Below are 230,686 nucleotides of genomic sequence, written 5' to 3'. Positions count from 1 at the left end.
AAACTGCCGTTGGTGGCGCGCAGGAACTCCGCCTCGTCGATACCCAGCGACTGGTTGAAGTTGCGGATGCCCGGCAACGTAGCCTCACCGACGCCGATGATGCCGACGTCCTCGGCCTCGACGAGCTCGACGGTGGCCCTGCCCTTCAGGCCGGTGGCCAGCACGGCGGCGGTCATCCAGCCCGCGCTGCCGCCGCCCACGACGACGATGCGATCAAACTTCTGCGACACGAGAGATCTCCTTCAACCCAGGCTGCTCATCGACCCAGCACCTGCTGAAGCAGACGATGGTGTGAGGGCATGCGCTCCACGGATACAGCGATGGCAGCGCGCCGGTCGCGCAGCGCCGACGCGGCCAGTTCGGGCTCGACCTCGGCGAAAACGGGGTCCAGCCGCTCGGGCCAATGATCCATGCCGGCATGGATGGCCAGCCAGCTGGTGGCGTCGAACCCCTCCTCGTCGTACTCGTGCAGCACGCCGTAGCGCCGCCACAGCTCCATCCGGAAGACCAACGTCTCGGGCAGCTCCATCGTCGCCACGTGGCGCCACAGCTCGCTGTCGCGACGGCGGGTCAGGCAGTAGTGCAGGATGATGAAGTCGCGGATTCGGGAAAAGCGCCGCACGGCGCCTTCGTTGAACAGCGCGCGGTCGTTCTCGTCCAGCGGCCGTCCGGTGGTGAGCAGCACCATCAGGCGCGCGATGGCGTCCTGGACCAGGTAGATGCTGGTGGACTCCAGCGGCTCCAGGAAGCCGGAGGAGAGCCCGACCGCGACGACGTTGTCGACCCAGAAGCGCTGGCGATGGCCCGTGGTGAAGCGCAGCAGGCGGGGCTCGGCGACGGGCTTGCCGTCCAGCCTGGCGAGCAATTGGTCGCGCGCGCGGTCCACGTCGATGAAGCGGCTGGAAAAGACATGGCCATGGCCCGTGCGGTTCTGCAGGGGGATGCGCCAGGCCCAGCCGCTCTCCAGCGCAGTGGCGCGGGTGTAGGGCGTGAGTTCATCGCCGGCTCGTTCGGTCGGGCAGGCCCAGGCGCCATCGACGGGCAGCCAGTGGCTCAGATCGACGAAGGGCTCGCCCAGCGTGCCACCCAGCAACAGTGACCGGAAGCCGGAGCAGTCGACGAAGAAGTCCCCCTCGACGCGCCGCCCGTCGTCCAGTTGCAGCGCGGCCACACGGCCGTCCGCATGTCGCGACACGTCGACGATGCGTCCCTGCGTATGCCGCGCACCGCGCTGCACGGCCAGCCTGCGCAGGAACGCCGCGTACTGCACGGCATCGAAGTGGTAGGCGTACTTGAACTCCGCCTGCTCCGAGGGCAGCACGAAGCGGTCCTTCATGGCCATCACCGTCGGCACGCACTGCAGGCCCAAGGGTTCGGTCAGCCCCAGGCGACGGTGCTGGGCCCACAGCGTCTGGGAGCCGTAGAGGTTGCCGAAGTGCCCGAAGGTGTGGAAGTAGTCCCGCCCGACCTCCAGCCAGTCGCAGAAATGGATACCGAGCTTGTAGGTGCCCGTGGTGGCGCGCAGGAATTCGGCCTCGTCGATGCCGATCAGCTGGTTGTAGTTGCGGATGGACGGGAACGTCGCCTCGCCGACACCGATGATGCCGATCTCCTCCGACTCGACCACCTCGACGCTGGCGCGGCCCTTCAGCCCGGCGACCAGGGCCGCGGCCGTCATCCAGCCGGCGCTGCCCCCACCGACGACCACGATGCGCTCGTACTTCTGCGACATGACTCTGCTTTCGATTCTGAACGGATGACCAACGTCTAGCGGACGCTGCCGATGAAGACACCACGCCCGCGGGTGCCGACGTAGACGGTGCCATGTTCCAGCGGATCAGCGGCGAGGGAAAGGATGCCAGCGAAGTGCTGTTGCCCATCGTCGATGCGGACGAAGCTCGCGCCGGCGTCGTCGGAGCGGAACAGTCCCTGCGCCTCCTCACCGTTCGGCGCGACCACGCGGCCGGCCAGGTAAACGCCCGGATACGTCGCTCCGGCCGCGGCCTTGCCCAGGGCCAGCCACTCGGCGCCAGCCACGCGCTTGATCGTGCGCGGGCGCTCGTCGATGCCGGCGACATGCACCAGCGCATCGGGCAGGCCGATCCAGAGATCGCGCAAGGTGCCCGGCGCGCTGACGATGAAGCCGCGCTGCCACGACGGATTCAGCTGGGGCAGGCCCTGAAGACTGGGGGCGAAGGTCTGGCCCGCGTCGACGCTGACCAGCACCTGGCCACGCGTGAAGTCGAGCACGTAGAACACGCCCTCGGCATTTTTCTCCGCCACCGGCACCAGCTCCGCATCGCGGGTCTCGGGCCAGCCCTTGCACAGGCGCCAGCTGCGGCCACGGTCGAGGGAAACAATGGCCGGCTGCCGCGGCGGCGCCCATACCAGGCTGCCGCCCTTGGCCGATACCGCGACATGGCCGCCACGCGCGTCCTTGACGAGGCCCTGCGCCCCGAACGGCGTCCAGCTGGCACCACCGTCCACGGAGGTCGCGCCGCCGCTGCCGCCATCCATCGTGCGGGCGGCGATGTGGGGGGCCGCCCATGCCGTGTCGATGCTCGGGCTGGCGTCGCGGCAGGGGCGGAACAGACCGGCGTCGGGCGCCTTGCCGGCCTCCTCCCACGCGCCGCCGCCCAGGCCGCGACCCATGCCGGCAAACAACATCACGCCGCCGGAGGGGCTGTGCAGCGACAGCGCCTGCGCCTGCTCGATGCCCGCCACGTCGAAGCGCCACTGCACGTGCTCGCCGGGACGCTTCGCCGCACCAAGGTTGGCGGTGGACCACAGGCCGTACTCGGTGCCGTAGGTCAGGCGCTCGGGGTCCGTCGGATCGAAGCGCGCGTCCGCGATCTGGTGGCCCAGTCCCGCCGCTCCGGCCAGACGCGCGGCCAGCCACGGATGGCTGCGGGTGTCATGTGTCGAGCGGGCCGAGAGCGCGGTCCATTGGGCACCGCCATCCTCGGACAGGTAGAGCTCGTCGCCACCGCCGTCCCAGCCCTCCAGCAGCATCGAGCAGAGGATGCGGCCTCTGGGGTCGATGTCGACAGCGCCATAGGCAAAGGGGCGGCCTTGCGGCCGACTCGGCGTGATGTCGGTCCAGGCGCCGGCGGGGCTGCGCTTCCAGAGGCTGCCGCCACGCAATCCGCCCGGGTTGGGCGGCCAGTCGCCGGCAACGGCGAAGCTGACGACGAGCGCACCGTCGGGCGCGAATGCGGCGCGCTGCGGAATCTCCGCTGGCGCCCCGTCCTCGCGCTTGAAACTCGCGCCGCCGTCACGGGTGACATAAAGGCCCGGCTTGTCGACGGCGCCTGCGTAGATGACCTTGCCCTCGCCCGCCGGATCGAACAGCACCAGCGAGACCTGCCGAGCCGGCAGGCCGAGGGCGCTGAAGCTCACGCCACCGTCGCTGCTCCTGAGTAGGCCGTCGCGTGTGGTGCCCAGCACCAGCACCCGCCCGTCCTGCGGGTCGACCTGCAGGCGCTCACCACTGCCGCGCCCCCCCTCGCTGCCGCCAAGGCGGAAAGGCTGCTCGTGCACCGTCCAATGGGCACCGCCATCGGTTGAGGCCAGCACCGCCGCCTTGCGGCTCCATTCGCCCGTGGTGTCGCCACAGGCCATGAAGACGCGCTGCGGGTCGCGCGGGTCCAGCGCGAGGGACAGCACGCTCGTCAGATCGGCGTCGGCGCCCCCGAGGTGGTCCAGCAGCGGCATCCACGGCTGGTCGTGGCCGTCGCGCCGGTAGGCCCCGCCGCGATCACAGCGCAGGTAGGCCAGGCCCGGGCGTCGCGGGTGTAGCGAGATGCCGGTGACGAAGCCACCGCCGCCGAAGGGCAGGTTGCGCCAGGCCTGGGGCCGAGGTTCGGTGGATGCGGCGAGTGCCCGGCCCCCCGCAGCCGCAAGCGCCAGTGCCGCGCCGGAAGAGGACAGCAGCGCGCGACGATGGATGGTCATGGAGTCTCCCGGTTGAAACGAAAGCGGCCGGGCGCAGGGAATGCGACCGGCCGGCCTGCGGAGCCAGGGCTCGCGCCCTGGTCCTGCATCAGAACTCGTAGGTTCCCGACAGGTTGTAGCTGCGGCCGGGGAAGTTCCAGGACGCGCCCATGTAGCCGGGGGCCTGCAGGTTGGTACGGCGCACGACCACGTTGTTCAGGTTCGTCACGCTCAGCGAGAGGTTGAACTTGTCCGTGAAGTTGTACGACAGGCCACCGTCCCACTGGCCGAAGGCCTCCTGGTACTGAGGCAGCCCCCACCACGTGTCCTGGCAGACGCCGCCATGGCAGGCCGTCTGGCGCGCCGGATCGGCACTGGTGCCGTTGTTGCCGGTCGGACCGTCGTTGCCCACATTCTTCAGCACACGGCTCGTCCAGTTGTAGGCCAGACGGGCCGAGAAGCCGTAGCGGTCATAGCGCAGCGCCAAGTTGGCGGCGTTCTTCACCAGCCCCGGTACCGGCAGCGAACCCAGGGGCTTGCCGTTGGTGTCGCAACCGTAGGCCTTGATCGCGTCGTCCGTCAGCGTGTTGTAGGCGGGGCAGTATTGCGACTGGGAGTCGCGGTAGAACTTCTGCGTGCTGCCGATGTAGGCGTAGTTGGCCGACACGCCGAAGCCCTTGACCCAGTCCGGCAACACGTCCTTCAGGGCGTCGAAGTGGTCGAGATAGGTCTCGGCATTCAGCTCGATGCCCTTGAGCTTGGCGCTGGCGGCGTTGCGAGGGCCGGTGATGAGGAAGGTCTGCGGGTTGCCTGCCAGGCTGTTGTACGTGCGCGTGTAGGTGGACTTGTAGACCAGGTCCTTGACGTCCTTGTAGAAGAAGGTCGCCGTCAGCGTCTGGCCGCTGCGCGGGTACCACTCCAGGGCAAGGTCGAGGTTGTTCGACTGCAGCGGCTTGAGCTTGGCGTTGCCGGTGTTGTCGCCCGTGTACGTGACCAGATGATTGACGGTGTCGATGTTCTGCTTCAACGTCACCGCTTCCTGCACCTTGTCGAAGCCCGGGCGGTAGATGCTCTTGGCCAAGCCGATGCGACCGAGGAGCTTGTTGTCGCCGGTCAGGTTGAACTTCAGGTTCATCGACGGCAGCGCGTCGAACTGGCTCGCGGTCACATCCAGCGGATCATCGACATTGCCGAACTGCGGGACATCCGCAGGCGTGGTGCTGTCGTACTTGTGGGTGAAGGACGTGAAGCCATGCGAGGCGCGGCCGGTATAGACCAGTCGCACACCGACGTTGCCATCCATCGGCACCTTCCAGTCGTCGAAGCCGAATCGCAAGTTGCCGTAGGCAGAATACGTGCGCTCGGTGACGTTGCTGATCTTGAACGGGTTGATCCCGTAATACAGGTTGGTGTCGAACGTGTAATCCGTCGCGTTGGGATCGCACGTCGGAACCGTTGCCAGGTTGGTGGGGTTGTTCTTGTTCCAGTCGCTGGCCCATTTCTGCGAGTCCAGGCATTGCTGGAAGCGCACATCGTGAAGCAGCTTCGCGTACGTGGCGGGGTCCTTGATGGCGGCGTAGGTGGGGAAGACCACGCTCGGAGGCTGGTTGCCGCCGAAGGGCTTGTAGTTGTAGACCTCCGTCGCAGCGGCGCCGCCGTAGCGCGGATCGCTCAGGTAGCCGAAGTTGGCGCGCGACTGCCAGGAGTTGTTGGGGTCGGCCGTCATGATGTTGGGCAACTGGCCCGCCACGCCCGTCTGGCGCACCTGCCAGGGATTGGCGATGGACTGCCAGCCCACGCTCGCGCTTGAATCCTGCGTCTGGCCGCCGTAGACCGCCTGTTCGCGCACCGAGTTCCGCAGCGTCGTGCGGACGCCGAAGGTGAAGTCGCGCAGCACCGGATGGTCGAAGGAGTGCTTCACGTCCGCCTTCCAGGCGAACAGGTCGGCGTCACCCTTGAGCCGCTGGGGCATCACCGACAGCCAGTAGTAGTTGCCGGGATCGGCCAGGAAGTCGCGCGTCTTCTGGTCGAAGCCCAACTGCACCGGCGCGTTGCCGTTGGTCGTGATGTCCATGCTCGGGATGAAGGTGGCCGTCTGCACCTCCTCGCCCGTGGTGCGGAAGTTCGACTTCACGTACTGCAGGTCATTCTGGACGGCCCAACGGTCGTTGACGGTCCACTTGAAGTTCCACGCCAGTTCGCTGGTGTTGGTGCGGTGTTCCGTGAAAGCACGGCTGGTGCCCATGCTCAAGCCGCCATCGGCGAACTGGTTCGCGCCCTTGCCGCCATAACCCCAGTTGGTGGTGCCGTCGGGATACGTGGGCAGATACAGGGGATAGCTGAAGTGCCCCGACACCACCACGCCACGGCTGTCGACCACGGCGTTGGAGATGTTGACGCCATAGGGCGAGGCGTTGTAGTTCGGGTCTCCGAAGCTGGGATAGATGTTGGAGCCGATGTTCTGCTGCGTGCTCTTGGACACGAAGGCCGTCAGCGCCGACTCCATGCCGTTCTTCTTCCACTGCAGCGCGCCGTAGAAGCCCTTGCGGTCCGTGGTGCCGACGTTCTGGCCCCAGTCCGCAGCGCCCGGCGCCCACACGGTCTGGCCGACGTAGCCGGGGATGTCGGTGCGGGGGAAGTAAGGCTGCAGTTCCAGCTTCTGCTGCTCATAGGTCGAGTGGTTCAGCGCCACGTCAACCAGCGCGCCCACGCGGCCGTAGTCGGTTTCCCACCGGTTCGAATACAGCGCGGAGACCTTCGGCGCCGTCTTCTTCGTCATCTGCTCGTAGTCGCTGCCCAGGCTGACGACGGCCTTGGTGCCGCTGAAGTCGAAAGGCAGGTGGGTACGCAGGTCCACCTGGCCCGAGACGCCGCCTTCGATCTTCTCCGCCGACGGGTTCTTGTAGACGTCCACGGCCGACATCAGCTCGGACGGCACCGCGCTCCAGCTCAGGTCGCGGCCCGGCCAGCCCGCGGAGAACACCTCGCGGCCGTTGAGCGTGGACGACCCCCAGGACAGACCCCGCACGTTGATGCGATCGTCACTGCCGTCGGAGAAGTGCGTGGGGTCGTTGTTGGTGGAGCGCACGCGCTCGACGGTCACGCCGACGATGCGCTGCAGCACTTCGGTGATGGACTTGTCGGGCAGCTTGCCCGCTTCGTCGGCAACGATCGAGTCGACGATCTCCTCGGAGTTCTGCTTGCGTTTGATCGCGGTTTGCAGCGCGGCGCGCGTGCCCTTCACGACCACCGTGTCCAGGGTCGTGGGCGTGCTGTCGGGCGCCGTCTGCGCCAGCACTGCACCGCCGGCGCTCAAAAGAGCGAGGTGAATGACACCGCGATAGATCGCAGTGGTCTGAAATTGTTTCTTCATCAGGTGTCTCCGAATTCCTTGAATGTCTTGGCAACGCACCGGGTCTGCGCCGACCGAAGGCGCGCTGGCATTGCCGGCGTTGCAGCCGGGATCACACGCCGGCCTTTGGAGAGGCAGCACCTACGGAGCAAGCCCTTCTCGGCAAGTCCCGGCACGCCACCTTTCCGCGCCAGAGGTGGTTACTGGATGGTGATCGCCCCGGAAACCGAGATGGACGATGAATAGAACGCCGGGCCGGGCTGGGTGTCGTTAGGCTCGAAAAGCTTCAAGCGCACGCGCACAATGTTCGAGGAGCCCAGCAAGGTCGTGGCCGACGTGCGCGCGGCCTTGAAGGCGTCGAGCGCCGTATTGAAGGCAGCGATGTTCGTGGGGCTGCCGGTCTTATCCCAGGGGTTGGGCAGCTTGCGGATATCGTTGTCCACCGAAGCCGCGGTCACGCCGGCGAGGTTGCAGCTGTTCGTGACGGCAAAGTTGCTCAGCGGGACGTTGTAGGCCACCGAACCTGCCGCTCGCGGCCAGACCAGGGTGGAGAGTTCGACATTGCAACCCGCACTGCTCTTGCCCAAGTCGAGGTAGACGACGATGGCCTTGCCCGCGGCGTACAAGCCCGGCGTAATCCCCATCGTGAAGCCCAGGGCCGTTTCGGTCGTGACCTGGACGCCGCCGGTCGTGTCGCCACCCGAAGCAAACGCGGTAACGCCGGGCGCGAAAATGTCGATCTCGTTCAAGCCCGTGTGCCAGCCTGTCGGGAAGTTGGCCTTCGGCACCTCGAGCGCCGAAGTCAGAGTCTTGCCGTCGGAGGACACCGTGTGATAGCACCAGTCGCCATTGCTCTCTTCATGTGTGCTGCCGTCGGCGTTCTTCACAGTATGAGTAGCGGGACAGGACAGCCAACCCGTGTTCAGCGTGCTGTCCCATGGGTTGACAGCGACGCCGCCACCTTGCGCCGTGCTCAGGTTGCTCGCAGAGCCCACGCCCGTGCCGGTCGCGACGTCGAAACCATCCGCCAGCACCAACGGGTCGACCGCCACGAACTTTTGCACCGACAGCGGCGCATAGTTGTCATTGCCAGCCTGTGTGGCCGTCACCGCGCAAGTCCCCTTGCCCAGCAGCTTGAGCTGGTCGCCGGTGATGGAGCAGTTGGCCGGCGTATCGGCGGTGAAGGTCACCGGAAGCCCTGCATCCGATGTCGCACTGAGCGTGACAGAACTGGTCTTGGCACTCAGCACGTAGTCAGGCGGCGCAAAAGCAATCACCTGGGGATGCTTCAGCACATTGAACAGTTGGCTCATGTCGTCAGCCGCCGCCCAGCTCTTGCCATCCGGCGTCGTGCCGCCCGCCTGGCTCGCGGTGTAGGAGCATTCGCCAGCAGCCACCAGCGTGAGCTGATCGCCGGACACCGTGCAGATCGTCGGGGTGTTGGACTTGTACGTGACCGGCAACCCTGACGTGGTGGTCGCCTTGAGCGTCACCGGCCCGGCCATCAACGTCGCCCCACCCGGATACGACAGCGTGATGCTTTGCATCAGGCCGCCCGATGTACCCCCCCCACCACCGCCGCAAGCAGCCAAGATCGCGCATGTCGCCAACAGCGACAATTTCTGGCCACGCCGAAACGTCTTCCGCATCACTTTCCGTCTCCTCGTTTTGAATGTCTCGCCGGCCCTTCTCGGCGCCGGAGCCCGCCCAGGCTGTCTGGTGACACCCGAACATTGGTCTGACCAAAAATATATGACTGGCCTGACCGGAGCGCACTAGGGCAAACTCCTGGTCTGACCAAATAACCACACTTGGAGACCGGCTTGACCAAAGCTTTGAGGAAGATCGTCATCGTCGGCGGCGGCAGCGCCGGCTGGATCACCGCCGCACCGCTGGCGCGCATGCTGTGCAGGCCCGGCCAGCCTGACCATTGCGAGGTGACGCTGGTCGAGTCGGCCGAGATCGGCACCGTCGGCGTGGGCGAGGCGACGCTGCCGACCATCAGCTTCTACAACCAATTGCTCGGCATCGACGAAGCCGACTTCCTGCGCAAGACGAAGGCGAGCTTCAAGCTGGGCATCGAGTTCCGCGACTGGGGTCGCGTGGGCCACCAGTTCTTCCACGGCTTCGGCGGTTTCGGCCCGGCCATGCACAACCGGCCGCTGTGGGCCTTCTGGCTGCGGCTGCGGCAGCAGGACCCCAACCTGCCCTCCTACGAGGAGTGGTCGACCGCCACGATGATGGCCCGCAACCATCGCTTCATGCCGCCGCAGCCCGGCGAGCCGTCGCCGGCCAACGCTTTTAGCTATGCCTACCACTTCGACGCCTCGTTGTACGGCGCCTACCTGCGGGACTACGCCCTGCACCATGGCGCCCAGCGCGTCGAGGGAACCATCGTGCGCGTCGAGACCTCCGAGCAGGACGGTTTCGTCAGCGCACTGCACCTGAGCGACGGGCGTCGCATCGAGGGCGATCTCTTCATCGATTGCTCGGGCTTCCGCGCGCTGCTGATTGACGGCGCGATGAAGTCACCCTACGAGGACTGGAGCCGCTGGCTGCCCTGCGACCGCGCGCTCGCCGTGCCCTGCGCGCGCGCCGACTCCATGACGCCCTACACGACCTCGACGGCACGCAGCGCCGGCTGGCAGTGGCGCATCCCGCTGCAGCACCGCACGGGCAACGGCCTGGTCTACTGCAGCGGCCATCTCGGCGACGACGAGGCCACGGACCTGCTGCTGCGCAACCTCGACGGGGAGCCGCTGGACCACCCGCGCCCGCAGCGGTTCGTCACCGGGCGGCGCAAGCAGGCTTGGGTGAAGAATGTCGTCGCCATCGGCCTATCGTCGGGATTCCTCGAGCCGCTGGAGTCCACGAGCATCCAGTTGATCATGGACGGCGTCAGCCGGCTGACGGCGATGCTTCCCGACCGCGATTTCGCCCCCAAACTGGCCGACGAGTTCAACCGGCAGATGGCCTACCGCTACGAGTCGGTGCGCGATTTCATCATCCTGCACTACAAGCTCGGCGAGCGCCGCGACAGCGAGTTCTGGCGCCAGTGCGCGGCGATGAGCATCCCCGACGGCCTGGCGCACCAGATCGAGCTGTTCGAGCAGACCGGACGGGTGACCATCCTGGAGCCCGAGGGCTTTGGCGAGCCGTCATGGGCCTCCCTTTACCTGGGCCTTGGCGTCATGCCCCGCCGGTACGACCCCTACATCGACCTGGTGGACATCGAACAGGTCCGGCGGCACCTGTGGGGTGTGCGCGACGCCATCCAGCGGGCGGTGGGCCGCATGCCCACGCACACCGAATTCATAGCCCAGGTCGTGGGCGCGCAGCCCGCCTGACGCTCACGGCAGCTGGGCAGCCCGGCTCAGGTGTCGACCAAGCCTCTGGCCGCGATCTCGGCGGGCACGCCCACCCAGCGCCCGTGCGAGGCCAGCAGGTGCGTGCTGAGTGTCGCGGCGGCAGCCTGCGGATTACGGGCCTCAAGGGCACGGTAGATGGCCTCGTGCTCCCCGAGCGCGATCTGCCAGACCTGCGAGGAAGATTCGACGTCGCTGCTCATGCGGGCGGCAATGGGACTGTGACGTCCGTCGAACAGCGTACCCACCATCTCCACCAGCACGGGATTGCCCGCCATCTCGGCAATGCCCAGATGGAAACGCCGATCGGCCTCCACTGGCCGGCGACCATGAGCGTGCTCCCTGCGCATGGCGGCCAGCGCATCCTCGATAGGCTTCAACCCCTCACGGGTCACACGGGCTGCCGCCAGCATGATGACGGCCCCTTCGAGGACAACCCTGGCCTGCATGAGATCGGCCGGGCTGTCGCCATAAGACGGCGTTGCACTCCCGCCGTCCACCGGCAGCGCGCGAACGTAGACACCCGAGCCACCACGGATTTCGACACGACCATCGATCTCAAGCGCGATCAGCGCCTCGCGCAGCGAAGGGCGCGAGACGCCGAGCTGCGCCGCCAGTTCGCGCTCGGCGGGTAATCGCGAGCCCGGGACGGCAGCCTCCGCTTCGATGAGGGCGCGAATCCTGTCGGCAACCAGTTGATACTGACGTCGGCCGTCACCGCCGCGATGGAGATGGGACATGGGGGCGAACTCAGTCGTGAATTGGGCAGCACTCAACGGCCACTGTCGGGCCCCGGGAAGTTCTCAGTGCACGCGCCGACGCCACGCCCCGGCATAGCGCAGCGACGCTTCATGAGCCCTTGAGGGACCGCTTGGTGGCCGTCTCTGAGGGATCTCCGGCCCAACGTCCGAGGGAAGCCAGCATGTGGCTGCACATCGCCGCTGAGGCCGCCTGCGGGTTGCGCGCCTCCAGCGCACGGTAGATGGCCTCATGCTCACTCACCGCGGCCTGCCAGGTACGGGTCGACTCGACCTGACCACTCATGCGAGCGGCGATGGGACCGTGGCGCCCGTCGAAAAGCGTGCCCACCATTTCAGAGAGCACCGAATTGCCCGCCATCTCCGCAATGCTGAGGTGGAATCGGCGATCGGCATCCACGGGCTTGCGGCCAAGGGCATGGTCCTCGCGCATTGCCGTCAAGGCCTCCTCCACACGCTGCAGGCCGGCCTTGGTGACACGCGCCGCCGCCAGCGTGATGACCGCCCCCTCCAGAACCATGCGCGCATGCATCAGCTCGGCGGGACTGTCCCCCAGGGGCGACGTCGCCCCATCAGCAGAACCTGCGGGCAGCGCACAGACGTAAACACCGGACCCACCACGGATCTCGACTCGGCCGTCGATCTCCAAAGCGATCAAGGCTTCCCGCAGTGAGGGACGCGACACCCCGAGTTGCAACGCCAACTCCCGCTCGGCGGGCAGGCGCGAACCGACACCGATGCCCTCCGCATCGATCAGGGCGCGAATCCTGTCGGCGACCAGCTGATATTGCCGGCGTGAGTCGCCGACTCTTGGGTGGCTGGACATGACCGATGAACTCCCTTGCAAATTGGACTGACCAAATGGTAACGCAATCAATTTGGACCTTCCACATGTTACCGCGCCAACAGTGCCAAGTGGGTATTGGGGTATGCTCTGGTCAGACCAAAATTAGGTCGTGGCAAACTGGCATGACCAAACTGGCTTGACCAGCGCTAGACGACCACCTACAGCGATGACAGCGCTGCCAGACGCAGAACAAGCGCCAGGAGCCTGACCAGTCCCGAACCGTCACCGCTGAATCCACCCCGCCAAAGGCCATAGAGCCCAGAGAAAGGAGACGCAGTGAACCAGCATCGGAGAACCGCCATTTCCCTCGCCGCCGCCCAGGCGGCTCTGCTCAGCACCGGTTTGGCCTGGGGCCAGCCTGCGCCTGAACCAGCCGCGGCCCCGGAAACGAAGCCGCAGAAGATCGAGACAGTCGTCATCAGCGGCCAGCGTGCGGCACTGCAGTCGGCCCAGAAAATCAAGCAGAACGCCGACGAGGTCGTCGACTCCATCGTCGCGGACGACATCGGCAAGCTGCCGGACAAGTCCGTCACCGAGGTGCTGCAACGCATTGCAGGCGTCACCATCGACCGCACACTGAACCGCGCCGATCCCCAGCAGGGCGTCGGCGACGGCATCATGCATTTCGCTGCCGAGGGCACCGGCGTGAGCGTGCGCGGCTTGAGCTACGTGCGTTCGGAGCTGAACGGACGCGACTCCTTCTCCGCCAACGGCGGACGCTCGCTGAGCTTCGAGGACGTGCCGCCGGAGCTGATGTCCGGCGTGGACGTCTACAAGAACCCGTCCGCAGAGCAGATCGAAGGCGCCATCGGTGGCCTGGTGAACCTGCGCACGGCCCTGCCCTTCGACTTCAAGGGGCTCAAGGGCGCACTATCGGTCGAAGCCTCCCAGCAGCAGTTGCGCGGCGGCAAGGCCGAGCCCTCATATTCCGGCCTGGTGTCCAACCGCTGGAAGACCGACCTCGGCGAAATCGGCGCCCTGCTCGACATCGCACACTCGAAGATCGCCACGCGCAGCAACGGCCTGTTCGTCGCGCCCTACTACCCCCGCACCGATGCCCTCATCGGCGACACCAGCGGCACGCTGCGCTGGATCAGCCAGGGCGGCTCCTGGGACTCCAGCGACTTCGACCGCACCCGCAATGGCCTGTACGGTGCGCTGCAGTGGCGCAAGAACGACGTCTCCTCATCGCTCACGTACTTCCGCTCGAAGTACCGCATGGACACGTGGGAGAACGGAATGTCGGAGGGCGGCACCAACACCCAGATCACGGTCGACCCCGGCGCCACCTTCAACGCCAACGGCGCGTTGCTCACCGGGACGCTGCGCGCCCCGGGGGATGGCTCGCCCGACGGGAGCATCCACGGCCTGGGCTTCGCCACCCTCTCGCGCCACGCCGGCCGCTCGGCGGATACCCGCGACATCGCCTGGAACGTCACCGCGAAGGTGTCGTCCAGCCTGACCTTGCGCTCCGACCTCCAGCACATCAACGCCGTCAGCGACGGCACCGACTACCTGATCGGCACCGGCGGCTGGATGCCCAAGCAGCAGGTCGACTTCACGTCGTCGACGCCCAGCTTCAACTTCGACGCCGCCGACCGTGCTTTCCTCGCCGACGCGAACAACTACTACTGGGGCTCCGCCCAGGAACACCGGGACCATGCGACGGCCCAGGAAACCGCGTGGCGCGTCGATGGCAAGTTGAACTTCGACGACGCGGTGTTCAACGACCTGCGCTTCGGCTTTCGCCTGACCCATCGCGGCGCGGTCACCGAGTCGACGCACGATTCTGAATGGGCACAGATCACGCAGCCCTGGGCGGTGGGGCCCTCAGGTTCGTGGCAGCCGTACAAACAGCTCGCCTGGATGAGCGATCCGCGCTTCAAGGGCGACACCCATATCCAGTCATTCAACAACTTCTTCGGCGGCAACGGACCGATGCCGGCGCCGATCGTGGTGCCGGACATGGGCCTGCTCAACGACGCCGGCTTCAAGAAGATCCACGCCTATGCCGACCAGGTCTGCTGGTCCAGCACCTGCAGCCCGACCTGGACGCCGGCCAAGTATGGCGACCAGCAAGGCCGCAACGAGCAGAACGAACGCACGCAGGCGGTCTACGGCCAGCTACGCTTCGGTTTCGACGACTGGAAATATCCGGTGGACGGCAACGTGGGTGTGCGGGCGGTTTACACGCAAGCCGACGCGGTCGGCAACACCATCCTCTCGGTGCCGAACTACACGCAGTTTCCTGGCCTGCCCGTGTTCGTGCCAAAGGCGGACCTGCAAAGCTTCCACAACGCCTACTCCAGCGTCTTGCCCAGCCTGAACCTTCGCATGAAGGCGAGCGACAAGCTGCAATACCGCCTGGCGCTGTCCAAGGGCATTTCCCGGCCGGATCTGTACCAGATGCAGGCCTACACGACGATCTCCCAGAACGTGCAGTCGCACCAGGACGCCAACGGCCAGACGGTGGTCGACTCGGTCTCCTACACCGGCACGGCCAACGGCAATCCCTTGCTCAAGCCGACCAAGTCGAGCAACCTCGACCTGACGGCCGAGTACTACTTCGGCCCGACCAGCTCGTTCACGGTGGCGGCGTTCGACAAGCAGCTCCAGGACGTCGTCATCGGCCAGACGGGCTACTACCGGGCTTCGGACACGGCCGGAAATCCGCACGACTTCGCGGTCACGGAGCCCGTCAACGGTGCCAAGGGCCGCGCCCGCGGCGTCGAGGTCGGCTACCAGCAGTACTTCGACAAGCTACCGGGCTGGCTGTCGGGCTTCGGGGTATCGGGCAACTTCACCTACATCGACAGCCAGATGACGATGTACGACAAGATCGACCTCCAGTGGTGCACGCCGCGGGGCACGGTCGACACGGAGCTGGCACGGCACCTCTATGGCTGCGACACGAACGGCCACGTCATCGGCAACCTGCCGCTGACCGGCCTGTCACGCAAGTCGTTCAACCTCGCGCTGCTGTACGACTACGGTCCGATCTCGGCGCGACTGGCCTACAGCTGGCGCTCGAAGTACCTGCAGGGCGCCAATGCCTACGGCACAAACGACGACTTCGGCAACGGCTGGGACTACAACCCGAACAGCCCGAACTACAAGAAGCCGTTCTCGTCGAACTTCTCGCTGCCGACCTGGGGCGGGGCCTACGGCCAGCTCGACATGGGCGTGCACTACAAGGTCAACGACGACGTTGGCCTCTCCTTCGAAGCGCAGAACCTCAATGACGCCCTCTACAAGCAGTACATGCAGCAGGGCATCGGATTGATGCAGCGATCGGCCTTCTACACGGGCCGGCGCTTCACGGTGCAGATGCGCTATTCCTTCTGAGCCCTTCCTGAGCCTTAACTCCCGGCCGCACGATCAGCGGCCGGGCGTCACGCACACATGCCCAAGTCCCCTTTCCGTTCCTATTGCCTTCGCATGGCAGCGTCGGCCCTGCTGCTGCCTCTGGCCTTCACGGCCGCGGCAGCCGGCGAGCTTCCGCAGCTGGTGCACAAGGAAGGCCGTCACACCCTCATGGTCGACGGCGCGCCTTTCACGATGCTCGGCGCGCAGGTCCACAACTCCAGCAACTACCCCGCGGCGTTGGACAAGGTCTGGCCCGCCGTTGCCGACGTCCACGCCAACACCGTCGAGGTGCCGGTGGCCTGGGAACAGGTCGAGCCCGTCGAGGGGCGCTTCGACTTCTCCTTCGTCGACACCCTCGTCAAGCAGGCACGCGAGCACCAGGTCCACGTCGTGCTGCTGTGGTTCGGCACCTGGAAGAACACCAGCCCGCAGTACACGCCGGCCTGGGTCAAGTTCGACAACCGCCGCTTCCCGCGCATGGTCGACGAGTCCGGCAAGGACAGCTATTGCCTCTCGCCATTCGGCCAGGAGACCCTCCAGGCCGACAAGCGCGCGTTCACCGCGTTGATGACGCACCTGAAGAAGATCGACGGCCAACAGCACACCGTGCTGATGGTGCAGGTAGAGAACGAAGTCGGCACCTTCGGCCTGGCGCGTGACTTCGGCAAGGCGGCCCAGGCCGCCTTCGAGCAGCCCGTGCCCGCCGCCGTGCTCGCCCGCAAGAAGCCCGTGGCCCAGGCCTCGGGCAACTGGCGCGAGGTCTATGGCGACTACGCCGACGAGTACTTCCACGCCTGGGCCATCGCCCGCTACATCGAGGAGATCGCCAAGGCCGGCCGTGCCGTGTACGACCTGCCGATGTACGTCAACAACGCGCTGCGCGACCCGCTGGAGCAGCCGCCCAAGCCGTGGAAGAAGGACTTCGCATCGGGCGGCCCCACCTACGACGTCATCGACATCTACAAGGCCGCCGCGCCCCACATCGACATCGTCGGCCCCGACATCTACAACCCAGAGTCGCTCAAGCTCGACGCCAATCTGGCCAGGTTCAAGCGCCCCGACAACGCCTTGTTCGTGCCCGAGATCGGCAATGCCGAGCTCTATGCGCGCTACCTCTATCAGATCCTGGGCTCGGGCTCGATCGGCGTCTCGCCTTTCGGCATCGACTACTTCGACTACGCCAACTACCCGCTGGGCGCGAAGACCAACGACCGGGCCACCGTCGAGCCGTTCGCGAAGGTCTTCGCCGCCTTCCGGCCCATGCAGCGCCAGTGGGCGCGCTGGGCGTTCGAGGGCCGCACCTGGGGCGTCGCCGAGCCTGACGACCATGCCGACCAGTTCGTGGCGATGAAGGGCTGGAAGGCGCACGTCACCTTCGGCCAGTGGCAGTTCGGCGAGCGCGAGTGGCCGGGCAACCAGAAGGAGAAGCCTGCCCACGCCGCCACGCCCTCGGGCGGCGTGGCCATCGCGCAGCTCGGCGACGACGAGTTCCTCCTCGTCGGCCAACTGGCGCGCGTGCGCATCGACGACGCCGACGCCAGCGGCAAGGCGCTCATCGACCGCGTCGAGGAGGGCCGCTTCGGCGCCGACGGCCAGTGGGTCATGGAACGCCGCTGGAACGGCGACCAGGTCGACTGGGGCCTGAACTTCACCGCCACTCCGCGTGTCATCAAGGTCACGCTGGGGCGCTATCGCTGACCCATCACAAGTTCTCCATGCAGTCCCGTTTTCAAACCCTTCTATTCGCCACCTTGTTCGCCAGCACCGGCCTGGTCTGCGCCCAGGACCTCACCATCCTTCCCGCGCCGGCTGACGCCTGGCGCATCACCGTCGGCCATTGGGACGCGCAGGTCGAGCTGACCGGTGACGGTGTCGCTGCACCGCCGCCCAAGGCGGAGTACGCCCGCAACGCCTATGCCGGCGCCAGCGCCCGCAGCAACAACGGCAGGCGCGACGCACTGCTGTTCGACTGGCGCGACCTGTGGCAGTCGACGCTGCGCGTGGAGAGCCGCTCGCCGCTGGACCTCAGGCCCTATGCAGGCGGCACGCTGGAGTTCGACCTGGACGTGTCCGAGCTGAGCCACGGGGGCCTGAGCGTCAAGGTCGGCTGCGGCTCCGGCTGTGAGCGCGGCGTCAATCTCATCGAGCCCGCACGCAGCTGGACCGGCAAGGGCTGGCAGCACGTCGCGTTGTCGATGAGCTGCTTCGCCCGCCAGGGTGCCGACTTCTCCGCCGTCACCCTGCCCTTCGCGCTCGAAGGTACGGGTAGTGGCCGCGTCAGCGTCGCCAACGTGCGCATCGGCCGCGACGCGAAGCCCGGCCTGGCCTGCCCCGACTACCGCACCGAGTCGGTCACGCCGGCCATGCTGAACGAGTCCTGGTCCATTGACTGGTGGCTGCCGCGTCACAAGGAAAAGCTCGAGGAGAAGCGCAAGCTGCTCGAGGCCGGCACACCGCCGCAGATCGTCTTCATCGGCGACTCCATCACCCAGGGCTGGGAAAAGGAAGGCCGCGAGGTCTGGCAGCACCACTTCGCGCCGCTGCACGGGCTGGCGCTGGGCTTTGGCGGCGACCGCACCGAGAACGCGCTGTGGCGGCTGCAGCATGGCGAGATCGACGGCATCGCGCCCCAGGCCGTCGTGCTGATGATCGGCACCAACAACACCGGCCATCGCGCCGAAGCGCCGGAAACGACGGCGGCCGGCATCAAGCGCCTGCTCGACGAGATCCGCCAGCGCCTGCCCAAGGCCCAGGTGCTGCTGCTGGCCATCTTCCCGCGCGGCGAGAAACCCGACGACGGTCAACGCCAGCTCAACCAGGCCATCAACAAACTCATCGCCGGCTATGCCGACAGCCGCAGCGTGCACTTCCTGGACATCGGCGCCGCCCTGCTGCAGCCCGACGGCACGCTCAGCAAGGACATCATGCCCGACCTGCTGCACCCCAACGAGCGCGGCTACGAGATCTGGCAACGCGCCATGGCGCCGACCCTGCAGAAGCTGATGGGCCAGACGCCATGACCGACGCACGCACGTCACGACGCGGCTTCCTCGCCGGCAGCGCCATGGCGCCGCTGCTGGCCGCCCTGCCCCAATGGGTGCAGGCCGGTGCCGCGCGCATCGACGCCGGCACGCCGGAGCTGTGGTACGACCAGCCCGCGGGCCCCTGGATCGAGGCACTCCCGGTGGGCAATGGCCGCCTGGGTGCCATGGTGTTCGGCCGCCCGGCGCAGGAGCGGCTGCAGCTCAACATCGACACGCTCTACGGCGGCGGGCCCTACGTCCAGGACAACCCGAAATTCCGCGAGGCCCTCCCTCAGGTGCGAAGCCTGATCGGCCAGCAGCGCTGGCAGGAAGCCAACGAGCTGGTCGCCGCGGCGCTGATGGGCAAGCCGAACAAGCAGATGCCCTTCAGCGGCGCCGGCGACCTCCTGCTCGACTTCCCCGGCCTGAAGAGCGCGGCGCGCTATCGCCGCAGCCTGGATCTCGACAGCGCCATCGCGCGCGCCAGCTTCTTCGACGGCAGCGCGCGCCACCAACGCGAGGTCTTCAGCAGCGTGCCCGATCAGGTCGCCGTGATCCGGCTGGAGATCGTCGGCGAGGGCGTCATCGACCTCGACCTCGGCTACCGCCATCCCGACTACCAGCCCTACGGCAGCTTTGGCGACACCAAGTACGACGCCCACGGCGTGGTCTATGTCGGCGCCCCTTGGGACCACCGCGAATCGCCGCTGACTGACAAGCGGCCCGCATCGCTGGCCGTACGCGCCGACGGCAGCGACGCGCTGCTGATCGAGGGCCGCAACGTACAGGCCTTCGGCATTGAAGGCCTGCTGCGCTACGCGCTGCGCGTGCAGGCGGTGGGCGATGGCCGGATCGAAGCCATCGGCGACCAGCTGCGTGTGCGCGGCGCGCGCCAGCTGACGCTGCTGGTGGCCGGCGAGACCAGCTACGTCAGCTACCAGGACGTGAGCGGCGCCCCCGTGGCCACCGTGCGCCAGCGCACCGCCGCTGCAGCGCGCAAGCCCTTTGCCAAGCTGCGCCAGGACCACGTCGACGCCCACCGCGCGCCGTTCCGCCGCCTGCACATCGACCTCGGCGGCGACGAGGCGAATGCCCGGCCGACCCATGTCCGCATCCAGGACGTGCCGCGGCAGGCCGATGCGGCGCTGACGGCGATGTACGTGCAGTACGCGCGCTACCTGCTGCTGTCGTCCTCGCGGCCGGGCAGCCAGCCCGCCAACCTGCAAGGGCTGTGGAACGAGGTGCTGCACCCGCCGTGGGAGGGCAAGTACACCATCAACATCAACACCGAGATGAACTACTGGCCGGCCGGGCCGACCAATCTCGGCGAATGCGTCGAGCCGCTGCTGAAGATGGTCGAGGAGCTGGCCATCACCGGCGCCCGCACCGCCCGCGACAGCTACGGCGCGCGCGGCTGGCTGGCCCACCACAACACCGACCTGTGGCGGGCCACCGCGCCCATCGACGGCCCGCTGTGGGGCATGTGGCCCACCGGCGGCGCCTGGCTCTGCACGACGCTGTGGCAGCAGTACCAGTACCAGCCCGACGCGGCCGTGCTGCGCCGCCTGGTGCCGCTGTTCACGGGCGCCACGCAGTTCTTCCTGGACACGCTCACCGAAGACCCCCAGGGCCGAGGCCTCGTCACCTCGCCCTCGCTGTCGCCCGAGAACGAGCACCACCGCGGCGTGGCCCTGTGCGCCGGCCCGGCCATGGACCGCCAGATCCTGCGCGACCTCTTCGACGCGACGCTGGCTGCCCAGAAGCTGCTCGGCCAGGCCGACGCCGACTTCACCGCCGCGGTGCAGAAGGCGCGCGCCCGCCTGCCCGCAGACCGCATCGGTGCCCAGGGCCAGCTGCAGGAATGGCTGGAAGACTGGGACGCCGGCGCGCCCGAGCAGCAGCACCGGCACGTGTCCCACCTCTACGCGGTGTATCCCAGCGAACAGATCAACGTGCGCGACACGCCAGAGCTGGCCCAGGCCGCCCGGGTCACGCTGAACACCCGAGGCGACGAGAGCACAGGCTGGGCCACGGCCTGGCGGCTGGCGCTCTGGACCCGGCTGGGCGATGGCGAACGCGCCTACAAGATCCTGCAGGGGCTGCTCGGGCCGGCGCGCACCTACCCGAACATGTTCGACGCGCATCCCCCCTTCCAGATCGACGGCAACTTCGGCGGCGCCGCCGCGATCCTGGACATGATCGTGCAGTCCTGGGGTGGCGAGGTACATCTGCTCGCGGCACTTCCCAAGGCCTGGCCGCAGGGACGGCTGCACGGTGTGCGAGCGCATGGCGGCGTCGAGCTGGACGTTGACTGGCAGGACGGACGGCTGGCCCGCGCGCAACTGCGTGGCCGCGCCGGCCAGCGCGTCGCCCTGCGCCATCGCGGCCGGCGCATCGAGGTAATGCTTGATGCGCGAGGCCAGGCCCGTGTCGATCCAGCGGCCTTCGCGAGCCCGGCATGAGAACGATGGAGCTGCCCGAGCGCCTTCAGGCCAACGCGTGCGGCGTGCCGCTCGACGGCCGCCGGCCCGACCGGGGCGACGGCAGCTTCGTCAACCCCGTCCTGCCCGGAGACCATCCCGACCCCTGCGTGCTCAAGGATGGCGACGACTACTACCTGAGCTGCGCGTCGCAGCAGTTCCTGCCCGGCGTCGTCATCTGGCATTCGCGGGACCTCGTCAACTGGTCACCGGTCGGTGCCGCGTTGCGCCGGCCCGTCGGCAGCGTCTGTAGCGTGGACCTGGCACGGCATGCGGGACGCTACTTTCTCTACATGGCCGTTTTGCAAGGCCATCGCACGGCCCTCCTCGTGCTGCATGCGCAGGACATCCGCGGCCCCTGGAGCGAACCCGTCGACCTCGGCCTGCGGGACTGCCTCGACCCCTGCCATATCGTGGCCGAGGACGGCAGCCGGCATCTCTTCGTCAACGGCGTACGCCGCGTGGGCCTCACCGACGACGGCCTGGCGACGCAAGGCCGCCTGGAGCTTGCACACACGGTCGCGCTGCCACATGACGCGCAGCCCGCCTACACCGCGGCCGGCCCGCGGCTGTTCCGTCGCGACGGCTTCTTCTACATGCTCTGCGCAGCGGGCGGCGCCGGAGACCCGCCCGGCGCCCACACGCTGGCGGTCGCCCGCTCCCGGTCGGTCCGCGGCCCCTGGGAGAACTGCGCCTTCAACCCGCTGCAAGGGGCGGACACCGCCACCTGGACGACCGGTGGCAACGCCTGCCTCGTGCCCGGCCCCGACGGCGACTGGTGGCTGCTCTGCCACGGCCAGGAAACGGGCTGCCGCACGCTGGGCCGCCAAGGGCTGCTGCAACCCGTCGACTGGGGCCGCGACGGCTGGTTCCGCCATCGCGCCAGCGCGCTCGGCCGGCCATTGCACAAGCCCGGCCGGGCCGCTTCCAGCCCCTGCCTGCCGTCGCGCTGCGACGACTTCAGCCGTGATCGCCTGGGGACGCAGTGGCAGTTCTTCGATGCCGGGCCGAACGACCTGCAGCGCGTGCGCCACGCGGCGCACGGCCTGCTGCTCGCCGGCAAGGGCAGCGGGCTGTCCGACTGCTCGCCGCTGACCTGCGTGGCCATGGACCCGAGCTACGAGGCCGAGCTGGAGTTCGAGCTGCACGGCAGCGTGCAGGGCGGCCTGGCGCTTTTCCACGATGCGCGCAGCTTCGCCGGCATCGGCATCGCCGAAGGTCGCATGCATACCTACAGCTACGGGCAGCAGCACCGCTGGATGCAGCAGGCCGTTCACGGCCGCCGCCATCGCCTGCGACTGACCCACGAACACCGCCGTGTCAGCTTCCAGCATGCGGCCGACGACGGTCCATGGAACCACACCCCCTGGCTCCACGACGTCTCCGCCCTGCACCTGTGTCGATCCGACAGCATGCAGGCGCTGAGGCTCGCCTTGTTCAGCGCCGGCAGCGGCGAGGTCTCGCTGAAGCGCTTCACCTATCGCAGCCTGGGCGTCTGCCCACCCAAGTCCCTCGTCGTCGAGGTCGCGCCCGAACCCTGAGCCGGCCTCTCCACAACGCTCGTGACCGGAGGAGACAACCGGCCGGGCACCTTCACCAGAAAGGTAGAACCATGAGACTGAAGTTGGGAACCTTGACGCTGGCCCTCGCCGCCGGCGGGGCCTTGCCGGCCCTTGCGCAGACCTGCACGCCGACAGCCATCACGCCGTACATCAACGTCAACGGCACCTGGACGCAGACATCGTCCGCCACTCTCAAGACCGGCACCTCGGCCATCTTCGGCCCGCAGCCGGTATCCGGCGGCTCCTGGAGCTGGAGCGGCTGCGGCACCGCCGGCGCCGCGCGCGAGCAGACCATCTCGCCGAGCGTGGCCTGCACGGCCACGGCCACCTACACCAACAGCTGCGGCGCCAGGAGCACGCAGAACTTCACGGTCGGCGTGGGCACCTGGGCCAGCGTGAAGTTCGGTGGCGGCGGCTACGTCAGTGGCCTCGTCTTCCATCCGATGACCGCGAACCTGCTGTATGCGCGCACCGACATCGGCGGCGCCTACCGCTGGAACCAGGGCACGTCCTCCTGGACGCCCATCACCGACGGCCTGGGCTTCGGTGCCGCCGAGAGCTCGTACCACGGCATCGAAAGCATTGCCGTCGATCCGAACAACGACCAGCTCGTGTACATGGCTGCCGGCATGTACAACTCCGACAAGGCCGACGCCCGCCTGTACATCTCGAGCAACCGCGGCGACAGCTGGACCTACGTCAACCTGCCCTTCTCGACGGGCGGCAACAACGGCGGCCGCGCCATCGGCGAGCGCCTGATGGTCGACCCCAACAAGCCCTCGACCCTGTTCTACGGCTCGCGCACCGCCGGCCTGTGGAAGAGCACCGACTCGGGCCGCACCTGGGCTCAGGTGACCTCGCTCTCCAGCACCAAGATGACGGCCGCCCAGATCAGCGCAGTCGGCAGTGCGATGGGCGTCGAGCTGGTCGTCTACGACACCGGCACCAAGGGCACCGGCGCGGCCACGCAGACGATCTACACGGCCATCGCCCCTGACTACGCCAGCGTGTCCGGCCTGACCGCCACCCTGTACAAGTCCACCAACGGCGGCGCCTCGTGGAGCGCCATCACGCCCCCCGTGTCGGGCTATCACATTCCGCACATGGTGCGCGCCGCCGACGGCGTGTTCTACGTCGTCTTCACCAAGGATGCCGGGCCGGGCGCAGGCGGTCCGGGCCGGCTCTACAAGTTCGACGGCACCAACTGGACCCTGCTCAAGAGCGAAGACCCGAACGGGGGCACGAACTTCGGCCTCGGCGGCGTGTCGGTATCCGGCACCGGCGCGACCACCCGGATCGCACTGGGCGTGACCAACTCCTGGGGCAACTACAGCGGCCAGCAGATCGTGCAGCTGTCCGACGACGGCGGCCGCACCTGGCGTGAAATCGAGGCGCAGACGCCCGGCGTAACCGCGTCGGGCTGGGTGGACGACGTCGAGATCGACCCGGCCAACCGCGACCACATCCTGCACGTGCACGGCGGCGGCGTCATCGAAACCCGCAACGCATCCTCGGCCACCCCGACCTGGAGCGCCAGCGTCACCGGCATCGAGGAGACCGCGACCCAGTCCATCGCGACGCCGCCGGCGGGTGCGTCCTACCTCTTCGTCAACAGCGCGGGCGACGTCGGCACCTGGGTCGACACGAATCTGACGACCGCGCCGACCCTGGGCCCCGGCCTGGGCTGGAGCAACGGCATCTTTGCCGACATGGCGTGGTCCGACCCGACGTACATCGCCGGCAGCGGCGTCGTCAACTCGACCGGCGTCGGCACCGGCTACTGGTCGGGCGACGCCGGCAAGACGTGGGCGACGTTCGCGAGCCTGCCCGCCGGCGCCACGAGCAACACCAGCGGCGAGTCGAGCATCGCCGTCACGGCGCGCAACAACTTCGTCTGGGCGCCGGCCAACTCGGTGCCCTCGTACACGATGAACAACGGCGCCAGCTGGACTGCGACCAACCTGCCGGCGCTGGCCGCCGTGGGCTGGAATCGCGGCTACCGCCTGGCAGCCGATCGCCGCAACTCGAACAAGGTCTATGCCTACGACTCCGGCGGCGCCTGGTGGGCCTCGGCGGGCAAGGTGTACGTCTCGAACGACGGTGGCCACAGCTTCGCGCTCAGCCAGGGCTCGGTGTCGGCCAACCTCGCGCCCAACGGCTGGTGGGTCACGTCCATGGCCGTCAACCCCAACGTCGAAGGCGACATCTGGCTGGCCGACGGCAACGCCCTGTACCACTCGGTGAATTCGGGCGCGAACTGGACCAAGCTCAGCGCCTTCGCGTCCGTGTACAGCAGCAACTCTTGGCCCGACCTGCAGGGCGCCAGCATGGTGGCGCTGGGCAAGGCGAAGACCGGTTCGCCGTACTCGGCCGCGATCTACGTGGTGGGAACGATCAACGGCGTGTGGGGCGTCTACCGCTCGGACGACGGCGGCGCCACCTGGGCCCGCCACAACGACGACGCCCACCAGTTCGGCGGCATCGGCCAGATGGCAGCGGACCAGAACGTCTACGGACGGATCTACGTCAGCGGCACCGGCCGGGGCCTGCTGTACAGCAACTGACCGCGAGCGAGCCCCCACGGGGGCTCGTGTCCGGTCATCTGGACTGGATTCGAGCCCCTCACCCGAACGACAGAAGAAAGACAGAACCATGCGATTCCCGTATTCGACCCTCTTGCTGGCCATGGGCGCCAGCGTCGGCTTGTCGGCCCAAGCGCAAAGTTGCGGCAGCGGCGGCGGCACCACGGTCTGCCTCGCGGCCGGTGGCGTCGCCAATGGCGTGCAGTTGAACTGGACCGCCAGCGGAATCGTCAATGGTCTGGAGATCTATCGCAACACCAGCGCCGACCCCAATGGCCGCGTCCGCGTTGCCAGCGTGGCCAAGTCGACGACCAGCTATGCCGACGCCACGGCCGCCAACGGCACCCAGTACTGGTACTGGGTCAGGTTCACGACCAACGCCGGCAGCTACAACTCGGGCTCCGCGGCCGCCACCGGCGGCAACGCCTGTGCACCCACCGCGCTGACGCCCTACATCAGCGTCAACGGCACCGCGACGCAGACAGCCTCCGCGAACATCAAGCCGGGCGCCTCGGCCGTCCTCAGCCCTCGCCCGCTGTCCGGGGGCCTGTGGAGCTGGAGCGGCTGCGGCACCGCCGGTGCCTCGCGCGAGCAGACCATCACGCCCACCGCCGCCTGCACCGCCACGGCCACCTACACCAACAGCTGTGGCGCCAAGAGCCAGCAGGCCTTCTCGATCAAAGTCGGCAACTGGGCCAGCGTCAAGTTCGGCGGCGGCGGCTACGTCACCGGCCTCATCTTCCACCCGACCACCAAGGACCTGCTCTACGCCCGCACCGACGTGGGAGGTGCCTACCGCTGGGATCAGGCCACGACGTCCTGGGTGGCCATCACCGACGGATTCTCGGCCGCCGAGGGCTTCCACCATGGCGTCGAAAGCCTGGCCCTCGACCCGACCAACGACCAACTCGTCTACATGGTCACGGGTGTCTCCGCCTCCACGGACGCGACCGCACGGCTCTACATCTCGAGCAACCGCGGCGACAGCTGGACACATGTCGACCTGCCCTTCTCCGCGGGTGCGAACAACCTCGGCCGGGCCATCGGCGAGCGCCTGATGGTGGACCCGAACAAGCCGTCGACGCTGTTCTTCGGCTCGCGCACGGCCGGCCTCTGGAGGAGCACCGACTCGGGCCGCACCTGGGCCCAGGTGAGTTCGCTCTCGAGCACCAAGATGACCACCGACCAGTTCAACAGCCTGGGCGGTCAGGCGATCGGTGTCGAACTCGTCGTCTACGACACCGGCACCAAGGGCAGCGGCACGGCCACGCAGTCGATCTATGCCGCCGTCGCGCCCGACTACGCCAACCTGGCGGGTCTGGGTGGAAACCTCTACAAGTCGACCAACGGCGGCGCCTCCTGGAGCGCGGTGACGACGCCGGTGTCCGGCTACCACATTCCCCACATGGTGCGAGCCGCCGACGGCGTGTTCTACGTGCTGTTCACCAAGGGAAGGGGCCCCGGTGACTCCGGCCCTGGTCGCCTGTACAAGTTCGACGGCAGCACCTGGACCCTGCTCAGCAGCATCGACTACGCCGGCTACGGCGGCCTGTCGGTCTCGGGCACGGGCTCGAGCACGCGCATCGCCCTCGGCGTGAGCGGCACCTGGGGCAACTACCCCGGCCAGCAGATCGTCCAGTTATCCGACGACGGCGGCCGGACATGGCGGGAGATCGAAGGCGGGATGCCGGGCCAGACGGCCTCGGGCTGGGTCGACGACGTCGAGATCGATCCCTTCAACCGCGACCACGTCCTGCATGTGCACGGCGGCGGCATCGTCGAAACCCGCACCGCCTCGTCGTCGCGGCCCACCTGGAACTCGTCGGTCAACGGCCTGGAGGAGACCTGCACTCTGGGCCTCAGGACCCCGCCGGCCGGCGCCCCCTATGTCTTCATCAACAGTTCGGGCGACGTCGGCACCTGGGTCCACACCGACCTCACCCAGACCCCGACCCGCAACCCGTACAAGCAGTGGAGCAGCGGCAACTCCGCCGACACGGCGTGGTCGGACCCGACTTACATCGCCGCGGGCGGCGTCGTCAACAACTCCTCGGGCGCCCAGGTCGGTGCCGGCTACTGGTCGGGCGACGGCGGCCAGACCTGGGCCAGCTTCGCCAAGCTGCCGCCCGGTGCCGCGGATCACACCGACGCCGCCTCCAACCTCGCCGTCACGGCGCGCAACAAGGTGGTCTGGGCGCCGGCCGACTCGGTGCCCTCCTACACCTCCGACAGCGGCGCGAGCTGGACGGCCACCAACTTGGGCGCCCTCTCGTCCGTCGGCATCCCGCGCAGCTATCGCATGGTGGCGGACCGCAAGAACCCGAACAAGGTCTATGCCTACGACTCGGGTGGCGCGTGGTGGACCTACACCCAGGCCAAGGTCTACGTGTCGACCGATGGCGGCCACAGCTTCGCGGTGAGCCCCGGTTCCGTATCGGCCAACATGCGCTTCGCGCCCTTCGGCTCGTCGTCGATGGCGGTGAATCCGAACGCCGAGGGTGACCTCTGGGTGGCCGATGGCCTGGCCCTCTACCACTCACTGGACTCTGGTGCGACCTGGAACAAGCTGAACACCTTCGCGCCGATCTGGAACGGGCGCCAGGACTGGTTCGGCCCCGAAGTGGCCGGCGCGAGCATCGTCGCCCTCGGCAAGCCGAAGGCCGGCGCCGGCTACTCGGCCGCGGTCTATGTGGTCGGCGTCATCAACAACCTCTGGGGCGTCTGGCGCTCCGACGACGGCGGCGCCACCTGGCAGCGCCACAACGACGACGCCCACCAGTACGCGGGCGCCGGCGTGATGGCGGCCGACAACGCCAGCTACGGGCGCGTCTACGTCGGCGGTAGCTGCCGTGGCGTGAACTACAGCAACTGACCCATAACGCCCATGACCGGGGGAGACAACCGGCCGGGCCCTTCAATCCCACTTGATAGGTAGAACGATGAAACTCCTGATATCCACCCTGGTGCTGGCCCTCGGGGCCGGCACAGGCACGGTCGCCCAGGCCCAGAACTGCGGCAGCGGCGGCGGCACGACCGTCTGCCTGGTTGCCAACGGCACCGCCGACCAGGTGCAGCTGAGCTGGACCGTCAGCGGCGCCGCCAACGGCCTCGAGGTCTATCGCAGCACCACTGCCGACCCGGCCGGCCGCAGCCGCATCGCCAGCCTGACCAAGACGGCCACCAGCTATGCCGACACGTCGGCGAGCACCGGCACGCCCTACTGGTACTGGGTCAAGTTCAGCACCGCGGCGGGAAGCTACAACTCCGGAGCGTCCTCGGCCACGCGGGGCGGCAACTGCACACCCACGGCCATAACGCCCTATATCAACGTGAGTGGCAACTGGACGCAGACCGCCTCGGCCTCTGTGCCGACTGGCGAATCGGCCATCCTCGGCCCGCAGCCCACGGCGGGCGGCATGTGGACCTGGAACGGCTGCGGCACCGCAGGCGGCGCGCGCGAGCAGACCATCAGGCCCACGGCCGCCTGCACGGCCACGGCCACCTACACCAACGCCTGCGGCGCCAAGACACTGCAGACGTTCACGATCGGCCTGGCCGGCGCGATGCGCAACATCACCAGCATGCAGATGTCCAAGGAGATGTCTCCCGGCTGGAACATCGGCAACACACTGGATGCAACGCCGACCGAGACGTCCTGGGGCAACCCGCTGATCACCCAGACGCTGCTGAACGGCATCAAGGCTGCAGGCTTCAAGAGCGTCCGCGTGCCGGTGACATGGGGCCCCCACGCTGATGCCAGCTACAACATCGATCCGGCATGGATGGCGCGCGTCACGCAGGTCGTCAAGTACGCCCGCGCCGCCGGCCTCTACGTCATCATCAACGTGCACCATGACGGCTACGACCTGGACAACACCGTCTACTCCGCACAGGCCGCCAACAATGCCCACCTGGCCAAGCTGTGGACGCAGATCGCCGCCAACTTCAGGGACTTCGACGACTACCTGCTGTTCGCCGGCATGAACGAGGTTGGCAAGTCGAACGCGCCGTGGGGCGTGCCCAAGGCGCAGGAGTGGCTGGACGTGGTGAACGGCTACAACCAGGTGTTCGTGAACACCGTGCGCGCCAGCGGCGGCAACAACGCTAGGCGCCACCTCGTCGTGCAAGGCTACGAGACCAACATCGACATCTCCACCGCATCGGCGGTGCTGCCGACCGACACCATCGCCAACCGCCTGTTCTTCGAGATCCACTACTACGACCCGTACGACTTCACGCTCAACAGCAGCAGCACGATGTGGCAGTGGGGCGCCACCGCCACCAACCCGACCGAGACCTGGGCCGACGAGCCCTACGTCGACGCGGAGTTCCAGAAGATGAAGACTCGCTTCGTCGACCAGGGTGTGCCGGTCATCATGGGTGAGTACGGCGCCTACAACAAGCCGAACTACCCAGGCATGCCGCCATACCGCAAGGCCTGGGCCCAGTACGTCACGCGTTCGGCCTGGCTGCATGGCCTGGTGCCGATGTGGTGGGACACGGGCGAGATGATCGACCGCAACACCGGCGCGGTGAAGACGCCTGACGAGATCAACATCATCGTCAACGCCACCAAGTGATGGATCGTTCGAGGGGACCCTCTGCGGCTTCCGCCGAAGGCCCCCTCGACAGCGTCCAGTGAACAGCGGGGCCGATACCCGCACGCTTCCCAAGCGCGGAACGCCAACGCCTACCGCGCCTACTTCATGAGTCGGCTTCATGGAGATAGCCCCCGCTGGAAGGCCGAGCAAAGAGACCCCGAGGCTCCGATCGATTTTTACGCCAGGGCTGACACCGAGCACCTCGTCGCGCTGGCACAGCCCGACATTCAAGCGCAAGCGCCGCGGCCTCGAGATCAGATGGACCCGAGGCCAGGCCTGATGAAGACGAAGACATAGCAAGACATCCCCAAGCACATGAACAAGACCACCCGCATCGCCGCCGCCCTGCTCGCCCTGGCAGCCTCCGGCGCCCACGCCGCCGACCTCGTCCTGGCCTCTCCCGACGGCAGCATCACCCTGCGCATCGCCGACGATGCCAGCAGCTTCAGCATCGTCCGCAAGGGCGAGACCGTCATCGCCCCGTCGCCCCTGGGCCTCGAGCTGGACGGCCAGCCCGCCTTCGGCCTGTTGAAGCTGGAGTCGCGCCAGGACACGAAGGAAGACCGCGTCATTCCCCTCGTCGCCACCAAGGCGGCCACGGCACGCGATCACTATGTCGGCGCAACGCTGGCCTTCCGCGAAGCCGCTGGCAGCCGCCGCCGCGTCTTGCTCGACGCCCGCGCCTACGACGACGGCGTGGCCTTCCGCTACCGACTGGAAGGCGCGGAGCCCGTGAAGCTGCGTGACGAGTCCACCGCCTTCGTGCCGGCCGGCGACCCGTCCTGCCTGGTCGCGCCGGTCGACGGCGCACACGAGGTGCAGTTCGCGAGCCAGCGCATTTCCGAGCTCAAGGCCGGTGCAGCCTATGACGTGCCGGTGGTCTGCGCCACGCCCTCCGGCCGGACGCACTACGCCATCACGCAGGCCCACCTCCAGGGCTACACCGGCGCCTCGCTGCGCCGCGACGGCGAAGCGCTGCGCGTGCAGCTGTCCGCCGTGCCCGGGCGACAAGGGCCTGCCTTCGTCTCCACCGGCGGCCTGACGACCGCCTGGCGCACCGTCATGATGGCCGACCAGGCCGGCAAGCTCATCGAGTCGCAACTGGTGGGCAACCTCAACCCGGCACCAACGGGTGACTTCAGCTGGGTCAAGCCCGGCAAGGCGGCGTGGGACTGGTGGTCCGGCCCGCTGGTGGGCATGAAGCCCGACATGGCGGCCTACAAGCGCTTCATCGACTTCGCCGCCGAGTCCGGCTTCCCCTACTACCTCATCGATGCCAACTGGGCCTCGGGCCCGAGCGGCTGCTGTGACGCCAACCCCAAGACCGACATCACCCGCCCGGCCGACGGCATCGACATGCCGGAGCTCGTGCGCTACGCCCAGGCCAAGGGCGTGAGCCTGCTGCTGTGGGTCCATTGGGTGCATCTGGACGCGCGCATGGACGAGGTGCTGGACACCTATGTCCGCTGGGGCATCAAGGGCATCAAGGTCGACTTCATGAACCGCGACGACCAGCAGGTGGTGGACTTCTACCACCGCGCCGCCGCTGCCACCGCCCAGCGCCACCTGCTGCTGGACCTGCATGGCGCCTATGTGCCGGCCGGCCTGCAGCGCACCTATCCGAACTTCATCACCCAGGAGGGCGTGCTCGGCGCCGAATGGAGCAAGATGGACCGGCGCGTGACCCCGCGGCACAACCTGATGCTGCCCTACACCCGCATGCTGACCGGGCCCATGGACTACACGCCCGGCGGCTTCCGCAACGCGACACCGGCCACTTTCGAGGTGCGCGCCGAAATGCCGCTGGTGCAGAACACGCGCGGCCAGACGCTGGCGATGTACGTCGTCTACGACAGCCCGCTGCAGATGGTGTCCGACGACCCCTCGGCCTACCGCGGCGAAGCCGGCTTCGACTTCATCAAGCGGGTGCCTACGGCCTGGGACGAGACCCGCTTCATCTCCGGCGAGCCAGGTCAGGACATCGTGCTGGCGCGCCGCCAGGGCAAGACCTGGTACCTCGGCGCGATGACGTCCGACCAGGCTCGCACCGAAAAGGTCTCGCTCGGCTTCCTGCCCCCAGGCCGCTGGAAGGCCACCATCTGGCAGGACGGCGAAGGCGCGCGGGAAGTGCACCGCACCGAACGCAACGTGACCGCCAAGGACGTGCTGGGCCTGTCGCTGGCGGCATCCGGCGGCGCCGCGGTGGTGCTGGAGCCCCAAGCCGCCAAATAAAGCAACCCGCGCCCTCGACCAACCGACTCTCGATATTCCCCATGAAGTACAGCAAGCAACTCGTCACGCTTTCCCTTGTCGCCGCCACGCTCGTGGCGGGTTGCGGTGGCGGTGGTGGCGGCAGCGGTAGCCCGACGCCCCCGCCTCCGCCCTCCGGCGGCGGCACGACACCTCCTCCGCCCCCGCCCTCCGGCGGCGGTACGACGCCTCCTCCACCTCCGCCGCCCACCACCGCGGCTTCGAGCTGGACGAGCGTGAAGTTCGGCGGCGGCGGCTACGTCACCGGCCTGATCTACCACCCGACCACGGCCAACCTGCTGTACGCGCGCACCGACATCGGCGGCGCCTATCGCTGGGACGCGACGTCCTCGTCCTGGACGCCCATCACCGACGGCGTGGGTTTCGGTGGCGGCGAGAGCCGCTTCCACGGCATCGAGAGCATTGCCCTCGACCCGAACGACGACCAGCTCGTCTACATGTCCACCGGCATGTACACGTTCGAAGGCAACGGCCGCCTCTACATCTCCAGCAACCGTGGCGACACCTGGATACACGTCCCCCTGCCCTTCGCGCTGGGCGGAAACAACCCCGGCCGCGCCACCGGCGAGCGCCTGGCTGTCGATCCGAACAAGCCGTCGATCCTGTTCTCGGGCTCGCGCCAGGCCGGCCTCTGGAAGAGCGTGGACTCCGGGCGCACCTGGGCCCAGGTGACCTCGCTGTCCTCCGTCACGTCGACGTCGAGCATGCACGGCATCGGCGTGGTCCTCTTCGATACCGGCACCAAGGGCGCGGGCACGGCCACCCAGACCCTGTACGTCGCCATCGAGCCGGACTACGTCACGGCGGCGAATCTGAGTTCCAGCCTCTACAAGTCCACCGACGGCGGCGCCTCGTGGACGGCCGTGGCCACCCCGGTCACCGGCATGTACATCCCTCACATGGTGCGCGCCGCCGACGGCATGTTCTATGTCGCGTTCACCACCGGCGCCAGTCCTGGCGCAGGAGGGCCCGGCCGCCTGTACAAATTCGACGGCACGACCTGGACCCTGCTCCACAGCGTGGACCCGACGCAGTGGACGAGCTACGGCATCGGCAGCGTGTCGGTCTCCGGCAGCGGCGCCACCACCCGCATTGCGCTGGGCGTGAGCAACTCCTGGGGCGGCGGCGAGGTCGTGCAGCTGTCCGATGACGCCGGCAAGACCTGGCGCGAGATCGAAGCCGGCATGCCCGGCAACACGGCGTCCGGCTGGGTCGACGACATCGAAATCGATCCTTCGGACAGCAACCACATCCTGCACGTGCATGGCGGCGGCATCGTCGAGACCAGGACCGCCTCGGCGGCCGCACCCACCTGGAACAGCGACGTCAAGGGGCTGGAGGAAACCGCCACGCTCGCCCTGGTCACGCCACCGGCAGGCGCGACGTACAAGTTCATCAACAGCGCGGGCGACGTGGGTGCTTGGGTGCAGACGGACCTGGCGGTGACGCCGACCTACGGCCCGGGGCTGGGGTGGAGCAACGGCCTTGCAGCCGACATGGCGTGGGCCGAGTCGGCCTACATCGTCGGCTCCGGCCTCTCCAACGCCGACGGCAAGGCGTACGGCTACTGGTCGGGCGACAGCGGCAAGACCTGGACCAGATTCAGCAACCTGCCCGCGGGTGCTGCGGCCAACACGGGCGGCGAAGCCAGCATCGCCGTGACGTCGCGGAACAACATCGTCTGGGGGCCGGCCAACTCGGTGCCGTCCTACTCCACCAACAACGGCGCCGGCTGGACAGCCACCAACCTGCCCGCGCTGGCCACCATCGGCCAGGGCGGCGTGGGCCGCGGCTACCGCCTGGTCGCCGACCGCCAGAACACCAACAAGGTCTATGCCTACGACTCGGGCGGCGCCACCTGGAGCAACCTGAAGCCCAAGGTCTACGTGTCCACGGACGGCGGCCACACCTTCGCACTGAGCCAGGGGGCGCAGTCCGCCGGGCTGTCGGCAGACGGTTGGTGGACCACGTTCATGGCCGTCAACCCCAATGCGGAAGGCGACGTCTGGCTGGCCGACGGCAGCGCCGTCTTCCACTCGACCGACTCGGGCGCGACCTGGACCAAGGTCGGCAACTTCGCATCGACCCACGACGCGCAAGGCAATGTGATGGCCCAGGGCGCCAGCGTGATCGCGCTGGGCAAGGCGAAGACCGGCGCGACCTACTCCGCCGCCGTGTACGTGGTGGGCGTGATCAACAGCGTGTGGGGCGTCTACGTCTCCGACGACGGCGGCGCGACCTGGACGCGCTTCAACGACGATGCCCATCAGTTCGGCGGCATCGGCGTGATGGCGGCCGACCAGAACACCTACGGCCGGATCTACGTCAGCGGCACCGGCCGCGGCCTGCTGTACAGCAATTGAACCCGAAAGCTCCCGACACCCGCAGCCCACCCACGGCACCACCCATGACCATGTCCTCGCTTCCCATGCCCCGCCCCCTCCGGCACCCGCTCGCGGCGGCCCTGCTTTCGCTCGGCCTGATCTCGACCTCCCAGGCCTCGCCGCCCGCCAACCGCGAGGTGGCACTCGATCACGCGGCGGCGACCAAGCCCATGGACCGCTTCTTCGACCTGTCCGTCGGTGCCGACTTCCCCGGCACCACCGGCCGGCCGGAGAACATGGCGCAGCTCCAGATCGCCGTCGGCGAGCTGGGCTTTCGCTACGTGCGCTTCCACGACATCTTCCACGACAAGCTCGGCACGGTGCGCAAGGTCGATGGCCGCATCAGCTACGACTTCAGCGGCATCGACAAGCTCTACGACGACCTGCTCGCCCGCGGCATCAAGCCCCTCGTCGAGCTGGGCTTCACGCCCTCGGCGATGAAGACGTCGGAGCAGACGATCTTCTACTGGAAGGGCAACACCTCGCATCCGCAACCCGGGCCCTGGGCCGAATTGATCGAGGCCTTCGGGCGCCACCTCATCGAGCGCTACGGCGCCCACGAGGTGCGCCAGTGGCCGTTCGAGGTCTGGAACGAACCCAACCTGGCCGGCTTCTTCGAAGGCGGCCAGTCGAAGGACTATTTCGAGCTCTACGCGATCACTGCCCGCGCCCTCAAGCGCGTCGACCCGGCGCTGCTGGTTGGTGGCCCGTCCACCGCCGGTGCGGCCTGGGTGCCCGAGTTCCTCGCCTACTGCAAGGCCAACGCCGTGCCGGTGGACTTCGTCACCACCCACACCTACGGCGTGACCGAGGGCTTCCTCGACGAGTTCGGCAAGCGCACCGACAAGATCCTGGCCGTCGATCCCAACTCCATCATCGGCGACGTGCGCCGCAACCGAAAGGAGATCGAGGACTCGCCCTACCCCCACCTGCCGCTCTACGTCACCGAGTGGAGCACGAGCTACAGCCCGCGCGACAAGGTGCATGACAGCTACATCAGCGCGCCCTGGATGCTGACCAAGCTGCGCGCCACGCGCGGCTACGCCCAGGCCATGAGCTACTGGACCTACAGCGACCTGTTCGAGGAGCCGGGCCCGCCCGATGCGCCCTTCCACGGCGGCTTCGGGCTGATGACCCGCGAGGGCGTGCGCAAGTCGAGCTGGTTCGCCTACAAGTACCTCAACGCACTGCGCGGCAACGAAATCCCGAGCACCGACGACAAGGTGCTGGCCGCCACCCAGGGCGACAAGACCGCCGTGCTGGCCTGGGACTGGCAGCACCCCGACCAGAAGGAAATGGGCAACGGCGTGTTCTTCGGCAAGCCGGTGCCCAACGGCCCGGCATCGACGGTCAAGCTGGCGCTGCGCAACCTCAAGCCCGGCGCCTACCGGCTGGAGCTGCGCCGCACCGGCTACAAGGCCAACGACGCCTACACGGCCTACCTCGAGATGGGCGCGCCCAAGCAGCTCGACGCCGGCCAGCTCGCCAAGCTGCAGTCGCTGACCCAGGACCGGCCCGAGACCACGCGTACCGTCACCGTCGCCAAGGACGGCCTGTTCAACTTCACCGTGCCGATGCGCAGCAACGACATCACGCTGCTGACGCTGGAACCGGCCAAGCAATGACCCGACAGCAATGAAACGTCGCGATGTTTTCGGCCTGATGGCCTGCGCCCCGGCCGCGGGAATGCTCCCTTCGCCGGCGACTGCCGCCACCGCGCCCCACTCCGCCCTCGACGCCGCCGGGCAGATGAAGGCCCTGCCCCTGGCTGCTGCTCCCGAAGGCTTCGCCTGGCTGCGCGTGGCCGAAGGGCTGCAGTTCCGCGTCGGCGGGCTGACCAAGAGCCTGCTGTTCTACGGCCCGGGCCTGTTGCGCGTGACCGCCCACCTCGGCGAGGCCTACAGCACCCAGCCCAGCCTGGTGGTGGTGGCCAGGCCCAGGCAGGTCGCCGTCGACGTGCGTGACGATGCCGATGCGCTGACGGTCACCGGCCCCGGCCTGCGCGTCACGGTCGACAAGCGCAGCGGCGCGCTAGCCTTCTTCGCCGCCGACGGTCGCCTGCTCACGCGCGAGCGCGTTCAGTCACCCACCGAGCTGCAACGCGTCGACATCAGCGGCAGCCCGACCTACCAGCTCGCGCAGACCTTCACGCTCACGCCCGACGAATCGCTGTACGGCCTGGGCCAGTACAACGAGCCCTACATGGATTACCGGGGCCGCGACGTACTGATGGTGCAGACCAACATCGGCATCGTCGTGCCGTTCATGGTCTCCACGCGCCGCTGGGGCCTGCTGTGGGACATCTATTCCAAGATGACGTTCAGCGACGGGCCCGACGGTGCAACCTTCCGCGCCGAGAGCGCACCCGCCGGGGCCGACTACTACATCGTCGCCGGTGACGACATGGACGGCGTGATGACCGGCTACCGCCAGCTCACCGGTGCCGCGCCGATGTTCCCCAGGGCCGCCTTCGGCTTGTTCATGAGCAAGGAGCGCTACCGCACACAGCAGCAGTTGCTGGACGTCGTGCGGCGCTTCCGCGCCGAGCACTACCCGCTCGACTACATCGTGCAGGACTGGCAGTACTGGGGCGGCGAGAAGGAAGGCCCCAACGGGCGCGAGTGGGACGGCCAATGGAGCGGCATGGTGTGGGACACCGAGCGCTTTCCCAACCCCGTCGCGATGACGCGCGAGCTGCATGGCAAGCTGCACGTGAAGCTGATGGCATCGATCTGGCCCAGCATCGGCAACGACACGGCGCTGGCCAAGGAGCTGGACGCCAAGGGCCTGCGCTTCGAGCCGCTGCACTGGATCTCCAAGCGCGCACGCATCTACGACGCCTTCAGCGCCGAAGGGCGCCGCATCTATTTCAAGCACACGAAGAAGGGCCTGCTCGACGTGGGCGTGGACGCGCTGTGGATGGACGGCACCGAGGTCGAGGTGGGTGGCGCCGCGCATGACCCCGGCGAAGTCGAGGCCGACATCAAGCGCCTGGGCCGCAACGCGATGGGCGACTTTGCGCGCTACCTCAACGTCTACAGCCTCGTGACCACCCGCGGCGTCTACGAAGGCCAGCGCGCCGCCGGGCCAGGTGCCAAGCGCGTGCTGACGCTCACGCGATCGGCCTGGGCCGGGCAGCAGCGCTACGCCGCCCTGCCCTGGTCGGGCGACACGACGGCGTCCTGGAACGTGCTGCGCCAGCAGATCGCCGGAGGCCTCAACGTCGGCATGGCCGGCCTGCCCTACTGGTCGCAGGACACGGGGGGCTTCTTCGTCAACTACGCCGGCGGCGAGCGCAACCCGGCCTGGCGCGAGCTCTATGCGCGCTGGAACCAGTTCGGCATCTTCAACCCGGTCTACCGCATCCACGGCACCAGCGTCGAGCGCGAGCCCTACCTGTTCAAGGCCCTGGACCCGACGGTCCACGGCTCGCTGCTGAGCGCCACGCAGCTTCGCTACCGGCTGCTGCCCTACATCTACAGCCTGGCCTGGCGCAGCACGCAGGAGGGCTACATCATGATGCGCGGCCTGGCGATGGACTTCCCCGACCAGCCCGCGCTGCGCAAGGTGGACGACACCTACATGTTCGGCCCCGCCTTCCTGGTGCAGCCGATCACGCGGGCGATGTTCAACGCCGAGCTGCCGCCGCCCGCCACCGTGCCGCCCACGCAGTTGCGCACGCCGGACGGCCAGGCCGGCCTGGTGCTGGAGTACTTCGAGGGCATGAACTTCGAGAAGCCGGCCAGCCGCACCGTCGACACGGTGATCGACCACCGCTGGCCCGACCCGCCGCTTGGCAGCATCCCCCCTGGCCTCTCCAGCCTTTACCGCTTCTCGGCGCGCTGGACCGGCACGCTCACCGCGCCCGAGAGCGGCGAGTACGAGATCGGCGCCGAAGGCGATGACGGTTTCCGCGTCTGGCTGGACGACCAGCTCATCGTGGATGACTGGGCCGTCGGCGGTGCACGCTTCGGTGGCCGCCGCGTGACGCTGCGCGAAGGCCAGGTGCTGAAGCTGCGCATCGACTTCTTCCAGGACGGCGGCGGACGCGTGCTGCGCCTGGCTTGGCGCACGCCCAGCCAGCTGCGTGCGCTGGTGGAAGCCCAGCCCAAGCTCGACCAGCGCCAAGCGACGCTGCTGCCTGCGGGCAGCGACTGGTTCGACTTCTGGACCGGCCAGCGCCACGCGGGTGGCGACAGCGCCGTGCGCGACTACGCGCTGGACCAGTTCCCGCTGTTCGTGCGCGCCGGGTCGGTGGTGCCGATGGGGCCGGTGGTGGAACACACCGGCCAGAGCCCGGACGCACCGTGGGAGATCCGCGTCTACCCCGGCGCCGACGGCCGCTTCACCCTCTACGAGGACGACGGCGAGACCTACCGCTATGAACGCGGCGAGCGCGCCACCACCGCGCTGCGCTGGGACGACGCGCGCCGCACGCTGCACATCGACGCCCGACAGGGCCGCTACCCCGGCCTGGTGACGCGGCGCGAGCTGCGAGTGCGCCTGATGGCGGCGTCGGGCCAGACCGAACAAGCCAGGACCGTGCACTACGAAGGCCACCCCCTCATCCTGAATTTCTCCTGATCGACCACGAACCCATGAAGAAGACCTCTCTCTCCCTGTTGCTGTCCCTGCTGGCCGCCACGGCCCACGCCGAAGTGCGCCTGTCCGAAGTATTCGGTGACCACATGGTGCTGCAGCGCGACCGCCCCCTGCGCGTGTGGGGCCAGGCCACGCCCGGCAAGACACTGACCGTCGAGTTCGCGGGACGCCAGGCCACCACCCACGTCGGCGCGGATGGCCGCTGGCGTGTGCAGATGGCGCCGCTGCCCGCCGGCGGTCCGCACCGCCTGCTCGTCAGGGGCGACGGCACCGCCGTGCTCAACGACGTGCTGATGGGCGACGTCTGGCTGCTCGGCGGCCAGTCCAACATGGAGCTGCCGCTGGCAGTGACCGACACCGGCCCGCAGGAGGTGGCCACGCCGCAGAACGCCCAGCTGCGGCATCTGCGCGTGCCGCTGCGCGCCAGCGTCAAGGTCGAGGCCGAGATCGCGCCGGCGCCCTGGGTCGTCGCCGAGCCCGGCCGCGTCGGAGAGTTCAGCGCCGTCGGCTACCACTTCGCCAAGCAGATGCAGGCCGTGCAGGGCGTGCCCATCGGCCTCATCGACACCGCCTGGGGCGGCTCCATGCTGGAGACCTGGATGAGCCGCGACGCTGCGCTGCGCGACCCCGACCTCGCCCCCGCGGTGCGCGCCTTGCCGGCTGACAACGCTGCCTTCGGCCAGGCCCTGGCGCAACGACTGCTGCCGCGCGTCGTGGCCTGGCAGAAGGGCCTGCCGCCGGAGAACGTGGACACGTCGAGCTGGTCAACGGCCGCCGACATCGACGCCGACTGGCCCACGCTCAACGCCCCGGGCGTCTGGGAGGGACAGGGCCTGCCCGACGTGGACGGCGTGGTCTGGATGCGCAAGCGCGTCGAGCTCAGCGCGGCGCAGGCTGCGGGCAGCGCAGCGCTGCACCTGGCGAAGGTGGACGATTGCGACGAGGTCTGGGTCAACGGCCAGAAGATCGGCGGCCAGTGCGGCTGGGAACTGCCGCGCCACTACAGCCTGCCGGCCGGCCTTCTCCATGCCGGCAGCAACTGGATCGCCGTGCGCGTGACTGACACCGGCGGCGGCGGCGGCATCTACGGCGAGGCCGCCGACCTGCGCCTGGACACGGCCGCCGGCCCGCTGTCGCTCGTCGGTGCCTGGAAGGCCCGCGTCGAGAAGGTGCAGGTGACCAGCGGCCCCGTCGCCAACAACGCCCCGACCCTGGGCCACAACGGCCTGATTGCCCCGCTGCAAGGCCTGTCGGTGCGCGGCGTGCTCTGGTACCAGGGCGAGGAGAACGCGGGACGCGCTGCGGCGTATGCCGACGGCTTCAAGCGCCTGATCCAGGACTGGCGCGCCCAGTTCGCCGACCCCAACCTGCCCTTCTTCTTCGTGCAGCTGGCGTCCTGGCTCCCGATGGCGGACAACAGGCCGGACGGCAACGGCTGGGCCGAGTTGCGTGCCAGCCAGGCCGCGGCGCTGGCCCTGCCCCACACAGGCATGGCCACGGCCATCGATGTGGGCGACACGGCGGACATCCATCCGCGCAACAAGCGCACCGTGGGCCAGCGCCTGGCCGGCCTCGCGATGCATGAGCTGGGCCTGCGCGACGCGCCGGCCACGGGCCCGCGCCTGACCGGCCACAAGGTCCTGGGCAGCGAGTTCGAGCTTCGCTTCGACACCACCGTGGGCGGCCTGCGCACGGCCCGCAGCGGCGAGCCCGTGCGGGGCTTCTACCTGGCCGGCGCCGACCGCCGCTGGGTGCCGGCCGAGGCCCGCCTCGACGGCGACCGCATCGTGCTGAGCAGCCCCGGCGTGGCCACCCCCGTGGCCGCGCGCTATGCCTGGGTCAACAACGCCAGCGAGGCCAATGTCGTCGGCGGCGACGGCCTGCCCCTGCCGCCCCTGCGCACCGATGACTGGCCGCTCGAATCCGCCGGCCGCCGCTACGGCCATTGAACCCTCACCTCATCCCACACTGCAAAGACCTCCATGCATCGCCTGATCCAACGCATCGCCCACATGCTGGCCCTGCTGATCGTGCTGACCGCCCTGCCGGCCCACGCCCACGACACCCTCAAGCTCGACGCCCCCAAGCCCAACCTCGCGCCCACGCCCCCCATGGGCTGGAACAGCTGGAACAAGTACGCCTGCAACGTCAGCGAAAAGCTGCTGCGCCAACAGGCCGACGCGATGGCCGCCTCCGGCATGAAGGACGCCGGCTACCAGTACATCGTCATCGACGACTGCTGGCAGAAGAGCCGCGACGCCGACGGCAACGTCCAGGCCGACCCCGAGCGCTTCCCCAGCGGCATCAAGGCACTGGCCGACTACGTGCACAGCAAGGGCCTGAAGTTCGGCCTCTACTCCGACGCGGGGTCCCTCACCTGCGGCGGCCGCCCGGGCAGCGCCGGCCATGAGTTCCAGGACGCGCGCCAGTACGCCAAATGGGGTGTGGACTACCTCAAGTACGACTGGTGCAACACCGGCACCCGCAATGCCGAGGCTGCCTACACCATCATGGCCAAGGCGCTGCGCGAGTCGGGCCGCGACATCGTGCTGTCCATCTGCGAGTGGGGCAACAACCAGCCCGAACGCTGGGCCGCGCCCATCGGCCATCTGTGGCGCACCACCGGCGACATCTACGACGCCTGGGAAGGCCAGAAGGACTGGTCGTCCGGCATGACCAACATCCTGGACCTGCAGGTCGAACGCTCGGCCGCCGCCGGCCCCAATGCCTGGAACGACCCCGACATGCTGGAAGTGGGCAATGGCGGCATGACGACGACCGAGTACGAGTCGCACTTCTCGTTGTGGGCCATGCTGGCTGCGCCGCTGATCGCGGGCAACGACCTGTCCAAGATGGATGCCGACACGCTGCGCATCCTGACCAACAAGGACGTCATCGCCGTCGACCAGGACCCGCTGGGCAAGCAGGGCACCCGCAAGCAGAAGGAAGGCGATCTGGAGATTTGGGTGCGCCCGCTGCAGGGTGGCGAGTTCGCGGCCGTGCTGTTCAACCGTGGCAAGACGCCGGCCGACATGAAGCTCAAGTGGGACCGCCTGGGCCTGCCCGAAGACCACAAGGCCGACGTCAAGGACCTGTGGAGCAAGAAGGTCACCAAGGGCGTCAGCGGCAGCTATGCCGGCAAGGTCGCGCCGCATGGCGTGATCATGGTGCGCGTCACGCCGCTGCGTTGAGCCAGTGGCGCAGCGATGAATCCCGGCCGCCGCCTTGCCCGCCATGGGCGCAGCGGCCCGAGATAAAGTGACCGCGCCCTTCCGCTTCGCCCACCTGTCTTGTCCGATTCGACGCCGAAGCCAGCCGAGGCTCCTCCGAAGATCCCGCGTCGCAGCAGCCTGCCGACCCTGGCCGACGTCGCGCGCGAGGCGGGCGTGTCCAAGATGGCGGCGTCGTCCGCGCTCAACGGCGGCCAGAATTCGGCCCGCGTGTCGGCCGAGACGCGTGAGCGCGTCATGGCCGCCGCCGAGCGGCTGCGCTACCGGCCGAACGCCAACGCTCGCGCGCTCACGTACCGGCGCACGAACGCGATCGGCTTCGTCACCACGCTGATGGGCAGGGAGCCGAATGCCTACTTCCTCGAAGTGTTTGGCGGCGTCATCGAAGGCGCGATGGCGACCGGCCAGACAACGGCCGTCTTCACGCTCGGCAGTTGGGATGAGGCCCCGACGCGGATTCCGGCCCTGTGCGACGGCCGCGTCGACGGCCTCGTCGTGCTGGCCCCGCGACTGGAAGACGATGGCGAGTCCTGGCTGCCGGAGCACACGCCCATGGTGTCGGTGCATGCCAGTGGCAACTGGCGCGCGGGGGGCGTGAACGTCGAGTCCGACGAGGAAGCCGGAGCCTACGACATGGTGCGCCAGATGTTCGCCCTGGGACACCGGCGCATCCTCCATGTCGGCGGGCCGGAGGGCTTTCCCGGTGCTGACCGCCGCATCGATGGCTACATGCGCGCCCACGCCGACGCCGGCGTTACGCCGCCCCGCGATCATGTGTTGCGCACGTCGTTCACTGCCGAAGGAGGTGCCCAGGCGATGCAGGCCTGGCTGCAGCGCCACCGGGGCCGGCCGTTGCCCGACGCGGTATTCGGCGGCAGCGACGCCATTGCCATCGGCTGCATGGAAGCGCTGGCCGTGCGTGGGCTGAACGTGCCTCGCGACATCTCCGTCGTGGGCTTTGACCATACGTTGCTGGCGCGCACGCTGCACATGGCGGCGGTTCGCCAGCCCTTGCACGAGATGGGCCGGCGAGCCGTCGACGTGTTGGTGCAGCTCATCGAGGCCTCTCGCCGGGATGAAGCCTACGTCGGGCCGTCCAACATCGTGTTGCTCCCCGAGACCGTCCCCGGCCGGACGCTCGCCGAACCACGACGCACCCCGCTGCTGATCGACTGAGGCCGAGGCCCGCGGGCCGCCGTCGCGCTAGGGTGTTCCCTGAGCTCGTGTGCAGCCGGTCAAACTATTATCCGGCATGTGGTCTGACCAAATTTATATTACCCGCATGATGTACCAGTAAATCATCCACCTGACTTGCAGATTTTCAACGATCTCCGCCGCGACAAGGTCGTTTCGGCCTGACCGGAACACTCCGCGCTTCTTCGATTCCAGTCGCATGTCCTCTAGCTTCGTTCGCCGCCGCACCGCTATCGCTCTGGCCGGGTGCGTCCTCGCCTCGGCCACCGCATGGATCGAATATTTGCAAAGCACACCTCCTTGACCATGAACCTCAACAAGACACTCCTCGCCTGCACGCTGGCCTTGGCTGCGCTCAACCCCGCCCTGGCCCAAAGCGCCGAGGGCCACCCTGACTGGCCGGGCCCCGGCCAGCTCTTCGCCGGCACCTGCTACCAGCCCGTGGACCGCAGCCTGGAACAGGTCAAGCGCGACGTCGCGTTGATGAAGCAGTCCGGCTTCAAGGTCGTGCGCATGGGCGACCTGTCCTGGGACTACTTCGAGCCCGCAGAGGGCAAGTTCGACTTCAAGCACTTCGACGCGGTGATGAACGAGATGCAGGCGGCCGGCATCAAGGTCATCCTCGACATCCCCGGCCTGCCCGCGCCGATGTGGCTGCACCACAAGTACCCGGGCGTGGACATCGTCAACCAGGCCGGCACCCGCCTGGCGCCGGCCGAGCGCTACATGGACAACATCGGCGACCCGGACTACCGGCGCCTGGCCATCCGCATGGCCGACACGCTGACCAAGCGCTACGCCAAGCACCCCGCGCTGCTGGCCGTGGGCTATGACAACGAGATCGGCAACGGCTTCATCTCCTACTCCGAGGCCGACCGCAAGCGCTTCGTCGAATGGCTGAAGAAGCGCTACGACAGCATCGAAGCGCTGAACAAGGCCTGGGCCACGCAGCGCTGGTCACGTCGCATCGGCACCTGGGACGAAGTGCGCCTGCCCTATGCCGACGGCCCCGGCCCGGCCGAGCGCTACCTGGACCTGCGGCGCTTCTGGTCCGACATCACCATCGGGACGCTGGACGACCTCGAAGCCGTGCGCCGCAAGAACACGCCCGACAAGCCGACGCTGTCCAACTACTGGGACTGGTCGGGCCGCAAGGGCTTCGACTTCCTGGGCAGCTACCGCCAGCACACCACCTACGGCGCCATGGGCTTTTATGCCGGCGACCCGGTCGGCGGCGGCTGGGAGGCAACGCTCATCAAGGGCGGCATGACGACGCCGACCTGGTTCAACGAGTTCGCCGCCGGCGGCGGTGGCTCCTACGGAGCCAAGGGCTGGTCGCGCATGTGGGCCCACTTCGTGCTGCTGCTGGGCGGCCAGGCCGCGATTGCCTGGACTTTCAACAGCCACCTCGGCGGCGAGGAACAGGCGCTGATGGGCCTGATCGACCACGACGACCGCCCGTCGTGGAAGCTCGGCGAGTGGGCCCGCATCGCCGGCGACTACGCCAAGCTGGAGAAGCTCGGCTTCCCACGCAAGGTCGAGCCGAAGGTGGCCATCGCCTACTCGTTCGAGAACACCGCCGCCTACAGCGCCCCCGGCCCGAGCAACACCTCGCGCCAGTACCTGAAGACGCCCTACCTCAAGCAGGCCCACGGCGCCTTCGAGCCGCTGCTCAAGGACAACATCGACGTCGCCATCATCAAGCTCTCCTACGAGGACCTGAGCCGCTACCGACTGATCATCCTGCCGGGCATGTACCTGCTGGACAAGGCCTCAACCGAGGCCGTGCGCAAGTTCGTCGCCGATGGCGGCACGGTCGTCATGACGGCCCAGTCGGCCAAGGTCAACGACAACAACCAGTGGCACAACACGCCGCTGCCAGGAGGCCTGACCGATGTCTTCGGTCTGCGCACCAACGAGTTCTACGACTGGACCGGCACGCTGAAGCTGGGCGACGAGGAGATCAAGAGCACGATCGCGCATGTCGAGGTGCTGGAGCCATCGACCGCTGAGGTCATGGCGCGCTTCACCAACCTCGACGGCAACCCGCCGGCGATCACGGTCAACCACTTTGGCAAGGGCCGGGCCATCTACGTCGCCACGCCGGCGCAGCCGCAGATCATGCGACCGCTGCTGCGCCAGCTCTACGCAGGCCTCGGCATCGAGCCGGGCCCGAAGACGCCCGACGGCGTGTTCGCCCGCGTTGTCGAGGGCCGCGTGCTGTACGTGAACACCACCTGGTCTCCCGTGGAGGTGCCCATCACCGGCGCGATGCAAGGCGTGCTCGGCGGCCAGCGCTGGGACGGCACGCTGCGTCTGGATGCTCTGGGCGTCGAGCTGCTGGAACCCCAGCGTTGAGGCCCTGCCCAGCGGGGACGAAGGTATGGGCGAACCGGGTGAAGTGACGGCGCGGCCGCCGGCTGTCGCGTCGCGGCTGGACATCGTGGACGCGCTGCGCGGCTCCGCGCTGCTCGGCATCCTGCTGCTGCACGCGGTGGAGCACTGGGACTTCATGCGCATGCCGCCGGACCGCCCGTCCTGGCTGGAGAAGCTGGACGGACAGACCGTCAGCTGGGCATTTTGGCTGCTGAGCGGCAAGGCGTACGCCATCTTTGCGCTGATGTTCGGCGTGAGCTTCTTCATCACGCTGGACAGCTGGCGCCGCAAGGGCGACGACGCCGCCGCGACCCGATTCATCTGGCGGATGGCGCTCCTGGCCTTGCTGGGCTATGTGCACGGCCTGATCTACAACGGCGACATCCTCGGCCCCATCGCCCTGCTCGGCGTGCCGCTGGTCCTGCTGGATCGGCTCCGCTCCCGCGGGCTGGCCGTCGTCGCCGTGCTGTTGCTGCTGCAGTTGCCGCAGTGGGCCGAGGTACTGCGCGTGCTGGCCCATCCCTCGTGGGAGCCCGGCATCCCGCGCCACTGGGCGATGTTCGGGCAGGCCGAGGAGGTGTTCGCCACCGGCAGCCTGGCCGACGTGCTGCGCCTGAACGCCTGGCAGGGTCAGATCGCCCGGTGGTGGTGGCTGTGGGAAAGCTGGCGCTGGCCACAGATGTTGGGCCTGTTCGCCTGCGGCCTGCTCCTGGGACGCAGCGGTGCGCTGCACGCCCCTGCCAGGCTGCGGCGGCTGGCCTGGTGGGCATTGATTGCCGGGCTGGCCGGTGTCGGGCTGGTCTGGCTGGCGCAGGTTGGCATCGGCACATTGGGGTTGCAGGGCCGGCGCGGGCAGGTCGTCAATGACCTCGCGGGGATGTACGGCAACCTGGCGCAGGCGGCGGTGTGGGCGGCCGGCTTCGCGCTGCTCTACCCGCGAGCGCGCCGCGTGCTGGGCGTGCTGGTGCCCTACGGGCGCATGAGCCTCACCTGCTACGTCACCCAGGCCCTGATCGGCGTGCCTTTCTTCTACGCCTTCGGGCTTGGCATGTACCGCCACGTCGGCCCGTTCGCGGCGCTGTTCTTCGCCCTCGCGGTGGTCGCCGTGCAATGCGCGCTGGCCCATGCCTGGCTGAAGCGCTTTGCCTACGGCCCGTTGGAATGGGGGTGGCGCGCCGCCACGCTGCGAACGCTGCAAATACCGATGCGACGCGTCGTACCCCGACCGGCATGAGCGGCTGCCCCCCTGGCTACCCATCTCACAACTGCCGTCAAAAGACACGCTTCTACAAACAACCCACGAGCACCGCCGCAACGGAGCCTGACCTGACCTGACCGATCCATGACGCAACGCAACTCCCTCTCCTTCCTGTGGTCCGCCGCCCTGGCACTGTCGGCCCTGATGGCGGGCTGCGCCGGCAACGGCCCTGCAGCGCCGGACAGCACGCCCACGGCGCGCGCCGCCGCCGGCCCGATGCGCGACATCACGGGCGCCGAGCTGGCCCGACGGATGTCGCCCGGCTGGAACCTGGGCAACTCGCTCGAAGCCACCGGCAGCGAAACCGCGTGGGGCAACGCGCCGACGACGCAGGCGCTGATGGACGCGGTCAAGGCCGCGGGCTTCAGGAGCGTGCGCATCCCCGTCGCCTGGGCGCAGTACGCCGACGCGCAGGACGACATCAGTCCGGCATGGATGGCGCGCGTCGAGGAGGTCGTGGGCTACGCCCGCAAGGCCGGCCTCATCGCCGTCATCAACATCCACTGGGACGGCGGGTGGCAGCAGCCCACCGCCGCCAGGCGCGACTTCGCCGACGCGAGGCTGAAGAAGTACTGGACCCAGATCGCCACCCGCTTCAAGGACTACGACGAGAACCTGCTGTTCGCCGGCACCAACGAGGTGATGGTCGACAACGACTGGGGCCGGCCCAAGCCGGAATACGTGCAGGTGCAGAACGGCTTCAACCAGCTGTTCGTCGACACCGTGCGCGCCACGGGCGGCAACAACGCCAGGCGGCATCTGCTGGTGCAGGCCTTCAACACCAACATCCAGTGGGCGCTGGACCATTTCGTGGTGCCGCGCGACACCGTGGCCGACCGGCTGATGCTGGAGGTGCACTACTACGACCCGTTCAACTTCACGCTCAACACCGACAACAGGATCTGGCAATGGGGCGCCAGGGCGACCGACCCGGCAGCCACGGAAACCTGGGCCAACGAGTCCCACGTCGACGCCGAGTTCCTGAAGATGAAGCAACGCTTCATCGACCACGGCATGCCGGTGGTGCTCGGCGAGTACGCGGCCAACCTGCGCACCGAGTTCGACCCCGCCGGCACCTACCGCAACGACTGGAACGTGGCGATCACGAAGACCGCGCGCAAGCACGGCCTGGTGCCGATGTACTGGGACAACGGCTACCCGGCCAACCACCAGTCGGGCCTGTTCGACCGCGCCACCGGCGCCCAGGCCCACCCGGATGCAATCAAGGCGATCGTCGAGGCGGCGCGGTGAACGTGCCCGGCCTCTCTCCATCAGCGACCGGCGAAGCGGATGACACCCCAAAGGGCCGTTCCGCTGGCCACCCACCTGCCCACTCAAGGCGCCCATCGCAGCACCACGCCAACAACTTCAAGCCATGAGCCACCGATCCCTCTTCCGCTGGACCCTCGCCCTGATGATCGCCGTCGTCGCCGGCGCGGCAGCTGCCGATGACATGCGCCAGCGCACCCGCATCGACGACGGCTGGCGCTTCGCGCTGGGCCATGCCACCGATCCCGCCAGGGACTTCGACCACGGCACGCGCGCCTTCTTCTTCGGCAAGGCCGGCTATGGCGACGGCCCGGCCGCGGCCGATTTCGAGGACCGCCCCTGGCGCCGCGTCGACCTGCCGCATGACTGGGCGGTGGAGCTGCCGTTCAGCGAAAGAGGCAGCTCCAACCATGGCTCCAAGGCAGTTGGCCGCGGCTTCCCCGAGAACAGCGTCGGCTGGTACCGGCGCGAGTTGAGCATCCCCGCATCGGGCAAGGGCCGGCGCTTCACGCTGGAGTTCGACGGCGTGTTCCGCGACAGCGTCGTCTGGGTCAACGGCCACTACCTGCACCACGAGGCCAGCGGCTATTCGGGCTTCCAGGTCGACATCACCGACTACCTGAACTTCGGCGGCCGCAACGTCGTCGCGGTGCGCGTGGACGCAACGACCCAGGAAGGCTGGTGGTACGAAGGTGCCGGCATCTACCGCCATGTCTGGCTGACGCAGACCGCACCGCTGCACGTGGTGCCGCTGGGCAGCTTCGTGCGCGCCAGCGTCAATGGCGACAGCGCCGACGTGACCGTGGACACGACCGTGCACAACGACGCCAACACCGGCGACAACTTCACGCTGGAGCATGAACTGCGCGATCCCGCGGGCCGCGTCGTTGCCCGCGCCGACGTGCCGGCCCGCACGGTGGGCGCCGACGCCGCCGTCGACGTGAGCGCGCAACTGCGCGTCACCGCGCCGCAGCTGTGGTCGCTGGAAACCCCGCAGCGCTACACGCTGACCACGCGCGTCAAGCGCGGCGACGAGGTCGTCGACAGCGTCGACACGCCCTTCGGCATCCGCACCATCCACTTCGACGCCAACCAGGGCTTCTTCCTCAACGGCCGCCACGTCAAGCTGCAGGGCGTCAACAACCATCAGGACCACGCCGGCATCGGCGTTGCGCTGCCCGACGGCATGCACGAGGCGCGACTGAGGATGCTCAAGGCCATGGGCGTCAACGCCATCCGTTCCTCCCACAACCCGGCCACGCCCGAGCTGCTGGAGGCCTGCGACCGGCTCGGCATCCTCGTGCTCGACGAGCACCGCATGATGGGCACGGCGCCACAGATCCGCGACGAACTGGAGCGCATGGTGCGAAGCGGTCGCAACCACCCGTCCATCGTCCTGTGGTCGGTCGGCAACGAGGAATGGGCCATCGAGAACAGCGAGATCGGCACGCGGCTCACGCAGCAGATGCAGGCCATCGTGCGCCGCCTGGACCCGACCCGGCCCGTCACCCAGGCTGCCTCCAGCTCGGGCTACGCGGAAGGCACCTCTGTCGGCTCCGAGGTCATCGGCCTGAACTACAAGGGCCAGCACAAGGTCGACGAACTGCACAAGCACTTCCCCGACCGGCCCATGGTCATCACCGAGGAAGGCGCGACCCACGCGACGCGTGGCGTCTACGTCACCGATTCGGACCGCGTTCACGTCGCCGCCTACGACAGCAACACCGGCCCGTCCTACACCTCCTCCATCGAGGAAGGCTGGCGCTTCAACGCCGAGCGCCCTTTCCTGGCCGGCATGTTTGTCTGGACCGGCTTCGACTATCGCGGAGAAACCACGCCCTTCGGCTGGCCGGCCATCTCGTCGCAGTTCGGCATGCTGGACACCACCGGCGCCATGAAGGACAGCGGCTACTACCTCAAGGCCGCCTGGACCACTGAACCCATGGTGCACCTGCTGCCGCACTGGAACTGGCCCGGCCGCGAAGGCCAGCCCGTCGACGTGCGTGTCTATGCCAACACCGACGAAGTCGAGCTGCTGCTCAACGGCCGCTCGCTGGGACGCAAGGCGCTGCAACGCTACGGCCACCTGCAGTGGAGCGTGCCCTACGCACCGGGCAGCCTGACCGCGCGCGGCTACAAGGCCGGCAAGCTCGTCACCCAGGAAACGGTCTCCACCACCGGCGACGGCAAGGCCGTGCGGCTGAGCGTGGACCGCGCCAAGCTGCGCGCCGGTGGCGACGACGTGGCCGTCGTGACGGTCAACGTCGTCGACCGCGAAGGCCGCGTCGTGCCGACGGCCAGCAACCGCATCGCCTTCGAGACCACCGGCCCGGTGCGCCTCATCGGCATGGGCAACGGCGACCCTGGCTCGCATGAGGCCGACAAGCCCGCCGAGCTGCACCGTTATGCCGCCGCCACGGGCTGGCGCCATCATGCCCTCGCCCGCCCCGAGGACGCCGCCCCCCTGCTGGCCGACGCCGGCAGCGCCGGCTGGCGAGACCCGTTCGCGTGGGTGCCGATGGACCGGCAGCCCGCCGACGGCGCCTGGAACCTGGTGACGGCCACGCTCGACCGCCAGGTGCCGGCCGGCCAGCGCCTGGTGCTGCTGCTCGGCGAGGCGGCGCCGGGCGTGCGCTACTTCCTGGACGGCCGCCCCATCACGCCTCGCGCGGAGGCCGGCATGGCGGCCGTGGACCTCGAGCCGTCAGACGTACCCGGCCAGCTGGCCGTGGCGTTCCCGACACCGGCCGGCGGCACGCGGGCGCTGTTCGACGCTGCGCAGTCCGGTCGCCGCTGGGCCACGCTGCGCAGCACCACACCGGCCGCGCCCTGGCAGCGCAGCGTGTTCAACGGGCAGGCGCAGGTGATCCTGCAGTCCACCGGCGAGACCGGCCGCGCGACGTTGCACGCCCGCGGCGATGGACTGGCGGCGGCCGAAGCGGTGATCGACGTGACACCGAACTGATGTCGACCATCGCCCGAGCCAACCCATGATCTCCACCCTCTTGAAAACCGGATCAGCACCTCTCATGAAGCCTCCCCGCCTGCTCCCCCTGGTCGCGCTTGCCTGCAGCCTGCTGGCCGGCATCGCATCGGCCGCCGAGCCCCAGGCCAGCGACGAGCAACGCTCCGCGACCAAGACCGCCAACGCCGACCCGACGCTGGCCCCCGACCTGCTGCTGCCCGCCAAGGACATGGCCTGGTGGCGCGACGCCAAGTTCGGCGTCTTCGTGCACTGGGGCCTGTATGCCATCCCGGCCAAGGGCGAGTGGCACATGTTCAACGACAAGGTGCCGGCCGCCGAATACGCCAAGCTGGCCCAGCAATTCAACCCGCAGCACTACGACCCCGATGCCTGGGCCCAGCTCGCCGCCGACGGCGGCGCCCGCTACATGGTGCTGACGACCCGCCATCACGACGGCTTCTCGCTCTTTGCGAGCAAGGCGAGCTGGGGCCAGTTCGACGCGCCGCACTCGGCCGCCAAGCGCGACCTCGTCGCCCCCTGGGTGGAAGCGGTGCGCCGCCACGGCCTGCGCGTGGGCCTCTACTACTCGCCACTGGACTGGCGCTTCCCGGCCTACTTCCACCCCAGGGAGATGCCCGAGAACGCCCGCGAGTTCAAGCAGCAGACCTACGGCCAGATCCAGGAGCTGATGAGCCAGTACGGCCGCATCGACGTGCTCTGGTACGACGGCGGCTGGCTGGCCCACCAGGGCAGCGACGCCGACGCCGCCTGGTTCTGGGAGCCCGACCGCCTCAACCGCATCGTGCGCAAGCTGCAGCCGCAGGTCGTCATCAACCCGCGCTCGGGCTGGCAGGGCGACTTCGACACCGAGGAAGGCGATGCGCCCATCCGCGGCCCCATCCGGGCGCGGCCCTGGGAGAAGACCTTCTCCATCAACGGCGCCTGGGGCTATGTGCCCGAGAACAACGTGAAGAGCACCGACGAGGTGGTGAAGGCGCTGGTCAACGCCGTCGTGCGCAACGGCAACCTGCTGGTCAACCTCGGCCCCGATGCCGACGGCGTCGTGCCCCCCAGGCAGAGCGAGACGCTGCGCGGCGTAGGCCGCTGGCTGCAGCGCTACGGACAGGCTGTCTACGACACGCGGCCGGGGCCGCTGCAGCCGGTGGACGGCGTCTACGGCATGACGCAGCACGGCGACAAGCGCTTCCTCTTCGTGCTGAGCTGGCCCGAGGCCGGCCTGGCGCTGCCCGCGCTGCCCGGGCGGGTGACGGGCGTGCGCAACCTCTCTGGCGCCGATGTGGCCTGGCGCGATGGGCCGCAAGGGCTGACCCTCTCGGTGCCCGCCGAGCAGCGCGGCGAGCCGGTCACGGTGCTGGAGATCAGCACCGCCGCACCGCAGTAGAGGGCGCGTCCCGGCAGGCGGGCGCCGCGCGGGCCGCACTCGTCGCGGGCGGCGCTGGCTCGTCGCCTGGGACGCTGGCTTGTCGCATCGCGCGAGCCTCGGCGGGCTCGGCCGGACAGACTGCAGTCATCCCCACCACGAAAGGATGAATCCATGGACTACCGAGCCCTTCTCGCCGTACCGCTGGCCGCCCTGGCCCTGAGCGCCAGCGGCGCTGAAAAACTGCGCCAGCCGGAAGGCTGGATGTCCCAGGCCTCCTACGCCTGGCCGCAAGGCCTGACGCACGAGGCCGGCGTGGCCCCCGAGACCGAAGGCAGCGGGCAACGTGCGCTGACGGTCAGGGCGCTCGGCAAGCGCCAGCCCCACGAGATCGGCAGCATCAGCCAGTACGTCTTCGGCTATGCGGGCCGGCGCATCCGCCTGACGGCCCAGGTGAAGACCGCCGGCGTGGACGGCTGGGCAGGCCTGGTCGTCAGCCAGGGCTACACGCCCCTGCCCTACCTGCCGTTCGCGACCACGCCTGCCCCGACGCCGCCGCTGGGCACTGCCGGCTGCCCGGACTGGTGCGAGGTGAGCGTGGTGGCCGACATCCCGGCCGGAGCCGACAACGAGGCCCCCGGCGTTGCCAACGTGGGGCTGGCGCTCATCGGCAACGGCCAGGCGTGGGCCCGCAGCCTGCGTGTGGAGGCAGTAGGCCGCGACGTGCCGCTGACCACCGAGGTCTTCGCCGCCAAGGCCACCGAGGCGGCGCGAGCCATGGTCCAGCAGGGACAGCAGATGCGGGCGGCGCAGAAGACGACGCCGAAGAACCTCGCGCTGCGCTGAACTCCCTGCCCCCCTACACATACACGCACAAGCCCCAAGGACCCATGACATGAACTTCCGCTCCCTTCTGATCGTCCCGCTTGCCGCGCTCGTGCTGAGCGCCGGTGCCACCGGCCTGCCGATGCCCGATGGCTGGATGACCGCCCGCTACGCCACGCTGCTCAACGTCCCGACCGGCGGGTACAGCGGTGACGGCTATGAGATCGGCATCGACACCTCCATCTCCGGCGGTCTGCCCAGCCTGACCATCCGCTCCATCGCGCCGCTGAAGAAGGACCTGCCGGCCGTCGGCCACGCCTACCAGACCGTCACCGGCTACGCCGGCCAGCGCGTGCGCTTCAGCGGCCAGGTGCGCGCCGAAGCCGCCAGCGCGTGGGCCGGCCTGTACCTGGGCCTGGGAGAGAACGACGTGCTCATGCCGGTGACGATGGGCCAGGCCGGTGTCGAAAAGAAGCTGCCCGCGGGCGCGGCGGTGCCTGCCGCCGACGGCGTCTGGCGCGAGGTGAGCGTGGTGATGGACGTGCCGGCCGACGCGCCCTTTCTGACGCTGGGCGCCGCCCAGGTAGGTGAAGGCCAGGTCTGGGTGCGCGACCTGAAGTTCGAGGTGGTGGGCCCGGAAGTGCCGCCCACCACGGCCACCGTCGGCATCGACTGGGCGCAGGCACGCCGCTTCCACGCCCAGGCCCGCGAGAACATTGCCAGGATCTCGCCCCAGCCGCTGCGCAACGCCGCGCTGGACTGAGACGGAGCGCGCCGTGACCGCCAAGATGCCCGCGCCGCAGCATGCAGCCGTGCGCCCGCCACTGCGGCGTGCATTGGTGCCCGCCTTGCTGTTCTGGGCCGCCTGGGCGGTGTTGAGCTGGCAATGGCCGCATGCCCGCTGGGTGCAGGTGTCGGCTCACCTGTGGCTGGCCTACAGCACGGGCTGGCTGGCACTGCCTTCGCGCTGGTGGGGCCTGGCCGTGCCGCTGGCGTGCGCCGCCGGCGCGCTGCTCGGGGCAGGGTTCTCGCCCGACGTGACACTGGCCTCCTGGCTGCCGCCGCAGGGACCGGCCGCGGTGCTGCGCGCGGCATTGCCCGCCTTCGCCTTCGCCCTGCTCATGCACCTGCCGCTGCGCTGGTGGCGCTGGCGCGACGAACAGGCCGTGGCCCTGCGCCTGGCCCAGGCCGAACATACCGCGGCCATGGCCGAGCTGTCGCGCCAGGTCAGCCTGACCGAGCTCAAGGCGCTGCAGGCCCAGGTGGAACCGCACTTCCTGTTCAACGCGCTGGCCAGCCTGCAACAGCTCATCCGCAGCCAGCCGGCCACGGCCGAGCGCTTCCTCGGCGAACTGCACGACTACCTGCGCCTGGCCCTGCCGTCGCTGCGCGAGCCGCTGAGCACGGCAAGCCGCGAGTTCGAACTGGCCCGCGCCTACCTCACCGTGATGGCCACCCGCCTGGGCTCGCGCCTGCACTTCAACCTGCACGCGCCGCCCGACTGCGTCGATCACCCGCTACCGCCGCTGATGCTGCTGACCCTGGTCGAGAACGCGGTGCGCCATGGCATCGAACCCAAGCCGCAAGGCGGATGCATCGAACTGGAGGCGCGGCGCGACGGCGAGCGTTTCGTGCTCGAAGTGCGGGACGACGGCGTCGGGCTGCAGGCCGAGTCCACGCCGCCCCGGCCCGGCCAGGGCCTGGGCCTGGCCAATGTGCGCGACCGCCTGGCCGGCCTCTACGGCCAGGCGGCGCGGCTGGGCGTTCAGCAGCGCGCCGGTGGCGGCGTGTGCGCGCGCATCGAGCTGCCCTGGAGCCCCGCGCAGACCTCATGAAAAACCCCACCGCCCTGCTGATCGAGGACGAAGCCCTGCCGCGCGAGCGCCTGCGCGAGGGCCTGGCCGAGCTATGGCCGCAACTGCAGGTGCTGGCCGAAGCGGAAGACGGCGAGCGCGGCCTGGCCCTGGTGCTGGAACTGCGGCCCGACATCGTCTTTGTCGACATCCGCCTGCCCGGCCTGGACGGGCTTCAGCTGGCGCGGCGCATCAAGGGCCTGTGCCACGTCGTCTTCGTCACGGCCTACGACGCGCACGCCATCACCGCCTTCGACCAGGGCGCCGTGGACTACCTGCTCAAGCCGCTGGCGACCGAGCGCCTGCGCGAGACGGTGCAACGCCTGCAGCAGCGCCTGCAATTGCCCCCGGCCGAGCTCACGCGCTGGTTGCAGCAGTGGGCGCCGCCCGAGGTACAACCGGCAACGGCCATACCCGCGGCGCCGCTGCGCTGGCTGCAGGCCTCGCAGGGAGACCGGCTGCACCTGGTCATGGTGGCCGACGTGAGCCACTTCCGCAGCGACAACAAGTACACCTGCGCCATCACCGCGGAGGGCGAGTTCCTGCTGCGGCTGTCGCTGCGCGAGCTGCTCACGCAGCTGGACCCTGAGCAGTTCTGGCAGATCCATCGGGCGGTGGTCGTCAACCTGGCGCAGATCGCCCGCGTCGAGCGCCATCTGGGCGGCATGGACGTGCTGCTGAAGGACGGCCGCACCCGACTGCAGGTCAGCCAGAGCTTCCAGTCACGCTTCAAGCCGATGTAGTGACACAGATGGCTGGGTAAAAGCAATGACTTGATCCTCGAGAAGCTGTATCGACTTTCCTCACCTATCAGCGGGACAGGACACTGGCTAGGCCGCCAGTCCGAGCCGGAACACCTGAACGGCCTGCACCAAGCTGTGAGCCTGGCCCTGCAGGCTGGAGGCCGCCGCCGCGATCTCTTCCACCATCGCAGCGTTCCGCTGCGTGGAGCCTTCGATCTGCGGCACCGCCGCCGACACCTGCGGCACATCCTTGGCCTGCTCCGTGCAGGCCAGGCTGATGTCGCCCACCAGCGAGCTGACGCGGCCGATGGCGGCCACCACCTCGTTCATCGTCGTGCCGGCGTTGTTGACGAGGGAGGTGCCCGCCTAGACCTGCTCCACACTGGCCGCGATGAGCTGCTTGATCTCGCGCGCTGAGTCGGCGCTGCGGGACGCCAGCAGGCGCATCTCGCACGCCACGACGGCAAAGCCGCGGCGCTGCTCACCGGCACGCGCCGCCTCGACTGCGGCGTTCAGCGCCAGGATGTTGGTCTGGAAGGCGATGACGTCAATGACGCCGATGATGTTGGAGATGCGCCGCGAACTGCCGTGGATGGCGGTCATGGTCTTCACCACGTCGGCCACCACCGCCCCGCCAGGCCGGGGTCGGCATCGAACTTCCCCAACAGCCCCTTCTCGTTAGAGACCTTGCGCGGCGTGTCGGTTGGCTTGAGCTGCTTGATGGCTGTATCGGTGAGGGCCATGGGTTGCTCCATCGGACCCTGGAGGAAAGTACCCCCAGCACGGCAGGGCCGTACCCCCAAAATTACCCCCAGGAACTGCGGGCTGTCAACGAACGTCGACGGACACCAGGAAACAAAAAAGCCCGTCTCCACTGGGGAAAACGGGCTTTCAGGGTTCCTGGCGAGACGTCTTGGGACGCTCTAGAACGTGTACTTGGCGGAGTCGGAGGGATTCGAACCCTCGATGCAGGTTTTGCCCACATACTCCCTTAGCAGGGGAGCACCTTCGGCCACTCGGTCACGACTCCAGCACAGCCGCGCATTCTATACCAGCGCGGAGCACCTCAGGTAAAGAATCAGGCGGCAGCCGCTTCCTGGTCCAGATCGAAGGCCTTGTGCAGCGCGCGCACGGCCAGTTCCATGTACTTCTCGTCGATGACGACGCTGGTCTTGATCTCGCTGGTGGAGATCATCTGGATGTTGATGCCCTCTTCCGACAGCGAGCGGAACATCTTGCTGGCCACGCCGACGTGCGAGCGCATGCCGATGCCGACGATGGAGACCTTGCAGATCTTCGGGTCGCCAACCACCTTGGCTGCGTTGGTGGCCGGGCCGACGGTGTTCTGCAGCAGGTCCATCGTGCGCGCATAGTCGTTGCGGTGCACTGTGAACGAGAAGTCCGTCTTGCCGTCGTGGGAGACGTTCTGGATGATGACGTCGATGTCGATGTTGGCCTCGGCCACGGGGCCCAGGATCTGGAAGGCGATGCCGGGCTTGTCGGGCACGCCCAGCAGCGTCACCTTGGCCTCGTCGCGGTTGAAGGCAATGCCCGAAACGACGGCTTGTTCCATGTTTACGTCCTCTTCAAAACTGATCAGGGTGCCGGACTTGGCTTCTTCGTTGATGTCGATGTCCCAGGGCGTGAAGCTGGACAGCACGCGCAGCGGCACCTTGTACTTGCCGGCGAATTCCACCGAGCGGATCTGCAGGATCTTGGAACCGAGCGACGCCATCTCCAGCATCTCTTCGAAGCTGATGGTGTGCAGGCGACGCGCCTCGGGGACGATGCGCGGGTCGGTCGTGTAGACGCCGTCCACATCGGTGTAGATCAGGCACTCGTCGGCCTTCATGGCGGCGGCGATAGCCACGGCCGAGGTGTCGGAACCGCCGCGACCCAGCGTCGTGATGTTGTCGTTGGCGTCGATGCCCTGGAAGCCTGCGATGACGACGACCTTGCCCGCGGCCAGGTCGGCGCGCACGCGCTTGTCGTCAATGCTCTCGATGCGGGCCTTGGTGTAGGACGAGTCCGTCGACACCGGCACCTGCCAGCCGGTATAGCTGACGGCCTGCACGCCTTCGGCCTGCAGCGCGATGGCCAGGAGGCCGACCGAGACCTGCTCGCCGGTGGACGCGATCATGTCGAGTTCGCGGTTGACTTCGGCCGTCACGCTGGAAGGCGACAGTTCCTTGGCCAGTCCGAGCAGGCGGTTGGTTTCGCCGCTCATGGCCGAGGGCACGACCACCATCTGGTGGCCGGCACGCACCCATTTGGCGACGCGCTTGGCGACGTTGCGGATGCGATCGGTGGACCCCATCGAGGTGCCGCCGTACTTGTGGACGATCAGAGCCATGTGTTTGAGCGAAGGCTGAAGGTGAGATTGCCGGGACGGCGCACTCGCAAACCCCCGATTTTATGCGGCCGATTTGGTTCCGCCTTCGCGCTGAGGCAAGTCGGAGTCGTCCAGCCAGTGGACAGCCAGCCGCATCTCATCTTGATCGGCGAAGGCACGTGCATCCATGCCCAGGCCGGCGACGGCAACGAGGTGCCCCTCCACATCGAACAACAGCGGCCCGCCACGGCGCCATGGCGGCAGGCCGACCTGCTGGCAGGCCTTCTTCAGGCTGCGCGGTGTGGAAGCAGGCGCGTGCTGGAACTGCTCTGCACCGGCTCGCGATTGCTGCGTCAGGCGGGCAAGGCGCGCAGGAGCGATGCCAGTCGATGCCGGCTCGACAAGCCAGGCGCCGCCCCAGCCCGGCTGGGGATGCAGCCCCGGACGGCTGAGATCGACGGTTGAAGGCAGCGGCGCCACCGCGGACTCGGCGGCCCAGTACAAACCATCGCGGTAGGCGTGCAGTTGGCCGCCAGGCGCGGGCCAGGACAGCGTCGTGCCAGCTCGCCATTCCGTCAACAGGCGTTCGATGAGACTGGCGGGTGCAGCCGTGCATGGCGCCAGCCAGGCACGCAGCGCGTTGCTGGCACGGGCCGATGACAGTTGAACCAAGGCCGCGAGATCGAGGCGTCGCGGCGTGGACAACCTAGCCAGGTCCTCTTGCGCAACTTCCGCGGCCAGCGCCTGCGCCTGTTGAGCCCAACGCGCGGCCTGCGCCAATCCGGCCTCAGCGGACGGAAAGGCCGGCCAGAGCGACTGCCGCAATCGGTTGCGGGCGTAACGCACATCGGCATTGCTCGGGTCTTCGATCCAGTGCAGGCCTTCACGTTCGGCATAGGCACGGATCGCGCCGCGCGGTTGGTCCAGCCAGGGTCGCGCCCAGCACAGGCCATCGCGCCACTGCGAGCGCGGCATGCCGGCCAGTCCTGCCGTTCCGGCGCCGCGCATGGCCTGCAAAAGGAAGGTCTCGGCCTGGTCTTGCCGGTGATGGGCCAACAAAAGCAGGTCGGCGCCGGCTGCGACGGCCATGTCGTGCAGCGCCCGATGCCGCCCCTCACGGGCCCATGCTTCGACGCTGTCTCCACGCCCCGGAGACCCGCTCAGCCGAGTGCAGGCGAAATCGGCGCCTAACTCGCGCGCCACACCCTCGCAGTGCGCCGCCCAGTCATCCGCCTGCGGCTGCAATCCGTGGTGCACGTGGAGCGCAAGCACGCGCGCACCCGAGCGGGTGGCGACGTGCAGCAGCGCGGTGGAGTCGATGCCGCCGCTGAAGGCGACCGCGACGAGGTCTGACTCAGCGATTCTTGGTGTCGCTGAAGCGGCCATAGGCCTGGACGCGCTCGTAGCGACGGTCCAGCAGCTCGCGGGTCTTCAGGTCGCTGACCTGGCGCAGCGCATCGCTGAGTGCACGCTTCAGGTTGGACGCCATCTGTTTGCCGTCGCGGTGGGCGCCGCCGACGGGCTCGCTGACGATCTTGTCGATCAGACCCATGGCCTTCAGGCGGTGGGCCGTGATGCCCAAAGCCTCGGCCGCGTCGGACGCGCGCTCGCTGCTCTTCCACAGGATGGACGCACAGCCTTCCGGCGAGATGACGGAGTAGGCCGAGAACTGCAGCATCAGCACCTGGTCGGCCACACCGATGGCCAAAGCACCGCCGGAGCCGCCTTCGCCGATGACGGTGGCGATGATGGGTACTTCCAGCTGCGCCATCTCGAGGATGTTGCGACCGATGGCTTCGGACTGGCCGCGCTCCTCGGCACCGATGCCGGGGTAGGCGCCCATGGTGTCGATGAAGGTGAACACCGGCAGGCCGAACTTCTCGGCGAGCTTCATCAGGCGCAGCGCCTTGCGATAGCCCTCAGGGCGCGGCATGCCGAAGTTGCGCAGCGTGCGTTCCTTGGCATCGGCACCGCGCTGGTGGCCGATGACCATGCAGGCCTGGCCGTTGAAGCGCGCAAGGCCACCGACGATGGCCGCGTCGTCCGCGAAATGGCGGTCGCCGTGCAGCTCCTGGAACTCGGTGAAGACTTCCGAGCAGTAGTCCAGCGTCTGCGGGCGCTGCGGGTGGCGGGCCACCTGATAGACCTGCCAAGGCGCCACGCTCGCGTAGACCTCCTTGGTCAGCTGTTGGCTCTTCTTGGAGAGGCGGTCGATCTCTTCCGAGATGTCAACGGCCGACTCGCTCTGCACGTAGCGCAGCTCTTCGATCTTGGTCTCGAGTTCGGCAATGGGCTGCTCGAATTCCAGAAAGTGTTTCTTGCTCATCAGTAGTCCACAGGTAGCGGATCGAGGCTGCGCCAAATGTACCAAACCGCCACCGAGCGGTAGGGCGCCCAGGCGTCACCGACCTCGCGCGCCTCGGCGCGGGAGACGGGCTCGCCGGAAAAGTAGTTGAGACTGATGCCCTTCAACAGGCCGACGTCGTCCAGCGGCATGACGTTGGGGCGCATCAGATGAAAGATCAGGAACATCTCGGCCGTCCAGCGGCCGATGCCACGGATAGCAACCAGTTCCTCGATGATGGCTTCGTCGTCCATCTGCGCCCACTGGCGCACGTGGACGCTGCCGGCATCGAAGTGCTCGGCCAGGTCGCGCAGGTATTCGACCTTGCGCGCCGACAGGCCGGCTGCGCGCTGAGCCTCGACATCGAGGGCGAGCACGGCCGACGGCTGGAACTTGGGCATCAGGTCGACCCAGCGGTTCCAGACCGACTGCGCGGCCTTGACCGAGATCTGCTGCCCGACCACCGAACGGGCCAGCGTTGCGAACGGGTCGCCACGGCTTTGCAGCCGCGCTTCGCCGAACTGCGGGATGAGCTTGCGCAGCACCCGGTCGCGCTTGACCAGATGCTTGCAGGCGTCGTCCCAGTAGTCGGGCGTGACCTCGACGGGCATCTTGGAGGCCATCAGCTCTTGACCCAGGTCGTTCCGCCCGCGCCATCCTTCAGCGTGATGCCCTTGGCCGACAGCTCGGCGCGGATCGCGTCGGCGCCAGCAAAGTCCTTGGCTGCCTTGGCCGCGGCACGCGCGGCGATGCGTTCCTCGATCCAGGCCGCATCACCGCCGCCCGAGCCGCCCTGCAGGTAGGCACGCGGCTCCTGCTGCAGCACGCCCAGCACGCCGGCCAGCGCCTTCAGCAGGCCGGCACGTTGCGGGGAGCGGTCACGGTTGACCTCGTTGACGAGGTCGAACAGCACGGCGATGGCGCCGGGCGTGCCGAAGTCCTCGTCCATCGCGGCTTTGAAGGCTGCAGCACTGGGCTCGGTCCAGTCGATGGTGACGTCAGCAGGCGGCACGGCGTCCAGCGCCGTGTAGAGCCGCGTCAGCGCGGTGCGCGCGTCTTCGAGATGCGAGTCGCTGAAGTTGAACGGCCGGCGGTAGTGCGTGCGCAGCATGAAGAAGCGCAGCGTCTCGCCGTCGAACTTCTGCAGCACGTCGCGGATGGTGAAGAAGTTGCCCAGGCTCTTGGACATCTTCTCGCCATCGACGTTCAGGAAGCCGTTGTGCAGCCAGTAGGTCGCGAACGGATAGCCGGCACCCTCGCTCTGCGCGATCTCGTTCTCGTGGTGCGGGAACTGCAGGTCGGCGCCGCCGCCGTGGATGTCGAAGGCTTCGCCCAGCAGCGCGCAGCTCATGGCCGAGCACTCGATATGCCAGCCCGGGCGGCCTTCGCCGAAGGGCGCGGCCCACTTGGCATCGGCGGGCTCCTCGGCCTTGGCGGCCTTCCACAGCACGAAGTCCAGCGGATCGAGCTTGCCGTCGTCGACCGCCACGCGTTCGCCGGCCCGCAGGTCGTCCAGGCTCTTGCCGCTGAGCTTGCCGTAACCGGGGAACTTGCGGACGGCGTAGTTCACGTCGCCGCCCTCGGCACGGTAGGCCAGGCCGCGCTCTTCCAAGCGCTCGATCAGCGACAGCATCTGCGGCACGTACTCGGTCGCGCGCGGCTCATGGTCGGGGCGCAGCAGGCCCACGGCGGCGAAGTCCTCGTGCATCGCAGCCGTCATCTCTTCGGTCAGCTGGCGGATCGTGATGCCGCGCTCGACGGCGCGCTTGATGATCTTGTCGTCGATGTCCGTCACGTTGCGCACATAGGTGACGGCATAGCCGCTGGCGCGCAGCCAGCGGTAGATGACGTCGAACGCCATGTTCATGCGCAGATGCCCCATGTGGCACAGGTCGTAGACCGTGATGCCGCACACGTACATGCGCACCTGGCCGGGCACGAGCGGCTTGAAGTCTTCGAGGGTGCGGCTGAGGGAGCTGTGGACGCGCAGGGACATGAGGGACGGGACAGGAGGCAAAGCCCTCCACCAACAAGAAGCCCCGCACAGGGGCCGGCCAGGCGGGGCTCATAGAATGAATTCAGTATACCGGCCGACCTTTGTTGCCGTCCTTCCTGCCGCCCCCCGCGTCAACCCTCATGCGTCTGCCCCTCACCACCCTCGCACTGCTGGCCGCGCTGGCCTCGGCGCCAGCCCGCGCCGACGACCTGGCCAACGCCCAGCGACTCTGGCTTGCCGGCCAGAAGACCCAGGCCATCGAGCAGGTCGAACAAGCCCTCGCCCGCACGCCGGACGACCTGCAACTGCGTTTCGCCCAAGGCGTCATGCGCATGGAGCTGGGCGACCGCGCCAAGGCGCTGGAGATCTTCACGCGGCTGACGCAGGACTTCCCCGACCTGGCCGATCCCTACAACAACCTTGCGGTGCTTCACGCAGCTGCGGGGGAGCTGGACGAAGCCCAGGCCGCACTGGAGCAGGCGCTGCGCCTGCAGCCGGAGCACGCCCAGGCGCAGGAGAATCTGGGCGACGTGCTGATGCGGCTTGCACTGCGCGCCTACCAGCGGGCGCAGAAGCTGTCGCTCGCCCCCAGCGACGCGCTGGCCGGCAAGATCAACAGCACGCTGGCGCTGACCGCCTCCCTCAACAAGCCACGCTGACCCCATGACCAAGACCGCCCTGTTCCTCGCCGCACTGCTCGCGGCCGCCGGCGCCTCGGCACAGACCGTGAAGCTGCAGACCACGGAAGGCGACATCCGCATCGAGCTCAACGCCGAGAAGGCGCCCAAGACGGTTGCGAACTTCCTGCAGTACGTGAAGGCCGGCCACTACAACGGCGTCATCTTCCACCGCGTCATCGGCAGCTTCATGATCCAGACCGGCGGCTACGACGCCAAGCTGAACCAGCGCCCGACCAAGGCACCGATCCCGCTGGAGTCCGACAACGGGTTGTCCAACGTGCGCGGCACCATCGCGATGGCCCGCACCGGCGATCCGAACTCGGCCACGTCGCAGTTCTTCATCAACGTCGTCGACAACGGCTTCAGCCTGGATGCCATGCCCGGCCGCATCGGCACTGGCTACGCCGTCTTCGGCCAGGTCGTCGAGGGCATGGATGTCGTCGACAAGATCCGCGCCGTCGATACCCGTGCGGTGGGCGTCTTTGAGAATCTCCCCATCAAACCCATCTTCATCACCAAGGCCGTCATCGAGCCGGTAAAAAAATGAGCCAAGTCAAACTCACCACCAACCACGGCGACATCCTCATCGAGCTGGACGCCGAGAAGGCGCCGCTGTCCGTCGCCAACTTCCTCAGCTACGTCCGCAGCGGCCACTACAACGGTACGGTGTTCCACCGCGTCATCAAGGGCTTCATGATCCAGGGCGGCGGCTTCGAGCCCGGCATGAAGCAAAAGCCCACCGAGGCGCCGATCCAGAACGAGGCCAACAACGGCCTGAAGAACGCCCACTACACGCTGGCGATGGCGCGCACCAACGCGCCGCACTCGGCCACGGCGCAGTTCTTCATCAACACGACGAACAACGGCTTCCTGGACTTCAAGTCCGAGAGCCCGTCGGGCTGGGGATATGCCGTGTTCGGCAAGGTCGTCGAGGGCCAGGACGTCGTCGACAAGATCGAAAAGTCCAAGACCGCCGGCCGCGGAGGCCATGGCGACGTGCCTGTCGAGGACGTCGTCATCGAGAAGGCCGTCGAGGTTTGATCCACACGCTGACGGCCCCGGTGCAGTGGCGGCAGGTCGACCTGCTGTCTGACCTTCACCTAGGGCCCGATACGCCGGGCACCTTCGCCCGGCTTCAAACGCACCTGGCCGAGACACCGGCCGATGCGGTGCTGCTGCTAGGCGACATCTTCGAAGTCTGGGTCGGTGACGATGCTCGCCACCAGCCCTTCGAAGCCGCCTGCGTCGCCATGCTGAAACAGGCCAGCCAGCGGCTGAGCCTGTTCTTCATGCACGGCAATCGCGACTTCCTGGTCGGCACCGACATGCTGGCCGACTGCGGCATGACCGCCCTGCCCGACCCGACGCTGCTCTGCGCCTTCGGGGAACGCTGGCTGCTTGTGCACGGCGATGCGCAGTGCCTGTCCGACACGGCCTACCAACTCTTCCGCAACCAGGTTCGCGCTCCCCAGTGGCAGGCCGAGCTGCTGGCCCAGCCGCTGGCAGCCCGCCAGGCCCTTGCATGCCAGATGCGCGAAGGCAGCCGTGCGGCGCAAGCCGCCCAGCTGCAGGCCAGCGATCTCGACGCCGATGTCTGTCGCGCCCTGATGGACGAAGCCGGTGCGAAGACGATGATCCATGGTCACACACACCGGCCCGGCGAGCATGACCTTGGCGATGGCATGAAGCGCATCGTGCTGTCCGACTGGGATCTGGACGCGACACCGCCACGCGGCGACGTGATCCGCCTGTCGGACGCCGGCCTGCAACGCCTGCCACTGTGATCCTCAAGGCCATCAGAAACTGGCGCGAGCAACGCGCCCTCGAGCGCCACGCCATCCCCGATGCGCTGTGGCAGTTGACGCTGCTGCGCTACCCCTTCCTGGCCCAGCGCAACGCGGATGACCTCACGGAGCTGCGCCGCCTGTGCAGCCTGTTCCTGTCGACCAAGGAGTTCCATGGCGTCGACGGCTTCGAGGTCACCAACGAGGTGGCCGTCGCCGTCGCCGCGCAAGCCTGCCTGCCGGTGTTGCGGCTGGGGCTGAGCTGGTATGACGGCTTCGTCGGCATCGTCATGCACGCGAGCGAAGTGGTCGCCAAGCGGCGCTTCGAGGACGAGGACGGCGTCGTCCACGAGTACGACGAGGAACTGGCCGGCGAGGCCATGGAAGGCGGGCCGCTGATGCTGGCCTGGAAAGCCGTCGCCGTCAGCGACGACCCGGCCGAGTTCGGCGCGGACGCGGTCTACAACGTCGTCATCCACGAGTTCGCCCACGTCATCGACATGCGCGACGGCCTGGCCGACGGCGTGCCGCCGCTGGACGCGGCCGAGCGCGAGCGCTGGATCGCCGTCATCGACGCCGAGTGGGAGAAGTTCTGCGAACGCGTCGACGCCGGCGAGGACACGCTGATCGACCCTTACGGCGCCGAGGCCGTCGAGGAGTTCTTCGCCGTGGCCGTCGAGGCATTCTTCGTCGCCCCGACCGCGATGCGCGCCGAGGAGCCAGCGATGTACGAACTGCTGGCCGGTTTCTTCAGACAAAGCCCGGCGGGCTGACAAAAAAAGGGACGCCGCGGCGTCCCTTTCCATTTCAGACAAAAAGGTCAGGCTGTTGCCGGCTCGGCCTTGGGCTTGCCATCCTTGCTGGGCTTGGGCGGCGTGGGCTGGATATCCAGCACCGTCTCGCCCTTGTCGTCCACGTCGACGCTGAGGCGGCCACCATCGGTCAGGCGGCCGAACAACAGTTCGTCGGCCAGCGCGCGGCGGATGGTGTCTTGGATCAGGCGCTGCATCGGCCGCGCACCCATCAGCGGGTCGAAGCCCTTCTTGGCGAGTTGCTTGCGCAACGCGTCGGAGAAGCTGACCTCGACCTTCTTCTCCTGCAACTGGCTTTCGAGCTGCAGCAGGAATTTGTCGACCACACGCAGGATGATTTCCTCGTCCAGCGGGCGGAAGGACACGATGGCGTCCAGGCGGTTGCGGAACTCCGGCGTGAACAGGCGCTTGATGTCGGCCATCTCGTCGCCCTGCTGGCGCGACGTGGTGAAGCCGATGGTGGCCTTGTTCAGCGCCTCGGCGCCCGCGTTCGTCGTCATGATGATGATGACGTTGCGGAAGTCGGCCTTGCGCCCGTTGTTGTCGGTCAGCGTGCCGTGGTCCATGACCTGCAGCAGCACGTTGAAGACGTCCGGGTGCGCTTTTTCGATCTCGTCCAGCAGCAGCACCGCGTGCGGCTTCTTCGTGACGGCCTCGGTCAGCAGGCCGCCCTGGTCGAAGCCCACGTAGCCCGGAGGCGCGCCGATCAGGCGGCTGACGGCGTGGCGCTCCATGTACTCGGACATGTCGAAGCGGATCAGCTCGATGCCCAGGATGTAGGCGAGCTGTTTCGCCACCTCGGTCTTGCCGACGCCCGTCGGGCCGCTGAACAGGAAGCTGCCCACCGGCTTGTCCGGCCGACCCAGGCCGGAGCGCGCCATCTTGATGGCAGCGGCCAGCGCATCCACGGCCGGGTCCTGTCCGAACACGACGCTCTTCAGGTCGCGATCCAGCGTCTTGAGCTTGCTGCGGTCATCGCTGTTGACGGACGCGGGCGGGATGCGCGCGATCTTGGCGACGATGTCTTCCACCTCGGCGCGCGTGATGGTCTTCTTCTGCTTGCTCTTGGGCAGGATGCGCTGCGCGGCGCCGGCCTCGTCGATGACGTCGATGGCCTTGTCCGGCAGGTGGCGGTCGTTGATGTACTTGGCCGACAGCTCAGCCGCAGCCTGCAGCGCGCCCAGCGCGTACTTGACCGAGTGGTGCTCCTCGAAGCGGCTCTTCAGCCCCTTCAGGATCTCGATGGTCTGCTCCACCGACGGCTCGGCCACGTCGACCTTCTGGAAGCGACGGGACAGCGCCGCGTCCTTCTCGAAGATGCCGCGGTACTCGTTGAACGTCGTCGCGCCGATGCACTTCATGGCACCCGACGACAACGCCGGCTTCAACAGGTTGCTCGCGTCCAGCGTGCCGCCCGACGCGGCGCCGGCGCCGATCAGCGTGTGGATCTCGTCGATGAAGAGAATGGCATGCGGCTGGTCCTTCAGCGCCTTGAGCACCGCCTTGAGGCGCTGCTCAAAGTCGCCGCGGTACTTGGTGCCCGCCAGCAGTGCGCCCATGTCCAAAGAGTAGACGACGCTGTCCGCCAGCACTTCGGGCACTTCGCCTTCGGTGATGCGCCAGGCCAGGCCTTCGGCGATGGCGGTCTTGCCGACACCGGCCTCACCCACCAGCAGCGGGTTGTTCTTGCGGCGGCGGCACAGCACCTGCACGACGCGCTCGACCTCGGACTCGCGGCCGATCAGTGGATCGATCTTGCCGTCCTTGGCCTGCTGGTTCAGGTTCTGCGTGAACTGCTCCAGCGGCGACGCCTTGGCACTGCCGCCCTCACCTTCCTCGCGCTCGCCTTCCTGGCCTTGTTGCTGGCCTTCCGGCGCCTTGGGCGGTTCGGGGTCGGTCTTCTTGATGCCGTGGGCGATGAAGTTGACGACGTCCAGGCGCGTGACGCCCTGCTGGTGCAGGTAGTAGACGGCGTGCGAATCCTTCTCGCCGAAGATCGCGACGAGCACGTTGGCACCGGTCACTTCCTTCTTGCCGCTGCCCGTGCTCTGCACGTGCATGATGGCGCGCTGGATGACGCGCTGGAATCCGAGCGTGGGCTGCGTGTCCACCTCGTCGCTGCCACCCACCATCGGCGTGTTTTCCTTGATGAACTGCGTCAGGCTCTTGCGCAGGTCATCAAGGTTGGCGGCACAAGCGCGCAGCACCTCGGCGGCGCTGGGGTTGTCCAGCAGCGCGAGCAGCAAGTGCTCGACGGTGATGAATTCATGCCGCTGCTGGCGCGCTTCGACGAACGCCATGTGCAAACTGACTTCAAGCTCTTGCGCAATCATGCGGCCTCCATAATGCACTGCAGGGGGTGGCCGGCACGCCGGGAGGCGGCCAGTACCAGCTCCACCTTGGTCGCGGCGACGTCCTTGGTGAAGACACCGCAAACCCCGCGACCCTCGTGGTGGATTTTGAGCATGATCTGCGTCGCCGTATCGAGGTCATGCCGGAAAAATTCCTGCAGAACCATGACAACGAACTCCATCGGCGTGAAATCGTCGTTCAGCAGCAGCACCTGGTAGAGCCGCGGCGGCTCGGTCTTCTGCGTCTGGCGCTCGACGACGACCGCCCCATCGCCTTCATCCTTGCCCGGCCTCAACGGAGGCGTGGGCGGGGGCGGAGCCGACTGGTTTCGCGGTGAAAAAACGGGGAGCACAGGCATGCATTGATTCTATCGACGGGGGTATTCCCCCCGCGACTGCCGGCAGTTGGCGACGCCCCGGCGAATTGCAAGCATCCAAGGGTGAACCCGGCCGGGAAGGTCCCGAATTGACGCGATTGTTCACGTCACCAAAATCTCGTCCGCCTCCCCGGGAGGTGCCACAAAGAACGGAGACAAGATGATGGCGCTGGGCAAAGTCAAGTGGTTCAACGATGCCAAGGGCTTTGGTTTCATCGAGCCGGAAGCCGGCGGCGATGACGTCTTCGCCCATTTCTCGGCGATCCAGATGGAAGGCTTCCGGACGCTCAAGCAGGGCAGTCAGGTGCAGTTCGATCTGGTGCAGGGACCCAAGGGCCAGCTGGCCCAGAACATCACACCGATGGAAGCCGCTGCGCGCGCCGCCGAGCAGCAGCCTTCTCTGGCGTCCTGAGCCGAGCCTGCTGCAAAGCAAAAGCCCCGTGGCCCAGCGCCACGGGGCTTTTGCCTTTGTGCGGCGCCGGGCACGCCTGTTCTGCTCGCATGACCGAATCATGACCTGGCCGAAGCCGGGATCGACCGGCCAAGAAGTGGCGCCGGACGCCGAGCCGCACCCGGCTTGCTAGAGTTCACACCTTGCGCGCACCCGCGTGACCCGCGCGCCGCACGGATTCTTCATTTACCGGACCATCTCCATGACCGCCGAAAAGACGCCCCAGATCGTTTACACCCTGACCGACGAAGCCCCCCGCCTGGCTACCGCCTCGCTGCTGCCGGTCGTCCAGGCCTTCGCGGCGCAGGCGGGCGTCGACGTCGTCACCAGCGACATCTCTGTGGCGAGCCGCATCCTGGGTCAGTTCCCCGAGCTGCTGAGCGAAGAACAGCGCCAGCCCGACAACCTGGCCGCCCTGGGCAAGCTGACGCTCAAGCCCGAAGCCAACATCATCAAGCTGCCCAACATCAGCGCCTCCGTGGCTCAATTGAAGGCCGCCATCAAGGAACTGCAGGACAAGGGCTACAAGATCCCCGACTTCCCCGAGAAGCCCGAGACCGACGAGCAGAAGGACATCCGCGCCCGCTACAACAAGTGCATCGGCTCGGCCGTGAACCCGGTGCTGCGTGAAGGCAACTCCGACCGCCGCGCGCCCAAGGCCGTCAAGGAATACGCCCGCAAGAACCCGCACCGCATGGACCCGTGGAGCCAGGCCTCGCGCTCGCATGTCTCGCACATGCATGACGGCGACTTCTATCACGGTGAAAAGTCGCTGACGCTGGACCGCGCGCGCGACGTGAAGATGGAGCTGATCACCAAGAGCGGCAAGACCATCGTGCTCAAGCCCAAGGTCTCGCTGCTGGACCGCGAGGTCATCGACTCGATGTTCATGAGCAAGAAGGCGCTGCTGGCCTTCTACGAGCAGGAGATCGAAGACGCGCGCAAGACCGGCGTGATGTTCTCGCTGCACGTGAAGGCCACGATGATGAAGGTGTCCCACCCCATCGTGTTCGGCCACTGCGTCAAGATCTTCTACAAGGAAGCCTTCGAGAAGCATGGCAAGCTGTTCGACGAGCTGGGCGTCAACGTCAACAACGGCATGGTGGACCTGTACACCAAGATCGCCACGCTGCCGCAGAGCAAGCAGGACGAGATCAAGCGCGACCTGCACGCCTGCCAGGAGCACCGCCCCGAGCTGGCCATGGTGGACTCCGCCAAGGGCATCACGAACTTCCACTCGCCCAACGACGTCATCGTCGACGCCTCCATGCCGGCCATGATCCGCGCCGGCGGCAAGATGTACGGTGCCGATGGCCGCCTGAAGGAAGTCAAGGCCGTCATGCCGGAGTCGACCTTTGCCCGCATCTATCAGGAGATGATCAACTTCTGCAAGTGGCACGGCGCCTTCGACCCCAAGACCATGGGCACGGTGCCCAACGTCGGCCTGATGGCCCAGCAGGCCGAGGAATACGGCTCGCACGACAAGACCTTCGAGATCACCGAGGACGGCGTCGCCAACATCACCGACCTGGAAACGGGCGAGGTGCTGCTGAGCCAGAACGTCGAGCAGGGTGACATCTGGCGCATGTGCCAGTGCAAGGACGCCGCCATCCGCGACTGGGTCAAGCTGGCCGTCAACCGCGCCCGCAATTCCGGCATGCCGGTGGTCTTCTGGCTGGACAGCTACCGCCCGCACGAGGCGCAGCTGATCCGCAAGGTCAAGATGTACCTGCACGAGCACGACACGACCGGCCTGGACATCCAGATCATGAGCCAGGTCCGCGCGATGCGTTACACGCTGGAGCGCGTCATCCGCGGCCAGGACACCATCAGTGCCACCGGCAACATCCTGCGCGACTACCTGACCGACCTGTTCCCCATCATGGAGCTGGGCACGTCGGCCAAGATGCTGTCCATCGTCCCGCTGATGGCCGGCGGTGGCATGTACGAGACGGGTGCCGGCGGCTCGGCCCCGAAGCATGTGCAGCAACTGGTGGAAGAGAACCACCTGCGCTGGGATTCGCTGGGCGAGTTCCTGGCCCTTGCCGTGAGCCTGGAAGAGCTGGGCATCAAGAACGGCAACGCCAAGGCCAAGGTGCTGGCCAAGGCGCTGGACGCTGCCACCGGCAAGCTGCTGGACAACGGCAAGGGCCCCAGCCCCAAGACCGGCGAGATCGACAATCGCGGCAGCCACTTCTACCTGACGCTCTACTGGGCGCAGGAACTGGCCACGCAGACGGAGGACGCCGAACTGGCCGCCAAGTTCAAGCCGCTGGCCGACAAGCTGGCCGCCAACGAGGCCAAGATCGCCGAAGAGCTGAAGGCCGTGCAGGGCAAGCCGACCGACATCGGCGGCTACTTCCTGCCGGACGTGGCCAAGCTGGACAAGGTCATGCGCCCCAGCGCGACGTTCAACGCCGCACTGGCCGCGCTGGCCTGATGCACGCCTGCACCTGAAAGGGGCGCCTCCGGCGCCCCTTTTTCACGCCTGGCACCGTTTTTGTCATCCTGCAGCAAGCCAGGTTTCAAGCTTGTTACGTAAAGTCAGACCCAGGCGTTTGCCTCCTGCAATCCCCTAACCCGGCCTCTCGTGAAGCACCGCGAGTCGCCACAACCCCGGCCCTACGCCGGGGTTTCCTTTTGGGGCGCGCAAAAAGCCCCGACATCCTGCGACGGCGGGGCTGGCGGAACGGCGCCGCCGGGCGATGCCCGGGCCGCGTCACTCCATCTGGGCAATCATCACGTCGCCGAATCCCGAGCACGACACCTGCGTCGCGCCGTCCATCAGCCGCGCGAAGTCGTAGGTGACCTTCTTGCTGAGGATGGCCTTCTCCATCGCGCTGATGATGAGGTCGGCTGCTTCGGTCCAGCCCATGTGGCGCAGCATCATCTCGGCGGACAGGATCGAGGAGCCCGGGTTCACGTAGTCCTTGCCGGCGTACTTGGGCGCCGTGCCGTGGGTGGCCTCGAACATCGCGACGGTGTCGCTCATGTTGGCGCCCGGCGCGATGCCGATGCCGCCCACCTGAGCCGCCAGCGCGTCGGAGATGTAGTCGCCGTTCAGGTTCAGCGTCGCGATGACGCTGTACTCGGCCGGGCGCAGGATGATCTGCTGCAGGAAGGCGTCGGCGATGACGTCCTTGATCGTGATGGTCTTGCCGGTCTTCGGGTTGGTCAGGCGGCACCACGGGCCGCCATCGATGGGCTGGGCGCCGAACTCCTGCTGCGCCACCGCATAACCCCAGTCACGGAAGGCACCTTCCGTGAACTTCATGATGTTGCCCTTGTGCACCAGCGTGACCGACGGCTTGTCATGGTCGATGGCGTACTGGATGGCCTTGCGCACGAGGCGCGCCGTGCCTTCCTGCGATACGGGCTTGATGCCCAGCGCGGAGGTCTCGGGGAAGCGCAGCTTCTTGGCGCCGAGTTCGTCGCGCAGGAAGGCGATCAGCTTCTTGGCCTTGTCGCTGCCGGCCTCGTACTCGATGCCGGCGTAGATGTCCTCCGAGTTCTCGCGGAAGATGACCATGTCGACCTTGTGCGGCTCCTTCACGGGGCTGGGCACGCCGTTGAAGTACTGCACGGGGCGCAGGCAGACGTAGAGGTCCAGCTCCTGGCGCAGCGTCACGTTCAGCGAGCGGATACCGCCGCCGACCGGTGTCGTCAGCGGGCCCTTGATGGAGACGATGCAGTCCTTGACGGCCTGCACCGTCTCGGCAGGCAGCCACACGTCCGGACCGTAGACACGCGTGCTCTTCTCGCCGGCGTAGACCTCCATCCAGTGGATCTGGCTCGCGCCACCATAGGCCTTGGCGACCGCGGCGTCCACGACCTTCAGCATGACCGGCGTGACGTCCAGGCCGACGCCGTCCCCCTCGATGTACGGAATGATGGGGTTGTGCGGCACGTTCAGCGAGAAGTCGCCGTTGACGGTGATCTTCTGGCCGCCTTCGGGCACCTGGATGCGTGGGGACATGGCGTGGGCTTTCGCAGCGATGCGAGAAAAAAGATGCGGCGAGTTTATGGCCCGCCAGTGGCAGTCGGCGGCGCTCAGCAGGCCTGCAGCAGGCGCTCCCACACGCCATGCGCGAGGCCCCAGGCCGCACCCGCCGCCAGCGCGAAGCCGGCCAGGCGCAGCGCCAGCACCTCGCCGCCCGCGCCGCGCTTGAGCAGCCGCGCCCGCCACAGCGGCGCGATGACGAGGCCCGGCGTGCTGGCCAGCGCGAAACCCGCCATTGCCGCCGCGCCACTCATGACCGAGCCCGACAGCCCCGCCAGCAGCAGCGCCGCGTGCAGCAACCCGCAGGGCATCGCCACCCAGGCAACGCCGGTGGCGAAGGCATGGCGCGGCTTGGGCCGCCAGTTCACGGCGCCCAGCCAGGCCGGCACGCGGCCACGGGCCAGCAGCGTCAGGCCCAGCAGCAGCATCGCGGCCTGCACCAGCGCCCAGGCCGGCTGCAGCAGCACGACGCTCTGCGACGCCCGCGCCAGCGCTTCGGCCGATGCCGCCGCCACGGCGCCACCGGCCGTGTAGCCCAGCACCCTGCCGACCAGCAGCCTCGCTGGCCGCGGGCCACCGGCCAGCGCACAAGGCGCGCTGCACATCGCCGCGCAGTGCGGCGTGCCCGCCAGGCCCATCAGCGTGGCCGACGCGATCAGCGCGGCGTCCAGAGACATCAGATGATCTTCGAGAACCGCTCGCGGCTCGCGTCGGCCTGCAGGTAGCGGTCGAACACCAGCGCGACGGCGCGCACGAAATACCAGCCCAGCGGCGTGACCTGGATGGCGTCCGGTTCCAGCGCGACGAGGCCCTGCCCCACCAGCTGTTCCAGCCGCGCCAGTTCGGGCGCGAAGTAGGTCGGCACGTCGACGAGATAGGAGGCCGCAATGGACTCGTACTCGACGCGACCCTGGCACATCAGCGCCATGATGACGGCGCGGCGCAGCAGGTCGTCGCGCGTCAGTGCGAGGCCGCGCTGCACGGGCAACTGGCGCAGCTTCAGCGCGTCCTCGTACTCCGGCAGCGTCTTGGCGTTCTGCGCGTAGGTGGCGCCCACCCGGCTGATGGCGGACACGCCCAGGCCCACGAGGTCGCAGTCCGGCTGCGTCGAGTAGCCCTGGAAGCCGCGGTGCAGCAGGCCCTGCCGCTTGGCGACGGCCAGCGGGTCGTCGGGCAGCGCGAAGTGGTCCATGCCGATGTAGGTGTAGCCCTCGCCCAGCAGCGCGCTGATGGCGCCCGACAGCATGGCCAGCTTGTCGCCGGCCGGCGGCAGCAGCTCGGCCGCGATGCGGCGCTGCGGCTTGAAGCGCTGCGGCAGGTGGGCGTAGGCGTACATCGCGATGCGGTCGGGCCGCAGCTCGGCCACCTGCGCGATCGTGCGGGCGAAGCTCTCGGGCGTCTGCAGCGGCAGGCCGTAGATGAGGTCCACGTTGGTCGACGAGAAGCCCAGTTCGCGGGCAGTCTGCATCAGCGCGGCGACCTGCTCGATGGGCTGCACGCGGTGCACGGCCTTCTGCACGGCGGCATCGAAGTCCTGCACGCCGAAGGACAAGCGGTTGAAGCCCAGCAGGCGCAGGTGCGCGAGCCGATTCAGGTCCACCGTGCGCGGGTCCACCTCGATGGACAGCTCGGCGCCGGGCAGCAGCTTGAAGCGCCGGCGCAGCCCGTCCATCAGCACGCTCAACTCGTCGTCGGACAGGAAGGTGGGCGAGCCGCCGCCCAGGTGCAGTTGCGACACCGGCGCCGCGCCGCCCAGAGCCTCGGCGACGAGATCCATCTCCACTTCCAGCGCGGCCAGGTAGGGCGCGGCGCGTTCGTGGTGCTTGGTGATGATCTTGTTGCAGGCACAGTAGTAGCAGAGCTGCTCGCAGAACGGGATGTGCACGTAGACCGACAACGGCTGCGCCGTGCCACGCTGGCGCAGCGCCTGCAGATGCTGGTCGGCCTGATGGGCTTCGACGAAGCGATCGGCCGTCGGATAGGAGGTGTAGCGCGGCCCGGCCACGTCGTGACGGCGCAGGAGGTCGGCGATCTCGAGTTCGGGGGGGCGGGCGGTTACAGCAGTCATGGCTGCACTTTGCCCAGGGCGACGCGGGCCGGCCTTGATCGGCGTCAAGCCCGCAGCGCACGACCCGACCAAGAATGTGAACCAGTTGATCCAACCCAATAACGCCATGCTGACGACCCTGACGCCCGTCACACGCATGTCGCCCCGCCCAGACATGCCGACGCACTCTCCCGCCGCCATCGAGCCGCTCAAGGTCGCCTGCGCCAGTTGCAACTTGCGCGAGCTGTGCCTGCCAGTGGGACTGAACTCCACCGAACTGGGCCAGCTCGACGCCCTCGTCGCCAAGCGCCGCACCGTCTCGCGCGGCGAGCACCTGTTCCGCAACGGCGAGCGCTTCGAGGCGCTGTACGCCGTGCGCACCGGCTTCTTCAAGACCTGCGTGAACAGCGAAGACGGCCGCGACCAGGTCACCGGCTTCCAGATGGCCGGCGAGCTGCTGGGGCTGGACGGCATCAGCAGCGACCACCACCACTGCGACGCCGTCGCTCTGGAGGACTCGTCGGTCTGCGTGATCCCCTACTCGCAATTGGAAGACCTGTCGCGCGAGTTCACCGTGCTGCAGCACTCCTTCCACAAGATCATGAGCCGCGAGATCGTGCGCGACCATGGCGTCATGCTGCTGCTGGGCAATATGCGGGCCGAAGAACGGCTCGCCGCCTTCCTGCTGAACCTGACGCAACGACTGCAGGCACGCGGCTTCTCGGCCTCCAGCCTCGTGCTGCGCATGACGCGCGAGGAGATCGGCAGCTACCTCGGCCTCAAGCTCGAGACCGTCAGCCGCACGTTCTCCAAGTTCCAGGAAGACGGGCTGATGGAGGTCAAGCAGCGCCAGCTGCGCATCCTCGACCAGGCCGGCCTGCAGGCGCTCGTCAACAACAGCCGCTGCTGACGGGACTCTCCGGCGCCCATGCTGCAGCGCACAAAAGCGCGAGTAGGATGGGCTCCATGCGTCCCCACATCCTCATCATCGGCTGCGGCTTTGGCGGCCTGGAGGCGGCCCGCGCGTTGAGCGGTGCCGATGTCGACGTCACGGTCGTCGACAAGACCAACCACCACCTGTTCCAGCCGTTGCTGTACCAGGTGGCGACGGCGGGCCTGTCGGCTCCGTCCATCGCGGCGCCGATCCGGCATCTGTTCCGCCGCCAGCGCAACGTGACGACGCTGCTGGGCGAGGTCGTCGCCATCGACGCGCAGGGCAAGACCGCCACGCTGAGGGACGGCGCGCTGCTGCGCTGGGACCACCTCATCGTCGCCGCCGGCGCCACGCACAGCTACTTCGGCCGCGACGACTGGGCCCCGTTCGCGCCGGGGCTGAAGACGCTGGCCGACGCGTTCGAGATCCGCCGCCGCGTACTGATGGCTTTCGAGGCTGCCGAGCGCGAAGACGATCCGGCCCGGCGCGCCGCGCTGCTGCAGTTCGTCGTCGTCGGCGCCGGGCCCACCGGCGTGGAGCTGGCGGGCACCTTCGCCGAGATCGCGCGCCACACGCTGCCGGGCGAGTTCCGCCGCATCGACCCGCGCCAGGCGCGTGTGCTGCTCGTCGAGGGCGGCCCGCGCGTGCTGGCCGCCATGCCCGAGAGCCTGAGCGAACGCGCCCGCGAGCAGCTGACGGCGCTGGGCGTCGAGGTGAAGCTGGGGGCGCGCGTGACCGGCATCGACGCCGAGGGGCTGGACGTCGCGACCAGCGCCGGTTCGGAGCGATTGCTGAGCCGCTGCATCGTCTGGGCGGCCGGTGTGGCGGCATCGCCGCTGGGCCGCGCACTGGCCGAGGCCACCGGTTGCACGCTGGACCGCGCGGGCCGCGTCGTCGTCGAGCCCGACCTCAGCCTGAAGGGCAACCCGGCCATCCAGGTCATCGGCGACCTGGCCGCCGCGCAAAGCCACGCGCCGGGCAAGCAGCCGCGGCCGGTGCCAGGCGTGTCACCCGGTGCGAAGCAGATGGGCCGCTGCGCCGCAGCCAACATCCTGCGACGCGTGCGCGGCGAAGCCACGCAGGCCTTCCGCTACGCAGACTACGGCAACCTCGCCACCATCGGCCGCAACAGCGCCGTCGTGGACCTGGGCTCGCCGGCCGGACCGCTGCGTTTCTCAGGCTATTTCGCGTGGCTGTTCTGGCTGTTCGCCCACGTCTACTTCCTGATCGGCTACCGCAACCGCTTCGTCGTGCTGCTGGACTGGGCCTGGGCCTACTGGACCTATGACCGCGGTGCGCGGGTCGTCGCGAACGCGGGCTCCGCCCAGCTCAGCGAGGCCAGCCCGGCGAGCGACGCGCAGGCTTGACGTCCTCGGGCGGCAGCGTCACCAACAGCAGCGCGAGGCTGGCGCCCAACGCGATGACACCCCAGAAGATGAGGAAGCTGACGGTGTAGACCGCCTGCGTGGACAAGTCCACCTGCGCGCCACCGAACCAGCGCAGGTCCGCCGGGTCGACGACGGCGAACACCAGCGCTTCCAGCACCCCTGCCGACAGGAAGGACGACCAGGCCACCGCCATCGCGAACCGTGCGACGCGCGAGGGGCCGGGAGCGCCTGTCACCGCGAGGCTCCCGGTACACCGGTCGCCGCATGGTTGCGGGCCGTCAGCGCCGGCATGTCGCCGGCCTTGGCACGCAGGTCGGCCGGCTCGGCATCCTCGGCCGCCTTGGGCGACGCGGCGTGCAGATCCAGCGGTGGATCGGGATGAATGATGGCCAGCGCCAGTGTGAAGAAGCTGGCCACAACGACGGTGGCGGGCCCCCCGATGACGAGCCAGACCATGGGTTCCCGCCAGGCGGGTACGGGTGTCGTTGCAACGGTCATGTGTGTCTCCTGAAGGTCAGCGCGGCAGCACGAAGGTGGACTTCTCGACGACAGCCTCGCCGGAGCCATCGCCTTCGCGGCTGATGCGCCAATGCATGGGATGGGCGCCTGGCTTGAGCTGCTGTGCCGCCTCGGGTGGCATCCGCAGGCTCACCGCCACCCAGCGGGCTTCGGCCGGTCCGATCTCGACGACGGTGGCCTGGCTCAGCTTCAGGCCCGGCAAGCCATCGGCGTCGATACGGTAGCGCTGCGGCGCCTCGGTGGCGTTCATGATCTGAAGACGGTAGACATTCTCGATCCAGCCGTCCTCCACGAGCCGCGCGAGCGACGCCCGGTCACGCACCACGTCCACGCGGAAGCTGTGCCGCGAGGCGATATTCCAGAGCAGCGCCGAGCAGATGACCAGCAGCACTGTGCTGTAGACCAGCACCCGAGGCCGCAGCACGCGGCGCCAGCGCTGCGCGCGGGTCAGGCGCTGCTCGAGACCGTTCTCGGTGTCGTAGCGGATGAGCCCTTGCGGCGTGCCCATCTTGTCCATGACGCCGTTGCAGACGTCGATGCAGGCCGCACAGCCGATGCACTCGTACTGCAGGCCGTCACGGATGTCGATGCCCGTGGGGCAGACCTGCACGCACAGGCCGCAGTCGATGCAGTCGCCCACCTCAGCGCTACGCGCCTCGCCCTTCTTGCGCAGCGCGTTCTTGCCGCGCGGCTCGCCCCGGGCCGGGTCGTAGCTGACGATGAGGGTGTCACGGTCGAACATCGCGCTCTGGAAGCGCGCGTAGGGGCACATGTACTTGCAGACCTGTTCGCGCATGTAGCCGGCATTGCCGTAGGTGGCAAAGCCGTAGAACAGCACCCAGAAGCTCTCCCAAGGCCCCAGCCCCAACGCAAGCACTTCGCCGCCAAGCACGTGGATGGGCGTGAAGTAGCCAACGAAGGTGAAGCCCGTCCACAGACCCAAGGCGATCCAGGCCACCTGCTTGGCCGTCTTGCGCCACAGCTTGTTGAAGTTCCACGGCGACTTCTCCAGCTTCAGCCGCGCGTTGCGATCGCCCTCGAACCAGTGCTCGATGCGCATGAACATCTCGGTGTAGACGGTCTGCGGACACGCATAACCGCACCACAACCGGCCCGCCACCGCAGTGAACAGGAACAGGCCGAAGGCCGAGATCATCAGCAGGGCCGTGAGGTACACGAAGTCCTGCGGGTAAAGCACCAGGCCGAAGACGTAGAAGCGCCGCGCGCCCAGGTCGAACAGCACGGCCTGCCGCTCGCCCCAGTTCAGCCAGGGCAGGCCGTAGAACACGATCTGCGTCAGCGCGACGAAGGCCCAGCGCCAGCGGGCATAGAAGCCGTCCACCGCCCGGGGGTGGATCTTGTCTTCCGAGCGGTAGAGGCGGATGACCTGGACGGCGTCGCCGCCTGCCGGGCCGGGTGCAGCGGGAGAAGGCATGGGTCAGGGATTCGCGGCGGTCACGCTTTGAGACTGCGACAGGCTCCAGACGTACGCAGCGAGCACACGGATCTGCTCGGGCGTCAGCCGCTCGCCGTGTGCCGGCATGACGTTGTGCTTGCCGTTGTTCACCATCGCCATGATGGCCGCCTCGCCCCAGCCGTGCAACCAGATCTTGTCGGTCAGGTTGGGCGCGCCCAGGGCCTGCGTGCCCTTGCCGGCCGGGCCGTGGCAGGCCGCACAGACGGCGAACTTGGGCTTGCCGAGCTGGGCGTACAGCTCGTTGTGCGGGCTGCCGGACAGCGACAGCACGTAATGGGCGACGTTGCGCACGTCGTCCGAGCTGCCGACCGCAGGCGCCATGACCGGCATGTTGCCCTCGCGGCCCTTGGTGATGGTCTCCACGATGGTGTCGTAGCTGCCACCCCAGAGCCAATCGTTGTCGGTCAGGTTGGGGAAGCCCTTGGAGCCCTTGGCGTCGGCACCGTGGCACTGCGCGCAGTTGTTGGCAAACAGACGCTCGCCAATGGCGTGGGCCTTCGGGTCCTTGGCCAGTTGCTCGGGCGTCATGCCGGTGAACGCGGCGTAGACGGGCGCCATGGCGGCGCGCGTCTGCGCCACTTCAGCGGCATGCTCGCCGAGGCTGGTCCAGCCCAGCGTGCCCTTGGCGCTGCCCAGGCCCGGGTACAGAGCCAGGTAGGCGCCGGCGAACACGATGGTCAGCACGAACAGGCCCATCCACCACAGCGGCAGCGGGTTGTTCAGTTCACGCAGGTCCTCGTCCCACACGTGGCCGGTGGTGTTGTCGGCGGCGGACGGCTGGCGGCGGCTGGCGATGATCAGCAGCACGCCACACGCCACCAAGCCGAGGATCGTGGCCGCAGCGACGAAGATCGACCAGCCGGAGCTGAAGAAGTCACTCATTGCTCGCCTCCCTCGAACGGCAGCGAAGCAGCGGCCTCGAAGCGGCCTCGCCAGGCCCAGACGACGATGCCCACGAAAACGGCCAGCGACACGACGGTCACGGCGATGCGGAGTTCGTTGATGCCCATGATGCGGGCTCCTTCACTTGTTCGCGGTGCCAAGCACCTGCAGATAGGCGACCAGCGCGTCGAGTTCGGTCTTGCCGGCGACGTCCTTGGAGGACGACTTCACCTCGTCATCCGTGTAGGGCACGCCGAGCAGCTTCATGGCCGCCAGGCGGGCCGGCATGCCGGCGGCGTCCACCGGAGCCCCCGCCAGCCACGAATAGGCAGGCATGTTGGACTCGGGCACCAGGTCGCGCGGGTTGTTCAGGTGGATGCGGTGCCAGTCGTCGCTGTACTTGCCGCCCACGCGCTGCAGGTCGGGGCCGGTGCGCTTGCTGCCCCACTGGAACGGGTGGTCGTAGACGAACTCGCCCGCTGTGGAGTACTTGCCATAACGCAGCGTCTCGGCGGCAAGCGGACGGATCATCTGCGAGTGGCAGTTGTAGCAGCCCTCGCGCAGGTAGATGTCACGACCGGCCAGCTGCAGCGCGGTGTAGGGCTTGAGGCCGGGGGCGGCCTGGGTGGTGGAGCGCTGGAAGAACAGCGGCACGATCTCGACGACGCCGCCGACCAGCACGGTCAGCAGGACCAGCACGATCATCAGCAGGTTGCTGGTCTCGATGCGCTGGTGGCCGCTCACGACTTGGGTGTCGGTACTCATGATTTCTCCTCAGGCGTGGGCCAGCTTGGGGGCGGGAATGCGCACGGGCGTGACGCTGCCGGCCTGCACGGTCTTGATGACGTTCCAGCTCATGATGCCCATGCCGGCGAGGTAGAGCAGGCCGCCGCCCAGGCGGATCACATAGAAGGGCCAGGTCGCCTTGACGCCTTCGACGAAGGTGTAGACCAGCGTGCCGTCGGGGTTGACTGCGCGCCACATCAGGCCCTGCATCACACCGGCGATCCACATCGCGGCGATGTAGAGCACGATGCCCAGCGTCGCGACCCAGAAGTGCAGCTCGATGGCACGCTTGGAGTACATCTGCGTGCGGCCGAACATGCGCGGAATCAGGTGGTACAGCGATCCCATCGAGATCAGACCCACCCAGCCCAGGGCGCCGCTATGAACGTGGCCGATCGTCCAGTCGGTGTAGTGCGACAGCGAGTTCACCGTCTTGATCGACATCATCGGGCCCTCGAAGGTGGACATGCCGTAGAACGACAGGGCCACGATGAGGAACTTCAGGATGGGGTCGTCACGCAGCTTGTGCCAGGCGCCCGACAGCGTCATGACGCCGTTGATCATGCCGCCCCAGCTCGGCGCCAGCAGCACCAGACTGAAGATCATGCCGATGCTCTGCGCCCAGTCGGGCAGCGCGGTGTAGTGCAGGTGGTGCGGGCCCGCCCACATGTAGGTGAAGATCAGCGCCCAGAAGTGGACGATGGAAAGCCGGTAGCTGTAGACCGGGCGCTCGGCCTGCTTGGGGATGTAGTAGTACATCATCCCGAGGAAGCCGGCGGTCAGGAAGAAGCCCACGGCGTTATGGCCGTACCACCACTGCACCATCGCGTCCTGCACGCCGGCATAGGCGGAATAGCTCTTCCAGAAGCTGACGGGGACCTCCGCGCTGTTGACGATGTGCAGCAACGCCACGGCGATGATGAACGCGCCGAAGAACCAGTTGGCCACGTAGATGTGCCGGATCTTGCGCGTGCCCACCGTGCCGAAGAACACGATGGCGTAGGCCACCCAGACCACGGCGATCAGGATGTCGATGGGCCATTCCAGCTCGGCGTATTCCTTGCCGGTCGTGTAGCCCAGCGGGAGCGTGATCGCGGCCAGCACGATGACCAGTTGCCAGCCCCAGAACGTGAACCAGCCCAGCTTGGGCAGGAACAGGCGCGTCTGCCCGGTGCGCTGCACGACGTGATAGCTCGTCGCGAACAGCGCGCAGCCGCCAAAGGCGAAGATGACCGCGTTGGTGTGCAGCGGCCGCAAGCGGCCGTAGCTCAGCCAGGGAATACCAAGGTTGAGTTCGGGCCAGGCCAGTTGGGCGGCGATGAACACCCCCACCAGCATGCCCACCACGCCCCACAGGACGGCGGCCAGCGCAAAGGCGCGTACCGGTCCATCCTCGTACACCGCCCCGGGGGTTTCCAGGGTCTTTTCGTTCGCCATCGCGACTCCTTCAGTCTGATGCGAACGATTCTTCTAGGCGGGCCCCTTAGGAGGCTTGATCCTCGTCAAGCAGGATGCGTTCAGCCTCCTGATCGAAGCCATCAAGTTGTCCAGAGTTAACGGCCCAGCCGAACACTGCCACGATCAGCAGCACCAGCACGACCGAGAACGGGATGAGGAGATAGAGGATGTCCATGGGATTCAGCCGCGTGCAAGCCGCTGCGCGTTGAGCACGACGAAGAGGGAACTGCTCGCCATGCCGATGCCGGCGGCCAGCGGCGGCAGCCATCCGGCCAGCGCCAGCGGTACGCAGGCGAGGTTGTAGATCGCGGCCCAGGCCAGGTTCTGGCGCAGCACGCGGCGCGTCCTGCGCGCCAGTGCCAGGGCTTGCGGCACCGCCATCAACCGGTTGGAGACGAGTAGCGCATCCGCCGCACTGCGCGCCAGCATGGCGCCCTGCCCCATCGCGATGCGCACATCCGCCGCGGCCAGCACGGGCGCGTCGTTGATGCCGTCGCCCACCATCAGCACGCGTTCGCCGTCGCCCTGCCATTCGCGCAGGGCGGCCAGCTTGGTCTCGGGCGTCGCGCCGCCACGCCAGTGGACGATGTCCAGCTGCGCCGCCAGCCGGGCGACGGCCGCGGGCTGGTCGCCCGACAGCAGGCGCACGCGCCGCCCCTGCGCCCGCAGCGCGGCGACGGCGTCGGCCGCGTCGGCTCGCGGGGCCTCGGCCAGGTCCAGCCACAGCACGCAGTCGCCGCAGCCGAAGGCCAGCCGCGCGGCCGGGTCGGGGGACTCGCTGACCCAGGCCGGCGCGCCCAGCCGCCACAGCTTGCCGGTCGCGTCACGCGCCTGCACGCCACGGCCAGCCACCTCGCGCACGTCGACCCAGCCGTCCGCCCCACTGCCATCGGCCGCCAACGCCAACGCATGCGGGTGACGTGACCGCGAGGCCAGGCTGCGCGCCACAGCCAGCAACGCGTCGGCGTCGGCACCACGCGCCCACCAGCGGCGCAGCGTCAGGCGCTCCTCGCTGAGCGTGCCGGTCTTGTCGAAAACGACGGTGTCCACCTCGCACAACCGGTCCAGCGCCGACAGGTCGGCCAGCAGCAGACCGCGCCGCGCCAGCGCGCCGCTGGCGGTCAGCCACGCCGCGGGCGCGGCCAGCGTCAGCGCACAGGGGCAGGTGACGATGAGCACGGCGACGGCGACGGCCACCGCGCGCGAAGGGTCGATCCACCACCAGGCGATGCCGGCCCCCAGCGCCAGCAGCAGCACCGCAGCCGTGAAGCCGGCGGCCACGCGGTCCAGCACGCCGCCGGTCAGCGGCCGCTGGCTCTGCGCCTGCTGCATCAGACGCACGATGCCCTGGGCCGTCGTGTCGGCGCCGACGCGCTGCACGGCGACGACGAAGCTGCCGTCCACGCTGAGACTGCCGGCAACGACCGGGTCGCCCACCGCCTTGGCGACCGGCGCGGATTCACCGGTCAGCAGCGCCTCGTTGACCCAGCCCTGGCCGGCCAACACGCAGCCGTCCGCCGCGAAGGCCTCGCCGGCCGCGACGCGCAGGCGGTCGCCAACGCGCAGCGCCTCGGGCGCGACACGCTCGCTCGTGCCGTCGTCCAGCAGGCGCTCGCAGGCCGTGGGCAGCGCGCCGGCCACGGCCTCCAAGGCCTCGGCCGCGCGGTGGCGCGCGCCCAGCTCGAACCAGCGCGCCAGCAGCAGCAGCGCGACAAACATCGTCAGCGAATCGAAGTAGACCTCGTGGCCCAACAGGCCGCCCGGGTCGAACAGTGCGCCGGTGCTGGCGATGAAGGTCACCGCGATGCCCAGCGCCACCGGCACGTCCATGCCCAGCCGCCCGGCGCGCAACTGCCGCCAGGCACCGCTGAAGAACGGGCCGGCCGCAAAGACCATGACCGGCAGCGCGAGCACCCAGCAGCCCCAGCGCAGCAGGCGGTCCAGGTCGGGCGTCAGCTCGCCGGCCCTGGCCACGTAGGCCGGCGTCGCCAGCATCATGACCTGCATCATCAGGAAGCCGGCAACGAACAGCCGCCACAGCGCCTGGCGCCGCTCCTGGCGGCGCAGCTCGCGGGCCGGCGCCGCGACGTCGGGCGTCGCGCGGTAGCCGATGGCTTGCAGCGCGGCCAGCACGTCGGCCAGAGCGAGTTGCGACGGCAGCCAGCGCAACGCGAGCCGCGCCGAAGCCGCGTTGACGCTGGCGCCGGACACGCCCGGCAGTTTCAGCAGCGCCGACTCGATCAGCCCCGAGCAAGCCGCGCAATGCATGCCGGCCACCTGGAACTGCGACAACGCCGTACCGGCCGGGCCGTCGGGCCAGGTCGTGAAGGGGGAAAGGGCCTGCGCGTCGGCTTCGGCCGCGGGCAAGCCAGGGGGGGGAGCGCTCACGATGGCAATCTAGGCGGTGCCGCCCCTGCCCCACCTGATCTGCGTCAAGCCATCCGCATCGGGCATCCGCGAAGACGGCATTCGCACGGGAATGCGTCTTGCATGACGCCGGACTCTCCTTATCGCAATTTCAGGAGGCTTGGGCCATGTCGGATCTATCGGAACCCATCGGCACGTCGACGACGACGTTCTCTCACGTGAAGCCGGGAGACACCCCCTGGCGCAGCGACGGACTCAGAGACTTCTTCCTCTACCGCGACCTGGGCGTCGCCAAGGCCACCGGGGGGCGGGTCATCGCGCACCTTGTAAAGGCGAACATGGCCCCTGAAAAGGGCACAGGCTGGCACCGTCATGAGGCGGATTTCCAGATCGTGCTGATGACCAAGGGCTGGGCCAAGTTCATGTACGAGGACAAGGTCACCCTCGTCGAGGCCGGTGACTGCGTACACCAGCGCCCGGGCATCGTGCACTACCTGTTCGACTATTCGCCGGACATGGAGTATCTGGAGATCGTCTCGCCGGCGGCCTTCGGCACGGTGGACGCGCCGCCGCCCTGCGACGTGCCTATCCCCACGCCCTGGGATTGAGCTCGATACGGCGCCGCCACCGGCGCTGTCCAGCCGCCCATCTCAGAAATCCATGTCCAGCAGCTCGATCTCCTCGGGCTCCTGCTTCGCGTCCGCGATCCAGGCCTGCATCTCCGGCATCGCCAGGATGGTTTCGCAATAGGCCTCACAGGAAGCCGGCAGCGCCACGTCATAGGTCCTGAAGCGCGTGGTCACGGGCGCAAAGAACGCGTCAGCCGCGGTGCGCTTGCTGCCGAACAGGAACGGCCCACCATAGGTCGCCAGGCAGTCGCTCCAGATGTCGACGATACGTTCGATGTCGGGCTTGGCGCCGGTCCAGATTTTGTGCTTCGGGAAGTGGCCCTTGAGGTTCATCGGCAGCGCCGAGCGCAGGTTGGCGAAGCCGGAGTTCATCTCTCCGCAGACGGCCCGCGCATGGGCGCGCGCGACACGGTCCGCGGGCCACAGGCCGGCCTTGGGAAAGGCTTCGTTCAGGTACTCAGCGATGGCCATGTTGTTCCACACCGTGACGCCCTCGTGGCGCAGGCAGGGCACGCGGATGGACGGGGCCAGCAGCAGCAGCTCCTTGCGCGCATCCTCGTCGTCGGGAGAGACCATGACCTCATCAAAGGCCAGGCCGGCGAAGCGCGTCAGCAGCCAGCCGCGCAGTGACCATGACGAGTAGTTCTTGCTGCTCAGCGTCAGCGTGGCAGCCGGCTTCGCGGCGGGCTTGGCGGCAAGCCGGGTCGCGCGGGTGGTCTTGCGCGCCGCGGGCTTGGGTGGGGTGGCTGTGGCTGCGGCGGGCATGGACGGTCTCCTCTCGGTCATGCCCCTTCGACGCAAGCGCCATGCCATGCTGGCTCGCTCCTTGCGATACCTGGGCATTGCGAAGGAGACCGCCATGTACCCCGCCTACCAGGCCCACGCCGACCTGCTATGGCCGCTGCGTGCCGCCACCCGGCTGTCAGTGAACTTCCTGCAGGACCCGGCCATCACAGCCGGGTGGCCGCCCGCCCGTCAGTTGACGGCGGCCGGCAAGGTGTTCGAGCTGGCGCAGGTCACCCACACGCGGCCGGCCTGGCGCATCGCCCATATCGACAGCGGCCGCGAACGCTGGCCGGTCGTCGAAGAGGCGGTGCTGACGACGCCCTTCGCGACGCTGCTGCGCTTTCGCAGGGAAGGCGCACCACCGGCGCCCAAGGTGCTGGTCGTCGCGCCGATGTCGGGCCACTTCGCGACGCTGCTGCGCGAGACCGCCCGCACGCTGCTGCAGGACCACGACGTCTACATCACCGACTGGCACAACGTGCGGGACGTGCCGCTGTCGGCCGGCCGCTTCGGGCTGGACGAATACACCCAGCACCTCATCGACTTCATCGCCGCAATGGGCCCGGGCGCCAACGTCGTAGCCGTCTGCCAGCCCTGCGTCAGCGCGCTGGCTGCCGTCGCGCTGATGGCCGAGGACGATCACCCCGCCACGCCCGCCAGCCTGACGCTGATGGCCGGCCCCATCGACTGCCGCATCAGCCCCACCGAGGTCAACAAGCTCGCCACCAGCAAGCCCATCGAGTGGTTCCGCAAGAACCTCGTCAGCCATGTGCCGTGGCGCCACCGCGGCGCGGGGCGGCGTGTCTACCCGGGCTTCGTGCAGCTGTCGGCCTTCATGAGCATGAACAAGGACCGCCACGCCAACGCGTTCACGGACTACTACAAGCACCTCGTCACCGACGAGTTCGACAAGGCCGAGGCCACGCGCGTGTTCTACGAGGAATACATGGCGGTGGCCGACCTGTCGGCCGACTTCTACTTGGAGACCGTGGAGCGCGTGTTCCAGACCTTCGACCTGCCGCGCGGCGAGCTGATGTTCAAGGGGCGGCGCGTGAACCCCGCGGCCATCCGCCGCACCGCGCTGCTGACCGTGGAAGGCGAGCGCGACGACATCTGCTCGGTGGGCCAGACGCTGGCCGCGCAGGAGCTGGCCAGCAGCCTCAAGCTCTACATGCGCACTCACTACATCCAGCCCAACGTGGGCCACTATGGCGTGTTCAGCGGGAGGCGCTGGCAGCACCAGGTCTACCCGCTGGTACGGCACGTCATCCAGGTATCTCAGCCGTAAGCGCCGCCCGAATTCCCTCAACCAGGCGCCTTGGCCGGGCCGGGGCTGGGCGCGGTCCGGTCATTCGTCACGGCCGGTGTGAAAGGGTACGCACGGCGGGCCCTTTCTGCTTAAGCTCTCTCTCGCCACGATCGCCGAACGACCGGGCATTCGAGCGAGGAGACACCATGTTTTCACTCACCGCACTGCGTCTCGGGCCGCGCCTGGCCCTGGGGTTCGGGTCCATCGTGCTGCTCTGCGTCGCGGCCGTCGGGTTCGGCATCAACCGCATCGGCACGATGCGCACGCTCTCGGAGCAGCTCGGCACCATCGACGCCGAGAAGCTCTCGCTATCCGAGCGCTGGGGCAGAGCCATCGAGGCCAACACGGCGCGCAACTGGGTGGTGGTCTTCGCCGCCGACGACCAGATCAAGGCCCGTGTCCGGGGCGAGATGGCCGAGGTCATCAAGGTCCAGACCGAGCGGCTCAAGCGCATGCAGGAGATCGCCACCTCAGACGAGGACAAGCGCCTGCTCGAAGACATCACCCGGCAACGCGATGCCTACCAGGCCATGCGCGGCGCCATGCTCAAACGCAAGGATGCGGGGGAGGACATCGCCGCCGAGGTGCTGGACAAGCTGTTCCCCGCCGCGGCGGCCTACCAGGCTGTCGTCGAGAAGCTGATCGTCCGCCAGCGCGACAGCATGGGCGAGACCAAGGCCCGGGCCGAGGCCGCGGCGCGCGACGCGACGATCGCGCTCTCGCTGGGCGGCGGCCTGGCCGTGCTGTTGGCCGTCTGGATGGCCTGGCGACTCACCGGCTCGGTCGTCGGCCCGATCAACCAGGCCAAGCAGGTCGCACAGGCCATCGCCGCCGGCGACCTGACGCAGGACATCGACGCGACGGGCCGGGACGAAGCGGCCGAGCTGCTGGCATCGCTGCGCGCGATGCAGGTTGCCTTGCGCGATCTCGTCGGCCAGGTGCGCACCAGCACCGACAGCATCAACACGGCCAGCACCGAGATCGCCACCGGCAACCACGACCTCAGCTCGCGGACCGAGCAGGCGGCGGCCAACCTGGAGGAAGCTGCGTCGTCCATGGAGGAGTTGACCAGCACGGTCAAGCAAAGCGCCGACTCGGCCCGCCAGGCCAACCAGCTGGCGGTGACGGCCGCCGAGGTCGCGCAGCGCGGCGGCTCGGTGGTGGCGCAGGTCGTCTCGACGATGGACGAGATCAACGGCAGCTCCAGAAAGATCTCCGACATCATCGGCGTGATCGACGGCATCGCGTTCCAGACCAACATCCTGGCCTTGAATGCCGCCGTTGAGGCGGCGCGCGCCGGCGAGCAGGGGCGTGGCTTTGCCGTGGTCGCCAGCGAGGTGCGCTCGCTCGCGCAGCGCTCGGCCGAAGCCGCCAAGCAGATCAAGGCCTTGATCGGCACGAGCGTGGACAAGGTGGAGTCCGGCTCGCGCCTCGTGGCGGCGGCAGGTCAGACCATGGGCGAGATCGTGGACTCGGTGCGGCGCGTGACGGACATGATCGGCGAGATCACCGTCGCGGCGGCCGAGCAGTCGGACGGCATCGGCCAGATCAACGAGACCGTGACCCAGCTCGACAAGATGACGCAGCAGAACGCCGCACTGGTGGAGCAGAGCACGGCGGCCGCAGAGTCGCTGCGCGAGCAGGCCCACCGGCTGTCGGATGTGGTGGGCACCTTCAAGATCAACGCGGCGTCCCGCCGCTGATCCGAAGCCCTGCTCCGGGCAACAAAAAGCCCGCCGGTGGCGGGCTTTTCACAACGCAAGCAGGTGCTGCTGAGATCAGGCGAAGTTGGCTTCGGCGAACGACCAGTTGACCAGGTTCGACAGGAAGGTCTCGACGAACTTGGGGCGCAGGTTGCGGTAGTCGATGTAGTAGGCGTGTTCCCACACGTCGACGGTCAGCAGCGCCTTGTCGGCGGTCGTCAGCGGCGTGCCGGCGGCACCGGTGTTGACGATGTCGACCGAGCCGTCGGCCTTCTTGACCAGCCAGGTCCAGCCGGAACCGAAGTTGCCGACGGCGCTCTTCACGAAGGCTTCCTTGAAGGCGGCGTAGCTGCCCCACTTGGCATTGATGGCCGCGGCCAGCGCGCCGGTCGGCTCGCCACCGCCTTGCGGCTTCATGCAGTTCCAGAAAAAGGTGTGGTTCCAGATCTGGGCGGCGTTGTTGTAGATGCCACCGCTGGAGGTCTTGACGATCTCTTCCAGCGTCTTGCTCTCGAACTCGGTGCCCTTCTGCAGGTTGTTCAGGTTGACCACATAGGCGTTGTGATGCTTGCCGTGGTGGAACTCCAGCGTTTCCTTGCTGTAGTGCGGGGCCAGCGAGTCGATCGGGTAAGGCAGCGGGGGCAGCGTGTGTTCCATCGTGGAGTCCTCAGTGTTGGGGGGAAGTGAGACGCGGGCGATTGTAGGGAGGGCACATCACCCTTGCCGCGAAGGCAGTACCCCCAAAACACGCAAATCGGCGCTGCCGTCGGCCAGCACGGCGCGCACTTCGTGGCCGGGCAGCAGCGCGTGCACGGACGTGATCGCGCCGCCCTGCCCGTCGTCCAGCCAGGCATAGCCGCGCGCCAGCACATGCTGCGGGTCCAGCGCCTGCAGGCGGGCCTGCAGCGAGTCCAGGCGGGCCGCCTGGCGGCGCAGCGTCTCGGCCAGCGCACGCGCGGGGCGCGGCGCCAGGTGAGCGAGCCGCTGGCGCTGCAGCTCGATGTGCCGCCCCGGCGCCGCGGCGGCGCGCTGGGCCAGCAAGTCCAGCAGGCGGCGCTGGCGGGCCAGCGCATCGCTGGGCCGCGACAGGCGCAGCGCCAGGCGATCCAGCCGCTGGCCGACGGACTGCAGCCGGTGCTCCAACCGCAACGCCAACGCGCGCTCCAGGCCGGCCAGTTGCTGCAGCAGCGCCTCACGCGACGGCGCTGCGAGTTCGGCGGCCGCCGTGGGCGTGGGCGCGCGCAGGTCGGCGGCGAGGTCGCTGAGCGTCACATCGGTCTCGTGGCCCACGCCGCAGACAATGGGCAGCGCGGATGTCGCCACGGCCCGCACGACACGCTCGTCGTTGAAGGCCCACAAGTCCTCCAACGAGCCGCCGCCGCGCACCAGCAGCAGCACGTCGACCTCGGCCCGCTCATTGGCCGTGCGCAGCGCATTGACGAGGGCCGGCGGCGCCTCCGCGCCCTGCACCGGGCTCGGGTAGACGATCACCTCCACCTGTGGCGCGCGGCGTGCGAGCGCCGTCAGCACGTCGTGCAGCGCCGCGCCGGCCGTGGACGTGACGACGCCGATGCGCCGCGGCAGCACGGGCAATGGCCGCTTGGCGTCGGCGTCAAAAAGGCCTTCCGCCGCCAGCCGCGCGCGTAGTTTCAGGAACTGCTCGTACAGCGTGCCGGCACCGGCGCGCCGCATCGCCTCGACGACGAACTGCAGCTCGCCGCGTGGCTCGTAGACGGCCACGCGCCCGCGCAGCTCGACCAGCGCGCCATCGGCCGGCGAGAAGTCCAGCATGGCCGCGGCACGGCGGAACATCGCGCAGCGCAGGCTGGCGGCCTGGCCATCAGCGTCCTTGATCGTGAAGTAGCAGTGCCCGCTCGCAGCCCGCGTGAAGCCCGAGATCTCGCCCCCAACGACGACGACCGAGAAGCGCTCCGCCAGGCTCTGCGAGATGGCCTCGACGAGACCCGCCACACCCCAGATGCGGCGGTTTGATGCGGCCTCGCGACCGTCAATCACGCGCAACCCCAATACCGGCGCGGGCCGGGAAGTCCACAGCCGCGCCAATACTGGGCTGGCGGGCGATTTCGGCTCACGACGCTTGTCACGGCATCGTCATGAGCACATAAGGCCTTGTTTTTCAATTCGATTTCCGCTGCTCAAACTTGAGGCAAGTTGTCCAAGGCCTTGATTTGACGACCTCTGCGGCCCACCGCCCCGGGCTTGCCCACAAAGTTATCCACAGCAGCAGTGGATTGTGGGAACGCTTTCCTTGGGGTGGCGACACCGGCTGGGGGAGCCAAGCCTGGGGTCATAATCCCGCGCACTTTCACGGCCGCCAGCGGCCCATCATTCGACGCATTCTTCGACGGGGACGCCCTTGTTTTCCATCATACAAGCCGCCGGTTGGCCGATCTGGCCCTTGCTCCTGTGCTCCGTGGTGGCGCTGGCCCTGATCATCGAGCGGCTGTCCAGCCTGCGATCCAGCCGCATCATGCCGCCGCGCCTGCTGGAGGATGTGCTCAACGTCAGCGCCCAGCAGTTGCCCGCTCCCGACATGGTCGACCGCCTGGCCGAGAACTCGCTGCTGGGCGAGGTGCTGGCCGCCGGCCTGCGCGCCGTGACGGCCGAGCCGCAAATGCCCGAAGCCAAGCTGCGCCAGGTGTTCGAGTTCGCCGGCCGCCGCGCCGTGCACCAGCTCGAGCGCTACATGAACACGCTGGGCACCATCGCCACAGCCGCGCCGCTGCTGGGCCTGATGGGCACGGTGGTGGGCATGATCGAGATCTTCGGCAGCCAGACGCCCGGCGGCGGCAACCCCGCCCAGCTGGCGCACGGCATCTCAATCGCTCTCTACAACACGGCATTCGGCCTGATGATCGCCATCCCGTCGCTGATGTTCTACCGCTACTTCCGCGGCAAGATCGAGGAGTACGTGCTGGAGCTGGAAGCCGCCGCCGACCGCCTGCTGGGCCAGCTGCGCCGCTTCACGGCTTGAAACAGGATCACAGGCCATGAAGTTCCGCGCTCCACACCGCGAACCGCCGGAGATCAACCTGATCCCGTTCATCGACGTGCTGTTGGTGATCCTCATCTTCCTGATGCTGTCGACGACGTACTCCAAGTTCACCGAACTGCAGATCACGCTGCCGTCGGCGGATGCGGACAAGCTCAAGGACCGGCCGCAGGAAGTCATCGTCGGCATCGCCGCCGACGGCCGCTTCGTCATCAACAGGCAGCCCGTGGAGGGCCGTTCGGTCGACATCCTCATCGGCGCGCTGCGCCAGGCCTCGGGCGGCAACACCGAAGCGTCGATCATCATCTCGGCCGACGCCGCCACGCCGCACCAGGCCGTCATCAACGTGATGGACGCTGCCCGCCGCGTGGGCCTGACCCGTGTCACCTTCGCCGCGCAGACCGACGCTCGCTGATCGCCTTCAAGCCGAGTGGCTGACCGGCGGGCCACTGTCCGTCGCGCTGCTGCCGCTGAGCTGGCTGTACCGCGGACTGCTGGCGCTGCGCACGCAGGCCTACCGCACGGGCCTGAAACGCACCGAGAAGCTGCCGGTGCCGGTCATCGTCGTCGGCAACTGGATCGTCGGCGGCGCCGGCAAGACGCCCACGACGCTGGCGCTGCTGGAGCTGCTACGTGCCCGCGGGCTCAAGGCCGGCGTTGTGTCGCGCGGCTACGGGCGCGAGGGCGACGGTGTGCGGCTCGTCACCCGCGTGTCGACGGCGCGCGAGGTCGGCGACGAGCCGCTGCTCATCCACCTGCGCGGCCGCGTGCCGGTGGCCGTGGGCCGCGACCGCGTTGCCGCCGCACGCGCGCTGCTCGCCGCCCACGCCGACCTGGACCTGCTCGTCAGCGACGACGGCTTGCAGCACTGGCGGCTGCCGCGAGCGCTGAGCCTGCTGGTCTTCGACGAGCGTGGGCTGGGCAACGGCCGGCTGCTGCCCGCCGGCCCGCTGCGCCAGCCGCCCACCGCGTTGGCCGCGGAGCAACTCGTCGTCTACAACGCCCCGCAGCCCAGCACCGATCTGCCCGGCTTCCTGGCCAAGCGCGGCCTGAAGGGCGCCGTCTCGCTGGCCGGCTGGTGGACCGGTGCCCCGGCCACCGCCGAGGCGTTGCTCGCGCTGCGCCAACGCCCGGGCCTCCTGGCCGTCGCCGGCATCGCCCGGCCGCAACGCTTCTTCGACATGCTGGCCGCACAAGGCCTGCGCGTCGACACGCTGGCGCTGCCCGACCACGCCGACTTCGCCACGCTGCCCTGGGGGCCCGCAACAGCCGGCGTCGTGATGACCGAGAAGGACGCCGTGAAGCTGCCGCCCGAGCGCGTCGGCACGCTGCCCGTCTGGATCGTGGCGCTAGACTTCTCGCCCGGCACCGGCTTCGAGCCCGCGCTGGACGCCCAACTGCAACGCCTGTTCCCGTCCCGATGGATCAACGACTGATTGAAATGCTGGTCTGCCCGCTGTGCAAGGGGCCGCTGACGCTGCTGCGCGGCGCTGAGCCCGACTTGCCGGCCCTGGCCTGCCGCGCCGACCGCCTGGCCTTCCCGATCCGCGACGGCATTCCGCTGATGCTGGAGAGCGAGGCCAAGCCCTGGGACCCGGATGCGCCGACGCCGCCCGTCACGCTCGCGCCGTGAGCTTCACGGTCATCATCCCGGCGCGCCTCGCGTCGACCCGCCTGCCCAACAAGCCGCTGGCCGACATCGCCGGCCTGCCGATGATCGTGCGTGTTGCGCAGCGCGCGGCGCTGTCAGGTGCCAGCCAGATCGTCGTCGCGACCGATGCGCCTGAAGTCGCCGCCGCCTGCGCGGCCCACGGCGTGCGCGCGCTGATGACGCGAGCAGATCACCCTTCGGGCAGCGACCGCCTCGCCGAAGCCGTCGAGCAACTGGGCCTCGCCGACGATGCCGCCGTCGTCAACGTGCAGGGCGACGAGCCGCTGATCGCGCCGGCCATGATCGACGCCTGCGCCGCGACGCTGGCCGCGCAGCCCGACTGCGTGATGGCCACCGTCGCCCATGCGTTGACCGACGCTTCCGAGTTTGCGAATCCCAACGTCGTCAAGCTGGTCACCGACAAGGCCGGACGGGCGCTGTACTTCTCGCGCGCGCCCATCGCCTGGTGGCGTGACGGCGCGGGCCAGCCCAACCAGGCGCTGCGCCACGTGGGCCTGTACGCCTACCGCGCCGGCTTCCTGCGCCGCTTCCCCACGCTGGCCGTGAGCCCGCTGGAGCAGATCGAGTCGCTGGAGCAGTTGCGCGTGCTGTGGCACGGCGAGCGCATCGCCGTGCACGTCAGCGCCGAGCAGCCCGGCCCGGGTGTCGACACGCCCGTGGATCTGGAGCGCGTCAGACGGCTGATCCAGGGCTGAGCGCGCCCCGGCACGTCAGGCCCTAGAAAGGCCACATGCGATACTTGATCGCTGACCGAGGCGGGGTTTTTTAACGACCCCGACACAACGAGGAGACCCATGCGACTGATTCTTCTGGGCGCCCCGGGCGCCGGCAAAGGCACCCAGGCAGCCTTCATCTGCAAGCAATTCGGCATTCCGCAGATCTCCACCGGCGACATGCTCCGTGCCGCCGTCAAGGCCGGCACCCCCCTGGGCCTGCAGGCCGACGCCGTCATGAAGTCCGGCGCACTGGTCAGCGACGACCTCATCATCGCGCTGGTCAAGGAACGCATCGCCCAGCCCGACTGCACCACCGGCTTCCTGTTCGACGGGTTCCCCCGTACCATTCCCCAGGCCGACGCAATGAAGGCGGCCGGCGTGAAGCTGGACTATGTGCTCGAGATCGACGTGCCCTTCGACGCCATCATCGAGCGCATGAGCGGCCGCCGCTCGCACCCGGCCTCCGGTCGCACCTACCACGTCAAGTTCAACCCGCCCAAGGTGGAAGGCAAGGACGACGTGACCGGCGAGGATCTGGTACAGCGCGACGATGACAAGGAAGAGACCGTCAAGAAACGCCTGGACGTCTACTCCGCGCAGACGCGCCCGCTGGTCGACTACTACTCGCAATGGGCCGCCACCGGCGACGCCAACGCCCCCAAGTACCGTCGCATCGCCGGCATCGGCTCGGTCGATGAGATCACGCGCAACGCGCTGGCTGCATTGAGCAGCTGACCGCCTCACGGGCACGACAAGCCGCGGCACCTTCGGGTCCCGCGGCTTTTTTGTCGGCCACAATTGACGTTCACGTCAATCAACCCAGGAGTTCCTCATCATGGAAATCGCAGGCAAGGTGTTCATCGTCACCGGCGGCGCCTCGGGCCTCGGCGAAGGCACGGCCCGCATGCTGGCCAGCCACGGTGCCAAGGTCGTCATCGCAGACTTACAGGCCGAACGCGGCCAGCAGGTCGCGACCGAACTCGGCGGCGTCTTCGTCAGGTGCGACGTCAGCCAGGAGGCCGATGGCCAGGCCGCTGTGGCCGCGGCGACGAGCCTTGGCAAGCTGGTCGGCCTCGTCAATTGCGCCGGTATCGCACCAGCCATCAAGACCGTCGGCAAGGACGGCGCGCACCCGCTCGCAAGCTTCACGAAGACGATCACCGTCAACCTGATCGGCACTTTCAACATGATCCGCCTCGCCGCTGAGGCGATGGCGAAGAACGATCCGGAGCCGACCGGTGAACGCGGCGTGCTGATTTCGACAGCCTCTGTCGCCGCCTACGACGGCCAGATCGGCCAGGCAGCCTACTCGGCGTCCAAGGGCGGCGTCGTCGGCATGACGCTGCCAATCGCCCGCGACCTGGCCCGCAACGGCATCCGCAACATGACCATCGCGCCGGGCATCTTCGGCACACCGATGCTGTTCGGCATGCCGCAGGAAGTGCAGGACGCGCTGGCTGCCAGCGTGCCATTCCCAAGCCGCCTGGGCACGCCCGAGGACTACGCGAAGCTCGTGCACCAGATCGTCACCAACGACATGCTCAACGGCGAGGTGATCCGCCTGGATGGCGCGATCCGCCTCGCACCGAAGTGACCTCGGCAGACCGCCAATGAAAAACGGGCCTGGTTCACACCAGGCCCGTTTCGTTTGTCGACGGCGTCGTTGGCCGATCAGCGCTTCTTCGACTGAATCACCCACAGACGGGCCAGGTCGGCCGCGCCTTCATTGCCCTTGACAGACCTCCAGGCAGCCTGGGCCTTCGCGGCGTCGCCACCCAGTTGGTAGGCCAGGCCCAGATAGAGCTTGGCATCCTCGGCACGCTTCAGGTTGCCCTTATCGATACCCTGCTGGATCTGCTCGATCCCCTTCTTGGCATTGCCACCGAAGGCGTTGGCGAGGCCCAGCGTGACCAGCGCATTGCCATCCTTGGCATCCCCGGCGGCCTTCTCGTTGGCGGCGGCACCAGCCTTGGCTTCGGCGATCTTCTTGGTCATCAGGTCGGCCAGGCGCTTGTGGCGGGCACCTTCGGCCCCCTGACCCAGCACGCCGGCAGCGAAGCCCTTGTCGACGACCTGCTTGCCCTCTTCCGGATAACCGGCCTGGGCAGCCAGTTGCGCCATCTCCATGTAGTCCTCGGCGCCACGCGACATGTTGCCGGTGGCCAGGCGCAGGCGATAGAGGTCCAGCGCGTAGCGGCTGCTGTCGAAGCTCTTCTTCTGCGGCAGGTCACCCAGGATCTGTGCCCACAGCTTGGGGTCCGGGTAGTAGTTCAGCAGCTTTTCGGTCGCGATGGCCTCGGCGTTGGTATCGCCCTTCTTCTGCGCCGCCCAGAGCAGATTGGTGAGCTTGTCCTTTGCCGGGGCGCGGCCGGCTTTTTCGTCAGCCTGAATCTCAGCCAGAGTGTCCTTCAGGAAGCCCGAGACATCGCCCGACTTGAACTGGGCCTGCTGCTGCACTTGCTTGGCCGTCGGGCTGTTGCCGCCGGCCGCGAAGTACTTGTTAGCCCACTCCAGCGCCTTGGCCGCATTGCCGCCACGCAGATAGGTACCAGCCAGAGCTTCCATGTACTGCAGTTGCTGCGCGGCGGACAGCTTGCCAGCACCCTTCAGTGCGTCGAAGGAACGCGCCATCGTGTCCGGCTCGTTGGCGACCATCGCTGCCGAGAAACGGATGCCTTCGATGGCGTTGTTCTCAGCCGCCGTGCGGCCACCCACGGCTTCGGCGTCACGCAGCTTGGCCAGTGCTTCCTTGGCCTTGCCGGCCTTCAGCAGCTGGCTCGCTGCGGTCAGCGGCACGCCGACTTCCTTGCGCACGGTTTCCTGGGCAGCGGCCTGGCTGAAGCCAAATTCGGCGCCCGGCGCGCCGTTCAGGGACAGGGCCAGCACGCCAACGGCGACAGCCACCACGGTTTTCAAAGTCTTCAACTTGCTCTCCTGCAAAGCAAAAACGCGCCGCCCTTTCGGGCAGCGCGCATCAAAGTATCGGCGTCAACTGGCCCGAGCTCACGTCACTTGACGTATTGCTCGTTACCAACCATGCCCATCTTCTTGACGTTGTTGCGCTGGGCCGAAGCCATCACCGCAGCCACGACGCCGTAGTCGACGAGCTTGTTCGGCTTGATGTGCAGTTCCGGCTGATCGCTGATCGGCATCGCACCGACTTCCTGCATCTTGGCGTTGACCGCGTCGATGTTCGCCAGCGCCTGGGCGTCCCAATAGATGGTGCCGTCGAAATCGATCATGACCTCATGCACTTCCGGCTCCTTATCCGGAGGCGTCGAGGTCGGCGGCGGCATGTCCAGGTTGATCGTGTGCAGCTGGATCGGGATCGTGATGATCAGCATCACCAGCAGCACCAGCATCACGTCAATCAGCGGCGTCGTATTGACGTCCATCATGACTTCGGGTTCACCGCTGCCCGACGAACTTCCTACATTCATTCCCATGCTTGACTCCTGGGATCAGCCGCCGCGGGCCGGAGGCTCGGTGACGAAGTTGATCTTCATGATGCCGGCGCGCTGGCAGGCATAGATCACGCGACCGACCGACTCGTAGCGGGACTTGTCGTCGCCGCGGATATGCACCTCGGGCTGCGGGTTCTTGACCGATTCCTTGCCGAGGCGCTTCACGAGCTCCTCCATGTCAGGAACCAGCTTGGTACCCCAATAGACGTCGCCGTCCTTGCTGACCGAGATTTCGATGTTCTCCGGTTTGGTGACACGGACGATGTTGGTTTCCTTGGGAAGGTTCACCGCGATCGACTGGGTCACCACCGGCACGGTGATGAGGAAGATGATCAACATCACCAACATCACGTCCACGAGGGGCGTGGTGTTGATGGTTGCATTGACTTCGTCCTCGCCGGAAGAAGATCCGACGTTCATGCCCATGGCATTGGCTCCTGTTCGAGCTGCAGCTCAGGGATTAGCGCTTGACGGCGCGGTTGCCCATCAGCACGCCGTGCAGATCACCGGCGAACGAGCGAACTTGGCTCATGACACTCTTGTTGCGGTTGACCAGCCAGTTGTAGCCCAGCACGGCCGGCACGGCGACGACCAGACCGATGGCGGTCATGATCAGTGCGGCGCCCACGGGGCCGGCCACCTTGTCGATGGAAGCCTGGCCGGCTTGGCCGATGGCGGTCAGCGCGTTCAGGATGCCCCACACGGTACCGAACAGGCCGATGAAGGGAGAGGTCGAACCCACGGTGGCCAGGAAGCCCAGGCCGGCGGAGATCTTGGTGTTGACGTCGGCGACGGCACGGTCGACGTTCATCGTGACCCAGCTGCTGTGGTCGATGTTCTCGGTCAGGGCGCCTTCATGGTGCTCCGAAGCCTCGATGGCGGCCGTAGCGATGTAGCGGAAGGCGCTTTCCTCCTTCAGACCACGCACGCCATCAGCCAGGCTGGCCTTCTTGAAGAAGGTGGAGCGGACTTCCTTGGCTTCCGACGACAGCTTGGCGGTGTCCCACAGGCGGACAACCAGGATGTACCAGGAACCCATGGACATGATGGCCAGCAGCACCAGCACGGCCTGGTCGACCGGGTTGCCGTGAGCAACGATGTTGCCCAGGCTGTAGGGGTTGTCGGCCGGCTTGGAGGCAGCAGGCGCCGGAGCGGGCGCGGCGGCGGCGTCGACAGCCGAGGCGGCGTCGGCCGGCTTCTGATCTTGCGCGTGGGCAGGCGAGACGGCCAGGGTCGCGGCCATGGCGATAGCGGCAAGGAAGCCGGTGATGCGAGAAATCATGGAGTCAACTCCTAGGGAAAGATTCTGGTTTGGTACGTTCTGGATGCGCCGGGCTGGCGCAGGTTCAAGGCGGCTGTCTTAGTCGATCTTGAACTGGAACTCTTGCTCGAACACGTGATCGCCCGGGCACTCGTAGGTATCACGCAGCGTGGCTTCGATGGCCTGGACCATCGCACGCTGGGCCTTGCGGTCCACGCCGCCCTTGAGCGACTGGATTTCGACGGCGGTGACGCGGCCAGCCTTCACGGTCGCGACGGCCTTGAAGAGGGCTTCGCCAGACCAGTTCACGGAAGGCATCTCGGGCGTGCCGCGCTTCGTGCAGACCATGGCGGCGGTCACACGGGTCGGCTTGGCCGGCGGCGCCGGAGCTGCCGCCGGCGGGGGCGCCGGGCGAACTTCTGCAACGGCGGGCGGTGCGACCTGCGTCGACTGAATGGCAGGTGCCGGAGGCGCCGGGGCAGTCACCTGGAATTCAGGCGGCGGCACGAAGGGCGGCGGCGGGGCCTTGAGGTCCGGCGGGGGCGGCACCACCTTCTCGGGCGGCGGCGGCGGCTTGACTTTCTCTTCGATGACCTTCGTCTCGATCGGGCCAGAGACCTTCTTGACGATATCGCGAGCCAGGCCGCTGGCGAGCGCATAAATGGCCACGACGTGGATCAGGGCCACGATGCCGATACCCGTGAACCGGGATGCGCCCTGCTTCTCCTGCGCAAAATTCATGCGCGCTCCTTCTTGCAACTACAAATCACAGTCGATGACTCTCAGGAATGTGGCCACTGCAGAACGGCGGAAGTTGCGCTCCTGCCGTCAACCAGTTCCCGAAGGGCATGCATTCTAGATCGCGGAGAGAACGTTTCCGCCTCGTTGAAAGCATGGCACTGCCCGAGGGTATGCCAGCATCTACGCACCTGACGGGCCAAAAAAAACGCCCGGTGGCAAAAGCCGTCGGGCACGCATTTCATCGCCACGAACCAGGCGCAGCGGATGCCACACCCCCGGCCAAACCTGGCCACGCAGTCATCTTAGCCGCGCGTTTCAGGCCGTTTTGTTGGGGCTAACCCGGGCAAAGGAAACAGCTTGATTACAGCCGTTCCGGCATAAAAAAGCCGCGCCTTTCGGCGCGGCTCACGTTCAGAGAAGCATCAAGTCAAGGTCAGAAGAACTTGTAGTTGATGCGGCCATAGAACTGGCGACCGATGGGGTTGGTGTAGGTCGGATCGTAGCCAGTCTGGAAGTACAAGGAGTTACGCGAAGAAGGCGGATCCTTGTCGAGCAGGTTCTTGATGCCGAAGACCAGCGACAGCGACTTGGTGGGCCTGACGGTTGCCTGACCATCCCAGGTGATGTAAGACGCCACCTTGCGCACTTCGGGATAGGTCGTGCCGTCCACCGCCGTCGGATCGGTGTAATCCTCGTAGCCCTTGGTGTAATTCTGGGTCAGCGAGGCATCGAACATGCCGTTGCCCCACAGGAAGGTCAAGGCATGTCGCCAGCGCGGAATGGCGCCGAAGTCCTTGAACTTGCCCAGATCACTGGTCGCAGCCAGGCCCGTGTACTGGTAGCCGTGCGTCAAGAAGAGCGTTCCGTCGAGGTTGACGCCAAACGAGCCCAGGCCGGCGAACTTCACGCGCGATGCCACGCTGAAGTCGAGACCGGACGCATACGTCTTCGCGGTGTTCTCCTCCGGCAGGTAGACATAGGCGATCGGGAAGTCGGGGTTCGTGCTGCCCTGCTTCGCGCCGAACTGGTTGCCGTCGTCTACCCACCCGTTGGAGAAGTCGTGGAGAGAGTCCTTGTATTTGGGGTCGTATCGATAGATGTAGCTCGCGTACTTGGTCGGATCGCTGAGCACCTGGATCTCTGACTTGGCGACGATCGGGTCGGTGATCTTGACGTTCCAGTAGTCGACGCTTGCCGTCAGCTCGCGGATGGGAGAGAACGCCACCCCGAGGGAGAACTGCTTGGACTTTTCGGGGCGCAGATTCTTGTCGCCGGACGTGGCCGAGTTGAGCTGCACATCGCACTCGTCCTGAATGGCGCCGACCGGGTTGGTGTTTGTGATGGGCGTGCCACCGGGGCAACGCACCGGATCGCTCCAGTTCGCCGACGTGTTGTTCCCCGTCGTGAGCGGGCGGAGGTTCTCATAAAGCGTCGGAGCACGGAAGCCGCTGGCGACCGAACCGCGCAGGACCAGGTCCTTCGTCGGCTGGTACCGCAGACTCGCCTTGGGGCTGAACTTGCTGAAACTGGTACCGAAGTCGTTCTTGTAGTTGTCGTACCGGCCTGCCAGGTTCAGCTCGAGGTCCTTGTAAAGCGGCACCACCAGTTCGCTGACCACCCCGGCGACCTTGCGGCCGCTCGCAACACCTGGCACGGGGCCATTGCCCCCCACCACATCACCACTGGCAAGAACCGGCATCGAGACCTGGTCGATGGTTTCCTTGCGGAAATTCGCGCCGATAGCAAAGCTCATCTCGCCGTAGGCCATCGTGTAGATGTCGCGCGACATGTGGAAATCCAGCTCGGTGGCCTTCGACTCGGCGGTCTGCTGCAACTGGCCCGTCAGCAGCGCGCTATTCAGCGCCGCCTGGCTGGTGGCATCTTGCGGCCCGAAGACGTTGATATCGCCCTTCGCAACGAGCGGCGTCAGGGTGGCGTAACTGAACTGCCCCGGCCCGAAATAGATCTGTCCCTTGTTGCTCGAGAAGGTCAGGGCCACGTCATAGTCCCAGCCCGCGAGCAAGCCCTTGGCACCGATCAGTACGCGGTCCGTCTGCGTCTGCGTGATGTCCGAGCGACCACCGCCGGCAACCGTTCGCCACGTGCCGGTGATGTCGCCGGTCGGCGTCACGGTCACGTCGTTCGCCAGGACAGTCTTGCTAGCAAGCACCGTGCCGTCGGCGAACGTGTAACCCGCGGGCACGGTGATGCCCTTGGGAACCGTGATCGACTTGGGATAGAAACGGCCGTTGGCCGGATACGTCATCTTGAGCGTATAGGGCGCCGGCGAGTAGAAGGATTGCTGCCAATCGGCGTTGTGCATCGCCTCCGCGATGATCTGGTTGTCGCCGTCTACCTGGAACACCGCGCGCGCCGAAACGTTGTCGCGCCTTTGCTGCGGAATGAGGTCGATGAACTTCACATAGTCCGTACCGCAGGTGCCCGCGGTGGAACGCTTCACCAGGGCGAAGTCGGGTGACACGCAACCGTTGTAGGCCAACGGATTGACCGTCGTGTAGCTGTTGCCGAGCGTGTCGGAGAAATTCAGATTGGGAATGCCGTTTCGGGGCGACGACTTGTTGATCCCCAGGTCAGGACGAACGGCCGTGCTGGCAAAACTGCGCTGGCTGGCCTTGAGCGGATCGACGCCTTCATAGCCGGCCGTCAGCATCACGTTGAAGCGATCCTTGTCGAGATCGCCAAAGCCCAGCACCGCGCTCAGGTTGTGCGAGTTGCCGCCCCCCTTGTCAGACTTGTATTCGGCCGCAGTGACCTCAGCGCCCTGATAGTCCTTCTTCAGGATGAAGTTGATGACGCCGGCAACGGCATCGGCACCGTACACGGCGGAGGCACCATCACGCAGCACCTCGACCCGCTCGACCGCAGCCAACGGGATCGAATTCAGGTCCACGGGGTTGTTGCCGAACGCGAAATTCGCAATGCGGCGACCGTTCAGCAGCACCAGCGTGTACTTCGGGCCCAGGGCGCGCAGATTGGCCGTCGAAGCACCACCGGTGGCACCCACGTTGTTGGCCACGACATTGCCGCCAAAGCTCGAAGGCAGCAGATAGACCAAGTCCTGGACGGTCGTGGCGCCGGTGCGCGCGATGTCCGCCTTGGTGATCGTGGTGATGGGCAGCGAAGTTTCGGACGCAGCCCTCTTGATGCTGGAGCCGGTGACTTCGATGCGCTCCAGTTTCTGGGTTTCTTCCTGGGCCAGCGCGTGGGTTGCGGCCAGCGCCAGGATCGCACTCGTGATGGTGGTTGTTTTGAACATTGAAACTCCTGTCAGAGATGAAAGGGTTCCGCAGTGATGTCTGCGGTACTGGCCGGATACGACCAATCCTTGGGCTGGGCGATTTGCCCAGAGTCAGGGGTAACGCGAGTTTGAACGCCCATGACAAATATCACGGCCCGGTAAAGCCCTTAACGCGCGAGCAAAGGCGTCCAAGCCCTTGATTCACATGGATTTAACGAACTAACGTTCCCTAGAGTGAACACCCTAGGCGTTGTAGGGCAGCGACTTGTCAGCTATCAGAAACGCCCAGCCGCGGCACCGCCGCTAGCAGGCCTTGCGTGTAAGCCTGCCGCGGCCGGCCCAGCACGTCGGCACAGGCGCCCTGCTCGACGATGCAGCCTCGCCGCATGACGGCGATCTCGTCGGCGATGTACTCGACGACCCCAATGTTGTGCGTGATGAACAGGTAGGCCAGTCCCTGCTCGCGTTGCAATTCGCGCAGCAGGTTGAGGATCTGCGCCTGGACGGAGACGTCCAGCGCCGATGTGGGTTCGTCGCAGACGATGAGCCGGGGTTCGACGGCCAGCGCGCGCGCGATGGCGATGCGCTGGCGCTGGCCGCCGGAGAACTCATGGGGCCAGCGCTGCAGTGCGTCGCGGCGCAGGCCGACCTGGTCGACCAGCCGGTGCAGCCGGTCGCGCCGGGCCGCGGCGTCCAGTTCGGGGCGCAGCGCAATCACCCCCTCCTCCAGCACGTCGGCTACGCGCATGCGCGGGTTCAGCGACGCGAACGGGTCCTGGAAGATGATCTGGATACTGCGCCGCGCCTTCACAAGGGCCGAGCCTTGGAGCTGGAACAGGTCCCGCCCGTCGAACAGCGCCTGGCCGCTGATCCGGGCCTGCCGGCGCAGCAACTGGACGATGGCCTTGCCGGATGTCGTCTTGCCGCAGCCGGATTCGCCAACCAGCGCCAACGTGCGGCCGGCATGCAGCTGGTAGCTGACGCCGTCGACCGCATCGAAGTGACGTGGGCCGCGGTGAAACAACAACGGCGCCTTCAGCAGGAAGCGCACGCGCAGGTCGCGCACGTCCAGCAGCGGCGCGCCCTCGCCGGCAGGCACCGGCGGCAGCACCTTGGCGGCGGCCACCTCGCGCGGCAAGGCCTCACCCGGCTGGCTGTAGAGCAGGCAGCGCACCTGGTGCTGCGGGCCTTCCTCGGTCAGCGCCGGTGGCGTGCCGGCGCAGTGAATCATGGCTCTGTCGCAGCGCGGCGCGAAGCGGCAACCGGTGAAGTCCTGCCACAGCGGCGGCACGGTGCCGGCGATGGCTGCCAACGGCTCGCCACGGCGAGCGGCGTCGGGCAGCGCCTGCAGCAGCAACCGGGCGTAGGGGTGCCTGGGCGCCGCGAAGAACTCGGCGGCCGGCGCGACCTCGATGATCTGGCCCGCGTACATCAGCGCCACGCGGTGGGCCATGCCGCTGACGACGGCGAGATCGTGCGTGATCAGCAGCACGCCGAGCTGGCGCTCGCGCTGCAGGTCGCGGATGAGGTCGAGGATCTGCGCCTGGATGGTCACGTCCAGCGCAGTCGTCGGCTCGTCGGCGATGAGGTAGTCCGGCTCGGCGGCCAGCGCGATGGCGATCATCACGCGCTGCTTCTGGCCGCCGGAGAGGCGGAAGGGGTAGTCGTCGATTCGCCGCGCGGGCTCGGGAATGCCGACGCGGGCCAGCCAGTCGATGGCCTTGGCGCGCGCCGCGCCCCCACGCAGCGCCGTATGCGCCTCGATGGCCTCGACGATCTGGTCGCCGACGCGCATGACCGGGTTCAGGCTGGTCGACGGCTCCTGGAAGATCATCGACACGCGCCCGCCGCGCACGTCGCGCATTCGGCTCTCGGGCAGTGCCAGCAGGTCCTGCCCGTCCAGCCGTACGGCGCCGCCGGCCACACGGCCGTTCTCGGGCAGCAGGCGCATCAGCGCCAGCGCCGTCATGCTCTTGCCGCAGCCGCTCTCGCCAACCAGCGCGAACGTCTCCCCGCGCTCGAGCGCCAGCCGCATGCCGTCGATGGCTCGCACGAGGCCGGCGTCGGCATCGAGCTGCACGCGCAGGTCGTCGATCTCAAGCATCGGGCGCTCCCCGACGGACGAAGACGCGTGGCCGCGCCGAGCGGGCCTTGGGGTCGAAGGCATCCCGCACGCCGTCGGCGAACAGGTTGGCCGCCAGCACCAGGCCCACCATGAAGCCGAAGGCCGCCGCGAAGCTCCACCACACGACCGGGTCGCGCGACATCTCGGCCCGGGCCAGGTTGATCATGCTGCCGAAGCTGCTGGTGGTCGGGTCGACACCGACGCCGACGTAGGTCAGCACGGCTTCATAGAGGATCAGCTCGGAGAAGCTCAGCACGACCGTGATCAGCACCAGATGCATCACGTTGGGTGCGATGTGGCGGGCCATGATGCGCAGATCGCCGACGCCGAAGGCCGTCGCCGCCTGCACATAGTCCAGCTCGCGCAGCTTCAGCGTCTCGGCGCGCACCAGGCGGCACAAACCGGCCCAGCCGGTCAGGCCGAGGATGAGGCACAGCACCAGCATCTTCAGGTCGGAGCGCTCGGCCGCGGTCTCGAACAACTCGGGGTTCTTGTCGAAGAACACCTGCACCATCAGCACGCAGGCGGCGATCAGCAGTACGTTGGGCACGGAGCTCAGCGTCGTGTAGACGTACTGGATGACTTCGTCGACCCAGCCCTTGTAGTAGCCAGCCAGCACCCCCAGCAGCAGCGCCAGCGGCAGCGTCGCGAGCGTGGACAGCGCGCCGATGACGAAGGCCGTGCGTACGCTCTTGAGCGCCTGCACCAGCACGTCGTTGCCGGTGCGGTCCGTGCCGAACACATGGTAGTGAGGCATCAACGCGACGGCCGGACCGGCCAGCAGCAGCACGACGGCCAGCGTCACGAGGACGGCGCGCAGCGGATAGAAGGTGCGGTCGGCCGCCAGGTCGGCCAGCGCATGGCGCCAGCCATGGTGATGGCGGGCCAGCGCGGCGGCGGTCAGCGCCACCAGCAGCGCAGCGATGCCCAGGCCGCCGGCCAGGCCCAGCGCAGCGCGACCGGCCACGTCGGCGGCCCACTGCGTCGCCGGGTCGCTCAGGTGCGCACCGCCGAACTTCAGCCGCGGGTAGTCGCGCCCGGCCTGCCCCTGCGCGTCGACGACGCTCTCCTTGTTGAAGCCATGCGTGCCCAGCGGCAGGGAATAGCTGACCTCGCGCATCGCGATCTGGCGCTGCAGCAGCAGGTCCAGTGCGGACAGCGTGCGCGTGTCGTAGACGGTGCTGCCATCCGCCGTCTCCAGCGCGCGACGCAAGTGGACGCTGTCCACCAGCGTGACAAGCAGGAACAACGCCATGACGACACCCGCACTGGCCGCCACCGGGTCGCGCAGCACACGCCGCCAAGTCGTGCGCAGATGCGCCAGCGCCCTCACCCGCAGCGCGTAGCCGACGCCCGCGGCCACCATCAGCCACAGCGCGAGGTCGGTCCAGAGCAGCACGAACTTCATGCCCACCTCAGCTCAGCCGCACGCGGGGGTCCACCCACGTGTAGGCGATGTCGATCAGCGCATTGCTCGCGATGTAGAGCAGCGCGCCGAGGAAGACCATGGTGCGGACGATGGCGAAGTCCTGCCCGCTGATGGCCTCGATGACGAAGGCCCCGAGGCCGGGAATGCCGAAGAAGCTCTCGAACACCAGGCTGCCGAGGAAGACGTAGGGCAGGTAGCTGCCGGCGCTCGTGATGATGGGGATGAGCGCGTTGCGCAGCACGTGACGGCTCAGCACGCGGCCTTCGGAGAGGCCCTTGGCGCGCGCCGTGCGCACGTAGTCCTTGCCCATCTCCTCCAGGAACATCGCCCGGTACAGCCGCGCTTCGCCACCAAGGCGGCTCAGCAGCGACAGCAGGATGGGCAGCGCGAGGAAACGCACCGCGTCCAGCCCCGGCGCGAAGCCGTTCATCGGCACCAGCTTCAGCAGCCGTGCGAACAGGTACTGGCCCACGATGATGTAGAACAGGCTGCTGATGGACAGCATCAGCACGCACAGCACCACGCCCCAGAAGTCGATCTTCGTGTGCCGGAAGAACACCAGCAGCAGCGAGAACGCGACGCTGACGAAGACCTGCAGCACGAACAGCGGCAGTGCCAGCTGCAGGCTCACGCCCATGCGCACCTTGACCTCGTGGCCGATGTTGATGGCCTGGCGCGCGTCGCTCTTGCCGAAGTCCAGCGCGAACAGGCTGACCGAGCGCTCCCACAGGATGGTGTGCGTGAACTGCGCTGCCCCTTCGCGGCTGGCGTCGAAGTACAGCGGCTTGTCGTAGCCTCGCTCGGTCTTCCAGGTGTCGATCTGCGCCTGCGTGATGCGCTTGCCACCGATGTTCAGCCGCGCCATGTCGTCCGGCGTGTTGACCGAGAAGAACAGGAAGAAGGTGAACAGGTTCACGCCCACGAGGATGGCCAGGCCGTAGCCCAGGCGGCGCAGCAGGAAACGCAGCATCAGGCGGCCTCCCCGCTCACCAGCGCCGTCGCCGTCTCGCGCGCCCGCCACGCACGGCGCGTGGCGATGAAGATCGCCACTCCGCCCGCCACCAGCACCAGCAGCGGCCACCAGACCGGCTGGTTCCACTCGGCGACCTTGCGGGAGCGCTCCCCGGCGTCCACGCGCAAGTAGCGCGCGCGGTCGCGCACGACGACGCCCGGCTTGCCGTTGTAGACCCAGTGCTGGAAGGCCAGCCCCGAGTAGCTCCAGAAGCCGAACGCCCACGGCGCGTCCTGCCGCACGATGTCGTTCAGCTGCGCCATCACCTGCGCCTTCTGCGGCCCGTCTTCCAGCGACTGCAGCTTGCGGAACAGCCGGTCGAACTCCGGGTTGGCGTAGTTGGCCGTGTTCTCGCCCTCGTGCAGGCTCTTGCTGTTGGGACCGTAGAGCAGGAACAGGAAGTTCTCGGCGTCGGGATAGTCGGCGAACCAGCCCCACCAGAAGATCTGGTGCTTGCCCTTGAGGATCTTTTCCTGGAACTGGTTGAAATCGGTCGCGCGGATGTCCAGCTGGATGCCCAGCTTGGCAAACTGGCGCACCATCCAGTCGTTCTGCGCCTTCAGCTCCGGTGTGATGACGCGCTGGAAGTCGTAGTTCAGCACCAGCGGCTTGCCCGTCTTCGCATCACGTCCGCCAGGGTAGCCGGCCTCCTCCATCAGCTTGAGCGCATCCTCGATGGGCCGGCGCTCGACCTTGCCGTTCACCAGACGATGCGTGACCGGGTTGAACTCGCCCGGCTGGCCCTCCCTGGAGCCGAACACGCCCGGCGGAATGGGCCCGTGCGCGGCGTCGCCGCCCTGATCGCGGAAGATGCGGCCATAGCCCTCCTCCCAGTCGATGGCGATGGAGATGGCCTGGCGCAGCGCGCGGTTGCGCTTCTGCTGCTCGGGCGTGTCGCCGCGGCCGACGACCGGGTCCAGCCAGTTGAAGCCGAGGTACCAGTTCGTGATGTCCACGGCCATCGGCAGACGGAAGCCGCGCTCGTCGAAGAAGGCTTTCACTTCGTCGGAGTCGTCGCGGTCCACCGCGAGGTTGACCCCCCAGTCGGCGCGGTCCATCTCGGGCAGGTCCAGGTAGCCCTGCTTGAACAGCTCCTTGATGGGCACCTTCTCCTTCACGTTGATGGCCACGACCTTGTCGACGAAGGGCATGCGCTTGCCGCAGTCGGCCAGCAGGCCGGCCTCGGCATCGCCGGGGCTACCGTCGCAGGGGTAGGTATCGACGCGGTAGTTCGGATTGCGGCTCATCACGTGGCGGCGATCCTGCACGTACTCGGTCATCATGAACGGGCCGCTGCCGACCGGCCACTGGTTCCAGCTCAGCGAGTTGGCGGCCATGCCGGGCTGCGCGTAGAAGGCGTCCACCTCCCACGGAATGGCGGCCGTGAAGTTGGTGGCCAGCCAGTACTGCCACTGCGGGTAGCGGCCTTTCAGGCGGATGCGCAGCAGGTGGTCGTTGACGGCCAGGGCGCCGGCCAGCGGCCACCGGCGCAGGTCCAGAAAGGGCTTGTCGGCCAGGTTCTCGGGCAGGCCCTTGAGCTGCTTTTCGCTCTCGCGCCTGAGCAGCGCCATGTAGTCCTTGAGCCCGATCACGTGCTCCGAGAACACCGCTGCCATCGGTGCCTCCAGCCGCGGGCTGGCGTGGCGCTTGAGCGCGTAGACGAAATCCTCGGCGACGACCTCGCGCGTGCCCAGCTGCTTGAAGTCGAAGGGGCTGCGCTTGTCGCCCAGCTCGCCCGGCTTCAGGTGGTGGTAGAGGTAGTTGCCTTGCGCATCCTTCGCGAAGGCCGGATGCGGCGACCATTTCAGCCCCGGGCGGATAGGGATGTCGTAGACAGCCTCGGCCACCTGCTCGTCCGGCGCGTCGTCCGGCAGCCGCTTGCCCTGCGCGTCCAGCAGATAGGGCTTGGCCAGCGCCTCGGCAGCGCGCGGGATCAGCGTGTAGGGCCGCTTGAGGTGGTGATAGCCGTAGGGCGGCTCGCTGATCTCGTAGACGTAGGTGCTTTCGGGCGCGGCATAGGACGACGTTGGGTCCAGGTAGCGCGGCGAGCGCTCCGCGAAGGCCATGAACAGCGTGTTCTCGCGCGCCGCGCCGTGTGGGTGGGGGCTGTTGTTGCAGCCGGCCAGCAGCGCGAACGCCACAGCGCCCAGCCCTCCCGTGATCCACCTGCGAACTGCACCCAAGACGACGCCCTCAAAACACGACGCCCCGGCGAAAGCCGAGGCGACGGGCGGCATCATAGACGGGCGACCCGTCTATACAGGCCGGGCTCCCGCGACCGGGCGACGCGGAAAACCCGATGTGACTTCAGTGATGGGCGTGGTCGTGACCGCAGTCGGGGCCGCAGTCGGGGCCGCAGTCGTCGCCATGCTCGTGCACATGCGCCAGCCGCGGGTCCGACTGCCAGCCGAGGATGGCCTCGCGCCCCTGCACGTACAGCTCCACCGTGCCGCCGACCGGCAGGCAGACTTTGGTACGCACATGGCCGAACGGCAGGCCGGTCAGCACCGGCGTCTTCGTGCAGGCACGCAGCGCGGCAATGGCGTCCTTGAGGCCGTAACCGCGGTCGTTGGGCGTCTTCGCCGCACCGCTGAAATCGCCCAGCAGCACGGCGGCCTGGTTGTCGATGACGCCCGCCTGCTGCAGCTGCAACAGCATGCGCTCGACGCGGTAGGGATGCTCGTTGACGTCTTCCAGGAACAGCAGACCGCCCCTGACCTTGGGCCAGTGCGGCGTGCCCAGCAGCGAGCACAGCACCGTCAGGTTGCCGCCCCACAGCCGGCCTCGCGCCTCCAGGCCGTCGAAGCCACCGGTGGTCTCGCGAAAGCCCACGGCCTCCAGAGCGCCGCTCATCGCCTCGACGAAGCAGTCGCGCGTGATCTCGTCGACGCCGCCGTCGGCCTCCGTGCGGCCGAAGTCGTCGCAGGCCAGCGGGCCAGACCACATCGCCAGGCCCTTGTGGCGGGCGATGAGGCCGTTCTGCAGCGCGGTGAGGTCGCTGTAGCCGACCCAGCGCGTGCCGCGCTCGATGCTGCTCGCGATGCGGCTCCAGTCGATCTGGTCCAGCAGGCGCGTCAGGCCGTAGCCGCCGCGCGTCGCCAGTGCGACCGACGGCGCCGCATCGGCGATGCGGTGCAACGCGGTCAGGCGCGCGGCATCGTCACCCGCAAAGCGCTGCTGGCGCGACAAGGCATCAGCGTCGATGGCCACCTCGAAGCCCAGCTGTGCGAGCCGCTTCGCAGCGCGCTTCACGGCATCGGCCTTGGGGACAGCACCAGCCGGAGAGAACAGGGTCAAGGAGGTCATCAGGATTCGTCCAGGTGCGTGGCTTCGCCGGTGGGGATCAGGCCTTGCCGCTCGGCGCGGCGCGCGCGGGCGGCCTCGCGCCGCTCGGCAAAGAACTCGCGCAGCAGCTTGGCGGAGGCCTCGGCCATCAGCCCGCGTTCAACGCGCGTGTGGTGATTCAGCAGCGGCTGGCCGAACAGGTCGATGACGGAGCCCGCCACGCCGGTCTTGGGGTCGGGCGCCGCGAACACGACGCGCTTGAAGCGGGCATGCATCAGTGCCATCGCGCACATCGCGCAGGGTTCCAGCGTGATGAAGATCTCGCACTCCGGCAGCCGGTAGTTCTCCAGCAGCGTGGCCGCGTGGCGCAGCGCGACGATCTCGGCGTGGGCCGTCGGGTCGTGCGTCGTGATCGGGCGGTTGTAGCCGGTCGCGATGACCTGGCCGCCCCGCGTGATGACGGCGCCGACGGGCACCTCGCCCACCAGCCAGGCGTTCTGCGCCTGGTCCAGCGCGAGCCGCATCGCGTACTCGTCGGCGGGCGTGAAGATTGGCTCGGTCATCGGGGCGGCAGTTTAGGCGACGCGGCGCAAATCCCGGTGACGCAAATCGCCCAAGGCAGGGAGGCGCCGCGCGCCGTGGGCCGGCCCAGCGTTGCCGCGTGGCATGCTTTCATCCATGAGCGAGTTGTCGATCCATCCCCTCGGCGAGGCGGCCTTGTGCTGCACGCTGCCGGCACCCGTCTCGCTGGAACAGCAGCAGCGCATCTGGCAGCTCGCGGCGGCGCTGGGCGGCGTGGATAGCGTGCAGGAGCTGATCCCCGGCATGAACAACCTGACGCTGGTGTTCGATCCGCTCCACAGCGAGGCCGCCGAACTGGAAGCCGCCGCAAGGCAGCTCTGGGATCAACCGCCGCGCCGCCGCGCGCTGGGCCGTCTCGTGCAGATCCCGGTGACCTACGACGGCCCCGACCTCGCTGATATCGCCAACCATTGCGAGCTGTCGACCGACGAGGTCGTGCAGCGCCATGCGGCGTCCGAATACGTCGTCTACTTCCTCGGCTTCCAGCCCGGCTTCGCCTACCTGGGCGGACTGGACGAGTCGCTGCACACGCCGCGCCGCGCCGAGCCGCGCACGTCGGTGCCGGCCGGCAGTGTCGGCATCGGTGGCGCGCAGACCGGCATCTACCCGCTGGCCACGCCCGGCGGCTGGCAGCTGATCGGCCGCACGTCGCTGCCCCTCTTCAACCCGCATGCCCTGCCGCCCACCGTGCTGGCGCCGGGCGACCGTGTGAGGTTCGTGCCCGCATGATCGAGATCGTCCGCGCCGGCCCGCTGACCACCGTGCAGGACCTCGGCCGCCCCGGCTGGCGCGACCGGGGCCTGAGCCTGTGCGGCGCGCTCGACGAGTTCGCGCTGCGCACAGGCAACCTGCTGGTCGGCAATCCGGTCGGCGCAGCGGGGCTGGAGTTCACGCTGGGCGCAGCGACGCTGCGCTTTCATGCCGATGCCTGCATCGCCATCACGGGCACGGACGCTGACGCCCAGCTCGACGGCCGCCCCATGCGGCCCTGGTGGCGGCAGCGTGTGCGCGCCGGCCAGACGCTCAAGCTCGCCGCGCCGCGCGAGCGCATGCGCAGCTACCTGACGGTGACCGGCGGCATCGCCGTGCCCGCGGCGCTGGGCTCGCGCAGCACCGACATCAAGGCGGGCTTCGGCGGGCTGGACGGGCGCGCGCTGCGCGACGGCGACCGCTTGCCGCTGAACACCGCCACCGCCCTGCCCTCGCGCGCCGTCGGCATGCGCCCGCCGGACTGGGACGCCAGCGTGCGCGTGCTGCCCGGCCCCGAGTACGACGATTTCTCGGCCGAGGCCCGCGACGCGTTCTGGGCCAGCGACTGGACCATCACACCCCAGAGCAACCGCATGGGCTACCGCCTGGCCGGCCCGGTGCTGACGCGCGAACGCGGCGAGGACCTGCCGTCGCACGGCGTGCTGCCCGGCGTCGTGCAGGTGCCGCCGTCGGGCCAGCCCATCGTGCTGCTGGCCGATGCGCAGACGACAGGCGGCTATCCCAAGATCGGCGTCGTCATCCGCGCCGACCTCTGGAAGCTGGGGCAGGTACGCCTGGGCGCGAAACTCCGCTTCTGCCGCTGCACGCCCGACGACGCCCGCGCCGCGCTGCGTGCACAAGAACTTTTGCTGAACCAGATGAGGAACGGGCTGTGAACGACGCTGCCTTCCATGTCGACCTGAACGCCGACCTCGGCGAAGGCGCGCCTGACGACGCCGAACTGCTGGCACTCGTCAGCTCCGCCAACATCGCCTGCGGCTGGCATGCCGGCGATGCACGGCTGATGCAGCGCACCGTCACCGCCGCGCTGGAGCGCGGCGTCGTGATCGGCGCCCACCCCAGCTACCCCGACCGCGAGAACTTCGGCCGCCGCGAGATGCAGCTGAGCGCCGACGACGTGCGCGCCGACCTGATCTACCAGATCGGCGCGCTGGACGCCCTGGTGCGCGCCGCCGGCGGCCGGTTGCTCCACGTGAAGCCGCATGGCGCTCTCTACAACCAGGCCGCGCGTGACCCGGCGCTGGCCGACGCCGTCGCCACCGCCGTGCTGGACGTGAACCCCTCGCTGGCCCTCTACGGCCTGGCAGGCAGCGAGCTGCTGCGCGCCGCCGAGCGCGCCGGCCTGCGCGCGGTGGCCGAGGTGTTCGCCGACCGCGGCTATCGCGCCGACGGCAGCCTCGTGCCGCGCAGCCAGCCGGGCGCCTTCGTCGAAGATGTGGACGAGGCCGTCGCACGCACGCTGCGCATGGTGCGCGAGGGCGTCGTCGTCGCCGTCACCGGTGAGACCGTGCCGCTGCGCGCCGAGACCATCTGCCTGCACGGCGACGGCCCGCATGCACTCGCCTTCGCCCGCGCCATCCACGACGCGCTGACCGAGGCCGGTGTGCAGCTGCGCCCATGACGGCGCAGGACGACCTGTTCGGCGCGCCACCCGAAGCGCCAGACGCCCCCAGGAAAAGCACGCGCAGCGTGCAGCCCGCGCCACCGCAGGCCGACGACGTCGCGCTGGCTGCGAGGATGTCGCCGCATGTCCACCTCGGCACATCGACGTGGAGCTATCCCGGCTGGCAGGGGCTGGTGTGGGCCGGCAGGCACAGCGAATCCACGCTGTCCCGAACGGGGCTACCGGCCTACGCGGCGCACCCGCTGCTGCGCGCCGTGGGCATCGACCGGGGCTTCTACCGACCGCTGGCCGCCAGCGAGTTCCAGCGCCATGCCGAGCAGGTGCCGCCGGGTTTCCGCTTCACGGTCAAGGCACCCAGCCTCGTCACCGACGCGCTGCTGCGCAGCGAGGACGGCCGCGGCCAGCAGCCCAATCCGCTGTTCCTGGACCCGACGGCCGCGCTGCAGGACTTCATCGAGCCCGCCTACGAGGGCCTGGGCGCCACGCTCGGAGCGCTGGTGTTCCAGATCAGCCCGCTGCCCGGCGGCCGGCTTGCCCGCATGAACGAGCAGTTCGACCTGCTGCATGCCTTGCTGCTGGCGCTGCCGAAGCCACCCACCGGCGTGCTGGCGGTGGAAGTGCGCGACGCCGCCTGGCTGACGCGAGACCTCACCGCGCTGCTGCGCGATGCCGGCGCGACCTACTGCCTGGGCCTGCACCCCAAGCTGCCGCCGCTGGCCGAGCAGTTGCCGCTGCTGCGCGCGCTGTGGCCCGGGCCGCTGGTGGCGCGCTGGAACCTGAACCGCCTGCACGGCGCCTACGGCTACGAGGACGCGGAGAAGAAGTACGGCGAGTTCGCCGAGATGCTGGACCCCGACCCCGGGACACGCGCCGAGCTGGCCCGCGTCATCCGCGGCACGGCCGGCGCCGGGCAGGACTGCTTCGTCACCATCTCCAACAAGGCCGAGGGGTCGGCGCCGCTGAGCGTGCGCGCGCTGGCGCAGGCCGTCGTCGGCGGCTGAACCACCGGCCGTGCTCAGCGCTGCGGCCGGGCCGGCAGATTGCCGCCCTCGCCTTCCCAGCGGTGCACGTCTTCGCGGTGCTGGCTGCGTTCGTCGCGGCTGGGGCGCCGCTGCCCGTGGCTCAGGTGCCGGAACAGCGTCGCGGCCAGGGCCGAGGTAGCGATGAGGGCGATCAGGGGTTTGACGATGAGCATTGGTGTCTCCTTGTCAGGGATGCGCCATGGTGTCGCCGCCCCTCGGCCATGCCGGTCGGCCGGCGGCGGCACGGGCTGTAGGACTAGCCCTGAAGCGGCCAGCGGTCGATGACGTCGTGCCGCGTCAGCCCCTGCGGGCTCTTGATCAGCACGAAGTCGCTGGCGATCCAGCCGGGCAGATCGATGGGCCAGGCCGGTGCGGGCCGCTTGTCGTAGCGCAACGTCAGGTGAGGCTCATAGTCGCGCTCGGGCGCGGCCAGACCATGAGCCAGCAGCCGCTCGACAAGGGCGTCACGCAGCTCGCGCACGGCTTCCAGGCCCTGGCCGCCAGTCAGCACGAAGGGGTGCCTGGCGGCGCGCTGCCCGCCCCAGCTCGTGAAGCGGTCGAAGCTCAGATCAAAGGCCGGGCGCACGACCTCCGCCGCGGCCCGCTCGGCACTGGCGACGATGTGCGTATCGGGCTCGCCGTCGAAGCAGCCGAAGTAGTGCAGCGTGATGTGGAAGACGCGGCTGGGCCGCAGACGCGCCGCCAGCCCGCGCGCCTCATGCTCGGCCGTGACGATGCTCGCGATGCGCTCGGCCGTAGCCTCGTCGGGCCGCAGCGCGAAGAAGAGCTTGTGGCCGGCCATGCAGGCAGGGCCAGGGGCCTCAGTTGGTCGCGGCGGACGTGGCCTCGGCAGCGCGCCTGGCCGCGTCGTCCAGGCTGCTCTGCACCTGCTGGCCCACTGCTTGCGGCTGCGGCAACGCCGCGCTCGCGGCTGAGGCGCCGGCGGCCGGCAGCTTCAGCGCGGTGGCCTGCTTCTTGACCAGCGACAGCACGATGGCCGCGACGATGACGAGGGCGAGAAGGCTGAAGGCTGCGCGCATGTCGGGTGCCGCGTCGTGATGAAGTTGGCAAGCATAGCCCCGCACCCGCAAGGGGCATCGATCGCTGGATTGATCCAGCACAAACCCCTAATCCGACTGCGTTTCTAGGATTTACCTGGAGTCGCGGCATGGGCCGCACCCGCATCCAAACCCTGGGGAGATCCCAATGCTCAGACGCCTGCTTCTGCTCGCAGCCCTCACCACCTCGACGCTGCTGAGCCCCCCCGTGCTGGCCGCCACCGGCACGCTGCCCGTCATCAAGGCCCAGCTCACCAGCCCGCCCTTCGTGCCGCCGGCCACCGGCCGCAAGTCACCGGCCAAGGTCATCGTCGAACTCGAAGTCGTCGAGAAGGACATGCCCATCTCCGAGGGCGTCAGCTACACGTTCTGGACCTTCGGCGGCACCGTGCCCGGCAGCTTCATCCGCGTGCGCCAGGGCGACACGGTGGAGTTCCACCTGAAGAACCACCCCAGCAGCAAGATGCCGCACAACATCGACCTGCACGGCGTCACCGGCCCGGGCGGCGGCGCGGCGTCCAGCTTCACGGCGCCGGGCCATGAATCGCAGTTCACGTTCACGGCGCTGAACGAGGGCATCTACGTCTACCACTGCGCCACTGCGCCGGTGGGCATGCACGTGGCCAACGGCATGTACGGCCTCATCCTCGTCGAGCCGCCCGAAGGCCTGCCCAAGGTTGACCACGAGTTCTACGTCATGCAGGGCGACTTCTACACGGCCGGCAAGTACCGCGAGAAGGGCCAGCAGCCCTTCGACATGGAGAAGGCCATCGCCGAGCAGCCGACCTACGTGCTGTTCAACGGCGCCGAGGGCGCGCTGACCGGTGACCGCGCGCTGACAGCCAAGACAGGCGAGACCGTGCGCATGTTCGTCGGCAACGGCGGCCCCAACCTCGTGTCCAGCTTCCACGTCATCGGCGCCATCTTCGACAGCGTGCGCTTCGAGGGCGGGACGCTGGCGCAGAAGAACGTGCAGACGACACTGATCCCCGCCGGCGGCGCGGCCATCGTGGACTTCAAGACCAAGGTGCCCGGCAGCTACGTGCTGGTGGACCACTCCATCTTCCGCGCCTTCAACAAGGGCGCGCTGGCCATCCTCAAGGTGGACGGCCCCGAGGACAAGGCCATCTACTCGGGCAAGGAAGTCGACTCGGTCTACCTCGGCGACCGCGCCGCGCCCAACCTCAACGCGGTGACCACCGCGACGACGGCCGCCGCCACCGGCACGCTGACGCCCAAGGACCAGATCGCGGCTGGCCAGGCGCTGTTCGCCGGCACCTGCTCGGTCTGCCACCAGGCCAACGGCGCGGGCCTGCCCGGCGTGTTCCCGCCGCTGGCCAAGTCCGACTTCCTGGGCCAGGACCCCAAGCGCGCCATCGGCATCGTGCTGCACGGCCTGTCGGGCAAGGTCAAGGTCAACGGCAAGGACTACGACTCGGTCATGCCGCCGATGAACCAGCTCAACGATGACGAGGTCGCCAACATCCTCACCTACGTGCTGAACAGCTGGGGCAACCCGGGTGGCGCCATCTCGGCCGACGAGGTGAAGAAGCAGCGCGCCGCCAAGCCCGCCACGGCCAACCAGGCGGGGCACTGATGAGCCTCGCCACCGCGCTGACCGTCCTGGCCGGCGCGGCCTACGTGGCGATGCCGGCCGGCACGCTCAACAGCGTGCTGGCCCGCGACACCGACCGCGAGCCGACGCGCATCGCCGCTTTCGAGCTGCGCGAGACGCCGGTCACGCGGGCCGAGTTCCGCCGCTTCGTAGCCGCCCACCCCGAATGGCAGGCGGGCCGCGCCCCTGCCGTGTTCGCCGCCGCCGGCTACCTGCAGCAGGGGCTGGACGACACGGCCGCGCCCGTCACCGGCGTCAGCTGGTTCGCCGCCCAGGCCTACTGCGAGTCCGAGGGCGCGCGGCTGCCGACCTGGTACGAGTGGGAGTACGCGGCGGCGGCCGATGCGACGCGCACCGACGCGCGCAGCGACCCGGCCTGGCTGGCACGCATCCTCGGCTGGTACGCCCGTCCGGCCAACGGCCCGCTGCCGAACGTCGGAGGCGAGCGCAACGTCTACGGCGTGCGCGACCTGCACGGCCTGGTGTGGGAGTGGGTGGACGACTTCAACGCGCTGCTCGTCAATGCCGACAGCCGCAGCGCCGGCGACCCCGACAAGCTCAAGTTCTGCGGCGCCGGCGCCATCGACTTGCAAGACCGGCAGAACTACGCGGTGCTGATGCGTGTGGCACTGCTCTCCTCGCTCAGCGCCGCCGACAGCACCGGCAGCCTGGGCTTCCGCTGTGCCCGCTGAGGTGACACGATGAAACGACGACTGCTGCTCGCCAGCCTGGCGCTCGCCACGCTGGCCACGCCGGCCCTGGCCCTGCCCGGCGACTCCATCTACCAGCTCGACGCGACGCTGACCGACCAGCGCGGCCAGCCCGTCAAGCTCGACGCCGCGCGCGGCCAGCCGGTGCTGGTCAGCATGTTCTACACGTCCTGCCAGTTCGTCTGCCCGATGCTCATCGACGCGGCCCGCGACACGCAGGCCGCGCTGACCGACGCGCAACGCCGCCGCGTGAAGGTGCTGCTGGTCAGTTTCGACCCCGCGCGCGACACGCCGGAAAAGCTGGCCGCGATGGCCAGGGAGCGCGGCCTGGATGCGTCGCAATGGACGCTGGCGCGCACCGACCCGGCCACCGTGCGCAAGATCGCCGCGCTGCTGAAGTTCCAGTACCGCCAGCTGCCGGACGGCGAGTTCAACCACAGCGCCGAGCTCATCCTGCTCGACGCCGACGGCCGCATCGCGACCCGCACGTCCATGCTGGCAGGCGCTGACGAGCGCGTGGTGGGAGCCATCCGCAAGCAGCTCGCCGCGGCGCCGCAACACTGACGCCGCATCGCTGCCGCGCGCTGCGTAAAGTTTGGTCAAGCAGGCTCGCCGGCCACGGCGTGGACATGCCGCAGCAACGCGGCGATTCCCCTGTGGCGGCGGTCCCGCGGCGCCTGGCCGCCCGCCGCCCACCACCCCGACCAGGGGACAGACTTGCCCGATTGACGCCCCCCCCGCCCGCCTCGTAGAACCCCCGGGGCCCGGCCCCACAAGGGCCTCACTCCAACCCGAACGGGGGAACCACATGTCTCTTGGCAAGCACGGATTCCATGAACTGATGCGGGCGGCGCTGTGCGCCGCGATCGTGGCGGGCGCAGCGCCCGCGGCGCTGGCCGGCAGGTCGGGCGCGGCGCCGCTGGACCTCGGCGCAACCGCAGCCGACGCGACGCAGACCGTCTCCATCATCCTGAAGCTGCGACGCGCCGACGAGCTCGACGCCTTCATCGCCGCCACCGTCGACCCCGACAGCCCGCTCTACCACCGCTTCCTCACGACCGAGCAGTTCCGCGCCGCCTTCGCACCCAGCCGCAACGACATCCGCCGCGTGACGGACTTCCTCGCGGCCAACGGCATCGTCGTCAACGAGGTCTACCCCAACGGCCTGATCATCAAGGCCACGGGCACGGCGTCCCAGTTCACGCAGGCCTTCCAGGCCATCATGCATGACTACCGCGACGGCGACGGCAGGGCCTTCCGCCGGCCGGCCCACGGCCACAAGGTGCCGAGGGACCTGGACGACGTGATCCTCTACGTGGCCGGGCTGAACACGCAGTCCTCGCAGTTCCGCCCCCACTCCACCCAGGCCAAGGCCAAGGCAGCGGCGCTGGGCGAGGCCCAACCCGCCGTCGTGCTGCCGGCCGGCAACAACACGGCCACCGGCGTGCCGGGCAGCTTCACGACCGGCGACGTGGCCAACATGTACGGCGTGAATCCGCTGTATGCCAAGGGCGTCACCGGCAAGGGCAAGACCATCGGCATCGCGACGCTGGCCAACTTCTACCCGTCGGACGCCTACACCTACTGGAGTGCCATCGGCCTGAACGTGTCGCCCACGCGGATCACACAGGTGCATGTGGACGGTGGCGGCGACCTGTCGGCCAAGGCAGGCTCGGGGGAGACGACGCTGGACGTGCAGCAGTCGGGCGGCCTGGCCCCCGACGCGAAGATGGTCGTCTACGACGCGCCGAACACCGAGGCCGGCTTCATCGACGTCTTCTACAAGGCCGTGGCCGACAACACCGTGGACACGTTGTCGGTGAGCTGGGGCTCGCCGGAAATCCTGAACTACGAGATCCCCGGCGTCTCCACCGAAAGCCTGGGCGTGATGGTGGCCTACCACCAGGTCTTCGCCGAGGCGGCGGCGCAGGGCATCTCGACCTTCGCATCGGCCGGCGACGACGGCGCCTACGACACCAACTCGGTGGCCCCCTACCCGGCCTTCTCCAAGATCCTGACGGTGGACTCGCCGGCGGCCGACCCCTACGTCGTCGCCGCCGGCGGCACGACGATCGCCGGCGACATCCAGCGCAAGTACGGCGTCGTCCACGTCCCGACCGAGCAGGTCTGGGGCTGGGACTACTTCAACGACTACCTGATCGCCAACTACGGCAGCGACTACAAGGACTACTACTTCTCGGTCGGCGGCGGCGGCGGCGTCAGCGTGTTCTGGCCGCAGCCGGACTATCAGAAGAACACCCGGGGCATGCGCCGCAGCGAGCCCAACCAGGTCTGGACCTACACCGACCCGACCACCGGCGTGCAGAGCTATCTGTACACGGTGCCGGCCAACGTGAAGGGCCGCAACCTGCCCGACATCTCACTGAACTCCGACCCGTACACCGGCTACCTCGTCTACTCGACCGCGGACGGCGGCTGGATCGCCGGCTACGGCGGCACGAGCTTCGCGTCGCCGCAGCTCAACGGCATCTTTGCGCTGATCTCGCAGGCCAAGTCCTCGCGCCTGGGCCTGCTGCACCCGATGCTCTACCGCGGCCGTGGCGAAGGCTGGCGCCGTCAGTCCCAGCCGGGCACGGTGGACATCACCGCAGGTGACAACTGGTTCTACAGCGGCGTGGCCGGCTACGAGCCCGGCGCCGGCCTGGGCGTCATCAACGCAGCGGCGCTGGCCCAGGCCATCCGCTGAAGCAGTGGCCCGTGCGGATGGCGCCCGCCATCCGTACTCAGCGGCCCGGCGGGCCCGTGACGCGCGCCGGGTCCTGCACGCTGTAGTGCAGCCCGTGGCTCATGCAGGTGCCGCAGAACGAGTGCCGGTACTTGGCGCGCTCCAGCTCGGCATGCGGCGTCGAGAGGAAGTCAATGCCCAGCATGTTGGGCTTGTCGTAGACGCTGCAGCACAGCGCGACGCTGCCGTCGTGGTTGATCACCGTCTGGTTGAAGCGCAGCTCGCAATCGTGCTCGGTGCTGCGGCTGGCCTTGATGCGCGGCAGGTAGACGCTGGGCGGCTCGATCAGCAGCTCGTGCACGGGGTCCGGCGGCGCGCGGCCTCCGAGGTGGTCCACCAGGCGCTCCAGCGGCTGGAAAAACGCGGCGATGGGACGGTGCTCGAAGCGCAGCTCGTCGCACAACGCGCGGACGGCCGGCACCTGCTCCTGCGTGTCCTTGTAGAGATGGTGGCCCACCCAGACCCGCGTGGTGGCCCGGGCCTTGTCGATCCAGTGGCGCAGCAGGTAGAGGTTGGCCCGCACGAGATGCAGGTCGCCGCGCACATGCGTGCGGCTGTAGGTCTCGGGCGTGAAACCGGACAGCGACACCTTCAGCTCGTCCGGGTTGGCGCGGATCAGCTCGGGGATGCCACGCTCCACGTTGAGGTTGCTGGACAGGTGCACCGTGAGGCCGCGCGCCTGCACGGCGCGCACGAGCGTGGGCAGCTCCGGGTGCAGCAGCGGCTCGCCCCAGTTGTAGAGCCAGATCTGCGGCCGCTCGGCCACGCGCTCGGCGACGATCTTGTCGAGGATGCGCTCGAACCGCTCGACCTCCATGAAGCCCTTGGGCCGGTCCGCCGCCGCGAAGTTGCCCACCGGACAGGTCGGGCAGCGCAGGTTGCAGGTGCCCACCACGTCGATGGCGTAGACGTAGCTCTCGGACTCGCGCGGCGTGTAGCGCAGCAGGCTGCGCTGCTGCAGCTTGTCCCAGGCCTCGGGTGCCAGGTGGGGCCTCGGGCGCAGGCGGGCCAGCGCCTGCGCCACGGCAGCGTCGGGCGCCGCAAGCGCCGAGCTGCGCTCCAGCCACACCAGCGCCGATTCCCACAGCCCGTGCTCGTACAGGCGCATGCCGACGAGGGGCAGGCTCTGCGCCCACTGCGGGTGGCGCCCGTCCTCGGCATGGGCGCGCTCCAGCAGCGGCAGCGCTTCCGAGATGCGGCCCTGCTCCAGCCGCAGCAACCCGAGGTTGTGGCGCAGTGCGGGCTGGAAGCCGGAGCCCGCCAGCACTCGCTCGTACAGCGCGCCGGCTTCGTCCAGCCGGCCCTGGCGCTGCAGGTCCATCGCGCGGTCGGCGTCGCTCATCGCGGCTCCGTCCGCAGTTGGAGGTAGAGGGCCTCGAGCCGCCGGGCCAGGTCGGCGCCGTCCAGCAGCGGCGACGCCCGCATCTCGGCCCGGCAGGTCTGCAGCCAGGTGCGGCGGGCGGCCGTGTCGTCGGCCAGCTGCAGGGTGCGGTGCAGCCAGGCCTGGGGCGTCGTCGCGCCCCACTCGTCGCGGCCCAGCGCGTGCAGCAGCATCTCGGTCTGGCGCGCCACGGGCCGCAGGCTGGTCAGCGTCGTCACTGGCACGCCCATCCACAGCGCCTCCAGCGACGTGATGAGGCCCGAAAACGGCGTCGGGTCCAGCGCGACGTCGATCTCGCCGTAGGCCGCCAGCATCTGGTCGTGCGGCAACGCCGGGGCGGCGACGATGCGCTCGGCCGCGACGCCGAAGCTCGCGAAGCGCCGCCGCGTGTGCTCGGCAAATGCCGGGTCGCCGAAGCAGGCGCGGCGCAACAGCAGCCGGCTGTCGGGGCGGGCCTGCAGCAACTGGGACCACAGCGCCAGCGTCGCGTCGCTGAGCTTGGCAGCGGTGTTGAAGCTGCCGAAGGTCAGCCGGCCCGTGCGCTCGCTGGCCACCGTGCCGGCGGGCGCCGGGGCGTGGGCAGGCGGTCGCCAGGCGATATGCGGCCGGCCCAGGTGCAGCAGCGGCTCGGTGTACCAGGCCGCGGCATGGCCGTCGCCGATCACGCTGCCGGTGACGACACCGTCCACCTGCGCCACGCCCGTGCTGGCGAAATAGCCCAGCCAGGACAGCTGCACCGGTGCCGCCCGGTGCGCCAGCACGCCCAGCCGGCCGCCGTCGGTGTGGCCGGCCAGCTCCACGAGCACGTCCAGGCCCAGCGCCCGTGCACGCGCGGCCAGCGCGGCATCGTCCAGGCCACCCAGCTCGTGCCAATGCGGCGCGACGGCGCGCAGCTCGGCTTTCAGCGGGTCGCCCTGCTGGCGCCCGGTGTCGGTGTCGAGCACGTGCACCTCGACCACCTGCGGGTCGTGCGCGCCCAACACCGGCGCGATCAGCCAGCCGATTGGGTGCTGGCGGAAGTCACCGCTCAGGTAGCCGACGCGCAGCGGTCGCCCCGGGACGGCAGGCGCGAAGCCTGTCGTCGGGGCTTGCGGCGTGGTCCACAGCGCGCCCCAGTGGCGAGCGCTGTCACGCAGCGCGTGTGCGGTATGGCGGGGGTTGTACTGCTGGGCCATCAGCAGGTTGGCCGCGGCGCGGCGGTCCTGCGGGCGCAGCGCCAGCGCCGCCAGCGCCGCGTCCTCGGCGGCCTGGGCGTCGCCAGATTCGAGCAGCGCGGTGCCCAGATTGATTCAGGCCTCGGGCGTCGCGCCGTCCAGCGTCATCGCGTAGCGAAAGGCGCCCTGGACCTCCAGCAGCCGCCCCTGGCGCTGCAAGGCCAGCCCGGCCTGCAGGTGGTGCATGCCCGACTGCGGCGCCAGGGCCTGGGCCTGCGCGTGGGCCTGCGCGGCGCCGGCCTCGTCGTGCAGCGCGGCGCGGATCAGGCCCAGGTTGAACCAGGCCGCTGCCAGCGCCGGGGCCAGCGCGATGCTCTGCTCGGCCTGCACCAGCGCCTCGGCGTGACGCCCCAGCTCGTGCAGCGCCAGCGCATGGTTGGCACGGGCCTGGCCCGAACCGGGCGCGCGCTGCAGGGCCACAGCCAGCACGGCTTCAGCCAGGCCGGGCAGGCCTTGCTCGCGATGCCGGCCGGCCAACGCCGTCAGCCGGTCCGGCTCCAGCGGCGGCCAGGGCTCCCTCGCGTCGACAGCCACGCCACCGGCCGCCTGCTGCGCCGCGGAGGCCAGCGCCAGCAGCGCCGTCAGCTCGTGTTGTGCGCTGCCCGCGGCCAGGGCCTGCAGGTAGCGCGCGACCGCCTGGTCAGCCACCGGCCTTGCGAGAGCGCCCACGGCGCAGCCAGGCCCAGGCACCCGCCGCGGCCAGCAGCAGGCCCGGCGTGCCCGGCTCGGGCACGGTCGATCCCTGCGTGCCGAAGAGCCCGCTGAACGAGAACGTGAAGCTGTGCCCCGCCGCGCCCAGGCCGGCGCCCTCGTCGGTGAGGAAGGTCAGCTGGAACGAGAACGGGCCGGAACTCGGCGTGCCGTTCCTGGCCACGATCTGCAGGGACTCGAACGGGTCACCGATCTGCAGCGTGTCTCCGGCCGTGAAGCCGACCAGCTCGAAGAACGCTGTCCGTGCCGTCCAGCGTGGCCGACAGCAGCGTCAGCAGGGTCTGCTTGCCGTCGGCAGCGTCCGCGCTGGCGTTGCCCACCTCCATGCTCCAGGCACTGCCAGCGCTGAAGCTGTCGCCCAGATCCACGTTGGCACCCCAGCCCGCTGTGGTCTGGAAGTGGGGAGAGACAAGGGAAGGACCGCTCGCAGAACCATCGGTAGCCCGGCAGGCCACGGCGCCGCCATAAGACAGGCTGCCGCTCGGGCAGGACTGCGCCGAGGAGGCACCGGCCGTGCTGACGAAGCTCCCCGCGGGTGCCAGCGTGGCAGCACTGGCGCCCGCGGTCGCGACGTAGCTGCCGACGGGCGCTGGGATCGGCGCCGAGGCACCGGGGGTGGCCACGTAGGTGCCCACAGGCGCCTGCTGGGCCATGCTGGCCCCCGCGGTGGGCACGTAGCGGCCCACCGGCGCCAGCGTCGGCACGGTGGCGCCGGGGGTGCTCACATAGCTGCCCGCGGGCGCCTGCGTGGCCACACTGGCGCCAGCCGTCGGCACGTAAGTCCCCACCGGCGCCAACGTCGCCACCGAGGCGCCCGAGGTGTTCACGTAGCTGCCCGCGGGGACGAGCATGGGTGCGCTGGCGCCTGCCGTCGGCACGTAGCTGCCCACCGGCGCGGTGTCGACGTCGTGGCACCGGGGGTGCCCACATACTGGCCCACGGGGGCCTGGATGACCGAGCTGGCTCCGGCCGTCGGCACATAGGTACCCACCGGCGCCAGCGTCGCCGCAGCGGCGCCTGGAGTGTTCACATAGCTGCCTGCGGGTGCCAGCGTGGGCGCACTGGCGCCGGGGGTCGGCACGTAGCTGCCCACTGGGGCCAGCGTCGCCACCGAGGCGCCGACCGAGCTCACTTAGCTGCCGACGGGGGCCGGAATGGATGTCGTGGCACCCGACGTCGGCACGTAGCGTCCCACCGGTGCCAGCGTGACGGACGTGGCACCCGCGCTGTTCACATAGGTGCCTACCGGCGCCGTCGCACAGGGGTCCGACCCCGTCGAGCTGTAGTGGCCCGGCGTGCAGAGCGCCGCGTGGGCGGCGCTGAACGGCAACAGTGTCGCCACCGCGGCGGCAACGGCCGTGAAGGAGGCAGCCCGCAGCGCAGAGGGTGCCGCACGCCGGTCTGGTCGGGAACTCGGACGCGCAGGCCGCAAGAGGGATCGTTTCACAGGGGGATGACCAGTGGTGAATAGACGGAAAGATCGCCAAAGCACCAGATCCAGTACCCAAGCCGACCACGTGACCTCATTCTGGGGAGGCCGCCTGCTCCAAATCCCATGGGCAAGCACTGCGAGCCCCCTGTTTCGTGGGGGAGTGACGCCTGGCGAAGATCCCGGCGCGTTGCACTCCCACTCGATGGCCGCTCTACGGGCTTCATACCCCGAGCCCTGAGGACGATGAGAACCCATGTCGTCCAGCGATGGTTCACCAGACGCGCGTGCACCAGCCCCGCACGCAATGAGCCAAAAAAAACGCCCCGAATTGCTCGGGGCGTTTTTACCGATCGGCTTACGCCGAATCAGTTCTTACTTGCGGCGACGGGCAACGAAGCCAACACCACCCAGGGCCAGACCGACCAGGGCCAGCGAAGCGGGCTCAGGAACCTTCGAGGAGAAGGTCTGGTTGGCATCGGCCTGGAACACGATCTGGCCAGCACCAACGCTGTTACCGTCAACCGACGTCGGGGCAGTGAAGTTCGTCACGGCGGTACCCAGTTGCAGGGTGGAGGTGACGTTCGTGCTGACCAGGTTGGGGTTGATGTACGTGTTGTTGGTGTACGTCACTTGACCCGTCAGGTTGGCTTGACCGCCAGTCGTGTTCTGGAAGTCGGTGATGGCGCCAGAGTTGAACGAACCGGACAGGATCTTGGTGCCGTCATTGAAACCGGTCCAAGTTGCGCTCGTGGAGTTGGCGTTGGCCGTGGTGTCGTAGTAGATGTCGAACGAACCGCCGGTCACCTGGAACTTGCAAGAGGTGAACGTGGCATCGCAGCTGATGATTTGCTCTTGCAGCGTTGCGACGACCGTGTATTCGTACGAACCACCGAGGCCGAGCGACTGCAGGAGCGAATTGGCGATGCCATCGGCCGAGTTGTCAAACTGGTACAGCTGAGTGAGCGGATTGCCGTTCGTCGCGGTGACCGCAGTGGCCCAGCCCACGTAGTTCAGCGTGAAGGTGTTGCTGTGCAGGACATCGAAATTCGACGTCCACGCAGCCGAACCGGAAGCCCAGTCGAAACCGCCGAACGGCGTCTTCGTGCCGTCGAGGTTGGTGATGCTCGGGTCGGCGAAGGCCGCACCGCTGAAAACGGTGGCGCCAGCCATCGAGAGCACTGCGGCAATCTTCTTGAAGTTCATTTCAACTCTCCTGACGTTACGAAACATGCGACCTTCGCACGATCTTGGCAGTCAATAAGCAGCCTCCGTGCCAACGTTCATAAACAACTGTCGCACAACAACTTTTTCGACTCACCAGCGCTTCCAGAGGTTTTTCAGGCCGAAAGTGTCAAGTTTCCCGACAACGAACTCAAAGTGCTTCCAGCAGCTTCTTGACCTCAGCCTGCTGCGCAAAACGATCGCCAAGCTGCGCCAGACGTTGAAGTTGCTCACGGGCCTGCGCCTTCTGACCTGCACCAGCGTAAAACTGAGCCAAGTGAAAGCGATGCATGACGTGATCGGGGGACAACTCGACGGCCTTCTTCTGGATCTCGACAGCCTCGCTGAACCGGCCCGCGGTGGCCATGACCTGCGCCAAGGTGTCCATGTAATCGGTGTTCTGCGGGGCCAGTTTGATCGCCCGCTCCGCGTATTCCATGGCCTTCGGGTCCTTGTTGCGATTCAGCAGCCAAGCGACATTGTTCGCCGCATTGGCGTTATCGGGCTGCAGCTTCAGCACCGACAGGTAGCGCTCGCGCGCAAGATCGTTGTCCTGTGAGAGCAGTGCCGCATCCGCGGAATAGACCAGGAACTTCAAGTCCTTGGGATGGGCGATGAGCCAGTCGGACTCGAAGTGCTTCGCTTCGGGCTGCTTGCCTGCCCCCATCAGGACTCGGTGCAGTTTGATCGCCACATCCACCTGAGGCAGCAATTTCAATGCCGCACGATAGTTCAGCACCGCTCCAGGCCAGTCCTTGCTGACCGCCGCAATGTCCCCCGAGATGGACAGCACCAGCGGATCGTTCGGATAGACGGTTTTCATCGCCTCAGCCAATCGACGCGCTTCCGCGACGTTGCCGACCGCAAGCTCGTTGGCGATCAGTGCTCGCTGCGCCGGCTGATAGCCAGGCTTCAGCTTCAGCGCACGCTCCATGGCCTGCTTGGAGGCCGCCTTGTCCCCGCGCGCAGCATAGACCTGGGCCAGCAGCATCAACGGCTCAGGCGAATTGGGCTGAAGCGTCATCAGCTTGTTGTAGGTGCCGATGGCCTGGTTGTAATCGCCCGACATCGCCTGGGTGCCGGCCAGATGCCGGAGCACGCTGGGATTGCCCGGCAAGGCAGCAGCAGCTTCAGTGGCCGCCGCCAAGGCTGCTTTGACCTGCTGGCGGCGCAACTGCAGTTCGATCAGCGCCAGGCGCGGCCGCGCCTCGCCCGGCATCTGCTTGATCAGCGCCTCCAGCGCAGCGACAAGTTCCTCTTTGCTCGCACCGCTCTCGTCACGCAGCCCGATCAATGCCATGTTGGCTGAGACGCTTTTCGGATCAACGGCCAGCACCTTCTTAAACCGGTCCATGGCGGCTTCAGGCTTCTTGGCGGCCATGTCCATCGCAGCCAGGCTGGCGGCAGCCGGGTAGTAGGCGGGATCAAGCTTCAGCGCTGTCTCGAAGGCCTGAACGGCCTTGTCCTGGTTGCCACGAATCAGCTCGATGCGCCCACGCAGATTGCTCGGCCCGGCACTCTTGGGCGCCTTGCGTTCCAGCGTATCGATAGCCTTCAGCGCCTGGTCCCATTCCTTGCGCTGCATGAAGGTTGTCACCAGCGCCAGATCGGGCACCGAACTGGCATCGGCAGCGGACAACGCCTTCAAGGCCGCAATGCCCTGCTCCACCTTACCCTTGCCGATGTCCACCAACGCCAGCGCCGCATGGCTAGGCACATCGTTGGGATTGATTCTGGCAATCTTGACGAATGCGGCTTCAGCTCGTTTCGGATCACCCGCTTGCAGATAAGCCTCGGCAGCAAGGCTGAACGCACTGGCATTGGTGCTGGCGTCACCCAACAGGGGCTGCAACGTACTCAGCGCTTTGGTCGGATCTCCGGCGCGCAGATTGGCCTGCGCAAGCAGGAGACGCGCAGACTCGAAATTCGGGTCCTTGAGGAGGGTCTTGCTCAGGTAATCCTCGGCCTCGAGCAGGGACCCGCGACGGAATGCGACAACCCCGGCCAGATGCAACACGCGCACATCGTCTGAAGCCACCTTCAGCAAAGCCTGGATGTTGTCGCGCGCCGTGTCGAGGTCATTGCGTTCCAGCGCCAACAGCACCGTCAACAACTTCACCTGATTCGCTGCGCTGCGCACACTGCGCAACGCGTCGAGCTCGGCCTTGGCGCCGTCGAGATCCTTCTTGCCCAGCAACACGTAGAAGGCACCGACATGAGCAGGCACATGGAATTTGCTCAGCGCGATCGCCTTGCGGTAGGCCTCCATCGCAGGGTCAGGCTTGCCCAGCAGCGCCAGAAGATCACCCTTGCTCTGCCAGGCATCAGCGCTCTGAGGCGCCTTGCCCAGCACGGCCTCGACGGCAGTCAATCCCTCGGCCGGACCGGAGGCGGCTGACACCAGACGCACGCGGATCAACTGGGCGCGCACGTTGTCGGCATCGGCCGCGACGGCCGCATTACCCAGCTCCAAGGCCTTCGCCGCATTGCCGGTCGCGCTGTACGCGACGGCCAGCGAAGCCCACAGGTCGGCCTGCGCACCCTTGGTGGCTGGCTTGGCATCGGCAAATTCGGCAATCACCTTGGCAAACTCGGCCTGCCCCAGCATCGCCTGCGCGATCAGCGGTTCGAGCTGATCATGCTTGACGCCCATCTCCCTGGCCTTGCCGAGTTCGATCAGCGCACCGCGGGCATCACCGGTCTGCAGCAGAGCCTGCCCAAGCAGCACGCGAACCTCGCCCAAGGCCGGATCGCTCTGCAACGCATTCTTGAGCTGGATCACCGCCGCCGCGCTGTCGTTCTTGGCCAGGTCCGCCTTTGCGTCCGTCACGTACTGCTCGGCCGACTTGTCGAAGCATCCAGCCAGCAGGACGCCTGAGAGGGCCAGCCCAGCTGCGCAACGGCGTTTCGCGCCAACTCCAGATGACGAAGTTTTTTTCATGAGTGAGCAATCAAGAGAATTGGCAGCACGCATCGTTGCTGCGGGTGGAGCTGCCTGAACAGGCAGTCAGCGCAAGGGGAGCCTGAGCCTTTCCAGCGCGTCCGGGTGAGCATCAAAAGAGCGGTTCACCGCCCGGTCGATCACCGCGTACAGCGGTCGGATCAAAGGCCGCAGATTGCCCACGACCTTGCTGGAACTGAGTACGGAAGGCACCCGGGTACCGCGGTGCTCGATGGCATCGCCAACCGGCCGGATGTCGAAGCCCAGGCGCACGAAGTGACTTGCCAGACGGGGCTCCGTCAAGACGAACACGTTCTCGACGTTGAGCCACCGGGCGACAGCTGCCGCTCCGAGGTACAGGCTCATCGGAATGAACGGGAAGCGGGGCTGACCACCTCTGGACTCGAAATCCTGCTCACCCACAGACACCGGCTCCCGCTGTTCGCCTTGACGTTGGCGGAAGCCACTCATCACTGCCAGCCGGGACACCTCCCCCACGTCATGTCGCGGCAACAGAGCCGGGTCCACCTGGTCGCGGTGGATCACATCGCGGCAACTGACTTCGAAGGGGAGCGGGAAGGCCGGCGCCTCCGGTCTCGCAAGCACGAGGCGCGAGCAGCCCACCAACTCACTGGTGCCGCGCTTGCGCAGGAGGCAATGGACCGAATGCCGGTCGTACTCGTCCTTCTCCATGCCATCCGTGCGGACGGGCTCCCAACCGAGTTCCCGGCAATAAACGTCATGCCGGATGCGGTACACCATCTCGAGGCTGGCAGCATCGAGGGCGAGCGAAAACTCGAACAGGTCTTCGAACCTGCTGCCAAGGTTGCCGCCGCCGCTTGTAGTCGATGTGTCCACGAATTACCTCGAAGTGGGTTGATCGTAAAACAAGGATTGCGATCGCGGCTGGCCAATGTCTGGCATTTATGGGGAAGGTTATTGACCGGGCGGGCTTGCAGCATTCACCAGAAAGCTGCGCAGCGTGCTCACGGGAATGGCGTAACTGATGCCGCTGGGCGCGCTCAGGGCCGACTCGTGCAGCGCCTTCAGCGACACCATGCTGACGACACCGATGACCTCGCCGCTGGCGATGTCGATGGCCGGTCCGCCGCTGTTGCCGGGGTAGGCTGTGGCGTCGAGCTGCAGCACCTCGAAGCTGCCCTGGCGCAACTGCCGCACGGCCTTCTCGCTCAGCCCCTGGGGGCCGGAGGCGGGCGGCACGATGGCCGTGCGGGCGGACACGATGCCACGATGCGTCACGTGCGCAAAGCCCAGGGCGCCACCGAGCGGGAAGCCGATCAGCGCGATCGCGTCGCCCTCCGCGGCGTCGCGCGCCGCCAGCGGCAGCGTGGGCAGCGGCTTGCCGTCGTCGATGCTCAGGAGCGCCAGGTCGCGCGATGCATCCACCTTAACGACGCGCGCGCTGCGCAGCAGCCAACCGCCATCGGGCGTCCACGACTGGATGGCCAGACTACGGTCGACGCGCGCCGGATCTACCTTGTCAGGCAGCACGTGCGCGTTGGTGACAACCTGCAGGCCGTCAGCGATCACGAAGCCGGTGCCGCGAAACCCGAAGCGCGGCGCGTCCATCAGCCCGTAGCTGCCAACGAGAACCACCGCCGGCTTGGCCCGCGCGACCAGTTCCGGCAGGGTCGCGTCGGCGCGAACCGGCTGGGCAAGCAGGCCACATGCCGCAACGGCGCCCAGCAGCATGGCCCACCTGCGGCTCATTTGATCTGCAACCGGTTCATCAGGTCGTAGAGGGTCGGACGGCTGATGCCCAGCAGTTCCGCCGCCCGGACGATATTGCCATCGGTGCGGGCCAGCGCGGTGATGACGGCCTGGCGCTCGGCCGCCTCGCGCACCGTGCGAAGGTCCAGCGTGGCCTCGCTGTCGGTAGGCGCCGGTGCCGCGCGCAGGCCCAGATCCAGCGCCGTGATGCGGTCCTCCTCGGACATGATGACGGCACGCTTGAGCATGTTCTGCAGCTCGCGCACGTTGCCCGGCCAGCGGTGGGTCTCCAGGGCGCGCACGGCATCATCGGCCAGCGTCGGCACGGGGCGACGCATCTCGGTAGCAAAGCGGCGCGCGAAGGCATGCGACAGCAGCACCGGATCGCCCAGGCGGTCACGCAGTGGCGGAATCTCGACGACGATCTCGGCCAGGCGGTAGTAGAGGTCTTCGCGGAAGCGGCCGTCGGCGATGCGGGCCTTCAGGTCCTGGTGGGTCGCGCCGACAACGCGAACGTCGATCGGGATCTCCTGGCGACCGCCGACACGCTCGATGACCCGCTCCTGCAGGAAGCGCAGCAGCTTGGCCTGCAACGGCATCGGCAGGTCACCGATCTCGTCCAGCATCAGCGTGCCGCCATTGGCCGTCTCGATCTTGCCCAGCGTCGACTTGGTCGCGCCGGTGAAAGCGCCCTTCTCGTAGCCGAAAAGCTCGCTCTCCAGCAGCGTCTCGGGGATCGCCGCGCAGTTGATGGCGACGAAGCGCCCCTTGCGCTTGGAGGCATCGTGCAGCCCCTGGGCCAGCACTTCCTTGCCGGTGCCGCTCTCACCCAACAGCAGCACGGTCGCGTCACTGGGCGCGACTTTCTCGATCATGCGGCACACACGCTGCATGCCCGGGTCACGCGTGACGAGGCCGGAGAAGACGTCGCTGCTCTGCTGCATCTGCAGGCGGCGGTTTTCCTGCTGCAGTTCGTAGAGGCGGTAGGCACGCTCGACGGTCAGCGCCAGCACGTCGGGGTCGACCGGCTTGGCGAGGAAGTCGTACGCGCCCATGCGGATGGCACGCAGCGCGTTCTCCTGATCGTTCTGTCCGGTCAGCACGATGACCTTCACGCCGGGGTCAAGCTCCAGCAGCTTCTCCAGGCATTTGAAGCCCTCCGAGACCGAGTCGCGGTCCGGTGGCAGGCCGAGGTCCATCGTGACGACGGCGGGGCTGTTGCGGCGGAACTGCAGCACGGCGCTGGCGACGTCGTCGGCGGTGACGGACTCGAAGCGGTCCAGCGACCACTTGAGCTGCTTCTGAAGCGCGAGATCGTCCTCGACGATCAGCAGCGGCGCGTGGCGGGGCGTGCTCATCGGGCGTCGAGCACGGCCAGCGGTGCGTCGGCCTGCGCGTGGAACAAGGGCAGCAGCAGGGTCACGGTGGTCCCCCGGTTCAATTCGCTCTGCACGCTGATCTTGCCTCCCAGTTCCTGAACGTATTGATAGCTCTCGTGCGCACCAATGCCCATCCCTGCGGCCTTGGTGGTCTGGAACGGCTTGAAGAGACGATTCTGGATGAAATCCTCGCTCATCCCGCAGCCACTGTCTTCCACACGAACGCGGGCCTGGCTGCCCTCGGCGTCCAGTATCAGCCGCACATGGCCGCTGGCGGGCGTCGCATCGAAGGCGTTCTGCACGACGTGACCCAGCACGCGCTCGACGCGCTCCGCGTGCCCGCGCGTGCTGACACCCGCCTGCAACGCCAGCTCCAGCGCCCTGCCCTTGCTGGCCGACGCCGCCGCGAGGCGCTTCGCAATCTGCTCCAGGTCCACGCCGCTGGTCACGCCGTGCGGCTTGTCACCCTGGCGCAGTTGCAGCATCAGCTGGCGCATCTTCTCGAGCGAGTTCTCGACGGTGTCCAGCATGTCCTGCTGGAACTCGGGGTTATCGCGCAACCGCTTGGCGTTCTTCATCATCAGCGACAGCTGCGTGACGATGTTCTTCAGGTCGTGCACGACGAAGGCCGACATGCGGTTGAAGGCGTCGAACTTGCGCGCTTCCAGCAGCGCTTCAGTCGCCTGTGCCTGGGCCAGGTAGCCGGACGCCTGGCTGGCCGCGGTGCGCAGCAGGTCGCGCACTTCCCAGTTCAGCTCGACGACAGCGCGAGGCTTGCCCAGCACCGCGAAGCCGATCAGGGACTCGCGCACGAGCAAAGGCACGACCAACCAGCAACGCACCTCATCCACCAGCCAGGCCGGCAGGTCGAGACCGGGATAGGCCTCGCGACGCACCCGCCACTCGTCCACGTCGATGATCCAGGCGCGCTCCTGCCAGAACGAGGCCAGGGAGCCGTCGCGCGGCTCGCTGCCGGGCTGGGCGGGCAGGTTCCAGCGCGCCGCCTGCGCAAAGTCGCCATCCGCCGAACGCTGCATCCACAGCATGCCGCTAGGGCTTTCAACCAGGTTGCACAGCGCTCGCACGGCGGTCTCGGCCGTGTGCTCGGGCTCGACGCTGCCCGCCAGCAGCCGCGTGAAGCGCAGCCACTCCTCGCGATAGTCGTAGCGATAGCTGTAGAAGTTCTTGCTGATGTAGACCCGCAGGCGGGCACGCATCGAACCCGACGCGACGAGCAGCGTCAAGGCCACCAAGGCCACGAACACCAGGGCCACCGACAGCGCGCGGCCCCACTGCCCGCCGGTGTAGCGCACGTAGTAGCCGACGCCGGCGACGATCAGCAGGTAGGCGCCGACCAGCAACAACGCCGCCGAATGGAAGATCGCTGCGCGCGACACGTGCAACTTGCCGCGCCAGTCGCCCTGGCGGCGCGACGCAACGAACAGCAGCGGCACGGCGGCCGCGTGCACCAACGAACGCACGCTGACCGCATCACCATCGAAGCTCTGGAACAGCGCAGCCTGGGAACCGATGAAGAGGTCGAAGATGAAGATGCCGCCCAGCCCGAGGCAGAAGGGCTTGGCATTCCAGCGCGCATCGACCGCGGTGTTGCGCAGCATCTGCTCGACAAGCACCAGGCCCAGTACCGCCAGCCCCAGCGCCCCGAAGGCCCGGGGTCGGACCAAGGCATCCGGCGGCAGGGCCTCGGCAGCGATGATCAACGCCAGTTGCCCCAGCACCGCCAACGCGACCAGCGGCCGCATCCAGCCCAACCCGCCACCCCGGCGCGGCGGCGGCAGCAGCATCAGCAGTAAGGCGAACCAGCAACCGAAGCGCAGCAGGTCAAGGCCAGGCACGATCCACGTGGGCAGGTGATCGGACCAATGCCTGAGCCCGTCCACCAGAGCCAGCCCAGCCCAGGCGGAACTGGCCGTCAGAGCGGCGAGGAATACAAGGGCCAACGCCGACACGGGCAGGCTGCGGCGCAGCAGCCGCTGTGCGAAATAGAGCGCGAACAACCCGTAGGTCGCGCAGCAGATCAGGTCGCCAAGACTGCTCAAGGATGCAAGGGGAGCGAGCGCCTCAAGCAGGGCGCCCGGGGCAGAGTCGAAATCGGCGCTGGGCATGCGGGATTCAAGCATGCCAGCGGGCTCGAGGCATCGGCGCTTGTGCCGAGGCCAGCGCTACGGCCTCAGCGCGCGCCCTTGCCCGTCAGCACGACGGCCACCGTCTCCAGCATGATCAACAGATCAAGGAAGAGCGAGTGGTTCTTGACGTAGTAGAGGTCGTACTGCAGCTTCTCGACCGAGTCCTCGATCGTCGAGCCGTATTCGTAGCGCACCTGGGCCCAGCCCGTCACGCCCGGCTTCACGCTGTGGCGCACGGCGTAATAGGGAATCTTGCTGATCAGCTCATCGACGAAGAACTGGCGCTCAGGGCGCGGACCGACCATGCTCATCTCGCCCCACAGCACGTTGAAGAGCTGCGGCAGTTCGTCAATGCGCACCTTGCGGATGAAGCGGCCCACGCGGGTCACACGGTCGTCGTTCTTGGTCGCCCAGCGCGGCTTGCCATCCTTCTCGGCGTCGGTGCGCATGCTGCGGAACTTGATGACCTTGAACGGCACGCCGTTCAGACCCACGCGCTCCTGGCGATAAAGCACCGGGCCACGCGACTCGATGCTGATGACCAAGGCCGTCACCAGCATGATCGGCCACGCGACGGCCAGGATCAGCGCTGCGAAGATGATGTCGCAGACGCGCTTGATCGCGGCCCGCACCATGCCCTGGCTGAAGCCGTCGCCGAACACCAGCCAGCCTGCATTGACGTGCTTGATGTTGATCTGGGCCAGCGTCTTCTCGAAATGCGTCGCGATGTCGACGACGCGCACGCCGGACAGCTTGCAGTCCAGCAACTGGCGCAGCGGCATGCTGCCGCCGCGGCGCTCGCTCAGGGCCACGACGATCTCGTCGACGTTGTGGCGCAGTGCGGCCTCGGTCAGGTTGGCACCATCGTTGATGATCTCGGCCTGCGGCACCTCGTGCTGCTCTTCGTTCGGACCGGCGTAGTAGCCGACGATCTGCGCATGCGGGTCGGACGCCTTCAAGGTGTTGCCGACAGCGCGGGCCGCCGGCCCCGTGCCGAAGATCAGGATGCGGCTGCGCATGCGCGCCTGGGCGCTGGAGTGCGCGGCGTAGACACGGTGCACCATGACAGCAGCGACGGCGCCCATGGCCACCAGCGTCAACAGATCGCGATGGCTGGTGTCCGACGGCACCAGGCTGAAGATGGCGTAGGCCAGCGGCAGGCCGAACAGCAGGCCGAACAGCGCACGCGCGCAGGATTCGGTCACCGAGCGGTTGTGCACATGTTGGTAGAAGCCTGTAGCCGAATTGATCACGAACATGCAGCCCGCAAGTGACAGGCCATGAGAGGCGGCGAACGGCAGCACGGTCTGGGCTGCTTCACCCTGGCTCAGCACGACGGCAATAACGGCGAAAACAATCAGACCGAGATCAAAAAAGACCTGGAGCAAGGTCTGCTTGTGCAGGTAGTGGTTGAATATTCGAATCATTTACGTCCCCGATCACCGCTGCTGGGCGCCTTTCACATCTGCCATTCGACAACGAAATTCCGAATTCCTATCCGACATTCCATTCATCCTGGCGCAGAGGCTGCCTCAGACATTGCCCACCGCTTCGACAGACCGCTGGGCCGACCCTGGAAGTCCCGGACTTGACGCCGCAATGAACACGGCGACCCAGCATTGATCGCGCCGGCATCATGCCCTTGCCCCCATGGCTTGAAAGCCCCCCGTTTGGAGGGGGCCTGCCCCTTGAATCCGTCTCGCTGCGACACCGCGCCGAAAGCAGGCGCACAGGTCATTTTCACGACCGGCGGCAGTAGACACGAAAGCGGGCGACAGCACCGTGACACCGTCCGGCAAAGCGTGCGAATCGCACAGCCATACATTTGAATTCCGGCGAAACCACGCTTTCAATGCCGCGCCAACCCGGCCGCGCGGAGCGTGAATACTGCACGCCAATATGAGCAATCCGATGCGGCGGATGTTTCTTTGTTTTCCGCGTGTCGCACGCCGCATTCGTTTGTCGTCTGACGGGTGCGTAATATAAAAAATGCCACCCCAAAGGCGGCGAACCCGCCACATGGCGGGTTCGCATCAGGAAAGCACCCACCTGGCGGCGGGCACCGGCAGGCCAGGATCAGCGCACGACGGCGATCTGCTCGCGGTTGCCGCCCTTGTAGGTGTAGAGCGTCAGCGCACCGTTCTTGATGTCGCCCTTCGAGTCGAAGGAGATGAGACCCGTCACGCCCTTGTAGTTGGTCTTGGACAGTTCAGGCAGGTACTTGGCCGGATCGGACGACTTGGCGCGGACCATCGCGTCGACCAGCACGTTCACCGCGTCATAGACGTAGGGGGCGTAGATCTGCACATCGGTGTTGAACTTGGCCTTGAACTTGGCGCGGAAGTCGTCCATCGACTTCTTGGCCTCGCCCTCGACGCCACCAGCTTCGGCGCAGACCACCTGCTCGTCCGCCATCGTGCCGGCGGCCAGTTCGGGGAGCTTGCCGGTGCAGATGCCGTCGCCGCCCATGAACTTGGCGTTGATGCCCAGTTGCTTCATCTGGCGCAGCATCGGGCCGGCCACGGCATCCATGCCGCCGAAGAACACCACATCGGGCTTCTTGGCCTTCAGCGTGGTCAGGATGGTCGCGAAGTCTACGGCCTTGTCGTTCGTGAACTCGTGGCCGACGACGATGGCACCCTTGCTCTTGGCACCCTTCTCGAATTCCTTGGCCACGCCCTGGCCGTAGGCGGTGCGGTCGTCGATGACGGCGACCTTCTTGGCCTTCAGCGTTGTCGCGGCGTAGCGACCCAGCGTGCCGCCGAGCTGGCCATCATTGGCCACCACGCGGAACGTGGTCTTCAGGCCACGGTTGGTGAACTCCACGGCCGTCGCGGACGGGCTGATCTGCGGAATGCCGGCGTCGCTGTAGATCTTGGAGGCCGGGATCGACGTGCCGGAGTTCAGATGGCCCACGACGCCATTGACTTTGGAGTCCACCAGCTTGGAGGCAGCTGCCGTGCCTTGCTTGGGGTCGGCCGCGTCGTCTTCGGCCAGCAGCTCGAACTTGGCCTTCTTGCCGCCGATCATGACGCCCTTGGCGTTCAACTCCTCGATCGCCAGGCGAGCGCCCAGCTCATTGTCCTTGCCCAGGTGGGCGATGGAACCGCTGGTGGGACCGACGTGGCCGATCTTCACGATCAGTTCCTGGGACATTGCGGCACCGCTGAGCAGCGCGGCCACTGCACCCACCAACACATTCAATTTGACTTGCATGGATCGACTCCAGTTTGGAAGAGGAAGAGAGAAAGAGACTCGCAACAGCTGTTGAGTTTTCAACGAATTGAACATATCCCAAATCCGAAAGACCACTCATCCGGGAAAGCATGCCCCCCAATGGCGGTAGCGCGGATACGACGCTCAGCCAGCGGCGGAAAAGTGATCGAGCCTGGCCCCCGACTGCTGGTAGGCGCGATAGCGCACGCGCCCAGCCTGAACGACCGACGGCTCACGTCCGACGACCTCCAGCACGCGCTCGAACTGGAAGGCGTCGCCAGGCAGGCTTTCGGCCAGGTTCAGCAATAGCCCCCGGTGCGGCAGACGTGCCGCATCGTCGACGAGCAGGACCTCGCCGGGCATCGGCGCCGTCGCGCCGTCCCACCGTCGATGCGGGATGAACTCGGCCGCGTCGAAGCTCCATAGCAGCTCGTCCAGCCGCGCCGCCTGGGCCGGCGACACGCGCACGCCCACCGGCTTGCCCGAGGCCAGCGCGCGCCGGACCAGCCGGCAGGCGTAATGCAGCGGGTCGGCCGCGTCGCTGTAGAAGCTGACCTGCTGTGTCATGCGCTCCCCTCGGCCGGCGAGTACCCCGGCCGATGCCCCAAGGGGATGGCGGGCCGGCCAGGGGCGGCCCGTCGCTCGACCCGCATTACTTCGCCTGGCCCAGCACGAAGTGGGTCAGCAGGCCCACGGGCCGGCCGGTCGCGCCCTTGGCGGCGCCACCCTTCCAGGCCGTGCCGGCGATGTCCAGGTGGCCCCAGCGGTACTTGCCTGCGAAGCGCTGCAGGAACTTGGCGGCCGTGATCGAGCCCCCGGCACGGCCCGCGATGTTGGGCACGTCGGCGAAGTTGCTCTTCAGGCCTTCGGCGTACTCGTCGTCCAGCGGCATGCGCCAGCACGGGTCCAGCACGGCGTCACCGGCCGAGGTCAGCGCGGCAGCGAGTTCATCGTCGCTGGCGTACATGCCGCTGCGCACGCCGCCCAGCGCGATGACGCAGGCACCGGTCAGCGTGGCCACGTCGACAACGACGGCCGGCTTGAACCGCTCGGCGTAGGTCAGCGCATCGCAGAGGATGAGGCGGCCTTCGGCGTCGGTGTTGAGGATCTCGATGGTCTGGCCGGACATCGACGTGACGACGTCACCCGGCTTGACGGCCTTGCCGCTGGGCATGTTCTCGCAGGCTGCGACGATGACGACGAGGTTCAGCTTCGGGCGAAGCTCGGCCACCGCGCGCAGCGTGCCGATGACGCTGGCCGCGCCGCCCATGTCGAACTTCATCTCGTCCATCTCGGCGCCCGGCTTCAGCGAGATGCCGCCGGTGTCGAACGTGATGCCCTTGCCGACCAGCACCACCGGCGCCACCGTCTTGGCCGCGCCTTCATAGCGGGCGACGATGAAGCGCAGCGGCTCCTCCGAGCCCTGGGCCACGGACAGGAAGCTGCCCATGCCCAGCTTCTCGACGGCCTTCTTGTCCAGCACCTCGACCTTGAGGCCGTGGGTCTTGCCCAGGCCCTGCACGACCTCGCCGAGGTAGGTCGGCGTCGCGTAGTTGGCGGGGCGGTTGGCGCATTCGCGGGCCAACTCGATGCCGGCGGCAATCGCCTCGCCGCGCGCGAGACCGGCTTTGGCGGCCTTCGCGTCGGCCTTGCCCACCAGCAGCGCCAGCTTGGCCAGCTTGGAAGCGGCCGGAGCGCTGGGCTTGGTATGACGGTAGACGTAGACGGCATCAGTGCCGGCGATGGCCGTCTGTTCTGCCAGCGATTCGGTCAGCGCGGCGTCGAAGCCGGCGAACGCGACAGCCGCGTTGGCCACGCCGCGCGACTTGATCTGCGCCAGGCCTGCGGACAACGCCGCGCGCGCCGCGGCCAGCGTCGTCTTGCCGCTGGCAACGAGCACGAGGCGCGCCGCCTTGATGCCTTCAGCATGCGTCAGCGTGACCGCCTGGCCGGCCTTGAGCGCGAAGTCACCGAGCTTGATGGCCGCCTGCGCCTGTTTGGCAACGGCAGCGTCAAGACCTTGCGGCAGCGAGTCGCCGCCGAGCACCACGACAAGAGCGTCCGCACCCGCGGTGGCGAGGGCATCCAGCTCTGTGGTTTGAACCTTGAAGTCCATAATGACCATAAGTAGAAAAAAGTGCGTTTGATGTTATTCGATTCATCCACGCGGTCAGAACTGGCGAAGAGCTTCGGGGCCACGCTGGTGGTCATCCTGACCATCGTGCTGACGCTGACACTGATCAAGATGCTGGGCCAGGCCGCCGGCGGCGCGATCGCGCCACAGGACGTCGTGCTGCTGATGGGCTACACGACGATCTCCTATCTCGCGATCATGCTCACGCTGTCGCTGTTCCTGTCCGTCGTCATGACGCTCGGGCGCTTTTACCGCGAGTCCGAGATGACGATCTGGTTCGCCAGCGGCATCCCGCTGTCGACCTTCGTGCGGCCCGTGCTGCGCATGGCCTGGCCCGTGCTGCTGGCCATCGTGGTGCTGGAACTGGTCGTCTGGCCCTGGGGCAACCAGAACAGCGCCGAACTGCGCGACCGCTACCAGAAGCGCGGCGACCTGTCGCGCGTCGCACCGGGCCAGTTCCAGACCTCGCGCGACGGCAGCCGCGTGTTCTTCATCGAGCGCGACGGCGACAACGCGGCCACCGGCCGCAACGTCTTCATCCTGTCCAACCAGCACGACCGCGAGTCGGTGACAACGGCCTCGCGCGGCCGGCTGGAGATGGAAGGCGACGACCGCTACCTGCTGCTGGACCACGGCCAGCGCAACGAGACCCGGCTGAAGACCGGCGAGAAAAGCGTGGCCCGGTTCGAGCAGTACAAGGTCATGACCGACACGCAGGTGCTGGCCAATGCCAGCCAGTTGCCCCCCAAGGCGATGGCGACACTGGACCTGCTGCGCACGCCGGCAGGCGGCACCCAGGCCGAGCAGACAGCCTGGCGCAAGAGCCAGGGTGAGCTGGCCTGGCGCTTCGGCATGATTCTGGGCGGCATCAACATGGCCCTGCTGGGCGTCGGCCTTGCCGCCTCCAACCCTCGCCGCGTCAACAACTGGAACCTGCTGTTCGCGCTGCTGACCTTCGTCATCTACTTCAACCTCATCAACGTGTCGCAATCCTGGGTCAACAACGGTCGCACCTCGCTGCCGCGGGCGCTGATCGTCGTGCACGGCAGCGCCCTCTTCCTGGCGCTGGCCATCATCTGGCTGCGCGACAACAGCAACCGCTTCTGCCTGCGCCGACGCACGACGAAGGAGGCTTCGGCATGAGGGGCGCAATCGCACCGAGCCCCGCGGCTGGGGCTCGCCCATGAGAACGGTCCGCCGCCTGCTCTACAAGGACATCGCCGGCTCGGTCCTGCTCGTGCTGCTGGGCTTTCTGTCGCTGATGTTCTTCAACGACTTCGTCGACGAGATCGACCGCATGTCGCGCGTCGGCGCCGGCGCCGGCAAGGCCGCCTTGCTGGCCACGATGGACATTCCCAGCAACTTCTACACGCTGTTCCCCATCGCCGTGCTGATCGGCGCCATCATCTCGCTGGCCCGCCTGGCGCAGAGCAGCGAGTTCACCATCCTGCGCACTGGTGGCCTCGGGCCGGCACGGGCGCTGGGGCTGCTGGCACGCCTGGCCACCGTGTTCGCGGTGCTGACCTTTGTCGTCGGCGACTATGTGGCGCCTGAGTTCGAACGCCGCAGCGACGACTTCCGCGTCAGCGTCAGCAGTGACACCAACGCGCCGGAGCGGGGCGCCTGGCTCAAGGACCACGCCAAGGTCGACGGCCAGGAGCGCAGTTACTCGGTCAAGGTCGGCCGCGTCGGCAGCGGCGGCGAGCTGGAGGACGTGCGCATCTACGAGTTCGACGCCGAGGGCCGGCTGCTGTCGCGCACCGAGGCAGGCAGGGGCGACGTGGACGGCCAGGGGCTGTGGCACCTGCAGAAGGTCAAGCGCACCGTCTGGAACCCGGGCACGCCGACGGCCAGCGGCTCCGTCGGCGAGGTCGTCGTCAGCGAACAGCAGCTGGACAAGCTGGACTGGCAGAGCTCGCTGCACGCCGGCGTCATCGCCGCGGCCGTGCTGCCGGCGATGTCGATGTCGACGCTGGAGCTGTACCGCTACACCGCCCACCTGTCGGCGCAGGAGCAGTCGGCGCAGGCCCACAACATCCAGTTCTGGCGCAAGGCGCTCTACCCCTTCGCCTGCTTCGTCATGGTGGCGCTGGCGCTGCCCTTCGCCTACCTGCACGGGCGCTCGGGTGGCATCAGCATCAAGGTCTTCGGCGGCATCATGCTGGGCATCAGCTTCGTCGTGCTGAGCAACGTGGCGGGCCACCTGGGCCTGCTGAAGAACTGGACGCCCTGGGTCGTGGCCGCAACACCCAGCCTGCTCTACCTGGGTCTGTCGATGGCCGCGTTCACATGGCTCGTGAGGTACCGCTGATGGACGGCCTGCTGCTCTTCGCCCACGGCGCTCGCGACCCTGCGTGGGCGCGGCCATTCGAGATCATCACCGAGCGCCTGCGCGCTGCGCGGCCAGGCACGCCGCTGGCGATGGCGTATCTCGAATTCATGTCGCCTGGCATGGACGAGGCCGCGCAGCAACTGGCCGCCGCAGGCTGCACGCGCGTGCACGTGATGCCGCTGTTCCTTGGCACCGGCGGCCACGTGCGGCGCGACGTGCCGCTGCTGCTGGACCGCCTGCGCGAGCAGCATGGCGACGCCATCGAGTGGCAGTTGCATGCGCCGCTGGGTGACCAGGACGCCGTGCTGCAAGCCATCGCCCTCGCCTGCCTGGCTCCTCTCGAATGAACCTGCATCAATTCCGCTTCGTCCAGGAAGCCGCCCGCCGCAACCTCAACCTCACCGAGACGGCCAAGGCGCTCTTCACGTCGCAGCCCGGCGTATCCAAGGCCATCCTGGAGCTGGAGGAGGAGCTGGGCGTCGACATCTTCTCGCGTCACGGCAAGCGGCTGCGCCGCATCACCGAGCCGGGCCAGCAGGTGCTGGCCTGCATCGAGATCATCCTGCGCGAGGTGGCCAACCTGAAGCGCATCGGCGAGGAGTATTCGCGCCAGGACAGCGGCACCTTCTCGATCGCGACCACCCACACGCAGGCCCGCTACGTACTGCCCGCGCCGGTGGCCCAGCTGCGCAAGAACCTGCCGCAGCTGCGCATCAGCCTGCATCAGGGCAGCCCCGATCAGGTCGCCCGCATGCTCATCGACGAGACCGCCGACCTCGGCCTCGCAACCGAGTCGCTGGCACAGTATCCCGAGCTCGTCACGCTGCCCTGCTACGAGTGGCAGCACGTGATGGTGGTGCCGCGCGAGCACCCGCTGGCCTCGGCCGAGCGCATCAGCCTGGAGCAGCTCGCAGCCGAGCCGCTGGTGTCCTACCACCCCAGCTTCACAGGCCGAACCCGCATCGACAAGGCCTTCGCCGCACGCCACCTCACGCCCAACATCGTGCTGGAGGCCATCGACTCGGACGTCATCAAGACCTATGTGCGCCTGGGCATGGGCGTGGGCATCGTCGCCGAGATGGCCATGCGCGAGGAGCCGCCCAACAGCGACCTTGTTGCCCGCCCGCTGGGCCCGCTGCTGGGCAGCAACGTGACACGCATCGCCTTCAAGCGCGGCGCCTATCTGCGCAACTATGTCTACAGCTTCTCCGAGCTGCTGTCGGACCGCCTCTCGCGCAAGCTGATCGAGAAGGCGATGACCGGCGAGGCCGACGACTTCGACCTGTAGCTCTTGAAAGCTGCGGGGCGAGCGCCGGCCCGCCTGGACGAGGGACCTCAGGTCTGGCCGAACTGCGAGTCCAGCGGCAGCATCAGGTCCACGTCGTCGCTGCGCAGCCCCGCCTCGAAGAGGTCGCGCGCCACGCCGTACAGCATCAGCAGGTCACGGTAGGCCGGCAGGTCGAAGTGAGGCGCGCCGGGACCGGCCCCGCGGGACAGCAGCTCCTGCAGCATCTGCATCGCCGAACCCGCGTCGGCCCAGACGACCTGCAGGTGAGCGATGACACTGGCACTGGCATCCAGCGTGCGGCCACGCGACAGGCTCTGCGACCAAGCCGGCGCCTGCACACGGAAACGCTGCTCGAACTGCCGCGCCAGCTCCGCGAACACCTCGGGCTCGCCGCGCTGCTGGCAGAGTTCCATCAACAGCAGATAGGGCATCGCACCGACGTTGCCACGCGCCAGCCGGGCCGCCAGCAGGTCGGCCGCGGCCTCGTGTTGGCCGAGCAACTGCAGGAAATCGACCTGTTGCTGCAGGTCCAGCAACTCGTCGGCGACGGTCGGCCCGTCGGGCAGCGCGGGCGCCGCGGTGGCCTGCACGGGCAAGGGCTGTGTCGCCTGCATGGACATGGGCAGCCCCGGTTGCGTGGAAAGCCCAAACGACTCGGGAGCGATTGGCGCAGGCGGCCACGGCATGGGCCGCGGCTGAGGGCGAGTGGCCTGGTGCTGGCCTTCGTCCGGCAGCACGACAGCGTTGCCGATGACGGGTGGCGCCATGCCGGGCGAAGGAGGAGGCGGCAGCGGCACGGGGGCGGCCGCACCCTCGGCCGCGTGCAGCGCGCGCCAGTAGGCCAGTTCGCGGCGAGCACGGTCGTCGCGCCAGCGGCTGCCGTAGAACGCGATGGCGCCAGCCAGCAGGCTCAGGCCCAGCGTCAGCAGCCAGGTCACGGGATCGCGGTAGGGCGAGGCGTGCATCACAGGGGCCGGCGGCGGCGCAGGCGCAAACGCCTCGATGGGCGCGGACGCAGGCAGCGCGGTGGGCGCCGATGCGGCAGACGCCGCTGCAGCTTCCGCCTGCAGCCTCGCCTCCAGCTCGGCCCGCAACTCGGCGACCGTCTGTTCGAGCTGCGTGATCTGGGCCTCGAGCTCCGGTGTCACCTCCGGCGCGGGCGCGCTACCGGGAGCCGGCCGCTGCGGCGCTTGGCTGACGAGGATCTCCGGCCGTTCCAGCACCAGGCGGGGTCCGGTCGCCTTCGGCCTGGCGCGGGGACGCGGCCGAGCCGGCACGGGGCTGGCGTCGGCCACGGCACGCGGCTTAGGGTCCACCACCGGTAGTGGCGGAGCCGGCAGGAGTACGGGTGGCGGAGCCGTCACCGCGGCGGCACCGCCCGGAGGATCAATGAAGGCGTTGAACTCGCGCGTCAGCCGCAGCGGGCAGCCCAGCGCCAACGTGATGCGCAACGCCGGCTCGTCGATGCGCGCCAGGCTTTGCAGGCGGACACGCAACGAACCCGGGTCACCTTCGACGTGCATCTGCAACAGCCCGGCGGGCACGCGCGCATCGCCGGCCGAGACCTCGGCGCGGACGCAGCTGTCGGTCAGCTGCTCGCCATCTGCAAGATTCAGCGGGACGACGACGTCCAGCGGCTTGCCGAGCGCGGAGAGGATCTGGGGCCGGCCCAGCCCCATGGCCCCGACGCCCGTGGGCGACAGGCCGAGCAGCAGTGCCAAGGCGGGTGTGAGGGCACCCAGCAACGTCGGGCGCAGGGCCGGGAGGGGCATTGACTGCGGGCGGCTAGCGATGCGGTTGAACGAGAGGTGGAGACTGCGCGGGTCACTCTAGCATGGGGGCAACGCTTGACGGGCGGCACAATGCCCCCGACATGAACGCACTCGCCCTCACCCCCGAAGAACGCCAGCAGATCGACCAGGGTCCCTGGTTCTCCAGGCTGTCCGAGCCGCTGCGAAACGACATCCTGCAACGCGCCTTCGTGCGCCGGCTGGCCGACGAGACCATGCTGTCGCACCGCGGTGAGCCGGCCGAGGAGTGGTCGGCCGTCGCCAAGGGTGCCGTGCGCGTGAGCTCGGTGTCGCTGGCCGGCAAGCAGATCTCGCTGACCTATGTCGAGCCCGGCACCTGGTTCGGCGACATCGCGCTGTTCGACGGCCTGCCGCGCACCCACGACGCCTATGCTCACGGCGAGACCACGCTGCTGTGCGTGCGCAAGGCCGACTTCCGCGCCTTGCTGCAGGCCCACTCCGAGCTGTACGACGCGCTGCTGCGGCTGAACTGCCGCCGGCTGCGGCTGATGTTCGACATGATCGAGGACCTCAACACGCGCCCGCTGGCCGCACGGCTGGCCAAGCAGGTGCTGCTGCTGGCACGCTCCTACGGCGTGCAGGAGGGCGACGAAATCCGCATCGGCCTGCAGCTCGCGCAGGAGGACCTGGCCCAGTTGCTGGGCGCGTCACGCCAGCGCGTCAACCAGGAGCTCAAGGCCTTCGAGCGCGAAGGCGCCGTGCGCGTGGAGCCGACACGCCTGGTGGTGCTGAGCCGCGACAAGCTGCTGGCCGCCGCGTCACGCTGACGACACCCCCGCCGGCGAGCTGCTCGCAGAATGGAAAGTTCACCTCTCGCAGAACCATCTCCATGGAAGCATTCACCGGCACCCGTCCCCTTGCCCAGCCGCTGGACACGGCGGCCCTCGAAGCCTGGCTGAGCGCCCATGTGGACGGCTTTTCCGGGCCGCTGTCCATCGAGCAGTTCAAGGGTGGCCAGTCCAACCCGACCTACCTGCTGACGACGCCGGCCGCGAAATACGTGATGCGCAGCAAGCCGGCACCCGTGGCCAAGCTGCTGCCTTCAGCACACGCCATCGAGCGCGAGTTCCAGGTCATGGGCGCGCTGGCCGGTACCGACGTGCCAGTGCCGGCGATGCGCGCGCTGTGCGACGACGAATCGGTCATCGGCCGTGCCTTCTACGTCATGGAATTCATGCCCGGCCGCGTGCTGTGGGACCAGAGCCTGCCAGGCATGAGCAACGCCGGGCGTGCCGCCCACTACGACGAGATGAACCACGTCATCGCGGCGCTGCATCAGGTCGACTTCAAGGCCCGCGGGCTGGAGACCTACGGCAAGCCGGGCAACTACTTCGAGCGCCAGATCGGCCGCTGGAGCAAGCAGTACCTGGCCTCGGTCACCGAACCCAACCCGGCGATGGACGCGCTGCTGGCCTGGCTGCCGGCGCACATCCCGGCATCGGCGCGCGACGAGAGCGAGGTCAGCATCGTCCACGGCGACTACCGCATGGACAACGTCGTCTTCCACCCCACCGAGCCGCGCATCATCGCCGTGCTGGACTGGGAGCTGTCGACGCTGGGCCATCCGCTGGCGGACTTCAGCTACCACTGCATGAGCTGGCACATCCAGACCTCGGGCGCGGCTCGCGGCCTGGGCGGCGTGAACCTCGCAGAGCTGGGCATCCCTGCCGAGCGCGACTACGTGCAGCGCTACTGCGAACGAACCGGCCGAGCGGACGCCGGTGCCGTCATGGCCGACTGGAACTTCTACATGGCCTACAACATGTTCCGCATCGCGGCCATCGTGCAGGGCATCGCCAAGCGAGTCGTGGACGGCACGGCCTCCAGCGCGCAGGCGCGCGAGACTGCCAAGAGCGCCAGGCCGCTGTCGGAGCTGGCCTGGAGCTTCGCGCAGAAGGCCTGAACCCGGCCGCGGACGCGTGTCGCTGCACTGAATCGTCCCGGATTTCCTGGATACCCATGAGCCGCTAGGCCTGGCGTGACCCGTGAACTCAAATCGGGTTCATTCAAATCGCCGGATCGCCTTGGACGACTTGGCGCAACTTTGAATCATTCCCACTCGATGGTCGCGGGCGGCTTGCTGCTGACGTCGTAGGTCACGCGGTTGATGCCACGCACCTCGTTGATGATGCGGCCCGACGTGCGCTTGAGCAGCGAGTACGGCAGCTCGGCCCAGTCGGCGGTCATGAAGTCGCTGGTCTGCACGGCGCGCAAGGCCACGACGTAGTCGTAGGTGCGGCCGTCGCCCATGACGCCCACGCTCTTGACCGGCAGGAAGACGGCGAAGGCCTGCGACGTCAGCGCGTACCAGCTTTTTCCCGTGGCCGGGTCGATGGTGTTGCGCAACTCCTCGATGAAGATCGCGTCGGCGCGGCGCAGCAGGTCGGCAAAGTCCTTCTTGATCTCGCCGAGGATGCGCACGCCCAGGCCCGGGCCGGGGAACGGGTGGCGGTAGACCATGTCCTCTGGCAGCCCCAGCGCCACGCCCAGTGCGCGGACCTCGTCCTTGAACAGCTCGCGCAACGGCTCCAGCAGCTTCAGGCCCAGCGTCTCGGGCAGGCCGCCGACGTTGTGGTGGCTCTTGATCGTCGTGGCCTTCTTGGTCTTGGTGCCGCCACTCTCCACCACGTCGGGGTAGATGGTGCCTTGCGCCAGCCACTTCGCGTTGGAGAGCTTCTTGGCCTCGGCCTGGAAAACTTCGACGAACTCGGCGCCGATGATCTTGCGCTTGCGCTCGGGATCGGACACGCCGGCCAGCTTGCCGAGGAACTGCTCGCTGGCGTCCACGTGCACAACCTTGGCGTGCAGCCGGCCGGCGAACATCTCCATGACCATGCGACCTTCGTTCAGGCGCAGCAGGCCGTGGTCGACGAAGACGCAGGTGAGCTGGTCGCCGATGGCGCGGTGGATCAACGCGGCGGCCACCGACGAATCGACGCCGCCGGACAGACCCAGGATGACCTCCTCGTCACCGACCTGCTCGCGGATCTTGGCGACGGCCTCGTCGATGTAGCTGCCCATCTGCCAGTCGCCCTTGCAGCCGGCGATATCGCGCACGAAGCGGCGCAGCATGGCGCCCCCCTGCACGGTGTGCGTGACCTCGGGGTGGAACTGCACGGCGTAGAAACCGCGCGCCTCGTCGGCCATGCCGGCGATGGGGCAACTGGGCGTGGAGGCCATCAGCTTGAAGCCCGGCGGCAACGCAGCGACCTTGTCGCCATGGCTCATCCAGACCTTCAGCATGCCGTGCTTCTCGGTGGTCTCGAAGTCCTGAATACCCTCCAGCAGCTTGGTGTGGCCATGCGCCCTCACCTCGGCATAGCCGAACTCGCGGTGGTCGCTCCACTCGACGCTGCCACCCAGCTGCACGGCCATGGTCTGCATGCCGTAGCAGATGCCCAGCACCGGCACGCCGGCGTCCCACACCGCCTGCGGCGCGCGCAGTTCGTGGTCTTCGTAGGTGGACGCGTGGCTGCCCGACAGGATGATGGCCTTGGGCGCGAAGCGCTTCACGAACTCATCCGACACGTCGTTCGGATGGATCTCGCAGTACACGGCCGACTCGCGCACGCGGCGTGCGATGAGCTGCGTGACCTGGGAGCCGAAGTCGAGGATGAGGACCTTGTCGTGTTGCATGGCGCGTCTTTCAGGCCGGCTGGGGCGCCGGCTGGGTACGGAAGAATCGGAGGGTGACAGCCAAGGCTGCGGCTTGCAGCGCGGCGCAGGTATAGAAGGGCAGCCCCATCAGCAGGTCGCCGGCCGGGCGGTGCGACACCTGGGCCAGCAAGGTCAGGCCCAGCAGGGGCGCGAGGACGGCCATCAGGCTGTTGAGCGACGAGACGGCGCCCATGGCCCGCCCCTGATGGGCGCTGCCGGCGGCGTTGGAGATGAAACTCTGCAGGGCTGCGGCACCGACGCCGCCCAGCAGGTTGAGCCCGATGACGACATACATCATCCAGCCCTCGGTGGCGAGGCCGAAGCCCAGGTAGGCCAGCGACGCGGACGTCATGCTGACCAGCGCCAGCCGCTGCGGGCTGAAGCGCTTGAGCAGGGGCTTGAGCAGCACGCCCTGGCTGATGACGGATACGATGCCCACCGCGAGCAGCGACCAGCTGACGGCCAGCGGCCCCCAGCCGAAGCGGAACTTGGTGTAAAGCACCCAGGTGTTGTGCAGCGTGAACTGGGCCAGCGACGACAACGCGATGACCGCCACGAGCGGCCCGACGCCTTGCAGAGCCGCCAGGCCGCGCAGCGTGCTCACCGGGTTGGCCTTCTTCCAGTCGAAGGGACTGCGCCGCTCCCGCGGCAGCGACTCCGGCAGCACGAAGAAGCCGTAGCACCAGTTCAGCACCGCCATCGAGCCAGCCGCGAAGAAGGGCCAGTGCACGTCGTAGTGGCCCAGCCAGCCTCCGATGACCGGCCCGAGGATGAAGCCGATGCCGAACATCGCGCCGAGCTGGCCGAAGCGACGAGCCCTGTCCTCGGGCGCCGAGATGTCGGCCACGTAGGCATTGGCGATGGCGATGTTGGCCTGCATTGCGCCGGAGAACAGCCGCACGACGACCAGCATCCACAGCGCCGTGGCCGTCGCCGTCACGAAGAAGCTCAGCGCCAGGCCAGCGAAGCCAATCAGCAGCACGGGCCGGCGGCCGAAGCGGTCCGACAACGCGCCCAGCACGGGCGAGCCGAAGAAGTTGGCGATGCCGAAGGCCATCGTCACCATCAGGTAGGCCGAGGTCTGCTCGTCGTTGCCGTGCGTGAAGGTGCCCACGATGTGCGGCAGCACCGGCACCATCAGGCCGATGGAGATCATGTCGATCAGCACGGCGGCCATGATGAAACCCATGGCGGGAGTGCGTTTCGGTGCTTGGCTCATCGTGGTTCTGAAATGAGAAGCGGGGCGATGTCGCGTCGCCCCGCCTTCGGTCAACGGCCGGGAAGGCCTCAGCCCGCGCTGCGGTAGTTCGGCGCTTCCTTCGTGATCTGCACGTCATGGACATGGCTCTCGCGCATGCCCGCCGTCGTGATCTCGACGAACTCGGCCTTGTTCTGCATGTCGGCGATGGTGCCGCAGCCGCAGTAGTGCATGGACGCCTTCAGGCCGCCGGCCATCTGGAAGATGACCTGCACGACCGAACCCTTGTAGGGCACCTGACCCTCGATGCCTTCAGGCACGAGCTTGGACGTGTTGGGGTTGTTGGCCGACGTGTCCTGGAAGTAGCGATCCGCGCTGCCCTTGGCCATCGCGCCCATGGAGCCCATGCCGCGATAGCTCTTGAAGGTGCGGCCCTGGTAGAGCACCGTCTCGCCCGGGGCTTCTTCGGTGCCGGCAAAAGCGCCACCCATCATGACGCAGTCGGCGCCCGCGGCGATGGCCTTGGCCAGGTCGCCCGAGTAGCGCACGCCGCCGTCGGCGATGACCGGCACGCCGGTGCCCTTGAGCGCCGTCACGACGTTGTCGATGGCCGTGATCTGCGGCACGCCCACGCCCGCGACGATGCGCGTCGTGCAGATGGAGCCAGGGCCGATGCCAACCTTGACGCCATCGGCGCCCGCCTCGACCAACGCCAGCGCCGCGGCGCCGGTGGCGATGTTGCCGCCGATGACATCCACGTTCGGGAAGGCACGCTTGACCCAGCGCACGCGCTCCAGCACGCCAGCGCTGTGGCCGTGAGCCGTGTCGACGATGATGGCGTCCACGCCGGCCTTGACCAGCAGTTCGACGCGCTGCTCGGTGTCTTCACCGAAGCCGACCGCCGCGCCGACGCGCAGGCCGCCGTGGCTGTCGCGGGCGGCGTTGGGGAAGCTGGTCTGCTTGGTGATGTCCTTCACGGTCATCAGGCCGCGCAGCTCGAAGGCATCGTTGACGACGACGACGCGCTCCAGCTTGTGCGTGTGCATCAGCGCCTTGGCCTGGTCCAGCGAGGCACCTTCCTTGACGGTGATGAGCTTCTCGGCCGGCGTCATGATCTCGCGGACCTTGGCGTCCATGCGCGTCTCGAAGCGCACGTCGCGGCCGGTGACGATGCCGACGACCTTGCGGCCTTCGACGACCGGGAAGCCCGAGAAGCCGTTCTGGTGCTGCAGATCGAGGACGTCACGCACCGTGGCATCCGGGCTGACCGTCAGCGGCTCGCGGACGACGCCGCTCTCGTAGCGCTTGACCCGGGCCACCTCGCGCGCCTGGGCTTCCGCCGACAGGTTCTTGTGCACGATGCCGATGCCGCCTTCCTGCGCCAGCGCGATCGCGAGGCGGGCCTCGGTCACGGTGTCCATCGCGGCGGACACCAGCGGCAGGTTCAGGGGAATGTTGCGCGACAGACGGGTCGCAAGGCTGGTGTCGCGGGGCAACACCTGAGAGAACGCCGGCACCAACAGAACATCGTCGAAGGTGAGCGCTTTGCCAAGAAGGCGCATGAGGAAAGCTCCAGACGCAAAGCGGCATTATAGAGAGGGGGCCGCGGCTACACTTTCCGGATGCGCAACAAGCCCTTTTTCATCGCCCTGGTCGGCCTGGCTCTTGCCGCGTCCGCTCAGGCCCAGTGGAAGTGGAAAGACGCGAAGGGCAACGTCCAGTACAGCGACCGCCCACCGCCGTCCGGCACGCCCGACAAGGACATCCTGCAACGCCCTGCCAACGCGCCGGCGCAGATCAGCGTTGTGCCGGCCGGCCAGGCCGCGAATGCCGCTGCCTCCGCGCCGCCGCCCGCCGCCAGCGGGCCGACCAAGGCCGAGCAGGAGGCTGCCGCCCACCAGAAGCAGGACAAGGACCGCGAGGCCGCCAAGCAGAAGGAAGAGGCGCGCCGCATCGCCGAGCAGAAGCGCGAGAACTGCGGCCGCGCCCAGGCCAACCTGCGCGATCTGCAGAGCGGCATCCGCATCACCCGCACCAACGACGCCGGCGAGCGCGTCTTCATGGATGACGCCCAGCGCCAGGCCGAGGTGGAGCGCACGCGCGGGCTGATCGCCAGCGAATGCAAGTAACCCTGCCGGGTCAGCCGCTGCCGGCCTTGGGCCGGTGGCGCGACACGATGCGCTCGCCGCGCTTGGCGTAGCGCTGCCGGCGAGCCTCCTTCGGGTCGACCGTCAACGGGCGGTAGACCTCGATGCGGTCACGCTCGCGCAGTGCCGTGTCCAGCGGCCTCTCGCGCCCCCAGATGCCGACGCGCAGCTCACCAGGCGGCTGGGCGAACTCGGCGCAGCCACGCAGGGCAGTCGCAATCGTGGCGCCCTCCTCCACCTCCAGCCAGCGGTGCTGCACGTCGCCAGCCCGAGGGCTCCAGACCAGCTCAACGCGCACCGTAGAGGCTTTCCGCGCGCTGCACGAAGCTGTCGACGAAGGTGTTGGCGATGCGGTCGAACACGGGGCTGACAACGGCCTCCAGCGCACCGCTGCTGAAGGCGTAGTTCAGCTCGAACGCGATCTTGCACGCCGTCGGCTCGCCGGTGGTGCCGGGCTTGTTCAGCGGCAGGAACTGCCACAACCCGTCCAGATGCGAGAACGGGCCGTCGACCAGCTGCATGTGCACGCTGCGGCCGGCCTCGTTGCGGTTGCGCGTCGTGAAGGCGTGGCGCACGCCCGCGTAGGCCAGGTGCAGCTTCGCCGTGACGGTGTCGCCCTCGCGGGCCGGCACCTCGACCTTGTTGCACCAGGGCAGGAACTCGGGATAGCGCTCCACCTGGGTGACCAGCTCGTACATCTCCTGCGGCGTGTACCAGAGCAGAACGGACTTTTTGACCTGCTTCATAGAATGACGGGATTGTAAGAAGGCCCCAAGGCCCCACCTCTGACCCCATGTCCATCGCCGAGAACCGCCGCGCCCGTTACGACTACCACATCGAAGAGCAATTCGAGGCCGGCGTGGTGCTGTCGGGCTGGGAGATCAAGGCCATCCGCGCCGGCCAGGTGCAGCTGACCGATGGCTACGTGCTCATCAAGGACGGCGAGCTGTTCCTGATCGGCTGCCGCATCAACGCGCTGCGCAGCGCTTCAACCCACGTCACGCCCGAGGCTGACCGCACGAAGAAGCTGCTGATGCACAAGGCCGAGATCAAGCGCCTGGTCGGCAAGGTCGAGCAACGCGGCTTCACGCTGGTGCCGCTGAACCTGCACTACAAGGGCGGCCGCGTGAAGGCCGACATCGCGCTCGCCAAGGGCAAGGCCCAGCACGACAAGCGCGAGACCGAGAAGAAGCGGGACTGGGAGCGCGAGAAGGGGCAGCTGATGCGCCACAAGGTGTCAGCCAAGGGCTAACCCAGAGCCGACAAGGCCTGTTCGATGTCGGCCTGCAGGTCGGCACCGTCTTCCAGGCCGATCGCAAAACGCACCAGCGTGCCGCCGTTGAACGGCAGTGGCAGGTCGCGGCTGCGGCTCATGTCGTAGGGCACGGCCAGGCTCATCGGGCCGGCCCACGAGTAGCCGATGCCGAAGAGCTGCAGCGCGTCGACGAAGGCGTCGACCTGGCGCGCGCTGTACTCGGGCTTGAACACGGCCGAGAACAGGCAGGCCGCGCCCGAGCCGCCAACGGCCAGCCAGTTTTCATGGCCCGGCGAGCCCGGCAGCGCGGGGTGGAAGACCCGCGCGACCTCGGGCCGGCCGGCCATCCAGCTCGCGAGCGCGCGCGTCACGCGGTCCTGCGCCTCGTAGCGCAGTTGCAGCGTCGGCAGGCCGCGCAGCACCAGTTCCACGTCGTTCTGGCCCAGGCCGTAGCCCAGGTGTTCGTGGGCGTGGTTGAGCCGGTCGTGCAGCTTGCGGTCACGCGTGCAGACCGAACCCATCAGCACGTCGGCGCCGCCACTGGGGTACTTGGTCAGCGCCTGCATGACGATGTCGGCCCCCAGGCCCGGGTGCGTGGTCGGCGCCGGCTCGAAGCCGTTGAAGGCAAGACCCGCGCCCCAGGTGTTGTCCAGCGCCGTGACGACGCCGCGCGCGCGGCAGGCGGCCAGCGTGCCCAGCAGGTCCGGGAACTCCAGCGTGATCGAACCCGCCGCCTCCAGCCAGACCAGCCTGGTGTTGTCGCGCAGTTCGGGCACCGTCAGCGGGTCGTAGAAGCGGTGCGTGACGCCCCACTGCGGCAGCCACGACTCGGTCAGGTAGCGGTTCTGGCCGTAGACGTTGTCCGGCACCAGCACCTCGTCACCGGGCCGCAGGATGGCCAGCGACGGCAGCGTCACCGCGGCCAGGCCGCTGGGCACCAGCAGGCAGTGCTCGGCGTGCTCCAGCGTCGCGAGGCGCGCAGCCAGCGTGTAGCTGGTGGGCGTGCCGTGCAGGCCGTAGCGGTAGGTCAGGCCATCGCGCGGCCGTGGCTTGTGCAGATCGGCCGTGTCCTTGAAGAGCACGGTTGACGCCTTCGCCACTGGCACTGGCACCGCAGCCCAGCCTTCTGGTGCGCGGTACGGGTGATGGATCAGTTCAGTCGACGGCGCGCGCTTGCTCATCAGACCAGGCTCGCCACCAGGTCGTGGCCGTCGGCCGCCACGATGCGGGCGCGCACGAAGTCGCCCACCTTCATCGTCTTGCTGGCCTTCTCGGGCGGCAGGATCTTCACGGTGCCGTCGATCTCGGGCGCGTCGGCGTAGGAACGGCCCACGCCCCCCTTGCGGCCCAGCGCCGGGGCGGAATCGACCAGCACCTGCATCGTCTGGCCCACACGGGCCTGCAGCTTGGCGGCGGACACGGCTTCAGCCACGGCCATGAAGCGCGCACGGCGCTCCTCGCGCACCTCGGCGGGCAGCGCGCCGGGGATGTCGTTGGCGCTGGCGCCCTCCACCGGCGAATAGGCGAAGCAACCGGCGCGGTCGATCTGCGCTTCCTGCATGAAGTCCAGCAGGTACTGGAACTCGGCCTCGGTCTCACCAGGGAAGCCGGCGATGAAGGTCGAGCGGATCACCAGTTCCGGGCAGGCCTCGCGCCAGCGCAGGATGCGCTCCATGTTCTTCTCGCCGTTGGCCGGGCGCTTCATGCGCTTCAGCACGTCGGGGTGGGCGTGCTGGAAGGGCACGTCCAGATACGGCAGCACCAGGCCCTGGGCCATCATCGGCAGCACCTCGTCCACGTGCGGGTACGGATAGACGTAGTGCAGGCGCACCCAGGCGCCAAACGGCTTGGCCAGTTCGCCGAGCTGCGCGACGAGGTCCAGCATCTTGGTCTTGACCGGCTTGCCGTCCCAGAAGCCGGTGCGGTACTTCACGTCCACACCGTAGGCCGACGTGTCCTGGCTGATGACCAGCAGCTCCTTCACGCCGCTCTCGAACAGCGCGCGGGCCTCGTTCAGCACGTCGCCGATGGGGCGGGACACGAGATCGCCCCGCATGCTCGGGATGATGCAGAACGAGCAGCGGTGGTTGCAGCCCTCGCTGATCTTCAGATACGCGTAGTGCTTGGGCGTCAGCTTGATGCCGTAGCTGGGCACCAGGTCGACGAAGGGGTCGTGCGGCTTGGGCACATGCGTGTGCACCGCGTCCATGACCTCCTGCGTGGCATGCGGGCCGGTCACGGCCAGCACGCTGGGGTGGATCTCGCGCACCAGGCTGCCGGCGTCGGCGCTGGCGGCGCCGGCCTTGGCACCCAGGCAGCCCGTCACGATGACCTTGCCGTTCTCGGCCAGCGCCTCGCCAATGGTGTCCAGGCTTTCCTTGACGGCGTCGTCGATGAAACCGCAGGTGTTGACGATCACCAGGTCGGCGCCGGCGAAGGTCTTGGAGGTTTCATAGCCCTCGGCGCGCAGTTGCGTGAGGATCAGTTCGGAGTCGGTCAGGGCTTTCGGGCAGCCCAGGGACACGAAGCCGATCTTGGGCGCGGCGGCCGGAGCGGCGAGGGTGGCGGATTCGTTCATCGCCGTATTTTCGGCGATGTCACGGAATCAGGGTTTCTTGCTCCCCGGCGGCGTGCCGAACGGGAACATCACGCCGGCATTTTTCAACTGTTCCTGCCACTGGTTCATCAGGTTCTTGGACTGCTCGGCGTAGCCACCCATCAGGCCGGTCCAGGCATCCGGGCTGAACGGCGAGCCGGGCGTCTGCTCGGTGAAGCGCTGCTGCATGTCCGTGAAAGCCTGCATCTGGCGCTCCAGCAGGCCGCCCATGACGCCCTGCATCGCGCCGCCGTAGAAGCGGATGATCTGGGCCAGCGAGTTGGTCGAGAACATCGGCACGCCGCCGGTCTCTTCCTCCAGGATGATCTGCAGCAGGATGGAGCGCGTCAGGTCTTCGTGGGTCTTGGCGTCGTGGACCTCGAAGTCGATGCCATCCAACACCATCACCTTCACGTCGGCCAGCGTGATGTAGCTGCTGGTCTGCGTGTCGTAGAGGCGCCGGTTGGGGTACTTCTTGAGGATGCGCACGCCGGGCTTGGCATCGCCAGCCGAAGTGCCTTCTGTGGATGCCGCTTTCTTGCGGGCAGTCGCCATTCGGGGATCTCCTGTGCAGTGCAGCAAATTCTAGGCAGAGCCCGCCGGTCGCCCTGGACGGGTTTACCTGAGTGTGCACTCAGCTGCGCAGGAAGGTTCGTACCAGTTGCAAATCCCCGATCTTGCGCATCGGCACGGTGAAGGTCTCGCGGCGTTCGGCGCCGGTGTTCTCGTCGTAGACCAGCGTGACGCGGGCCGTGATGACGGGCTTCTGGCGCGTGGACTCGTCGAAGTGGTAGCCCGACGGGCCGAAGTTGCCCCAGTAGTTCACGTAGACGCGGTAGGTGCCGGGCAGCGGCGCGGCCATGGAGAACATCTCGGGGCCGGCACCGTCGACGCTGTCGACGTCCAGACCGCCGCCGTTGGCGAGGATGGGGGCGGCGAAGAAGGCGTGGCCGCCATCGGGCGTCAGCACGTGCAGGTCCAGCTCGGCCTGCGGGTCGTCCCAGGCCAGGATGATGCGGACCTGGGCGCGCGTCTTGGTCGTGTTGTTGTCGTAGAACTGCACGCGCTGCAGCGTCTTGCCGTCGGAGCTGCGCAGCTCGATGCCGTTGCTGCCGGGGCCGAAGGCGTAGGGCCGGGCAAAGCGGCCCTGCTCGTCGTGCTGCAGCGGCATCGCGTTGCCGTTGACGACCAGCGTGGGCGGCTTGCGGCCGGCCTTGTCGAAGCTCTTCAACCGCCCCTCGATCAGCGTGCGGCCGCGCTGGCCGCCACGGTCGATGAGATTGTTGGGGTAGGCGTACTCGAGGCGACGGTCGGTCTCGATGAGGCCGCTGTGCGTCCAGCCACCCGCGGGGCGGTCGATGTCCGCGGCGCTCGCGGCGCCTGCCAGTGCGAGGAGGAAGAACGCTTTCATGGGATCACGAAGGACGAGACCAGCGTCAGCTCGCCCGGCTTGCGCATCGGCACGCGGAACACGCGCTGCTTCTCGCGCGGTGTGCCCTCGTTCTCGATGACGGCGATCTGCGCGATGGTGATGGCACCGCGCTCCTGGCCGGCGCCGTAGTAGTTCACGTAGACGTTGTAGATGCCCGGCAGCGGCGCCGGGTTGGCGTAGATCTCGGGGCCGAAGCCGGTCGTCACGTCCACGTCCAGCGCGCCGCCGTTGCCGGCCACGCGGTTGCCGTACCAGACGTGCTGGCCGTCAGGCGAGACGACGTGCAGGTCGAGGTCGGTCTGGTCGGTGTCCCAGCTCAAGGCCACGCGCAGGCGCGGCGTGGCGCGGGCGGCGTTGGCCTCGTAGAACTGCACGCGCCGCTCCGGCGCGCCGGGGCCGCCGGGCGCCCGCACGCTGACGCCATGGGAACCCGGCCCGAACGACCACGGCCGCGCGAACGCGCCGCCCTCGCGCACGTCCAGCGGCAGCGCGACGCCGTCCACCACCAGCCGTGCCTGCTCGCGCGTGGACTTGGGCGCAGCGGCGATGTCGCCCTTGATGCGGCCGGAGATCAACGCACTGGCAGCGATGCCCTCGGTGTTGACGTTGGCGGCCGGGTAGTGGACGGGCTGGACAAAGTCGTTGCTGCTCGACGCGCTGGCGCGCCAGCCGCCGTGCGGCGTGTCCAGCACGGGGCGGTCGGCGGCCTGGGCGGCGGCGCAGACCAGCAGGGTCAGGGCGAGGAAGCGGTTCATAGGTCTGCGAGTTGCTGCGCCAAGCGCTCGATGTCGTTCTCGTCCTGGCCGCGCGGATGGCGGCGGAAGGCCAGGTGCAGGTATTCGTGGATCAGCGTCACGCGGCCGTCGCGCGTCTGCCATTCACGCAGCCAGACGCGGCTGCGGCGCACATCCGCGTGCGGCGTGCCGGCCTGCAGCAGGCAGACCTGCGGCGGCGCGTCCAGCGGCTCGTAGCCGACCTCGCGGCGCAGACGGCGCTCCCAGCGCGGCTGGCGCTCGGTGAGCCACTGCGCGGCCAGCGGCAGCAGCTCGCAATCGCCCTCGCCTTGCCAGCCGGCCAGCGTCGCGCTCGGGAAGGCCTGGCGCAGCAAGGCCTCCATGCCCTGCCCTGCCCGGCTCGCCGCCACCGCCTCGCGCCAGCCCAGCAGGTGGGCCTCGTCGCGCTCCAGTGCGTAGCGCACGGGCATGCCGCGCAACACCAGGCCAGCCGTGAACGCCGCGGCGGCGCGCGCTGCCGGGCTGGGCGGGAGCGGGCTGACACGCTGCGCGCGGCTGTCGTCGTCCACGGCCAGGCAGCCCTGCGACGGCGCCGCGTTCTGCTGCAGCCAGCTGCGCGCGGCGATGGCCAGCGCCTGGGCGGCCGTGGTCTCGGTGGCCACGCCTTCGCGGTCAACGACGCGGGCCACGTAGGCCTCCAGCGTCATCCGCGCCTGCAGCCGCGGCGCCGTGGGCGAGCCGGTCAGCAGCAGCCCCGGCTGGGACGGAATCATCAGCGACTGGCCGTTGGCGAACTGCAGCGTGTACGGGCCCGCCTCGGTCAGCGGGCCGCGGGCGGCGGGCTGGTCGTTGCGCCGGAGTACCCGGGCGAGCGGGTAGCGCGCGAAGAAGCGCACGTCCACGCAGGGCTGGGCCTGCAGCGCCGCGGCATCGGGTTCGACGGACAGCAGCCCGCCGTCCCGCCAGCCCTGGACCACACGAACAGCATCCCGCCGCATGACCTGCTGCCCGGTGCCGGGGCCGCCGATCCAGAACGGCGTGCCGTCGGCCAGCCAGCCGGCACTGCCGCCCCAGCGCTCGCCGCCCGCGTCGGTCCACGACCAGGTCTTGAAGCGCGGGCCGCTGCCCAGCGTGTCCAGCAGCCCCGGCTCGCGCAGCGTGTTGGGCAGCAGCGCGTCGCGCGCGGCGAGACGGGCGGCGTCGGGCATGCGCTGCAGCGCCTCCAGCAGCGCCGGCACGGGTACCGTGGTGGCCGGCTGCAGAGCAGGCAATGACTGCAGCCAGGCCGGTGCCTGGCGGTCGACCCAGAAGCGCTGCCAGGCTGCGGCGTTGATCGCCAGGCGCCTCGGCTCAAAGTAGGCACCGCAGGACCGCTGCAGCGCCGCGTCGCGGCCGATGCTCTCGCCGGGGTCGCAGCAGTACTCCTCGCCGGGCTCCCGTTTGGCGACGCCGCAGCGGTAGACGGGCTCCCGCGCGCCGGTGGCGGTGAGGTAGCCGTAGACAAACAGCTTCCACGTGCTGCCCAGCGGCACCTGCGCCGGCAGCTTGGCGCCGATGGATGTCATGAGCACGCCGTTGGGCGCGCGCCAGGCGAGCTGCGGGATCGGTGCCGCAGTCGCACCCGCTGTGGCCAGCACGGCAGCGGCGAAGGCCACCATAGGCGCTCGTGATCTCACGGGCCGAGCGCCGGGCCGCTCCCAAGCCGGCCCGTCTTGGCGATGTGCTTGCGGCTCGATGCCGCAAGCATCGCCGTCCCCTCGGGGGACCGACCAGGCTCGCCTGCGTTCAGCAGCGCGAGATTGGGTGAGGGGCTCACACGTCATCAGCGCACTTCGACGACCGCCCAGCCCTTGCCGGCTTCCAGCGCCTTGGCCTCGGGCTCGTACATGCGGTACAGCCGCGCCGGCGGCAGCTGGAAGCGGCCGCGCTGCGAGAAGCGCACGAGGTGGCGCAGCGTCAACGCCTGGCCGGCCGGCAGCACGTCCACCGGCACGGCATAGCCCTGCGATGTCGGCTGGTGCTGGGCGCGCTCCAGCGGCGTGCCGGTCTTGCCGTCCTGCACGTCCAGCCCCCAGGTGCCGCTCTCGACCGCGGCGCCCGGCGGCAAGGCCACCTCCAGCAGCGCGCGGTGCAACGGGCCGCCGGACTGCAGCGTCAGCGCATCGAGGTAGAGCGTGTTGGTGTCCAGCGTGCTGCCGGGCTTGACCGGCTCCAGCTTCACGCGCGAGCGGCCGCTGGGCGGCTGCGGGTCACCCTTGGCCGGCTCGGCGGGCTTCTCGATGACGACGCGGTAGAGCTGGCGCTCGATCTTGGCGGGCAACGCCGGGGACGGACCGGCGTCGCTGCTGTCGAACGCGACGTAGGCCCACTTCGCGCCACCACCGGCTTCCAGCGTGGCCGGGCGGGGCGAGCCAGGTCGCAGCGTCCACTGCGGCTGGCCGACGCTGCCGGCTGCAGCCACCCAAGGCGACGCCAGCGTGCCGGCGCCCGACACGCCGCCAGGCACGCCGCCCAGCGCCTTGTGCAGCCAGACCAGCGACTGCGCGCGATCGAAGGTCGGCTGCTCGCCGCGCACCTGGGCCAGCACGGCCTGCGGTGCGGGCGCGCCGGGGCGGCGGGTCAGCGCGAGCAGGCTTTGCGCCAGCGGCGCGGGCGAACCGGCCAGACGACCGGCGGCGGCATCGGCAGCAGCCCGCGCAGCTGCCGAGGCACGCGGGCCGGCCGTGTAAGTGGCCAGCACAACGGCCACGTCGCTCGCACCCGGCGCCTCGTCCACCATCGCCAGGCTGACGCCGGAACGCGCCGCACCGGCGTCGGCCTTCGCACCGGCCAGCTCCTCCAGCAGTGCGTCGACCATGCTGCCCACCGGCAGGCCCATCTCGGCCATCCAGTGCAGCGCCAGCGCGCGCTGCAGCGGCGGCTGCTTCACGCCGTCCTTGGCGTAGACGTCCAGCAGTCGCTCCCAGTGCGAGGCCGGCAGCGTCGCGCGCAGCGCCTGCGTGGCGCGCCAGTCGGCGTAGTAGGCGTAGGCGGTCAGGAAGGCATCGGGCTGCATGCCACGGCCCCACCAGCCGAAGCGGGCCTCGGGGCCGGCCATCTGCGCCAGCGCGAGGCGCGCGGTGGACAGGCGCTGCGTCAGCTGCGGCGCCAGAGGCTGCTGCGCGGCCGACAACGACTGCAGCGCGAGGCTCAGCGGCAGCATGCGGCTGGCCGTCTGCTCGACGCAGCCGTAGGGATAGTCGACGAGATCGTCCACCCAGCGGCTGAACGCGCCAGCGGCCGGGTCGGTGGCCAGCGTCACGCGCACGTTGCGCGCATCGGCGGGCAGCGCGAGCTGCGCGGCGCCGGCCGACAGGTCCAGCACCAGCTCGCGCGGGCTGCTCCAGCCGACGGGCACGCGCTTGATGCGCTGCGCCAGCGTGTCGACAACCTTGCCATCGGCGCGCAGCGTGATGGTCAGGTCCTGCGCGCCCAGCGCCTCGGCCTTCAGCGGCAGCGTCACGAAGTTGGCGCCGGGCTTGAGCGTCAGCTTGCCCTGCTGCTGCACACCGGCGCCCTGCGCCGTCCACTCCACGCTGCCGGGCTGCTGGCCCTGGTTGAACAGCGCCAGGCTGGCGTCGGCCTGGTCGCCCAGGCGCTGCCAGTCGGGACTGGTCCACTTCGCGTAGAAGGCCTTGTCGCTGCGCACCCAGGCGGTCTGCTGGCCCACCAGCCCGTTGGCCGCCATCGCGCGGCCGGTCAGGCGCCAGCGGGTCAGCGAGTCGGGCATGCGGAACGTGAAGCGCGCCTTGCCGGCGGCGTCGGTGTGCAGGCGCGGCTCCCAGGCGGCGGTGTCGACGTTGTCGCGACGCGGGCGTTCCAGCACCTTGACGGCGCGCTGCGGTTCGCCACGCCGGCCGGGCAGCTCACCGAGCTTGCGCGTGGCGAGGTCATAGCCGATGAAGTTCAGCGACACGCTGGTGCGCACGTTGTTGCGGCGCGGGTGGAAGAAGAAGTCGTCGATGCTGGGCGCGATCTCGGGCTGCAGCACGTAGATCATTTCGTCGACGACGCCGACGGCCACGTCCGCAGCCACTGGCTGGCCCGCCACCGTCGCGCTGACTTCCACCGTCACCTGCTCGCCCGGCGCATAGACCGGCTTGTCGGTCTTGAACGCCAGCGCCACGCGCGGCTGCTCGACGATCAGGCCCTGGTTCTGGAACACGCTGTCGCCGTGCTTCGCGTAGGCCACCGAGAACGCCACGTTGGGCGCCATCTCCTCGCGCACCTTGACGCGCACCTTCCACTGCGTGGGGCCGACGCGCTCGGTCGTGAAGCCCTCACCGCCCGTGGTCAGCAGCGCGGCCGCGTCGACGCGTTCGCGCTCCAGCGTGACGAGGGCTTGCTCCACCGCTTCGGGAAAGGTCACAAGCGCCTCGGCCGTGTCGCCGGCGGCATAGCGCGTCTTGTCGAACACGATGCCGATGCTGCCGGTCGGCACCTTGAGGCCGTCGCCGGTCACGAAGTGGCTGCTGGCCGCGACGATGCGGTGCTGGGCGTCGCGCAACGTCACGGTGTACGAGCCGGGCTGCGGGAAGCTCAGCGAGACGGCGTTGCCGGAGGGCACATCGCCGCTGCCGGTCTTGCGGTCTTCCAACCGCACCCACTCCCACTTGACCGGCGCGGCCGGCGGCGTGGCGGTGGCGCGGCGGCTGGGGCTCCAGCGGAAGGCCGTCGTCTGACCCGGCTTGGAGAACTGCCGCTCGGGCGTCAGCAGCCAGCCGGCCGCGCCGCGCTCCACGAGCAGCTCGCGCGTGGAGCGCACGCGGTAGGCGGCGCCGTCGGTGGCGAGCACGGTCAGCACGTAGCGGCTGGGCTTGTCGGCGGCCGGCAGCGTGAACTTGGCCTGGCCGCCCCCATCGGTCTGCAGCTCGGTCTGCTGCAGCTTCAGCGCGAAGGCGCCGGCGTCGTCCAGTTCGCCCTCCACCATTGCCAGCACCTGGGCGCGGGCGGTCAGCGACAGATTGGCGTTGGCCACCGGCTTGCCGTCCGGGTAGCTCAGCTGCAGCTTGCCGGTGACGGCCTCGCCGGTGCCGAAGTCGGCCTTGTCGGGCAGCCACTGGATCTCGAAGTGCGGCTTCTGATAGTCGGCCACGCGGAAGGCCGCCGTGTAGCTGTCGTCGCGCAGCGTCATCAGCAGCTCGTAGCCGCCGGCCGCCGCGTTGTCGGGCAGGCGGAAGGCCGTGTCCGCGCCACCGGTGGCGGCAGCGAACTTCATCGTCTGCGTGGCGACGACCTGGCCGGCCGGGTCACGCGCCGTCAGCGTCATGTCGCCATCGGCCAGAGCGACGGATTCGCGCGCATTCTTGAACTCGCGGCCCGTGACCTTGACCTTCACCTCGTCGCCGGGCCGGTACAGCGGCCGGTCGGTCGTCGCGTAGACCTTGGCGTTGTAGATCTCGCTGTCGTAGTAGAAGTTCTCGGAGATGAAGACGCCGCCGGCCGGGTCCTGGCCGAAGACATAGGTCTGCTCGGGCGCCGACGGGCGCTCCAGGCGCAACAGGCCTTGCGCGTCGGCCGTGCCGCTCTTCAGCACGCCGACGCCGTCGGTCCACACCACCTGCGTGGCGGGCACGGCGGCGCCCGTGGCGCGCTGCGCGCTCCACACCAGCATCTGCGCGCCGGACACCTTGGTCAGCGCCAGCGTGTCGCTGACGAACAGCAGCGTCGTCGCGCGGTGCTGGCCGGCGATGGCTTCGACGAGATACAGCCCGGGCTTCAGCGCGCCCAGCGGCACGAAGACGTTGCCCTGCGTCGGCGTGATGAACTCGCTGCTGCTGCCTTCCAGCTTCAGGTCCTTCGGCGGCGCGATGGGCTTGGCCAGGTGCAGCGGGTAGCGGAAGCGCTGCACCACCGGCAGGCCCGGCAGCGGCTTGAACTGCAGCGGCTCCTCGAAGGTGGATGGCTGGCGCAGCGTCTTGGGCGTCTTCAGCGCCGGTGCCTGCTCGGTGACGGCGCGGCGTGCATCGCCCGAGAACAACTTCTGCCACGCGATGCGCGCCTTCACGACCCAGCTGTCCCACAGATGGGTCAGCGTGTTGGCCAGGCCTTCGCCGACGGGCTTGTTGTCGACGACCACGCGGTGCAGGTTGCGCTGCTTCTGCAGGAAGGCCAGCGGCTCGGGCACGCGGTAGAGCACAAGGTCCACGCCGCCGACATTGGCCAGGCTCTCAGGCGCGTTCATCTCCAGCCGCACCTGGGCCGGCTGGTTGCTCGCGAAGGTGGCGTCGGACAGCAGGAAGAATGGCTCGCCGGTGAAGGCCGAGTGGTAGTTCTCCAGCGGCGGCTCCTGGTCGGCCGCAAAGGCGTGGGCTGCCAGCGCCAGGGCCAGCAGCGCCAGCCACTTCAGGGGGTGAAGCGTTCGGAAGTTCATGCCAGGAAGTCCAGCCGGTACAGGCCGACGAAGTTCGGGTTGTCGCTGCTCGGGCGCCAGCGGGTGTCGGTCCAGGCCATCAGCTGCGATGGCGCCAAGGCCCGCAGGCCGTTGTCGCCCGGCAGCACACGGCCGGTGTGGTACGCGATGTAGCGGCCCATCCAGACCATCAGGTGCTGGTCGTCGCCGAAGTCGTAGAACAGCAGGTCGGCACCTTGAGCCTGCGCCAGCTGCTTGCCGACAAAGCGCGTGTTGGCCTGCACCAGGTCCAGCGCCGAGACAAAGGCGCCCTGCGAGCCGTCGGCGCGCTTCCACGCGTTGCGCCAGCCGGCCGCGGCCTTGTCATCGACATCGGGCGGCAGGCGCTGCCCCATCAGGCCCATGGACTGGCGCCAGGCCAGGTCGTGCGGGCGCAGGCTCTCGCCGACCGCGAAGCGCACGAGGCCGGCGCAGTCGCGGTGCGTCCAGCGCGGCGTGGGGCCTTGCTCGACCTGGGCGTGGATAAGCAGCGTGATCCAGTCGCGCAGGTGGCGGCTCTGCGTCGGGTCCAGTCGTGCCGGCTCGGCAGCGGCCCAGCCAGGCAACGCAAGCGCGGCAGCGGCCTGCAGGAAGCGGCGGCGCGGCGTCATGGCGTGGCGCTGACGGGCTGCCAGCGCAGCGCCGTCCAGCCGTTGGCATCGCGCGCACCGGCCGGCACCGCCTGCGCGGCCGGCAACTTGCCGAACGAGGCCAGGCGCGGGAACAGCAGCGTCTCGGCGGCCTGGCGGAAGTCGCCTTGCTCCACCGGCAGCACGGCCAGCGCCTCACGGCGCATCAGCTCGGCGATCTGCGAGGGCGTGGCCGTCGCGATGGCTGCCTTGGCGCCCGCACCCAGCGTGTCGGCCACACTGGGGAAGCGGCGCGCGATGGCGTCCTCGGCCTTGGCGACGAGCGCGGCGTCCGGCGAGAACAGCCACCAGTCGCCGGCACGGCGAAAGGCCATCTCGTAGCCGACGTCCTCGCCTTGTTTCTTGGCACCGTAGGGCGCGTCGACGATGGCCGTCTTGTCGCCGGGCGACCAGGCGGCCTGCTTGGGCAGCCACCACTGCATGAAGGCCTGCAGCGTCTGCGCGCTTGGCGCCGGGCCACTGGCATGGGCCACCAGCAGCGGCGTGTGCAGCTGCGACGCGCCGTACCAGCAGATGGCCGCCGGGCCGTCGAAGGCACGCGCCATCTCGGCCAGCGCCGGGCCCGCGTCACCCGCCTTGGGCTTGCCGTCGGCGCCCGCCAGCACCTGGCGCGCCTGCACCCAGTTGACAGGCAGCGCCGCGCAGGCCGCGGCCTGAGCCGGCAGCGCCGCCCACGGCGACGCGGGCCAGTCGCTGCCCTGCTTCACCCAGGTGTTCAGCGCCGTGCCGCCCGGTGCCACATCCACGCGCAGGGCCTGCAGCGCGGGGAAGAAACGCTGGTAGCCCAGCGCCAACAGGTCGCCGCCCGCCACCAGCGTGTGGGCCGCACCGGGCGCATCGGACAGCGCGAAATGGCGGCGCCACAGGCCCTGGTCCTTCGCGTCGCCAGACAGCAGCGAGCCCAGCACGGCGGCGGCCTCGCGGTCGGGCTTGCGCGCGTCGTCAAACAGCAGGCCGGGATCGGACAGCACGACGACCCGGTTTCCGCGCGATGCGATGGCCAGCGTGCGACGCGGCGACAGCTGCAGCGCATAGACCGGCACCGTCTCGAACGAGAACGTGGCCAGCGGCACGTTGGCGATCAGCGTCAGCTGCGCGTCCGACGCGGCGATCTGGCCCACCCCCTGGATGACGCGGGCCAGCGCGTCGCGCGTCATGGCCAGCGCCCAGTGGCGCGCGGCGCCCCGTTTGTCGGCCCACAGCGCCACCTCGCTGGGCTGGTCCAGCGCGAGCGCGATGAGGTCGTCCTTCCACGTCGTGTCGTGCTCGAAGGCCACGCGCTTGACGGCGCCCGCCAGGCCGAGACGGTCCTCGTGGGTCTCGTAATAGAACGCGAAGTCCTCGGTCAGCAGATTGCGCAGCACCGGCGCCTTGACGAGGTCGCGCGACAGCGCCGTCAGCGACGGCGTGGCCACGTAGGCCGCAGGTTCGTCCAGCGCCACGCCCAGCGCGTTGATGTGGCCGCTGAAGCGCCCGCGAGCGCCCAGCATCACGGCGCCGGCCGCGACCACCGCCACCGTGGCCAACCCGGCCACGACCATCCATTTGCGTTGCACCGCCTGCCCTCCCCTGAGTCGCAGACGGCGCTGCTGCCCTCTGCGGCGAGGCACTCTAGCAGCGGGTCGACGGGGGGCCGACCGGAAATATCTCCCTAGGTCTGTCGCCTGAATCAGGCAGGCAGCCGCTCATTTCCCGCCGGGGCAGGCCAGCACGCGGCGCATGCACTGGACCGGCCCCAGCCACAGCGCGACCCACCAGCTCGCCAGCACCCACGCGTCGCGCAGCGCATCCCCTTCCGCCAGCTCGCGGGATGACGCCAGCATCATGGCTGCCACCAGCGCGGCCGGCGCCAGCCACAGCACCAGCGCGACCAGCGCGCGCCCGAACTGGCGGCCCGTGCGCCGTGGCACGGCGCCGCGCAGCGACAGGGCCGCGCAGGCCAGCAACCAGCCGGCCAGGAACGGCGCGTGCGCGCTCTCCGCCCCGGCCACGACACCGGTGATCAGCACGCCCAGGATGGCGACGATGACGCAGATGCGCGCCCGCACGACGTTCACGACCAGGCAGGCCGTCAGCAGGTGCGGCGCGACGTAGTACAGCGCGATGGCCAGCGAGGCTGCGCCCCCCTTGAGCGCGCCCGACCCGGTCGAGGCGCCCAGGCACAGCACCAGCGCAGCGAACGGCAGCACGGGCAGCAGCGTCGTCACGATCAGGATGACGAACGTCCCGGGACGGGACAGGCGGCCGATGCACAGCGGCACGTCGTGGCAACGCCAGACCAGCGCGATGCCCAGGCACAGGTAGAGCAGCCCGCCAAACAGCAGCGCCAGGAGGCTCACGTCGTTCTGCGCCGCCATGAGACCACCGGCCAGCACGCAGATCAGCGTCGACAGCAGCAGCATGCGCAGCGGCCACAGCGCCCACCAGGCCGGGCGGCTGCGCAGCTGGTAGTCCTCCAGCCGCCCCGCCAGCGGCAGCCGCGGCCAGCGCGCCAGGCTCCGCAGGCTGGCCAGCGCCGGCCCCAGCCAGCGCCGCTCCGGCGGCCTGCGCGGCTGCGACATGACGACCAGCGCCGCCCAGAACAGCGGCAGCAGCGCCAGCGCCACCATGTGGTTGGCGAGGGCGCTCGGCCAGTCATGTGCGTCCAGTTGCTCACGCACGCCGGCGTACTGCAGCGGCCGCTCCAGCGACAGGCGGATGAAGTCGTACGCGCCGGACTCCACCGTCGGCGCGTCGGCGCCGCCGCAGGACACGTGCTGGCCGGCCAGCGCAGCGGCCAGGGCTTTTTCGTCCAGGCTGCCGACCAGGCGGTTCCTGTGCAGCAGGTCGTTGAGCCGCTCGGCGGCGCTCGCGGCCGTCAAGGCGGCGGGCCAGCCTGCGCAGGCCGGCGCGGCGCCCGGCTGCACCGGCTGCAGGTGGACCAGGCTGTCCTGCAACGCGGCGAGCTGGCGAACCAGCTTCGCGTCCTCGGCACTGAAGGCCTCGACCTGGCGGCGCATGACGACCTGCTGGAAATGATCGGCTGGCCACGCCAGCGCGACCACGACACCCAGCGACAGGGCCAGCGTCGCCAGCCGCTGCCGCGGGCGTTCGCCAGCGTCGCGGTAGGCCGCCATGCGACGCGTGACCAGGATGAACACCGCCAGCGTGAGTGCCCAGGCGTAGGCCAGCGGAACGGCATGGAACTGCAGGTCGCCGTCCCACAGCGTGGCCGTCGGCAGTTGGAGCGCCGCCCAGCCCGCGATGACGTGCCCGGCCAGCGCCAGCAGCAGCAGCGTGGTAGGCCGCGCCCGCCACAGCAGCGGGTAGTTCAGCAGCAGCCAGCGCGAGACGCCGCGGCGCGATACGGCGGCCAGTGCCGCGACATGGTGATCGCGCCCCTCGGCCACCGGGGCAGCCACGGTCGGCCGCACGAAGGGATGTCGCCTGGCCAGCAGGGGCATGTCGAGCTCGCTCCGGGCCGGCCGCGTCAGCTGAACAGCCGCCGGATGGAGGCGCTGTTGTCGCGGAAGTAGGAGACCGCGATGCCCTGCTCCACCAGCAGGCGCAGCAGGTCCATCGGCTGGCAGGTCGGCACCGTGCGGATGCGCAGGTGCACGCCGTCCTGCTGGACGCTGGTGACGAGGTCGCCCAGCAGCAGGTCGCGTACCTGATTGGCCCGCGTCGCGGTGCCGATCTCGAACTCGTTGTCGCCGTAGCGGCGCTGGATGGCGCGCACATCGCCGACATAGTCCACCTGGCCGTTCTTCAGGAAGACCATCTGCCCGCACACCGCCTCCAGGTTGTAGAGGTCGTGCGAGCTCATGATGACGGCCATCGGGTGGATGTAGGACTGCGCCAGGTCGCGTACGTCCTGCAGCAGCCGACCCTTGGCCAGCACGTCGAGGTTGGCCAGCGGCTCGTCCATGACCAGAAGGCGCGGCTTCCACACCAGCGCCCGGGCCAGCGCGAAGCGCAGCTTGGTGCCGCCCGAGAGCTCGTCCCAATGCTTGTCGACATGGCCGCCCAGGTCCAGGCGTTCGATCATGAAGCCGACCTCGCGCTCGTTGTCCTCGCCCTTCACGCCGTGGATGGCGGCCTCGAAGTGCAGCGTGTCGACGAGCCGGCCACGCCAGGCGGGCAGCTCCTGCGGCACGAAGGCGATGTGGTCCTTGACGACGGGCCAGTCGATGTCCGGCTCCCGCTGGTGCAGCATCGGGTAGCCCAGCGTGCCTTCGCTGGCCGACAGCTGGCCGCTGACGATCTTCAGCAGCGTCGTCTTGCCGTGCCCGTTCTGGCCGACGACGCCGGTGATCTCGCCCAGCCGCAGGTCCAGGTCCAGCGTGCCGAGGCTGAAGCCGCCGTAGCGCTTGACCACGCCGGCACAGCGGAAGAAGGTGGCCTGCTCCGGCGCCGAGCGCATGTAGTGCTCGCGCAGCCGGGCCTTGGCGCGGGCGCGTTCCGCCAGGCCCGCCTGGCCCTGCCCGCTGGCGTGTTCGGCGAGGATGGCATCCAGCAGCGCGATCATGCGCGGCACCAGGTCGTCGGACTGTGCGCCGGCCTCGAAGCGGCTCATCAGCCGCAGCTTCAGCGCCTCGTCGCGCAGCGCGGGCGCCACGGCGTACTTCTCGGCGAAGGACAGCAAGCGGCGCGCCCCGTCTGCCGGTGCCCCAGGCACGTCCGGCGACAGGCGCTCACGCAGCGCGCCGGCCTCGGTGCGCAGGCCGCTCAGGAAATCCTCGTTGCTCGCGGGCGGGGTGGGCTCTTGCGCTTGCATCAGGCGGCTCCCGGTTTGAGCCGCCGCGACAGCGACTCGACGACCTCGTTCAGCAGCGCGAGCAGGCTGTCGACGATCTCCATCGTGAAGCGCATCGTCACCTCGACCCGCTCCCTGGCGTCGCGCACCGACTCGATCTGCATGTTGAGCAGGCGCTGGCGCGCGCTCAGGCTGGTCACGCGGCTCTTGGCGTCTTTCATGCCGGGCTCGTGCAGGAAGGAGTCGATGAGGTCCATCAGCCGCTTGCGGGCGCCTTCGATGTCGAGCTGGCCCACGAGCTGGCGGACTTCCTCCTCGCGCGCCGGCACGTCGTAGGACGGTGCCTCGCGTGCGCGCAGGTGCGCCTCCAGCCAGCCGTTCATCAGTTGGTCGATGGACAGCACGCAACCGCGGGCGACGTTGCCATCGGTGTAATGCGCGTAGCTGATGCCCCATAGGCGATCGCCGTTCGCGACGCCGGCGCCGCTGTAGCCCTCGGGGTGCTTGGGCTCGGTCTCGTGGTGGCGCAGCGCGGCATCGAACTGCACCACGCGCAGCGGCAGCGGCCGCTCGTGGTGGCCGCGGAAGTAGCCGTTCAGCGTCACGTCCGGCCCCAGCGCGTTCATGTTGCCGCCGAAGTCGATGGGCGCAGCGCAGGCGTGCAGTGGCATGGCCTCCACGCGCACCAGCGCGGCGTCCAGCTCGGGGTGCTTGAGCAACGGGTCGGTGTGCGGGGACTGCCGCAGCGGCATCGCCTGCGTCGCATTGCTGTGCGGGCGCGCCCACAGCGTGGCGTTGGTCTCGTCCTCAAACGCGTGCTTGACGGTGAGGATGAGCCCGTCGCCGACGAAGACGCCGCTGCAGACGAAACAGCCTGGGCTCGAGTCGTACTGCGAGCGCCAGAAGCTGACCAGCGAGTCGGTGGGCAGCGACATGGCCGTCAGCCCTTGCCGGGACTCCATTTGGCGGTGACCTTCACCGCGCCGTTGGCCTCGCCCTTGGCGACGAAGAAGCCCACCGTGCCCTTGAAGCCCAGCGACACCTCCACCGACACCTCGCTCAGCCCCGGCAGCGTCAGGCAGGAGGCCTTGATCGGCTCCAGCACGGCCTCGAGCGTGGGGCCGATCTGGGCCAGCTCCGTCGCGCCGGGAACGCTGGCGGGCGCAGTGGCGCCGCCGCCCGACGACGTGCGGGTCAGCGCGGGCTGGTTGGCGTCTGCCGGCGCAACCGTGACGCGGGCCGGCGCACTCGCGACCGGCGCCGGCACGACCTCGTCGCTCTCGATCCACACCGTCCGCCCACCCATGGTCACCGGGCGCAGTTCGCTCATCTTTCACTCCCCTGGATTCGTTCTTCGCCGCTCCGTCAGGCAGTCTGCGTCGGGTGACCCGGCAGAGCAAGGTGGCGATGCGGGGATGTCCTTTCCATTGAGGATGGGTCGGGCCGCACACCGAGATTGATGTCGATCAAACCGGCCGCCAGGGGACTTTGAAGGAGATCAAGGACGCAGCACGCCGTCAGGCCGAGCATCGCGTTCACCATGCCTACCCATGCCGCTCCGCCCAGCTGCTGCGCCGGCCTGCGCCAGACCCTGATCCAGGGTTGGCAGCAGGACTTCCCGCTGCACCCGTCGCCGTTCCGCCAGATGGCGGCGCGCAGCGGCGCAACGCCGCGCGAGCTGCTGAGCACCTGCCGCGAGCTGAACCGCAGCGGCGCTCTTCAGCCCATCCGCGTGCGCTGGGGCGCGACGCTTCGGCGAGCGCGCTGGCGCCTGGCCTTCGACGCGCCGCCCGGCCTGGCCGCCGCGCTGGCCGCGCTGCCCGGCTGCTACCGCATCGAACGCGCCGAGACCGGGGCCGACGTGCCGACCGTCTGGGCCGAGATCGAGGCGCTGGACGAGGCCGCGCTGCGCCGCCAGCTCGCACGCCTGCCGGTGTCGCCCCGCGCGCGGCTGCGCCTGCCCTCGACCGACGCCGCGCTGAGCTGCGACGACGTCCGGCTGGCGGCGTGCATGGAGCAAGGCCTGCAGCTGTGCTCCAAGCCGTTCGCCGAATGCGCCAAGCGGCTGGGCTGCAGCGAGCACCGCGTGCTGTCCAGCCTGAGCGCCTGGCGGCGTAGTGGTCAGCTCGATTGCCTCGTGCTGAAGCCGCCGCCGACACCGGTGCCGCAGCTGGGCATGCTCGCGCTGTGGCGGCGCATCGAACCCTCGGCGGACCTGCTGGCGCGGCTGCGTGAGCAGCGCGGCATCGACCGCGTCGTTGAAGGCCCGGGCTCGGAGGAATGGCCGTGGCGCCTCAGCGTCGTGTTGCGCGCCACGCCGCAGCTGGGCCACCAGCCCTGGCGCGAGCGGCTGGCCGAGGCGGGTCTGGCCGCGGCGCCCGACAGCTGTGTGCCGCTGCGCATCGAGCAGCCCCGCGATCAGGCCATGCTTTTCAACACCGAGGGCTAAGCCTCGGTCAAGTCGGCGTCGCGGGTGTGCCGAGGGGCACGCCGGGCGTCAGCAGGCGCTCCAGCAGCTGGCTGACGCTGGCGATCTGCGCACCGAACGGCAGCTCGCCGCGGCCGCGGAAGAACAGGCCCTTGGTCGTCTCGCCGCGCAGCGCGGCGGCCAGGCGCTGGTCGATGCAGAACTGTCCCCAGCCCTTGAGGCCGTCGCGCAGGCCGCACTGGCTCAGGCAGTCGAAGGCCATCGTGCAGCGCTGCTTGATCTGGGCCACCGCCTGCAGCCGCTCCTCGGCCTTGAGGTATTTCTTCAGCCACGGCGTCATGACGGCACGTGCCGGCAGGCCGGCGACGCTGGTGAACTCGACGAGATCGTCGTCACGCGCGTCGGCCAGCACCTGCTTGAAGTTGGGGTGGGCGTCGCACTCCTCGGTGGCGACGAAGGCCGTGCCGAGCTGGGCCGCATCGGCGCCGAGCGACTGCAGGCGCTGGATGTCCTCGCAGCGGCGCACGCCGCCGGCGGCGATCAGCGGCACGCGGCCTTCGACGCCGGCATCGCGCAGATGCTGGCGCACGGCCGGCAGCACGGTCTCGAACTCGAAGCGCGCATCGCCCAAGTCGGCCACGCGGGCCGCGCCAAGGTGGCCGGCCGCGTGCGCAGGGTGCTCGATGACGATGGCGCTGGGGATGCGCTGGCGGCGCTCCCACTTGCGCCACAGCAGCGCCACGCCACGGGCATCGCTGAGGATGGGCACCAGCGCCGTGTCGGGGTGGTCCTGCGCCAGCTCGGGCAGGTCCAGCGGCAGGCCGGCGCCGACAACCAGCGCATCCGCACCTTCCTGCAGCGAGGTGCGCACCGAGGCCGCGTAGTCGCTGACCGCGCGCATCACGTTGACGGCAACGACCCCGCGCCCGCCGGCGATCTCCCGCGCCTGGCGGATCTCGCGCGCCAGCGCCTCCTGGTTGGCCTGCTCGATGACGGCCTTCTTCTCGTCACCGTCGCGCATCCCTTCGCTGCGTGCCATCAGGTCGGCGTGGTGGCGGCGCAGGTCCACCGACGCGATGGTGCCCCAGGCACCCAGCGCCGCGACGCTGCCCGCTAGCCGGTGCGCCGAGATACCCACGCCCATGCCGCCCTGCACGACAGGCAACAGCTGGCGGCCGGCCAGTTGCAGAGGACGCAGCCCGGCGGCGGCCATGCGTTCGAGAAGCGAAGGAGTGGTCATGGCAACGAGAGGGTGGGAGGGAAAGGGGCGATGCTGGCGCCAACGGCGTGGCGCCGCTTTGATGCAGTGCAAGGTCCGGCGGATTCATCCGCCCAGCACGTGCATGTCGGCGCGTTCGATGCGGATGGTGCCGAGCCGCTCGCGCTGCTCGGAGTAGGCGTCGCTGCGCCCGGCCCAGATCGCGGCCAGCCGCTCGCGCAGGCCGGCCTCGCTGGCGTGCGGGTCGCGCAGCAGCGGGCGCAGGTCTTCGCCACGGGCGGCGAACAGGCAGGTGTAGAGCTGGCCTTCGGCCGTCAGCCGGGCGCGCGTGCAGTCGCCGCAGAAGGCCTTGCTGACGCTGCTGATGAAGCCGATCTCGCCGGCGCCGTCTGCATAGCGCCAGCGCTCGGCCGTCTCGCCGCCGCGCGTGGGCTGCAGTGGCAGCAGCGGCCAGCGCTCGGCGATGCGTGCGCGCAGCTCGGCGCTGGGCAGCACCTCGCCGAGCTTCCAGCCGTTGTGGCGGCCGGCGTCCATGAACTCGATGAAGCGCAGCACGACGCCCCCGCCATCGTTCTCGCGGAAGTGCTGGGCCAGCGGCAGGCACTCGCCGTCGTTGACGCCACGGCGAACGACCATGTTGACCTTGATGGACGCGAAGCCCGCCCGCTGCGCCGCCTCCAGCCCGCGCAGCACCTCGGCGACCGGGAAACCGACCTCGTTCATGCGCTGGAACACGGCGTCATCCAGCGCGTCGAGGCTGACGGTGAGGCGGTTCAGCCCGGCGTCGCGCAGGGCCTGGGCCTGGCCGGCCAGCAGGCTGCCGTTGGTCGTCAGCGCGAGGTCGGGAGGCGTGCCGTCCAGCGTGCGCAGCGCCGCCAGCTGGGCGATGAGCTGCGGCAGGTCGCGGCGCAGCAGCGGCTCGCCGCCGGTCAGGCGCAGCGTGCGCACGCCCAGCGCCAGCGCCTGGCGTGCGACCTGGGCGATCTCCTCGAAGTTCAGCAGCCGCGCCTGCGGCAGGAAACGGTGGCCGGGTCCGAAGCGGCTGCGCGGCATGCAGTAGCCGCAGCGGAAATTGCAGCGGTCGGTCAGCGAGATGCGCAGGTCGCGCCAGGGGCGCTGGCGGCGGTCGCGCAGCTCGCCGTCGGCGCTCGTCCAGGGCAAGGATTCCATGCCGCCGATTCTTGGGCGCCGCTCCGCCCTGGCCCATCCGGCCATGGCAGGAGCCGGGGTGGCGCCGCCTAGTTCTTTCGGCGGACCCCGCCCTCCTCCGTCCGAGCCGCCGCGCGAGGCTGGGCCGGCTCAGACTGGCACCATGAACATCGAACACTTTGACGACCTGCTGGCGATGGCCCGCAAGCAGCGCGAACCGCAGCACCTGCTGATGGTCTTCACCACCGCCGAATGCGAGCCCGACGCGACGCCCGAGCAGCGCGCCGCGCATGCCTCGGGCGAAGGCGGCGTGCTGCGCCCGCTGATGTGCGTGGACAAGGACCCGGCCGAGCTGAAGGACTTCCAGTCCCTCGCCGCCGAAGCACGCCAGGCCGGACCAGCCTGGCAGCTGATGTTCACCGCCGCGCTGGCCGGCCGCACGACGGCCAGCGAGATCAAGCGCATGCTGGAGCTGCTGGTCAAGCGCGTGGAGACCGGCGAGTTCGGCGGACTGCTGCCGTTCAATGTGGACGGCGAGGCAGTGCTGATTGGCTGAGGCCTGCACCTACGGGCGCGCACGGATGCAATTGCCTCCCGGGCGGTGCCAGTCCTTGCAGGGCGGCTGCTGAAGGCGGGGAGCCGCCCGTTCGCGTCAGACTCAGCCGCTGACGGCTATCGACCCTGAGCGGACGTGGGTACTGCGGTCTGGTTGCCCTGAAGCGGCCGCTCAACGTTTGACTCAGACCGCATTCTCGCTAGCGTCCGGCTAGGAGCCACCCGAGACTGTTGCCGTTGCCGCGGTGCCGGAGGCTTCGTCTTCGATCCAGGCCGACGCAGCCTCACCGTCGAAGCGGGCCTTGACCACATACGTGTGCTCCTTGGCAGCCGTGAACTCGACTGTGCCCTTCGCCTTGAATTTGTTGAATGCGTCAAAAACGGGGGTGGCGCTTACAGACCGGCAGCCGATCGAGAGCGAGTGACGACCCGGTGTAATGGGGTGATCCAACCGACGAACGAGCAAGATGTTGCCTTTGCCAAAACTTGCCTGAATGCTTTCGCCTATCGAGTTCGCTACGTCGGTTCCGTCGACGCTAAGCACGACGCAGAATGTGGCGCGCCCCTGCTCGATCGCGTACACGCTGTCCTTGACCGTCGCGTCGGGCTGGTAGATCAGATTCAGCGACGGTGCTTGCGATGGAGGGGTGGCGCAGCCTGCGAGAAGAAACAGCTGAACGAGCAATGCAGGAATAAACAGCTTATTCATTTCAAACGCCTCGAGACGGTTTTCTTTGGTCTAGCGTTGGAGCTGAGGGGGAGAAGCCGGTTGGCCGCACATGGCGACGATCACCTGCTGTGCAGAGTACGGCCAGTCGGGCGAGTTCCGTTCGATTGATCGGTTATCCATCTCGAACTACCTCCAGGACTCGACCGCTCCCCACCATGCGCGAGCCCTCGTGAATGAGCCAAGTAGTGCCGGGCACTAGCGGCGAGAGCACGTCGGGATACAAGAGCCTTACCACTGCAATGCATTCCTCCCCCAGGCCTAGCCATTCTCGACCTTCGAAGGTTATGTCACCGGCTACCGTCGACTCTGCCCCGGGGAAGACATGATTGGGCCGAACTCCCGACCTATATCCGATGGTTTTTCCGCTGACTGCGGCAGGCAGCAAATGGATTTCCGCACGAACTGTCAGTAGTGCTTCCATGATGGCTAACGTGAAAGTGAGCGGACGCCGCAGGCGGTCCGCTCCAATGGCAGGTTAAAGCGCATATCAGCCCGCGTCTCTGATGTGCTTGACGTAGAGAGTTTGCAACTCGTACATACGCCGCTCGACAGGCCCAAAGTCCAGCTCCGACCTGTAAACCCCGAAGCTTGGCCGGAACGAGCCTGGCAACCTTCCCTCATCGGCCAAAGTTAGCCATAGCCGAACATTTCGGAGTGCCACATCGGCGTTTGGATAGCTCTCGTCGCGCTCTGCGACCGCTACCTCAAGCTCCGCTACGACCTCTGCAGCGAGGACCTTGAACGTCTCGATTGCTTCAGCGAGCTGCATCCTCTTGGTAGGCCTGCGAAAGAGACGGGAGAGCAAAGACAACGACGGCTTTCGGATAGGGTGATCCCAATCCTGCAGGGCTGATCTCTGCGGGATTCGGCCGCTCAGACCTTGGCGAGGAAGGCCGCCGCATCGCCCGCTTCACACTTCCAGTCTGCGAAGACCCCGACCAGATTGCACTCCACGCAGCGGCAGGCGATGTAGTACCAGCGAACGTCATGTGTGCCCTCGTACACGGAGACACCGGACATCAGCTCGAACACCTCGTTCTCGCAAATGCACTCGTGCGTTTCTGGGGCGGCTTCTTCAACGTAGTCTGCGCTGTCGCCCATCAGGTGGTCCTGCCCGCAGTCTGTGCAGGTGCGGATTGCCACGCCGGCTTCTTCATCGGTCCGCAGCGCGAAGGTCCGGCATCCGCAAGCGCATTTGGACGTCGCAAACCGGACGGCCTCATGGCGATTCGCGACGCTGTAGCTGCGCAGCTCGGCTTGGGTGTCGCCGGACGTCGTTCCGTACCAGAACTCCCCCTTCTTCGTCAGTGCCATCGATGCTGCTCCATGCTTCCAGTCGGGCTTCCCGGCAGGCATGGCGCCAGGCTCGCCTCGACTGTCTGGATTTTGCCTGCAGGCCCGGAGAATCCCCGTCAAGGGCCTGGGTCGGGAGCGGCCGCCGATATGCCGCCACTCACCGCTCCGATTCAAGCGGCACCCAACAGCCTGGAGCCGGGTTCGGCTTTGCAGCGATTGCACCCGGGCAGCTAGCCACGTGGCGGCACCAACGCGGAACCAAATGGCTGCTCCTTCGATATGTACGAGGCCAACGAGGACCAGGGCAAGCCCGTGCAAGCCTAGCCCCAGTGCGATGCGCGGCAGCCAGTGGGCGCTGTTCGAAGGTATGGCTACGAGGATGGCCGCTCGTCAAGCGCCCCGGACGCAGCCGGTCCTGAGCGGCTGCAGCCTTGGGGCTGACCGGCAGCAATCGCGACCAAGCCACCCATTCCTGGCGCTAGCCGCCGCAGCCCCCACAGCCGCAACCGCCTGCCACGGGCACGGCCGCGGCGGCCTCGCCGGCCTTCACCCGGGCGATGCGGATGCGCCAGGCGCCGGGCTCGGCCTCCAGCACGCGCCAGCTGAAGGCGTCCGGGTGGCGGGCGCCGAACTGCATCAGCAGGCCGCGTGGCTCGTGGTCGTTGATGAGCTCGAAGGCCTCGCCCGGCGCGAGCGCGTCGAAGCTCTGGAAAGCCAGTTGATGGCGCTCGAAGGGGGCAAGCGAGCGGAAGTCGTAGAGAGGTGTGGTCATGGTTGTCAGCCTAAGGTTGAGCGCCTCGCGGCGCCTTGAGCGGTTTCAAGCCAGCGGGATTCCGCTCGCATCCAGCTCGGTGAGTTGGTAGGGGCCGGTGCCCGCGTTGTCGGCGCGCGAGGCGGGCACGAAGGCGCCGACGGCGACGTCGAACACGTGGACCTCGCCGTCCTCGATGACGTAGTGCCAGCCGTGCAGCGTCAGCGCCCTCGCCTCGACCTGCTCGCGCACCATCGGGTAGGCCATCAGCCGCTCCAGCTGCAGCACGATGGCGCGCTGCTCGGTGCGGCGCATGACCTCCGGGCCGGGCTCGGCGACGGGCAGCGCGGCCTCGCGGCCCAGGTCCAGCCAGCGCGCGAGGTTCTGCGCGGCGGGCGGCACCTCGCCGTACAGCGCACGGATCGCGCCGCAGTGGCTGTGGCCGCAGACGATGACGCGACGCACCTGCAGGTTCAGCACGGCGTACTCGATGGCCGCGGCCGTGCCGTGGAAGCCATGGCTCTGGTCGTAGGGTGGCACGAAGGCGCCGACGTTGCGCACGAGGAAGAGCTCGCCGGGGCCGGTGCCGGTCAGCAGGTAGGGCACGAGGCGGGAGTCCGAACAGCCGATGAACAGCGTCAGCGGGTGCTGCCCCTCGTCGACGAGATGCCGGAACAGCGAGCGCTGCTGCGGGAAGGCGTCGTCCTTGAAGCGGCGCAGGCGTTCGAGCAGCTCGTCGGGCATGGCGGCCTATTGCCTATTGAACGAGAGGAGACTTCGCCTGCTGAAGCTCGACCCCCTGCAGCCGCGCGTCGGCCGCCAGCGTCTGAAGGTACTGGCGCAGCGCGCTGACCTGATGCAGCTGACGCATGCGCTGGGCGACGGCCTCGCGCACCTGCTCGAAGGCCGGCAGCTGGCCCGGCTCGCGCGCGTCGATGGCGACGACGTGCAGGCCGAAGCGGCTGTGCACCAGCTGCGGCAGCACGCCGATCTCGCTGCGGCCGAACAGCTCGCGGGCGAACTCGGGGGCGCAGTCCGCAGCCGTCAGCCAGCCCAGCCGCCCGCCTTCGGCACCACTGGGGCAGTTGGACAGCTCTTTCGCAGCATCGGTGAAGGCGGCCGCATCGCTGGCACGCAGGCGGATCAGATGGCCTTCCGCGCGCTGGCGCAGCAGGCCCACGTCCACGCCGGGCGTGACGGCGAACAACACATGGCGCAGTTGCAGCCGCTCGCCCTGCGCGTAGTGGCGCGCGTTGGCGTCGTAGTGGCGGCGGCAGGCGGTCTCGTCGGGCTCGGGCCCGGCCAGCTCCTGCGCGATCAGCGCCTCGATGGCCTCGCTGGCGGCCTGGCTGATCGCGCCGTCGCGCGGCGTGGGGTCGTCGGCGGCCAGCAAGCCCAGGCCGATGGCGCGCTGGCGCAGCAGCTCGGTGCAGGCGCGCTGGCGCAGCGCTTCTTCATCCAGCACCTCGTCGGCAGTCGCAATCTCGATGTCGTTGACGTAAGCCATGATTGACCTCACTTGTGCAGGCGGCGCGAGCGCACGACCTGGTAGGGGCGCAGGACATAGAACACCGACGCCAGGCCGCTCCAGACATGCACCAGGCGCGTGAACGGGAAGATCAGGAACACCGTCATGCCCAACACCATGTGGACCTTGTAGGGCCAGGCCAGCGGCACGAGGGCGCTCGCGTCCGGGCGCAGCGTGACGATGCGCTGCGCCCAGTCGGACAGCACCAGCATCACGGAGCCATCGCTGTGCGACAGCGAGAACGGCAGCGTGATGAGGCCCAGCGTCAGCTGCAGCCACAGCACCCACAGCAGGGCCAGATCGCTGCGGTGGCTGGTGAGACGGATGCGCGCGTCGGTGGTGCGGCGCCAGATCAGCATCGTTAGGCCGATGAAGCAGAACGTGCCCGCCACGCCGCCGGCCACGATGGCCAGCATCTGCTTGTTGGCCGCGCTGATGAAGTGCTCGTAGACGGCGTGCGGCGTCAGCATGCCGACTGTGTGGCCCGCCATCAGGAACAGGATGCCGGCGTGGAACAGGTTGCTGGCCCATTTCATGCCGCGCGTGCGCAGCAGCTGGGAGCTGTCGCTCTTCCAGGTGTACTGGTCTCTGTCGAAGCGGGCCAGGCTGCCCAGCAGGAAGACGGCCAGGCAGATGTACGGATAGACGACGAACAGGAAGTTGTAGACGGGGGTCATGCCTGGGCTCCCGATTGATGGGGACCGTGCTTGCGCACGATGTGGATGGGCTGCGGCTGCTCGGGGCGCGACTGGCCGGCACTGGAGCAGCCGCCGAAGGCCTCGGGTTCGGCCCAGGCCTCGTCGAGCTCCGGCTCGGGCGGGATCTCGACGGCCTTGGCGCGTTCACCGGCCAGCTCCAGCACCGCCGCCAGCACGCTGGCGTAGGCGCTTTCGCGGCGCTGCAGCGCGCTGAAGATGGCCCGCACGATGTGGGCCGTCTCGGCGAGGAAGTCGCGCGCCTCGCGCGGCGGCTGCGTGGAGGCGTACTCCAGCACCACCGAGAGGTGGTCGGGCAGCTCGCCGGGCGACAGCTGCAACCCGGCGCGCTCATAGGTCTGCTGCAGGTCGACCATGGCGGGGCCACGGTCGCGCGAATCGCCATGGATGTGCTCGAACAGGTGCAGCGCCGTACCGCGGCCACGGTCGAAGAGGTCGACGAACTCGGCCTCGACCGTGAACGGGTCGTCGCGCTGCAGGCGCTGCAGCAGCGCGCAGAGTTCGTCGAGGCGGCCGGCCGGCAGCGCGGCCTCGACGCGCAGGGCCTGCTGCAGCTCGGGCACGGCGGCGCGGAAGGCTGCGTCCGGGTAGCGCAGCAGCGCAGCGAGCACGCGCAGCGTGTAGACGGCAGGGGTAGGTGCATTGAACATGATGGCCCTCCTCAGTCGGTCACCTTGATGGGGATGGTCCGGCGCTTGGGCGAGCCGAACAGGCTCATCTCGGTCTCGCCGTCGGAGCAGCCGTTGCCGAAGCTGAAGCCGCAGCCGCCGCGCACGTCGAACGCGTTCTCGGCGTATTCGCGATGCGTCGTCGGGATGACGAAGCGGTCCTCGTAGTTGGCGATGGCCATCACGCGGTACATCTCCTCGACATCCGGCGCAAGCAGGCCCACCTGGTCCAGCACGGCGCGGTTCTCGACGCCGTCCACATGCTTGCCGCGCTGGTAGGCGCGCATGGCCAGCATGCGCTCCAGCGCACGCTCCACGGGCCACACGTCGCCGGCCGTCAGCAGGTTGGCGAGGTATTGCACGGGGATGCGCAACTGCTTCACGTCGGGCAGCTCGCCGACGGCGCCGATCTGGCCGGCATTGGCCGCCGCGCTGATGGGCGACAGCGGCGGCACGTACCAGACCATGGGCAGCGTGCGGTACTCGGGGTGCAGCGGCAGCGCGACCTTCCAGTCCACCGCCATCTTGTAGACGGGGCTGTTCTTCGCGGCCTCCAGCCAGTTGTCGGGGATGCCGTCGCGGCGCGCCTGGGCGATGACCTCGGGGTCGTGAGGGTCCAGGAAGAGGTTGAGCTGGGCCTGGTAGAGGTCCTTGTCGTTGGGCGTGGCAGCGGCCTCGGCGATGCGGTCGGCGTCGTACAGCAGCACGCCGAGGTAGCGGATGCGGCCCACACAGGTCTCTGAGCAGACCGTCGGCTGGCCCGCCTCGATGCGCGGGTAGCAGAAGATGCACTTCTCGGCCTTGCCGCTCTTCCAGTTGTAGTAGATCTTCTTGTAGGGGCAGCCCGACACGCACATGCGCCAGCCGCGGCACTTGTCCTGGTCGATCAGCACGATGCCGTCTTCCTCACGCTTGTAGATCGAGCCCGAGGGGCAGCTCGCCACACACGCCGGGTTCAGGCAGTGCTCGCACAGCCTGGGCAGGTACATCATGAAGGTGTTCTCGAACTGGCCGTAGATGTCCTTCTGCACCTGGTCGAAGTTCTTGTCCTTGCTGCGCTTGCTGAACTCGCCGCCGAGGATTTCTTCCCAGTTCGGGCCCCACTCGATCTTCTCCATGCGCTGACCGGTGATGAGGCTGCGCGGGCGGGCCGTCGGCGCGTGCTTCATCTCGGGGGCCGAGTGCAGGTGGTCGTAGTCGAACGTGAAAGGTTCGTAGTAGTCGTCGATCTCCGGCAGGTTGGGGTTGGCGAAGATCTTCATCAGGAGCTTCCACTTGCCCCCCTGGCGCGGCTCCAGCTTGCCGTCGGGCCTGCGGACCCAGCCACCGTTCCACTTGTCCTGGTTCTCCCATTCCTTGGGGTAGCCGATGCCGGGCTTGGTCTCCACGTTGTTGAACCAGGCGTACTCGACGCCGGGGCGGCTGGTCCAGACGTTCTTGCAGGTCACCGAGCAGGTGTGGCAGCCGATGCACTTGTCCAGGTTCAGCACCATGCCGATCTGTGCGCGAATCTTCATTGCGTCCTCCTCGTCGTTCAGCGGTTGCCGGCCAGCGCTTCGTCACCCGACGACTCACGCGGCGTGTCGAGCCAGTCGACCTTGTTCATCTTGCGTACGACGACGAACTCGTCGCGGTTGGTGCCGATGGTTCCGTAGTAGTTGAAGCCGTAGCTGTACTGCGCGTAGCCGCCGATCATGTGGGTGGGCTTGGTGACGATGCGCGTCACCGAGTTGTGGATGCCGCCGCGCACGCCGGTGATCTCGGACCCGGGCGTGTTGATGATCTTTTCCTGCGCGTGGTACATCAGCGTCATGCCGGGTTTCACGCGCTGGCTGACCACCGCGCGGGCCGCGATGGCGCCGTTCAGGTTGAACAGCTCCACCCAGTCGTTGTCCTCGATGCCGGCTTTCTTCGCGTCGTCCTCGCTGAGCCAGATGACCGGCCCGCCGCGGTTCAGCGTCAGCATCAGCAGGTTGTCGCTGTAGGTGCTGTGGATGCCCCACTTCTGGTGCGGCGTGATGAAGTTCAGCGCGATCTCGGGGTGGCCGTTGGGCTTGATGCCGTGGATGCCGCTGGTCGCCTTCAGGTCCACCGGCGGGCGGTAGCTCGTGAAGCCCTCGCCGAAGGCGCGCATCCACGGGTGGTCCTGGTAGAACTGCTGACGGCCGGTCAGCGTGCGCCATGGAATCAGCTCGTGCACGTTGGTGTAGCCGGCGTTGTAGGAGACCTTCTCGCTCTCCAGGCCGCTCCAGGTCGGCGAGCTGATGATCTTGCGCGGCTGCGCCTGCACGTCGCGGTAGCGGATCTTCTCGTCCTCGCGGTGCAGCGCCAGGTGCACGTGCTCCCGGCCGGTGGCCTTGCCCTGCGCCTCCCAGGCCTTCACGGCAACGTGGCCGTTGGTCTCGGGCGCCAGTTGCAGGATGACCTCGCAGGCATCAATGTCGCTGACGATGCGGGCGCGGCCGGCGGCGTCGGTGCCGTTCAGCTCGGCGAGCTGCGCGACCTCGGTCTTCGTGTCCCAGCCGATGCCCTTGCCGCCGTTGCCGAGCTTGTCGAGCAAGGGGCCCAGCGACGTGAAGCGCTCGTAGGTGGCCGGGTAGTCGCGCTCGACGACGGCGATGGTGGGCGCCGTCTTGCCGGGGATGAGTTCGCACTCGCCCTTCTTCCAGTCCTGCACGCCGAAGGGCTGGGCCAGCTCGGCCGGCGTGTCGTGCATCAGCGGCGACATCACCACTTCCTTCTCCACGCCCAGGTGGCCGACGCAGACCTCGCTGAAGGCCTTGGCGAAGCCCTTGTAGATCTCCCAATCGCTCTTCGCCTGCCACACCGGGTCCACCGCCGCGGACAGCGGGTGGATGAACGGGTGCATGTCGCTGGTGTTGAGGTCGTTCTTCTCGTACCAGCTGGCCGTGGGCAGCACGATGTCGGAGTACAAGCAGGTCGTGCTCATGCGGAAGTCCAGCGTCACGACCAGGTCCAGCTTGCCCTGCGGTGCCTGTGCATGCCAGCGCACCTCGCGTGGCTTGGCGTCGTCCGCGCCCAGGTCCTTGCCCTGCACGCCGTTCTCCGTGCCCAGCAGGTGCTTGCAGAAATACTCGTGGCCCTTGCCGCTGGAGCCCAGCAGGTTGGAGCGCCAGACAAACATGTTGCGCGGCCAGTTCTGCGGCGCGTCGGGGTCCTCGCAGCTCATCTGCAGCGAGCCGTCGCGCAGGCCCCGCACGACGTAATCCTTGGGCGCGAGGCCCGCGGCGCCCGCGTCCTTCACGACCTGCAGCGGGTTGGTCTTGAGCTGCGGCGCGCTGGGCAGCCAGCCCATGCGCTCGGCGCGCACGTTGCAGTCGATCATGCTGCCGTTGAACTCGGCGCGCTCGGCCTCCGTCGCCAGCGGCGACAGCACCTCGTCCACGCCCAGCTTCTCGTAGCGCCACTGGTCGCTGTGCGCGTAGAAGAAGCTGGTGCTGTTCATCTGGCGCGGCGGGCGCACCCAGTCGGTCGCAAACGCCAGCGGCACCCAGCCGGTCTGCGGGCGCAGCTTCTCCTGGCCCACGTAGTGCGCCCAGCCGCCACCGCTCTGGCCGATGCAGCCGCACATCATCAGCAGGTTGATGACGCCACGGTAGTTCATGTCGCAGTGGTACCAGTGGTTCATCGCCGCGCCGATGATGACCATGGACTTGCCCTGGGTCTTGTGCGCGTTCTCGGCGAACTCGCGTGCCACGCGCACGACCTGCGCGCGCGGCACACCGGTGATGGCCTCCTGCCACGCCGGCGTGTAGGGCGCGTTGTCGTCGTAGCTGGCCGCGCCGGAGCCGAAGCCGCGGTCGATGCCGTATTGCGCGGCCTGCAGGTCGAAGACGGTCGCCACGAGCGCCTCGCCGTCCTGCGTCTTCAGCTTTGTTGCCGGCACGCGGGCGCGGTGGCTGACGCCGTCCTGTTGCGGGTTGGGTGTGAAGTGCGCGCTGGCGCTGCCGGCGAAGTACGGGAAGGCCACGTCGACGATGTCGTGCGCCTGCGGGCCGTCCTCGACGAGCGACAGCTTGAGCCTGACATCCCCGCCGCCCTCGGCCTCCTTGGCCTCCAGGTTCCACTTGCCGGCGTCGTCGCGCCCTTCCGCGCCCCAGCGGAAGCCGATGGACCCGTTGGGCAGCACCAGCAGGCCGTCGGCGTTGAAGGCCAGCGTCTTCCACTCGGGGTTGTTGCTCTGGCCCATCTGGCCGGCCAGGTCGCTGGCGCGCAGGTAGCGCGTGGGCACGCGGGTCTTGCGGCCGTCGGGCAGGGTCTGCTCCTCCAGCAGCACCAGCAGCGGCAAGTCGGTGTAGCGGCGCGCGTAGTCGTCGAAGTACGGCGAGCGCTGCTTGAAATAGAACTCGTTGAGGGCCACGTGGCCCATGGCCATCGCCAACGCCGCATCGGTGCCCTGCTTGGGGTGCAGCCACAGGTCGGCCAGCTTGGCGACCTCGGAGTAGTCGGGCGTCACGGCCACGGTCTTCGCGCCCTTGTAGCGCACCTCGGTGAAGAAGTGCGCGTCCGGCGTGCGCGTCTGCGGCACGTTGCTGCCCCAGGCGATGATGTAGTTGGAGTTGTACCAATCGGCCGACTCGGGCACGTCGGTCTGCTCGCCCCAGATCTGCGGGCTGGCCGGCGGCAGGTCGCAGTACCAGTCGTAGAAGCTCATGCAGACGCCGCCGATCAGGCTGAGATACCGGCTGCCCGCCGCGTAGCTGACCATGCTCATCGCCGGGATCGGCGAGAAGCCGATGATGCGGTCGGGCCCGTGCTGCTTGATCGTGTAGACGTTGGCCGCGGCGATCAACTGGTTGACCTCGTCCCACGTCGAGCGCACGAAGCCGCCCATGCCGCGCACCTGCTGGTAGTCGCGTCGCGCGGCCTCGTCGGCCTGGATCAGCGCCCAGGCGTCCACCGGCGTCCTGGCCACCTTCAATGCCTCGCGCCAGCGCTTGAGCAGCCGGCCGCGCACCATCGGGTACTTCACGCGGTTGGCGCTGTAGAGGTACCAGCTGTAGCTGGCGCCCCGCGCGCAGCCGCGCGGCTCGTGGTTGGGCAGGTCGGCCCGTGTGCGGGGGTAGTCGGTCTGCTGGGTTTCCCAGGTGACGATGCCGCCCTTCACGTAGATCTTCCACGAGCAGGAGCCGGTGCAGTTCACGCCGTGCGTGCTGCGCACGATCTTGTCGTGCGCCCAGCGGTTGCGGTAGGCGTCCTCCCAGGTGCGGTCCTCGCCGGTGGCGACGCCATGGCCGCCGGCAAAGACTTCTTTCGGCAGCTGGAAGGCGGTCAGTCGGTCCAGGAAATGGGACATCTCTCTCTCCGTTAACAAGACAGGGGGGCGTGCTGCCGGCCGTAGCACCACCAGCAGATGGCCATGCAGCTCAGGTAGAACGCCAGGAAGCAATACAGCGCGGCCTGCGGGCCGCCGGCGAGCGCGATCGCGCTGCCGAAACTCTTGGGGATGAAGAAACCGCCGTAGGCACCGACAGCCGAGCACAGGCCCAGCGCCGCGGCACCCTGGGCCTGCGCCTCGCGCAGCGAGCCGCGCCCCCAGCGGGCCTCGCGCAGGAAGCCCAGCGGCACCATGCGGAAGGTGCTGCCGTTGGCGATGCCGGCGGCGACGAACATCAGCGCAAAGCTGGCGACGAACAGCGACGCCCCGCCCTCCCCGGCCAGGCCGAACAGCACGCCCAGGATGCCCACCGCCAGCGCACCGAAACACACCATGCTGATGCGCGCGCCGCCACAGACGTCTGCCGCCCAGCCGCCCAGCGGCCGCGCCAGCGCACCCATCAGCGGGCCCAGCCAGGCGAGCTGCTGGGCGCCGGCCAGCTCGGGGAACTGGCTGCGCAGCAGCAGCGGGTAGGCCGCGGCAAAGCCGATGAAGCTGCCGAAGCTGCCCAGGTACAGCCAGCTCATCAGCCAGCTGTGCCGGCGGGTGAACAGCTGGGCCTGCTCAGCCATGCCCACGCCGCTGGCCGGCAGGTCGTCCATGCCGAACCAGGCCGCGAGGCTGCTCAGCACGATCAGCGGCAGCCAGACGAGGCCCGCATTGGCCAGCCCCGGCAGGCCGAAGACATCGGCGCCGATCACCGCCGGCACCAGCCACTGCGCCAGGCCCACGCCCAGGTGGCCGAAGCCGGCCGCCAGCCCCAACGCCACGCCCTGTTCGCGTGCCGGGAAGCAGGCGCTGATGTGAGCCATGCCGCTGGCGAAATTGGCACCGCCCAGGCCGCACAGCAGCGCCAGCGCGACCATCCATTCGTAGGGCGTGGTGGGGTCCTGCACCGCCAGCGCGATGCCGCCCGTGGGCAGCAGCAGGCTGGCCGTGGACAGGGCCGTCCAGCGCCGCCCGCCCACCCAGGGCACGGCGAAGCCGTAGAAGATGCGCAGCGTCGCGCCGCACAGCGCCGGCAGCGCACTGAGCCAGAACAGCTGGTTGGTGCTGTAGCGGAAGCCCGCCGCCTGCAGGTGCACGACCAGCACCGACCACAGCATCCACACGGCGAACGACAACGCCAGCGCGGGAATGGCGAAGCCCAGGTTGCGAAGCGCCACGCCGCGGCCGCGACCGGACCAGAAGTCGGGGTCTTCCGGGTTCCATTGCAGGGGCAGTGACAGGGGCTTGCTCACGGGAGTCATCCTCTGCGGCGGTGCCTGCCGCGACCATCCATCGCCGGGCGGGCGGCAGGGGCGCGGAAGGACGAGGCAGCTCGCCCACTGCATCGTTCTTTCGGACGATGCCCCCCCGCCAACACAAAAGCCCGCGGGCACGGAACCGACGCTCCGTGCCCGCGGGCTGTTGCCAAGCGCAATGCGCTTCAGGGGTTCTTGATCTCCGCGCCGCGGCGCAGGTAGAACCACCAGTTCAGCACCAGGCACACGGCGTAGAAGGCCGCGAAACCGTAGAACGCCAACTGCGGCGTGCCGGCCTTGATCTGCTCGCCGATCAGCACCGGCGCGATGAAGGCGCCGTAGGCGGCGACGGCGGAGGTCCAGCCCAGCACGGGGCCGGCCTGCTGGCGGTCGAAGATGACGCCGACCGAGCGGAAGGTCGAGCCGTTGCCGACGCCGCTGGCCGCGAACAGCAGCACCATCAGACCCATGAACGCCGGAAAGAACTGCTCCGGCGTCGCCGAGCCGTAGGCCTGCTGCATCACGTAGCCGACAGCCACGGACGCGAACACCATGACGGCCGAGATGACCTGCGTGACGATGGAGCCGCCGACCTTGTCGGAGATCCAGCCGCCGACGGGCCGCACGGCGGCACCGACAAAGGGGCCTATCCAGGCGTAGGCCAGCACGGTGGGCGCGTTGGGATTGTTCAGCGTGTGCTGCATCACGCCGCCGGCGTCGGGTACGTGGCTGATGCCGAAGATCACCTTCATTGCCAGCGGCAGCGCCATCGAGAAGCCGATGAAGGAACCGAAGGTGACGATGTAGAGCGCCGTCAGCGCCCAGGTGTGCTTGTTGCCGAAGATCGCGAACTGCTTCTTCACGCCCTCCTTCATCTCGCCGAAGGCAGCCAGCCGCATGACCGTGAGCGCCATTACGATGTCCAGCGGAATCGCCACCCACATGTTCAGCAGCCCCAGGCCGGTGGGCTTGGGCAGGTAGAGCCAGAGCATGAAGATGGTCGGCACAAAGGCCAGCGAGTACAGATACGTGATCTTGGCGAAGGCGACCAGCGGCGAGCCGGTGGCCGGCGACACCGTCTTCAGGTTGTTCATGCCGAACCAGCACAGCGCACCCAGCGGCACCAGCGAGAACACCCAGGCGAAGCCGGCGTTCTGGATCCAGGTCGGCGTGCCGGCGGCGATCTTGCCGAAGATCCAGCCGCTGTCCTTCAAAAGCAGCTCGGGCGCGCCGCCCAGTGCGCCAAGAAGCGGCAGCGTCATCACCAGCGGAATGACGATCTGCATCGTCGTCACGCCGAAGTTGCCCAGGCCCGCGTTCAGGCCCAGGGCCGTGCCCTGAAGCCGCTTCGGGAAGAAGCCGCTGATATTGGACATGGACGACGCGAAGTTGCCGCCGCCCACGCCCGACCACAGCGCCATCAGCTGGAAGGCCCACAGCGGCCAGTCCTTGTGCTGCAGAACGATGCCGGTGCCGATGGCGGGGGCCAGCAGCATGGACGTGGTCAGGAAGATGGTGTTGCGCCCGCCAGCCAGGCGGATCAGGAAGGAGGCAGGAATGCGCATCGTCGCGCCGGCGATGCCGGCGATGGCGGTCAGCGTGAACAGCTGGGCCTGGCTGAACGGGAAGCCCAGGTTCAACATCTGCACGGCGATGATGCCCCACATGCCCCACACGGCGAAGCCGCACAGCAGCGCCGGGATGGAGAGCCACAGGTTGCGGTAGGCGATGCGCTTGCCGGTCTTTTCCCAGAAGGCGGCCTCTTCCGGGCGCCAGTCCTGGATGTCGTTCTTGCTCATGTCGTGTCCTTGGAGGAGATCAGGCGGGCTGGGCGCCGTGGCCCATGACGTCTGTGCGGCGCACTTCGGTCCAGTACATCCAGATCAACGAGACCCAGACGACGCCGTACATCAACATGAAGGCGCTGGAGCGGATGCCGGTCAGGTCCAGCAGCGCACCGAACAGGATGGGCAGCACGAATCCGCCCAGGCCGCCGGCCAGGCCCACGATGCCGCTGATGGCGCCGATGTTGCCGGGGTAGTCGTCGCTGATGTACTTGAAGACCGAGGCCTTGCCGAAGGCGAAGGCGACGCCCAGCACGGCCAGCAGCCCGGTGAAGCTGTAGACGTCCAGACCGATGTGGAAGGTCTTCGCACCGGCCATCGTCAGCACCGTGAAGTCGGTCTGCGGATAGCTGAGCAGGAACAGGCAGATCCAGCTCACCCACATGACCCACCACGTCACCTTGTGGGCGCCGTACTTGTCCGACAGCAGGCCGCCGATGGCGCGCAGCACGCCGCCCGGCAAGCTGAAGCAGGCCGCGAGCAGCGCGGCGAGGCGGATGTCCAGGCCGTACTCGCCGACGTAGTACTGCACCATCCACAGCGCCAGCGCCACGTAGCCGCCGAACACGATGCTGTAGTACTGGCAGTACTTCAGCACGCGCGGGTCCTTCAGCGCCTGGAGCTGTTCGCGGAAGCTCGCGTTGCTGGTGACGCGGTGCGCCGGGTTGCTGTGGCTGAACAGCCAGAACAGCACCACCGTGCCGGCCATGATGGCCGCGTAGACCTTGGGCACGATCGCCCAGCCGAAGCTGACGAGCAGCACGGGTGCCACGAACTTGTTGACCGCCGAACCCGAGTTGCCGGCGCCATAGACACCCATCGCCATGCCCTGGCGGCTCTTGGGGAACCAGCGCGCCACGTAGGGCGTGCCGACCGAGAAAGCACCACCCGCCAGACCCACGAACAGGCCGATGACGAGGAAATGCCAGTACTGCGTGGCGTAGGCCATCAGCCAGATGGCCGGCACCGTGGCGGCCATCAGCAGCGCCATGACGATGCGGCCGCCGTAGCGATCGGTCCAGATGCCCAGCGGCACGCGCACGAGCGAGCCGGTCAGCACCGGCATTGCCGTCAGCAGGCCGAACTCGGTGGCGTTGAGCCCGAGCTGCTTCTTGATCGGGATGCCGATGACACCGAACATCATCCACACCATGAAGCAGACGGTGAAGGCCAGCGTGCTGACGATCAGGACGGACCAGGCCTTGCGGTCGACGGGTGGGGCGTTCATGCGCGTTCTTCCTCAGTGACGATGAAGCCACTGTCCCGCGCGCGCGCTGTGCCGCCCATTCGCCTGACGATCAGCGCGGCCCCGGCCGCTGGGAGGACGGCCGCCGACGCGGCCTCGTCCGGAAGAACTACCCCGCGCGCTGCTGCTGCTGCTGCTGCTGCGTGACCAGCACGGCCGCCTGCACGCGGGAGTCGATATCCAGCTTGCGCAGCAGGTGCTGCACGTGGATCTTGACGGTCGTCTCGGCGATGCCCAGCTCGCGGGCGATCTGCTTGTTGGAGTCGCCGCGGGCGATCAGCTCGACGATCTCGCGCTCGCGCGGCGACAGCGTGGCGAACGGGTCCGGTGGCGGCGGTGCGACCACCTCGGCCTCGTGGCGGAACGCCGTGGCCAGCTTGCCGGCCATCTCGGCGCTGAAGCTGGACACGCCACGCACGGCACGCTCGATGGCCTGGGTCAGCTCGGCGTTGTCGGCCGTCTTCAGCAGGTAGCCGCAGGCGCCGGCGCGCAGCGCCGCGCCGAGGTCGGCCTCGGACTCGCTCATCGTCAGCATCAGCACCTGGCAGCCCGGCGCGGCGGCCTTCAGCGCCGGCAGCGCCTGCACACCGCTGACGCCGGGCAGGTGGTTGTCCAGCAGGACGACCTGCGGCTGCAGCTCGGCGGCCAGCCGCTCGGCGGCACCGGCATCGCCCGCCTCGCCAACGACCTGCAGCCGCGGCTGCGTGGCGAGCAATGCGATGAGACCGCGACGAAACAGGGTGTGGTCGTCGACGACGAGGACGCGGATGGGATCGCTGCTGTTCATGGCGTTCAGGGGCTCACGGCCTCGGATTCGGGGAGGGAGACGCGCACGCGCGTGCCGGCGCCGGGGCTGGATTCGAGCTGCACGGCGGCGCCGACCTTGGCGGCGCGCTCCTTCATGATGCGCAGGCCCACGTGGCTGTCGTCCGGCGCGCCGGCCTCGGCATCGAAGCCGCAGCCGTCGTCGCGGATCTCGATCTGCCAGTGCGGCTGGTGGGCCAGATGGATCTGCACCTGCCGCGCGCCGGCATGCTTGCGCACGTTGGACAGCGCCTCCTGCACGACGTGCAGCAGCTGCACCTGCACGTCGGCCGGCAGCGGCGCGCCGTGGCCGTCGACCTCCAGCTCGGCCTGCACGCCGCTCTGCAGGCGGAACTTCTGTAGCGTCTGCTGCAGCGCGGGCAGCAGGTCGTCGCCGTCGGTGCGGGTGCGGAAGTGCATCAGCAGCGCGCGCACGTCGGCGGTGCTTTCCTTCAGGCCCAGCGCCAGCTCGTCCAGCAGCCGCGCGGCCGTGGCGGCCTGACCGGTCTGCTGTGCGTCCTTCAGCAACTGCAGCTGGATCTTCATGAAGGCCAGGCTCTGCGCGATGGAGTCGTGCAGCTCGCGCGCCAGCATGCCGCGCTCCTCGGCCACGGCGGCTTCGCGCTGCATGGCCTCGCTGCGCAGGCTCTCCATCGCGCTGGAGAGGTGGCTGGCCAGGCTGTCCAGCAGCTCGCGGTCGGCCTCGGGCAGCTGAGGCGTCTCGCGATACAGCAGATCGATCTCGCCCATCACGCGGCCCTGCACCGTCAGCCCCACGTTGATGAGGGCGACGAAGCTGGCCTTGGCGCAATGCGAGCTGGCCTTCCCGCTCGGCGCGATCGGGATGACGCGGGCCCGCGGTGGCGGCGCGCCGCAATGGCAGTCGCCCGGCACGAGGCAGCGTTCGGCATCCACCATCGCCGGCGGCAGCCCTTGTGAAGCCAGCAGCACGAGGCGCTGCTCGCTCGGGTCGAGCCAGCGCACGGCCACGGCATCGGCGCGGGCCACCTGTCGCACGCGGTCGCCGAAGCCGGCCGCCAGCTCGCGTTGCGAACGCGCGCCGGCCGCGAAGGCCGCAGCCTCGTACAGAGCCGCCAGGCGGCGCTGTTCCTGGCGCAGGTCGGCCGTCTTCGCGCGCACCTCGCCCTCCATGCCGACGTAGACGGCCTGCAGCCGCTCGGCCATGCGGTTGAAGCCGCGTGCCAGCTCGCCGAACTCGTCCTGCGCGTCGCCGGGGATGCGCGCACCCAACGTGCCCTGCTCCAGCGCATTCAGGCCGCGGCGCAGCCGGTCCACCGGCGCGAACACGACGAGGTGCGACGCGTACAGGAACACCACCGACGCCGCGATGGCCAGCCCCACGAGGGCCAGCTGGACCGCCGACAACAGCGAGCTCCAGGCCGCCATGCGGGCCTCCACGGCGTTGACGAGCAGGTCCACGCGACGCACCAGTGCCTCGGCCTGCTCGCCGCTGGGCGCCGGCAGGCCGTCCGCGGCGGACGCGGTCATGCGCCGCCAGTCCTCGGTCACGGCCTGATAGGCGGCGGCAGTCCGTTCGTCGCGGGGCAGGAACAGCGGCCGCGCGGGGTCGCCACTCCACAGCTGCCGCAGCGACGACTCGTAGGCCCGAGCCTGCGTCTGCAATTGCACGCGGTCGCCGGTGGCCGCCAGGTGGGCCATGCGCCAGGTCTGCATGCGCAGCCGCCCGGCCTCGTTGACCGCGGCGGCGCCTCCCTCCAGCTGCCAGCCTATCCACAGCGTCACGCAGATCGCGGTGAGCCCGATGGTCAGCAAGGTGGCACCGAGGATGCCGATCTTGGTGGCGAGGCGGGCGCGGCTCCAGCGGATGAACATGCGTCATTCTGGGCGGTGGCCTGCCGGCGGCCCTTGATGCGGCGCAAGTTTTTGCGCTGCGTCAACACGGCAGCGGCGCGCCGGGCGCATCGTGGGCCATGGCCAAGAAATTCCCGATCAAACCGGCCAACCCCGAGCGCATCTGCTGGGGCTGCGACAAATATTGCCCGGCCGATTCGCTGCAATGCGGCAACGGCAGCATCGCGACGCCGCACCCGTCCGAGCTGTTCGGTGACGACTGGCTGGACTGGGGACTGGACGCGAAGCCGAAGCCGGAGACCGACGAAGCGCCGGCCTGAGCGGGCCGTCAGCTCGCCATGGCGCCCGCCGCGGCATGCCGCTTGACGGGCCGCAGCGCGAACACCGCCGGGTCGCGGGCGCAGTCCAGCAGCAGATAGCGAACGCGCTGCTGCCACAGCTGCCCGAGCTCGCGCTCGTCCGCGGCCGTCGCCCGGCCGGTCGCGCAGCGCTCGAGCAGCGGCTCCAGGCGCGGATCGGTCGGCAACGGGGCCAGGTCGACGTTGGCGTCGACGGCCTCCTGCGTGTCCAGCCGCGTGAAGCGCAGCAGCGCCAGCAGGTCGGGCTTGTAGCGGATCAGCCCGACACGACCGAAGCGCCCGGCGATGCCCTTGAAGCCGGAGCCGCCGGCGGCCCCCGTCAGCATCTGCACGACGGTGGCGATGACACCGGTGCTGCCCGAGCGCGCGTCGTCACGAAGCTCGACCTTGATGCCGCCGCGCTGCGGCAGCTCACCGGGGTAGAGATGCTCCAGCGCGAGGTAGGTCAGCCAGTAGGCCGAGGCGACGGTGGGGCAGGCATGGCCGGTCAGGCGCACGGCGTCGCCAAAGCCGTACTCCAGCTGGCCGTCCTCCGTGCAACCCAGCAGGCGCGCCAGCGGGTCCTGGACGCGGATGCGCGGGACCTCAGCGTAGAAATGCTGCAAGTTCATGCGTGCAACACAGTGGTTATGTGGACGGCGCATGTTCGGCGCCGGGAGCCGGACCGCTCTTGATGCGGATCAAGCCGCCGCGCCGACGACCGCGGCCAGGAAGCCCAACGGGTTCTTCGTCACCGCCACGGAGACGATCCAGCCGACGACCGCCAGCGCCGCCACCCAGGCCACCGCGCGGACCGCGACCGGCCGGCCCGGCTTCAGCGCGACGACGCCCAGCCCGATGTAGAGCAGCAGGCCCACGAGCTTGGCCGCCAGCCACGGCGCACGGTCGGGTGTCAGGTGCAGCAAGCCCGCCAGCGTCAGCGCCGACAGCAGCAGCACGGAGTCGACCAGATGCGGCAGCGTCCTGGCCGCCCGGCTGTTCACCCAGCCCGCGCCTGCCAGCGACGCCGCGCCGCGGACGAAGAAGCCCGTGATCGACAGCGCGACGGCGCACTGGTGGATGAGCTTGACGGTGAAGTAGTCCATCAAGTTCAGCCCGGTCGGCCGTCGACGCGGGGGCGCGACAGCACCGGCCAGTAGCGCACCGCGTAGAGGCCGAAGCCGGCCGACCACAGCGTCGCCGAGGCCAGCACGGCGCCCACCGTCCATGCCGGCTGCCACAGCGGCACGCCCACCCGCACGGCGGCCGCCAGCGCCACGGCCACATAGCAGGCCGTCTCGTAGCGGTCTGCCTTCAACGGCCGGCCCGTGTGGCCACGCGCGGTGCGCGTCATCATGCCGATGACGAGGCCGCCGACGGCGCCCACCGTCAGCGCATGCGTCGCCAGCGACGGCGTGACGACACCCAGCTCGCCCAGCGCTCGCAGCAGCAGGTGCACGGGAATCCATGCGTAGGCGAGGTGCAGCACCCAGACCAGCGGCACGCGCAGCGTCTTCCAGGGCTGCCACAACACCCAGCGCGAGCCGTGCGCGATGCAGGCCGCGGCGGCGACGACTGCCACCGGCCAGCCCGTCAGGCCGGCCAGGTCGGCGGCGCCCAGCGCCAGCGTCAGGCCCAGCGCGGCCTTCTCGACGAGCGGCTTCTTCGCCGCCGCGGCGCCGGGCACGCCGTTGTTCGTGAACATCGGGATCACACGACCGCCCATGACGGCGAGGATGAACAGCACCACGTCCAACGCCACGCGGATGCCCGGCAGCGGCGATGCCTCGATGACGCCCAGCCGCCCCAGGTGGATGAAGCCCGCGACCACGGCCAGCAGTACCAGCAGGCCGACGAAGAAATAGTTGCGCCGGCTTTTCGCCTTGTAGAAGGGAATGCCCAGCGCGATGGCCGCGGCCAGCGGGAAGGCGACGTTGGCGACAGCGGCCGCGACGCCGTAGGGCGTCAGCACCAGCACGCGCGCGGCTACCCACAGCAGCGCCAGCGCGGCGAGCTTGCCGCCGGCAGGCGTGGGCAGGTTGGTCCAGTTGCGGCCGGCCGTGAACAGGAAGCCGACGATGACGGCCAGCGTGAAACCGAACAGCATCTCGTGCGCATGCCACAGCGGTCCGGCCAGGTAGGCATGGCCCAGCAGGCCGGAGAACTGCAGCGCCCACAGCGGGATGGACAGCGCGGCGAACACGCTGGCCAGCAGATAGAACGGGCGGAAGCCCAGCGCGAACAGCGCGAAGCCCGGCAGCGGCGCCCGGGCGGGTTCTTCAAGACGGATCAGTGCCATGGACTTGTCCTTGCCGTGACGGCGAATGTTGGAAGGCCAGCGCTGCACCGATGACGGTGGCGGCAAAGGCGGCGATGGCCAGCGCGTTGCCCGCGGCCCCCACGGCGAGCAGGCCACCGAACAGCCGCACGGCCAGCGACGCATGCAGCAGCGCCAGCGGCACGTACCAGGCCGGGCCGAACTTCAGCTTGACGCGCGCGATGGCCGGCAGGATGACCGGCGCGTGGCCGAACACCATGCCGATGACGAAGCCCAGCCCGAGGCCGTGCAGCGCCGCGTCGCGCAGCGGCCAGCCCCGCGACGCGCCCGCCCAGGCCAGGCCGGCGACGAGCAGCCAGCCGTAGCCCAGCAGCAGGCAGACGGCCATGTAGCGGCTCAATCCCTGCGTGCGCACGGTGCGCCGCGCGATGTCGAACAGCAGCAGCCAGACCGCCAGCGCCGCGAGCGCCATGCCGAACAGCACGCCCGAGCCGACCGCGCCCAGCAACAGCGCCGCGAGGATGGCGGCCAGCGCCGCTGACGTGCCGGGGCGGCGGCGCATCAGCCGCGTCATCTCCAGCCGCTCGGCGGCGATGGTCAGCACGAGGAAGGCAAACCAGCAGGGCACCTCGTTCACCGGCAAGCCGGCGGCATAGCCCAGGCAGCCGACGGCCCAGCAGACAGCGCCTAGCAGCAGCAACCCCGTGTGGGCCGCGCGCTGCCGGCGCACGATGACGATGTTGACCGCGACGAAGGCCAGCGACGCCGCCAGGGCCAGCCACGCGGCGAGCTGCCCTGCCCCGGCCAGCTGCGCGATGCCGGCAACAGCCGACAGCGACGGGCCGACAAAGGCGAGCGGGTGCCCCACCGCCACCGCGCGTTCGATGGCGATGACGGTGCCGAGCACCACGCAGATCATCAGGAAGGAATGCGCCAGCGCGGCCGCCCCCAGCCAGTCGCCACCGGTGACCGGCAGCACGACGCCGGCCCGCAGCAGCCCGCCGGCGATGCCGGCCACCAGCGCGACGGGCGCGGCCAGCGCCGGCAGCAGGAGCCAGCGTCCGGCGAAGCGTCTGCCATTGCGCATGAGCCGCTCCTCACCAGCCCATGAAGGCCTTGGCGCTGGCGCTCATGTGGTCGGTCGTCCACGGCGGCTCCCAGACCAGCTCGACATCGACCTCCATGCCGGCGGGCGCGACGGTCTCCAGCTCGGCATCGATGTCGTCGAGGATGACGTCGGCCACCGGGCACGCGGCCGACGTCATCGTCAGCAGCACGTGCAGCCGCTCGGGCGTCACCGTGACGCCATAGACCAGCCCCACGTCGACGATGGTCATTGCCACCTCCGGGTCCACGACGCGACGCAGCGCCGCGAGCACGGGCTTGCGCAGCGCCTCGGGCCCGGCGTAGGGGTAGTTCTGGTCGTCCTTCATGCGGCCCTCACCGGGTGGAAGTGCAGCACCTGGGCCAGCATCTCGCGGTTGCGCGTGATGTCGGCCAGCGTGTAGCGGTCCAGCACCGCGTAGAAAGCGTCGACCGCCTCGGCCAGCACGCCCTTCAGGCGGCAGCTGCGCACGATGGCGCAGTGGTTCTGCTCGTCGGAGAAGCACTCGGCCGGCTGGTCCACACCCTCCGCGTCGCGCACGACGCGGCCGACGCCGATCTGGTCGGCCGGCCGTGCCAGCGTCAGTCCGCCGCCCTTGCCGCGCACCGTCACCACCCAGCCGCACTTGCCGAGGTGGTGGACCACCTTCGTCAAGTGGTTGGCCTTGATGTCGAAGGCGGCGCTGATCTCGGCGATGGTGGCCCGGCGGTCGGGCTCCGTCGCCAGGTAGATCAGCACGCGCAGGCTGTAGTCGGTGAAGGCGGTGAGCTTCATGGTGTGTCAGTGCTTGACGGCGGTGGCGGCTCCGGCCGGCACCCGCTGCACCGCGGGGCGGCGCAGCAGGTAGAGCGCGTAGAGGGCCAGGAACACGCTGCCGGCGGCGAACACGATATCGCCAGGCACGCGCAGCCACACCAGCGTCTCCATCACCTTCGAGTGGATGACCTCCGGCGAGCGGGCGTACCACAGGCCCTTGGTGATGCTCTGGTAGGCCTGGTAGATGCCGGCCGGCAGCAGCGACATGAAGACCATCATCGCCAGGCCGATGTTCAGGCTCCAGAAGGCGGGCTTCAGGAACTTGTCGGCGTGCAGCGCACGGTCGTAGAGGCCGCGCAGGCAGAACAGCAGCAGGCCGATGCCCAGCATGCCGTAGACCCCGAACAGCGCCGCGTGTCCGTGGGCCGCCGTCATGTTCAGGCCTTGCACGTAGTACAGCGAGGCCGGCGGATTGATGGCGAAGCCCAGCAGGCCGGCGCCCACGGTGTTCCAGAAGCCCACGGCGACGAAGCTCAGGATGACCCACTTGTAGGCACCCAGCCAGGCGACGTTCTTCGAGCGGCGGTACGTCTGCAGCGCCTCCAGGCCGATCAGCGTCAGCGGCACGACTTCGAGCGCCGAGAACACCGAGCCGACGGCGATCACCGAGGTGGGCGTGCCGGTCCAGTACAGGTGGTGCAGCGTGCCCAGGATGCCGCCGAACAGGAAGACGATGGTCTCCGCGATGATGGCCCGGTTGGCCGAGGCCGCGCGCACGAGGCCCAGGTTGGTGAAGATCAGCGCGACGACCGCGGTGGCGAAGACTTCGAAGAAGCCCTCGACCCACAGGTGCACCAGCCACCAGCGCCAGTACTCGATCATCGAGTAGTGGGTGTGCTGGCCCCAGGTCAGCGAGGTCGCGTAGAAGCCGCCGATGCAGGTGGCCGACAGGAACACCATGGCGATGAGGCCGCGGGTTTCCGACGGCTTCTTCAGCGCCGGCCACAGCGCGCGGCCCAGCAGGAAGACCCACAGCAGCAGCCCGATGAACAGCAGGATCTGCCAGATGCGGCCCATGCTCGTGAACTCCAGGCCCTGGTTGCCGAGCCAGAAGCTGAAATCGACGCCGCGGTGCTGCAGCGTGCCCAGCCAGCCGGTGATCGTCGAGCCGAGCACGACGAAGATCAGCGCCCAGAACAGCAGGTCGACGCCCAGCTTCTGCAGCTTGGGCTCGCGGCCCGACAGCAGCGGCGCGACGTACAGGCCGGTGGCCAGCCACGCGGTCGCGATCCAGAACACGCCGATCTGCGTGTGCACGGTACGGCTGATGGTGTACGGCAGGACTTCCGCGAGCGGCAGGCCGAAGAACGACTGGCCTTCGACGGCGTAGTGGGCCGTGATGGCGCCCATCGCGATCTGCAGCAGCATCAGGCCGATGACGACGAAGAAGTACTTGCGCGTGGCCTTCATCGACGGCGTGGCGGTGGCGCCCAGCAGCGGATCGGCCGCGGGCACGGCGGCGTCATCCTCGTGCGCGTCGCCCTGGTGCAGCCACAGCATCGCGGCGATGCCGGCCAGCAGCAGGATGATGCTGACCATCGACCACATCGCGGCCGAGGTGCTCATCACGTTGCCCACCATGGGCTCGTGAGGCCAGTTGCTGGTGTACGAGAGGCCGGTCTCGCCGGGCCGGTCGGTCGTGGCGGCCCAGGCCGACCAGAAGAAGAACGCGGTCAGCGCCTGGCGATGCGCGGCTTCCGGCAGGCTGCCCGACGTCATCGCGTACTGCTCACGCAGCTTGTCCAGGCGCGGGTCGGTGCCGAACAGGCCCTCGTAGTGCGCCGCCACCTCGCGGATGGCTTTGGCGCGCGCGGGCGAGATCTTCACGGTGCCGTTGCTGTCGTCGTAGGTGTTGCGGCGCATTTCCTCGCGCACGCCCTGATCGACCGCGGCCTGCTCGGCAGCGGTCAGCGCCCGGCCGCCCTGCTGCTGCTCGGCCAGGCGCTGCTCACGCAGCGCCACGGCCTCACGGTGCAGCCAATCGGCCGACCAGTCCGGCGCCACGTAGGCCCCATGGCCCCAGACGGTGCCCAGTTGCTGGCCGCCGGCCGACAGCCAGGCCTGCTGGCCCAGATCGACCTGTTCGGCCGTGAACAGCACCTCGCCGTCGGTCGTGACGACCTGCTTGGGGATGGGCGGCGCCGTCAGATAGATCTGCCAGCCCAGATAGCCCAAGGCTCCGAACGACAGGACAAAGATCAGCCCTAGCCAGCGCCAGAGCCTGCTTGTGTTTCTCATGATGAGTCCCGGTGGTTATGGGAAATGGATCAGGCGCCGCCGCACGAGCCGCAGCAGCGGCTGTCACCGTGGCTGGCGAGCTTGACGATGCGAACGCGCCAGACTTCAGGGCCGGCCTGCTGGTCGTCCCAGGTAAAGCGGTCGGGCCATTCAGCGCGCAGTTGCTCGCGCAGCGGCGTCGGGTCGTGGTCGTTGATCAGCTCGACGGATTCGCCGTTGCCGAGGCTGCGCAAGGTGTTGAACACCAGCGGATGCCGCTCCCGCGGCGCCAGTGACCGCAGGTCGATCCGGGTGCCATAGGTGGTCAGCGTCATGCTTGCTCCTTAACATGCATTTCAGATGCATCTATTTTTGAGACTCCGGCCCCGCGCGGGTTTGACATCGATCAAACGGCGACGAAACGGACGTGGTTTGCGTCTGACCGAGAGAGACATCACGCCAGGCAGCCAGCCCGCTCGGAGCCCGCCGACGCCGCCAAGCTAAAGTTGCGGGCCGGCCGAACCCCACGGCAGAACATCGAAAAACGACCCCGCGACATGGAATACCCCGGCAATCTTTTCGTCGTCGCCGCCCCCAGCGGCGCCGGCAAGTCCAGCCTCGTCAAGGCCCTGCTGGAACTGGATGCGCGCCTGGCCGTGTCCATCTCCCACACGTCCCGCGCGCCGCGCGGCCAGGAGCAGCACGGCCGCGAGTACTGGTTCATCACGCCGGAGGATTTCCGCGCGATGGCCGACCGCGGCGAATTCTTCGAGTGGGCCGAAGTGCACGGCAACCTCTACGGCACCTCGCGCGCCGGCATCGAGGACCGGCTGCAGCATGGCGAGGACGTCGTGCTGGAGATCGACTTCCAGGGCGCGCTGCAGATCAAGCAGCTGTTCCCCTACGCCGTGCTGATCTTCATCCTTCCGCCCAGCTGGGACGAGCTGCGCCTGCGGCTGAACCGCCGCGGCGACACGGCACCCGAGGTCATCGCCAAGCGCATGAACACCGCTCGCCTCGAGGTGGCGCAGGCGCAGCACTTCGATTTCGTCGTCGTGAACGCGGTGTTCGACACCGCCGTTTTCGACCTCAAGACCATCGTCCACGCGCAGCGGCTAAAATACGCGGCTCAGCGCCGAAACCGCTCGGCCGTCTTTCAGGCGCTCGATCTGCCCTGATCGCGCATCACCACTAGGAACACCATGGCCCGCATCACCGTCGAAGACTGCCTGACCAAGATCCCGAACCGCTTCCAGCTCGTGCTGGCCGCCACCTACCGCGCCCGCATGCTGAGCCAGGGCCACAGCCCCCGCATCGAGAGCAAGAACAAGCCCGGCGTGACCGCGCTGCGCGAAATCGCCGCCGGCGAAGTCGGCGTCGAGATGCTGCGCAAGGTTCCGGTCTAAGCCGCGACCTGCCGAACATGAAACGGGCGTCCTCGGACGCCCGTTGCCTTTTTAGCTTCGGATAAATTCGGGGCCATATGGCCCAACGTTCCCTCACCGCCTGGTTCACCCTCCCGGGTCTGCGCCAGCCGGCGCCTCCGACCGCAGCGGAGGCGGCCTCCTTCGACGCCCTCCTCCCCAAGCTCGGCTACCTCAGCAAGGCCGAGGTCAAGCGCGTGCGCGAGGCCTACAAGTTCGCCGACGAAGCCCACCTGGGCCAGAAGCGCGCGACCGGCGAGCCCTACATCACCCACCCGATCGCCGTAGCCGGCATCTGCGCCGAGTGGCGGCTGGATGCGCAGGCGCTGATGGCGGCGCTGATGCACGACGTCGTGGAGGACTGCGGCGTCTCCAAGGCCGAGCTGATCGAGAAGTTCGACGCCACGACGGCCGACCTCGTCGACGGCCTGACCAAGCTGGACAAGCTGCAGTTCTCGACCAAGGAGGAGTCTCAGGCCGAGTCCTTCCGCAAGATGCTGCTGGCGATGGCGCGCGACCTGCGTGTCATCCTCATCAAGCTGGCCGACCGCCTGCACAACATGCGCACGATGGGCGCGATGGCGCCGCACAAGGCCCGCCGCATCGCGCGCGAGACCTTCGACATCTACGCGCCCATTGCGCACCGGCTGGGCCTGAACCAGACCTTCCGCGAGCTGGAGGACCTGTCCTTCCAGTACTTCCACCCCTGGCGCTACGCGGCGCTGTCCAAGGCCGTGGCCAAGGCACGCGGCAACCGGCGCGACCTGGTCTCGCGCATCGAGGGCGAGATCCGCACCGCTTTCACAAAGGCCGGCCTGCGCGTGGAGGTGCAGGGGCGCGAGAAGACGGTCTATTCGATCTACAAGAAGATGCGCGAGAAGGGGCTGATGTCGTTCGCCCAGGTCAGCGACATCTTCGGCTTCCGCATCCTGACCGAGGAAGGCCTGCAGTGCTACACGGCCCTGGGCGTGCTGCACCAGCTCTACAAGCCGCAGGCGGGCCGCTTCAAGGACTACATCGCCAATCCCAAGGACAACGGCTACCAGTCGCTGCACACGACACTGATGGGCCCGCTGGGCACGCCGCTGGAGTTCCAGTTGCGCACGGAGGGCATGCACCAGATTGCCGAGCAGGGCGTGGCCGCGCACTGGATCTACAAGAGCCGCGGCAAGCCGGCCTCGGCGCTGGCGGCGCAGCAGGCCAACGCACGCTGGCTGCAGAGCCTGATCGACATCCAGGACGAGACGCGCGACGCCAACGAGTTCCTGGAGCACGTCAAGATCGACCTCTTCCCCGACGCGATCTACGTCTTCACGCCCAAGTCCAAGATCATGGCGCTGCCCAAGGGCGCGACGCCGGTGGACTTCGCCTACGCCATCCACTCCGACGTCGGCGACCACTGCGTGGCCGCCCAGGTGAACGGCGAGGCCGTGCCGCTGCGGGCCGAGCTGCGCAGCGGCGACATCGTCGAGATCATCACCGCGCCCGGCGCCAGCCCCAACCCGGCCTGGCTGAGCTTCGCCCGCACCGGCCGCGCCCGCTCCAAGATCCGCCACTACCTGAAGGACCTGGAGCAGGAAGAGTCCCGCGAGCTGGGCGAGAAGATGCTGGCCCAGGCGATGCGCGTCGAAGGCCTGGGCCTGCCCAGCCTGGAGGCGGACGACCCGGCCGCGCAGATCTGGCACGAGCTGGCCGCCTGGGCGGGCAGTTCGGGCACCGAGCAGCTCCTCGTCGACATCGGCGCCGGCCGCAAGATCGCCGCCATCATCGCCAAGAAGATGGCCCGGCTGATGGCCGAACAGGGCCAGAAGCCCGACGCCCTGGCGCTGACGCTGGGCCGCTTCGCCGAGGCGCCGGTGGATCGCGGCAGCGTGCTTATCGACGGCAGCGAGGGTGCATCCGTGCAACTTGCCAGCTGTTGCCGGCCGATCCCTGGAGATGAGGTGCGCGGCTACCTGGGCCGCGGCGAGGGCCTGGTCGTGCACACCTGCGACTGCGCGGTCGGCAAGAAGCTGTTCCAGCGCGACAGCGAGCACTGGATTCGCGTCGATTGGGCGGACGAGCTGACGCGCAGTTTCGAGGTCGGCGTCACGCTGCTGCTCGCCAACGGCAAGGGCGTGCTGGCCCAGGTTGCCCAGGCCGTGGCCCAGGCCGAGGCCGACATCACCCACATCGCCATGGGCGAAGAGGCACCGGCGCTGGAAGAGGTCGAGATGAACCTGCTGCTGGCCGTGCGCGACCGCCTCCACCTGGCCGACGTGCTGCGCGTGCTGCGCCGCACCCCGGCCGTTCAGCGCGTTTCCAGGGTCAAGCCCTGACATCGTTGTCGACACGCCCCCGCGAGAGCGAGGGGCGATCACGGCGCTGAGTGTTTCTGTTCAAGTCTCCGGGTTAACCACTGTTTCTGGCCCCGGTATTCCTTTGCGGGATAGCAAATCACAGAAATCGTATTTCTCGTGTTGTAACCCCCTGTTTAAGGTCCGCTCCGTCGCCTGAAAACGGAATGAAACGACGTTTCTCCGCCCAAGGCACTCCCTTTTGACAACAACAACGGCCGGGCTCGCACCGGCCCTGCAGACGGAGACCACTCGTGACCACGACCAGCCAACCCACGCTGCGGCGCGACCGCATCGGCGCCGCCGTTTCCATCGCCCTTTCGCTCCTGGCCACCGAGGCCGCGCTGGCCCAGCAGGCGGCCGCGCCCGCCACGGCTGCCTCCGCGGCGACACCGGCGCAGCCGGCCGCCAAGCCCGCAGAAGCCCCCAAGGCCAAGGCCCCGATCAACGAGCTGGAATCCGTGCTGATCATCGGCACGCGCAAGTCGCAGCAGTCCGCCATCGACCGCAAGAAGCGCGCGGCGACGGCGCAGGACTCCATCGTGGCCGAGGACGTGGGCGCGTTCCCGGACCGCAACATCGGCGAGGCGATCTCGCGCGTGGCTGGCGTGGCGCTGGACCGCGGTGACTTCGGCGAAGGCGTGAACGTCTCCATCCGCGGTAACGGCCCGGAACTGACCCGTGTCGAAATGGACGGCATGGCTGTGCGCTCCGGCGCCGGCACCGACCTGCTGAACGGCGGCGACGGCCGCGGCACGGAGTTCCGCGAGTTGTCGTCCGACCTCATCAAGAGCGTCGACGTCGTCAAGGGGTCCACGGCCGCGATGACCGAAGGCTCCCTGGGCGGCGGCATCATCATCACGACCCGCACCGGCCTGGACTTCGACAAGCCCTACTACTCCTTCAAGGTCGAGGCCACGCAGAGCGACCTGAACAAGAAGACCACGCCCAACTTCAACCTGGTGCTGGCCGACAAGTTCCTGGACAAGCGCCTGGGCGTCATCGCCAACCTGGGCCGCGCCCACTACAAGAACGAGCAGCACGGCATCGCGCAGGGCGGCAGCAACAGCCAGGAAGGCCTGTCGCGCGCGGCGGACTTCGACAACTCGCCCGAGAAGACCTTCACTTTCAACCCGTCGACGGCCTACGGCGACACGATCAACACCCCGCTCAGCTCCGTACCGCTGACAGCCGGTGGCGTCTTCAACTCGGCCACACCGGTGGAGCTGCTGACCAAGTCGGCCGCGGCCCAGTCGAAGGCCGACTGCTTCACGATCTTCCCGAATCTGACAGCTGCGCAAACAGCGGCCATCGCATCGAGCAGCCGCACCGCAGCCTACACCGCGCGCCAGAACGAGCAACTGACCTGCCTGTCGCAGTGGAACGACTACACGCCGTCCAAGACTGTCGGCTTCCGCTACACCGTCAAGAGCCAGGACGACCGGCGCAACAGCGGCGACATCCGCCTGGACTTCAAGGTCAACGACAAGCTGACCGTCTTCGGCAAGTTCGCCCGCAGCGATCGCCACGTCGATGACACGGTCGGCTTCCTGGGCGTCGGCAGCACGCCGATCTTCAACGGCGCCGGCACTTTCACGGACAACACGACGACCAACACCCGCTCGCTGGCCACGGGCGCAAGCGGCTCGCTGCTGCCCAGCTATTCCTGGCGCGCCAGCAATGCGCCGCTGGTGCTTGGCACCACGACCAGCATCCTGCCGGGCTACACGGTCGACTCCAGCCACCACGTGACGAGCTACACGACGGACGGCGGCGTGCTGACGACCGACACCATCTTCAGCTCCATCGACACGACCAACAAGACGCTGACCACCGGCGGCGAGTACCGCGACGGCCGCTTCAGCGCCAACTTCATGGCCGGCTCGACCAAGTCCACGGCCCTGCGCTATGACCGCCGCGCGTCCTACAGCTACACCTACGGCCGGGCCACCTACTCGCTGCAGGACAACGGCCTGTGGGCGTTCACGCTGCCGGACGGCACGAACAACATCAACCAGTTCAACTGGTCGGCCTACTCGGCGTTGAACCCGGCCACCGCGCAGGCGGCCACCGCTGCATCGGCCACCCAGTTGCTGGCCACGCCGGCCTACACCGCTGCCCAGCGCGCGCAGTACACCAACAACCTGCTGCTGCAGGTCATCCGCTCCTTCGACACCGAAAGCACCGAGCGCACCGCCAAGGTCGACCTGGCCTACAACATGGTGGACAAGGTGCCCTTCCTGACCTCGCTGAAGGGCGGCTTCAACTTCCGCGACACCGGCGGCAAGACCTGGAACGGCGCCGGCGGCACGCTGCAGGACCCCGTCGGCACCTACGGCACGGCCGGCTTCAAGTCCGGCGTCTACATGCCGCAGGTCAACACGCGCTGGAACGTCATCGGCTGCGAGAACACCGCCGGCTCCGTGGGGACGGGTGGCCAGCCCTGCGCCTACGGCTACGTGCCCAACAGCAACGTGCTCAACGCCGGCATCGGCAGCACACCGGCCGGCACCACGACGCTGACGCAGGCGCAGTACCAGCAGCTCATCCAGTCGACGCTGACGCTGAACCCTGCGGCCCAGTTCTACGGCGGCTCCAAGGACCGCCCCGACACGCTGATCAACGGCTGGAACCAGATCGACATCGACAAGCTGTTCGCGCTGGCCGGCATCCCCGTGCGGCTGGATTGCTTCCGCAGCTGCACGGCCAGCGACGGCAAGGTCTACGACATGCCGTACTCCAGCTTCCGCGAGAAGTCCACGGCGGCCTACGTCATGGAAGACTTCGAGATCCCGCTGTGGGGCCACATGGAGCTCGCCGGCAACGTCGGCGTGCGCATGGTGAAGACCGACGTGAACGCCACGGGCTTCATGTCGTTCAAATCGATTCGCAAGAACGCCGACTGGAACCCGACGACGAACGTCGGCTCGGTCAGCAGCTACGTCGTCAGCCAGAACACGTCGATCAAGGACAGCGCCACCGACGTGATGCCGTCGCTGAACCTGGCCCTCTGGCCCGTCGAGGACAAGCTCGCACTGCGCTACGCCCTCGGTCGCACGGTCGCCCGCCCGCCGGTGTCCAAGCTGCTGCCCAGCGGCACCTGCACGATCAGCCAGATCATCGAGGAGACCGAGCCCGACGACCAGGGCAACTCGCCCAACCAGACCTGCTCCGGCACGATGGGCAACCCGGCGCTGAAGCCCCAGACCAACACCAACCAGAACCTGTCGCTGGAGTGGTACGCCAACCGCGACACCAGCATGTCGGTCAACGTCTTCCGCCAGCGCGGCCTGATCGGTGCGCCCACCATCGGCACGGTGCGCAACAACCAGAACGTGTTCAAGGACAGCACGGCCATCGACCCGCAGACCGGCACGCCGCTGAAGGACTACGAGTTCTCGTACACACAGTGGGACAACGCCCCCGCGTCCACCCGCCGCGGCATCGAGTTCGGTGTGAAGACGGCCTTCACCTTCCTGCCCTACGTGCTGCGCTACACCGGCGTCGACGCCAACTACAGCCGCCTGCGTTCCACCCAGGGCCTGCCGACGCGGGACCTGATCAGCGGTGACGTGCTGCCGGTGGTCAACGAACCGAAGTACTCGTGGAACGCGTCGCTCTGGTATGACGACGGCGCCTTCCAGGCCCGCGTCGCGATGCAGGTCGTGGCGCCACGCTACTACCTGTTCACGCCCAACACGACCAACAACCTGGGCGTGAACAACTATCCGTCCGTGGGCACCACCAGCTACCGCGCCCCCTACAACCCCGGCGCCCCGCAGTTCGGCAACATGACCCGCTACGTCGACGCCAAGATGTCCTACCGCTTCAAGAACGGCCTGGAGATCTTTGCCGACGTGCGCAACCTGACCGGCGAGCGCACGCAGAACACCACGGGCGGCTACCAGGACTATGCCGACGGCATCCCGAGCATCTACTCGGACGGCTACAGCGGCCGCCGCTACACGGTGGGCATGACGCTGCGCAGCCCGCGCTGAACCACAACCAGGAGACCCCATGACCGGCTGCGCCCGTCCTTTCTTCACTCGAAGCTGGACGGCGCAAGCCGGTCTGGCTTTTTTCCTGGCGGTATCGGCCGCCCACGCCCAGCAGGCCGCGAGCGCGCCTGCCGGGGCCCCCAACACGCTGGACACCGTCAAGGTGACGGGCCAGCGCAGCAACGGCAGCGTCGACCCCTCGATCGTCACCGCCGCCAAGAACAAGGTCCTGTCGCGCAATTTCGCGTCGTCCTGCGCCTTCATGAGCGGCTACTCGGCCGCCGACGACGACGTCACGCTGGCCTACATGCGTGACTTCAACATGCTGGACAACCCGTCCAACGAGGCCGAGCGCTTCAGCGATCTCAGTCCGGACGGCAACGCCAAGACCCAGAACGTCACCAGCGGGCTGACCGACCCCACCGCCGACACGGCCTCGGGGCTGACGGCGCAGACGCCCGGTGTGGCCTGCTCGGCCAACGACAACCGGTTTGCCGCCGGCCGCAACTGGATCGCCCGCAAAGACAAGTCGCTGACCCAGGCCTTCGAAGCCTACGAGGCCGGCAACTACACGGAGGCCCGCGCCAGGTTCGAGGAAGGCTGGAAGAAGCTCGGCTACGAGGAAGCAGCCCTGATGCTGGGCCGCATCCATCTGCTGGGCCTGGGCACGCCGGCCAGCACGCCCAAGGCCGTCGAATGGCTGCGCCAGGTCGTCGACGCCCGCTACGACCCCGTCAAGGACCGCCTGCAGTTCGACCCCAAGCACCCCGACAACATCAACACCCGTGTCGAGGCGACGCTGCTGCTGGCGCGCATCTACCTGACCGGCCAGGGCACCAAGCGCGACCCCGCGCAGGCCTACAAGTGGTGGAGCAAGGCGCTGGACTTCGGCTTCGAGCCCGCCGGCACGCTGCTGGCGCAGGCTCACCTCAGCGGCATCGGCACCCAGGTCGACACCAAGCCCGCGCTGGCCTACCTGGAAGCGGCCGGCGAGGCGGGCGACACGACGGCCCTCTACATGCTGGGCCAGCTCTACCACCACCAGTTGCCCAAGCAGCCACCCGGCATCCCGCTGGACCTCAACCGCGCTGGCGCCTACTTCGGCGCTGCCGCCAAGGCCGGCCATCTGGAAGCCACCTACGAGGCGGCGCGGATGATGGATCTGGGCGAGGGCACCGCAGCGCCCGCGCCCGAGCGCGCCATCGTGCTCTACAAGGACGCTGCGCTGAGAGGCCACGCCGACGCGCAGAACGCACTGGCGACCTACTTCTACCGCGGCGAAGCCGTCGCGCAGAACTACGCGACCGCCCGCCAGCTGTTCCAGGCCGCGGCCCAGCGCCGCCAGCCCGACGCGATGTTCAACCTCGCCGTCATGCTGGCCCAGGGCCAGGGCGGCGACAAGGACATGGCCTCGGCCTATGCCTGGTGCACGCTCGCCAAGAGTCTGGGCAACGAGCAGGCCGCAACGGCACTGCCGGCCATCGCCGCCAGGCTCAGCCCGGAAGAAAAGGCGCGCGCCGACGCCATGCTGAAGCCGGCCCCGAAGAAGTCCTGATCAATCCCCGGCGGCAGGCACCGGGTAGTGCACCTCGACGACCTCGATCTTCTCGACGCCCACCGGCGTCACGAGATTGAGCTCGTCGCCTACGCGCGCCTTCAGCAGCGTGCGCGCAATCGGCGACACCCAGCTGACCTCGCCGGCCAGGCTGTCGGATTCGTCGATGCCCTTGATCGTGATGGTCTTCTCGTCGCCCCGGGCATTGGCGTAGGTCACCGTCGCGCCGAAGAACACCTGCTCGCTGCCATGATGCACGCTGGGGTCGACGACCTCGGCGATGTCCAGCCGCTTGGTCAGGAAGCGCAGCCGCCGGTCGATCTCGCGCAGCCGCTTCTTGCCGTAGAGATAGTCGCCGTTCTCCGAGCGGTCGCCGTTCTTGGCCGCCCACGACACCGTCTCGACCATCTTGGGCCGCTCCACGTCGATGAGCTGCATGAACTCCGCACGCAGCCGCGCGTAACCGGCCGGCGTCATGTAGTTGCGCGTGCCGGCCGGTAACGCCGGGAGCGAGGGGCCGTCGCCGTCATCGTCGTCCTGACCGTCGGGTTCCTTGGTGAAGGCCTTGTTCAATTGAGATATCTCCGTGCTTCGCACTCCGAGGCGAGTCCCTTCGGACGGCCGTGCGGGACTCATGCGAGCATTGTCCGATGCAAGCGCCCTCCTCCGCCGGCCCGCTGACCGGGCTTCGCGTCATCGAAATGGCCGGCATCGGCCCCTGCCCGCTGGCCGGCATGCTGCTGGCCGATCATGGCGCCGACGTGCTGGTCATCGAGCGTCCGGGCGCGCCGGTGCTGGACACCGGCACTGGGCTGGACCGCGGCAAGCGGCGCCTCTGCCTGGACCTGAAAAACCCCGACGGGCTGGCCGAAGCACGCCGGCTCATCGAGGGGGCCGACGCCGTCATCGAAGGCTTTCGCCCCGGCGTCATGGAGCGGCTGGGCCTGGGGCCCGAGACCTTCAGCGCCAGCCACCCGCGCCTGGTCTACGGCCGCGTGACCGGTTGGGGCCAGTCCGGCCCGCTCGCCCAGGCGGCGGGCCACGACATCAACTACGTGGCGCTGACCGGCGTGCTGTCCGTTGCCAGCCGCGCCGGGGCGGCGCCCAGCATCCCGGCCACGCTGATCGGCGACATGGGCGGCGGCGCCATGCTGCTGGCTTTCGGCCTGATGGCCGCGCTGTGGGCCGCGCAGCACAGCGGACGCGGGCAGGTCGTGGACGCGGCGATGGTCGACGGCGTGGGCCTGCTGTCCAGCCTGCTGCGTTCGTTGCGCGCCGCCGGCCGCTGGAGCGACGCGCCGGCGCAGAACTTCTTCCTGCATGGCTCGCCGTTCTACGACTGCTTCGAATGCGCGGACGGCCGCTTCGTGTCGCTGGGCGCACTGGAGCCGGCCTTCTACGCCGAGCTGCTGCAGCGCCTGGGCCTGACCGATGTCGACCCGGCCGCCCAGCACGACCACCGCCAGTGGCCCGTGCTGCGCGAGCGCGTCGCCGCGCGCATTCGCGAGAAGACGCGCGACGAGTGGTGCGCGCTGATGGAAGGCACGAACGTCTGCTTCGCACCCGTGCTGACGCTGGCCGAAGCGCCGTTGCATCCGCACGCGCAGGCGCGCGGCAGCTTTGTGCAGGACGCCGCCGGCCACTGGCACCCCGCCGCGGCGCCACGCTTCCAGCCGCTCTGACCATGCCGACACGCCACGACGGAAACCACGGACACAAGGGCAACAAGGCCCACCTGCCCAGCAAGCCCTGCCTGGCCTGCGGCCGCCCCATGAGCTGGCGACGCGCGTGGGCGAAGACATGGCACGAGGTCAAGTACTGCAGCGACCGCTGCCGCCGCCACCGCAAGGCCGCCGATGCGTGAACCGCTGCGCCACCTCGTGCTGGTGCTGGGCGACCAGCTCGACCTCGACGCCAGCGCCTTCGATGGCTTCGACGCGGCCCGGGATGCGGCCTGGATGGCCGAGGCGGCCGAGGAATCCACGCATGTCTGGAGCAGCCAGCCGCGCATCGCCTTCTTCCTCGCCGCCATGCGGCACTTCGCCGAGGCGCTGCGCGAGCAGGGGCGCCCGCTGCACTACCGCCGGCTGGACGACGCCGGCACAGCCGCCAGCCTCGCGGCCCAGTTGCGCGCCGACGTGCAGCGGCTGCGTCCCTCGCGCCTGGTGCTGACGCGGCCCGGCGACTGGCGCGTGCTGCAGGCGCTGCAGGCTGTGGCCGACGATGCCGGCGTGCCGCTGGAGCTGCGCGAGGACCGCCATTTCTACACGACGCCCGCCGACTTCGCCGCGCATGCGCAGGGCCGCCGCAGCCTGCGCATGGAGTTCTTCTACCGCGAGCAGCGGCAGCGCCACGGCGTGTTGATGGACGGGCGCGAGCCCTTGGGCGGCCAGTGGAACTACGACGTCGAGAACCGCGAGGCCTTCGGCCCGCAAGGACCCGGCTTCGACCTGCCGCGGCCGCCGCGCTTCGAGCCCGACACGCTCACGCGCGACGTCATCGCACTGGTGCGCGAGCGCTTCGGCAGCCACCCCGGGCGGCTGGACAGCTTCGCCTGGCCACTCACGCGCGCCCAGGCCCTGCAGGCGATGGAGGCCTTCATGCGCGAACGCCTGCCGCTGTTCGGCCCCTACCAGGACGCCATCTGGCCCGGCGAGCCCTGGCTGTACCACGCCCAGCTGTCGGCCGCGCTCAACCTCAAGCTGCTGACGCCGCGGGAGGTGATTGCCGCCGCCGAGGCCGAGGTCCGCGCCGGCCGCGTGCCCCTGGCCAGCGGCGAGGGCTTCATCCGCCAGATCCTCGGCTGGCGGGAGTACGTGCGCGGCATCTACTGGACCCAAATGCCGGGCTACGCGCAGGCCAACGCCCTTGACGCCCACGAAGACCTGCCCAGCTGGTACTGGAGCGGCGACACCGACATGGCCTGCCTGCGCGACGCCATCGGGCAGACGCTGGCGCATGGTTACGCCCACCACATCCAGCGGCTGATGGTGACGGGCCTCTACGCGCTGCTGCTGGGCGTGGAACCCGCACAGGTGCATGCGTGGTACCTGAGCGTCTACGTCGACGCCGTCGAATGGGTGGAACTGCCCAACACGCTGGGCATGAGCCAGTACGCCGACGGCGGCCTGATGGCCAGCAAGCCCTACATCGCCAGCGGCCGGTACATCGACCGCCAGAGCCCCGCCTGCCGCAGCTGTCGCTACCGCCCTGAGCAACGTACCGGTGAGCGGGCCTGCCCGTTCACGACGCTGTACTGGGACTTCCTGCTGCGCCACGAGGCGCGCTTCGCCCGGCACCCCCGCCTCGCGCAGCAGGTGCGCAACGCGGCACGGCTCGATGACGCCGAGCGCGCCGCCATCCTGGCCGCGGCCAAGACCCTGCGCCGCCAACGCTGAACCGGACCGACCGCGCCGGCCCAAAGAAAATGGGTCAGCCCCTTGCGGTGCTGACCCATTGATTTTTTGGTGCGGCTGGCAGGATTCGAACCCACGACCCCTTGGTTCGTAGCTACGACATCGAGAAGAACGTCATACAAATCAATAACTTAGCGAGCCAAGTTCGTCGTGTTTCTGTACCCTTCCGTACGGTCGTGTACAGGCGAGTTCCCAAAATCTCCCCATGGCGAGGTGTGCGGCTTGTCCTGGCTCGACTGCGTCAAAGCGGCCGCCGTCCAAGCACCGCGAGGTCAGACGAACGGGCGCGCTACCTTGGCAAGCTCATTGAACGCGAGCGTGTATGGCAAGAGTGTTCTGATGCTGCCTTGGAAGTGAATCTTCCCGGACAGCACGCCGGCTGCGGCAGTGAAGTCGCCACTGACAAACTGAACCCAATGAACCGCGGTCGCGGTAAACACAGGACATCCGCTTGGAGGTGCCTCGCATCTGGTCGCCATGCCGTCGATGCCCCATTCCACCACGACATCGCCTTGGCCGTCTGCAACAACGAACCTCGCAGCGCCGAACCCAGCGAGCCGCGCCTTCACCGGGCTACTGTTCCAAGCAACCACAACGCGCTCCCACCAAGGCCCATCAAAAAGCGCCGCCATCTACTCGGCTCGCAGTGCTGCTTGCGCAGCAGCAACGCGTTCGAGGTCTGGTCTGTGCCATGGCCACGCGTCAGAAGTTTCGACGGCGGCTGCACCGCCATCGTGGTGCATCGCAGATACCAAGTCTGCTACGGGCTCGCCGTCCGGGTCTGACGCCAGGTGCAGCGGTATCGGCGCATTGATGAGCGAATACTTGAACGGTATTGGTGGCAGCTTCAGCGCGAGCTTCCCGTCGCCTCCAGGCTGGAGCTCCATCTGCGTGGCCTTCTTGTTGAAGAGCGCGCCGATAGGAGTTTCGATGAGATGGTAGATGGCGAAGAAGCTGCGTGCCGGGTAGCCGTTCGTGTGAGGCGTACGGTCGCCATTGCTCTCGGTGAAGTCTGTCAGTGAGTGAACCACTCCATAGCTTGCAGCTGATGTGTCTCGTCGAGTCACACCGAACAGGTCCTTGCGAAAGAACAGCTCCGGATAGCCTTCAGCGTAGGGCAGACCGATGAGCAGCCGCGCACCTGAGTCCTTCGCCTTCATGTTCATGCTGACCACTTGCATGAGATGCTGAGACGTTGGTTGTCTGTACCTATCTGGAGTGGCTTCCGGCAGCTTCGCGTAGGCCTGCAGCGGTGGGGGAACAGGGGTGTAGACCAGCGACTCCTCGCGTGCGGGCTCGTACACCTGCGGTGCGCTGGCAGCGATGGAAGTGTTCCTGTCCCAGAACTCGAGGAAGAGCTCCTCGCCGGAGCCTCTGAGCCGAATCCTTGCGTTCGAGTAGCCGTCCATGAAGTACACGGCGGCAGAGGGCGCAAACGGAGCGACGTCCCTCCATCCATAGGGGGTCGGAATCGCCGCAAGCAAGTCTCGGTGTTGGGCAAGCGCAGGGACCTCCGGCGCCACAGCAGCCGTGACGCGAAAGGCTGCACCTTCGCCTACGCCAGCTGGCGCGACTTGAGCCAGCGCCGCCCGAATGTCGTCGAGCGTTCCAGCGACCGACAACGTCCAGTTCTTCTGCTGTTCCATCGCCCGCCCCAGTAGCTTGGTGAACTCATGCTACTCCTGCCCGTTCCTCCTGAAGGCGAGTGGGTTCCCGATGCTTACACGCTCACAAAGAGCATCCACAAATGCCTCGTCGATGCCGCGGCTGCCGTCGCAGCGGAGAGCCTGGCCCGCAACGTCAGCGAGCAGGTCGGCATCGGTGTCGATGACAACGTAGTCGTCATCCCCGAGCCGCATCCGGGCAACCGCATCTCGAATGCCTGAAGCTCCATCCAGCGTCGAGAGCGTCGTGCCGACCAGAAAGCTGCCTGAACTGCAACAGGCGCACCCGCTTGTTCCGCCGAAACCACCGTCCTCCATGCTCAGCAAATCGAGCAGCTGCACTCGAGTGAGACGAGTGCGCCAGTGAGAGTGCACCACAACGTCAAGCCCACCTGCGCTCAGACAGTCCTCCAACTTTTCGATTGCAGCGTTCCCTTCAACGCGGCGCTTCAAGCTCTCGAAGGAGTTTGGCGGCCGTCGCGGCTGCGGGTACAGCACTCCATCAATTCCTAGGAATGCGACTCGACGTACCGGTTCGCCCCCATTCCACCGTGGATTCGACATGCGCCAGAGCATGTGCCTGAGTGCTTCGGCACCATCGAAGAATTCGATGGCTCCGGCGGGCTGCAGGCCGCCCAGTTCATTTTCCCTTGCGTAGTCAAACCAACGCCAGCTGGTCTCGCAACCGACGACCTTGATGCGTTCGAGTGCCTCCGTGATATCGAACGGGGTCGGCGGGCATCCGTCCGGTACTGAAGCCGTCCACTCCGGCAGACGCTCTTTGAGATTGCCAGGAAATGGTCGTTCTCCCAGGACGGGTGCACGGAGCTCTGCAAGGCCAGCGACCGGAGCCGCTGGTGGCACTGTTGCCGCCCTTCCAACGGGGTCAGCCTGACGAGACAGGTCGCCGTAGGCGGCGAGTAGGTGGTCGAGCTCCCCTCGCACCTCGGGCGGCAGGGCCCATCCAGACATCCGGCGCAAGAAGCGCTCGGATTCGCTCAACGCGCGAAGTTGCTCGTCGGTGATGTGCATAGTCCTATCCTTGGTTCGGAATCCGCCGCAGTTCGCGAATCATGCGGCTTCGCTCCTGCGTCAAGTAGATGGACGTGGTCGTGAGCGACGCGTGACCCATGGCCTGGCAAATCACCTCGACCGGGACACCGGCGACTGCAGCGCGACGCCCGAATGTATGACGCAACCAGTGCGTGGATGCCGCTGCCACATGTTCATCATCTAGACCTCTGGCCGCCGCTGTAGCCGAGCATCGTCCGAGGAAACGCTTGAGGAGCGCGTAGAGACCGGAGGGCGTGAGTGCCCTCCCTGACACTCCGGCCCCGCCTGGCGCCGGTTCGAGGGCTGCGACTAGCGGCCTCGCTGTTGTCGCCGCCGGCAAGTCGAGCGCATGTGCCTCAAGCCACGCGACGACGTCGTCCGGCACCGGGACCTCGCGCGCCTTTCGGCGCTTTCCAACGACCGTGAGCACCCATGCCGAAGATGATTCACCGTCGACCTCTACCTGACGAAGGTCCGAATGTGTTGCCTGCGCAAGCTCGTCGAGGCGGATTCCGCACGCCAGCAGCAATTCGACCAGCGCGCGAAGTCGGCGCCGGTGAGGCCCATCAGCCTCGAGCTCCACGCTCATACGAAGATGTTGAACCTCGGCTGCTGTGAACGACCGCTGCTGGACCTGCATGCGCACAGCCGGCAAGGCCGAGGCCTTCAAGACCGAGCGCATCGGGTTAGCTACCAGGTAGCCGGCAGCTACCAAGCCTTCATAGAGCGCCTGAACAATGACGAGGGCCTGGCGTTGCGAAGCCGGACTCAGTTGCCCGCGGAATGGGCGCCACATGGCGTCCGACCGACTCACTGGCATCACGTTGACCCACTTAGCAGGCACGGCCGCAAGGAATGTTCGGAACGCCTGACAGTCTGGACTGGTCACCGATGAGAGCGGCTTGCCCACTTCGAGCAGGCACCAAAGGAGGAACCGCTCGCTCTCCTTGCGGTAGCTCCGCAGGGTGGCCGACCGCTCACCGAAGCGCTGTAGCCAGGCCTCGACGGCTTCTAGGTCGTTCGAGGCGCCGAGAGTGTTGGGGCCGTGGCTACGGAAAACACCGGACGCACCCGAAAGCTCACGCGGTACCGCAAGCTGCTCCAGGGGCAGAAGGCCGAACTGGCGTGGCATGATGATTTCATAGGCGTGCCCCGTGACTTCATGGCGCACCGACGTCACTTCACCTTGCACGGCAGGCGAAATGCTGTGCGGCCGAAGGTCAACGTCCAGGGCGTCGCGCTGCGCAAGCAGCCACTGCACGATGCGGTCACCCCGCCGCTCGCCGACGCCGCTGCGTCGCCACCAGCGACGCCCACGCGTGTTTATGCGCAACACCAGGTCCGAGAGCGTCGCCAGGCCCGCGGCGCGAAGACGCCGCGCGACCGTCCTGTCCAGCCAGGCATCGACGCTGTCGTGGACCGATGGCCTGCGCGCGAGCAGCGCCTCGGCCAAGTTGAGCGCCTTGACCGCCCTCCCCGCCCTGTCCTGCCAGCCCGCCTCTTCAGCCGCGCGAGCGGCATCTAGGTTGTCCAGTCCGTGCGCAGCGCGGTACTCCGCCAGGAGTTCCTCCTCGGAGTAGAAGTCGCGGTCCAGCCCTTCGCTTGCGGCCCACTCATCCAGCGAAGGCAGCGTTCGCGCGGCAGGCCTCATGTTGAACTGGAGGTCCGCCAACGCTTGGTGCGCCGGGTGTCCGCTGGGTAGGGTTGAGGCGAGCTGGCCGCAGGCCGACCGGACAATTGCGAGCAGAGCAGCGTGGCGGTGCGTCGCGTGCCGGAGGTCGGTGGTGGAATCGCACCAGGCCAAGTACCGGACGAACGCGGCCTGCAGGTCCAGGCCGTGGAGGCCAGCGCGCAGAAATGCGAAGTGGTGCAGCCCAAGGACGCGGTCGTCTCGCATGACCTTCGACAGTGAGCCTGGCGGCCGACCGCGGCGCCTCGGAACGGATGGGATTTCGGGGGCGCAATGCGCGTTGGACAGCTGCTGCATTTCCGCAATGGCGAGTTCGCCAAATTAATCTGACGTGATGATTATGAGGATAATCGTGACGCCTCCGGAAAGCGATATTTGAAGAGCGCTGCACACAATATATTCTGTACGCTGCGGCAGTCGCCAAAAACACCACAAAATGGTTTTCTAGATATTCGATACACCATCAAGTCGGTCGATTCTGACCAGCGCGCGCGGACATGCGAACGCGGCGTCTCTCACCAGCGTGGCAAGGACCAATCAACCACCCGCGGCGGACGACCTTCTGGGCCATATCGGTGCAGTACCGAGTACCGATACGGTACCGGTACATGTGGGTAGCCAGTAGCTATCCAGTTTCAATTCCGCTAGCTTCCCGATACTATGTTGGCATCCGAAAGCTTCCAGATATTCGAATGCCAACCATCGTTTTCGCGAATCCCAAAGGCGGGGCGGGAAAATCAACCGCCGCACTGCTGCTCGCGACCGAGCTTGCGCTCGAAACCGACGTGTGCGTGGTTGATGCCGACGTTCGCCGCAGGATTGCCAAGTGGGCCGCCGGCGGAAACGCCCCGGCGCGGATGACCGTTGTTGACGATGTCGACGAGGAGACCGTCATCGACCGCATCGACGAGGCGGCCGGAGCCGCGCCGGTCGTCATCGTGGACCTTGAGGGCACGGCCAGCAAGCTCGTGCTTCTGGCCATCAGCCAGGCGGACCTGGTCGTGATTCCGCTGCAGGACTCCGCCCCCGACGCCGAGGAAGCTGCTGCCGTCATTCGCGTCATCCGCCAGCAGGAGCGCATGAGCGGCCGCAAGGTTCCTTACGTCGTGGTCCGCACGCGTACACCTGCGGCTTACCGGTCTCGACTGATGACCTACGTGCTGGCGCAGTTGCAGCCCACAGGCGCCCGCATTCTGGAGACCGAAATCGTCGAACGCCAAGCCTTCAAGGCACTCTGGGTCTACCAATGCCCACTCGAGAACCTCCCCTCGGCCGAGGTCAGCGGCACCAGCAACGCCATCAAGAACGCGCGCGCATACGCTCAAGAGGTCGTGCAAGCACTTCGCGGGGTGGCGACCGCATGACCCCAACCAAGGTGCCGCTGTTCGCCGGCCTCGATGCCGTCGTCACCCAGCCGTCTTCGCGCAAGTCGGTCGACCTCAGCCAGGTCGACGAACTCGCAAGGGCGAACGACTTCCCCAGCCGGCCAGTAGCTACCGGAGCGCTTCCCGATACCGGGAAGCCCTCCGCAGGCGGGAAGCTACCGGCTACCGAGCAAACAATCCGGCGGCGTCGCTACACGACTGGCCGGAACATGCAGCTGAACATCAAGGCCACGCCGGACACGGTCCGTCAAATGGGCGAGCTGGCGGACAGGATGGGGGTGCCCCTGGGCGTCGTCTTGGAGCGGGCTCTTGCCTCCCTTGCTGCTAGCTTTGACCGGTAGCTGGTAGCTACCGGCTACGATTGCACTCGTTGGCCGCTCGAAGGCCAGATGACGGCCATGGGCACCAGTGAGAGACCTGGAGTCCAGCGCGCTAAGGGGGATGGCGGGATTGAACGACTTGCTCAACTTTCGCGAGCTTTCGACTCGAGGCTGGACCGCCGTCGACGCGAGTGCTGCCCGCATCGGCCTTGCGCAAGCCGTTGAGCAGCTTGCGGGCACGCTCGGCAGACCGGTCCCCTTGCGCGGCAGGAGGCTTGTACAGGAGCTTCGCCCCACGCCGAGCGAGCGTGCCCACCCACGCTCGTTGAGCATGTTGTTCGGAGAGGGTGCCTTTCCACTGCACATTGATACCGCGCATTGGCCCGTCCCCTGCCGCTATGTCGTCATGGCGTGCGCATCCGCCGACGGTCATGCTGCGCGCACAAGCCTCTTGCCGATTGGTAGGTTGACGCTCACACGTGACGAGCAGTCGATGCTTCACACGACCGTCTTCCGCGTTCGCAGTGGTCGCCACTCCTTCTTCGCTACCGTCGCGTCACGCGAGCGCAGCTTCATTCGGTTCGACCCAGGATGCATGGAGCCGACCTGCAGCAGCGGGCCGCACGTCATGTCGCTCTTGTCCTCGAACCGCTGGGCGAGCTCCCTTGAGGAGATTGACTGGGAACCCGGTGTCATCGTTGTCGTCGACAACTGGCGTGTGCTTCACGGACGCGATGCAGCAGCGGGCATTGAGTCTGAATCGAGGACCTTACTGCGAGTGCTTGTTCAATGACAAACCAAGCTCCTCCTTCGACCTTCCTGCCCGAAGCTCTGCATTCAAAGTCACTGGTCTACATACGCCGAGCCTTCCGGGCAAAAAAAACGGGAGACGTCGACGAGTATCAGTTGTGGGCGTCGCTGGCGCTCGAGTTGCTCGGGAAGGCGGCCCTGGCCAAGATTTCACCAGCTCTGATTGCCGACCCGGCTCACCACGAATCCTTGTTCGCGGCATGCGGCGTCCACCTCGGGACGGACTTCAAGACCATCTCTGCGAAGACCCTGTTCTCGCGGCTGCCGCACATCAGCAAGGGGTTTGACCCACAAGTTCAGAAGTTCTGCGAGCAAGTCGCGCTCCAGCGGAATGCGGAACTGCACTCTGGCGAGTCACCGTTCTTGGCACTCCTGCCGGCGGTTTGGGACCAGCGCTACTGGTACGCCATCTCGGTGTTGCTCTCGGCACAAGGACGCACCCTCGAGGAATGGCTCGGCGCCGAGGAGGCCGCCGCGCCGAAGCAGGTGCTCGAGGATGCTCAGCACGCCATCAGCCAGGCCATCGCAGAGCGAATTGCAAGAGCGAAGACATCGTTTGAGAAGAACACTCCGAACCCCGCTCGCAGAGCGGAACTCGTGCAGACTTCCGCATCGATTCGCCCTTGGGAGCACTACAAGGAGTTCAGCACCAGCAACGATGGGTTCGAAAAGCACCTGTGTCCAGCATGCGGAGCGACAGGCATCCTCGGCGGCTCTCTTTGGGAAGAAGTCGAATCTGAAGAGCAAGACCCAGATGACCCAACTATCGAGATGGTCGACCTCACGTACCTGTCCGAGGAGTTCCGCTGCTTCACCTGCCGATTGACTCTTGAGGGGCGGCGGGAGGTACACGCGGCCCAACTCCCCGAGGAGTTTTACCACCAGGAGGAGCGCGAACGAAAGTTCGAACCCGAGTATGGAAACGACTAGCCACCATACCCCCTGTCGAAGCAAGGCGTGAACTACCTCAAGGTACCCTATCGAGAAAAGGACGAAGCCAAGTCCCTCGGCGCCCGCTGGGACCGTGATGCATCGTCGTGGTATGTCCCCACCGGGGTCGACATCACACCGTTCTCGAAGTGGCTTCCTGCGAGCGCGGCCAGCGCCTTGGCGCCATCGACGTCGAATTCGACGGACCTTGCAGCGCCGGCATCCACGACCGAACTTGAAGTCCCGAAGGGCATCTCACTCTCGCGCCTTCTCGCCGGCGTCGCGGCAGCCGTGTCGGCCGCCTACCGCGAAGGCGTCTGGATTCGCGCCGAGGTCATGAAGGTCGACGCCCGCAATCAGAACGTCTACCTTGAGCTCTCCGAGCGCACCGCCGAGGGCGACGTCACTGCCACCGGCCGCGGCTTCATTCCAGCCCGAGTTGCCAACCGCATCCTCCCCGAGTTCCAGCGCGCCACGGGCGCCACGCTCGGCCCCGGCATCAAGGTTCTCGTCCGCGCCAGGCCCGTCTTCAGCGCACGCTGGGGCCTCTCGCTGGAAATCGACGCCATTGATGCCAGCTTCACGCTCGGAGACCTGGCCGCTCGGATGCGCGAAATTCGAGTGCGACTTCAACGTGAGGGCCTGTTCGATGCCAACAAGCAGCTTCCGGCGCCGGTCGACTTCGAGCTCGTTCTGGTCACTGCCCCTGAGGAAGCCGCGGGGCTCGGTGACTTCCGCGCCGACGCCGATGTTCTTCAGCGGCACGGCGTCTGTAGGTTCGTCTACGCGCACTCACGCTTTCAAGGCGACGGCTCCGCTGCCGAAATCCTCTCGGCCGCACAGAATGGACTCGCTGCTATCGAGGACGACCACGGCCGCCTCCCCGACGCCGTCGTCGTCATCCGGGGCGGGGGCGCCGTCAACGACCTCGCATGGCTGAACGACTACGCGCTCGCACGCTGGATTTGCGAGTGCCCGGTGCCCGTACTCAGTGGCATCGGGCATGAGCGCGACAACACCATCCTCGACGAGGTCGCGCACACACGCTTCGATACCCCGAGCAAGGTCATAGCCGGTATCCGCGACCGAATCGTCGCCAGAACGCGCGCCGCCATTGAAGCATACGAGTCCATCATGTCCACCGCCGAGCGCGCGGTGACGGAGCGGCGGCAGCAAAGCGACCGACTCGTTGAGACCGTAAAGTCGAGCGCGGCGGCCGCACTCCACCGAGCTCGCCTGGAATCGGAGCGCCTCAACACGGGCATTCGCGCCGGAGTGCAGGGGCAGTTGGCACAAGCGAAGCAGCGGGTTCCTTCGCTGCTTTCGGATGTAAGGTCCGGCGCATCCACGGCGATTGCGGAGGCGAGGTCCGGCGCCGAGCGGTGGTTCGCCGTGACTGGCGAGCGGGCAAGAGCGGCCGCCGACCAGGCTCGCGTGGCCGCAGCCACTCACATGGGCGTCGTTCACGACCGTTCGCTACTCCTCGTCGAGACGGCGCGCAAGGCGGCCGTGGGCTTGCTTCGCGAAGTGATGGGCCAGGGGCCGCAGCGCACGCTTGCGCGAGGCTTCGCGTTGGTGCGTGGTGTCGATGGGAAGCCAGTGACGCGTATCGCCGGCGTGGCTGCCGGCGACACCATTGAAATTGAGCTTGCCGACGGTCAGCTTGGCGCCGCCGTCAGCGAGGTGAAACGTGGCGCCGACGAGAGAGGTGAGTCATGAGCGCAGTTCCGGAGACAAGGGGAACCTTCAAGGAGGCCTTCGGCGTCCTCCAGCGCAATGCTGAAGTCCTGCGCAACCAGCGCGAGCCCAACATCGACGACCTCCTGCAAATCGTGCAGGGCTCGGTGGCGGCATATAAGGTCTGCACTGAACGCATTGATGCCGTTGAGGCGGCCCTGAAGGAGGCCTTGGGGACAGACGGCACGACAGCCTGAGTGCCCCGCGCTACGACGATGTCCAGTCGGCGACGATAGCCGCCCAATCAACGGCTCGCGGCTCGCGAAGTGTCCACACCCCCCAGAAATCAGGGTCAGACGACTGTGGACGCTGGGCGTCTGGGAGCTCGTCAACTTCCACCAGGACTGGAATCGGTGTCGCCCATCCCAGAAGCACCGCCTGCCTCGATGGAAGGCTTGGCAACTCGCGCAACAGCCCTGCCACGTTGTCCGGCACCAAACGGCCCACCAAGTTCTGGTCGGCATCGTTGACGATGCGGTGAAGAAGGAAGGTGTTGCACTGTGCCAGTACCGTGGGAGACAGCTCCGAGGGCCTTTGCGATGACAGCACCAGGCCAAGACCAAACTTTCGACCTTCTCGGGCGATGCGTTCAAATGTCTCCCGACAGAGCTGGCCCGGAGTCGCAGCGGGCCCGGCGTCGTCTCCCCCGCGTCGAACGAACGTGTGAGCCTCCTCCAAGACGAGAACAGTTGGAAGCGCTTTCCCCTCCGCGTTGACGCGGCGGTATCTCTGAAGAGACTCGAACACCAGGCGTGCAAGCACGGCGACCATGATGTGAACCATCTCAGACGGCACCAGGGAGAGGTCGACGATAGCCATAGGCCCGTTGGCTCCACCGCTGTCTCCGACGTAGTCGCTCAGCCAATCCTCAAACCTGACGGGAGGTTGATGGCCGACGACAGCTCCGAGCCGGTGGTCGGCAAGCATTCCCCTGATGCGAAGTCCAAGCGTCGAGACGAAACCTGCGACGTTTGCCCCCTGCTCGGAGGCTGTTCTTTCGAGGTGCTCCGCGAGCAAATTGACATCGAAGAAGAGCGGAGCATCCTCGCTGATTGGAGCCGCGTCCCCAAGGTCCGGCAACGTTTCGGCGAGAGTCAGGAGCGCATCTCGCACCGACTCGAGGTCACCCACCGAGAAGTCGTTGAAGTACGCACCGGACCGCCGGCTATTGACCACCGTCTCCGCTCGTGCGGCCGCGGCGGTGAGCTCACTAGTGGTCGGCTCCTCGACTCCCTGCGCCAACCAGTTGCAGTCGTTCTGTATCGTCTCGAGCAACCGCGCGCATTCGAACCTCGAACGGGGAGAACCTGCGAAGGCCTGGGTACCGGAGTTGAGCATCGCAGAGACGCGCGTCGCGTAGGAAACGAGGTATCGGCGAACCACTGCCTCTCGCGGAACACCCTGGGTCTGCCCACTCTTGAGCTCGCGAAGCCCCTGCATAAGCAGCGGGCGCTGCGCTCCCGGCTGGGCTTGCGCAACGGCAGTCCATTCATGGCCGCTCCACAGCCAAGCAGGCACCTCCAGCGCGCGTTCGCCCGCTGCAATCGGTGGAACACGGAATACCCGAACTTTGTCGCCAAGGTCGGCGAAGGCTCTCGCGTATTCACCGTTAGGGTCAAGCACGATGAAGCGTGCATTCGCCGGAGTGTCACCCCTGCCACCGTCAGCAATGGCCCTCGACGCGGCATCAAGCGACCAGCGAATGAGGCCCGCAACAGTGCATGACTTGCCGCTGCCGGTGTTCCCCAAGACAGCTAGGTGGCGCCCGAAGAGCTTGTCCGGGTCCACCATGATGGCGGCATTTGAGGCCAGCGGTGACGCTCCGATGCGAACACGGCGGTCCGAGTCCCTCGCACCGACGATGGCTTCGACCTGCTCCGCCGTCGGCATCAACACCTGGTCGCCGACGGAGGGGAACGCCATCACGCCACGCGAGAGCTCATGCCGCATCCCGCCCGTGACCTTGTCTCGAACCCTCGTCAGCGTTCCCACCGGCGACACCGACATCTTCCGGAGGGGAAACGGCAAGTCGATGAGCCCAAAGTCTTTCAGCCCCGACCTCTTCGGATACGGTGACCGTTCAATGCCAATCCACGAGATGTAGGCGACAGTCGCTCCAGCTTCGTTCGGGATGAGGACGTAGCTATTGATGCGCGGAAACGGCGCCGGCGTCCCCGTGTTCAAGGCCGTCGCATGGGGTGCATCGAGTTCGAGTAAGACCCGGACCTCCCCCGGGGACACAGACTCCACGGCGCCGACAACAAGACTGGACAGTCGCTCGATAGGTGTCATTGGTCTTCCTGTCAGAACGGGTCAACCGGAGAGGCAGGAGGTACTCCCCCTCCGTCGGCTGCTCCCGGCGCACCATCGAAAGGACGTCTCTTCAGAAGCTCAGTCATCCGGCCGGTGATGTAGTCCAGCGCGGGCTTAGGGAGGTAGTGCTCAACGAGGGCGGACAGGTCACCGAAGTGAGGCCCAATCAGCAGGGTGACCTGGGCGTCCCTGACGTTTGCGCAGAACGCCTTCACCCGGTCGCTCGCGCTGTGAGCGATGATGACCATGTGCGTCGACGGAATGGTCAGCATGTCGAGCAGCACGCGATTGACGTGGTCGTCACCGAAACCGTACCCGTACGCTACGACGACAGCGTTGGGCCTGCACACCGCCGCGGCAAAGTCCCGGAAGAGCTCAGCGTAAGGGTACTGCGTCGTCTCGACGTCCTTGGCCGGGTTCGGATAAATCATCACCGTGTCAATCGGCCTGACGGGCATTTCGCTATGCCCGTCAAGCGCGCCAAACGGTATGCCCTTCCGCACGATTTGGCGGGCACTCTTGTCGAAGCACCAGTCGAGAGAGCCGTGGAGCTTCGTGAGCCGCACGACGCCTTCCATGTACCGGGGCTCCCCTCGAATCCCGGGAGGGTTGTAGTGCACGTCGACCTCAACGCGACTCGCACGGAATACGGGGTTGAGCGCACCGACAAAGCGGTCGATGCTCCGCAGGCCGGCAAGGTCACAGCCATGTTCGATGAGTCGGTCGTAGTTGGTCGTGAAGATGTGCAGTCGCTCCCTCGATGCCGCTCGGCTCGCGAAACTCAGGAGGAAAGACTGCAGCGCCGACAAGGCGCTTTGTCTTGCTTCCGCATCCGTCGCGGCGACGATGCCACGCTCGGTCTCGAGGAGCGACTTCAGAAAGAGGGTCAACTGCGCGTCGACGGCATTCTTCAAGGCGTCTGCCCCAGCCGGGTCGGTCACCTCAAGCCCACCGATGACAGCCAGTGCGCTCCGAAACTGGTCCTCGATGTTGGCGCCTCCGCGCTTCATGACCGCCGCAGCGGCGTCCGCGTGCGCGTCGATGGCGGGGTCATGAGCTGTGCCGAAGGTCACCTTCGACATCCCCGTTGCCGAGGCTCCGGCCATGTGGCCGACCGCGATGGTGAGACCGCTGCCAACGAGCAAGTTGAGGTGCTCCGCCTGGAACACGGCTGACAGCCACGGCTCGATTCCCTTCCGCGCCCTGGCTACGAACTTGTCGAGTTCCTCGCCATCGGGAAGGTCGTCCCTCGCGTCTGAATGGCTGCCGGCACGGTAGGTGTGCTTCTTCCAGTCCATCGTGCCTCCCTGGGAATTGGCTTTGCGCGCAGTCTAAAGCTTGGACCACAGGGCCACCATCGCCTCGAATGCGCCCCTTCGAGCCCTCGACACCCGGGCTGGACATCGGACGTGGCCGATATATACTGGATGCATGTACAGTCCTCCGGCGCGCATGAGTGCTTGCGCGCCCCCCGAAATGACACGCTCGAGCGAAGACTCTTCGCAGGGCGCTCTGGAAGCTGGCAACTGGAGGAGTCCTGCGGTACGAATGGTCGAACCGGTTCGATTCGATATTTATCGAGGGTCGACGGTGTCGCCTACGTGAACGGCGGCTGCGTCGACTACATCAGCTCGGTCGCCCCACATCGGCCGCCGTCAACATCGTGGAGGTCCATTGTGCGAGAGGCGCTTCGCCAGAACTATCGTCCACCTCGCCGTGCTCCGGCTTGGCTACGCAGGGTCTGGGCTTGGTTGTAGCGCAGCAAGCCCCCGGGCCCGCCTTGCGGCCCATACTGCTTCCAACGCTTGCTCGATGTAGGGCGATGTGAAAATGCGGGCTGGCAGCAACAAGGCAGCGGATTGCAGGTCGGTATGGCGGATTGGGTTGTGCGGCTCGGCGAGCAGGAGTGGTCTAGATTCACCTACGCGCGCCCTGGCGACGACTCGGTTCGCTTGCTAGGAAGCGTTCGCCGTGGCGCCCAGGCCGGTGCCCTCGGCATCACACAGGACGGCGACTTCGTCCAGGTCAATGGAGACCACGTTACAGCGCTGAGCCGAAGCCAGCTGCGCCACGCCGTTGCAAGAGCCGGCGCCCCAGCGTCGCGACCCTATACGGTTCAGCGACCAGCTCCGGCGCCAGTGGTCCTTGTCAAGCGGCGTAGGACATTCTCGAAGGCCTAAGGCAAAAGCGGCGTGTCACCGTCGGTTCAACGGGTAGCTTTGACGGCCCCTCGCGCTTGCCGGCGAGCCAGATGCTCGGCCCGAAGGGTCAGCACCGACTTGTCGAACGTACCCTTGTCATCCTTGATGAGCTCGAGTGCACGGACCAACTCGCCCATGGTTGCGACCGAGTAGTGAGCGGTGATAGTGCCCTGGGAGTGCCAGAGGATGTCGGCGATGGAGCGTTCGGCTGCGCCACGCTCTCGGAGGCGAGTTGCCACGACGTGGCGGAGGTCATGCACGTGCAAGTCGCCCAGGCCTGCCCTCTCTCGGGCGCCTTGCCACGCGGTGTTGTTCATGGTCTCCACCGGTTGATATGCCATCGGTGGCTGCTTGTGCTTCTTCTTCGTCGAGGTTCGCTCCCGCCTCCAGACGAACACATACTTCTCGTGTTTGCCGCGCTGGCGCTCGATGACTGCTTGAGCAGCGGAATTTAGGAACAAGACCTGTGCGGTCTTGTCCTCGCCATCCTCTCCCTTCACATGCTGCGGAGGCACGAAGAACACCGAGACGCCGAGCTCCTCGATTGGGAGCTCCCAATCCCATTGAAGGCTGCAGATGACGTCGTCTCGAGCGCCGGTGTTGAGCCCGAACAGTGCCATCTCCTTCAAGTGCGTTGGAAGCGCTTTTAGCAGTTCCTCCTGCTGCGCCCAGGTCAGATGCTTCGCCGGCCGCCGGTCAAGCACTGGCTTGAGGACCAGCGACGGGGCGTGCTCCAACAGCTTGAGGCCAGTGACTTCGTCACGCCAGAGCTTGTAGGCCCTGTTCAAGACCGCGCGCACTGTCGAGACGCCGTCGTTAATCGTCTTGGTCTTGCAGCCCTGTTTGCGTCGGGCTTCGCGAAACGGGTCCAGCGTGCCGTCATGAATCCTGTCGATGTAGAGGCTGCCGATGAACGGCATGAGCGCGTCGAGATGGTGAACGTCGGTAACGACGGACCGCTTGCCTTCTTCCTGCTTCTCCTTCAAGAACCTAGCCGCGGCCTCACGGAAAGTCACCTTCGGCCGCTCCCCAAACTGGGTCTGCCGGCGCAGGTTCTCAAGTTGCAGAATCAGCCACTCTTCCGCCTCTTGATAGCTGCCGAAATGCTCTCGTAGGCGGCGCTTCCGATAGCGTTTGTCGACCCAGTAGCGTCCGGTTTCTTCGTCGCGGTAGATGCCCGTCGTGCGGCCCATGGTTTCTCTTGCTTAGTTCGGTCGTTCAGTTGTTGCTTTGGGCTCGCAGGAGTGACGCCCTCTTCCTCACCGCTTGTTGGCTCTCCAGCCTTGAGGCGCTCAAACAGCGCATCAAGGTCGTGGCGGTCGTACACGCGTGACGTGCCAGATGGAAACGACGGCAGGGACTTCTTGATGGCATCGAACGCGCGGCGTTTGAGCCCTAGATACGTCATGGCGTCCTCAGCTGAGAGGCCACGCGGCTGCATGCCGATGAAGGTGTCTCGTGCTCCCATGCTCTACTCGGTGCCGCGTTCGGTGACTTGCATTATGGGTACAGTGTATCACTTTGCTCACGCCTTGTCAAGACTCCGGCGAGAGCTCGCCACCCCGTGGAGCCCGCGTGATTTGATGACTTTCACGTCATCCCGGGCGGTCTCGTAGAACACACAGTTGCGCCCATTGTGAAGGCGGATTGCGATGCCCAGCTCGGCCAGCAGTTCGGCGTCCTTGCCGTGCTTGAGCTCGGCGACGGTGCGGTCGCGAGCGCTGCCACTCGAAGCCCCGAGCAGGTCCAGGACGTCGTTGAGTGGGCGTCCTCTCAGGTAGTCGTTTGACAGCGCAAAGCGAGCCAGGCTCGCGGCCACGACGTCCATCTGATAGATGGTTTCGAGTGCTGGGTGGTAGCGCAGGCTGATGTCGGAGAGGAATCGCCGCAGGTAGACGCCACCCAGCGCGACGAAGGCCAGACCTTCGAACTGTCGCGCGTCGTAGCCCTTGAGGGTCAACGCGGCGTCGAGCCCGTCCTTCGCGCTGTCCACGCCGAAGCGGTAGTCGGACATGTAGTCGACACAAAGCGGTTGCACCTGGCCCACGCCGTCATTGAAGCCGGGCGGCACGTACTGGACCTGGATGTGCTGCATCTCCACGGCGAGCTTGTCAATGTGCAGGTACATCTGCTTGTCGCCGAACACGCAACGCGCGGCGTCCTTGCGGTCGATGAAGAAGCC

At 68.1% G+C, this 230,686-nt stretch carries 190 protein-coding genes, 1 tRNA gene and 2 pseudogenes (2 of these 193 only partly in view); 77 read left to right on the top strand and 116 right to left on the bottom strand.

Annotation, left to right across the window (positions count from 1 at the left end; all coding sequences use genetic code 11):
- The 5 genes from ACG04R_RS17505 to ACG04R_RS17485 form a co-directional block, all read right to left on the bottom strand.
- Positions 1-230, bottom strand: partial view of a tryptophan halogenase family protein gene (locus ACG04R_RS17505; protein WP_394413479.1) — the beginning only. The gene continues 1,243 nt to the left of window position 1, outside the view; the window shows 230 of its 1,473 coding nt (coding positions 1-230); its start codon is at positions 228-230; its stop codon lies beyond the left edge, outside the window.
- Between the two features lie 26 nt (positions 231-256).
- Positions 257-1,732, bottom strand: a complete 1,476-nt coding sequence (locus ACG04R_RS17500) for a tryptophan halogenase family protein (RefSeq protein WP_394413475.1) — start codon at positions 1,730-1,732, stop codon at positions 257-259.
- A 35-nt stretch (positions 1,733-1,767) separates the two neighbouring features.
- Positions 1,768-3,954: a beta propeller repeat protein gene (locus ACG04R_RS17495; RefSeq protein WP_394413472.1), complete on the bottom strand. Its 2,187-nt coding sequence runs from the start codon at positions 3,952-3,954 to the stop codon at positions 1,768-1,770.
- 88 nt (positions 3,955-4,042) lie between these two features.
- On the bottom strand, positions 4,043-7,306 hold the full coding sequence (locus ACG04R_RS17490) for a TonB-dependent receptor (RefSeq protein ID WP_394413469.1): 3,264 nt from the start codon (positions 7,304-7,306) through the stop codon (positions 4,043-4,045).
- A gap of 179 nt (positions 7,307-7,485) precedes the next feature.
- On the bottom strand, positions 7,486-8,832 hold the full coding sequence (locus ACG04R_RS17485; protein ID WP_394413466.1) for a hypothetical protein: 1,347 nt from the start codon (positions 8,830-8,832) through the stop codon (positions 7,486-7,488).
- Between the two features lie 276 nt (positions 8,833-9,108).
- Here ACG04R_RS17485 and ACG04R_RS17480 point away from each other — a divergent pair, with 276 nt between their 5' ends.
- Entirely contained in the window at positions 9,109-10,632 is a 1,524-nt protein-coding gene (locus tag ACG04R_RS17480; RefSeq protein WP_394413463.1) for a tryptophan halogenase family protein, read from the top strand.
- 26 nt (positions 10,633-10,658) lie between these two features.
- Here the strand turns inward: ACG04R_RS17480 and ACG04R_RS17475 are convergent, their stop codons facing one another.
- Both ACG04R_RS17475 and ACG04R_RS17470 read right to left on the bottom strand, forming a co-directional pair.
- Positions 10,659-11,390 carry a FadR/GntR family transcriptional regulator gene (locus tag ACG04R_RS17475; RefSeq protein WP_394413460.1) on the bottom strand — a complete coding sequence of 244 codons (732 nt, stop codon included), beginning with the start codon at positions 11,388-11,390 and terminating at the stop codon, positions 10,659-10,661.
- A 109-nt stretch (positions 11,391-11,499) separates the two neighbouring features.
- Complete coding sequence (locus tag ACG04R_RS17470; protein WP_394413457.1) at positions 11,500-12,234, bottom strand: FadR/GntR family transcriptional regulator; 735 nt, start codon at positions 12,232-12,234, stop codon at positions 11,500-11,502.
- 297 nt (positions 12,235-12,531) lie between these two features.
- On the opposite strand from ACG04R_RS17470, the gene ACG04R_RS17465 reads away from it, so the two are divergent.
- From ACG04R_RS17465 to ACG04R_RS17350, 24 genes are all read left to right on the top strand, one after another.
- Positions 12,532-15,600, top strand: coding sequence for a TonB-dependent receptor (locus ACG04R_RS17465; protein ID WP_394413454.1), 3,069 nt, complete (start codon positions 12,532-12,534; stop codon positions 15,598-15,600).
- 93 nt (positions 15,601-15,693) lie between these two features.
- Positions 15,694-17,319, top strand: coding sequence for a GH35 family beta-galactosidase (locus ACG04R_RS17460; RefSeq protein WP_394413451.1), 1,626 nt, complete (start codon positions 15,694-15,696; stop codon positions 17,317-17,319).
- 53 nt (positions 17,320-17,372) lie between these two features.
- Positions 17,373-18,641 carry a GDSL-type esterase/lipase family protein gene (locus tag ACG04R_RS17455; RefSeq protein WP_394413448.1) on the top strand — a complete coding sequence of 423 codons (1,269 nt, stop codon included), beginning with the start codon at positions 17,373-17,375 and terminating at the stop codon, positions 18,639-18,641.
- Positions 18,638-21,106, top strand: coding sequence for a glycoside hydrolase family 95 protein (locus ACG04R_RS17450; protein WP_394413444.1), 2,469 nt, complete (start codon positions 18,638-18,640; stop codon positions 21,104-21,106). Before ACG04R_RS17455 ends, ACG04R_RS17450 begins: the two co-directional genes overlap by 4 nt.
- The gene (locus tag ACG04R_RS17445; protein WP_394413441.1) at positions 21,103-22,665 is read left to right on the top strand and encodes a family 43 glycosylhydrolase; all 1,563 of its coding nucleotides are present in this window, start codon (positions 21,103-21,105) and stop codon (positions 22,663-22,665) included. Before ACG04R_RS17450 ends, ACG04R_RS17445 begins: the two co-directional genes overlap by 4 nt.
- 71 nt (positions 22,666-22,736) lie before the next feature.
- The gene (locus ACG04R_RS17440) at positions 22,737-25,250 is read left to right on the top strand and encodes a WD40/YVTN/BNR-like repeat-containing protein (protein ID WP_394413438.1); all 2,514 of its coding nucleotides are present in this window, start codon (positions 22,737-22,739) and stop codon (positions 25,248-25,250) included.
- Positions 25,251-25,338: 88 nt separating this feature from the next.
- Complete coding sequence (locus ACG04R_RS17435; RefSeq protein ID WP_394413435.1) at positions 25,339-28,140, top strand: dockerin; 2,802 nt, start codon at positions 25,339-25,341, stop codon at positions 28,138-28,140.
- Between the two features lie 67 nt (positions 28,141-28,207).
- The gene (locus tag ACG04R_RS17430; protein WP_394413432.1) at positions 28,208-29,848 is read left to right on the top strand and encodes a glycoside hydrolase family 5 protein; all 1,641 of its coding nucleotides are present in this window, start codon (positions 28,208-28,210) and stop codon (positions 29,846-29,848) included.
- A 336-nt stretch (positions 29,849-30,184) separates the two neighbouring features.
- Positions 30,185-32,101, top strand: coding sequence for a glycoside hydrolase family 97 protein (locus ACG04R_RS17425; protein WP_394413429.1), 1,917 nt, complete (start codon positions 30,185-30,187; stop codon positions 32,099-32,101).
- A gap of 41 nt (positions 32,102-32,142) precedes the next feature.
- Entirely contained in the window at positions 32,143-34,503 is a 2,361-nt protein-coding gene (locus ACG04R_RS17420) for a beta propeller repeat protein (protein WP_394413426.1), read from the top strand.
- Between the two features lie 65 nt (positions 34,504-34,568).
- Positions 34,569-36,149: a GH39 family glycosyl hydrolase gene (locus ACG04R_RS17415; RefSeq protein ID WP_394413423.1), complete on the top strand. Its 1,581-nt coding sequence runs from the start codon at positions 34,569-34,571 to the stop codon at positions 36,147-36,149.
- Positions 36,150-36,273: 124 nt separating this feature from the next.
- Positions 36,274-39,108 (top strand): glycoside hydrolase family 31 protein, encoded by a 2,835-nt coding sequence (locus ACG04R_RS17410; RefSeq protein WP_394413420.1) that lies wholly within the window; start codon positions 36,274-36,276, stop codon positions 39,106-39,108.
- Between the two features lie 14 nt (positions 39,109-39,122).
- Positions 39,123-41,075, top strand: a complete 1,953-nt coding sequence (locus tag ACG04R_RS17405) for a sialate O-acetylesterase (protein ID WP_394413417.1) — start codon at positions 39,123-39,125, stop codon at positions 41,073-41,075.
- Between the two features lie 33 nt (positions 41,076-41,108).
- The gene (locus ACG04R_RS17400) at positions 41,109-42,317 is read left to right on the top strand and encodes a glycoside hydrolase family 27 protein (RefSeq protein WP_394413414.1); all 1,209 of its coding nucleotides are present in this window, start codon (positions 41,109-41,111) and stop codon (positions 42,315-42,317) included.
- A gap of 99 nt (positions 42,318-42,416) precedes the next feature.
- Positions 42,417-43,532 carry a LacI family DNA-binding transcriptional regulator gene (locus ACG04R_RS17395; protein ID WP_394413411.1) on the top strand — a complete coding sequence of 372 codons (1,116 nt, stop codon included), beginning with the start codon at positions 42,417-42,419 and terminating at the stop codon, positions 43,530-43,532.
- Positions 43,533-43,856: 324 nt separating this feature from the next.
- Positions 43,857-45,908 (top strand): beta-galactosidase, encoded by a 2,052-nt coding sequence (locus tag ACG04R_RS17390; RefSeq protein WP_394413408.1) that lies wholly within the window; start codon positions 43,857-43,859, stop codon positions 45,906-45,908.
- Positions 45,909-45,933: 25 nt separating this feature from the next.
- A complete protein-coding gene (locus ACG04R_RS17385; RefSeq protein ID WP_394413405.1) occupies positions 45,934-47,160 on the top strand; it encodes a DUF418 domain-containing protein in 1,227 nt (408 codons plus the stop codon).
- 108 nt (positions 47,161-47,268) lie between these two features.
- Positions 47,269-48,435 carry a glycoside hydrolase family 5 protein gene (locus ACG04R_RS17380; RefSeq protein ID WP_394413402.1) on the top strand — a complete coding sequence of 389 codons (1,167 nt, stop codon included), beginning with the start codon at positions 47,269-47,271 and terminating at the stop codon, positions 48,433-48,435.
- A gap of 124 nt (positions 48,436-48,559) precedes the next feature.
- Entirely contained in the window at positions 48,560-51,418 is a 2,859-nt protein-coding gene (gene galA / locus ACG04R_RS17375) for a beta-galactosidase GalA (protein ID WP_394413399.1), read from the top strand.
- A 64-nt stretch (positions 51,419-51,482) separates the two neighbouring features.
- On the top strand, positions 51,483-52,820 hold the full coding sequence (locus tag ACG04R_RS17370; RefSeq protein WP_394413395.1) for an alpha-L-fucosidase: 1,338 nt from the start codon (positions 51,483-51,485) through the stop codon (positions 52,818-52,820).
- 153 nt (positions 52,821-52,973) lie between these two features.
- Positions 52,974-53,645: a hypothetical protein gene (locus ACG04R_RS17365; protein WP_394413391.1), complete on the top strand. Its 672-nt coding sequence runs from the start codon at positions 52,974-52,976 to the stop codon at positions 53,643-53,645.
- Positions 53,646-53,694: 49 nt separating this feature from the next.
- Positions 53,695-54,387, top strand: a complete 693-nt coding sequence (locus tag ACG04R_RS17360; protein WP_394413388.1) for a hypothetical protein — start codon at positions 53,695-53,697, stop codon at positions 54,385-54,387.
- A gap of 13 nt (positions 54,388-54,400) precedes the next feature.
- On the top strand, positions 54,401-55,459 hold the full coding sequence (locus ACG04R_RS17355) for a sensor histidine kinase (RefSeq protein WP_394413385.1): 1,059 nt from the start codon (positions 54,401-54,403) through the stop codon (positions 55,457-55,459).
- Positions 55,456-56,220 carry a LytR/AlgR family response regulator transcription factor gene (locus ACG04R_RS17350; RefSeq protein ID WP_394413382.1) on the top strand — a complete coding sequence of 255 codons (765 nt, stop codon included), beginning with the start codon at positions 55,456-55,458 and terminating at the stop codon, positions 56,218-56,220. The genes ACG04R_RS17355 and ACG04R_RS17350 overlap by 4 nt, the downstream gene beginning before the upstream one ends.
- Positions 56,221-56,307: 87 nt before the next feature.
- Here the strand turns inward: ACG04R_RS17350 and ACG04R_RS17345 are convergent.
- The 8 genes and pseudogenes from ACG04R_RS17345 to cysS form a co-directional block, all read right to left on the bottom strand.
- A pseudogene (locus ACG04R_RS17345) lies at positions 56,308-56,856 on the bottom strand (methyl-accepting chemotaxis protein); the annotation flags it as partial.
- Positions 56,829-56,963 (bottom strand): hypothetical protein, encoded by a 135-nt coding sequence (locus ACG04R_RS17340; protein ID WP_394413380.1) that lies wholly within the window; start codon positions 56,961-56,963, stop codon positions 56,829-56,831. The gene ACG04R_RS17340 and the pseudogene ACG04R_RS17345, both read right to left, overlap by 28 nt.
- 194 nt (positions 56,964-57,157) lie before the next feature.
- Positions 57,158-57,250 (bottom strand) — tRNA-Ser (locus ACG04R_RS17335).
- 48 nt (positions 57,251-57,298) lie between these two features.
- Complete coding sequence (locus ACG04R_RS17330) at positions 57,299-58,573, bottom strand: aspartate kinase (protein ID WP_394413378.1); 1,275 nt, start codon at positions 58,571-58,573, stop codon at positions 57,299-57,301.
- 60 nt (positions 58,574-58,633) lie between these two features.
- On the bottom strand, positions 58,634-59,938 hold the full coding sequence (tilS, locus tag ACG04R_RS17325; protein ID WP_394413375.1) for a tRNA lysidine(34) synthetase TilS: 1,305 nt from the start codon (positions 59,936-59,938) through the stop codon (positions 58,634-58,636).
- Positions 59,907-60,878, bottom strand: coding sequence for an acetyl-CoA carboxylase carboxyltransferase subunit alpha (locus tag ACG04R_RS17320; protein WP_394413372.1), 972 nt, complete (start codon positions 60,876-60,878; stop codon positions 59,907-59,909). Before ACG04R_RS17320 ends, tilS begins: the two co-directional genes overlap by 32 nt.
- On the bottom strand, positions 60,878-61,519 hold the full coding sequence (locus ACG04R_RS17315; protein WP_394413369.1) for a DNA-3-methyladenine glycosylase family protein: 642 nt from the start codon (positions 61,517-61,519) through the stop codon (positions 60,878-60,880). The genes ACG04R_RS17320 and ACG04R_RS17315 overlap by 1 nt, the downstream gene beginning before the upstream one ends.
- A complete protein-coding gene (gene cysS, locus ACG04R_RS17310) occupies positions 61,519-62,892 on the bottom strand; it encodes a cysteine--tRNA ligase (RefSeq protein WP_394413366.1) in 1,374 nt (457 codons plus the stop codon). The genes ACG04R_RS17315 and cysS overlap by 1 nt, the downstream gene beginning before the upstream one ends.
- Before the next feature lie 140 nt (positions 62,893-63,032).
- On the opposite strand from cysS, the gene ACG04R_RS17305 reads away from it, so the two are divergent.
- From ACG04R_RS17305 to ACG04R_RS17285, 5 genes are read left to right on the top strand one after another with little or no spacing between them, the layout of a single operon-like run.
- Positions 63,033-63,551 (top strand): tetratricopeptide repeat protein, encoded by a 519-nt coding sequence (locus tag ACG04R_RS17305; protein ID WP_394413363.1) that lies wholly within the window; start codon positions 63,033-63,035, stop codon positions 63,549-63,551.
- Between the two features lie 4 nt (positions 63,552-63,555).
- Positions 63,556-64,119, top strand: a complete 564-nt coding sequence (locus ACG04R_RS17300; protein WP_394413359.1) for a peptidylprolyl isomerase — start codon at positions 63,556-63,558, stop codon at positions 64,117-64,119.
- Positions 64,116-64,613: a peptidylprolyl isomerase gene (locus ACG04R_RS17295; RefSeq protein ID WP_394413356.1), complete on the top strand. Its 498-nt coding sequence runs from the start codon at positions 64,116-64,118 to the stop codon at positions 64,611-64,613. Before ACG04R_RS17300 ends, ACG04R_RS17295 begins: the two co-directional genes overlap by 4 nt.
- Positions 64,610-65,356: a UDP-2,3-diacylglucosamine diphosphatase gene (locus ACG04R_RS17290; protein WP_394413353.1), complete on the top strand. Its 747-nt coding sequence runs from the start codon at positions 64,610-64,612 to the stop codon at positions 65,354-65,356. Before ACG04R_RS17295 ends, ACG04R_RS17290 begins: the two co-directional genes overlap by 4 nt.
- Positions 65,356-66,129 carry a M90 family metallopeptidase gene (locus ACG04R_RS17285; protein ID WP_394413567.1) on the top strand — a complete coding sequence of 258 codons (774 nt, stop codon included), beginning with the start codon at positions 65,356-65,358 and terminating at the stop codon, positions 66,127-66,129. The genes ACG04R_RS17290 and ACG04R_RS17285 overlap by 1 nt, the downstream gene beginning before the upstream one ends.
- 47 nt (positions 66,130-66,176) lie before the next feature.
- Here ACG04R_RS17285 and clpA read toward each other — a convergent pair whose 3' ends face one another.
- Positions 66,177-68,501: an ATP-dependent Clp protease ATP-binding subunit ClpA gene (gene clpA, locus ACG04R_RS17280; protein ID WP_394413350.1), complete on the bottom strand. Its 2,325-nt coding sequence runs from the start codon at positions 68,499-68,501 to the stop codon at positions 66,177-66,179.
- Positions 68,498-68,878, bottom strand: coding sequence for an ATP-dependent Clp protease adapter ClpS (clpS, locus tag ACG04R_RS17275; protein ID WP_394413347.1), 381 nt, complete (start codon positions 68,876-68,878; stop codon positions 68,498-68,500). The genes clpA and clpS overlap by 4 nt, the downstream gene beginning before the upstream one ends.
- A gap of 181 nt (positions 68,879-69,059) precedes the next feature.
- Here clpS and ACG04R_RS17270 point away from each other — a divergent pair, with 181 nt between their 5' ends.
- Both ACG04R_RS17270 and ACG04R_RS17265 read left to right on the top strand, forming a co-directional pair.
- Positions 69,060-69,308 (top strand): cold shock domain-containing protein, encoded by a 249-nt coding sequence (locus ACG04R_RS17270; RefSeq protein WP_394413564.1) that lies wholly within the window; start codon positions 69,060-69,062, stop codon positions 69,306-69,308.
- A 241-nt stretch (positions 69,309-69,549) separates the two neighbouring features.
- Positions 69,550-71,787: an NADP-dependent isocitrate dehydrogenase gene (locus ACG04R_RS17265; RefSeq protein WP_394413344.1), complete on the top strand. Its 2,238-nt coding sequence runs from the start codon at positions 69,550-69,552 to the stop codon at positions 71,785-71,787.
- Positions 71,788-72,066: 279 nt separating this feature from the next.
- Here the strand turns inward: ACG04R_RS17265 and icd are convergent, their stop codons facing one another.
- The 3 genes from icd to hemN all read right to left on the bottom strand — a co-directional run bounded on the left by icd (position 72,067) and on the right by hemN (position 75,415).
- Positions 72,067-73,323 (bottom strand): NADP-dependent isocitrate dehydrogenase, encoded by a 1,257-nt coding sequence (gene icd / locus ACG04R_RS17260; protein ID WP_394413341.1) that lies wholly within the window; start codon positions 73,321-73,323, stop codon positions 72,067-72,069.
- Positions 73,324-73,397: 74 nt separating this feature from the next.
- Positions 73,398-74,024, bottom strand: coding sequence for an urease accessory protein UreH domain-containing protein (locus tag ACG04R_RS17255; RefSeq protein ID WP_394413338.1), 627 nt, complete (start codon positions 74,022-74,024; stop codon positions 73,398-73,400).
- A complete protein-coding gene (gene hemN, locus ACG04R_RS17250; RefSeq protein ID WP_394413335.1) occupies positions 74,024-75,415 on the bottom strand; it encodes an oxygen-independent coproporphyrinogen III oxidase in 1,392 nt (463 codons plus the stop codon). Before hemN ends, ACG04R_RS17255 begins: the two co-directional genes overlap by 1 nt.
- A 154-nt stretch (positions 75,416-75,569) precedes the next feature.
- Here hemN and fnr point away from each other — a divergent pair, with 154 nt between their 5' ends.
- Together fnr and ACG04R_RS17240 are read left to right on the top strand one after the other, a co-directional pair.
- Positions 75,570-76,304, top strand: a complete 735-nt coding sequence (gene fnr / locus ACG04R_RS17245) for a fumarate/nitrate reduction transcriptional regulator Fnr (RefSeq protein WP_394413561.1) — start codon at positions 75,570-75,572, stop codon at positions 76,302-76,304.
- 47 nt (positions 76,305-76,351) lie between these two features.
- Complete coding sequence (locus ACG04R_RS17240; RefSeq protein ID WP_394413332.1) at positions 76,352-77,695, top strand: NAD(P)/FAD-dependent oxidoreductase; 1,344 nt, start codon at positions 76,352-76,354, stop codon at positions 77,693-77,695.
- Here ACG04R_RS17240 and ACG04R_RS17235 read toward each other — a convergent pair.
- Genes ACG04R_RS17235 through ACG04R_RS17195 form a run of 9 tightly spaced genes read right to left on the bottom strand, consistent with a single transcriptional unit; the run spans position 77,658 to position 85,226 of the window.
- A complete protein-coding gene (locus ACG04R_RS17235) occupies positions 77,658-77,951 on the bottom strand; it encodes a hypothetical protein (protein WP_394413329.1) in 294 nt (97 codons plus the stop codon). The genes ACG04R_RS17240 and ACG04R_RS17235 overlap by 38 nt on opposite strands.
- A complete protein-coding gene (locus tag ACG04R_RS17230) occupies positions 77,948-78,214 on the bottom strand; it encodes a hypothetical protein (protein WP_394413326.1) in 267 nt (88 codons plus the stop codon). Before ACG04R_RS17230 ends, ACG04R_RS17235 begins: the two co-directional genes overlap by 4 nt.
- Positions 78,215-78,230: 16 nt before the next feature.
- A complete protein-coding gene (ccoG, locus tag ACG04R_RS17225) occupies positions 78,231-79,670 on the bottom strand; it encodes a cytochrome c oxidase accessory protein CcoG (protein WP_394413323.1) in 1,440 nt (479 codons plus the stop codon).
- Positions 79,671-79,673: 3 nt separating this feature from the next.
- Positions 79,674-80,594: a cytochrome-c oxidase, cbb3-type subunit III gene (gene ccoP, locus ACG04R_RS17220; RefSeq protein ID WP_394413320.1), complete on the bottom strand. Its 921-nt coding sequence runs from the start codon at positions 80,592-80,594 to the stop codon at positions 79,674-79,676.
- A complete protein-coding gene (locus ACG04R_RS17215) occupies positions 80,591-80,722 on the bottom strand; it encodes a cbb3-type cytochrome oxidase subunit 3 (protein ID WP_394413317.1) in 132 nt (43 codons plus the stop codon). The genes ccoP and ACG04R_RS17215 overlap by 4 nt, the downstream gene beginning before the upstream one ends.
- A gap of 13 nt (positions 80,723-80,735) precedes the next feature.
- Positions 80,736-81,359: a cytochrome-c oxidase, cbb3-type subunit II gene (gene ccoO, locus ACG04R_RS17210; RefSeq protein ID WP_394413314.1), complete on the bottom strand. Its 624-nt coding sequence runs from the start codon at positions 81,357-81,359 to the stop codon at positions 80,736-80,738.
- Between the two features lie 9 nt (positions 81,360-81,368).
- Positions 81,369-82,817, bottom strand: coding sequence for a cytochrome-c oxidase, cbb3-type subunit I (ccoN, locus tag ACG04R_RS17205; protein WP_394413312.1), 1,449 nt, complete (start codon positions 82,815-82,817; stop codon positions 81,369-81,371).
- Between the two features lie 46 nt (positions 82,818-82,863).
- Positions 82,864-83,013, bottom strand: coding sequence for a cbb3-type cytochrome oxidase assembly protein CcoS (gene ccoS / locus ACG04R_RS17200; RefSeq protein ID WP_394413309.1), 150 nt, complete (start codon positions 83,011-83,013; stop codon positions 82,864-82,866).
- Positions 83,014-83,018: 5 nt separating this feature from the next.
- Complete coding sequence (locus tag ACG04R_RS17195) at positions 83,019-85,226, bottom strand: heavy metal translocating P-type ATPase (protein WP_394413306.1); 2,208 nt, start codon at positions 85,224-85,226, stop codon at positions 83,019-83,021.
- Positions 85,227-85,372: 146 nt separating this feature from the next.
- On the opposite strand from ACG04R_RS17195, the gene ACG04R_RS17190 reads away from it, so the two are divergent.
- Entirely contained in the window at positions 85,373-85,813 is a 441-nt protein-coding gene (locus tag ACG04R_RS17190; protein ID WP_394413303.1) for a cupin domain-containing protein, read from the top strand.
- A 42-nt stretch (positions 85,814-85,855) separates the two neighbouring features.
- On the opposite strand, the gene ACG04R_RS17185 is transcribed toward ACG04R_RS17190, so the two are convergent.
- Entirely contained in the window at positions 85,856-86,599 is a 744-nt protein-coding gene (locus ACG04R_RS17185) for a glutathione S-transferase family protein (RefSeq protein ID WP_394413300.1), read from the bottom strand.
- A gap of 94 nt (positions 86,600-86,693) precedes the next feature.
- On the opposite strand from ACG04R_RS17185, the gene ACG04R_RS17180 reads away from it, so the two are divergent.
- Both ACG04R_RS17180 and ACG04R_RS17175 read left to right on the top strand, forming a co-directional pair.
- Positions 86,694-87,908: a polyhydroxyalkanoate depolymerase gene (locus ACG04R_RS17180; protein ID WP_394413296.1), complete on the top strand. Its 1,215-nt coding sequence runs from the start codon at positions 86,694-86,696 to the stop codon at positions 87,906-87,908.
- A gap of 167 nt (positions 87,909-88,075) precedes the next feature.
- Entirely contained in the window at positions 88,076-89,632 is a 1,557-nt protein-coding gene (locus tag ACG04R_RS17175; RefSeq protein ID WP_394413293.1) for a methyl-accepting chemotaxis protein, read from the top strand.
- Positions 89,633-89,707: 75 nt separating this feature from the next.
- Here ACG04R_RS17175 and ACG04R_RS17170 read toward each other — a convergent pair whose 3' ends face one another.
- Positions 89,708-90,289: a superoxide dismutase gene (locus ACG04R_RS17170; protein ID WP_394413290.1), complete on the bottom strand. Its 582-nt coding sequence runs from the start codon at positions 90,287-90,289 to the stop codon at positions 89,708-89,710.
- Positions 90,290-90,346: 57 nt separating this feature from the next.
- Positions 90,347-91,648 (bottom strand): exodeoxyribonuclease VII large subunit, encoded by a 1,302-nt coding sequence (xseA, locus tag ACG04R_RS17165; RefSeq protein ID WP_394413286.1) that lies wholly within the window; start codon positions 91,646-91,648, stop codon positions 90,347-90,349.
- 361 nt (positions 91,649-92,009) lie between these two features.
- Here xseA (ACG04R_RS17165) and ACG04R_RS17160 point away from each other — a divergent pair, with 361 nt between their 5' ends.
- The 7 genes from ACG04R_RS17160 to ACG04R_RS17130 all read left to right on the top strand — a co-directional run bounded on the left by ACG04R_RS17160 (position 92,010) and on the right by ACG04R_RS17130 (position 96,627).
- On the top strand, positions 92,010-92,627 hold the full coding sequence (locus tag ACG04R_RS17160) for a MotA/TolQ/ExbB proton channel family protein (protein ID WP_394413282.1): 618 nt from the start codon (positions 92,010-92,012) through the stop codon (positions 92,625-92,627).
- A 16-nt stretch (positions 92,628-92,643) separates the two neighbouring features.
- Positions 92,644-93,060 (top strand): ExbD/TolR family protein, encoded by a 417-nt coding sequence (locus ACG04R_RS17155; protein ID WP_394413279.1) that lies wholly within the window; start codon positions 92,644-92,646, stop codon positions 93,058-93,060.
- Positions 93,026-94,081, top strand: a complete 1,056-nt coding sequence (gene lpxK / locus ACG04R_RS17150; protein WP_394413275.1) for a tetraacyldisaccharide 4'-kinase — start codon at positions 93,026-93,028, stop codon at positions 94,079-94,081. Before ACG04R_RS17155 ends, lpxK begins: the two co-directional genes overlap by 35 nt.
- The gene (locus ACG04R_RS17145; protein WP_394413272.1) at positions 94,066-94,278 is read left to right on the top strand and encodes a Trm112 family protein; all 213 of its coding nucleotides are present in this window, start codon (positions 94,066-94,068) and stop codon (positions 94,276-94,278) included. Before lpxK ends, ACG04R_RS17145 begins: the two co-directional genes overlap by 16 nt.
- Complete coding sequence (gene kdsB, locus ACG04R_RS17140; protein WP_394413269.1) at positions 94,275-95,012, top strand: 3-deoxy-manno-octulosonate cytidylyltransferase; 738 nt, start codon at positions 94,275-94,277, stop codon at positions 95,010-95,012. The genes ACG04R_RS17145 and kdsB overlap by 4 nt, the downstream gene beginning before the upstream one ends.
- A 99-nt stretch (positions 95,013-95,111) precedes the next feature.
- Positions 95,112-95,768 (top strand): adenylate kinase, encoded by a 657-nt coding sequence (gene adk / locus ACG04R_RS17135; protein WP_394413266.1) that lies wholly within the window; start codon positions 95,112-95,114, stop codon positions 95,766-95,768.
- A 100-nt stretch (positions 95,769-95,868) separates the two neighbouring features.
- Positions 95,869-96,627, top strand: coding sequence for a 3-hydroxyacyl-CoA dehydrogenase (locus ACG04R_RS17130; protein ID WP_394413263.1), 759 nt, complete (start codon positions 95,869-95,871; stop codon positions 96,625-96,627).
- A gap of 77 nt (positions 96,628-96,704) precedes the next feature.
- Here ACG04R_RS17130 and ACG04R_RS17125 read toward each other — a convergent pair whose 3' ends face one another.
- The 12 genes from ACG04R_RS17125 to tadA all read right to left on the bottom strand — a co-directional run bounded on the left by ACG04R_RS17125 (position 96,705) and on the right by tadA (position 112,172).
- Complete coding sequence (locus ACG04R_RS17125; protein WP_394413260.1) at positions 96,705-97,958, bottom strand: hypothetical protein; 1,254 nt, start codon at positions 97,956-97,958, stop codon at positions 96,705-96,707.
- Positions 97,959-98,041: 83 nt separating this feature from the next.
- The gene (locus ACG04R_RS17120; RefSeq protein ID WP_394413257.1) at positions 98,042-98,479 is read right to left on the bottom strand and encodes an ExbD/TolR family protein; all 438 of its coding nucleotides are present in this window, start codon (positions 98,477-98,479) and stop codon (positions 98,042-98,044) included.
- A gap of 15 nt (positions 98,480-98,494) precedes the next feature.
- Positions 98,495-98,923 carry an ExbD/TolR family protein gene (locus ACG04R_RS17115; RefSeq protein WP_394413254.1) on the bottom strand — a complete coding sequence of 143 codons (429 nt, stop codon included), beginning with the start codon at positions 98,921-98,923 and terminating at the stop codon, positions 98,495-98,497.
- Between the two features lie 34 nt (positions 98,924-98,957).
- On the bottom strand, positions 98,958-99,779 hold the full coding sequence (locus ACG04R_RS17110) for a MotA/TolQ/ExbB proton channel family protein (RefSeq protein WP_394413251.1): 822 nt from the start codon (positions 99,777-99,779) through the stop codon (positions 98,958-98,960).
- Between the two features lie 78 nt (positions 99,780-99,857).
- On the bottom strand, positions 99,858-100,499 hold the full coding sequence (locus ACG04R_RS17105) for an ABC transporter substrate-binding protein (protein WP_394413249.1): 642 nt from the start codon (positions 100,497-100,499) through the stop codon (positions 99,858-99,860).
- Between the two features lie 433 nt (positions 100,500-100,932).
- Complete coding sequence (locus ACG04R_RS17100) at positions 100,933-103,776, bottom strand: TonB-dependent receptor plug domain-containing protein (RefSeq protein ID WP_394413247.1); 2,844 nt, start codon at positions 103,774-103,776, stop codon at positions 100,933-100,935.
- 250 nt (positions 103,777-104,026) lie between these two features.
- A complete protein-coding gene (locus ACG04R_RS17095; RefSeq protein WP_394413244.1) occupies positions 104,027-105,862 on the bottom strand; it encodes an ABC transporter ATP-binding protein in 1,836 nt (611 codons plus the stop codon).
- Positions 105,855-107,291 (bottom strand): ABC transporter permease, encoded by a 1,437-nt coding sequence (locus ACG04R_RS17090; RefSeq protein ID WP_394413242.1) that lies wholly within the window; start codon positions 107,289-107,291, stop codon positions 105,855-105,857. Before ACG04R_RS17090 ends, ACG04R_RS17095 begins: the two co-directional genes overlap by 8 nt.
- A 7-nt stretch (positions 107,292-107,298) precedes the next feature.
- Positions 107,299-108,282: an ABC transporter permease gene (locus ACG04R_RS17085; protein ID WP_394413239.1), complete on the bottom strand. Its 984-nt coding sequence runs from the start codon at positions 108,280-108,282 to the stop codon at positions 107,299-107,301.
- Positions 108,282-110,561, bottom strand: coding sequence for an ABC transporter substrate-binding protein (locus ACG04R_RS17080; RefSeq protein WP_394413558.1), 2,280 nt, complete (start codon positions 110,559-110,561; stop codon positions 108,282-108,284). Before ACG04R_RS17080 ends, ACG04R_RS17085 begins: the two co-directional genes overlap by 1 nt.
- A 70-nt stretch (positions 110,562-110,631) precedes the next feature.
- On the bottom strand, positions 110,632-111,630 hold the full coding sequence (locus ACG04R_RS17075) for an LD-carboxypeptidase (protein WP_394413235.1): 999 nt from the start codon (positions 111,628-111,630) through the stop codon (positions 110,632-110,634).
- Complete coding sequence (tadA, locus tag ACG04R_RS17070) at positions 111,630-112,172, bottom strand: tRNA adenosine(34) deaminase TadA (protein ID WP_394413233.1); 543 nt, start codon at positions 112,170-112,172, stop codon at positions 111,630-111,632. Before tadA ends, ACG04R_RS17075 begins: the two co-directional genes overlap by 1 nt.
- Positions 112,173-112,287: 115 nt before the next feature.
- On the opposite strand from tadA, the gene pxpB reads away from it, so the two are divergent.
- The 4 genes from pxpB to ACG04R_RS17050 are packed head-to-tail and all read left to right on the top strand — an operon-like array spanning position 112,288 to position 115,587.
- Positions 112,288-112,920 (top strand): 5-oxoprolinase subunit PxpB, encoded by a 633-nt coding sequence (gene pxpB / locus ACG04R_RS17065; RefSeq protein ID WP_394413230.1) that lies wholly within the window; start codon positions 112,288-112,290, stop codon positions 112,918-112,920.
- Positions 112,917-113,837, top strand: a complete 921-nt coding sequence (locus tag ACG04R_RS17060; RefSeq protein ID WP_394413227.1) for a 5-oxoprolinase subunit C family protein — start codon at positions 112,917-112,919, stop codon at positions 113,835-113,837. Before pxpB ends, ACG04R_RS17060 begins: the two co-directional genes overlap by 4 nt.
- Positions 113,834-114,583, top strand: coding sequence for a 5-oxoprolinase subunit PxpA (gene pxpA / locus ACG04R_RS17055; RefSeq protein ID WP_394413225.1), 750 nt, complete (start codon positions 113,834-113,836; stop codon positions 114,581-114,583). Before ACG04R_RS17060 ends, pxpA begins: the two co-directional genes overlap by 4 nt.
- On the top strand, positions 114,580-115,587 hold the full coding sequence (locus ACG04R_RS17050) for a DUF72 domain-containing protein (protein ID WP_394413223.1): 1,008 nt from the start codon (positions 114,580-114,582) through the stop codon (positions 115,585-115,587). The genes pxpA and ACG04R_RS17050 overlap by 4 nt, the downstream gene beginning before the upstream one ends.
- A gap of 14 nt (positions 115,588-115,601) precedes the next feature.
- Here the strand turns inward: ACG04R_RS17050 and ACG04R_RS17045 are convergent, their stop codons facing one another.
- The 3 genes from ACG04R_RS17045 to ACG04R_RS17035 form a co-directional block, all read right to left on the bottom strand.
- The gene (locus tag ACG04R_RS17045) at positions 115,602-115,781 is read right to left on the bottom strand and encodes a hypothetical protein (protein ID WP_394413220.1); all 180 of its coding nucleotides are present in this window, start codon (positions 115,779-115,781) and stop codon (positions 115,602-115,604) included.
- A gap of 83 nt (positions 115,782-115,864) precedes the next feature.
- Positions 115,865-116,410: a 2'-5' RNA ligase family protein gene (locus ACG04R_RS17040; protein WP_394413217.1), complete on the bottom strand. Its 546-nt coding sequence runs from the start codon at positions 116,408-116,410 to the stop codon at positions 115,865-115,867.
- Between the two features lie 19 nt (positions 116,411-116,429).
- Complete coding sequence (locus ACG04R_RS17035) at positions 116,430-116,648, bottom strand: hypothetical protein (RefSeq protein WP_394413215.1); 219 nt, start codon at positions 116,646-116,648, stop codon at positions 116,430-116,432.
- A gap of 226 nt (positions 116,649-116,874) precedes the next feature.
- On the opposite strand from ACG04R_RS17035, the pseudogene nirK reads away from it, so the two are divergent.
- The 4 genes and pseudogenes from nirK to ACG04R_RS17015 form a co-directional block, all read left to right on the top strand.
- Positions 116,875-118,263: pseudogene (nirK, locus tag ACG04R_RS17030) on the top strand (copper-containing nitrite reductase); the annotation flags it as partial.
- A complete protein-coding gene (locus ACG04R_RS17025) occupies positions 118,173-118,973 on the top strand; it encodes a formylglycine-generating enzyme family protein (RefSeq protein ID WP_394413555.1) in 801 nt (266 codons plus the stop codon). The pseudogene nirK and the gene ACG04R_RS17025, both read left to right, overlap by 91 nt.
- Positions 118,974-118,982: 9 nt before the next feature.
- Positions 118,983-119,555 carry an SCO family protein gene (locus tag ACG04R_RS17020; RefSeq protein ID WP_394413213.1) on the top strand — a complete coding sequence of 191 codons (573 nt, stop codon included), beginning with the start codon at positions 118,983-118,985 and terminating at the stop codon, positions 119,553-119,555.
- Positions 119,556-119,799: 244 nt separating this feature from the next.
- Positions 119,800-121,698 (top strand): S53 family peptidase, encoded by a 1,899-nt coding sequence (locus ACG04R_RS17015; RefSeq protein WP_394413210.1) that lies wholly within the window; start codon positions 119,800-119,802, stop codon positions 121,696-121,698.
- Positions 121,699-121,735: 37 nt separating this feature from the next.
- Here the strand turns inward: ACG04R_RS17015 and ACG04R_RS17010 are convergent, their stop codons facing one another.
- The 16 genes from ACG04R_RS17010 to ACG04R_RS16935 form a co-directional block, all read right to left on the bottom strand.
- Entirely contained in the window at positions 121,736-123,079 is a 1,344-nt protein-coding gene (locus ACG04R_RS17010) for a radical SAM protein (RefSeq protein WP_394413208.1), read from the bottom strand.
- The gene (locus ACG04R_RS17005) at positions 123,076-124,293 is read right to left on the bottom strand and encodes an O-linked N-acetylglucosamine transferase, SPINDLY family protein (protein WP_394413206.1); all 1,218 of its coding nucleotides are present in this window, start codon (positions 124,291-124,293) and stop codon (positions 123,076-123,078) included. The genes ACG04R_RS17010 and ACG04R_RS17005 overlap by 4 nt, the downstream gene beginning before the upstream one ends.
- 114 nt (positions 124,294-124,407) lie before the next feature.
- Positions 124,408-124,980 carry a tetratricopeptide repeat protein gene (locus ACG04R_RS17000; RefSeq protein WP_394413203.1) on the bottom strand — a complete coding sequence of 191 codons (573 nt, stop codon included), beginning with the start codon at positions 124,978-124,980 and terminating at the stop codon, positions 124,408-124,410.
- Positions 124,973-125,206, bottom strand: coding sequence for a PEP-CTERM sorting domain-containing protein (locus ACG04R_RS16995; RefSeq protein WP_394413200.1), 234 nt, complete (start codon positions 125,204-125,206; stop codon positions 124,973-124,975). The genes ACG04R_RS17000 and ACG04R_RS16995 overlap by 8 nt, the downstream gene beginning before the upstream one ends.
- Before the next feature lie 22 nt (positions 125,207-125,228).
- Positions 125,229-125,894, bottom strand: coding sequence for a hypothetical protein (locus tag ACG04R_RS16990; RefSeq protein WP_394413197.1), 666 nt, complete (start codon positions 125,892-125,894; stop codon positions 125,229-125,231).
- Between the two features lie 281 nt (positions 125,895-126,175).
- The gene (locus ACG04R_RS16985; RefSeq protein WP_394413194.1) at positions 126,176-126,385 is read right to left on the bottom strand and encodes a hypothetical protein; all 210 of its coding nucleotides are present in this window, start codon (positions 126,383-126,385) and stop codon (positions 126,176-126,178) included.
- A gap of 462 nt (positions 126,386-126,847) precedes the next feature.
- Positions 126,848-127,678: a flocculation-associated PEP-CTERM protein PepA gene (pepA, locus tag ACG04R_RS16980; protein WP_394413191.1), complete on the bottom strand. Its 831-nt coding sequence runs from the start codon at positions 127,676-127,678 to the stop codon at positions 126,848-126,850.
- Positions 127,679-127,847: 169 nt separating this feature from the next.
- A complete protein-coding gene (gene prsT / locus ACG04R_RS16975) occupies positions 127,848-130,637 on the bottom strand; it encodes an XrtA/PEP-CTERM system TPR-repeat protein PrsT (protein WP_394413188.1) in 2,790 nt (929 codons plus the stop codon).
- A gap of 66 nt (positions 130,638-130,703) precedes the next feature.
- Entirely contained in the window at positions 130,704-131,495 is a 792-nt protein-coding gene (locus ACG04R_RS16970; protein WP_394413185.1) for a PEP-CTERM/exosortase system-associated acyltransferase, read from the bottom strand.
- Positions 131,496-131,573: 78 nt separating this feature from the next.
- Positions 131,574-132,350, bottom strand: a complete 777-nt coding sequence (locus ACG04R_RS16965) for a S1C family serine protease (protein WP_394413182.1) — start codon at positions 132,348-132,350, stop codon at positions 131,574-131,576.
- A gap of 14 nt (positions 132,351-132,364) precedes the next feature.
- Positions 132,365-133,726 (bottom strand): PEP-CTERM-box response regulator transcription factor, encoded by a 1,362-nt coding sequence (gene prsR, locus ACG04R_RS16960; RefSeq protein WP_394413179.1) that lies wholly within the window; start codon positions 133,724-133,726, stop codon positions 132,365-132,367.
- Positions 133,723-135,807, bottom strand: a complete 2,085-nt coding sequence (prsK, locus tag ACG04R_RS16955; protein ID WP_394413176.1) for an XrtA/PEP-CTERM system histidine kinase PrsK — start codon at positions 135,805-135,807, stop codon at positions 133,723-133,725. Before prsK ends, prsR begins: the two co-directional genes overlap by 4 nt.
- Positions 135,808-135,938: 131 nt before the next feature.
- The gene (locus ACG04R_RS16950) at positions 135,939-137,321 is read right to left on the bottom strand and encodes a TIGR03013 family XrtA/PEP-CTERM system glycosyltransferase (RefSeq protein ID WP_394413173.1); all 1,383 of its coding nucleotides are present in this window, start codon (positions 137,319-137,321) and stop codon (positions 135,939-135,941) included.
- 649 nt (positions 137,322-137,970) lie between these two features.
- Positions 137,971-139,110 (bottom strand): branched-chain amino acid ABC transporter substrate-binding protein, encoded by a 1,140-nt coding sequence (locus ACG04R_RS16945; protein ID WP_394413170.1) that lies wholly within the window; start codon positions 139,108-139,110, stop codon positions 137,971-137,973.
- A 144-nt stretch (positions 139,111-139,254) separates the two neighbouring features.
- Entirely contained in the window at positions 139,255-139,677 is a 423-nt protein-coding gene (locus tag ACG04R_RS16940; RefSeq protein ID WP_394413167.1) for a DNA polymerase III subunit chi, read from the bottom strand.
- A gap of 85 nt (positions 139,678-139,762) precedes the next feature.
- Positions 139,763-141,226: a leucyl aminopeptidase gene (locus tag ACG04R_RS16935; protein ID WP_394413164.1), complete on the bottom strand. Its 1,464-nt coding sequence runs from the start codon at positions 141,224-141,226 to the stop codon at positions 139,763-139,765.
- Positions 141,227-141,256: 30 nt separating this feature from the next.
- Here ACG04R_RS16935 and lptF point away from each other — a divergent pair, with 30 nt between their 5' ends.
- Genes lptF through ACG04R_RS16915 form a run of 4 tightly spaced genes read left to right on the top strand, consistent with a single transcriptional unit; the run spans position 141,257 to position 144,864 of the window.
- Positions 141,257-142,387, top strand: coding sequence for an LPS export ABC transporter permease LptF (gene lptF, locus ACG04R_RS16930; protein WP_394413160.1), 1,131 nt, complete (start codon positions 141,257-141,259; stop codon positions 142,385-142,387).
- 40 nt (positions 142,388-142,427) lie between these two features.
- On the top strand, positions 142,428-143,555 hold the full coding sequence (gene lptG / locus ACG04R_RS16925) for an LPS export ABC transporter permease LptG (protein ID WP_394413157.1): 1,128 nt from the start codon (positions 142,428-142,430) through the stop codon (positions 143,553-143,555).
- A complete protein-coding gene (locus ACG04R_RS16920) occupies positions 143,555-143,923 on the top strand; it encodes a sirohydrochlorin chelatase (RefSeq protein WP_394413154.1) in 369 nt (122 codons plus the stop codon). Before lptG ends, ACG04R_RS16920 begins: the two co-directional genes overlap by 1 nt.
- Positions 143,920-144,864 (top strand): CysB family HTH-type transcriptional regulator, encoded by a 945-nt coding sequence (locus tag ACG04R_RS16915; RefSeq protein WP_394413151.1) that lies wholly within the window; start codon positions 143,920-143,922, stop codon positions 144,862-144,864. The genes ACG04R_RS16920 and ACG04R_RS16915 overlap by 4 nt, the downstream gene beginning before the upstream one ends.
- A 47-nt stretch (positions 144,865-144,911) precedes the next feature.
- Here the strand turns inward: ACG04R_RS16915 and ACG04R_RS16910 are convergent, their stop codons facing one another.
- Positions 144,912-146,636, bottom strand: coding sequence for a type IV pilus assembly protein FimV (locus ACG04R_RS16910; protein WP_394413148.1), 1,725 nt, complete (start codon positions 146,634-146,636; stop codon positions 144,912-144,914).
- A gap of 101 nt (positions 146,637-146,737) precedes the next feature.
- Between ACG04R_RS16910 and ACG04R_RS16905 the strand changes: the two genes are divergently transcribed.
- Together ACG04R_RS16905 and ACG04R_RS16900 are read left to right on the top strand one after the other, a co-directional pair.
- The gene (locus ACG04R_RS16905; RefSeq protein ID WP_394413145.1) at positions 146,738-147,442 is read left to right on the top strand and encodes a Crp/Fnr family transcriptional regulator; all 705 of its coding nucleotides are present in this window, start codon (positions 146,738-146,740) and stop codon (positions 147,440-147,442) included.
- 62 nt (positions 147,443-147,504) lie between these two features.
- The gene (locus tag ACG04R_RS16900; RefSeq protein WP_394413142.1) at positions 147,505-148,578 is read left to right on the top strand and encodes a phosphotransferase; all 1,074 of its coding nucleotides are present in this window, start codon (positions 147,505-147,507) and stop codon (positions 148,576-148,578) included.
- A gap of 146 nt (positions 148,579-148,724) precedes the next feature.
- Here the strand turns inward: ACG04R_RS16900 and guaA are convergent, their stop codons facing one another.
- From guaA to guaB, 3 genes are all read right to left on the bottom strand, one after another.
- Positions 148,725-150,311 (bottom strand): glutamine-hydrolyzing GMP synthase, encoded by a 1,587-nt coding sequence (guaA, locus tag ACG04R_RS16895; protein ID WP_394413139.1) that lies wholly within the window; start codon positions 150,309-150,311, stop codon positions 148,725-148,727.
- Between the two features lie 10 nt (positions 150,312-150,321).
- A complete protein-coding gene (locus tag ACG04R_RS16890; RefSeq protein WP_394413136.1) occupies positions 150,322-151,521 on the bottom strand; it encodes an MFS transporter in 1,200 nt (399 codons plus the stop codon).
- A 98-nt stretch (positions 151,522-151,619) separates the two neighbouring features.
- Entirely contained in the window at positions 151,620-153,092 is a 1,473-nt protein-coding gene (gene guaB / locus ACG04R_RS16885; protein WP_394413133.1) for an IMP dehydrogenase, read from the bottom strand.
- A 60-nt stretch (positions 153,093-153,152) separates the two neighbouring features.
- Here guaB and ACG04R_RS16880 point away from each other — a divergent pair, with 60 nt between their 5' ends.
- On the top strand, positions 153,153-153,659 hold the full coding sequence (locus ACG04R_RS16880; RefSeq protein ID WP_394413129.1) for a DUF4124 domain-containing protein: 507 nt from the start codon (positions 153,153-153,155) through the stop codon (positions 153,657-153,659).
- Between the two features lie 10 nt (positions 153,660-153,669).
- On the opposite strand, the gene ACG04R_RS16875 is transcribed toward ACG04R_RS16880, so the two are convergent.
- Both ACG04R_RS16875 and ACG04R_RS16870 read right to left on the bottom strand, forming a co-directional pair.
- A complete protein-coding gene (locus ACG04R_RS16875; RefSeq protein ID WP_394413126.1) occupies positions 153,670-153,975 on the bottom strand; it encodes an RnfH family protein in 306 nt (101 codons plus the stop codon).
- Complete coding sequence (locus tag ACG04R_RS16870; RefSeq protein WP_394413123.1) at positions 153,965-154,423, bottom strand: type II toxin-antitoxin system RatA family toxin; 459 nt, start codon at positions 154,421-154,423, stop codon at positions 153,965-153,967. The genes ACG04R_RS16875 and ACG04R_RS16870 overlap by 11 nt, the downstream gene beginning before the upstream one ends.
- A gap of 47 nt (positions 154,424-154,470) precedes the next feature.
- Between ACG04R_RS16870 and smpB the strand changes: the two genes are divergently transcribed.
- Positions 154,471-154,929, top strand: a complete 459-nt coding sequence (smpB, locus tag ACG04R_RS16865; RefSeq protein ID WP_394413119.1) for an SsrA-binding protein SmpB — start codon at positions 154,471-154,473, stop codon at positions 154,927-154,929.
- On the opposite strand, the gene ACG04R_RS16860 is transcribed toward smpB, so the two are convergent.
- The 13 genes from ACG04R_RS16860 to ACG04R_RS16800 all read right to left on the bottom strand — a co-directional run bounded on the left by ACG04R_RS16860 (position 154,926) and on the right by ACG04R_RS16800 (position 172,839).
- Positions 154,926-156,113, bottom strand: coding sequence for a PLP-dependent transferase (locus tag ACG04R_RS16860; protein ID WP_394413116.1), 1,188 nt, complete (start codon positions 156,111-156,113; stop codon positions 154,926-154,928). The genes smpB and ACG04R_RS16860 overlap by 4 nt on opposite strands.
- Positions 156,113-157,510, bottom strand: coding sequence for a 30S ribosomal protein S12 methylthiotransferase RimO (rimO, locus tag ACG04R_RS16855; protein ID WP_394413113.1), 1,398 nt, complete (start codon positions 157,508-157,510; stop codon positions 156,113-156,115). The genes ACG04R_RS16860 and rimO overlap by 1 nt, the downstream gene beginning before the upstream one ends.
- 27 nt (positions 157,511-157,537) lie before the next feature.
- A complete protein-coding gene (gene phaR / locus ACG04R_RS16850) occupies positions 157,538-158,083 on the bottom strand; it encodes a polyhydroxyalkanoate synthesis repressor PhaR (RefSeq protein ID WP_394413109.1) in 546 nt (181 codons plus the stop codon).
- A gap of 79 nt (positions 158,084-158,162) precedes the next feature.
- Complete coding sequence (locus tag ACG04R_RS16845; protein ID WP_394413106.1) at positions 158,163-158,939, bottom strand: YfaP family protein; 777 nt, start codon at positions 158,937-158,939, stop codon at positions 158,163-158,165.
- Positions 158,936-159,715: a YfaP family protein gene (locus ACG04R_RS16840; protein ID WP_394413103.1), complete on the bottom strand. Its 780-nt coding sequence runs from the start codon at positions 159,713-159,715 to the stop codon at positions 158,936-158,938. The genes ACG04R_RS16845 and ACG04R_RS16840 overlap by 4 nt, the downstream gene beginning before the upstream one ends.
- On the bottom strand, positions 159,712-161,352 hold the full coding sequence (locus ACG04R_RS16835) for a DUF2300 domain-containing protein (protein ID WP_394413100.1): 1,641 nt from the start codon (positions 161,350-161,352) through the stop codon (positions 159,712-159,714). The genes ACG04R_RS16840 and ACG04R_RS16835 overlap by 4 nt, the downstream gene beginning before the upstream one ends.
- Positions 161,353-161,516: 164 nt before the next feature.
- Complete coding sequence (locus tag ACG04R_RS16830; RefSeq protein WP_394413097.1) at positions 161,517-166,106, bottom strand: alpha-2-macroglobulin family protein; 4,590 nt, start codon at positions 166,104-166,106, stop codon at positions 161,517-161,519.
- Complete coding sequence (locus ACG04R_RS16825; protein WP_394413094.1) at positions 166,103-166,735, bottom strand: DUF1175 family protein; 633 nt, start codon at positions 166,733-166,735, stop codon at positions 166,103-166,105. The genes ACG04R_RS16830 and ACG04R_RS16825 overlap by 4 nt, the downstream gene beginning before the upstream one ends.
- Positions 166,732-168,330, bottom strand: coding sequence for a DUF2138 family protein (locus ACG04R_RS16820; RefSeq protein ID WP_394413091.1), 1,599 nt, complete (start codon positions 168,328-168,330; stop codon positions 166,732-166,734). Before ACG04R_RS16820 ends, ACG04R_RS16825 begins: the two co-directional genes overlap by 4 nt.
- Positions 168,331-168,459: 129 nt before the next feature.
- Positions 168,460-170,217, bottom strand: a complete 1,758-nt coding sequence (locus ACG04R_RS16815) for a hypothetical protein (protein WP_394413088.1) — start codon at positions 170,215-170,217, stop codon at positions 168,460-168,462.
- 26 nt (positions 170,218-170,243) lie between these two features.
- Positions 170,244-171,530, bottom strand: coding sequence for an ABC transporter ATP-binding protein (locus tag ACG04R_RS16810; RefSeq protein ID WP_394413085.1), 1,287 nt, complete (start codon positions 171,528-171,530; stop codon positions 170,244-170,246).
- Positions 171,530-172,444, bottom strand: a complete 915-nt coding sequence (locus ACG04R_RS16805) for a hypothetical protein (RefSeq protein ID WP_394413083.1) — start codon at positions 172,442-172,444, stop codon at positions 171,530-171,532. The genes ACG04R_RS16810 and ACG04R_RS16805 overlap by 1 nt, the downstream gene beginning before the upstream one ends.
- Before the next feature lie 5 nt (positions 172,445-172,449).
- Positions 172,450-172,839 carry a CU044_2847 family protein gene (locus ACG04R_RS16800; protein ID WP_394413081.1) on the bottom strand — a complete coding sequence of 130 codons (390 nt, stop codon included), beginning with the start codon at positions 172,837-172,839 and terminating at the stop codon, positions 172,450-172,452.
- 210 nt (positions 172,840-173,049) lie between these two features.
- Between ACG04R_RS16800 and ACG04R_RS16795 the strand changes: the two genes are divergently transcribed.
- Positions 173,050-173,958 carry a hypothetical protein gene (locus tag ACG04R_RS16795; protein ID WP_394413079.1) on the top strand — a complete coding sequence of 303 codons (909 nt, stop codon included), beginning with the start codon at positions 173,050-173,052 and terminating at the stop codon, positions 173,956-173,958.
- 7 nt (positions 173,959-173,965) lie between these two features.
- Here the strand turns inward: ACG04R_RS16795 and ACG04R_RS16790 are convergent, their stop codons facing one another.
- Together ACG04R_RS16790 and moaA are read right to left on the bottom strand one after the other, a co-directional pair.
- Entirely contained in the window at positions 173,966-175,177 is a 1,212-nt protein-coding gene (locus ACG04R_RS16790; RefSeq protein ID WP_394413076.1) for an NAD(P)H-dependent flavin oxidoreductase, read from the bottom strand.
- An 84-nt stretch (positions 175,178-175,261) separates the two neighbouring features.
- Positions 175,262-176,326 carry a GTP 3',8-cyclase MoaA gene (moaA, locus tag ACG04R_RS16785; RefSeq protein ID WP_394413073.1) on the bottom strand — a complete coding sequence of 355 codons (1,065 nt, stop codon included), beginning with the start codon at positions 176,324-176,326 and terminating at the stop codon, positions 175,262-175,264.
- 142 nt (positions 176,327-176,468) lie between these two features.
- Between moaA and ACG04R_RS16780 the strand changes: the two genes are divergently transcribed.
- Positions 176,469-176,861, top strand: a complete 393-nt coding sequence (locus ACG04R_RS16780) for a ribonucleotide reductase subunit alpha (RefSeq protein ID WP_394413070.1) — start codon at positions 176,469-176,471, stop codon at positions 176,859-176,861.
- A 210-nt stretch (positions 176,862-177,071) separates the two neighbouring features.
- Here the strand turns inward: ACG04R_RS16780 and ACG04R_RS16775 are convergent, their stop codons facing one another.
- From ACG04R_RS16775 to ACG04R_RS16705, 15 genes are all read right to left on the bottom strand, one after another.
- The gene (locus ACG04R_RS16775) at positions 177,072-177,569 is read right to left on the bottom strand and encodes a YajG family lipoprotein (protein ID WP_394413067.1); all 498 of its coding nucleotides are present in this window, start codon (positions 177,567-177,569) and stop codon (positions 177,072-177,074) included.
- A gap of 508 nt (positions 177,570-178,077) precedes the next feature.
- On the bottom strand, positions 178,078-178,359 hold the full coding sequence (locus tag ACG04R_RS16770; RefSeq protein WP_394413064.1) for a hypothetical protein: 282 nt from the start codon (positions 178,357-178,359) through the stop codon (positions 178,078-178,080).
- 104 nt (positions 178,360-178,463) lie between these two features.
- Positions 178,464-178,904 (bottom strand): hypothetical protein, encoded by a 441-nt coding sequence (locus ACG04R_RS16765; RefSeq protein WP_394413056.1) that lies wholly within the window; start codon positions 178,902-178,904, stop codon positions 178,464-178,466.
- A 460-nt stretch (positions 178,905-179,364) separates the two neighbouring features.
- Positions 179,365-179,658: a DUF2249 domain-containing protein gene (locus tag ACG04R_RS16760; RefSeq protein ID WP_394413053.1), complete on the bottom strand. Its 294-nt coding sequence runs from the start codon at positions 179,656-179,658 to the stop codon at positions 179,365-179,367.
- Positions 179,659-179,703: 45 nt separating this feature from the next.
- Complete coding sequence (locus ACG04R_RS16755) at positions 179,704-180,381, bottom strand: carbonic anhydrase (protein WP_394413050.1); 678 nt, start codon at positions 180,379-180,381, stop codon at positions 179,704-179,706.
- Positions 180,382-180,394: 13 nt separating this feature from the next.
- Entirely contained in the window at positions 180,395-181,144 is a 750-nt protein-coding gene (locus ACG04R_RS16750; protein WP_394413047.1) for a peptidylprolyl isomerase, read from the bottom strand.
- Between the two features lie 8 nt (positions 181,145-181,152).
- On the bottom strand, positions 181,153-181,842 hold the full coding sequence (narI, locus tag ACG04R_RS16745) for a respiratory nitrate reductase subunit gamma (protein ID WP_394413044.1): 690 nt from the start codon (positions 181,840-181,842) through the stop codon (positions 181,153-181,155).
- The gene (gene narJ / locus ACG04R_RS16740; RefSeq protein WP_394413041.1) at positions 181,839-182,531 is read right to left on the bottom strand and encodes a nitrate reductase molybdenum cofactor assembly chaperone; all 693 of its coding nucleotides are present in this window, start codon (positions 182,529-182,531) and stop codon (positions 181,839-181,841) included. The genes narI and narJ overlap by 4 nt, the downstream gene beginning before the upstream one ends.
- Before the next feature lie 11 nt (positions 182,532-182,542).
- On the bottom strand, positions 182,543-184,066 hold the full coding sequence (gene narH, locus ACG04R_RS16735) for a nitrate reductase subunit beta (protein ID WP_394413037.1): 1,524 nt from the start codon (positions 184,064-184,066) through the stop codon (positions 182,543-182,545).
- 17 nt (positions 184,067-184,083) lie between these two features.
- A complete protein-coding gene (locus ACG04R_RS16730) occupies positions 184,084-187,866 on the bottom strand; it encodes a nitrate reductase subunit alpha (protein ID WP_394413034.1) in 3,783 nt (1,260 codons plus the stop codon).
- 11 nt (positions 187,867-187,877) lie between these two features.
- Positions 187,878-189,197 carry an MFS transporter gene (locus tag ACG04R_RS16725; protein ID WP_394413031.1) on the bottom strand — a complete coding sequence of 440 codons (1,320 nt, stop codon included), beginning with the start codon at positions 189,195-189,197 and terminating at the stop codon, positions 187,878-187,880.
- Between the two features lie 179 nt (positions 189,198-189,376).
- Positions 189,377-190,990 (bottom strand): MFS transporter, encoded by a 1,614-nt coding sequence (locus ACG04R_RS16720; protein ID WP_394413027.1) that lies wholly within the window; start codon positions 190,988-190,990, stop codon positions 189,377-189,379.
- 19 nt (positions 190,991-191,009) lie between these two features.
- Entirely contained in the window at positions 191,010-192,263 is a 1,254-nt protein-coding gene (locus ACG04R_RS16715) for an MFS transporter (protein ID WP_394413024.1), read from the bottom strand.
- Between the two features lie 127 nt (positions 192,264-192,390).
- Positions 192,391-193,068: a response regulator gene (locus tag ACG04R_RS16710; protein ID WP_394413020.1), complete on the bottom strand. Its 678-nt coding sequence runs from the start codon at positions 193,066-193,068 to the stop codon at positions 192,391-192,393.
- A gap of 5 nt (positions 193,069-193,073) precedes the next feature.
- Positions 193,074-194,939, bottom strand: a complete 1,866-nt coding sequence (locus tag ACG04R_RS16705) for a type IV pili methyl-accepting chemotaxis transducer N-terminal domain-containing protein (RefSeq protein WP_394413016.1) — start codon at positions 194,937-194,939, stop codon at positions 193,074-193,076.
- Between the two features lie 98 nt (positions 194,940-195,037).
- On the opposite strand from ACG04R_RS16705, the gene ACG04R_RS16700 reads away from it, so the two are divergent.
- On the top strand, positions 195,038-195,238 hold the full coding sequence (locus ACG04R_RS16700; protein WP_394413013.1) for a DUF3079 domain-containing protein: 201 nt from the start codon (positions 195,038-195,040) through the stop codon (positions 195,236-195,238).
- A gap of 8 nt (positions 195,239-195,246) precedes the next feature.
- On the opposite strand, the gene ACG04R_RS16695 is transcribed toward ACG04R_RS16700, so the two are convergent.
- From ACG04R_RS16695 to ACG04R_RS16660, 8 genes are all read right to left on the bottom strand, one after another.
- Entirely contained in the window at positions 195,247-195,888 is a 642-nt protein-coding gene (locus tag ACG04R_RS16695; protein WP_394413010.1) for a hypothetical protein, read from the bottom strand.
- Positions 195,889-195,957: 69 nt separating this feature from the next.
- Positions 195,958-196,362 carry a SirB2 family protein gene (locus tag ACG04R_RS16690; protein WP_394413007.1) on the bottom strand — a complete coding sequence of 135 codons (405 nt, stop codon included), beginning with the start codon at positions 196,360-196,362 and terminating at the stop codon, positions 195,958-195,960.
- 5 nt (positions 196,363-196,367) lie between these two features.
- Positions 196,368-197,555 carry an NnrS family protein gene (locus ACG04R_RS16685; RefSeq protein WP_394413004.1) on the bottom strand — a complete coding sequence of 396 codons (1,188 nt, stop codon included), beginning with the start codon at positions 197,553-197,555 and terminating at the stop codon, positions 196,368-196,370.
- Entirely contained in the window at positions 197,536-198,621 is a 1,086-nt protein-coding gene (locus tag ACG04R_RS16680; RefSeq protein ID WP_394413001.1) for a hypothetical protein, read from the bottom strand. Before ACG04R_RS16680 ends, ACG04R_RS16685 begins: the two co-directional genes overlap by 20 nt.
- Positions 198,622-198,631: 10 nt before the next feature.
- Positions 198,632-198,967 (bottom strand): metal-sulfur cluster assembly factor, encoded by a 336-nt coding sequence (locus tag ACG04R_RS16675; RefSeq protein WP_394412998.1) that lies wholly within the window; start codon positions 198,965-198,967, stop codon positions 198,632-198,634.
- Positions 198,964-199,413 carry an RrF2 family transcriptional regulator gene (locus ACG04R_RS16670; RefSeq protein WP_394412995.1) on the bottom strand — a complete coding sequence of 150 codons (450 nt, stop codon included), beginning with the start codon at positions 199,411-199,413 and terminating at the stop codon, positions 198,964-198,966. Before ACG04R_RS16670 ends, ACG04R_RS16675 begins: the two co-directional genes overlap by 4 nt.
- A 6-nt stretch (positions 199,414-199,419) precedes the next feature.
- Complete coding sequence (locus tag ACG04R_RS16665) at positions 199,420-201,693, bottom strand: nitric-oxide reductase large subunit (RefSeq protein WP_394412992.1); 2,274 nt, start codon at positions 201,691-201,693, stop codon at positions 199,420-199,422.
- 29 nt (positions 201,694-201,722) lie between these two features.
- Positions 201,723-202,007: a DUF2249 domain-containing protein gene (locus tag ACG04R_RS16660; protein ID WP_394412989.1), complete on the bottom strand. Its 285-nt coding sequence runs from the start codon at positions 202,005-202,007 to the stop codon at positions 201,723-201,725.
- Positions 202,008-202,229: 222 nt separating this feature from the next.
- Here ACG04R_RS16660 and gmk point away from each other — a divergent pair, with 222 nt between their 5' ends.
- The 5 genes from gmk to ACG04R_RS16635 all read left to right on the top strand — a co-directional run bounded on the left by gmk (position 202,230) and on the right by ACG04R_RS16635 (position 210,985).
- Positions 202,230-202,850, top strand: a complete 621-nt coding sequence (gene gmk / locus ACG04R_RS16655; protein WP_394412986.1) for a guanylate kinase — start codon at positions 202,230-202,232, stop codon at positions 202,848-202,850.
- 24 nt (positions 202,851-202,874) lie between these two features.
- Positions 202,875-203,078, top strand: a complete 204-nt coding sequence (rpoZ, locus tag ACG04R_RS16650) for a DNA-directed RNA polymerase subunit omega (RefSeq protein WP_268166323.1) — start codon at positions 202,875-202,877, stop codon at positions 203,076-203,078.
- A 77-nt stretch (positions 203,079-203,155) separates the two neighbouring features.
- Positions 203,156-205,414 carry a RelA/SpoT family protein gene (locus ACG04R_RS16645; protein WP_394412983.1) on the top strand — a complete coding sequence of 753 codons (2,259 nt, stop codon included), beginning with the start codon at positions 203,156-203,158 and terminating at the stop codon, positions 205,412-205,414.
- A 272-nt stretch (positions 205,415-205,686) separates the two neighbouring features.
- Entirely contained in the window at positions 205,687-209,430 is a 3,744-nt protein-coding gene (locus ACG04R_RS16640; RefSeq protein ID WP_394412980.1) for a TonB-dependent receptor, read from the top strand.
- Positions 209,431-209,449: 19 nt separating this feature from the next.
- On the top strand, positions 209,450-210,985 hold the full coding sequence (locus ACG04R_RS16635) for a tetratricopeptide repeat protein (protein WP_394412977.1): 1,536 nt from the start codon (positions 209,450-209,452) through the stop codon (positions 210,983-210,985).
- Here ACG04R_RS16635 and greB read toward each other — a convergent pair whose 3' ends face one another.
- Positions 210,986-211,558, bottom strand: coding sequence for a transcription elongation factor GreB (gene greB, locus ACG04R_RS16630; RefSeq protein ID WP_394412974.1), 573 nt, complete (start codon positions 211,556-211,558; stop codon positions 210,986-210,988).
- A gap of 77 nt (positions 211,559-211,635) precedes the next feature.
- Between greB and ACG04R_RS16625 the strand changes: the two genes are divergently transcribed.
- Genes ACG04R_RS16625 through ACG04R_RS16615 form a run of 3 tightly spaced genes read left to right on the top strand, consistent with a single transcriptional unit; the run spans position 211,636 to position 214,383 of the window.
- Positions 211,636-212,667 (top strand): CaiB/BaiF CoA transferase family protein, encoded by a 1,032-nt coding sequence (locus ACG04R_RS16625; RefSeq protein ID WP_394412971.1) that lies wholly within the window; start codon positions 211,636-211,638, stop codon positions 212,665-212,667.
- Between the two features lie 2 nt (positions 212,668-212,669).
- A complete protein-coding gene (locus ACG04R_RS16620; protein ID WP_394412967.1) occupies positions 212,670-212,849 on the top strand; it encodes a DUF2256 domain-containing protein in 180 nt (59 codons plus the stop codon).
- A complete protein-coding gene (locus tag ACG04R_RS16615) occupies positions 212,842-214,383 on the top strand; it encodes a cryptochrome/photolyase family protein (protein ID WP_394412964.1) in 1,542 nt (513 codons plus the stop codon). The genes ACG04R_RS16620 and ACG04R_RS16615 overlap by 8 nt, the downstream gene beginning before the upstream one ends.
- A gap of 290 nt (positions 214,384-214,673) precedes the next feature.
- Here the strand turns inward: ACG04R_RS16615 and ACG04R_RS16610 are convergent, their stop codons facing one another.
- The 4 genes from ACG04R_RS16610 to ACG04R_RS16595 form a co-directional block, all read right to left on the bottom strand.
- Positions 214,674-214,970, bottom strand: a complete 297-nt coding sequence (locus tag ACG04R_RS16610) for a hypothetical protein (protein ID WP_394412961.1) — start codon at positions 214,968-214,970, stop codon at positions 214,674-214,676.
- 63 nt (positions 214,971-215,033) lie between these two features.
- Positions 215,034-216,047, bottom strand: coding sequence for a hypothetical protein (locus tag ACG04R_RS16605; protein WP_394412958.1), 1,014 nt, complete (start codon positions 216,045-216,047; stop codon positions 215,034-215,036).
- Between the two features lie 30 nt (positions 216,048-216,077).
- Positions 216,078-217,097 carry an HAD domain-containing protein gene (locus ACG04R_RS16600; RefSeq protein WP_394412955.1) on the bottom strand — a complete coding sequence of 340 codons (1,020 nt, stop codon included), beginning with the start codon at positions 217,095-217,097 and terminating at the stop codon, positions 216,078-216,080.
- 4 nt (positions 217,098-217,101) lie between these two features.
- On the bottom strand, positions 217,102-219,015 hold the full coding sequence (locus ACG04R_RS16595) for a phage integrase family protein (RefSeq protein ID WP_394412952.1): 1,914 nt from the start codon (positions 219,013-219,015) through the stop codon (positions 217,102-217,104).
- A 485-nt stretch (positions 219,016-219,500) separates the two neighbouring features.
- On the opposite strand from ACG04R_RS16595, the gene ACG04R_RS16590 reads away from it, so the two are divergent.
- From ACG04R_RS16590 to xseB, 6 genes are all read left to right on the top strand, one after another.
- The gene (locus ACG04R_RS16590) at positions 219,501-220,172 is read left to right on the top strand and encodes a ParA family protein (protein ID WP_394412949.1); all 672 of its coding nucleotides are present in this window, start codon (positions 219,501-219,503) and stop codon (positions 220,170-220,172) included.
- Positions 220,169-220,534 carry a hypothetical protein gene (locus tag ACG04R_RS16585; RefSeq protein WP_394412946.1) on the top strand — a complete coding sequence of 122 codons (366 nt, stop codon included), beginning with the start codon at positions 220,169-220,171 and terminating at the stop codon, positions 220,532-220,534. The genes ACG04R_RS16590 and ACG04R_RS16585 overlap by 4 nt, the downstream gene beginning before the upstream one ends.
- Positions 220,535-220,643: 109 nt before the next feature.
- Positions 220,644-221,306 (top strand): TauD/TfdA family dioxygenase, encoded by a 663-nt coding sequence (locus ACG04R_RS16580; RefSeq protein WP_394412943.1) that lies wholly within the window; start codon positions 220,644-220,646, stop codon positions 221,304-221,306.
- A complete protein-coding gene (locus tag ACG04R_RS16575; RefSeq protein WP_394412940.1) occupies positions 221,303-222,253 on the top strand; it encodes a hypothetical protein in 951 nt (316 codons plus the stop codon). Before ACG04R_RS16580 ends, ACG04R_RS16575 begins: the two co-directional genes overlap by 4 nt.
- Before the next feature lie 27 nt (positions 222,254-222,280).
- Positions 222,281-223,972 carry an exodeoxyribonuclease VII large subunit gene (gene xseA, locus ACG04R_RS16570; RefSeq protein WP_394412937.1) on the top strand — a complete coding sequence of 564 codons (1,692 nt, stop codon included), beginning with the start codon at positions 222,281-222,283 and terminating at the stop codon, positions 223,970-223,972.
- Positions 223,969-224,187, top strand: coding sequence for an exodeoxyribonuclease VII small subunit (gene xseB / locus ACG04R_RS16565; protein WP_394412934.1), 219 nt, complete (start codon positions 223,969-223,971; stop codon positions 224,185-224,187). Before xseA (ACG04R_RS16570) ends, xseB begins: the two co-directional genes overlap by 4 nt.
- Before the next feature lie 10 nt (positions 224,188-224,197).
- Here the strand turns inward: xseB and ACG04R_RS16560 are convergent, their stop codons facing one another.
- The 4 genes from ACG04R_RS16560 to ACG04R_RS16545 all read right to left on the bottom strand — a co-directional run.
- On the bottom strand, positions 224,198-226,282 hold the full coding sequence (locus ACG04R_RS16560) for an ATP-binding protein (RefSeq protein ID WP_394412931.1): 2,085 nt from the start codon (positions 226,280-226,282) through the stop codon (positions 224,198-224,200).
- 11 nt (positions 226,283-226,293) lie between these two features.
- Positions 226,294-227,601 (bottom strand): SIR2 family protein, encoded by a 1,308-nt coding sequence (locus ACG04R_RS16555; RefSeq protein ID WP_394412928.1) that lies wholly within the window; start codon positions 227,599-227,601, stop codon positions 226,294-226,296.
- 908 nt (positions 227,602-228,509) lie between these two features.
- Positions 228,510-229,697: a tyrosine-type recombinase/integrase gene (locus ACG04R_RS16550; RefSeq protein WP_394412925.1), complete on the bottom strand. Its 1,188-nt coding sequence runs from the start codon at positions 229,695-229,697 to the stop codon at positions 228,510-228,512.
- Between the two features lie 332 nt (positions 229,698-230,029).
- A protein-coding gene (locus tag ACG04R_RS16545) for a hypothetical protein (protein ID WP_394412922.1) crosses the window boundary here: on the bottom strand, positions 230,030-230,686 show its 3' portion. Its footprint extends 303 nt past the window's final position; the window shows 657 of its 960 coding nt (coding positions 304-960); its start codon lies beyond the right edge, outside the window; its stop codon occupies positions 230,030-230,032.

This window comes from Pelomonas candidula, from assembly GCF_043555985.1.
Lineage (GTDB): Bacteria > Pseudomonadota > Gammaproteobacteria > Burkholderiales > Burkholderiaceae_C > Pelomonas > Pelomonas candidula.
This window is presented reverse-complemented; position numbering and strand designations above follow the sequence as displayed.

Bases quoted from the DNA above. Each gene is read 5' to 3' on its own strand.
- phaR (WP_394413109.1), bottom strand. From the start codon at position 158,083: ATGGCGACTGCCCGCAAGAAAGCGGCATCCACAGAAGGCACTTCGGCT.
- xseB (WP_394412934.1), top strand. From the start codon at position 223,969: ATGAGCGCAGTTCCGGAGACAAGGGGAACCTTCAAGGAGGCCTTCGGC.
- ACG04R_RS17485 (WP_394413466.1), bottom strand. From the start codon at position 8,832: ATGCAAAGCATCACGCTGTCGTATCCGGGTGGGGCGACGTTGATGGCC.
- ACG04R_RS17425 (WP_394413429.1), top strand. From the start codon at position 30,185: ATGAACAAGACCACCCGCATCGCCGCCGCCCTGCTCGCCCTGGCAGCC.
- ACG04R_RS16730 (WP_394413034.1), bottom strand. From the start codon at position 187,866: ATGTCCCATTTCCTGGACCGACTGACCGCCTTCCAGCTGCCGAAAGAA.
- ACG04R_RS16625 (WP_394412971.1), top strand. From the start codon at position 211,636: ATGCAAGCGCCCTCCTCCGCCGGCCCGCTGACCGGGCTTCGCGTCATC.
- ACG04R_RS16915 (WP_394413151.1), top strand. From the start codon at position 143,920: ATGAACCTGCATCAATTCCGCTTCGTCCAGGAAGCCGCCCGCCGCAAC.
- ACG04R_RS16890 (WP_394413136.1), bottom strand. From the start codon at position 151,521: ATGGGTTTCATCATGGCCGCCGTGCTGATCGACATGATCTCCATCGGC.
- ACG04R_RS16800 (WP_394413081.1), bottom strand. From the start codon at position 172,839: ATGAGCGAACTGCGCCCGGTGACCATGGGTGGGCGGACGGTGTGGATC.
- ACG04R_RS16815 (WP_394413088.1), bottom strand. From the start codon at position 170,217: ATGCCCCTGCTGGCCAGGCGACATCCCTTCGTGCGGCCGACCGTGGCT.
- ACG04R_RS17415 (WP_394413423.1), top strand. From the start codon at position 34,569: ATGCCCCGCCCCCTCCGGCACCCGCTCGCGGCGGCCCTGCTTTCGCTC.
- ACG04R_RS16805 (WP_394413083.1), bottom strand. From the start codon at position 172,444: ATGTCGCTGCCCACCGACTCGCTGGTCAGCTTCTGGCGCTCGCAGTAC.
- ACG04R_RS16880 (WP_394413129.1), top strand. From the start codon at position 153,153: ATGCGCAACAAGCCCTTTTTCATCGCCCTGGTCGGCCTGGCTCTTGCC.
- clpA (WP_394413350.1), bottom strand. From the start codon at position 68,501: ATGATTGCGCAAGAGCTTGAAGTCAGTTTGCACATGGCGTTCGTCGAA.
- ACG04R_RS16905 (WP_394413145.1), top strand. From the start codon at position 146,738: ATGAACGCACTCGCCCTCACCCCCGAAGAACGCCAGCAGATCGACCAG.
- ACG04R_RS16635 (WP_394412977.1), top strand. From the start codon at position 209,450: ATGACCGGCTGCGCCCGTCCTTTCTTCACTCGAAGCTGGACGGCGCAA.
- ACG04R_RS17095 (WP_394413244.1), bottom strand. From the start codon at position 105,862: ATGCTTGAGATCGACGACCTGCGCGTGCAGCTCGATGCCGACGCCGGC.
- rimO (WP_394413113.1), bottom strand. From the start codon at position 157,510: ATGAACGAATCCGCCACCCTCGCCGCTCCGGCCGCCGCGCCCAAGATC.
- ACG04R_RS17305 (WP_394413363.1), top strand. From the start codon at position 63,033: ATGCGTCTGCCCCTCACCACCCTCGCACTGCTGGCCGCGCTGGCCTCG.
- ACG04R_RS16765 (WP_394413056.1), bottom strand. From the start codon at position 178,904: ATGGCACTGACGAAGAAGGGGGAGTTCTGGTACGGAACGACGTCCGGC.
- ACG04R_RS17450 (WP_394413444.1), top strand. From the start codon at position 18,638: ATGACCGACGCACGCACGTCACGACGCGGCTTCCTCGCCGGCAGCGCC.
- ACG04R_RS16795 (WP_394413079.1), top strand. From the start codon at position 173,050: ATGCCTACCCATGCCGCTCCGCCCAGCTGCTGCGCCGGCCTGCGCCAG.
- ACG04R_RS17390 (WP_394413408.1), top strand. From the start codon at position 43,857: ATGAACCTCAACAAGACACTCCTCGCCTGCACGCTGGCCTTGGCTGCG.
- ACG04R_RS17365 (WP_394413391.1), top strand. From the start codon at position 52,974: ATGGACTACCGAGCCCTTCTCGCCGTACCGCTGGCCGCCCTGGCCCTG.
- ACG04R_RS16870 (WP_394413123.1), bottom strand. From the start codon at position 154,423: ATGAAGCAGGTCAAAAAGTCCGTTCTGCTCTGGTACACGCCGCAGGAG.
- rpoZ (WP_268166323.1), top strand. From the start codon at position 202,875: ATGGCCCGCATCACCGTCGAAGACTGCCTGACCAAGATCCCGAACCGC.
- moaA (WP_394413073.1), bottom strand. From the start codon at position 176,326: ATGGAATCCTTGCCCTGGACGAGCGCCGACGGCGAGCTGCGCGACCGC.
- ACG04R_RS16900 (WP_394413142.1), top strand. From the start codon at position 147,505: ATGGAAGCATTCACCGGCACCCGTCCCCTTGCCCAGCCGCTGGACACG.
- ACG04R_RS17045 (WP_394413220.1), bottom strand. From the start codon at position 115,781: ATGCTCATCGTCAAACCCCTGATCGCCCTCATCGCTACCTCGGCCCTG.
- cysS (WP_394413366.1), bottom strand. From the start codon at position 62,892: ATGTCCCTGCGCGTCCACAGCTCCCTCAGCCGCACCCTCGAAGACTTC.
- ACG04R_RS16700 (WP_394413013.1), top strand. From the start codon at position 195,038: ATGGCCAAGAAATTCCCGATCAAACCGGCCAACCCCGAGCGCATCTGC.
- ACG04R_RS16780 (WP_394413070.1), top strand. From the start codon at position 176,469: ATGAACATCGAACACTTTGACGACCTGCTGGCGATGGCCCGCAAGCAG.
- ACG04R_RS17470 (WP_394413457.1), bottom strand. From the start codon at position 12,234: ATGTCCAGCCACCCAAGAGTCGGCGACTCACGCCGGCAATATCAGCTG.
- ACG04R_RS17350 (WP_394413382.1), top strand. From the start codon at position 55,456: ATGAAAAACCCCACCGCCCTGCTGATCGAGGACGAAGCCCTGCCGCGC.
- ACG04R_RS16660 (WP_394412989.1), bottom strand. From the start codon at position 202,007: ATGACGCTGACCACCTATGGCACCCGGATCGACCTGCGGTCACTGGCG.
- ACG04R_RS17040 (WP_394413217.1), bottom strand. From the start codon at position 116,410: ATGGCCGGCCACAAGCTCTTCTTCGCGCTGCGGCCCGACGAGGCTACG.
- hemN (WP_394413335.1), bottom strand. From the start codon at position 75,415: ATGACTGCTGTAACCGCCCGCCCCCCCGAACTCGAGATCGCCGACCTC.
- ccoS (WP_394413309.1), bottom strand. From the start codon at position 83,013: ATGGACATCCTCTATCTCCTCATCCCGTTCTCGGTCGTGCTGGTGCTG.
- ACG04R_RS16645 (WP_394412983.1), top strand. From the start codon at position 203,156: ATGGCCCAACGTTCCCTCACCGCCTGGTTCACCCTCCCGGGTCTGCGC.
- narJ (WP_394413041.1), bottom strand. From the start codon at position 182,531: ATGTTCAATGCACCTACCCCTGCCGTCTACACGCTGCGCGTGCTCGCT.
- ACG04R_RS17020 (WP_394413213.1), top strand. From the start codon at position 118,983: ATGAAACGACGACTGCTGCTCGCCAGCCTGGCGCTCGCCACGCTGGCC.
- ACG04R_RS16665 (WP_394412992.1), bottom strand. From the start codon at position 201,693: ATGAGAAACACAAGCAGGCTCTGGCGCTGGCTAGGGCTGATCTTTGTC.
- ACG04R_RS17005 (WP_394413206.1), bottom strand. From the start codon at position 124,293: ATGGCCCAGCAGTACAACCCCCGCCATACCGCACACGCGCTGCGTGAC.
- ACG04R_RS16840 (WP_394413103.1), bottom strand. From the start codon at position 159,715: ATGAACCGCTTCCTCGCCCTGACCCTGCTGGTCTGCGCCGCCGCCCAG.
- ACG04R_RS17330 (WP_394413378.1), bottom strand. From the start codon at position 58,573: ATGGCTCTGATCGTCCACAAGTACGGCGGCACCTCGATGGGGTCCACC.
- ACG04R_RS16755 (WP_394413050.1), bottom strand. From the start codon at position 180,381: ATGCCCGACGAGCTGCTCGAACGCCTGCGCCGCTTCAAGGACGACGCC.
- gmk (WP_394412986.1), top strand. From the start codon at position 202,230: ATGGAATACCCCGGCAATCTTTTCGTCGTCGCCGCCCCCAGCGGCGCC.
- ACG04R_RS16590 (WP_394412949.1), top strand. From the start codon at position 219,501: ATGCCAACCATCGTTTTCGCGAATCCCAAAGGCGGGGCGGGAAAATCA.
- ACG04R_RS16715 (WP_394413024.1), bottom strand. From the start codon at position 192,263: ATGAACGCCCCACCCGTCGACCGCAAGGCCTGGTCCGTCCTGATCGTC.
- ACG04R_RS16605 (WP_394412958.1), bottom strand. From the start codon at position 216,047: ATGGAACAGCAGAAGAACTGGACGTTGTCGGTCGCTGGAACGCTCGAC.
- ACG04R_RS17475 (WP_394413460.1), bottom strand. From the start codon at position 11,390: ATGTCCCATCTCCATCGCGGCGGTGACGGCCGACGTCAGTATCAACTG.
- ACG04R_RS16940 (WP_394413167.1), bottom strand. From the start codon at position 139,677: ATGACACAGCAGGTCAGCTTCTACAGCGACGCGGCCGACCCGCTGCAT.
- ACG04R_RS17075 (WP_394413235.1), bottom strand. From the start codon at position 111,630: ATGACCTCCTTGACCCTGTTCTCTCCGGCTGGTGCTGTCCCCAAGGCC.
- ACG04R_RS16835 (WP_394413100.1), bottom strand. From the start codon at position 161,352: ATGGTGGCCTTCGCCGCTGCCGTGCTGGCCACAGCGGGTGCGACTGCG.
- ACG04R_RS17495 (WP_394413472.1), bottom strand. From the start codon at position 3,954: ATGACCATCCATCGTCGCGCGCTGCTGTCCTCTTCCGGCGCGGCACTG.
- prsT (WP_394413188.1), bottom strand. From the start codon at position 130,637: ATGAAAAAAACTTCGTCATCTGGAGTTGGCGCGAAACGCCGTTGCGCA.
- ACG04R_RS16690 (WP_394413007.1), bottom strand. From the start codon at position 196,362: ATGGACTACTTCACCGTCAAGCTCATCCACCAGTGCGCCGTCGCGCTG.
- ACG04R_RS16760 (WP_394413053.1), bottom strand. From the start codon at position 179,658: ATGACCACACCTCTCTACGACTTCCGCTCGCTTGCCCCCTTCGAGCGC.
- ACG04R_RS17175 (WP_394413293.1), top strand. From the start codon at position 88,076: ATGTTTTCACTCACCGCACTGCGTCTCGGGCCGCGCCTGGCCCTGGGG.
- ACG04R_RS16775 (WP_394413067.1), bottom strand. From the start codon at position 177,569: ATGAATAAGCTGTTTATTCCTGCATTGCTCGTTCAGCTGTTTCTTCTC.
- ACG04R_RS17085 (WP_394413239.1), bottom strand. From the start codon at position 108,282: ATGCTGCGTTTCCTGCTGCGCCGCCTGGGCTACGGCCTGGCCATCCTC.
- ACG04R_RS17445 (WP_394413441.1), top strand. From the start codon at position 21,103: ATGAGAACGATGGAGCTGCCCGAGCGCCTTCAGGCCAACGCGTGCGGC.
- ACG04R_RS17340 (WP_394413380.1), bottom strand. From the start codon at position 56,963: ATGGCCCTCACCGATACAGCCATCAAGCAGCTCAAGCCAACCGACACG.
- ACG04R_RS17435 (WP_394413435.1), top strand. From the start codon at position 25,339: ATGCGATTCCCGTATTCGACCCTCTTGCTGGCCATGGGCGCCAGCGTC.
- smpB (WP_394413119.1), top strand. From the start codon at position 154,471: ATGTCCATCGCCGAGAACCGCCGCGCCCGTTACGACTACCACATCGAA.
- ACG04R_RS17440 (WP_394413438.1), top strand. From the start codon at position 22,737: ATGAGACTGAAGTTGGGAACCTTGACGCTGGCCCTCGCCGCCGGCGGG.
- ACG04R_RS16965 (WP_394413182.1), bottom strand. From the start codon at position 132,350: ATGCTGCTGGGCGCCGTTGCGGCATGTGGCCTGCTTGCCCAGCCGGTT.
- ACG04R_RS17230 (WP_394413326.1), bottom strand. From the start codon at position 78,214: ATGACCGTTGCAACGACACCCGTACCCGCCTGGCGGGAACCCATGGTC.
- ACG04R_RS16725 (WP_394413031.1), bottom strand. From the start codon at position 189,197: ATGACTCCCGTGAGCAAGCCCCTGTCACTGCCCCTGCAATGGAACCCG.
- ACG04R_RS17060 (WP_394413227.1), top strand. From the start codon at position 112,917: ATGATCGAGATCGTCCGCGCCGGCCCGCTGACCACCGTGCAGGACCTC.
- ACG04R_RS17270 (WP_394413564.1), top strand. From the start codon at position 69,060: ATGGCGCTGGGCAAAGTCAAGTGGTTCAACGATGCCAAGGGCTTTGGT.
- ACG04R_RS17240 (WP_394413332.1), top strand. From the start codon at position 76,352: ATGGGCTCCATGCGTCCCCACATCCTCATCATCGGCTGCGGCTTTGGC.
- ACG04R_RS16575 (WP_394412940.1), top strand. From the start codon at position 221,303: ATGACAAACCAAGCTCCTCCTTCGACCTTCCTGCCCGAAGCTCTGCAT.
- ACG04R_RS16710 (WP_394413020.1), bottom strand. From the start codon at position 193,068: ATGAACAGCAGCGATCCCATCCGCGTCCTCGTCGTCGACGACCACACC.
- pepA (WP_394413191.1), bottom strand. From the start codon at position 127,678: ATGAACTTCAAGAAGATTGCCGCAGTGCTCTCGATGGCTGGCGCCACC.
- narI (WP_394413044.1), bottom strand. From the start codon at position 181,842: ATGACCCCCGTCTACAACTTCCTGTTCGTCGTCTATCCGTACATCTGC.
- ACG04R_RS17190 (WP_394413303.1), top strand. From the start codon at position 85,373: ATGTCGGATCTATCGGAACCCATCGGCACGTCGACGACGACGTTCTCT.
- ACG04R_RS17130 (WP_394413263.1), top strand. From the start codon at position 95,869: ATGGAAATCGCAGGCAAGGTGTTCATCGTCACCGGCGGCGCCTCGGGC.
- ACG04R_RS16555 (WP_394412928.1), bottom strand. From the start codon at position 227,601: ATGGACTGGAAGAAGCACACCTACCGTGCCGGCAGCCATTCAGACGCG.
- ACG04R_RS17110 (WP_394413251.1), bottom strand. From the start codon at position 99,779: ATGATTTCTCGCATCACCGGCTTCCTTGCCGCTATCGCCATGGCCGCG.
- ACG04R_RS16685 (WP_394413004.1), bottom strand. From the start codon at position 197,555: ATGGCACTGATCCGTCTTGAAGAACCCGCCCGGGCGCCGCTGCCGGGC.
- ACG04R_RS16680 (WP_394413001.1), bottom strand. From the start codon at position 198,621: ATGCGCAATGGCAGACGCTTCGCCGGACGCTGGCTCCTGCTGCCGGCG.
- ACG04R_RS16620 (WP_394412967.1), top strand. From the start codon at position 212,670: ATGCCGACACGCCACGACGGAAACCACGGACACAAGGGCAACAAGGCC.
- ACG04R_RS17185 (WP_394413300.1), bottom strand. From the start codon at position 86,599: ATGCCCGCCGCAGCCACAGCCACCCCACCCAAGCCCGCGGCGCGCAAG.
- ACG04R_RS16675 (WP_394412998.1), bottom strand. From the start codon at position 198,967: ATGAAGGACGACCAGAACTACCCCTACGCCGGGCCCGAGGCGCTGCGC.
- ccoN (WP_394413312.1), bottom strand. From the start codon at position 82,817: ATGGCGAACGAAAAGACCCTGGAAACCCCCGGGGCGGTGTACGAGGAT.
- adk (WP_394413266.1), top strand. From the start codon at position 95,112: ATGCGACTGATTCTTCTGGGCGCCCCGGGCGCCGGCAAAGGCACCCAG.
- ACG04R_RS16595 (WP_394412952.1), bottom strand. From the start codon at position 219,015: ATGCGAGACGACCGCGTCCTTGGGCTGCACCACTTCGCATTTCTGCGC.
- ACG04R_RS16945 (WP_394413170.1), bottom strand. From the start codon at position 139,110: ATGCAAGTCAAATTGAATGTGTTGGTGGGTGCAGTGGCCGCGCTGCTC.
- ACG04R_RS16750 (WP_394413047.1), bottom strand. From the start codon at position 181,144: ATGGCTTACGTCAACGACATCGAGATTGCGACTGCCGACGAGGTGCTG.
- ACG04R_RS17300 (WP_394413359.1), top strand. From the start codon at position 63,556: ATGACCAAGACCGCCCTGTTCCTCGCCGCACTGCTCGCGGCCGCCGGC.
- ACG04R_RS17155 (WP_394413279.1), top strand. From the start codon at position 92,644: ATGAAGTTCCGCGCTCCACACCGCGAACCGCCGGAGATCAACCTGATC.
- ACG04R_RS16720 (WP_394413027.1), bottom strand. From the start codon at position 190,990: ATGAGCAAGAACGACATCCAGGACTGGCGCCCGGAAGAGGCCGCCTTC.
- ACG04R_RS17115 (WP_394413254.1), bottom strand. From the start codon at position 98,923: ATGGGCATGAACGTCGGATCTTCTTCCGGCGAGGACGAAGTCAATGCA.
- galA (WP_394413399.1), top strand. From the start codon at position 48,560: ATGAGCCACCGATCCCTCTTCCGCTGGACCCTCGCCCTGATGATCGCC.
- ACG04R_RS17145 (WP_394413272.1), top strand. From the start codon at position 94,066: ATGGATCAACGACTGATTGAAATGCTGGTCTGCCCGCTGTGCAAGGGG.
- ACG04R_RS17430 (WP_394413432.1), top strand. From the start codon at position 28,208: ATGAAACTCCTGATATCCACCCTGGTGCTGGCCCTCGGGGCCGGCACA.
- ACG04R_RS17035 (WP_394413215.1), bottom strand. From the start codon at position 116,648: ATGCGCGCAGCCTTCAGCCTTCTCGCCCTCGTCATCGTCGCGGCCATC.
- ACG04R_RS17500 (WP_394413475.1), bottom strand. From the start codon at position 1,732: ATGTCGCAGAAGTACGAGCGCATCGTGGTCGTCGGTGGGGGCAGCGCC.
- clpS (WP_394413347.1), bottom strand. From the start codon at position 68,878: ATGCCTGTGCTCCCCGTTTTTTCACCGCGAAACCAGTCGGCTCCGCCC.
- ACG04R_RS16910 (WP_394413148.1), bottom strand. From the start codon at position 146,636: ATGCCCCTCCCGGCCCTGCGCCCGACGTTGCTGGGTGCCCTCACACCC.
- lptG (WP_394413157.1), top strand. From the start codon at position 142,428: ATGAGAACGGTCCGCCGCCTGCTCTACAAGGACATCGCCGGCTCGGTC.
- ACG04R_RS17100 (WP_394413247.1), bottom strand. From the start codon at position 103,776: ATGTTCAAAACAACCACCATCACGAGTGCGATCCTGGCGCTGGCCGCA.
- pxpB (WP_394413230.1), top strand. From the start codon at position 112,288: ATGAGCGAGTTGTCGATCCATCCCCTCGGCGAGGCGGCCTTGTGCTGC.
- ACG04R_RS16560 (WP_394412931.1), bottom strand. From the start codon at position 226,282: ATGACACCTATCGAGCGACTGTCCAGTCTTGTTGTCGGCGCCGTGGAG.
- ACG04R_RS17410 (WP_394413420.1), top strand. From the start codon at position 36,274: ATGAAGGCCCTGCCCCTGGCTGCTGCTCCCGAAGGCTTCGCCTGGCTG.
- ACG04R_RS17255 (WP_394413338.1), bottom strand. From the start codon at position 74,024: ATGTCTCTGGACGCCGCGCTGATCGCGTCGGCCACGCTGATGGGCCTG.
- ACG04R_RS17405 (WP_394413417.1), top strand. From the start codon at position 39,123: ATGAAGAAGACCTCTCTCTCCCTGTTGCTGTCCCTGCTGGCCGCCACG.
- ACG04R_RS17420 (WP_394413426.1), top strand. From the start codon at position 32,143: ATGAAGTACAGCAAGCAACTCGTCACGCTTTCCCTTGTCGCCGCCACG.
- ACG04R_RS17215 (WP_394413317.1), bottom strand. From the start codon at position 80,722: ATGGGCATCAACGAACTCCGCATCGCCGTGACCGTCGTGTCGCTGGCC.
- ACG04R_RS17090 (WP_394413242.1), bottom strand. From the start codon at position 107,291: ATGAAGTTCGTGCTGCTCTGGACCGACCTCGCGCTGTGGCTGATGGTG.
- tadA (WP_394413233.1), bottom strand. From the start codon at position 112,172: ATGACCGAGCCAATCTTCACGCCCGCCGACGAGTACGCGATGCGGCTC.
- ACG04R_RS17180 (WP_394413296.1), top strand. From the start codon at position 86,694: ATGTACCCCGCCTACCAGGCCCACGCCGACCTGCTATGGCCGCTGCGT.
- ACG04R_RS16825 (WP_394413094.1), bottom strand. From the start codon at position 166,735: ATGACGCCGCGCCGCCGCTTCCTGCAGGCCGCTGCCGCGCTTGCGTTG.
- ACG04R_RS16615 (WP_394412964.1), top strand. From the start codon at position 212,842: ATGCGTGAACCGCTGCGCCACCTCGTGCTGGTGCTGGGCGACCAGCTC.
- ACG04R_RS17015 (WP_394413210.1), top strand. From the start codon at position 119,800: ATGTCTCTTGGCAAGCACGGATTCCATGAACTGATGCGGGCGGCGCTG.
- guaA (WP_394413139.1), bottom strand. From the start codon at position 150,311: ATGCAACACGACAAGGTCCTCATCCTCGACTTCGGCTCCCAGGTCACG.
- ACG04R_RS16600 (WP_394412955.1), bottom strand. From the start codon at position 217,097: ATGCACATCACCGACGAGCAACTTCGCGCGTTGAGCGAATCCGAGCGC.
- ACG04R_RS17380 (WP_394413402.1), top strand. From the start codon at position 47,269: ATGACGCAACGCAACTCCCTCTCCTTCCTGTGGTCCGCCGCCCTGGCA.
- tilS (WP_394413375.1), bottom strand. From the start codon at position 59,938: ATGGCCGCTTCAGCGACACCAAGAATCGCTGAGTCAGACCTCGTCGCG.
- ACG04R_RS17360 (WP_394413388.1), top strand. From the start codon at position 53,695: ATGAACTTCCGCTCCCTTCTGATCGTCCCGCTTGCCGCGCTCGTGCTG.
- ACG04R_RS17460 (WP_394413451.1), top strand. From the start codon at position 15,694: ATGGCAGCGTCGGCCCTGCTGCTGCCTCTGGCCTTCACGGCCGCGGCA.
- ACG04R_RS17105 (WP_394413249.1), bottom strand. From the start codon at position 100,499: ATGAATTTTGCGCAGGAGAAGCAGGGCGCATCCCGGTTCACGGGTATC.
- ACG04R_RS17170 (WP_394413290.1), bottom strand. From the start codon at position 90,289: ATGGAACACACGCTGCCCCCGCTGCCTTACCCGATCGACTCGCTGGCC.
- ACG04R_RS16790 (WP_394413076.1), bottom strand. From the start codon at position 175,177: ATGACCACTCCTTCGCTTCTCGAACGCATGGCCGCCGCCGGGCTGCGT.
- ACG04R_RS16810 (WP_394413085.1), bottom strand. From the start codon at position 171,530: ATGCAAGCGCAAGAGCCCACCCCGCCCGCGAGCAACGAGGATTTCCTG.
- ACG04R_RS17010 (WP_394413208.1), bottom strand. From the start codon at position 123,079: ATGAGCGACGCCGACCGCGCGATGGACCTGCAGCGCCAGGGCCGGCTG.
- ACG04R_RS16935 (WP_394413164.1), bottom strand. From the start codon at position 141,226: ATGGACTTCAAGGTTCAAACCACAGAGCTGGATGCCCTCGCCACCGCG.
- ACG04R_RS16860 (WP_394413116.1), bottom strand. From the start codon at position 156,113: ATGAGCAAGCGCGCGCCGTCGACTGAACTGATCCATCACCCGTACCGC.
- ACG04R_RS16845 (WP_394413106.1), bottom strand. From the start codon at position 158,939: ATGAAAGCGTTCTTCCTCCTCGCACTGGCAGGCGCCGCGAGCGCCGCG.
- ACG04R_RS17320 (WP_394413372.1), bottom strand. From the start codon at position 60,878: ATGAGCAAGAAACACTTTCTGGAATTCGAGCAGCCCATTGCCGAACTC.
- ACG04R_RS17385 (WP_394413405.1), top strand. From the start codon at position 45,934: ATGGGCGAACCGGGTGAAGTGACGGCGCGGCCGCCGGCTGTCGCGTCG.
- ACG04R_RS16770 (WP_394413064.1), bottom strand. From the start codon at position 178,359: ATGCAGCTCGCTGAAGCAATCGAGACGTTCAAGGTCCTCGCTGCAGAG.
- ACG04R_RS16670 (WP_394412995.1), bottom strand. From the start codon at position 199,413: ATGAAGCTCACCGCCTTCACCGACTACAGCCTGCGCGTGCTGATCTAC.
- narH (WP_394413037.1), bottom strand. From the start codon at position 184,066: ATGAAGATTCGCGCACAGATCGGCATGGTGCTGAACCTGGACAAGTGC.
- ACG04R_RS17400 (WP_394413414.1), top strand. From the start codon at position 41,109: ATGCATCGCCTGATCCAACGCATCGCCCACATGCTGGCCCTGCTGATC.
- ACG04R_RS17490 (WP_394413469.1), bottom strand. From the start codon at position 7,306: ATGAAGAAACAATTTCAGACCACTGCGATCTATCGCGGTGTCATTCAC.
- ACG04R_RS16830 (WP_394413097.1), bottom strand. From the start codon at position 166,106: ATGAACTTCCGAACGCTTCACCCCCTGAAGTGGCTGGCGCTGCTGGCC.
- ACG04R_RS16990 (WP_394413197.1), bottom strand. From the start codon at position 125,894: ATGCTCGTCCCCGCGGGCAGCTACGTGAACACCTCGGGCGCCTCGGTG.
- ccoG (WP_394413323.1), bottom strand. From the start codon at position 79,670: ATGCCTTCTCCCGCTGCACCCGGCCCGGCAGGCGGCGACGCCGTCCAG.
- ACG04R_RS16550 (WP_394412925.1), bottom strand. From the start codon at position 229,697: ATGGGCCGCACGACGGGCATCTACCGCGACGAAGAAACCGGACGCTAC.
- ACG04R_RS16950 (WP_394413173.1), bottom strand. From the start codon at position 137,321: ATGATTCGAATATTCAACCACTACCTGCACAAGCAGACCTTGCTCCAG.
- ccoP (WP_394413320.1), bottom strand. From the start codon at position 80,594: ATGAGTGACTTCTTCAGCTCCGGCTGGTCGATCTTCGTCGCTGCGGCC.
- ACG04R_RS16695 (WP_394413010.1), bottom strand. From the start codon at position 195,888: ATGAACTTGCAGCATTTCTACGCTGAGGTCCCGCGCATCCGCGTCCAG.
- ACG04R_RS17265 (WP_394413344.1), top strand. From the start codon at position 69,550: ATGACCGCCGAAAAGACGCCCCAGATCGTTTACACCCTGACCGACGAA.
- ACG04R_RS17080 (WP_394413558.1), bottom strand. From the start codon at position 110,561: ATGCCGCCCGTCGCCTCGGCTTTCGCCGGGGCGTCGTGTTTTGAGGGC.
- ACG04R_RS17050 (WP_394413223.1), top strand. From the start codon at position 114,580: ATGACGGCGCAGGACGACCTGTTCGGCGCGCCACCCGAAGCGCCAGAC.
- ACG04R_RS17315 (WP_394413369.1), bottom strand. From the start codon at position 61,519: ATGGCCTCCAAGATGCCCGTCGAGGTCACGCCCGACTACTGGGACGAC.
- prsR (WP_394413179.1), bottom strand. From the start codon at position 133,726: ATGAGCACGCCCCGCCACGCGCCGCTGCTGATCGTCGAGGACGATCTC.
- ACG04R_RS17370 (WP_394413395.1), top strand. From the start codon at position 51,483: ATGAAGCCTCCCCGCCTGCTCCCCCTGGTCGCGCTTGCCTGCAGCCTG.
- ACG04R_RS16705 (WP_394413016.1), bottom strand. From the start codon at position 194,939: ATGTTCATCCGCTGGAGCCGCGCCCGCCTCGCCACCAAGATCGGCATC.
- ACG04R_RS17295 (WP_394413356.1), top strand. From the start codon at position 64,116: ATGAGCCAAGTCAAACTCACCACCAACCACGGCGACATCCTCATCGAG.
- guaB (WP_394413133.1), bottom strand. From the start codon at position 153,092: ATGCGCCTTCTTGGCAAAGCGCTCACCTTCGACGATGTTCTGTTGGTG.
- fnr (WP_394413561.1), top strand. From the start codon at position 75,570: ATGCCGACGCACTCTCCCGCCGCCATCGAGCCGCTCAAGGTCGCCTGC.
- ACG04R_RS16920 (WP_394413154.1), top strand. From the start codon at position 143,555: ATGGACGGCCTGCTGCTCTTCGCCCACGGCGCTCGCGACCCTGCGTGG.
- ACG04R_RS16585 (WP_394412946.1), top strand. From the start codon at position 220,169: ATGACCCCAACCAAGGTGCCGCTGTTCGCCGGCCTCGATGCCGTCGTC.
- lptF (WP_394413160.1), top strand. From the start codon at position 141,257: ATGTTATTCGATTCATCCACGCGGTCAGAACTGGCGAAGAGCTTCGGG.
- ccoO (WP_394413314.1), bottom strand. From the start codon at position 81,359: ATGAGTACCGACACCCAAGTCGTGAGCGGCCACCAGCGCATCGAGACC.
- icd (WP_394413341.1), bottom strand. From the start codon at position 73,323: ATGTCCCCACGCATCCAGGTGCCCGAAGGCGGCCAGAAGATCACCGTC.
- ACG04R_RS17120 (WP_394413257.1), bottom strand. From the start codon at position 98,479: ATGGGAATGAATGTAGGAAGTTCGTCGGGCAGCGGTGAACCCGAAGTC.